This is a genomic window from Klebsiella sp. BIGb0399 (assembly GCF_003752615.1).
GTDB classification, from domain to species: domain Bacteria; phylum Pseudomonadota; class Gammaproteobacteria; order Enterobacterales; family Enterobacteriaceae; genus Klebsiella; species Klebsiella lignicola.
Window position 1 is genome coordinate 960,641 of sequence record NZ_RKHT01000005.1, and the last position, 229,966, is coordinate 1,190,606.

Consider the following 229,966-nt stretch of genomic DNA (forward strand, 5'->3'; position numbering starts at 1 on the left):
GATAATTTCTTCCGTAAGCCCGCTGATGGGCGTTGGGTGAAGATCCGGACGAAGTTCGTGGGGAGTGACAACCCACCCGCCCATCCGACAAAGGGGAATCACACGGTCGCTAGGTACGCTATTGCGGCTAATCCAATTTGCTACCGATTGGCTAGATTTAAAGTTGAACATCCGAGCGACGCAGGAAACATTCCCAATCGCTCTGACGGCCTTCTCCGTGATGTTTTTGTATTGTGTAAGCATTCTTACCTCCTGTGAGTTGGTAAGTAGAGAATACTACACAAAGTAGAGAATGCAACTACTTAAAATAGAAATGACTAAAAAGACGAGCTGCCGTAATCTTCTACCCATGGTAGAAAAATCAAATAAACACCAAGACTTCGCAGCTCGACTTAACCTTGCGATGAGTAAAAAGAACTTGTCGGTTAAACAGTTAAGTCTTGCTGGACAGGTCACATATGAAATGGCTAGGCGTTATACGCTGGGCACAGCAAAGCCACGCGATGAAAAACTGATAAGAATCGCGGAATGGCTTAACGTTCCACCGGCCTGGCTAGACTATGGGGCCTTAGAAAACAGCGAAGAGACCGGCGACGATTCGGAATCCGCTCCACGCATACCACTTAGTGATACAGACGAAGCCGAGTTCTCAAATTTGAGTGATGATGAAAAGAGGCTCGTTAGAGTTTTTCGCAAGTTCCCAGATGTAGAAGCCAATAACATGCTACTGGCGTTTGAGGTTCGCTATAAGAAACTCCTTGAGTTTTATAGCGAGTATGCAGACCCCGATAAAAAATAATTTAATTCCCCCACCAGAAGCCCAGCATTGCTGGGTTTTTTTGTATCTTCGCTCACTAAAAACAACCTAAAGTAGAGATTAATTTCTACTTTAGGTGTTGACCAATCTACTTTGTGTAGTATTCTCTGCTTATCGACACAACGGTGCGATAGGTTAAACGTTCGGTTGGCCGCCATAAGGCTAAGAACCAACAGGCTTTGCAATGCGGTGAATGCGGCTATGCGCACGCGGTTCAGTTAAAGCGGTACAACAACGGTCATTCATGTTGTGGGGAAAAAGCAGGCCGATACCAGTTGTTAACTGGCTGGTATCACCGGGAGGCACCCGGCACTGCATTGCAAAGTCTGTTCGGTACTCAATATCACATGAGGGTAATGGGATGATTAGAGAAGAAGACAAGCCGGCATGGAACCTGTTCTGGGTTAAGGTCATCGCCTTATTGGCTGCGGTCGCCGTTCTCAGCTTTGCATGCTGGGGTGGCAAATGAGCCGAAACGGTATTCGTTCACTGGTTATCGTTCTGGCTGTCTGCCTTGTTGCCTGGTCAGCGACGATTATCAAAATTCTGCATGTTGCGGGGGTTTTCAATGGTTAGTGCAAACTTGCTGTCTGCTCAAAATAAGCTGGTTATCGCGCAGGCTGTAGGCGATAGCGTGATGTGGGCTCAGGCTATGGCGTCAATGAAGCACGAATATGATTCTGTAAAACAAACTGAAGATAGAATGATTTCAGGTCATATAAACCTTCTATCAAGCCTCAAAGTTGATGATGTAATTTGTAACTACGAAATATATGGTGACTTAACCATTATTGATGGTGATTTACTTCTGGCTCAGTCAAAAATCAATACTGATATTTTTTATTAATCATTAACACCAAATATTATTCATGCCTTAACTGGCAGGGATAAACTCAACCTAAATATGCCTGTTACATAAAAGGCAGGAGATAAAAAATGGAAGATTCAAAACTTCGTTGCTACGGCTGTGGCGGGTCCTTTGTACGTGAAGAATTACAATACCGCCCTTCCGGTAGAGGTGCATATCGCAAAGAAAAATACTTCTGCCCGACATGCAATGAGAAAGAGATAAAGAAAAACACTCTGACCTCGGCAGTATCATCATTCCGAAAATCATTACCAGCCAGACCTGGCTACATGAGCCATAAGCGCTGGTAGGTGAATGATGATAATAACATCTAACCGCATACCTCCGCACATTAATGAGAAGGCATCGAATATTCTGAATAATGTATGCCAGGGGCAAAATAAACCCATGCCGAATTAAGTGTGGAAACTTAAGTTTAAAGGTTGGACGGAAGTGGCGTTTATTGTCACAAGATGATGGCGGATGCTGGAAAGTAATGAGTCACGAAAAATACAACCAACTTAAAGACAGGAAACAGAAATAATGAAAATCGAATTTAACGATCAGGGAACTGTTTCAACAGTCACTGTGACCAGCTCGGTTTTTGAGTTCAGACGACACAACCGGGTGATTGATATTGCTTTGTTCCTTACTCCAGAGATGGCCAGTAGAAGCAGCGGTTTCTTCATTATGCGAACAATCCTGAGCGGGAAAACAAAACACGCTCTTCGAGCCTATAACCACCTGATCAGAGAGGCCATACGATGAGCATTATCAAAGGCCAGTTGATCAGCAGCCAGCGATACCTGGACAGAGCGAAAGTAACCGACAGAGCACTGCGATTTAAGCGGTTCGTTGTGGCCGTCTATCCCATAATGCTGCGCGGTGTTCAGTACACCATCCTGATGGACGGGCATCACAACTACGCAGCGGCAAAACTGGCAGGCGTAGAGCCGGATTTCCGCCCCATTACAAAGAAGGTAATGAAAGTCATTGGCGGAATGTCAGAGCGCGAGCGGGAAGCCCTTTTTATCAACAATATTACCGACAGCCATTATTACTATGTTGAATCCGGTGAAGTGGTTCAGGAACTTCTACTGCCGGATACATCGTGCAAGTTCCAGGCTCACGCTGGCAATCAATGGATATTTGGGGGTGCGGCATGAGTTTCTTCGAAATTGATACCCGCTTTCTGATTGATACAGCATTTCATCGTCTGGAAATCATCCGTGATGATGGTCTGTATCGCCACCTGCGTATGAAGCAGCCGGGGACGATCTGTTACTACTATGACGTGATCACCTGGCCTGGATACTTAACTGTAACCGGTGACATGGGAACCTGGACCTTCAGTCGCACCGCGGACATGTTCGACTTTTTTGGTGCCTGGAAAGGTGGAATTAATACCCATTATTGGTCAGAAAAGTTGGAAGCTGGCGCGGGCTGTTCCGCCCGCGATTTACTAGCAAGAGAATACGACCACGACGCGTTTTGCAAAAGTCTGAAAGAGTCCCTGAGCGAATACCTGGAGGACGATGAAGGCGCTGCTCCAGAAGAGGATGAAGACTGGGACGACGATGACGATACACCGGATAGCGATAACGCAGTGGTGCGTGAAATCGTCCGTGACTTATGTCGGGCTGGGTTTAACAACGAATGGGAAGCCTACCAAGCTGTTTATGATGCCGATTGGCCAGCGGGCTGGAGCGCTTGGGATGTCTGCGAAGGTCTGACCTTTAAAACGTATACCAGTCACTTCCGGTGGATTCTATTCGCTATCACTTGGGTAATCAGCAAATACCACAACGCGAAGCTTGTCGATAAAGCTATGGCTACGTTTCTGGCCGTAAGTGGATCTGTAGCATAACTAGCATGGCACGATCGTACACATTGAATGATTTCCAATAATCAACATTACGCCGGGATACTGATTATAGTTTCCCGGCCATGAGGTTATTTATGGCCGATATTGCTCAAGAAGATGAATGGGTAATGGAAAAAGGAATTGTAGCGAAGATGTATATGACTCCTCGGCAAATTAAATCCTACCGGGAAGGAAGGTGGGTAGAAGGCATTCATTACAAGAAGCACTCCCCTAACCCTCAAGCCACTGAAGGAAGGGCAATACTTCTCTACAACTATACAAAAATTAACAGGCTTGTTGGAGATGCGTGATGGATATGCCTGTTGGCGTGGAAGTTCATGGGAAAGGAATCAGAATTAGCTTTTTGTATCGCGGGGTGCGTTGCAGAGAGATTTTGAGGGGATGGGTGCCATCAAATAGCAATATCCGAAAAGCAGGTAATCTTCGTGCATTAATTGTCAGTGAAATACAGTCAGGGAATTTTAATTATGCCGAGCACTTCCCTGACTCTAAAGCCATACAGAAATTCACAACAACGCAAATGATCCGCACGTATGGAGAGCTGTGCGATACATACCTTAAAGCAAAGAAGCTTGAAGTATCCTTAGCGTCATATCGCGGTATAGCCTCCAGATTAGAAACCCTGAAGACCGTGGTCGGAAGCAATACCCATATTGCAGACATTCAGCATAGTGACCTTCTGAATTATCGAAATCAGCTACTGACCGGTGATTCAGTATCACCACACTCCCCCTGGCTTAATAAAACAGGACGGGCAGTATCCACTGTTAACGGGCTGATGAACACGCTAACGGAGATGCTTAAGCTGGCTCAACGCAGTAACTTCATCAGCCACACACCACATGAAGGTTTAAAAATGCTGAAGCGGTCGCGTAAAGAACCAGATCCGCTATTGCATGACGAATACTACGCCTTCATCAAAGCGCTGCCACCGCCTGCTGCTTTGTTATGGACAGTAGCAATCCACACGGGACTTCGTCACGGCGAACTGTCAGCGCTTGCATGGGAAGATATAGATCTCGAACGAGGAGAGATCCACGTTTGCAGAAACAAAACCAACGAAGGTCTATTCGTCCCACCTAAAACTGACGCAGGTAATCGTACTGTCACCCTATTACAGCCTGCAGTGGATGCACTTCGGCTTCAGTTTCAGAAAACGGGGGCGCTCCGCAAAACAGAAATCACGTTCAACCACCGGGAATATGGTTTAACTGAGCAGCAGAATTTACGGTTTGTCTTTATCCCAGACGCTCGTTCCCGGACAAAGGCCACTAGTTTCAGCAAGTCCTCCCTGGGCTACAGTTGGGACGCCGGTTTAAAGAAAGCCGGCATAAGAGCTCGCCGGCCTTATCAGTCGAGACATACATTCGCCTGCTGGTTGTTAACAGCCGGAGCGAACCCGTCATTCATTGCCAGCCAGCTCGGGCACGAAAATGCCAAGATGGTTTATGAGATTTACTCAAAATGGATCGGGGGGATGGATCGCAACCAGGTAGAGCTGCTGAACAGCACATTGCCAACCGCTTTGCCCCATGGGTGCCCCAAAGAAAAAATTAAGAAAATTAATTTCAATTAGTTCAATGGGATGCGGTTAAGCTGGATAATATGCATGTATTTATGGCAGTACTGGGAACCATTCTGTTCTTCGGATTTCTTGCTGCGTATCTAAGCCACAAATGGGATGACTGATGAACGACGATAATCCCCACCCGTAAAGGCCCCCTGCTGCATCTGCGCCAGGGGGCTTTCTGCTTTCAGGCTTTTCATCTAATGTTCTCATCATCGCAAAAATTAATGTCGGTCTGATGACCTGGCGTATTCAATTTTTAAACCGACAACCAATTATGAAGATTTTTGGGATTTACGTTTTGCTGAAACCATCGCCCAAACGCTTATTTATAATAAGTCCTTGTCACTAAGCACCTGTTCTTTATGCATGGTTAAACCCCTCTGTTGGGGCGATAAGCTCAGATTTTATTCTGGATTAATCCTGGTTAATGTGCGATAGCACGAATCACACCGCACTCTCCATAAAATATTCACATTTATGTTTTTGAATTAACACTCCCAGTTCAGGAGTCATCATGAAAAAAATAATCTGTTTAGTATTTGTGCTCTGCACAGCGATGTCACTATCCGGGTGTATTTTCCCCCCGGGAGGTCACGGCGGAGGCCCAGGCGGCCCTGGTGGCGGGTACTCTCATGGGCCTGGCCTTCGTTAATGTGTTAAAGCCTGTTGCTGCTGTGATTATTAAAAAGCCACCCTTGGGTGGCTTATCCAGGCGCAGCGCGTTGTAATAGTGGCCCGGACATCAGCAAAGTTATCGGCAGTGACAAGCGGCACGCATTTAATAAAATTCACTATAATCCACCCAACACAGCATAAACTTCACTGATTAAAACAGAGACCGATAATATGAAACGGGTTTGTACCAGCGTCTTTCAGTGGCTCATCGCCGCGGGTATTTTATTCATAGCGTCACCAACCTTCGCCGCAGAAAATTTACCCGCCATAAAACCCATTATAGATTGCAGCCAATTAGCTTCGATTAATTTTAATGACAAGATTGGCGAGAAAGTGGCTATTAACTCAGCCAGTTCGCTGAAAACCGACCAGGGGATGTTCTGTCAGATTAAAGCAACCATCGGCGCGTCAATTGGCGTAGAAATTGCCCTGCCGCAGCAGCAGTGGACGCAGCGCTTCCTGCAAGTTGGATGTGGCGGATTATGTGGACAAATCAACCTCACCCCGAGCAACGCCAGCGGCTGCGCGCCAGCCACCCGCGGTGAATTTGTGGTTGCGGCGACCGATATGGGCCACAGCGGCGGCATGATGGATGCCAGTTGGGCGGAAGATCCCCAAAAACGTATCGATTTTGCTTATCGCGCTAATCACCTCACCGCCCTGCTGGCGAAGGCGGCCATTCAGTCTTACTACGGCCAGTCGCAGAAATATGCTTATTTTATGGGATGTTCCGACGGTGGTCGCGAGGCACTCATGGAAGCACAACGCTTCCCGGAAGATTTCGATGGCATCAGCGCCGGAGCCCCGGCCGCTTTCTTCCAGTTCCAGAACTCATTTTTCCACGGCTGGAACGTTGTTGCTAACCAACGCAGCGATGGCTCGGCAATCCTGTTGCAGGATCGGCTCCCCATTCTGCATCGTGCAGTACTAAAGCACTGCCCGACACTCTCCGGCGTTAATGATGGCTTACTGGCGAATCCGTATGCTTGCACCTTCTCGCCTGATTGGGTGCAAACCTGTACCACAAATCAGGCCGATAAATCGAACTGTCTGACAGCGGAAGAAATTAACGTTGCGCAAAAACTCTATCGTGGGGCGAATGACAGCGCGGGCAATCAGTTTGTGATTGCAGGTTTGCCTCTCGGCTCCGAACTGCGCTGGCCAGTACCGGCGACGTCCGATGGTCACTCCATGTCTGAAATGATGGTGCTGCCTGCGCTGCAATCACTACTGCTACCCGGCGGAAAACAAAACATCACCACCTTGGGCGATTTCCCGTTAAATAAGCAGAACTTTGCTGCTGTCGCGCAACTGGCTCCGCTCTATAACGCGGCCAACACCAATCTCAGCGGTTTTATGAAACGCAACGGGAAGCTGATTATGTGGCATGGCCTGGCTGATGACTCCGTGAGCCCGGCATTCTCCATTGCCTACTACCGTGGCGTTGAGGCATATCTCGGTGAGCAATCTACCGAGCAGTTTGTTCGTTTGTTCCTGTTGCCCGGTGTCGGCCATTGTGGCGGAGGCGAAGGCTTAGACCAGCTCGACCTACTGTCACCGCTGATGAAATGGACCGAACAACATACTGCGCCAAAGGCACTGATTGCAGGTAAGTCGGCCGCGAATGCGCAGGAAAAACCGGCTATTCCAGCCCAGGGGAACAAACCGGAAAGGGATCAGGATGCAGAAGCTCATTTCCACGGCGTACAGCGCGCAAGCTCGCCGGTGGCTAGCGATATGCCAACTTTAAAAATGACCCGCCCGGTATTTCCTTATCCGTATATTGCCAAATATAGCGGTTCAGGATCGCCAGACAACGCGGAGAATTATATTGCGGTGAAATCGACAGCGTATGCCAACCTCGTGGTCGGACAGCCAGCCAGTGAATTTATCGGCCCGGATAATCAGAAAACGTATGTTGCTGAAGGGAGCCAGCTGAAGGCTCAGTAAGCGTTTTTTCAACCTTGCTGATAACACGAAAAGCCCCATTTCACTTTCTGGGGCTTTTTTAGCGCCGGGTATCAAGTGATCGGCATACCAGCCGACATCACACGTTTACTTCAGCAGCTTATTGTAAACGTAGAAATCGTTATCGCGCACAAAGCCATTGTGCTCGTACAACGCTTGCGCCTGGGTGTTATCCGTGGCGGTACTCAGCATGATAAACGCTGAATCGCTCTCTTTCGCGAGCTGTTCCGCACGGGCAATGAGCTGTTGCGCGACGCCCTGCTGGCGGGCGGATTCATCGACAAACAGATCGTAAAGCAACCAGATGCGTTTCATTTCCAGCGAACAAAACAGCGGATAGAGCTGAGTAAAGCCCACCGCTTTGCCGTCGATCTCGGCGTAGAAAATGACCGACTCATTGAGCTGTAGACGTTTGAGGATAAAATCCCTGGCCTGCGGGGCGTTTTCTTCAACCTGGTAGAAGCGGCGATAGCCAAGATATAAAGGCAGGACGGTATCGATATCCTGGGGCTGGGCTTGATAAATATTCATACAATAAAACCTCATAATCATTACGGGCGTAATTGTATTACAAATAGAGCCGAATGTCTGAAGAATACGACCATCTTATATTGCGGCTGGTACCTGGCGGGCTGCGTCTGCTACCCGACCAGGCGATCGTCAGGGCGACGATTATTTCTTCTTGTTGAGCATCGATTTTAAATCGGCAAAGGGGTTGTAGGTTGCTTCGCCCACGTCTTTTTGCGCGTCCTCACCCGCCACTACGGTCGTACCGTACTGGTCCGCTTCGGTGTATTTCGAGTGCTCGTGGTCGTGGCAATACAGGCACAACAGCTCCCAGTTGCTGCCATCTTCCGGGTTGTTGGTGTGATCGTGGTCGATATGGTGAACCGTTAATTCGCGGAGGTTGGAGTAGACAAACTCGCGGGCGCAGCGCCCACACACCCACGGGTAGATTTTTAACGCTTTCTCACGATAGCCGCTTTCCAGCCGCGCATAGTTTTTAGGGATCAGAGCCATGGCCGATGTTACCTGTTGCAAAGGGATAATGACGATAGTGTGCCCAATATATCCTGGAATGACCGTAAAAGAGAAACGGCACAGCGCCCGGGCGAGGAAACTCGCGGCTGTCCCGTGACTCTGCAGGCTAATAGTCGCTCGGCAGCTTTCGGTCTATCGAGATGAGCTTGCCTTTATTGACGGTAATATATTGCCCTTCCTTTAGCTCGGCCAGCACCCGAAAAACGTAGCTGCGGGACAGATTAGTCCGGCGGATAATAAAGTTAGCAATGCCCTCTTTTTCATCGGTATTTACGCTCCGGCGATACAGATAACGATGCAGCATGGCTTTAATGGTGTGATATCCCGAATCGGTTCTGCGCTCAACATGCACATCTAAAATAAAGATCAGCATATACGAAAGCACTGCCGCCAGCTCTTTCGTATATTCTTTAGATTCCCCGAAAAATATATTATCAAAGTCCGCCATCGAAATTTTGAGCATGCTTGTGGCGGTGAGCGCCGAATATTTAAAATCGGCAATCGGACAAAACCGTTCCAGAAGGCCAATGGGCATATACTCAATGGTAGTCCCGATAATTCTGGGGTCATTATCCACGGCGATGGACAGCACCCCGGTATCGACATAGTAAATAAAGCCTTTATCAAGATGCAGCGGCGCATTGGCTTTCATTGCAAAACGCTCAGCCACCGCGATGACGTCGTCACGATGGCGGCTGAAGTTCTGCTGCCGGTAAAATTCATGAATATTTTCAAACACTAGTTTCATTTTGCATCCTCTGTGTGCAGCAAACTATGGCATCCTGGACGCTGGGTATCAATCTTCAGCCGTCACTTTTTTGCAAAAGGTCTCCACAGGGACTTTTTTGAAATTCAACAAGGATTAAAATCTAACTAATCCCGATGTTAAGCCGACACTCATCTCGTTATTTCCGATTGATACGGAAGTAAATTCAATTGCCTGCAAAAAAGAGTGTTTCCTGAGTTTCTATTTTGATATCAAAGAAATTCTATGTGCTACATTTTACAAACCGCTGTTCTGTTGATGGAGTTATGATGAAAATAAAAGTCCCGGCGTTACGCTTTGCGGCGAGCGCGGTTTTGCTTGCCTGCCTCGGTTGCAGTAATTTATTACAACCGCACCGGTACGGCCAAAGCGAACATGTTCGATAACAAGCCGGATGAAACCCAGTATTTCTATACCGACAATGATGCGACAGGGGCTCAGCTCTCCGGGGATCATGATTATACCGTCACCTTCCCGAAAGGCGGTCTCCCGCCGGTGAAAGGCTTCTGGTCGTTGACCCTTTATAACAGCAAGCATCTGTTCAGCCCGAACGAGCTCAATCGTTATTCGCTGGGTACCAAAAATAAGGATTTGAAATATAACGATGATGGTTCTCTTACGCTGTACATCAGCCAGAAGGATCCGGGTGGCGATAAAACCAACAACTGGCTCCCGGCACCACAGGGGACGTTGTCGCTGTACATTCGCGCCTACTGGGGCGAACAAGCGATTCTTGATGGTTCCTGGCAGCCGCCTAAAATCGAACAGGTCAAATAACCGCACCAGCGCCCTGCTCAGCCCCATGCATCATGGGGCTTTTTTATGCCCGCAAAAAAGTGCACCAGATAATGATGGCGTGGGCTACAGGTTCATGACCGGGACATAGTAAGTCAGCGTATAAAGATCCTGCCCCGTCTGCGCGCACTGGCGGCTCTCTTTGCTAAAACACTCGATGTCATCCCCCTGCCGACGACACAGGCCATAACGTGGCAACACATTGATATAGATATAATTAGACAGGCAGGCATACTCCTGCCAGCTGCCGGTAAACAAGAACCTCAAATAGCGCCCGGCGGCGGCCACGGTATGCGTGACTGCACAAGCCATGTGCGGACTTTTCACCCCGATAAACGCCTCCACGGCAATAATCTGCTGATTATCGGCCCCGGAATGAAAACGAGAGAGGATGTAGATATCGTCATCGGTTGCCAGGCGATAGCGGTCGAGTTGTTGCTTACTGGCTATTTTTTCAGGGCGGCGGTTATCCTGCGGCAGCACCTCATAATTAAACCTGTGCCCTGCGAAGCCTTGCTCCGCAAGGGTCACCAGCACCGGCGGCGCCAGTGACTGAAACGCGGTGGTGATTTTGTGATGTAGCAAGGTCGTATCCCACAGCGGGTTGTTCCTGTAGGCCCGCGGCGAGACGCCAAAGGTTTTCTTGAACTCGCGGGAAAAGGTTTGATGGGAGTCATAATGAAACCGATGGGCAATGGCGGCGATAGACTGCCGGGTCACTTTTAATTTCCCCGCCGCCAGCGTCATTCGACGCATGCGAATATAGTAACCAATGGGCTGCCCGGTAAATTCCTGAAACACGCTATAAATAAAGCGCCGGGAGTAGCCAACGTGGCTGACCAACTCTTCGACGGAAGGGTTTCGATATATATTATCTTCAACCCAGTGAAGCGTTGCTTCAAAAACGATATTCCTCATCCATTACACCTTAACCAGACGCCCTGTCCAATGCATTTATTCTAGCAAATAACTCTGCGCAAAACTAAGCTTTTCGTGCAAGTAAAATAATCGTGCTTGCAACCAGAAAAGTAATAAATTATAAAAATGCCGAACACTTTATTAACTCATCAGCCATAAGGTGCGGAAATCCGACCATGACGACGATATTAATTAATACTTCAGATATTTTCCTGCGCCAGGCAATCACGCATCTTGTCACTGACATTATCGCTGACAAGGGCCGGGATAATCCGTTGGTCATGACTGACATGAGCAATATTGCGGATGCCGAGGTGATCATTACCGAAATGACGATGGGCGAACATCTGTTATGTCAAAAAGCGCTGGAAAACCGTAAGGCGGCGTCAGCGGTTTTCATTATCCAGCCGAGAACCGCGACCACGCCCGGCCACCAGCTACCTACCTGCATTCATGATGCGACGTTCATTCATCGTCAGGTATCGGTTACGGAATTTTCAGCGATACTGCGCCGCAAACTCAGCGCTATGGCTGGTTTCCGCCGCTCTGTTTCGCGCCCGGATAACCCACGATTTAAATGTATCAAATGCCCGCGAAAATCGTTAACCCCGACGCAGTTAAAGGTGGCACAGGCGCTCGGCATCGGTATGAATAGCCTGACCATCGCCGATCATCTGCAGGTGCATTATAAAACCATTTTCAGTCATAAAAGTAATATTATGAAATCCTTTGAGATCGCTAATAAACAGGAGCTTAACCGTTTTATTAGCGTAATCATGCGCAATGACGGTCAAATCCCGCGCTTGCGAAAATAGCGTTCATTCCTTCCAATACCATTTTTTTTGAATGGCAGCCTTCTTTTCTTCCAGTCATTAATATAGGAAATTAAACTCCAGACAGAAATGAACAATAGTATCGCAGCGACAATAATGTAGACGATGCTACTCACAATGGCATCCTTAATAATCCGTTACTATATTGTGCTGGCAGGATAATACAGCCATTATCATAACGACAAGCATGAGGTTATTTTTTCAGAAGGAGAAGAACCGAGACGAGATAATTCTTACCAGGACAATAAAAGTTGCAAAATAATGACCGGGTAAAACAAAAACAGGCAGCCCGTCTCTGGCGCGCAAACGCACACGAACGGACTGCCTGGTGGAGCGGGTATTAGCGAAAGCCGCAGCCAGCGAGTCGCAACGGGTGCATCGTCAGCTGTTCACAAACGCCAGCAGGTCGGCGTTGATCTGATCCGCGTGGGTGGTGGGGATCCCGTGCGGCGCCCCTTTATAGGTATTCAGGGTACCGTTCTGCACCAGGTCGACCGAAAGCACCGCGGAATCATGATAAGGCACAACCTGGTCATCATCACCATGGATCACCAGTACCGGGATGGCGATTTGCTTGAGATCCTCAGTGAAATCCGTCTGCGAGAAGGCTACGATCCCGTCATAATGCGCCTTCGCTCCGCCCATCATCCCCTGTCGCCACCAGTTCCAGATAACGCCTGGTAGCGGTGTCGCACCGGGACGATTGTAGCCATAGAACGGCCCGGCCGGCACGTCATAATAGAACTGCTGCCGGTTGGCCGCGAGCTGCGCCTGGAAGGACTCAAACACCTCAAGCGGCGTGCCCTGCGGGTTGCTGTCGGTTTTTACCATCAACGGCGGAACGGCGCTGATCAACACCGCTTTTGAGACCTTATCCTCCGCGTGACGTACCACATAGCGCACCACCTCGCCGCCGCCGGTCGAGTGGCCGACATGCATCGCCCCCTGCACCCCCAGATGCTGAACCACCGCAGCGACATCATCCGCGTAGTGATCCATATCGTGACCGCTGCACACCTGACTGGAACGGCCATGCCCCCGTCTGTCGTGCGCCACCACCCGGAAGCCCTTATTCACGAAGAACAGCATCTGCGCATCCCAGTCATCGCTGGAGAGCGGCCAGCCGTGGTGGAAGAAAATCACCTTGCCCTCTTTTGGTCCCCAGTCTTTATAAAAAATCTCAACACCATCGCTCGTCGTTACGTAACCCATGTCTCTTCTCCTGAATACCGTTAGCTGTCGAAGGTTGAAGCAGGTCTTGCGTATGGCGCTGAGGTGGCCTGTTGCCATGCCGTGACGGGAACCATAGAGCCACGCACCGAGCCGCCAGCGATCGCCATCCGATCGCTGAGAGAGTATAGATTTAAAGTTGCGAGTTAGATCAAGAAATGGGACTTACGCCACACCGGCAGACATGCACAGAGAAGACGTCACAGCGCCACTACAGCGTGGGCTGCAGCTTAAAGCGAATGGTTTTGGTCATGTTTTTAAAGGGTTTGTTGGGTTCGAAACGCCATTTTGCCACCGCGCTGATCACCGCATCATCAAACAGGTGCTGCGGTTCAGATGACAGGATCCATAACTTTTCGACTTTCCCGTCGGCGCCCACATCAAAGCGAATCTTCACTTCACCGCGAATATTATTGGCCGCTGCATAGTAGGGATAAACTGGCTGGACAAGGTGAAGCAGCTTCGGCTCGTCTTGCCTGACCGGGCTACTGCAGGCCGACAGCAAGAAACCGACGGCTAAAAACAGCGCGCATTTGCGTTTCATCATCACATCCTTATTGATAATAATTATCAATAGTATCACGGAATTGTGCTTGATGATGGGTTTTTCCCGCTTCGGGGAGAGGTAACACGGAGGGAGATGGCGCAACGGAAGACCGCTTGCGTTATTCGCAGGCGGTCAGGTCAGCATCAGACGGCTTTATCCACGCTGGTGTTCGAGCCGGAGGTCAGGATACGCACCTTGTCGCCCTGATTAAAGCTCATCCGACCATCGTACTGCTGGAGCACCTGGATTATCTGACCAGACTGGGTCTTGATGGTCAACTGGACTTCCTGCATGGCCTGGCGCTGTGACTGGCGGTAGTGAGAAGCACTGGCCCCGGCGGCAGCACCGGCAACGGTCATGGCGGTCTGCCCTTTACCATTACCAAACTGGTGCCCGACTACGCCACCGACAGCACCGGCGGCAAGGGTGCGCAGCGGCCGTGAGTGGGTCTGATTACTGATGATCTGGCTTTGCTGTACCACACCATAGTCCACCACGGTTTTGGTACCGGCAACAGCAGACAGGCTGGTCAATGCGAGGAAGCTGAGAGCGATGAATGCAAGTCTCTTCATAATGTCTCATTTTTAGGTTTTCGCGCGGGCGATGAGCGCCTGCGGCAGGATAACCCCGCCATTGCTGGCGGGGTCGGAAATCAGTTCAGGGCGTCAACGAGATCGTTTTTCACCTGGGTGCGCTGTTCAGGCGTCAGCACCTGGTTCACGCCAAAATAGTATTTCACGCGGTAGTAACGCACTTGCTGATCTAACTGCCCAAAGGCCGCCAGCTGCTGCTTCACTTTCGCATCATCCCATTTGCCGGAGTGGATAACATCCACCAGCGCGCCGTCTTTGAAACCGTCGATTTTGATATTGTTAACGTTGGTCTCAAATTCTGTACGCAGGGTCTGAATTTTGCTCACCTGATCGTTGCTCAGCTTCAGATGTTGTACCACGGGATCCTGAGATACCGGCGGAACATCAGTGGTGCTGGCCGCTTGTGCAGCAACGGAGAAACCTGCGCTCAGGGCGACAGCAATCAGGGTGTTACGGAAGAGTTTATTCACAATCAATTATCCTTAATATCCATAATCAGAGCCTTAAGTATTGATCTCCAAATAAATCCCATCTGTAACAAAGGGTTAAATTTAAATTTGGACAATTTGCCGTGGCGACCGTCGCCTGCCTCATCGGCGGCGACATCGCCCTTCTGCCATCAGCATTTTATGCTGGGTCAAAAACTCTCGCCCGTGAAGGTTTTGACACCAGTAACCGGAAAAACAGCGTGTTTATGCTGGTAAGCGCGTGAATTATCACCGTATTGCAGAGTTAAATAAAATGGCGGGCGGGATTTTGCCTGCGGACAGGCAAAAAAAAACCGCCAGCGGTCTGGCGGTGAATCAATGCTTGCATGGATAGATTGTGTTTTACATTTTACATAAAGGCGATGTCCATCTCCCTTTATGACTGCGGCTACGCTAGCACATTCATCTTCAATGAAGGGTAAACCAACGCTGCTTACAGCTTCTCAACCAGCGCTTTCAGCTGGGCGACCCACTGCTCCTGTTGCTGTTCGCTGTTAAACGGCCAGGTGGACTGGCGGACAATCAGGCGGGTGGGCAGCAGTTCACGGATCCGCATCTGGGGCGTCACCATCAGCTGAACCAGCTGTTCCACCGCCCTTTTGCCCAGCAGATCGAAATCCTGGGCGACGGTGGTCAGCGGCGGCTGGAAATAGAGGCTATCGGCAGTGTCGTCATAACCGGTGACCGATACCGCACGGCTGCCGCTGCGGTTGAGCTGTGCCAGGGCGCTCAGCACCCCTAAGGCCATCTGGTCGTTGGCCACCACAATCGCGCTGATACGCGGCTGGAGATGGAGCAGTTCAAAGGTTTTGTGCCAGCCGCTGGCGGCGCTCCAGTCGCCGAACACGGTCTGGGCATGGCTGACGCCCTGGCGATGCAACGCCTCGCGCCAGCTACCAAGGCGCATACGCGCAGAGATCGAGCTTTCCGGGCCGGCCAGCAGGCCAAACTCCCGATGGCCTAATTCCCAAAGAAGCCGCACGCAGGCGCCGCAGCCGTCGCGATGATCAAAGCGCACGCAGGAGACCTCCGTTTCCGGCGAGACATCGAGAAACAGGCAGGCAATATCGGGATTTTCCTTCACCAGCCGCTCCGCCGTACTGCTCTCCAGCGGCAGGCTAACGATTGCCCCGCGAATATGTTGCGCACGAAACTCATCCAGTCGCGCCTGCAAAGCGGCGTAATCGCTACGCTCCGGCATGGCAATCGAGACTTCAAGCTGATGAATGCCCGCGTGGTTTTTTACCGCCGCCGCAATTTGCGACGGCGCATGCAGCGTCAATGAGGCGGTAATCAGCCCGATGGAAGGTGCCGCCTTCCCCGCCAGCAGCTGCGCGGAACGGTTGGGGACATAGTGCAGCGCCTGCATCGCGCGGACTACCTTTTCCCGGGTCCGCTCGGAGACGATCTGCGGATTATTCAGCACCCGGGAGACGGTCTGCTGGGACACCCCGGCTTCACTCGCCACATCCTCTAACGTTGCCGTACGCCGCTGCATGGTGCTCTCCTTTCGGGTCAGACTGAGGGGTTTTTACTATCAATGTCGTCCGCTAACATTTTATGTCTTATTGACGACAAAAATCTGCGCTTTTTTGGGTGTTTCGTGATCGAAGGTCGGTTTCGTTTTCGCCAATATTGCGGCACCAGAAAAAATATCTGATAACGACATCATTCTTGTCTAGCGAATGACATTTCTCTCACTTATCCGTCAGGTATGCGTATGCAACAACATGACTCAAGCGCGGTTCGCTCATTGACGTTTCACGACGTTCTGGCCCGCGAAGACTGGCAAAACCAGACCATTACCCACCTGAATCGCTTAACGGCCCACCCGACCTTTGCCAGCTGGCGTACGGTTGCCGACGCGCGGGATAACCGGGCTTCCGGGCGCCGTCGTCTGCTCGATGGTCAGTGGCAGTTCTCCTACGCCCACAGCCCGTTTGCTGTCGATCCTCGCTGGATCGAGCAGGATCTGGCGGATAGCCGCAGCACGCCGGTGCCGTCAAACTGGCAAATGGAAGGTTACGACGCGCCGATCTACACCAACGTTCGCTACCCTATCGACACCACTCCGCCGCGGGTCCCGGAAGAGAACCCGACCGGCTGCTACTCCCTGAATTTTACCCTCGACCCGCAGTGGCAGGCCGCAGGCCAGACCCAGGTGATTTTCGACGGCGTTAACTCGGCGTTTCACCTGTGGTGCAACGGCGAATGGGTGGGCTACTCCCAGGATAGCCGTCTGCCCGCCGCATTCGACCTGACCCCCTATCTGAAGGAGGGCAATAACCGTCTGTGCGTGATGGTTCTGCGCTGGAGCGCCGGGACCTGGCTGGAGGATCAGGATATGTGGCGGATGAGCGGGATCTTCCGCTCGGTCTGGCTGCTCAACAAACCGCAGCAGCATCTGAGCGACGTCCAGCTCACCCCGCAGCTGGATGCCCTGTACCGCGAGGGGGAACTGCTGGTTAATCTGACCATCAGCGCCCCTGCCGGCACTCTGGACCAGCTGGTAGCCGAAGTCAGCCTGTGGGACGGCGAGCAGCAGGTCGCCAGCGCGCGTCAGCAGCCGGGTTCACCGGCGATCGATGAGCGTGGCAATTATGCTGAGCGTGCCCAGCTGCGCCTGGCGGTCGATCGCCCGGCCCTGTGGAGCGCTGAAACGCCGCACTGCTATCGCGCGGTGGTGGCGCTGTGGCGCGGCGACGAACTGCTGGAAGCCGAAGCCTGGGATATCGGTTTTCGCAAGGTGGAGATTAACAACGGCCTGCTGCTGCTTAACGGCAAACCGCTGCTGATCCGCGGGGTCAACCGCCATGAGCATCATCACCAGCGCGGCCAGGTAGTCACCGAAGCGGATATGCTGCAGGACATTCTGCTGATGAAGCAGCATAACTTTAACGCCGTGCGCTGCTCACACTATCCCAACGCCTCGCGCTGGTACGAGCTTTGCAACCGCTACGGCCTGTACGTGGTCGATGAAGCCAATATCGAAACCCACGGCATGGTGCCGATGAACCGCCTCTCCGACGATCCGGCGTGGCTCCCGGCCTTCAGCGCCCGCGTCAGCCGGATGCTGCAATGTAACCGCAATCATCCGTCGATCATCATCTGGTCGCTGGGCAATGAGTCCGGCGGCGGGTCAAACCATGAAGCGATGTACCACTGGCTGAAGCGCCAGGACCCGACGCGCCCGGTGCAGTACGAAGGCGGCGGTGCCGACAGCAGCACCACCGATATCATCTGCCCGATGTACGCCCGCGTTGAGTATGACCAGCCGATCCCGGCGGTGCCGAAATGGGGCATTAAAAAGTGGATCAGCCTGCCCGGCGAACAGCGCCCGCTGATCCTCTGCGAATATGCTCACGCGATGGGCAACAGCCTCGGTAACTTTGCCGATTACTGGCAGGCCTTCCGCGACTATCCGCGCCTGCAGGGCGGTTTTATCTGGGACTGGGCCGATCAGGCGATCGAAAAAACCTTCGATGACGGCACCACCGGCTGGGCCTACGGCGGCGATTTTGGCGACAAGCCTAACGATCGCCAGTTCTGCATGAACGGGCTGGTCTTCCCGGATCGCCGTCCGCACCCTTCGCTGATTGAAGCGCAACATGCCCAGCAATATTTCCAGTTCGCTCTGCTGGAGCAATCTCCGCTGCGGGTCAGCGTGGAGAGCGAATATCTGTTCCGCCCGACGGACAATGAACAGCTGTACTGGCAGGTGCAATGCGCTGGCGAAACCGTTGCCAGCGGAAGCCTCGCCCTGCACCTTGCCCCACAGGGCCACGGCGAACTCACTCTCTGTGAGCAGCTGACGCTACCGACTGGTGCGAAAGAGGTGTGGCTGATGCTGGAGGTTCGCCAGCCGCAGGCGACTGCCTGGTCTGATGCCGGGCACCGGGTGGCCTGGGGGCAGTTCGCCCTCGCCGCTCCGCTGGCCTTACCCGCGCCAACCGCCAGCGGCCCGGCGCCTGAGCTGGCGATCGCTAACCAGACCTTTACCGTCAGCCACGGCTCCCAGCAGTGGATTATCGATCGCCAGAGCGGTCTGTTAAGCCACTGGCAGGTCGAGGGCAAAGAGCAGCTGCTGACGCCGCTGAGCGATCAGTTCGTCCGCGCCCCGCTGGACAACGATATTGGCGTCAGCGAAGTGGAACGCATCGATCCCAACGCCTGGGTTGAGCGCTGGAAAAGCGCCGGGCTGTATCAGCTGGAAAGACACTGCGTGCACTGCGAGGCACACCGCCTGGATCATGAGGTGATCGTCGACAGCCGCTGGCACTATCTGCGCGGCGATGAAGTGGTCATCGTCAGCCAGTGGCGTATGACCTTCGACAGCACCGGCCAGCTGCAGCTTTCGGTGAGCGGCGAGCGTGCAGGTACCCTGCCACCGCTGCCGCGCGTCGGCCTTCATTTCCAGGTCGCCGACCAACAGACGCCGGTTTCGTGGCTTGGCTACGGGCCGCATGAAAACTACCCGGACCGCAAAAGCAGCGCCTGTTTCGCCCGCTGGCAGCTTCCGCTGGAGGAGATGACCACGCCGTATATCTTCCCGACGGAGAACGGCCTGCGTTGTGACAATAAAGCGCTGGACTGGGGACGCTGGCACGTTGCGGGCAAGCGCTTCCACTTCTCGGTTCAGCCTTACAGCACCACCCAGTTAATGGAGACCGACCACTGGCACCGGATGACGCCAGAAAGCGGCGTCTGGATCACCCTCGACGGCCAGCATATGGGCGTCGGCGGGGATGATTCCTGGACACCGAGCGTGCTGCAGCAGTGGCTGCTGCTCGAGACACAATGGCAGTATCAGTTAGTGATTCATTTCCAGTAAAACAACAACGGGGGGCTACGGCCTCCCATAATAAAAACAGTCATACCCGTCATACTTCAAGTTGCCTGGGTGTTGGCTGCACCCGTTCACCCCAGTCACTTACCTGAATAAGCTCCTGGGGATTTACGGCCTTGCCGCCTACAAGCAACTCGAATTATTTAGGGTATATACCGGCATCATTCAGGATTGTTTTTGGCGGAAATCAGTGGACTCCCTTATGGGATGAAGCGCAGGGACGGATGGGTTACTGTCGCCGCCAACGGCGCAGTAGCTGGAATGATGATGACGAGTATAATAACAACGGAACATCTCTATGAAATTCTCTGAACTGGCGCCACGAGAACGGCATAATTATATCTACTTCCTGCTGTTCTTTTTCTTTTACTACTTCATTATGTCGGCCTACTTTCCCTTTTTCCCGGTATGGCTGGCGGACGTTAACCATTTAACCAAGACCGAGACCGGGATTGTCTTCTCCTCTATTTCGCTGTTCGCCATTATCTGCCAACCGATATTTGGCCTGATTTCGGACAAGCTCGGCCTGCGCAAACACCTGCTGTGGACCATCACGGTGTTATTAATTCTGTTCGCGCCGTTCTTTATCTTTGTGTTCTCGCCGCTGCTGCAGATGAATATTATCGCCGGGTCGCTGGTGGGCGGGCTGTATCTGGGGATCGTCTTCTCCAGCGGCTCCGGTGCGGTAGAGGCCTACATTGAGCGCGTCAGTCGCGCCAACCGTTTTGAATACGGCAAAGTGCGGGTCGCCGGCTGCGTCGGCTGGGCGCTTTGCGCTTCCATCACCGGTATCCTGTTCGGTATTGACCCCAATATCACCTTCTGGATTGCCTCCGGGTTTGCGCTGGTGCTGGGGGTACTGCTGTGGTTTTCCCGTCCGGAAAGCAGCAACAGCGCTCAGGTAATGGATGCCTTAGGCGCCAACCGTCAGGCCTTTTCCCTGCGCGTAGCGGCAGAGCTGCTGCGGATGCCGCGCTTCTGGGGATTTATTATCTATGTGGTCGGGGTTGCCAGCGTCTATGACGTCTTCGACCAGCAGTTTGCCAACTTCTTTAAAGGCTTCTTCGCCGACCCGCAGCGCGGTACCGAAGTATTTGGTTTTGTCACCACCGGCGGGGAGTTGCTCAATGCACTGATTATGTTCTGCGCTCCCGCCATCGTAAACCGCATCGGGGCCAAAAACGCGCTGCTGACCGCCGGGATTATTATGTCGGTGCGTATTCTCGGATCGTCGTTTGCCACCTCGGCGGTGGAAGTGGTGATATTAAAAATGCTGCATATGTTTGAAGTACCGTTCCTGCTGGTCGGGACCTTTAAATATATTTCGTCTGCATTTAACCCGAAACTGTCCGCCACCCTGTTCCTGATTGGCTTTAACTTATCGAAGCAGCTCTCTGGCGTGGTGCTGTCTGCGTGGGTGGGCCGGATGTACGATACCGTCGGATTCCATCAGGCATACCTGATTCTGGGGTCGATTACGTTAGGGTTCACGGTGCTCTCGCTGTTCACCCTGAAAGGCAGTAAAACCTTGCTGCCGGCTACCGGCTATAACAACGCGACGTAGGTCGCAGACCGGCGGCCCGTTGCGATTAACGGGCCGACCGATTGGCCTGCCGGGCTCAGCAAAGCGACTTTTTCATGCCTCTGCTCAGCGCCACTCGTTTGAGCTTGTCAGCGTCATCGTGAGACTCACTGAACACACCAAAAAAGTAGCGTTCGTCATCAATCGTCTGCGAGACGATCCGATAGCTCAGCGGCTGGCCGGATTTTGCACCATACTGTGCAGCAGTAACGGACAGCTCCGTCGCATTATCGGCGACGCTGACCAGCAGGCCATCAGCCCTTCCCCCCACCAGCATGACCTTAATTAACGGGTCCACCATGTTCCTCCTGGATGGGTCAATAAGTAATGTGTGATTGCCGACATCGTAGAGCATTTACGCTACCTTCAGTATATTCTTATAGTTCATACCAGCCTGAAATAAAAAATTGCTTTTTATAGCCTAAATAATTCGAGTGCTTCCAGGCGGTAAGGCCGTAAACCCCTGGCGCTTACTCCGGTAAGTGATACTGCGCTAAGCATTAATTATTGCTGGTAAAAGCTGGCGAATGATGAAGGAAAAAAGAGAAATTGTGAATCTTCATAAGTCTTATTTATCATGATTTCCGTTGCCCTGCCGCAGCCACTTCAGCCTTAGCGAACACTCACAATAAGACCCAAGGAAATCCCCCGAGATGCGCCATAGTCGCTTTGCCCTGCTCCCGTTACTCGCCGCGCTGGCCCTGCCAGCCTGGGCCCATGAGGCCACCATCAGTCGCGTTAAAACCGCCGAAAGCCAGCTTCAGGGCCGGGTTGGCTATGCTGAGCTGGATTTAACCACCGGCCGTTTACTGGCGGGCTATCGTGCGGACCAACGCTTTCCAATGATGAGTACCTTTAAGGTGTTGCTCTGCGGGGCGGTGCTGGCCCGGGTCGACAGCGGCGAGGAAAAACTCGATCGCCGGATCCACTACCGTCAGCAGGATCTGGTGGAATATTCTCCGCAAACCGAAAAGCACCTCGACGACGGACTCACCGTTGGTGAGCTCTGCGCCGCCACCATTACGCTGAGCGACAATACCGCAGCAAACCTGCTGCTGACCGCCATCGGCGGCCCACAGGGGTTAACCGCGTTTTTGCGCCGCAGCGGCGATCGCACCTCACGACTCGACCGCCGGGAGCCGGAGCTTAACGCCGCCGTGCCGGGCGACGTGCGCGATACCACCACCCCGCAGGCGATGGCCACCACCCTGCGCCGTCTGTTAACCGGCGGCGTGCTTTCCGCATCATCGCAACAGCAGTTACAGCGCTGGATGATCGATGATCAGGTCGCGGGTCCGCTGCTGCGCGCGTCGCTGCCGTCCGGCTGGTTTATCGCCGATAAAACCGGGGCCGGACAGCGCGGCTCACGCGGTATCATCGCCGCCCTCGGCCCGGACGGAAAACCGTCACGCATCGTGGTGATTTACCTCACCGATACCGACGCCACCATGGCGGTGCGCAATCAGCAGATTGCAGAGATCGGCGCCACGCTGGTCGAGAACTGGTCCGCAACGCCGTAGCGGCCAGCCAGACTGTAGGTGTTCCGGGCATAAAAAAGCCTCGCGATGCGAGGCCAGTCCGGGCAGCTGCGGCGAGGTTAGTCTTCCTCGTAACCTTCGAGGGCATCCTGGATGGCGTCCGCCAGCGAAGCGACTTCCTGCGCCACGTTGCGCAAATCCATCTGGCTACGAATACCGGAATTGGCGGTGGATGAAGAGACCGCTGCTTTCGAAATCTCCAATGCGGCCTGAACAGCAAGCAGACGCTTATGCTTTTCGATAGCCGTATCGCCGCTATCACCATCTAACTGAAAGTATTTATCTAACATATCGGTTCCTTCTCAGCCATTTCATTGTCGAAGGCCATATTCTGGTCTAAACGGGCGAAAATAAACAGCTAAAAAAGATTAATTACAAAGAGTTAACTTTTCATTACCCGCAAAACAGCCCAGGCCACCGCCCTTTTCTCGCCGGCGACCTGTTCAGATGGCGATTTACGCGTTCAACCCACGGTTCTCCAGCATCGGTTCAATCTTAGGGTCATGCCCGCGCCACTGGCGATACAGTTCAGCTAAATCAGTGCTGTTGCCGCGGGACAAAATCGCCTCGCGGAAGCGCTGACCGTTTTCGCGGGTTAAACCGCCGTGCTCCACGAACCACTGATAGCCGTCGTCGGCCAGCATCTGGGTCCACAGATAGGCGTAATAGCCTGCCGCGTAGCCGCCGCCGAAGATATGCGAGAAATAGCTGCTGCGATAGCGCGGTGGCACCGCGGCAAGATCCATATGTTCCTCGCCTAAAGCCTGTGTTTCGAAAGCATCGACATCCTGCGGCACATCCGTCGACGCGAGGCGATGCCAGTGCATATCCAGCAGCGCTGCCGCCAGCAGTTCGCTCATGTCATAGCCTTTGTTAAACTTCGCGGCCCGTAACATGCTTTCCCGCAGCGCATCCGGCATCGCCTCGCCGGTCTGGTAATGCCGGGCATAGCGGGCGAACACCTGCGGTTCGCTGGCCCAGTGCTCAAAGATCTGCGACGGAAACTCGACAAAATCGCGCGGCGTGTTGGTGCCCGACAGGCTGGCGTAGCGCTGGCTGGCAAACAGCCCGTGCAGGGCGTGACCGAACTCATGGAACAAGGTGATGACATCATCCCATGACAGCAGCGCACTGTGGCCGGCTTTGGGCTTCTGATAGTTGCAGACGTTGTAGATCACCGGGTGCTGGGCCAGCAGCGTCGATTGTTCGACGAAAACGTCCATCCACGCCCCGCCGCTTTTCGAATCCCGCGAAAAATAGTCGCCGTAGAACAGCGCAATCCCTTCGCCGTTGGCATCAAAGATTTCCCAGACCCGCACATCCGGGTGATAAACCGGGATATCAAAACGTTCGACGAAGCGCAGGCCAAAGAGCTGCGAGGCGGTCCAGAACACGCCATCCTGTAGAATGCGGTCGAGCGCAAAATAGGGTTTTAGCTGTGACTCATCGATGGCAAAGCGGGTGCGGCGCACCTGCTCGGCGTAGTAATGCCAGTCCCATGCCTCGGCGGTAAAACCGCCCTCTTGATGGTCAATGAGCTGCTGGATATCCGCCAGTTCCTGCTCCGCTCTCGCCCGCGCGGCCGGGGCAATCCGGCGCATAAAGGCCAATGCGGCCTCCGGCGTTCCCGCCATCTGATCGGCCATCGACCAGCTGGCATAATCCGCGACGCCCAGCAGTTCAGCTTTGCGGGCGCGGATCTCCGCCAGACGCAGCACCAGTTCGCGGGTATCGTTGGCATCGCCCTTCTGGTTGCGCTGCCAGCCGGCGGCGAACAGCTTTTCACGGGTCTGGCGCTCGCGTAACGCCAGCAGGGCCGGTTGCTGGGTGGTATTCACCAACGGCAGCAGCCAGCGGTCGTTCAGTCCTTTATCGCGCGCGGCGTCGGCGGCTTCGGCGATCTCATCGTCGCTGAGTCCCGCCAACCGATCGCGGTCATCCAGCACCAGGCCGCCGGATTTCACCGCCGCCAGCAGCCGCTGCTGGAACTGGCTTTGCAGCGCCGCGGCCTGGGTGTTCAGGGCCCGCAGCGCGGTTTTTTGCTCGGGTGCCAGCGTCGCGCCCGCCAGGGTGAAACGTTGCCACGTCACCTCCAGCAGCCGCCGGGATTCGTCGTCGAGGGTCAGGGTATCGCGTTGCTGCCATACCTGCTTTACACGCTGGAACAGCGCATCGTTGAGCCAAATATCGTTGCCCAGCCCGGCCAGTTCGGCGGAAAACTGCTCATCAAGCGCCTGCAGCGTCGGGTTAGTATGCGCCCCGGCCATGGCAAAAAAGACCCGGGTGACGCGCGTCAGCAACTGCCCGCTTTGTTCAAGCGCCACCAGCGTATTGGCGAAATCTGCCGGCGCGGGATTATTCACAATGGCGGCGATCTCGTCGCGCTGGCGCCGTACCCCTTCATCAAAGGCCGGACGGTAATGCGTATCGTCAATCAGATCAAAACGCGGTGCCTGATAAGGCAGCAGGCTCATGCTTAAGAAAGGGTTGTTTTCGGCCATCATCATCTCCTGGACTCGGTTATCCAGTTAGATTAGGCAACGTGTTGATTAACCGCAATGATTTCCGCCTGTGGTCGCGATGTTCAGGCGGTCAGCGCAGCTTCAAAGCACAAAATAGAGCACAAATGCGATCATCACCGCGCCGGTGACGCCAAGAATATCGAGTCCGGTACGGGTTATGGTCGCGTGAGTCGCAATGCTCTCTTCTTCGTCCCATTCATTCATCTGTTCAATCTCCTGTCATCAAAAGCCCCGCCACAGCGGGCAGGTACAATAGGGAATCCCCACCAAAAATGGCAGCCCAACGGGCGCGGCGCGCAGAATAACAATCGGCAAAATGCCGCGATGATCAATTGATGCCATGAATGCCGCGCAATTTATTTTTCGACAAAATCGCCCGAAAATGGCCCTCTGCCGTCGGCGTTATCAACCTTTTCCCGTCATCGCAATACCCTGTTTTGGAAACGTATTGCTCACGCGCTGAAGGTAGACGCCGTTTTCTTTTGTCGCTACAGTGCTGATGATATTGCCAGCCCTCTACAGTTGTGCGCGTGGTTCGGGGCTTAATGAGAAAATTGACAGGAGCGATGATGATTATTCTGGTTACTGGTGCAACCGCAGGTTTTGGTGAAAGTATGACTCGCCGTTTTATCGCCAACGGCCACAAAGTGATCGCCACCGGACGTCGTGAAGAGCGACTGAAAACATTAAAAGATGAGCTCGGCGACAACCTTTATCCGGTGCAGCTGGACGTCCGCAACCGCGCCGCCATCGAAGAGATGATTGCCGGACTGCCGGCAGAGTGGCAGGCCATCGATGTACTGGTCAATAACGCCGGTCTGGCGCTTGGTCTCGAGCCGGCGCACAAAGCCAGCGTCGAAGACTGGGAAGATATGATTGATACCAACAACAAAGGGCTGGTCTACATGACCCGTGCGGTTTTACCGGGTATGGTCGAGCGTAACCGCGGTCACATCATCAACATCGGTTCCACTGCCGGTAGCTGGCCTTATGCCGGCGGGAACGTCTACGGGGCGACCAAAGCCTTCGTCCGCCAGTTCAGCCTCAACCTGCGTACCGACCTGCACGGCACAGCGATCCGCGTGACCGATGTTGAACCAGGCCTGGTTGGCGGCACCGAGTTTTCTAACGTGCGCTTTAAAGGTGATGACAGCAAAGCCGGTAAAACTTATGAGAACACCCAGGCGCTGACGCCGGAAGATGTTACCGAAGCGGTATGGTGGGTCGCGAACCTGCCGGCGCATGTCAACATCAACACCCTGGAAATGATGCCGGTAAGCCAGAGCTTTGCCGGTCTGAGCGTTCATCGCGCTGGTTAAATCTCGCCACCCGGCCGCTTGACGGCCGGGTATGGGCTAACCGATAAAATACGCGTAAAATAACGCTTATAATCCACTAAAAGTAACCATCAATGGCCGCAGAATCGCAACTCAATCCGACACAACCTGTCAATCAGCAAATTTACCGCATCCTTCGCAGTGATATCGTCCACTGTTTGATCCCTCCGGGTACCCCGCTGTCTGAGAAAGAAGTGTCTGTGCGCTTTAATGTTTCACGCCAGCCGGTGCGCGAGGCGTTTATCAAACTGGCCGAAAACGGCCTGATTCAGATCCGCCCGCAGCGCGGTAGCTACGTCAATAAAATCTCGCTGTCGCAGGTTCGCAACGGCTGCTTCGTCCGCCAGGCTATCGAATGTGCGGTAGTCCGCCGCGCCGCCGGGATGATCACTGCCGAGCAAATCTACCAGCTTGAGCAAAATCTTACCCAGCAGCGTATCGCCGTTGAACGTCAGCAATTAAATGATTTCTTCCAGCTGGATGATGAATTTCATCAGAAGCTGTCGACGATTGCCGACTGTCAACTCGCCTGGGATACGGTAGAGAATATTAAGGCGACGATTGACCGTGTGCGTTATATGAGCCTCGATCACGTCACCCCTCCGGATATGCTCCTGCGCCAGCACCATGAAATATTCCAGGCGCTGGAAAAGCGTGATGTTGAAGCGGTGGGCAAGGCAATGAACGTTCACCTGCACGAAATTAGTGAATCAGTGCTGTTAATTCGTCAGGAAAATAGCGACTGGTTTAGCGAAGAATAATCGAATCTGGCGGCAGCAGAAAATATCACCGCTGCCGCGGTTTCTGAATGGCAATCCCTAACGTACTACCAGCACCGGAATTCTGGCATAGCGCAAAATGGACTCGGCGTTCGAGCCAAGCAGATGGGTAGACAGCCCCGGCGTGCGTGAGCCCACCACAATTACATCGAACTCATCGGTATTGCCGATCGCCACGATTTCATCGCGCACGTTGCCAAACACCACCCGGGAGTGGATCCGCGAGGCGGGGATGGAGAACAGACGAGACAGAGCCTTCATTTTCTTCTGCGACTCTTCCTCCATAAAGGTTTCGAACTTTTTAATATCGGCGGAAAAACCGCGCAGAATGGAACGACTGCTGTTGGGTAGCACGTTCAGTAGGGTAATTTCACCTTCGCTCTGCGCTAAAAACTCTGCATGACGTACCGCTTTATCACTCAAATCCATTTCGAACACATCGACAGGTAATAAAATTCTTTTATACATAGTCGGCACTCCTTATCCCGAGGATATTTATTTTTTACTGCAGCCATCATGCCATATTTATTTTAAACGCAGCACAAATAAGCCACTCGACGACCGGCAGAATCGTTAAAATAAACATCAATTATTTATAGTTAGTTCGGCATAGTTAAAGATATGTATAGTCTATGCGCCCGATCATTATTTTAGCGGATGGCGCAGTAAAATATTATTTACCGAAAGGTGTGAAGCTGTTTGTCGGAAACTATCAGGGCTAAGACAATAAGATGATGGTCAGCATTATTGCGCGTCAGAGCAGCCGTACCATATAAACATGCCGCCAGGGCTGGCGGCATGTAGACGAGATTATGCCTGTGCTTTAGCCCAGGCAGCGACGGTCGCTTTCGCGCCATGCGCTTGCAGCGACAGCCAGGCATCGGTCACCGCATCGACGAAACGGCCTTCCTGCGGTAAATCGCGGCCAAAGATGGCGTCAATTCCCAGCAGGGCTTTCACACGCTCCGGCCCCTCAACGCTGTTCTGCACAACCTGCTGAATCACCGGCAGCAGCGGATCGCAAATTTCAATCGCCTGCCCCTGCTCATCAACACCACCGACGTAGCGCATCCAACCCGCCACGCCCATCGCCAGCAGGGTAAAGTCGCTGCCTTGCGCCAGATGCCAGCGAACCGAATCCAGCATACGCTGCGGCAGTTTCTGGCTGCCGTCCATGGCGATCTGCCAGGTACGGTGCTTCAGTGCCGGGTTACTGTAGCGGTCGATCAGCAGCCCGGCGTAGCGCTGCTGGTCAACGCCCTGCACTTTTAATGTCGGCGCCTGTTCATTGAGCATTAAAGCCCGGGCCGCACGACGATAATGCTCATCCTGCATGCAGTCATTGATGTGCTGATATCCAGCCAGGTAGCCGAGATACGCCAGGAAGGAGTGGCTGCCGTTGAGCATGCGCAGCTTCATCTCTTCGAAAGGCACCACGTCGGCGACCAGCTCAGCCCCCGCCTTTTCCCATTGCGGACGGCCAGCGACGAAATTGTCCTCAATGACCCACTGACGGAACGGCTCGCACGCCACGCCGGCAGGATCGCGCACGCCGGTCAGCTGTTCAATCTTATCCAGGGTATCGGCGGTGACGGCCGGTACGATGCGGTCAACCATGGTGGACGGGAAAGTCACATGTTCTGCAATCCACGCCGCCAGTTCACCGTCAATAGCCCCCGCCAGCGCACAGACCACATTGCGCATCACGTGGCCGTTTTCCGGCATGTTGTCGCAGGACATCACGCTAAAGGCCGGCAAGCCTGCCGCTTTACGCCGCGCCAGCGCTTCAACCACCACGCCCGGTGCCGATTTTGGCTGATGCGGGTTGCGAATATCGGCGGCAATCAGCGGATGATCCAACTGCAGTTCGCCGGTGGCCGGTGAGTGGCAGTAGCCTTTTTCAGTAATGGTGAGCGAGACGATCGCCACCTGAGGTTCACACAGCTTCGCCAGCACGCTTTCGAGACCGTCGACCTCGGCGTGCATCGCCTGTTTCACCACGCCAACCACCCGCGCGGTCCAGGCATCGGCGGACATTTCGGCGACGGTGTACATCAGATCCTGATGTTGCAGATCGGCAATCTGCTGCTCGCCGCCGATCAGGTTCACTTCGGTGTAGCCCCAATCGCTGCCATGTTCCGCGGCCAGGATATCGGCGTAAACCGCCTGGTGGGCGCGGTGAAATGCGCCAAATCCCAGATGGACGATGCGCGACACCAGTTTGCTGCGGTCGTAAGAAGGAAGCGTTGCCTTGGCTGTTAAAAGCGTGTTTTCCATGGTGACTCTCATTTTTATGATTACTAATCAACCATTCTCGAGGAGAATGCCTCTGTGAGGTAAACCATCTCATGCAATTGGTATGACATCTTTGATTTCCATCAACTACCATACAAGAAGATTTATCGCGCTTACTCTCGGTGATCATGCGACTGACGCCATGAAAAAGCCGGGTGGTTTCACCCGGCCACATCAACGTCGGTCAGGTGCGGTATCAGGTTAACTGACCGGCTCTTACTTCTTTATGCTGCGGGGCTTCGTCTGCGGCATCGTGCAGCAGGCTCAGGTCACGGTCGCGCACTTCCGGCATCAGCAGTGCGGAAATTAAGCCGATAATCGAGTAGCAAATCAGCATCGCGACAATTGGCCACCACGCGCCTGTGATATTACAGAAAATACCGGCAAGCACCGGGCCAAAGCCGACGGCCACCAGACCACCGGTCTCTTTGGAAATAGCCATTCGGGTAAAGCGGTTACGCGAGCCGAATATTTCCGCCATGGTGATATTCTCGAGCGCAAACAGGCCAAGTACTGCGAAATTATGAATAACAATTAATGAGGCCATAATCGCGCCGACGCTGTAGCTCTTATCAACAATAATTGAGATCATCGGGTAGGCTAAAAGAATGGCCGATATATTGACGATAATATAAGGCAGGCGGCGGCCGACTTTATCGGACAGCCATCCCAGCAGTGGGATGGTAATAAACCCGATGCCGGAACTGATCATTAAGGCGTCGGTGGGAATCGCTTTATCAAACAGCAGGCTTTGCACCAGGTAACCGGCAAGGAATGTCTGTAAAAGTCCGGAGTTGCCGGCCTGACCAAAACGCAGCCCGGTGGCCAGCCAGAAGGATTTGCTTTTTAACATCGCGCCAAAGGTATTCTCTTCCTCAGCCGCGCTATTTTGCAGGCTTCCCTCTTCGCTGACCTGCTCAAATACCGGGCTCTCTTTGAGATTCAAACGCAACCAGATGGCGAAGACCATCACCACTACGCTTGCGAGGAACGGAATACGCCAGCCCCATGCCACCAGCTCTTCACGGTCGAGGAAGAAGAACATCACCGCCCAGATGGCGGTTGCGCTCAGGGTTCCACAGTTGGTCCCCATTGCCACCAGCGAGGAGATAATGCCGCGCTTACCCTTCGGCGCATATTCTGCCAACATGGTGCCGGCCCCGGAAATTTCCGCCCCGGCGCCCAGCCCCTGAATAATACGCAGCGTTACCAGCAGCACCGGCGCGAGAATCCCCACCTGCGCGTAGGTTGGCAGAATACCAATCAGGGTGGTACAGATCCCCATCATGGTAATGGTGATAAACAGCACTTTTTTTCGCCCGATTTTATCGCCCATCCGCCCGAAAATAAACGCCCCAACGATGCGGGCAATATATCCCGCGCCGTAGGTTCCCATGGCTAAAATCAGTGCCATCGCTGCCGATTGTTCAGGGAAAAATATCTCATGGAAGACGAGTGCCGCCCCCAGAGAATAAAGTTGGAAGTCCATGAACTCCAGAGCAGTCCCTAACCATCCGGACACCGCAGCCCGGATGAGGTCGGATGTCGTTCTCTCATTCTTCACTGTAGTCATCATTATGTTCTCTAATTGAAATATATAGAGTTTGTATTAATTATTAACATCAAAAAGTTAATAAGACCTTACAGCAGTTTTTCCTGTCGTTTTCAAAGAGTTCGATAGCATCAACAATGTGCTGATACTCAAAGGTGTGGGTAATTAGCGTTTCCGGATTAATTAACCCCTGGGCTAACCACGATAATACGATAGGGAATTTATTGGCATTCAGTCGCGAAGAGAATATAGAAAGCTCTTTACCGGTAATCCCTTGCTGGGCAACCAGCGAAGGCTCGGTGGAGAAGCCCATCAGAACGATTCTCGCCGCCGGTGAGGCCAGCATTACGGCTTCTGACAATATAGAGGGATGGCAGGCGGCATCAATAATCAGCGTCGGCTTGATCCCGTCCGCCTGCAGACAGTCAGTTAGTGACTGCTCACCATTATTAATCACCCGATCCGCGCCGTTGCGTTTTGCCATTTGTAAACGCTCAGCGATCTGGTCCACGACAATCACCTGCTGAACGTTATACACATTTTTCAGCACCTGGATTGTGGTTAACCCCATCGGCCCCGCGCCGTAAATCAACACCGTATCCTTTGAGGTCGGCGACACCTGTCCGGTGACGTTGGCGGCAATGGTGAAAGGCTCAACCATCACACCGTGACGGTCCGGCACGCTGTCCGGCACCTGCCAGGCATTTTTGGCCGGGACGACGGCATACTCGCTAAACCCGCCATCCTGGTGCACGCCAAGCACCACCAGTGACGTACAGACGTTCGGCTTCCCCACCGAACACGGGTAACAATGCCCGCAGCTGATAACCGGGTCGACGCAGACGCGCTGGCCGACCGAACGGTCCTTCACGCCCTCACCCACGGCATCGATAACGCCGAAGAATTCGTGCCCGATGACCCGCGGGTATTTTGCGAAAGGATTATGCCCGCGATAGATGTGGCTATCGGATCCGCAGATGCCTGCCAGCTTCACTTTTACCCGCACTTCACCTGTCGCAGGTTCCGGTCGCGCCCTCTCTTCGATAACCAGCTCATTGGGTTGACGAATGACAATACTCTTCATTTTTTCTCCTTCACCAGTTTCACAACGTGCCAACGTCCAGTCGCCGCCGCGTCACCCTCAGCAACGGTCAGGCGGTTTTTTTGTTGTCTGTTTGTCAGCCAATCCTGATGCCGCTCAGGGCATCACCCACAACAGCCAAATGCGTCTTACGCTGACGATTCAGGCTGAGTTACCCCTGTTTTCCTGATATCCCTACGAACATCCGCTTAAAATTAAAGCATCAGACCTACTACCATACAAGTATGATGTTTAAAAAGGTGGTGTCCGATCACATTATCCAGCCGGGATCGCGCGACAGCGGATCCGTCATTTTCTAACGGGAATACGGGGTTAACAGGTGGGCTACGCAGTGCGTGAGAGACAGGCCGCCGATCGAGGCGATAGCGGCCCGTTGAGATGATGCCGGACGGTCAGGCGCGTCCCCAGCCGGCGACGATGATCAGCATGCCGCACAGGGCCACCAGCGCCCCGGCCCAGTCATAATGGCTGAGCTTGACGCCATCGACAAAACGCAGCCACAGCAGCGCGGTGCAGACATAAACCCCGCCATAGGCGGCGTATACTCGCCCGCTGGCGGCCGGATGAAGGGTCAGCAGCCAGACAAACATCACCAGCGCCACGCCGGCGGGGATCAACAGCAGCGGTGTCGCGCCACGCTTTAGCCACAGCCAGGGTAAATAACACCCGAGGATTTCACAGATCGCCGTCGCGAAGAAAAGCAGTGTTGTTTTGAACATAAAGACAGGTAAAGAGATTGGGTGGTCAGCCCATGTTACACGATAATCCCCGCTGTCCGCACTCATTTGTCGGGTATGCCGTCGACAGGAGATGTAGTAAACTTGAAGATGGCCGCAGGGCTATCACTCAAAGGAAATCGTGATGAAAATGACACAAAAAAAACGCTGGTGCCTGACGGCGATGCTGGCCGTCAGCGCCGTGGTGTTTACCGCGTCGTCTTTTGCGCAAACCAACAAGCTGGTGATTGAGTCCGGCGATAGCGCGCAAAGCCGTCAGCAGGCTACCATGGAAAAAGAGCAGTGGAACGACACCCGTTCACTGCGCCAGAAGGTCAATACGCGCACCGAGAAGGAGTGGGATAAGGCCGACGTCGCTTTCGATGCTCAGGATAACTGCCAGAAAAGCGCGAACGTGAATGCGTACTGGGAACCGAACACCCTGCGCTGCCTAGATCGCCGCACCGGCCGTACTATCGCACCTTAATCCTTCCTTCATGTCCGGCGCCTGCGGGCGCCCTGTTCGCTTTTATCTACAGGAATCATCATGCCTGACGCTCATACCATTAAACTGCGGCCGCTGGAGCGCGAAGACCTACGCTTTGTCCATCAGCTTGATAACAACGCCAGCGTGATGCGCTACTGGTTTGAAGAACCTTACGAAGCCTTCGTGGAGCTGTCCGATCTGTACGATAAACACATTCACGATCAGAGCGAACGCCGCTTTGTGATTGAATGCGATGGCGAAAAAGCCGGGCTGGTCGAGCTGGTCGAAATTAACCACGTCCACCGCCGCGCCGAGTTTCAGATAATCATTTCCCCCGATTATCAGGGCAAAGGGCTGGCGACGCGGGCTGCGAAACTGGCGATGGATTACGGCTTTACGGTCCTCAATCTGTACAAACTGTATCTGATTGTCGACAGCGAAAATGAAAAGGCGATCCACATCTACCGTAAACTCGGGTTTATGGTCGAGGGCGAGCTGATTCATGAGTTTTTCATCAACGGCGAGTACCGCAACACCATCCGCATGTGCCTGTTCCAGCATCAGTACATCAGCGAACACCGTAATCAGGGTCAGACGCTGCTGAAGCCGACGGCTCAGTAATATTCGATGTTGTTTTTAATGGTGTATCGACGGGTTAATGGCGGCTGCACGCTATCGTCGATCACCTGAAGTTCACACTCCACCGGGTTATCGTGGCGATCGTAATCGCAGGTTTGCTGCACGCTCCCCAACTGACGGTCATTGAAGGTGCTGGTCGCCGTGTAATCCAGTTTTTTACGCGGGTCAGACACCGGCGTAGAGCGCACCGTAAAACGCTCATCTTTCGCCACCGTGGTTTTCCCGGTCGGATAGCCTTCGCTGTCATAGTGGTAGGTGGCGGTGGTCTCTTTGCCCCGCGCGGCGATCACAAATCCGTTATCGTCCGTGTCCCAGACGATGCCCGCAGAGGGTAACTCAGCAAGCTGGCATTTCCCCTGCAAACGCAGGCGCTTCTCGCGGGTTCTGGCATCGAGATAAAAATTGGCGTCCAGCAGCAGCGTCGCGCCGGTTTTATTCTCCCGGTCTTCAAAATCCAACAGGTCAAAACAGCCTTCGCTGGACATATGGGCGCTCACCCGCTTCACCACCTCGTTGTGTTCGTCGAAGAGGGTCTGGCTGAAATCCTTCACCGGCCCCCGCAAGGGATCGAACTCAAACTCATTGGAAAAACTCGCCATTTCCGGCGTAAATGCTTGCGGTGACGCCGGCTTATCACAGGCGCTCAGGACCATTACCGCCGATATCAGCAAAAACCGTTTGTTCACGCCAGATTCCTTTTGTGGAGATTACAATCATAGTAGCAAATACAATTGTTTACACCAGTTCTGCTATGCTTAAAACCAGATGGATTGAATATAAGGAGTCTATGATGAAACGTTCACCCTGGCTATGTATGGTTCTGCTGCTGGGTTCAACCTCCGTGCTGGCTGCCCCCGATTCCTGCGAGCGCGTGAAAAATGATATCCAGCAAAAAATCGTCAACAACGGCGTGCCGGCGTCTGGCTTTAGCTTAGCGATCGTGCCGAATGACCAGCCTGACCAGCCCGGTACCCAGGTGGTCGGTCACTGCGCCAACGACACCTTCAAAATTACCTATACCCGTTCGTCTGGTGCCGAGAGCGACGCCCAGTAATACCCTGACCATTTCAGGTGAAGGATATTCTCCCGGAGTTGATGCGGGATAATATCCTGCTTCCCCGCCTTGCGTATGATGGCTCCCCCGGATGGTCGGAAACACCGTTCGGCGCGATAAGCCATGGGTCACAGGCCCGCGCCGCAGAAAGGAACCTGAAACATGATGCAACCGCAATACCGCGACGCCGTCGCCTTAAGCGCCCGCACGCTGGGTGCGCTCTTTTCATTCCCGCCGGATAGCGAGCAGGCCGCCGCGCTGGTGAACGCCCTGCGCGACGGCAGCTGGCAGTCGCAGTGGCCCTTCCCGTTGACAGCGGTACCGGTCGCCGGGTTTGCCCGTGAGAGCGATGAACCTCTCGCCGAAGCCTGGCAGCGGTTGTTTATCGGGCCGTGGGCGCTGCCGGCACCGCCGTGGGGATCCGTGTGGCTGGATAAAGAGAATGTGCTGTTCGGCGATTCGACGCTGGCATTGCGCGAGTGGATGCGCGCTCATGGCATCGCTCACGCGGCGCAAAGTCAGGAGCCGGAAGATAACTTTGGCACCCTGCTGTTGCTGGCGGCATGGCTGTGCGAGTCCGGGCAGGACGAGGCGTTTCATCAACTGCTTGCCTGGCATCTGCTTCCCTGGTCCGGGCGCTTTCTGGCGCAGTTTGTCGCCGGAGCGGAACATCCTTTTTACCAGACCCTCGGCCAGCTGGCCCAGGCGACGCTGGCCGAATGGCAGACTCGGTTGCCGGTGGCCGTCGCCGCAAAACCGCTGTATCGCTAATCTAGCGTTAACCGCTCGGCCATGCGGATAACTCCGGCGTGGCCGTTTTTTTCAGTGCCCTGATAAATTCTGTTATATGCCGGGTTCGCTTGTACCTCGCCAGGCGCATTTATCGCTTTTGCGTCTAAGCTTATTTCCTATCACAATAAGCGCATGATTATTGCTACCCGTACCCGCTGATGCATCGTCTTCATCATTACCCCGATGTCCCGGTCATGTTCCGTCGTCTGCTGATTGCCACCCTGGTGGGCATTCTGGCAGCGTTCGCCGTCGCCCTGTTTCATCTGGCGATGGGCGTGCTGGAAGGCGTCTTCCTCAACGATCATAGCGGTAGCCTGGTCAATGCCGCCGAGGCGCTGCCATGGTGGCGTCGGCTGCTAACCCCTGCGGTAGGCGGTCTGGCTGCGGGCACCCTGCTGTGGCTCTGGCAACGCCAGACCCGCCAGCGTCCTCACGCCCCCACCGACTACATGGAAGCGCTGGAGACCGGCGATGGTCAGTTCGATACGCCCGCCAGTCTGATCAAATCCCTGGCGTCACTACTGGTGGTCACCACCGGCAGCGCCATTGGCCGTGAAGGGGCGATGATTCTGCTGGCGGCGCTGGCCGCATCGCTGTTTGCCCGGCGCTTTACACCGAAAGCGGAATGGAAACTCTGGGTAGCCTGCGGCGCTGCCGCCGGGATGGCCAGCGCCTATCACGCCCCGCTAGCCGGAAGCCTGTTTATCGCCGAAATTTTGTTCGGAACCCTGATGCTGGCGTCGCTCGGCCCGGTAGTGATTTCTGCGGTGATCGCGCTGCTGGTCACCCAGTTGCTGAACGGCGGCCCGTCGCCGCTGTATCAGGTGGTGTTCAATGAACCGCTGACCGCCATGCACTACGCGCTGATGCTGGCAACCGGGTTGCTGGCCGGGGTGTGCGGACCGCTGTTTATCGCCATGATGAGCGCCAGTCACCGGGGCTTTTTGCGCGCGGGTCTCTCGCCGCCCTTCCAGCTGGCGCTGGGGGGGCTTATCGTCGGGCTGCTGTCGCTGGTAACACCGGCGGTCTGGGGCAATGGTTACAGCACGGTGCAACATTATCTCCAGTCGCCGCCGCTGTTCAGCGCTATCGCGCTGGTCTTTGTGTGTAAACTCATTGCGGTATTTGCCAGCAGCGGCTCTGGTGCGCCGGGCGGAGTCTTCACACCAACTCTGTTCATCGGCCTGGCGATGGGGATGCTGTTCGCCAACCTCAGCGGGCTGTGGCTGCATCACGATCAGGGGATGGCAATTCTGATGGGTTTGACCGGAATGGCGGCCTTTCTGGCGGCCACGACGCACGCGCCGATCATGTCAACCTTGATGATTTGTGAAATGACCGGACAGTATGCGTTACTGCCCGGTTTACTGATTGCCAGCGTGCTGGCGTCGGTGCTCTCAAGAACCCTACGCGAGGATTCGATCTACCGTCATCACGCTGCCGAGCATGGGTAAATCAATATACTGACTTAGCTCGCGCTGTTCGGCGCGCGGCAGATACGGAAGTTCGCCGATCAGCGGCCCCGGCAGTTTTTTGCTCAGCACATCGATGATTTCGGCATAGTGCGCCAGCCCCGGGTTGATACGGTTGGCCACCCAGCCAATCAGCGGCAGGCCGTCGTTAGCAATGGCCTGGGCGGTCAGCAGCGCGTGGTTGATGCAGCCTTCCTGAATCCCGACCACCATCAGTACCGGCAGTTGCTCCTGCACCACCCATTCGGAGAGAGGACGCAGATCGTTCATTAAGCTGCGCCAGCCGCCGGTGCCTTCGACCACCACGTGATCCACCTGCCCGCTCAGGCGCTGCAGGCCATTGGTCAGCAGGCCGTAGTTGATCGGGCTGCTGTGGGCCACGCTGCTTTCATCTTCGCTTAACGCGATGGGATTGACAGCATCGTACGGTAACGCCAGCGTCGACACGCTTTGTAAAATCAGCGCATCTTTGTTACGCAATCCGTCCGGCGTCTCTTTGCTGCCCTTCGCCACAGGTTTGTATCCCGCGACGCTTTTGCCGCTGGCAGCAAGTGCCTGCAACAGCGCACGGGAAACCACCGTCTTGCCGACAGCGGTGTCAGTCCCTGTTATAAAGAAACGCTTAAACATCATTAACCCCACGGTTATGTTGGTTATCCCCGTCATACTTCAAGTTGCTTGGGTGTTGGCTGCACCCGTTCACCCCAGTCACTTACCTGAGTATGCTCCTGGGGATTTACGGCCTTGCTGCCTACAAGCAACTCGAATTATTTTGGGTATATAAAGACAAAATAATAAAGTGTGGGGAAAAGTCTACGCGAAGCCGGGGAATATCAGCTTGAGATAGCGCAATTTTTGGTGCGACGACGGGAAAATGTTAACCCTGTAACAGTCGAATCAACAGAGATCCGTTATAGAGCGCATCTTTGACCAGGGCTGCGCCGGCCATCGTCCCCCGGTTGGCGAACTGGGTACTTTCGACGGCAATGTGACGGCTGTAGGCCGGGAGAGATTGTTGCCGAATGCAGTCAGATATTGCCGGAAACAGGATATCCGCCGCCTGGCTAAACGGCGAGCCAATCAGAATTTTTTGCGGGTTGAACAGATTCACCATGATCGCCAGAATGCGCCCAACGTGCTGGCCGACGCCGCTGATAATATCCCGCGCCAGCAGATCGCCCTGCAGGGCCGCCTCGCAGAGCCACTCCACGCTCAGCGGCTGCTGATGCAGCATTGAGCTCATGGATTTAGCCATCCGCACCTGCGCCAGCTCCAGCACGCTCTCGACGCTGGCGATGGTCTCAAGGCAGCCGTGGTTGCCGCAGTAACACAGCTTACCGTATGGGTCGACCTGGGTATGGCCAATCTCCACCAGGCTGCTGCTGCCGGCATGCAGCAGGCGACCGTCGGTGATCACCCCGGCGCCAACGTTATGATCGATCACTACCTGAATCACATCACGCGCTCCACGGGACGCGCCAAACAGCGATTCCGCCATGGTCCAGGCGCTAATATCGTGCTGAATATAAACGGAAACCCCGGTGCGGCTGGCCAGAACCTCGCCCAGCGGCAGATCCCGGACATCATCATAAAACGGCATGCGGTGGATAACGCCATTTTCGGTATCAATAATCCCCGGCATAGTGACGGCAATGGCTGTCAGGCGCTCCAGCTTCTTTTGATGACGAATAAAAAATTTGTCGATGTGCTCGACGACGCGCGTCAGGAAAGGCTGCGGATGTTCGAGTGCCAGTTCGAGCTGCTCTTCCACCACCAGCTTGCTGCTCAGATCCCGCAGCGCCAGATGAATTTCACCGCGGCTGATGCGTACCGAGAGATAGTGCCAGGCTTCGGTTTCCACCATCAGCCCAACCGCCGGACGCCCACGGCTGCCCGGATCCTGAATTTCCGTCTCCTGCACCAGGTGCGCTTCCAGCATTTCACGCACAATTTTAGTAATGCTGGCGGGGGCCAGTTGCGCAAAGCGCGACAGATCGATACGCGACACCGGGCCAAGCTGATCAATCAGGCGATAAACGGCGCCGGCATTGGTCTGCTTTATTTGATCGATATGGCCTGGCTGACTGTCCGCTACCACCGTTGACTCCCTTTATTTTCGCGCTTCGAAATAAACTTTTTGCTATGGTGAAGCACTTCGAGGGCACTCGTCAAATTTTTACTTAGCCTTGTGATTTACTGCACATTTTTGACAATATTTAGTCTGAATTTATGACCGCAGAGGCGGCAAGCAGGTATTCCCGGAAGCGTTGCGCCGCCTGACTCTGTTCATGGTGCTTCGACCACACCAGCCACATTTCCGATACCGCGTCCTGTTCTTTAATGGGCAGCCAGCGCATTTCATTAATCTGCACCCGCTTAAACGACGCCGGTAAAATAGAGACGCCCAGCCCGGACGCCACCAGCCCGATAATCGTCATCGCTTCCCCGACTTCCTGGGCAATCGTCGGCGTTAATCCGTAGCGCCGCATCAGCCCCAGAATGTCGTCATACAGCCCGGTGCCAACGTGCGGATCAAAAAAGACGAACGGTTCACGCGCCAGCTCCACGAGGCTCACCGCCTCCTGACGCGCCAGCGGATGATCGCTCGGCACCATCGCCAGCAACGGCTCGCGCAGCACCCTTTCCCACACCAGCGTTTCCGGAAGTTGGGTGTTGCGCATCAACCCCAGATCCAGCGCCCCTTCATTCAGCGGTACGATCTGCTCCCGGGTGTTGGTTTCCCGGGTCTGGATATGCACGTCCGGATAGCGGCGCCGAAAGGTCGACAGCGTGTCGGAGACCGGCTTGATAAATGGTGCGGAAGAGGTAAAACCGATGTGCAGCTCGCCGGTTTCGCCGTGATGCAGCCGTCCCGCCCGCGCGGCGGCATCATCCACCTGAGTGAGAATGTAGCGGCTGTCGACCAGAAACTGCCGCCCCGCCGCCGTCAGGCTGACGCTGCGGTTGGTGCGGGCAAACAGGCGCGCGCCAATCTGCTGCTCAAGTATCTGAATTTGCTGGCTTAACGGTGGTTGTGAAATATTCAGCCGCGCCGCCGCCCGGCCAAAATGCAGCTCTTCAGCGACGGCAATAAAGTAGCGGAGATGGCGCAGTTCGATATTCATATCTTAAACGTCTTATTTGAGATTATTAATATATTAGACAGAATATTCGCCTTTTCATACCCTTAGAAGTGTGATCTGTGACATCACATAACTCTGTGTTCTCAGCAAGGATTTTTCCGTGAGTCGTACAACTACCGTTGACAACGTGCCGGCAAGCGAAGTCATCGACAATGTTATTCCCCAGCCAAATCAGTTTATTAAACGCGGCACCCCCCAGTTTATTCGCGTCACTCTGGCGCTGTTCTCCGCCGGTCTGGCCACCTTCGCCTTGCTCTACTGTGTGCAGCCGATTCTGCCGGTGCTGTCGACAGAGTTTGGCGTCACGCCGGCCAGCAGCAGCATATCGTTGTCGATCTCTACCGCCATGCTGGCCATCGGCCTGCTGTTTACCGGCCCGCTGTCCGATGCGATCGGCCGTAAACAGGTGATGGTCACCGCGCTGGTGCTGGCATCCTGCTGTTCGCTGCTGTCGACCATGATGTCCAGCTGGCACGGGATCTTGATTATGCGGGCGCTGATTGGCCTGTCGCTGAGCGGCGTGGCGGCGGTCGGGATGACCTATCTGAGTGAAGAGATTCACCCCAGCGTAGTGGCCTTTTCCATGGGGCTGTACATCAGCGGTAACTCCATCGGCGGGATGAGCGGCCGTCTGCTGACAGGGGTATTCACCGACTTCTTTGGCTGGCGCGTGGCGCTGGCGGTGATCAGTTGCTTTGCCCTGGCGGCGGCAATCATGTTCTGGCGCATTCTCCCGGAATCACGCCACTTTCGCCCGACCTCACTGCGACCAAAGTCGCTGCTGATTAACTTCCGCCTGCACTGGCGCGATCGCGGCCTGCCGCTGCTGTTCCTCGAAGGGTTCCTGCTGATGGGCGCCTTCGTGACCCTGTTTAACTACATCGGTTATCGCCTGATGATGTCGCCATGGTCGCTGAACCAGGCGGTGGTTGGCCTGCTCTCCGTGGCCTATCTAACCGGGACCTGGAGCTCGCCGAAAGCCGGCGCCATGACCGCGCGCTTTGGCCGCGGGCCGGTGATGCTGGGGTTTGTCGGGGTAATGCTGGCCGGGCTGATGTTAACCCTGTTCTCCTCCCTGTGGCTGATTTTCGCCGGCATGCTGCTGTTCTCGGCGGGCTTCTTCGCCGCCCACTCGGTCGCCAGCAGCTGGATTGGTCCGCGTGCGCGTCGCGCTCGTGGTCAGGCTTCATCGTTGTATCTGTTCAGCTACTACCTGGGGTCGAGCATCGCGGGGACATTAGGCGGCGTTTTCTGGCATAACTATGGCTGGAATGGCGTGGGTGGTTTTATCGCGCTAATGCTAACAGCAGCACTTCTTACCGGCGTTTGTCTGCACAAACGTCTGAGTTAACGGCTCTGTACGTGGCCTTCATCGGCCACGTCTGTCACCACATGCCCAATACCGACGACGCCCCCATCAGTTCTCTGACGGCATCAATTGAGAGCAGTGCAATAAACAGCATGGTGAACGGATTCATAGTACCCCCCACATCAGCGGCCTGCGCATCATTGAGTGTAGCCGCCGGTTAAAAATTAATCCGCCATCTTGACCATACTATACCCAAAATAATTCGAGTTGCTTGTAGGCGGCAAAGCCGTAAATCCCCAGGAGCTTACTCAGGTAAGTGACTGGGGTGCACGGGTGCAGCCAACACCCAGGCAACTTGAAGTATGAAGGGTAAATTGTGACAATATTTCGATCCTGCCGGCGCCTGACAATAAATAGTGCTGCGTCAACCTGCGCCCTCCGTCTGGCAGATTGCCGCAGATCAGGATAGTGTAGAGCGATACGGGCTACGCCTTTCGTTCATTCGCAACAGGCCAGAATACACATGACTGAAAACAAAAATTATCAGCAGCTTACCCGCACTTTCCAGCGTCTTTCCCGCTTCTCGCATCTCGGCGCCATCGCCGGCTGGGATATGTTCGCGATGATGCCGCCGGGCGGCAGCGCCGCACGAGGCGCCGCGCTGGCAGAACTGGGGGTGTTGCAGCATCAGATCCTGACGGACAGCAGCGTGGCCCTGGCGTTGCGTAACGCGCTGCAGGAAGATCTGAATGACGTTGAACAGGCCAACCTGCGTGAAATGACCCGCCAGTATGAACAGGCGGCGCTGCTGCCGGAAATCCTGGTGGAAGCCAAATCCCTTGCCGGCAGCCGCTGCGAGCACGCCTGGCGCAGCCAGCGCCCGGCCAACGACTGGGAGGGTTTCTCCGAGAACCTGCGTGACGTGGTGAAACTGAGCCGGGAAGAGGCCAGCATCCGCGCGGCGGCCAAAGGGGGTTCGCGCTACGATGCCCTGCTGGATATTTTCGAACCGGACATGACCAGCGCGCGTCTGGATGTGCTGTTTGCCGACCTCAAATCCTGGCTACCCGCCCTGCTGACTGACGTCGTCGAAAAGCAGGCGCAGCAACCGCCCGTCGCGCCGCAGGGGCCGTTCCCGGTGGCCGAACAGCGTGAACTGGGTCTCGAAGCGATGCGCATCCTCGGCTTCGATTTTGATAGTGGACGCCTTGATATCAGCGCCCACCCGTTCTGCGGCGGCGTCCCGCAGGATGTGCGAATTACCACCCGCTATAACGAAGACGATCTGCTCAGCGCCTTGTTCGGGGTAATTCATGAAACCGGCCATGCGCGCTACGAACAGAACCTGCCGCGCAAATGGCTCGACCAGCCGGTCGCCCTTGCCCGTTCAACGGCGATTCACGAATCGCAGAGCCTGTTTTTCGAAATGCAGCTCGGGCGCAGCGATGCCTTCCTGAAACGTCTGTTGCCCGCTGTGCGCCAGCGTTTCGGCGATCAACCGGCCTTCAGCAGTGACAATTTCATTGCCTGGAACCAGCGCGTCAAACCTGGATTTATCCGCGTGGATGCCGATGAAGTCAGCTATCCGGCGCACGTCATTCTGCGCTATGAAATTGAACGCGCGCTGATCGATGGCGATATTGAAGTGGACGATATCCCGGCCTTGTGGGATGAAAAAATGCAAAGCTGGCTCGGCCTTTCCACTACCGGCAACTACCGCAATGGCTGCATGCAGGATATCCACTGGACCGATGGCGGTTTCGGTTATTTCCCTTCATACACGCTCGGCGCGATGTATGCCGCGCAGCTGATGGCGGCGGCGAAACGCGCGCTACCGCAGCTGGAAACCAGCATTGCCAACGGTGATTTCTCTACGCTGTTTGCCTGGCTGCAACAGAATATCTGGCAGCACGGCAGCCGGTTTACCACCTCGCAGCTGATTACCAACGCCACCGGCGAGGATCTGAACAGCGATTATTTCCGCCAGCACCTGACCTCGCGTTACCTGTAAGCCTGTGGCGCCGGGGTTCCCCGGCGCCATCATTCCGACGTTATCCTCGTTGCCGTTCCGGCGGTACCACGTTGTACATATGGTTACACGCCGATACCAAACACTCACTGAAGCCTCCAGACCAGAAGCCTATAGTGCTTTCAACGGCCCCGCAGTGGGGTTCACTGAAGAAACCAATTCGAGGATATCAGAATGAAAAAAGTATTAGCTCTGGTCGTTGCCGCTGCTATGGGTCTGTCTTCTGCTGCTTTCGCTGCTGACGCAGTAAGCACCACTCAGGCTCCGGCTGCCGCTCACAGCACCACTGCCAAAACTACCCATCACAAAAAACACCACAAAGCGGCGGCTAAACCGGCTACCGAGCAGAAAGCTCAGGCTGCCAAGAAACACAAAAAAGCCGAAGCTAAACCGGCGGTAGCGCAGAAAGCCCAGGCTGCTAAAAAACACAAAAAAGCAGCAGCTAAACCTGCAGCAGCGCAGAAAGCCCAGGCCGCTAAGAAACACCACAAAGCGGCGACCAAACCTGCGGTAGCCCAGAAAGCGCAGGCGGCTAAAAAGCACCACAAAACCACCAAACACCAGGCTGCTAAACCTGCTGCACAGCCAGCTGCATAATTCTTCCGCTCCGTCGGGTGAATCATAAATCGGCGCTGCTTCAGCGCCGTTTTTTTCTGGAGGGCACTATGCTGCGGCGCTATCGTTTTGAGCTCATCCTGGTCTTATTGATCCTCTGCGCAGTGATTGCCACCCGCTTTTTCCTGTACTGATCCGGCGACCGCTTAACCCGTCACTTTCGACATCCCCTCGCGCTTTTCCTCATTTTGCTCCATGACCGGGCCGCGACTATCGGCTTAGCCATACCCAGCCGTTATAGCCCAGACCATACAATGCAAACAGCAGCAAACAGCAGGCGGATACGCTGGTGACCCGTGCGCTATGCGCTGCGCTCAACCAGCGGCGAATCGCGAAAATATAGAACGACAGTACGCTGAGATCGATAATCAGCCAGATCACGGTCAATACAATAAGGCTCAGTCCCGGCGTAGGGGTGACAGGAATAAACAGCGGAAAAACGCGACAAAAAACAGAATGTCCTTGGGATTACTCACCCCGGTCACAAACCCCATCAGCCACCCACCGCGCTGCGCCGAAGCCGCAGATGCCGAGTGGGCTCCCCGCAGCATACCGACCGCCAGCCACGCAATATAGCAGGACCCGGCCGCCGCCAGCAGCGTCAGCATATCCGCATGGATAGCCACCACCCCGCGCAACATCGCGGCGGCGGCGGCAATCAGCAGCAGCGAGGCGATATTGCTCCCGGCCATGGTACGTAACGCGCATCGATAACCGTGATGAGTCGCCGCGCCGGTCACCAGCACCACGACCGGCCCCGGCGTGGCAATCAGGGCCAGCACCGTCAGGCTGTACCCCATCAGTAAGGCATAATTCATGATATAAACTCACTCTTCATTTCAGATCTTCCTATTCTCTCCCTTGATTTGAGAGTTGAAAAACGACCCGTACTGAGCTTGAATGTGAGTTTTACTCATCATTGAGGATGAATCGCGATGTCGATGCCGCCGCTGTATGCGCTGCGCGCTTTTGCTACCGCCGCCCGGTTAGGCTCCTTCAGCCAGGCCGCCGCGACGCTGCATGTCACTCCCGGCGCCGTCAGCCGCCATATCAGCACCCTCGAAGCCTGGTTCGATTGTCAGCTGTTTATTCGTCAGGGACCGAAGGTGACGCTCAGCGAGGCCGGCCGCCAGCTGGCACACGCGCTGGAGGAAAACTTCACCGCCATCGATCGGGCCTGCCAGGCCTTGCGCCAGCAGGCAGGAAAGCTCCGCCTGAAGTCACCGTCCACCTTAACGATGCGCTGGCTGCTGAAGGTGCTGCAACAGTTTCGCCAGCAGCATCAAAAACCGGTTATTGAGATGAGTAGCGTGTGGATGGACCGGGACAACGTTGATTTTACCCGTGAGCCTTATGATTGCGCGATCCTGCTCGGCGACGGCCACTTTGGCGACGAAACCCGACACGCGCTGCTGTTCAGCGAATGGCTTATTCCGCTATGCGCCCCGGCCATGGCGGAGGCCGCACGCGCGGATTTAACCACCTGTCCGCTGATCCATCCCACCCCCGATCGCCGTGACTGGCGACGCTGGTTGCAGGAGATAGCGCCGCGGGCGCCGACAGACATCAGCCGGGGTATCGTCTTTGACAGTCTGGATCAGGGAAATATGGCGGCGATGAGCGGGCATGGAGTATCGGTGGGGGATCTTTTGCTGAGCCTCGAGGCTATCGACAGCGGTCTGCTGGTCGCGCCGTTCACTCAGGCGGTCGCCACCGGCGACGGTTATTATCTGGTCTGGCCGAAAGAGTCGCGCAACGGGCAAGCGGTAGAGCAACTGTACCAGTTTTTGTGTGAGCATCTCCCCGCCCCCTTTCCCGCCGGCATCGAGCGCCGGGGAAAGGAGGCGAAATAACATCAGGACCGGCGCTTTACATCACCTGCACCGCCTGCACTACCAGATAGCCTGCTGCACCCCAGATAAAGATCGAGGCGAGAGAAACATACACTAACGCACGAATACCTTTTTTCGACATAGATCCTCCCGAAACCGGAGATAAGAAACAGGGCTATCATCACCGGGACAACGTCTCTGTTTGTTCAACGGAAAACAGGAATAGCAATAATTGCCGTGAGAAAATGTTTCGCTTTGAAAGTAACTGCTGAAGTTGTAAAAATGTGCGTTATCCGATGAATGCATTCATATTTATGTCGATTTATCGTCATCCCCCGCCCAACAACTTTACAAAACGTATCTGAAGCATACCCTGCGCATTTGGTACGTACCGTAACCTGATTTATGTTGCTTCCCGCCACGGTTTCTGCGGAAATAGCCACGTGAGAAAAAAGCGCTAACCATTTGAGTTATCGCCATAATTGCACGGAAATGCGGCATTCTGGCGGGATTTTAGTCGCGTTTCGCTTAATTAAAATTACTGTTAACTTTCATAAACTTAAATCTCCTGCTACTGTCAATATACACAAATTCATCCTGCCCAGTTCCTGAGGGATGAAGGATGAGATGTATAGAGAGAATTTCTCCTTAGAGAGTCATATGCGCAAAGACGTACTGTTGTTATTGTGTTCTTTTTGTTTGTTGTCCCCGTTTGCTCACGCTGATGATGACAGCATGAGCGCAAAAGATATCAAGACGCTTTTTTTCGGTCATGACGATCGCAAACCGGTCAACAATCCTGCTGAAGAACCCTGGGATGCCATCGGGCAGTTAGAAACGGCCAGCGGTAATCTGTGTACCGCCACCCTGATTTCGCCGCATCTGGCGCTGACGGCGGGCCACTGCCTGCTGACGCCGCCAAAAGGCAAACCGGATAAGGCAGTCGCCCTGCGCTTTATCTCGCGCAAAGGCGGCTGGGTCTATGAAATTCACGGTATTGAGGGGCGCGTTGACCCGTCGCTGGGCAAACGGCTGAAAGCGGATGGCGACGGCTGGATTGTCCCCTCGGCTGCTGCCCCGTGGGATTTTGGCCTGATTGTCCTGCGCTATGCGCCTTCCGGCATCACCCCGATCCCGTTATTTAGCGGCGATAAGGCCGATCTGACCGCCGCGCTGAAAGTCGCGGAGCGTAAAGTCACCCAGTCGGGCTACCCGGAAGACCATCTCGACAATCTCTATACCCACCAGGATTGCATCGTCACCGGCTGGGCGCAGACCACGGTCCTGTCGCACCAGTGCGATACGCTGCCTGGCGACAGCGGTTCGCCGCTGCTGCTGAAAACCGATAGCGGCTGGCAGGTGATTGCCGTACAGAGCTCGGCGCCGGGGCCGAAAGATCGCTGGCGGGCGGATAACCGCGCCATCTCGGTGACCGGTTTTCGTGACAAACTGGAAACGCTGGCCGGTGAATAACCGCTAGCCCTGCTGCTGGCGCAGCTGTCGTAATGCGGCAATGGGCATCGGTTCGCTAAAATAAAATCCCTGTAAACGGTCGCATCCGGCCCGACGCAGCAGCGCCAGCTGCTGCTGATTCTCAACCCCTTCGGCAACCACCGTCATCCCGAGCGCCCCGGCGATCCGCACGGTTCCGCGCACCAGCTCCGCGGCCTGCGCATCGACATCAACCACGCCGGCCAATGATTTATCAATTTTGAGGGTATCGAAATGAAAGCTCCGCAGATAGCCAATGCTGGAGTAACCGATGCCAAAATCATCCAGCGCCACCGAGGTCCCCAGCGCCTTGAGATTCTCTATCGCCGCCAGCGCACGGGCCGGATTCTCCATCACATAGCTTTCGGTCACTTCAATTTGCAACCGACGGGCCGGGAAGTGGCAGCGGGCCAGCACCTGAACCACCCGTGACTCAAACTCCGGGTCGCGAAACTGCGCCGGGGAGATATTCACCGACAGCATTAAATCATCCAGCGCACGCAGATCGCTGCAGGCGCGATACAAGGCAAACTGGCCGAGGGCATAAATCAGCCCGCTGCTTTCCGCGATGCCGATAAAGGCGTCCGGCGGCAGCGGACCTTCCGGTCGACGGGGCCAGCGGAGCAGCGCCTCTACGCCAACCACCACCAGCGTATCGGCGTTGACGATCGGCTGATACCAGACATCAAACTCCTCGTTCTCCAGCCCCTGGCGGATACCGTTTTCAATATTGAGCTGGTACTGCCGGGTATCGTTGAGGCTCTCGTCGTACCAGGTGGTGCGCCCTTTACCCGATTTTTTCGAGTGATACATGGCAATATCGGCGCGACGAAACAGCTCGGTGCTGGAACAGGTCGCCGGCGTGCCGCTGGCAATGCCGATACTGGCGCTGATGTAAATTTTGCGCTCGCCAATCGCCACCGGCGACTTCAGCATCTCCAGCACCGCCCATGCAAAGGCCGACGCCTGCGCTATCGACTGCTCTCCGCCGACGGACATGGCGAACTCATCTCCACCCATCCGCGCCAGCAGGCCGTCGGAGGGGACACGCTCCTGAAGCTCCCGGGCAATATGCGCAATCAGCGCATCCCCCACCTCATGGCCGTAGTTGTCATTGACATCTTTAAAACCATCAAGGTCGATAAATACCACGCACTGCACTTCGTGCTGCGTCTTTTCGCAGATCTGATTGAGACGCCCGAACAGCGCCCGGCGGTTGGGTAACTTACTGAGCCAGTCGGTCATCGCTATCTGCCGCGCCAGTTTCTCACCGCACGCCAGCTTATACAGCCCGAGGCAGCTCAACAGAATAAACAACAGGATCAGGCTGGCGGCCAGTAAGGCGATAAGCCGAATACCGGTCGACGCCGCATGCGCCGCCTCCGCGCCTGGCAATCGCGGCTGCCAGCTAAGATAACCGACCGTCTCGCCGGCGCTGGTGCGTAACGGGACGCTATATTCCCCTCCGCGATCGGTGGCATGCAACCCGCGGATCTGAAAGGTATTCCCGAGTTTTTCGAGGATATCTGCATTGATATGTCGGGTGACCACCAGATAACGGCGGGTATCATCGTGCACCTGTAAACGTCCCATCGACGGGCGTATCAGCCCGATGCCGATAAAGGCGATCCCCGCCTGGGTACGGGTAATACCGGCATAGGCGCTCTTGCCGCTGCGCAAGTCTTCGCCATGTTTGGTCATTAATGCCCGCAGGCCGCTGCCAAAGAAGCGAATATCGGTTTCATTGAGCGTCTTGCTGCGAAACGAGCCCCACAGCACCTGATAATGCTGGTCGAGGACGAACATCCCGTCGTAGAGATCGTCAATTTTGAATCCGGAACCCCAGGAGTCATACAGCCAGGTGGTATCCAGCACCGGGGCGTAGGTTTGTCTCACGGCGTCATCCCAGATTGAATTATCCTGGACCAACGACAGCACGCGGGTCACCGAGGTTTGCACCGCGCCATCCACAGAGAGGATCGAGCGATGCCTGTCAATTTCGTTGGTTTTAATGCCGATCAGATGTTGGGAAAAATAGAGCAGTGAAATAATCGAGACAATCAGGCCGATCCCGGCAAGGAAGATCATTACCGACAGGGTTTTAGCAGAGGGGAGATTGCGCCAGCCAGGCAAATTTACCATTATCAGTCCTCTCTTACGGCTAAAGGTAAATCCGCCGCCAGCACGCTTTTTTTTAAAGAATACTACAGAGAACAAATTTTGCCGCCCGCATATGCAGGCGGCATCACATTACGCCAGTTTAATTAATACCATCCCGCTCACCAGCAGGATCACGCCGAGCCAGCCTTTATAATTCAGGCGCTGACCAAACAGGATCCAGCCCGCGGCGAGGGTGGCGGCAATGCCGAACCCGCCCCACAGGGCATAAGCCACCGACAGGTCAATCCCCTTCACCGCCTGGGAGAGCGCACTGAAGGCGCCAAGCACCGCCAGCAGCGAGAGAACACCGTACACTTTGTGGCGAAAGCCGTCGGAAAACTTCAAAAAGACGTTAGCGACAATTTCCAGCACGATAGCCAGCGCCAGCCAGGCGCCATGCACCCATTCAAACTGTTGCATGCGTTAACTCCTCTGGCTGCTTCTCGACTTTTTGGGTGCCGGATTTAATCAGCACAATCCCGGCGACCAGCGTCGTCAGACCGGCAATTTTGACCAGCGACAGGGACTCATCAAACAGCATCACGCTGAATAAGGTAATCAACAAAATGCCGATACCTTCCCATAACGCATAGGCCACCCCGAGGGCGATTTTTTTAACCGCAAAGGCCAGGAAAATATAGGAAACGGCGATCATCACCAACATCAAAATAAAACCAAGGTGACCACCGCTAACGCTGGCCCATTTCATAGAAAGTGTGCCGATAATTTCAGCAACAATAGCGAGAGCTAATAAAATCCAATAAAACATCATCCGTTCTCCTGCATGAGAATATAATCCATGACGGCTTGCCACCGGGGCAGACCGAAAAATTCTGGCGTAGATTTAGCCGTGCGCAGTGCGCCAGCTCAGGCAGAGGAGAAGGACTAAAGCGCGGAGCGCCAGTGTTGCTCGCCGTAGAAGCGGCTGTCAGGAAGGGTTTCGCAAACAGAAACTGAAATAAACAGGGTGAACTGATTGTCCATAAAATTACAATTATCCGCGGTATTGCTTCCCATCATTGCGGATGAATATTGTCCTCGAGAGTTAAACACCCTGAATTTGTACCATAACGCCCTTTTACTCTCAAAGCCTTTGCATTTCTTTACGTCTGGCATTTGATTTAGATTAGCTTTTTCTGATGTCAATCGCCATTATGATGGCGTGTGCTCATTTTTATTTTAATGACCGGATTGTTTTCTTCACGATAAGACTTTTACTGCTAGCGACTTTTTACTGCCTTTTGTCCGGCATCCGACGCTACACTGTGAGAAAAACCGGTTTTCTTCTCAGGGACACCTATGGCCAAACCCATCATCACCCTTAATGGATTAAAGATTGTCATCATGCTGGGCATGCTGGTCATCATTCTTACCGGTATCCGCTTCGCGGCCGATATCATCGTTCCCTTCGTGCTGGCGCTGTTTCTGGCGGTGGTGATCAACCCGCTGGTGCACCTGATGATGCGCTGTCGGGTGCCGCGAGTGCTGGCCATCGTGCTGCTGATCGGCACCATTGTGATGCTGGCGGTTGTTCTGCTGGCTTCACTCGCAACGTCGCTCAATGAACTGGCGCGTACCCTGCCGCAATACCGCAGCTCGCTTTCCGAGCCGGTGCATACCGTTACCCCCTGGCTGCAGCGCTTTGGTTTTAGCGTGTCGGTGGTGGAGCTGAATAAATATATCGATCCCAATGCGGTCATGACGATGGTGACCAGCCTGCTGACTCAGCTATCCAACGCCATGTCGTCGATCTTCCTGCTGCTGTTGACGGTGGTGTTTATGCTGCTGGAAGTCCCGCAGCTTCCCGCCAAGCTGCAGCAGCTGATGTCGAGACCGGTGGAAGGTATGGGGGCCATTCAGCGCGCCCTCGACAGCGTCTCGCGCTATCTGGTATTAAAAACCGCCATCAGCCTGGTCACCGGGCTGGTGGTCTGGGCTATGCTGGCGCTGCTGGATGTGCGGTTCGCCTTTATGTGGGGCCTGCTGGCGTTTGCGCTGAACTACATTCCGAATATTGGTTCGATTCTGGCGGCGATCCCGCCCATTTTGCAGGTGATGGTGTTTGGCGGTCTGTATGACGCGCTGGTGGTGCTCACCGGATACCTGGTGATCAACATTGTCTTCGGCAACATCCTCGAACCGCGGATCATGGGCCGTGGTCTGGGGCTTTCAACGCTGGTGGTGTTTCTGTCGTTGATTTTCTGGGGCTGGCTGCTGGGGCCGGTCGGCATGCTGCTCTCCGTGCCGCTGACCATCATTGTGAAAATTGCGCTTGAGCAGAGCGCCAGCGGACAAAGCATCGCGGTACTGCTGAGTGATTTAAGTAAGTAGGTATACCGGTTATACAGCCTGAATGATTCAGGGTACAGGAGCTCACGCTGGCGGTGCAATGCCGCCAGCGGCTTTACATTTAATTCCAGTCCCCTCTCGAAGAGACCTATGACTATATGCTTGGGTTAAAAAGTGAGCCACGCTATAATCAACGCACTGGGTTGCCCAAAAAGATCCCGCGCCCACTGATTCCTGGGGATTTAAAGGCTTACAAAACCGTTACGCAGGGGAGAGCAAACTATGTCGTATTACACTAAGCAGCAACGCAGCACGCTGTGCACCGCTGATACCGGTGGGAAAAAGGTGTTCCAGGCATTAGCGGCATCCTGCGCTATCAATACGCAGGCCACCCTGGTTGAAATCAAAGACAGCCTTGCTCGCGGCAAAAAACACTCTTCTGCCACCCTATTACGCAAAAAATTGCGCGGGCGCCTGATGCGTGAACTGCAAGATATTTAACGCAGTCTCTCCAGGCCTGTATCAGGCTATTTTGGTTTACTTCCCCTCTTAGAATCAATGAACGGCAGCCATCTCATGTCGTTCATCCTTCGCATTACACGGATCATTCGCTGGATACCCACTGTTCGTAGCAACACCATCTGCTGACCAACATCATCTCCCCGTAGTCCACCCCCAGCCTTCCTGCTTCGATCGCCGTCACATAATTACCCAGGAAATTATTACTCTCAGGCTAACAATCTGTTCCCGGGCTTAATTGATGCACTGCCCCGCTCGTCGCACACTAACTTCCACACCATGACAATCAAAACGATTTGTCGAATCAGGAGGTTAATAATGAATGGCGAACAAACGACGGGACGGGTCTGGAACCGTCGCCGGACGGAAAAGCAGCGCCGACTGGCCGCCGCGAATGTCTCCGGTAAGGTTATCCCCACCGACCAACTGGTCGATGCGCTAGAGCATCTGCTGGCCCCCGGCGACCGCGTGGTGCTGGAGGGCAACAACCAGAAACAGGCCGATTTCCTCTCCCGTATGCTGGCGGAAGTGAACCCGCAAAAGATCCGCGACCTGCACATGATCATGCCCAGCGTCGGGCGCAGCGAGCACCTGGATTTGTTTGAAAAAGGCATCGCCCGCAAACTTGATTTCTCGTTCTCCGGTACCCAGAGCCTGCGCATTTCGCAGCTGCTGGAAGATGGTCTGCTGGAGATCGGGGCAATTCATACCTATATCGAGCTCTATTCCCGCCTGTACGTCGATCTGTCACCAAACGTGGCGCTGATCGCCGGCTATAAAGCAGACCGCAAAGGCAACCTCTATACCGGGCCAAGCACTGAAGATACCCCGGCGCTGGTTGAAGCTGCCGCCTTCCACGACGGCATCGTGATTGCTCAGGTCAATGAACTGGTGGACGACGAGTGCGACCTGCCGCGCGTCGATATTCCGGGCTCGTGGATTGATTATGTGGTCGTCGCCGATAAACCATTCTTTATTGAACCGCTGTTTACCCGCGACCCGCGCCTCATCAAGCAGGAACATATCCTGATGGCGATGATGGCGATTAAAGGCATCTACGCCGAGCACCAGGTGCAGTCCCTGAACCACGGCATCGGCTTTAACACCGCCGCCATCGAACTGCTGCTGCCGACCTACGGCGAACAACTCGGCCTGAAGGGCAAAATCTGTAAGCACTGGACCCTCAACCCGCACCCGACGCTGATCCCGGCGATTGAGAGCGGCTGGGTCGAAAGTGTGCACTGCTTCGGCGGCGAACTGGGGATGGAAGAGTATATCCGCGCCCGTCCCGATGTGTTCTTTACCGGCGCCGACGGCTCGATGCGCTCCAACCGCGCCTTCTGCCAGCTGGCAGGTCAGTACGCGGTGGATATGTTTATCGGCTCGACCCTGCAGGTGGATGGCCTCGCTAACTCCTCCACCGTCACGCGTGGGCGGCTGTCCGGCTTCGGCGGTGCGCCGAACATGGGCCACGACCCGCACGGTCGCCGTCACGCCACTCCGGCCTGGCTGAACATGATCACCGAACCGGACCCGATGCAGCGCGGCAAAAAGCTGGTGGTGCAGATGGTGGAAACCTTCCAGGCCGGCGCGAAACCGACCTTCGTGGAAACACTCGATGCGGTTGACGTCGCCAAAGCCTCCGGAATGCCGCTGGCGCCGGTGATGATCTATGGCGACGACGTGACCCACGTATTGACCGAAGAAGGCATTGCCTACCTCTACCGGGCAGAAAGCCTCGAAGAGCGTCGCGCAATGGTGGCTGCGGTTGCCGGGATCACCGATATCGGACTTGGCGTGGATGCTAAGCGCGTTGCCGACCTGCGTAAGAGCGGCAAAGTGGTCTATCCGGAAGATATCGGTATTCGCCGCAGCGACGCCACCCGTTCCCTGCTTGCCGCAGGCAGCGTGGCGGACCTGGTCGAATGGTCCGACGGTCTGTACAACCCACCTGCGAAATTCCGGAGCTGGTAATGAAACTTCTGTCACAGACTCATGCCGAGGTACAGGCCGAAAAGCTGGCGTTTATCGCCCGCGACTGCCTGATCGACGAAGCGCGATTAAGCCCGAAGCCGGGTCTGGTGGACAGCCGGGGAAACGGTGCCCATCACGACCTCTCACTGGCCCTGATGGAGCGCTCGGCGCACAGCCTGACCCCGACGTTTCTGCAACTGGCTCAGCACAGCTGGCAACGCCCGGCCGATATCGCCCTGCGCGAAACCGTCGGCCGTTTAGGGCGCGAAGGCGAACAGCAGATGATGGCGGCGACCAACGGCGTGAACACCCATCGCGGGGCAATTTGGGCGTTGGGATTACTAGTCAGCGCCAGCGCGATGGTCAGCCTTGAGGCCAGCGCGCAACAGATAGCGGATACCGCCGCCCTGCTTGCCCGCCTGCCGGACAACACCGCGCCGAAGGTATTCAGCAAAGGGCTGAAAGCGACCCATCAGTATCGGGTGCCGGGGGCGCGTGAAGAGGCGCAACAGGCGTTTCCCCATGTGATGAATCTGGCTCTGCCACAGCTGCGGCACAGCCGCGCCAGCGGTGCCGGCGAAAGCGAAGCCCGCATTGACGCGCTGATGGCGATCATGACCTCGCTCAGCGATACCTGCGTGCTTTCCCGCGCCGGGATGCCCGGCCTGCATGCGATGCAGAACGGTGCCCGTGCGGTACTGAACGTCGGCGGCAGCGCCACAGTTCAGGGGCGCAAAGCGCTCGCCAGACTCGACACCCAGATGCTGGCACTCAACGCATCGCCCGGCGGTGCTGCCGATCTGCTCGCCGCCACGCTGTTTCTCGACAGGGTATGCCCGCCCGCGTCTTGCTCAATTTAAAGAGGATGTTATGGAACACATTACATTGTCATTCCCTGCCAGCCATACCTTCAACGGTAAAGCCCTGGCAGGCGTCGTCGGCTCCGGTGATATGGAAGTGCTGTTCACCGCAGCAGCCGGGGACACGCTCAGCATTGATATCACCACCTCGGTGGACAACAGCGCCGGTCGCTGGAACGCCTTATTTGACCGCCTGAACCTGATCAACGGCCTGCCCGCCGGCACGCTGATTATTCACGATTTCGGCGCGACGCCCGGCGTAGCGCGCATTCGTATCGAACAGGTTTTTGAGGAGGTTGCCCATGCGTAACGACCGCAGCTTTATTGAATTACGGGCCCGTGAACGCGCCCACGCGCTGCTGGACGATGGCAGCTACCGCGAACTACTCGACCCGTTCGAAGGCATTATGTCGCCGTGGCTCGCGCAACAGGGCGTGGTGCCGCAGTCTGATGACGGCATGGTGGTCGCTCGCGGCACCATTAACGGCCAGTCGGCGGTGGTTATCGCCATCGAAGGCACCTTCCAGGGCGGCAGCATGGGCGAAGTGTCCGGCGCCAAAATGGCGGCGGCGCTCGAACTGGCGGCAGAAGACAACCGCAACGGTATCCCGACCCAGGCGGTGCTGTGCCTCGAAACCGGCGGCGTGCGGTTACAGGAAGCCAACCTCGGCCTCGCGGCCATCGCTGACATCCATGCGGCGATCGTTGACCTGCGTCGCTATACCCCGGTGGTCGGCATTATCGCCGGTACCGTCGGCTGCTTCGGCGGGATGTCCATCGCCGCCGCCCTGTGCAGCTATCTGATTGTCACCCGCGAAGCGCGTCTGGGCCTCAACGGCCCGCAGGTTATCGAGCAGGAAGCCGGGATCGAAGAGTACGACTCCCGCGATCGCGCGTTTATCTGGAGCATGACCGGCGGCGAAATCCGCTACGACAGCGGGCTGGTCGATGCGCTGGTTGGTGACGGCATCAACGCGGTGAAAACCGCCATGAACGACGCCATTGCCAAAGGCGTTCCGGCACAGCACCGCAGCGATAAATATGCCGATTACCTGACCCGTCTGACCAACTTCGATACCCGCCTGCAGGCGGATACCGCGCAGATCAAACAGCTTTTTGCCCGGGAGGTGAAATGATGACTCAGTCCAATAGCCGTGGGGCCGTATGGCTGGAAAAACTGGCGCCGAATGCGCCGCGCCTGAGCGGCCTGTGCCCTTCTGTTCAGGTTGCTGACGGTGAACTGAACAATGAGCCCGTGCGCTTTATCGCCGTGGTACCGGATGCCCATAACCACTATCCGCGGGCCGCCAAAGGCGAAGTGGGCCTGCTGGAAGGCTGGACGCTGGCGAAAGTGGTCAATGAAACCATCGACGTCGATGCAAATAGCAACGTGAAACGCCCGATTGTGGCGGTGATCGACGTCCCGAGTCAGGCCTACGGCCGCCGCGAAGAAGCGTTCGGTATTCACCAGGCGCTGGCCGGTGCCGCAGGGGCTTACGCCAAAGCCCGCCTGGCAGGCCATCCGGTGATCGGCCTGATTGTCGGCAAAGCGATGTCCGGGGCGTTCCTGGCGCACGGCTACCAGGCCAACCGCCTGATTGCCATCAACGATAAAGGCGTGCTGGTGCATGCGATGGGCAAAGCGTCCGCCGCGCGTATCACCCTGCGTACCGTTGAGGCGCTGGAAAAACTGGCGGCCACCATTCCGCCAATGGCCTATGACGTCAGCAACTACGCCACCCTCGGCCTGCTCTCGGATCTGCTGAATCTCAGCAACCCGGATGCGCCGTCCGATTCGGACCTCGCGCTGGTGGAAATCACCGTGCAGAAGGCGATTGCGGATGCACGCCAGGATCCAACACTGCAAAACCGTCTCGGCGCGGAAAATCGCCGTAGCTCTGCCCTGGTGCGCGAACGGATGCGCGCCAGCTGGTAACGAGCAACATCAGAAGTACGTAAAAAAAGACCTGCCGAAAGCGGCCACCGTCGGGCGCAGCATAGCGTCCACGGTACGCCGCTTTTAGAAAACTATAACCATCGCGTCAGTGCTAATTTTATTATCTTCTACAGGTGATCTATGACTTACGTAATTGTTCATGCCCTTGCTCCGATTTTTATTATCATGCTGCTGGGCTTCTGGGCCGGCAAAGCCGGAATGGTCGACAATAAAAACGTCTCGCTGCTCAATATCTTCGTAATGGACTTTGCCCTGCCCGCCGCGCTGTTCAGCGCCACCGTGCAGACGCCGTGGGCGGGTATCGTTGCCCAGTCTCCGCTGATCGTGGTGCTGACGGGTGCGATGTGGATTACCTACGCGGCAATCTACTTCCTCGCCACCGGCGTGTTTAAAAAATCCCCGCAGGATGCCGCGGTGCTGACCCTTACCGTCGCGCTGCCGAATTATGCCGCGCTGGGCCTGCCGATTCTCGGCAGCGTGCTGGGCGAAGGTTCTGCGACCTCGCTCTCCGTAGCCGTCTCCATTGCCTGCGGTTCCGTACTGATGACGCCGTTCTGCCTGCTGATCCTGGAGCGTGAAAAAGCCCGCGCCGCCGGCGAAAACAGCGGTTCTACCCTGGCAATGCTGCCGGTGCTGATGTGGCGCTCGCTGAAAAAACCTATCGTCATGGGCCCGCTGCTTGGGGTGATCCTGTCGGCGATTGGCATCAAAATGCCGGACCTGGTTCTGGCTGCGATCAAACCACTGGGTCTGTCTGCCACCGCTGCCGCCCTGTTCCTGACCGGGGTGATCCTCTCTGCTCGTAAGCTGAAACTGAACGCGATGGTCGGCATTGCCACTATCGCCAAACTGCTGATCCAACCGTTTATCGCCTGGGCTATCGTACTGGCCTTCGGTCTGCACGGCTCGGTGGCAATTACCGCGATCCTGATGATTGCCCTGTCCGCTGGCTTCTTCGGCGTAGTGTTCGGCAACCGTTTTGGCGTGCAGTCGCCGGACGCAGAAGCGGTGCTGCTGTTGAGCTCGGTTCTGTGTATCCTGTCGTTACCGCTGTTTATTACGCTGACTTCAGGTATTTGATATGACATTCGCCCCGCGCCCGCACGACTTACTGTGGCTGAACAACGCCGACGCTTTACTGGATATCCAGGAGGCGTGGGTCACCAGCCAGTGGCACCCCGGTTTACCGGTAGTGGTGCGGCGCGATGCGAATGACAGCGATGAGATTCCGGTAGGCGTGCGCGGCATGAAGCGCGAACAGCGCGCCGCCGGATGGGTGAAGGCAGCGGCGGTTTCCCGCGTGGTGACGCCGGAAGATCTGGCCGAACGCCAGCGCCTGCTGCATTCGCCGTTTGTTTCCCAGCCGCCGGTTCAGGCGGCTATTTTGCTGACCACCTTTGCGTGGCCGTGGCTGTGGGGCATCACCGGCAGCACCGGCTATGCGCTCGCCACCGAAATTCCGGTTCTGCACGCCGACAGCGACCTCGATTTAGTGATTCGCGCACCTGAGCCGCTGACCAACGATGAGTTACGCCAGTGGCAGGCGCAGGTCGACACGCTGCCGTGCCGCGCCGACACCCAGATTGAAACGCCCTTCGGCGCGTTTGCATTGAACGAATGGCTGCGCGAAGGACGCGTTCTGCTGAAAACCGCCACCGGCCCTGCGCTCACCGCAACGCCGTGGCACAGGGAGCCATTATGAAAATCCTCTTTACCTTTCCCGGTCAGGGCACACAACGCCCGGGGATGCTGGACAACCTGCCCGACGGCGAGGCGCTTCTCGCCGACGTCCGCGCCGTGCTCGGCGCGGAAACCGATAAGCTCGACACCCCAGAGGCGTTAAAACACACCCGGGCGGTGCAGCTGTGTCTGCTGATCGCCGGCGTAGCCTGGGCGCGGGAGCTGATGCGTCACGGTGTGACCCCCGATATGGTCAGCGGCCTGTCGATTGGCGCCTACCCGGCGGCGGTGATTGCCGGGGCGCTCGATTTCCGCGATGCCCTGCGACTGGTGGCGCTGCGCGGCGATTTAATGGAGCAGGCCTATCCTCACGGCTACGGCCTGACGGCCATTGTCGGCCTGCAACTTAATCAGGTTGAAAAACTGATGGCAGACAGTGGCACCTATATCGCCAACCTTAATGCCGAAACGCAGATTGTAATTGCCGGACGGGATGAGGATATGGCGGAGGTCGCGCGTAAAGCGCTGGAGGCCGGAGCCAGCAAAGCCACCCGCCTGGCGGTGAGCGTGCCGTCGCACTGCGCGCTGCTGGATAAGCCCGCCGCTAAACTGGCGAAGGCGTTTGAATCAGTGACGTTGTCACGCCCTCTGCGTGCTTATCTGAGCGGGACGACGGGTCGGGTACTGTGGGAGCCGCAGAAAATCGCCGACGACTTAGCCTTTAATATGGCGCGCACTGTGCAGTGGCAGGACGCCATGGTTTCCGCCAATCAGCGCGATGCCCGGCTGGCGCTTGAGATGCCGCCCGGCAGCGTGTTGACCGGGCTGACGCACCTCGCGGGCTGGCAGGGCGAGGCCATCTGCATGGAACGCAACAGCGTTGCAGTGGCCCAGCACCTCGCGCATCGGCTTAACGGGTAAGGCTGCGGGCGTACATGCGCCCTTCTGCCGCCAGCGCCAGCAGGTCCGGGTCACGTTCCCGATGGTGCGAATAGACAATCGAGATCAGCTGGCGCATCTGGTACGGTTCCGCCAGCTTTAACAGCTGCACATCATTTTCATAGACTTTCTTCATTCGCCCCGGCAGTAGCGCAAACCCCACCCCGGCCTGTACCAGACTAATCATCGAGAAGATATCGTTGACCCGGGTGACAATGTCGGGCTCAAAGGCCGCCACCTGGAAGGCCTCCTGAAAACCGGCGTAGGTGGCGAACCCTTCCGCCAGCGAGACAAATTTGCGGTCGGCATAATCGCGCAGGTCGGCGGGCGTTGAGGTGTCGAGGCGTTCCGTGGCCGGCGCCGCGAGGAAAATATCATCCTCAAACAGCGGTACTACATCGAAGGAGGACTGGCTGAACTCGCCTTCATTGGTAGCAATCAGAATAGCGTCAAGGGCATCGTCTTCCAGCATATCCAGCAGCATCTGATTGGAGCCCATGGTCAGATCCAGCTCCAGCTCCGGGCGGCGGAGCTTCATCCCCATGATGATGCGCGGCACGGTTTCCAGCGTCAGCGAATAGAGCGTGCCGATCCGCAACCGCCCCTGGCCCACGCCGGCGACTTTGCGCGTCGCTTCCAGACCGCGGGTCATCAGCGTTGTCACATCCTGACAGTATTCCAGCAGCGTCCAGGCCGCCGGTAGCGGCAGTAAATTGCGCCCTTTATGCACGAACAGCGGGCAGCCCACGCCCTCTTCGAGGGTATGCAGCGCCCGGTGGACGCTCACCCCGCTCAGCTGCATGGCTTCGGCGGTTCTGGCGATATTTCCCTTCGCCATAAACATCATAAATACCGCCAGCTTGCGGAAGGTAATCTCCTGGTTGATATCGTCTTTCATTGCTGGCGCCCCGCTTCTTCGCCGTTGGCTTCGCTTTCTCTTATAAATTCAAGCCAGTATAAGCGCAAACGGCGGCGAGGGAGACGACGGTTTGCGGATCCGGCCCTGTTTTGCCAAAAACACGTCGCGCGTGACCCTGTTCGATCCTCAGGCCTCCTCAACCCGCGGCGCGGCGCGCGTCCAGGCCAGCAGCAGGCTGAGCAGCGTGAACGCCGCCATGATCCACGCCATGGTCCACGGCGTGCCGTCGTTCAGCCACGCCAGCAGCAGCGATGAGATTATCCCGCTGCCGTACTGCAACGAGCCGATAAAGGCCGATGCGGAACCGGCGAACGCCCCGGCTTCGTCCAGCGCCGCGGCGGTGGAGGTCGCGGCGATCACCCCGTTCATTGAGAAAAAGACGAACACGCAGGCCACTATCCCGGCAATTCCCGTCAGATCCATTCTGACGCTCAGCGCCAGCACAACCGTCGCCAGGGTGGCAACGATCAGCGCCGCTTTGAGCAGATGACCCAGCGGATGACGCTGGACCAGTCGGCGGTTCACCATGCTCAGCGCCATCACGCCGAGAATATTCACCGCGAACAGCCAGCCATAGTGCTGAGGCGCCACGCCGAAATAGCGGATATAGACATCGGGCGAACCGGTAATAAAAGCGTAAGCGGCGACGTAATAGCTGGTCAGGCTGAGGGTATAGCGCATAAAAATACGGTTTTTCAGCAGCAGCCCGTAGTGATGGAAGGCTTTCAACGGCGATCCCTGCTGACGACGCTCCGGCGGCAGCGTTTCCGGCAACCAGCGCAATGCCAGTAACATCAGCAGGCCAATCACCACCAGCAGCCAGAAGATGGCATGCCAGCTGGTGACTTTAATCATCTGCCCGCCCATCAGCGGCCCGATAATCGGCGCAATCGCCATCACGATGGTCAGAGTTGAGAGCATCTGCGCGGCGCGGGTACGAGCAAACAGATCGCGCACCATCGCCCGCGCCAGCATCGGCCCGGTGCAGGCGCCGAGGGCCTGAAATACCCGCCAGAAGATGATCTGATCGATGCAGGTCGAAAGCGCGCAGCCGGCGGAACCAATAATAAACAGCACCATGCCAATCAGCAGCGGCGTACGGCGGCCAAGGCGATCGCTGATCGGCCCCCACACGAGCTGGGCAAGGGCAAAACCTATCAGAAAACCGGTGATGGTCAGTTCGGCATCGCCCTGCAGTTCCGCCGCCATCAGCGGCATGGCCGGCAGATAGATGTCGGTGGACAGGGAGGTAAACGCCATCAGCCCGCTTAAAATCAAAATAAACAGCGGCCCGCTGGCGGCCTGTTTGTGCGGCAAAGTCATGAGTGATATCCGTCGAGGGGAGCGTGCGATCAAGTAACTGCTATGTTATCGGTAAAGTGCCGACCGATAATCCCCCGCTGGCGTATCAAGCTTATGAACACCATTCATGAATCGCGCGGTGCCCACAAGATATAAAAAAAGGCCAGTCGGGGTTAACCGGCTGGCCTGAGGGTATTAACGATAATCTGCTGTCAGATTACAGCGCCATATCGTGCTGAGCAGACTCGGCGCGGGCCGGTTCAGCAGGCTGGGCGCTGGTTGCGGCCGGAGCGTGCTTGCTCATATCGATAACCGGCGGTTTCTCCAGTTGCAGCGTCGCGGCGGTGTCATCCCACACCTGCTGGGTCAGCGCGGCATTGTCATTCAGCTTCTGACCGTAGCTCGGCACGATGGCATGAATACGGCTCTGCCACTGCGGGGAGGCAAACTGCTCCGGGAACATCTGCTTAATCACGTTGAGGGTGATCGGTGCTGCGGTAGAAGCACCCGGCGATGCGCCCAGCAGCGCGGAGATGGTTTTCTGCTGATCGACCACCACTTCGGTACCCAGCTTCAGCACCCCGCCCTTATCGGCGTCTTTCTTGATGATCTGCACACGTTGACCGGCCTGGATCAGTTTCCAGTCTTCTTTGCGGGCATCCGGGTAGTACTCTTTCAGCGCGGCGAAACGATCGTCGTCGTTGAGCATCACCTGGCTAACCAGGTATTTCACCAGGTCGAAGTTGTCGAGGCCCACGTGGGTCATCGGCAGCACGTTCTCGGTGGTGGTGGTGCTCAGCAGGTCCATAAACGAACCGTTTTTGAGGAACTTGGTCGAGAAGGTGGCAAATGGCCCAAACAGTACGACGCGCTTACCATCAATGTAACGGGCGTCCAGGTGCGGAACCGACATCGGCGGTGCGCCAACGGAAGCCTGACCGTACACTTTCTCGAGGTGCTGCCTGGTGACCGCCGGGTTTTCGGTCATCAGGAATGAGCCGCCCACCGGGAAGCCTGCGTAGTTATCCGCTTCCGCAATACCGGTTTTTTGCAGTAATTTCAGCGCGCCGCCGCCGGCACCGATAAACACATATTTCGCATCAATCGCCTGCTCTTCGCCGCTATTGACGTTTTTAATGGTCACATGCCAGGAATTATCGGCATTACGTTTAAATTCGGTGACTTCAGCAGAGGTCTGCAGCGTGAAATTACTATTTTTCTTCAGGCTACCGATCAGCTGGCGGGTAATTTCGCCGTAGTTCACATCGGTACCGACCGGCGTCCAGGTAGCCGCCACTTTTTGCTGCGGGTCACGCCCTTCCATTACCAGCGGCGCCCATTGTTTAATTTGCGCGTGATCGGTGGAGAATTTCATTCCCTGGAATAACGTGGTTTGCTGCAATGCGTTATAACGTTTTTGCAGGTAGTCCACATTATCGCCCCAGACGAAACTCATATGCGGGGTTGAATTAATAAAGGTATGCGGGTCGTGCATAATGCCGCGTTTGACCTGGGCGGTCCAGAACTGGCGGGAGATCATAAACTGCTCGTTGATATCCAGCGCTTTGCTGACATCAATCGAACCGTCCGGGCGCTCCGGAGTGTAGTTCAGCTCCATATTCGCCGAGTGGCCGGTACCGGCGTTGTTCCAGCCGTTCGACGATTCTAATGCGACGCCGTCCAGCTTCTCTACCATCACCTGTTTCCAGTCCGGCTGTAATTCCTGCAGCCAGGTTCCCAGAGAGGCGCTCATAATACCGCCGCCAATCAGCAGGAAATCAGTTTTTTGCGCGGATTCGGTATTGGCGTGAGAGGCGGAACTGACGAACATCGCCAGAGCGGTCATCGTTAAAATCGTTTTTTTAATTGCAGGCATAATAGAATTATCGCATAGCATAATGAAATAAGTGCAAACATGTTAACGCATTTCTATTATATTTTAAAATATCATTTACATTTTCCGCACAGTTAATCAATTTACAATAAATACTTTTTTAACTTAAAAAAGTAAATATCGCCTGACAACCGATGCAGAAAAATAAAACCGGCGGATAAACAAAGAAAATAAGCCAGCGCCAGCACTTTCTTTAATTACTAATATCGAATATCCCTACAAATAATAACGGCGCGCTATCTTCAGCGCGCCGGGATCGATTGACGTGGTTCAGGTGGGCCAGCGTCGATTAACTGGCAGGGCTCAGCGTCGCGGCCTGGCTTTGCTGGAGCGCGAGGCGCAGACGGTCGTTATTTTCCGCCAGCAGGTCCCGCGCCTGCCAGGCGTCAAGCCCGGTCATCACCATCAGGATGGCCGTCCGGCAGTGCTGGTTACAGCTTGCCAGCGCGGCTTTGGCCTCGCTACGCGAACAGCCAGTCGCGGTCATCACGATGGCAATCTGCCGCTCGGCCCAGCGTGGACTGGAGGCCTGCAGGTCTACCCGCAGGTTGCCGTAGACCCGGCCAGAACGGATCGCCAGCCCGGTGGCTAACATCGCGAGGATCTGCCGTTGCGCCAGTTGCGCTTTCGGGTTGCCATACCCCGCCACCGCTTCCGGCCCGGTTTGCGGGGCAATAATGATATCCGCCAGCTGGGCGGCTTCACTATTCTGCTGTTGGGTCAGCACGGCGATAGGCGCGCCAAGGGACCAGGCATGACGCATCGCCCCCCACACCCACGGGGTTTGCCCGCTGACCGTCAATGCCAGCAGCATGTCGTTGCTGCTGAACTCGATAGCCTGTAACTCCAGCGCACCGAGATTATAATCGTTCGCGGCGGTTTCCATCTCCTGCAGCGCGGCCACCGGCCCCCCGGCGATAAGCCCCACCAGCGCATGTTTCTCGTCCGGGGCAAACTCGCTGACCATCTGCAATGCCGCGCGCCCGGATGACCCGGCGCCCACCACCACCAGCCGGCCTCCGCGGCTCAATGCGGCTGCGGCATTATCGACCAGACGGGCAATCTCCGGCAAACAGGCCCCGATGGCGTCGGCAATCTGCCGATCGTCCTTATGCAACATCGTCAGCATATCCAGGGTGGCGAGACGGTCTATCTGGTGGGTTTCGGGATGGCATCGTTCCATCATTGAAGCGGTTGGCTTACTGCTCATAAAAACCTCCTTTTAAAAAACTCCACATTCACTATAAGGATATTTACCACAATGTCCTGCGAGTGGGGTCACGCTTCACGGTTCTTTCGCCCCGCTTTTGGCTTTTTTACATTGCTTTAAGAAATGATTACCTTCAGCGATAATAGGTGCTTGCCGATTATTTCAGGGGATGTCATGAAGGATTCAGCGGCCCAGATACCACCCGTGCGTAAACGCCTGATGAGAATGAAACTAAGTACCGCCGTATCGCTGATGGTCAGCAGCGTCATCGGTTCGGTACTGCTGCTGGTTTACGCTCTGTGGTTTATCCAGATCAGCGACACCACCCGCGACGGAGTTAAAGACACGGCGCTGGCGGTCGCGCGGACCTTCTCCGACATGCCGGAAGTGAAGCAGGCCCTGAGCCAGTCGCCGGAGCGCGCGCTGATCCAGCCCCTGGCGCTGGCGATCACCCAGCGTAATGACCTGCTGTATGCCGTGGTGACCGATATGCACGGCGTGCGCTATTCGCACCCTAACCCGCAGCTTATCGGCAAACGTTTTATCGGCGAGGATATTCAGCCCGCCTTTGCCGGCAAAGAGAACGTCGCCATCAACCATGGCGTGCTGGCGCAGGCGCTACGTGTGTTTACGCCGGTATTCAACGACCAACGGCAGCAAATCGGCGTGGTGGTGGTCGGCATTTCGCTTAGCAAAGTGGATGAGCAGATTGCCCGCGGCCGCTGGGACGTCCTGCTGACCGTACTGTTCAGCGCCCTGGTGTGCGGAATTGGCACCTGGAGCCTGGTGCGCGGTCTTAAGCGGGTGCTGCTGGGGCTCGAACCGCATGAGATCTCCACCCAGTTCCAGCAACGCCAGGCGATGCTCCATTCGCTCAAAGAAGGTGTGGTGGCGGTCGATGCGGAAGGACAGGTCAACCTGATCAACCCCGCCGCCAGCAAGATCCTGTTGAGTGGCCCGGACCAGGCGATCGATCATACCCCGCTGCTGGCCGATCTGCAGGCGGTGCTGAAAACCGGCGAGCCGATTTATGACCGCGAGCTGGGTTGCAACGGCCTGCTGTTGATCAGCAACACCGTGCCGGTACGCAGTCAGAATGCCATCGTCGGCGCCATCAGCACCTTCCGCGATAAAACCGAGATGAGCCAGCTGGTGCAGCGTCTCGACGGGATGGTGAACTATGTCGATGCGCTGCGCACCACGTCCCACGAATTTATGAATAAGCTGCATGTGATCCTCGGCCTGCTCAATATGAAGAGCTACGGCAAACTGGAGGAATATGTGCTGCAAACCGCCCATACTTTTCAGGCGGACATCGGTGAAATTCAGCACCGCATCAAATCACCGGTGGTGGCAGGCTTTTTGATTGGTAAAATTCAGCGCGCGAAAGAGCGCGGCTTCAGCCTGCATCTGGCGGAAGAGAGCCTGGTGCCCGATTGCCCCAATGAAAAACAGGTCACCGTCCTGGTCACGGTGCTGGGGAATCTCATTGAGAATGCGCTGGACGCCATGAGCGGCCAGAGCGAGGGCGAAGTGGGCCTGTTGCTGCACTATCAGAACGGCTGGTTAAGTGGCGAAGTGAGCGACGACGGTCCGGGGATCCCGGCCGCGAATATTGACGCCATCTTTAACAAAGGATTTTCTACCAAGGGTGAGAACCGCGGCGTCGGCCTGTTTCTCGCCAGCCAGCAGTTACGTGAGCTGGGCGGTACGCTTGCCGTCGAGTCAGAACCTGGCGTGTTTACCCAATTTTTTGTTCATCTTCCCTGGGATAGTAAAAGGAAACGTACGTGATAAATGTATTAATTGTTGACGATGATGCCATGGTCGCCGAACTGAACCGCCTGTATGTGGCGAGAATTTCCGGCTTCCGTTGCTGTGGCACGGCGTCTACGCTGAGTAAAGCCCAGGAGATGGTTAACGATAGCGAACTGGAGATCGATCTGGTGCTGCTGGACGTCTACATGCAGCACGACAGCGGGCTGGATCTGCTGCCGACCATTCGGGCTTCCGGCCGCCCTATCGACGTGATCATGATTACCTCCGCCGCCGATGCCGCCACCGTGCAGACCTCGATGCATTACGGAGTGGTCGATTATCTGATCAAACCGTTCCAGTTCCCGCGTTTTGAAGAGGCCCTCACCGCATGGCGTGAAAAACGCAAACTGATGACCGGACAGCCCTATTATGAACAGGCCGATGTGGACCGCCTGCTGCACGGCAGCGCGCCGGAAGCCAGCGATGCGCGGAAACTGCCGAAGGGCCTGACCGCCCAGACGCTGCGCACGCTGTGTCAGTGGATTAACGCCCATCCGGGCACCGAGTTTTCAACCGATGAGCTGGCGGTGGCGGTCAATATTTCCCGCGTCTCCTGCCGGAAGTACCTGATCTGGCTGGCGCAGATAAATATTCTGTTTACCAGCATTCACTACGGCGCCACCGGGCGTCCGGTCTACCGTTATCGGTTGGTGGCCGAGCAGTACAGTCTGCTCAAGCAGTACAGTCAATAAGCCGGTAGCCATCGTCCAGCAGGTGGAAACGAAAACGGCGCTGCGATGAGAGGATCACCTCGCGATTTTTGGTGACGAAAATCGCCTCGATATCGTCACGGTGACGCAGCGCCGCGCAGCCTTTCTCGACCCCGAGGCCGTAGATCAAGGTGGTCCAGATATCGCCGTCGAGCGAGTCGTCCGAAATGATCGTCACGCTCTCCAGTTCGTTATCCAGCGGGTAGCCGCTGCGCGGGTCAAGAATATGGTGCCAGCGGCGCCCGTCCTGCTCGAAGTAGCGCTCATAGGTCCCGGAAGTCACCACCGATTGACCGTTGACGTCGAGGCTGCCGACCAGCGTATCGGCCGGGGCAAACGGCTTTTTCAGGCCAATCGACCATTCGCCGAGGGTGTGCACATTGCCGCCGAGATTAATCAGCGCCGCGCGCACGCCCTGTCGCTGCAGATCGTCGCGAACGCGGTCGGCGATATAGCCCTTGGCAATCGCGCCAAGGTCAATCTCCATGCCGTGCCGGGCGAGAAACACGCTACCTGCCGCATCATCAAGGATCACATCCTGCGGGCGGGTCAGCGGCAGCCGGGCTGCGATATCGTCCGCCGCCGGCACGCGATCGCCCTGAAAGCCAATCCGCCATAGCTTCACCAGCGGACCGATCGCCAGATTAAACGCACTCTCCTGCACCATGCTGGCGGCTTTGGCGCATTTAATCAGCTGGTAAACCGGGCGGCTGACGCTGACCGGCTGACGACCGGCGGCATGGTTAATCGCCATCACCTGCGACGACGCGCGGTTAACGGTGAACAGATCTTCGTAGTGTTTAATCAGCTGGAAAGTGCGGGAGGCCAGGGCTTCATCGTGGGAAAAGAGTTTCAGCAGGATGGGAGAGCCCATCAGCACGGCGGAGTAGCTATAGATACGCGGGTCACCTGACATGGTTGCAGCTCCTCTGTGTCACCCGGCAGGCAGCGCGCCGCCGGGGGAAAATGCCGGGCGAACCCGGCCTGTCATCACTGAGCGTTAGCCTCTGGCGCGTTTTGCCGCCTGGTGGCCCGCCAGGGTGCCAAAGATAATGATATCAGCCACGGCGTTGCCGCCGATGCGGTTGCCACCGTGAATGCCGCCAACCACTTCACCGGCCGCATAGGCGCCGGCAATCGGCTGATGCGCGCTGTCCAGTACCGCGGTGTCGGTGTTAATGGTCACGCCGCCCATGGTGTGGTGGACCCCTGGTGCGATACGGATCGCGTGGAACGGCCCTTCGTTAACCGGCGCACGCAGGGCGGTGGTCCGGCCAAACTCCTGATCATGCTGCTGTTCAACATAACCATTGTAGCGCTCAAGGGTGGCGAGGAAGGCATGGTAATCCATCCCCAGTTTCTCCGCCAGTTCACGCGGCGAGCTGGCGCTGGTCACCAGCCCTTTGGCGATATATTCGTCGGCCGCTTTGTTTTTGGCCCGGACATGTTCGTCGAAGACAATGTAGGCGTAGTGTTCCGGCAGCGCTATGATCGCGGCGGAGACTTTATCGCGGGTCGACATTTCGTTGAAGAAGCGGTTGCCCTGCTGATTGACCAGAATCGCCCCGCCGCCGCGAATGGATTCGGAAATCAGGTACGAGGTGTTCTGCTCAACGGTCGGGTGAATCTGAATTTCGCCCATATCCACGGTACCGGCACCGATACGCTCCAGCAGCGCGATACCGCCGCCGGTCGCCCCTTTGTGGTTGGTGGTGACAAAGCCGGCGAGATCCGGGCGGTATTTCACCACCATCGCGCTGTTGGCACTGAAGCCGCCGGTGGCGACCACGATGCTGCGGGTCTGCACCACGATGTTCTCCTGCTCATCATTGAGCAGACGTACGCCGCTGACCTGCTGGCCATCCATCAGAATCTCTTCCACCGCGGTGTCGAGCATCACGTCGATGCCGCGTTTATTGATGTTGCGCACCAGGCCGCTGATCAGATAGCCGCCGACCGCCGATCCGTCACGCGGACGGTGGGTACGGTCGATGCTCATGCCGCCGGTGGTGGTGATATCGTTGAGCATAATCCCGCGACGGGCCAGCCATTCGATGGCTTCCGGGGCGTTTTCAACAAAGCGACGCAGCAGCTGCGGGTTATTTTTGTTCTGACCGCCTTTTAAGGTTTCCTGGTAGAACAGCTCTTTGCTGTCTTCAATCCCTTTCACCCGCTGGAAACGGGTCTCGGCAGCGTTCATCCCGGCAGAAGCCTTGATGGTATTCCCGCCGATGGTCGGCATTTTTTCGACGATCAGCACGCTGGCGCCTTCATCGTGCGCCTGAATCGCCGCGGCCAGACCGGCGCCGCCGCTGCCCACGACCAGCACGTCGTAGCTTTTCGGGGTCAGATCCTCACCGCCTTCTTCCAGCGCCAGCGCTTTGCTGGATTTCAGCATCGCTTTCGATACCGCTTTTTTCACCGCTTCGCTCTGGCTGGTGGCGCCGGAAATGGCGTCTACGTGCGGGGTATTGGCGGTCAGAATGCGTTCACGGATCTCTTCGAAACTGGTGGTGAACTCAACGGTCTGCGTCGGACCGGCGGCCAGGGCAATATCGGCAATGCGGTCGTTTTCGAGGCTGACGTTGATCACCAGCTCGTTCGCATCGTCCTGAACGGTTTCAACGAACAGGCCCGGTTTAAATTTCGCGTCTCCCATGCTCATATCGCGGATCATCGCTTCCACCAGCGAGAAACGCCACAGCGGTTCCGGAATATGGAGGGCTTCACGCTGGGTGCTGTCGATAAACAGTTCGAGGTTTTCGTCGGCGGCAATCCGCGCCGCCCAGTCCGGATAGGCGATGCAGGCGCGGCCCACGGCGATCAGATCGTAGCCGTGATCCAGCCCCTGCTCGGCGTCAGCCGCGTTGACCACGCCGCCCACGCCCATCACCGGGATCTGCGCCAGGGTTGCAGAGCGCAGCGCGCAGTATTTTTCAATCAGCGGCGTTGGGTCGCTGGTGTCGACGATAGACGGACGCAGCGACGCCCCTACCGAGAAGTGCAGATAGTCGAGACCGCGTGCCGCCAGCTTCTCCAGCAGATACATGGTGTCGTCAAAACGGATGCCCGGCTCTTCAAGCTCTTCCGGCGAGAAGCGATAGCCAATAATAAAGGAGTCGTCGGCGTACTGGCTGGCCATTTTGCGGGTGATATCGAGCACCGCCAGCGGGAAACGGGCGCGATTGTCGCGGCTGCCGCCCCACTCGTCATCGCGCTGGTTGGAGTTCGGGGAATAGAATTGCTGAATCAGGTAGGTGTTGGCGCCGTGGATTTCCACACCATCAAAACCGGCCAGAATTGCCCGACGCACGCCGTCACCAAACTTGCCGATCATGCCGGTGACTTCGTCTGCGCTCAGCGCACGCGGCATTGCGGCGCCTTCACGTGGTGCGGCCAGCGCGCTTGGCGCCACCGGCTGACGACCGCCAATCAGCTGCGGGTCGACCATGCGCCCGCCGTGATAGATCTGCAGAATCGCTTTTGACCCTTCAGCCTGGATGGCCTGCGCAATTTTAGCCAGGCCGGCGATTTTCTCATCGCTGTCGATACCAATCGCGCCCGGGAAAGCCAGGCCGTAGTTATCGATAAAGCAGCACTCAACGATAATGGTCCCGATGCTGCCGGCACGCGCACGATAGTACTCCACCAGTTCGCTGGTGACGCTGCCGTCAAAATAGCCGGTACAGGTTGTCATCGGTGCCATTAGCAAACGGTTTTTCAGTTCAGTGCCGTTCGGTAAGGTAAAAGGACGCAATATACGTGAGTTACTGGTCATATTAATACTCCAGATCTTAAATATTGATAATTCAGAATTGGGTGACGGAATTGTTTTTGGTTCTGTTTTTTTAATTCCTGTTGTCATGCTAATAATATAACGCTATTTTTAGTTACCAAACTAATTACGTTAGTTAAAAAACTATTTAATACCCCGAATAACATCACTACCTCCATTGTATTATTAATTGCAAATATTACATTCACAAAAAACAGAAAACCTATAACACAATGGACACGTTTGTTAAAAATAAGAACACATCACAAACAATTTAAATTACAATAAAATCATATAATTATAAACAGGTAATCGGTGTCGCTCGTTTTTGCCATCTGCAAAAAATTAACATTAAGCGTTATTTTAAACAAATAAACACCTCACCCATAAGGGTTATTATGAAAATAAAAAAACAGCTCATCAGACAGCATTTATTGATCTCGATCAATTGCAACGCCACGCCAAAGCGCAATATATAAATAACCAACAAATTAAATTTAACGCCCAACAAAACGCGTTAAATAACCGTCAGCAGCCAAACCAGAATCAACAATTAATAACTAAAGAAACTTTTGAAATTAAAGAAAGCAATGGTTATGGCGTGACTAAACCGTATTTTCAACTACTCGCAGATACTCATTATGAAAGAGAAACAGACAACTATACCGCCTGCCGGTGCCGCCAGTCCGAAAGCGGCAAATAAAAACCGTCTGCTGATGATGGCCCTGCCCATTATTGTTGCAGTCCTTCTGCTGTTCGTTCCCGTGCCTGAGGGGTTACCCCCGTATGCCTGGCATTACTTTGCTATCTTCGTCGGCGTTATCGTCGGCCTGATCTTTGAACCGCTGCCAGGGGCAGTGATTGGGATTACCGGGGTGGTGGTTATCGCCCTGTGCAGCCAGTGGTTGCTGTTCGCCCCGGAGCAGCTGGCCGACCCGAAATTCAAACTCGCCGGCGCCTCGTTTAAATGGGCAGTGAGCGGCTTTGGTAACTCGACGGTATGGCTGATTTTCGGCGCCTTTATGTTCGCTGCGGGCTACGATAAAACCCAGTTTGGCCGCCGTCTGGCGCTGATCCTGGTGAAATATCTCGGCCGTCGCAGCCTGACGCTGGGTTATGCCATTACCTTCGCAGACCTGCTGCTGGCACCGTTTACTCCGTCCAACACCGCGCGTAGCGGCGGGACTATCTACCCGATCATCGCGAACCTGCCGCCGCTGTATGGTTCAAAACCGAATGACCCCAGCGCCCGCCGCATCGGCTCCTATCTGATGTGGGTGGCGATCACCGCCGCCTGTATCACCAGCTCGATGTTCCTGTCCGCGCTGGCACCAAACCTGCTGGCTCTGGCGTTGGTCAAAAGCATCGTCGGCATCAATATCTCCTGGGGCACCTGGTTTATCGCCTTCCTGCCGCTGGGGATCCTGCTGATTCTGACCATGCCGCTGCTGGCCTACTGGTTCTACCCACCAGAAGTCAAAATCAACAACGAAGTCCCGCTGTGGGCCGCTCGTGAACTGGAAAAACTGGGCAAACTGTCGCGCAATGAGATCCTGCTGCTGGTGTTCGTCTGCTTCGCGCTGGCGATGTGGATCTTCGCCGCCGAGTGGATTGAACCGGCGCTGGCCGCCCTGCTGGTGATTGTACTGATGCTGTGGACCGGGGTGCTGGCCTGGAGCGATATCACCAATAACAAAGCCGCGTGGAACACCTTCGTATGGTTCGCCACCCTGGTGGCGCTGGCGGACGGCCTCTCCTCTACCGGGTTTATCGCCTGGCTGGGTAAAGAAGGCGGCGCGCTGATGAGCGGCATCTCGCCGGGGGTGGCAACGATTGTACTGCTGCTGGCGTTCTACCTGCTGCACTACCTGTTTGCCAGTACCACTGCCCACACCACGGCACTGCTGCCGGCGATGCTGACTATCGCCTCCACTATTCCGGGCATGAACATGCAGGTGTTTGTCCTGCTGATGGTCACCTCGTTGGGTGTGATGGGTATCATCACCCCGTACGGTACTGGCCCAAGCCCGATTTACTACGGCAGCGGCTATCTGCCGACCAAAGATTACTGGCGCCTCGGCACCATCTTCGGCGCCATCTTCCTGGCCGCCCTGCTGCTGATTGGCTATCCGTGGATGTCCATGATGTTCTGATTCATAACCGCCGGGGGCTCACCTCCGGCGGTTTTACTCTTAGGGAGCTACGCAATGTCGACTAAACCGTTTGGTTATCAGGAAGCCTTTCCGCTGGCGAAAGATGACACTGACTATTATCTGCTGAGCAAAGAGCATGTTTCACTGGCCGAATTTGAAGGCCAACAGATCCTCAAGGTTGAACCTGAAGCCTTAACCCTGCTGGCCCAGCAGGCGTTCCATGACGCGGCCTTTATGCTGCGCGTTTCCCACCAGCGCCAGGTCGCGGCGATCCTGCTCGACCCGCAGGCCAGCGAAAACGATAAATACGTCGCCCTGCAGTTCCTGCGCAACTCGGAAATCGCCGCTAAAGGCGTGCTGCCAACCTGCCAGGATACCGGTACCGCGATCATCATGGGTAAAAAAGGTCAGCGCGTATGGACCGGCGGCGGTGACGAAGCGGCGCTGGCCCGCGGCGTGTACAACACCTATACCGAAGATAACCTGCGCTACTCGCAGAATGCCGCACTGGATATGTACAAAGAGGTTAATACCGGCACCAACCTGCCGGCGCAGATCGACCTCTACAGCGTTGACGGCGATGAGTATAAGTTCCTGTGCATGGCGAAAGGCGGCGGCTCTGCCAATAAAACCTATCTGTATCAGGAAACCAAAGCGCTGATCACCCCGGCGAAGCTGAAAAACTACCTGGTTGAGAAGATGCGCACCCTGGGTACCGCCGCCTGCCCGCCGTACCATATCGCCTTCGTGATTGGCGGAACCTCAGCGGAATCGACCCTGAAAACCGTCAAGCTGGCCTCGACCCGCTACTACGACGGCCTGCCGACCGAAGGGAACGAACACGGTCAGGCGTTCCGCGACGTTAAGCTGGAGCAAGAGCTGTTGCTGGAAGCGCAGAATCTTGGCCTCGGTGCGCAGTTCGGCGGCAAATACTTCGCCCACGATATCCGGGTGATCCGCCTGCCGCGTCACGGCGCCTCCTGCCCGGTCGGCATGGGCGTCTCCTGCTCCGCAGACCGTAATATCAAAGCGAAAATCAACCGCGACGGCATCTGGATTGAAAAACTGGAGAGCAATCCGGGCCAGTACATTCCGGAAGCATTGCGCGAGCAAGGTGAAGGCAAGGTCGTCAGTATTAATCTCAATCAGCCGATGAGCGACATTCTGGCTCAGCTTTCTGCCCATCCGGTCTCCACCCGTCTGACCCTCAACGGGACGATTATCGTGGCGCGCGATATGGCGCATGCCAGGTTGAAAGAGCTGCTGGATAACGGCGAAGCGCTGCCGCAGTACGTTAAAGACCACCCGATCTACTACGCTGGCCCGGCCAAAACCCCGGAAGGATATGCTTCCGGTTCTCTCGGCCCGACCACCGCAGGACGGATGGATTCCTACGTCGACCTGCTGCAGTCTCACGGCGCCAGCATGGTAATGCTGGCGAAAGGCAACCGCAGCCAGCAGGTGACCGATGCCTGCCACCAGCACGGCGGTTTCTACCTCGGCAGCATCGGCGGCCCGGCGGCCGTACTGGCGCAGCAGAGTATTAAGAGCCTCGAGTGCGTGGCCTACCCGGAACTGGGCATGGAAGCTATCTGGAAAATTGAAGTAGAAAACTTCCCGGCGTTCATCCTGGTGGATGACAAAGGTAACGACTTCTTCCAGCAGATTCAGAACAAACAGTGCGCGGGTTGCGCACAGCGCTAACGGCGTTAATTCGTCTTAATGCGGGAATTAAGGGGAAGATGGTCATCTTCCCCTTAACCTGGTGACTTCGCGGTTAATGACCGGCAGACGGTGCCCCAGGCGCTCCGGCACGGCTAAACGGCGGACGCGCGAACCAGATCACCGCAATCAACGCCATAAAGCCCCAGCCCAACACCCAGAAATAGTCGATGGTCGACATCATGTAGGCCTGCTGCTCAATAGTTTTATCAATCAGCGCCATATGCTGCTGCGTCGCCCCGCCCATTTTTTCAACATACTCCACCGCTCCCGGATTATAGATCGACACGCTCTCGGTCAGGTTGGCATGGTGAAACACCTCGCGCCGCGACCAGATCCAGGTGGTCAGTGACGAGGCAAAAGAGCCGCCCAGCACGCGGAAAAACGTCGCCAGACCGGACCCTTCCGCCACTTGTGCGCCGTTGAGGTTCGACAGCACGATAGTGGTAATCGGCATAAAGAAAAACGCCACGCCGATCCCCATAAACAGCTGCACTTCGGCAATGGTGCGGAAATCAACATCGGTATTGAACTGCGCGCGGATCAGACAGGATGCTCCCATGGTCAAAAATGACAGCGAAGCCAGAATCCGCAGATCGAACTTGTTGGCGTAGCGGCCAATAATCGGGGTCATCATCAGCGGCAGAATCCCCATCGGCGCCGCCGCCAGACCGGCCCAAATCGCCGTGTAGCCCATCTGCGTTTGCAGCCACTGCGGCAGAATAATGTTGATCGCAAAGAAAGCGGCGTACCCGAGAGTCAGCGCCAGAGTCCCGACGGCGAAGTTGCGGTCTTTAAACAGGCGCAGGTTCACGATCGGGTGGCGCTCCCCCAGCTCCCAAATCACGAAGGAGACCAGCGAGATAGCCGAAATCGTCGACATGACAATGATGTGCGAAGACGCGAACCAGTCGAGATCGTTGCCCTTATCCAGCACCACCTGCAGCAGACCAACCCCCAGCACCAGCAGCCCGATACCGATGTAATCGATTGGGGCATGGCTGGTGGTCTCTTCGCGTGCCCGCAGCTGGGTCCAGACCACAATGGTGGCGAAGATACCGATGGGCACGTTGATATAGAAGATCCACGGCCAGGAGTAGTTATCGGTGATCCAGCCGCCGGTGATCGGCCCGACAATCGGCGCCACCACCGTGACCATCGACAGCAGCGCCAGCGCCATACTGCGTTTGCTCGGCGGAAAAATCACCAGCAGCAACGTCTGGCACATCGGGAACATCGGCCCGGCAAAGAAGCCCTGCAGCGCCCGGAAAATAATCAGCTCGGTCATGCTGTGGGCGAAGCCGCACAGAAACGAGGTCAGAGTGAACATCATCACCGAGCCGAGAAACAGCTTTAGCTGGCCGAAACGGCGCGTAAACCAACCGGTCAGCGGCAGCGCAATGGCGTTGCACACCGCAAACGAGGTGATGACCCAGGTGCCCTGATCGGCGCTGACGCCAAGGTTACCGGCAATGGTCGGCAACGCCACGTTGGCGATGGTGGAATCCAGCACCTGCATAAAGGTGGCCAGCGACAGCGCGAGCACCGCCAGCCACATATTGGGCGGTGTAAAGGCGGCCTTATCTTGCATAACGTCTCTCTTAACGGGTGCCTGCGGCTACCGTTTTGCTGTTGTCATGAAGGATCTTAGCCACCAGTTGGTCCGCTTCTTCCAGCGGGTTTTGATACACATCCGTGGTGAAACGCGGGGTGCTAACGGTTTGTTGCGGCAGCAGATGCCCTGCGTCATCGCGAATATCAACGCTGACGTTCATCGACAAGCCCACCCGCAGCGGGTGTTTCTGCATATCATGAGGATCGAGGGTGATGCGCACCGGCAGACGCTGGACGATTTTGATCCAGTTCCCGCTGGCGTTCTGCGCCGGCAGCAGCGAGAAGGCGCTACCGGTACCAATCCCCAGGCTTTCAATGGTGCCGTGATAGGTCACGTCATCGCCGTACAGATCGGCGCTGAGGGTCACCTTCTGCCCCAGACGCATCGCGTTCATCTGGCTCTCTTTGAAGTTGGCATCGACCCAGACTTCATTCAGCGGCACGATAGCCATCAGCGTGGTGCCCGAATCGACGCGCATCCCGAGCTGCACCGCCCGCTTCGCCACATAGCCGCTGACGGGAGCAACAATGGTGCTGCGCGAATTCTCCAGATAGCGCTGACGCAGCGTAGCCACCGCGCTTTTAATTTCCGGATGGCTGTCGATAACGGTGTCATCGACCATCGCGATATTGGTACGCAAGGCCTCCTGCGCAGCCAACAGATCGCTCTGCGCGCTGGTGACCGCATCGCGGTAGTGCGACAGGTCCTCGGCGGCAATCGCCCCGCTCTTGAAGATTTTCTGCCGACGCGCGTAGTCGTTTTGCGCCGTCTGCAGAGCCACTTTTTTCGCCGCCACCTGCGCCCGGTAGTTATCGGCGGTGCTGTACAGCCCGCGCACCTGGCGTACCGTATTGGCCAGATTGGCCTCGGCCTGCTGCAGCGCAATGGCGGTATCACTCGGGTCGAGCAGCACCAGCGGCTGGCCTTTTTCCACGAAGTCGCCTTCGTCTACCGTTACCTGGGTGACGGTCCCGCCAATCTGCGGCGTCAGCGTCACCTGGTTGCCATTAACATAGGCATCATCGGTGGACTCATAGTAACGGGCATACAGCAGATACCACGCCAGGCTTCCTCCTGCCGCCAGCAGCAGAATAATGAGTAAAATAATAAAGTTGCGTTTGCGCTTACTGCCGCGCTCGGCCTGTTGTGCAGGGGTGGTTTCCATCTGTCTGGACCTTTTTAATTCATTAGCGATGAGGGGCGACGATCTCGTCCGGCAGCATTTTTGTCATTAGCGCGACCAGCTGGCGGGATTCATCGGGAGTCAGTCGGGCGGTGAGGTCGCTGATGATCGACACCAGCGCTTCATTGACAAAGCGCTCGCAGATGAGCAGCCCTTTGTCGGTCAAGGCCAGAATGACCTGGCGTTTATCCTGCAGGTTTACGCTCCGGCTGATGAGATCGCGCTTGACCATGCGATCGACCATCCGGCTCATGGCGCCGGCGTCCATCACCAGGTTTTTGCTGATCTCAACCGGGCTGTTGAAGCCTTTGTAGATACTGATCAGGACCTTGAACTGCGCGGCGGTAATATCCATGCCGGAGAAGTGCTGATTTATCAGCTGGTCTTTGAACTGGTTTGCCAGATGAATGAGCAAACCTAAGTGAAATTTATTGTTAATAATACCCGGATGATTACTCATGATATTTGCCTGGTCAGTAATTACAAATGAAACTACTGACCAGGCAATCATTTGTCAACGTAACGTCAAGAAGATCGCACATTTTGTCAGCCCGCCCCTGCACGGATCGCGTCACCAGGCGCAATAACCGCCCCCTGAGCTCCCTTTTCTGTCGGCGCTTGTATTCGCTTATCGCTGGTCTATGCTCAAATCAGAGTCTGCTCAGCGTGTCGCGTTGAGCGACTGAAAAATAACAATAATTTCTTATTTTTGGGTGCAGCATATGAACAGGATATCGGTATTATTGTTGGCATGGCTTTCGCTGTGCCTGGCCTTCCCGCTGTCGGCGGCAGAACCCCGCCAACAGCCCACTCCGCGCGAAGATGCCCGTACGGTCAAAATCTTCCACCAGCCGATTGTGATGCTGCAGGCCACTTTCGGGCAGACTACCCCCGAAGAGCGCGTGCTGCGGATCCGCAATATGCTGCGGGCCTTCACCGAAGCCGATATTAACCAGCCGTTACAGATGGTTCCGGTCACGCGTTATAACCAGCCGGGCCGTTTGTTTCTGATGAACGGCAAGCCGATTATGATGCTGAGCCAGGCGGATCTTGATGAAGGTGATGACCTGACCCTTGACCAGGCGGCGCAGCGCGTACTGGCCAGAATGGAGGCACAGCGCAGCTCGCTGCGTGAACAGTACAACAAAACCTATCTGGCACTGGCTGTCGTGAAGGTTCTTGTTGGCACCCTGGTGCTGGCCGCGATCTACTACGCGGCCTGGCGTTCCTGGCGCCGGGTGCGCCGCTTCTTTCATCTGCGGATCCTTGAAAAGCGCAGCTGGATCCCGCAAAGCTGGCGACGTTTCCTTGGCAATATCGAAACCAAACTGTATGCCCTGCTGATGATTCTGCTGGGCATCCTGGCGCTGTACGCCTGGCTGAGCTGGGCGTTTGGCCTGTTTCCGTGGACCCGGGTGTGGAGTGAATCGCTCGGTGACTGGTCGGTGGGCGTCCTGCAGGAGATCGCGCTGTCCATCGCCTCCGCCCTGCCAGGCCTGATGATCGTGCTGATTATCCTGTTGATCACCTGGTTCTTTATCCGCCTGGTCAAACTGCTGCTGAGCCAGGTGGAGGCCGGACGCCTGCACATTCCCGGCCTGCATCCGGAAACCGTCGGCGCCACCCGCAAGCTGATCTCGGTGATGATATGGCTCTTCGCCCTGTCGGCGGCCTATCCGTTCCTTCCCGGCGCCAACTCGCTGGCGTTTAAAGGGATCAGCGTCTTCTTCGGCCTGATGTTAACCCTCGGTTCCGCCGGCGTCATGAACCACGCCATGAGCGGGCTGGTGCTGATTTACTCCCGCGCGTTGCACAAAGGAGATGTCATCCGCATTGCCGATAACGAGGGTAAAGTCAGCGAAATCGGCATGCTGGCCACCAAAATCATCACCCGGGAAAACTACGTGGTGACGGTGCCAAATGCGGTGGTCGTCAGCGGTAAAATCACCAATCTCAGCGTGCCAAACAACGACACCGGCGGCAACGGGATCAACCTCACCACCGGCGTGACCATCGGCTATGACACCCCGTGGCGTCAGGTGCAGGCCATGCTCGAGCTGGCGGCACACCGTGCGCCGGGCATCGACCATCGCCAGCCGCCGCTGGTTCGCCAGTTGGGCCTGATGGACTGGTATGTCTCCTACGAGCTGCAGGTCAGGCTGCTGGCGGAAACCTCGCTGTCCGACGCCCGTACCGCGCTGCACAGCAATATTCAGGATGTTTTCAATGAATTTGGCGTCCAGATCATGTCGCCGAACTTTGTGATGCAGCCGAAGGGATCGGTGGTGGTGGCGAAAGAGGACTGGTATGCCGAACCGGCGCTGGCGCCGCAGCAAGATGATGTGAAATCAGTGTAACGTCATTGCTGGCCGGCTCGCGCATTGCGACCGGCCAGCACCGTCAGGATTAAGCCGTTTTACCGTCCAGCTCATCGAACACCTGCTGCGCCAGATGCAAGGTGGCATTGGCCGCCGGCAGGCCGCAGTAGAGCGCCGAGTGCATGATCAGCTCTTTCAGCTCATCGCGGGTGACGCCGTTATTAAACGCCGCCCGCAGATGCATTTTCAGCTCCGCCTCGCGGTTGAGAGCAATCAGCATCGCGATGGTGATCATGCTGCGGGTGTGATGGTCCAGACCGGGCCGGGTCCAGGTTTCGCCCCACGCGTAGCGGGTAATAAAATCCTGAAACTCTTCATTGAGCGGGGTCAGATTGTGCAGCGTGCGGTCAACGTGGGCATCGCCCAGCACTTTGCGACGCACCTTCATACCCTGCTCATAACGCGCCTTATCATCCATGCTGTTCCCCCTGGAAGAAGCCCAGCAGCGCGGCGCTAAATTCGGCCGGTGATTCGATACTGGAGAGGTGCGATGCCGCGATCGCTACCACCTGCGATGCCGGGATCTGTTGATGCAGGAAGTTGGCATCCGCCACAGTAGTGACAGGGTCACTTTCCCCGGCGATAATCAGCGTCGGCACGCTGATTTGCCCGACTTCTGCCCGCAGGTCAGCGCCCGCCAGGGCTTCACAACACTCGGCGTAGCCTTCGGCGTTGCTGTGGGTCAGTTGATGGCACAGTGCCTCCACCACTTCCGGCGCGCGCTGCCGGAAGCGATCGGTGAACCAACGGTCCGCCGCCCCCGCCGCCACCACGTCCATTCCTTCCTGACGCACGGCCCGGGCGCGGGAAAGCCAGCCGGCCTGATCGCCAATGCGCGCCGCGGTGTTGGCCACCGCGATACCGTAAAAACGTTCAGGCGCAAAACGGCCCAGCCACAGTCCGGTCAGGCCGCCCATGGAGATACCGCAGAACCAGGCTTTGGCGATATTAAGGTGGTCGAGCAGCGCGATGACATCTTCGCCGAGCTGCGCCAGCGTCACCTTGCCGGATTTGCTGGTTTTACCATGGCCGTGGGTATCATAACGCAGCACGCGGAACTGGCGAGTTAAGGCCGCGAGCTGCGGCTGCCACATCTCACGGGTCGTGCCCAGCGAGTTCGAAAGCACAATCACCGGCGCGCCTTCCGGCCCGTCCAGCTGATAATCAAGGTTCATGCCGTTGCTCCTTGTAACGCGCCAGCACCTGGCGCACAAAATAGTCGGCGCTGCCGGTGGCCGTGGCCGGATCCAGCAGCTGCGTTAAACGGGAAGTCGGGAGATGCTGGCTGACCTGCGGGTCGTTCTCCAGCAGCGTCAGCAACGGGCGGGACTCGTCGATTGCCCGCCGACACAGCGCCTCAATGCAGTGATGGGCATCGGCTTTGCCGATAAACGCCGCCAGCGCCAGGGTCACCGCTTCCGCCATAATCAACCCGTGAGTGATATCGAGGTCTTCCCGCATTTTCTGCGGGAAGACCTGCATGTCGCGTACCAGGATCTCACTCTGCGCCAGCGCGCCGCCGACCAGCATCAGCAGCTCCGGCAGAGTCTCCCATTCGGCTTGCCAGCCGCCGAGCGCGCGTTCATGCTGCTGGATCTGGCTGGCGTACAGCGTCGCCACCAGACCGGGCGTGCGCTGGGCGGCCGTTAAAATGGCGCTGCAGGCGATCGGGTTGCGCTTATGCGGCATGGTGGAGGAACCGCCGCGCCCTTCTGCTACCGGCTCGCCCACTTCCGCCACTTCAGTCTGCATCAGTAACGAGAAATCGTTGGCAAATTTGCCGAGAGTGCCGCACAGGCCGGCGAACCAGGCGCCGACTTCCAGCAGCCGGTCACGCTGGCTGTGCCACGGCGTGTCCGGGAGCGCCAGCTGGAGCAGGGTTGCCAGCTGTTCCGCCACCGGCGGACCGTCCGCTTTTAGCGAATCCAGCGTGCCCGCCGCGCCGCCAAACTGCAGCACCAGCACCCGCGGGCGCATCTCCCGCAGCCGCTGATGCCAGCGCAGTAATGCATCCAGGGTGCCCGCCAGCTTCAGGCCGAAGGTCACCGGCAGCGCGTGCTGCATCCAGGTCCGGCCCGGCATCACGGTGTGTTGATAGCGCTCTGCCTGCTGAGCGAAAGCGTCGATCAGCCGCTGAAGCAGTTGGTCGGTGTCGTCGAGCGCGCCGCGCAGCTGTAGCACCAGACCGCTGTCGATAGCATCCTGACTGGTGGCTCCCCAGTGAACATAGCGTGCGGCCTCGGCGTCGTGCGCTTTGACCCTGGCCGTCAGCTGTTTTACCAGCGGGATCGCCAGATTGCCGGCGTTGGCCGCCGCCAGCCCGATAGCGGGAAAATCGATCTGCGCCTGCTGGCAGGCGTTGACGATCGGGGCAACCGCCGCCGCCGGCACGATGCCGCAGGCGGCCTGCGCGCGGACCAGCGCCGCTTCAAAATCCAGCATCCCCTGCACCCGCTGCGCGTCGCTAAACCAGTCGGTCAGCGGACTGCCGCGCAACATTGGGGTCAACAAGCTCATTCGCGCTCCTTACACTCGTTCAATAATCAGCGCAATCCCCTGGCCGACGCCGATGCACATGGTGCACAGCGCATAGCGGCCACCGGTGCGACGCAGCTGGTAGGCCGCGGTCATGGCCAGACGCCCGCCAGATGCCCCTAAAGGATGGCCGAGGGCAATCGCGCCGCCGTTGGGATTGACGTGCGCCGCATCATCCGGCAGCCCCAAATCGCGGGTCACGGCCAGTGCCTGAGCGGCGAACGCTTCGTTCAGTTCAATCACGTCCATCTGCCCCAGCGTCAGCCCGGTCTGCGCCAGTACCTTACGCACAGCCGGAGCCGGGCCAAATCCCATAATCCGCGGCGCCACGCCTGCGGTTGCAATACCCACGACCCGCGCCAGCGGTTGCAGGTCGTTGACCGCGAGCGCCTGCTCGCTGGCCAGCAGCAAGGCACAGGCGCCATCATTGACGCCGGAGGCATTCCCGGCGGTCACCGAACCGTCCGGCCGCACCACGCCTTTAAGTTTCGCCAGCGCCTCAGCGGAGGTGCTGCGCGGATGCTCATCCCGGGTAAACAGCAGCGGTTCGCCTTTCCGCTGGGGGATGGAGACGGCAATCAGCTCGTCGTCGAAACGCCCGGCTTCCTGCGCCTGAGCGGTACGCATCTGGCTGCGCAGCGCAAAAGCATCCTGATCGGCACGCGAGATGCCAAAATCTGTCGCCACGTTTTCGGCGGTCTCCGGCATCGAATCCACGCCGTACAGCGCTTTCATCCGGGCGTTGATAAAACGCCAGCCGATGGTGGTGTCTTCAATCTGCATGTTCCGGCTGTAGGCGTTCTCGGCCTTACCCATCACAAAAGGCGCCCGCGACATGCTCTCTACGCCGCCGGCAATCATCAACTGAGTTTCGCCGCTTTTAATGGCGCGCGCTGCGACGCCGATCGCATCAAGGCTGGAGCCGCACAGACGGTTGATGGTGCTGCCTGGCACCGTTTGCGGAAAACCGGCCAGCAGCAGCGCCATGCGCGCGACGTTGCGGTTATCTTCCCCGGCCTGGTTTGCACAGCCGTAGATCACATCGTCAATGCGGGCAGGATCGAGCCCCGGGTGGCGTTCCAGCAGCGCTTTCAGCGGTAAGGCGCCTAAATCATCCGCGCGCACCGGCGCCAGGGTACCACCAAAACGACCGAACGGTGTACGCACCGCATCACAGATAAATGCCTGATTCATCATAGGTTCCTTACGCGCTTTCTGCCAGAAGTTCGAACGTCAGCGTCACCGGCGTGATGCGCTGCAGTTCCTCAAACGAGAGACCGTTAAAAATTTCCCGGACGACCGGTCCGTTTGGGGTGATGTCAATGACCGCCAGGTCGGTGTAAATCCGGCTGACGCAGGCTACGCCGGTGAGCGGATAGCTGCAGTGTTCAACCAGTTTGCATTCGCCGTCGCGGGTCAGGTGGTCCATCATCACAAAGACCTGACGCGCGCCGATAGCCAGATCCATCGCCCCGCCCACCGCCGGAATCGAGTCCGGGGCGCCGGTGCTCCAGTTGGCGAGATCGCCAGTGGCAGAGACCTGATATGCGCCGAGGACGCAGATATCGAGATGGCCGCCGCGCATCATGGCGAAGGAGTCGCCGTGGTGGAAGAAGCAGCCGCCTTTGAGCAGCGTCACGTACTCTTTGCCGGCGTTAATCAGCTCAGGATCTTCTTCGCCAGGTTCGGGACGAGCGCCCATCCCCAGCAGGCCATTTTCGCTGTGCAGGAACACTTCTTTATCGCTCGGCAGGTAGTTGGCGATGCGGGTGGGTAAACCGATGCCGAGGTTGACATAGGCCCCTTCCGGGATATCGCGAGCAACTCGCTGGGCCATTTCATCGCGGGTTAGTTTTTGCATGTCTGGCTCCTCAGGCGTAGTGCAACGTTCAGGTTTTCCAGCGAGAACACGCGCTGAACAAAAATCCCCGGGGTGATAACGTTTTCCGGGTCAAGGTCGCCAAGCCCCACCAGCGCGGAGACTTCCACAATGGTGGTTTTGGCGGCGGTGGCCATAATCGGCCCGAAGTTACGCGCCGCTTTGCGATACACCAGGTTGCCCCAGCGGTCCGCCTGATGGGCTTTGATCAGAGCAAAATCGGCCTTAATCGGATACTCCAGCACGTAGTGGCGGCCGTCGATTTCGCGGGTCTCTTTGCCTTCCGCCAGCGGCGTGCCGTAACCGGTCGGGGTGAAAATCGCCCCCAGCCCGGCGCCAGCGGCCTGAATCCGTGCGGCCAGATTGCCCTGCGGGACCAGCTCCAGCTCGACTTTGCCGCGGCGGTACAGGTCGTCAAAAATCTGTGAGTCCACCTGACGCGGGAAAGAGCACACCATCTTTCTCACCCGTCCGGCCTTCAGCAGCGCCGCGAGGCCAACTTCCCCGTTGCCCGCGTTGTTGTTAATAATGGTGAGGTCACGGGCGCCCTGTTCAATCAGGGCATCAATCAGATACGTTGGCTGACCGGCGGGGCCAAAGCCGCCGATCATGATGGTCGCGCCGTCGTGAATCCCGGCGATGGCATCGCTTAGCGTCGACACGCTTTTATCAATCATCAGGTCGCTCCTTTATGTGCGGTAATCGCACTTATATGCGTTGTTCGCACAAAATGTGACCCGCTTAACGATGTTGGTCAAGGGCGATAATCGAAATATGGTGCGATAATCGAACATCGTATATCTTTAGCGAAAGAATGTGATCGATGGCAAATATGGAGAAGAAAATGGAGAAGCATCCAGACGATGTTCTGACGGGCGATAGCGATCCGTTTAAGGGCGATCCGAACTTTATGGCCTCACTGGCTCGCGGGCTGGAAGTGATTCAGGCCTTTACCCCGCAGCGCCCGGTGTTGTCGATCTCGCAAATCAGTCAGAAGACCGGGATCCCGCGTGCGGCGGTGCGTCGCTGCCTGTACACCCTGGGTAAGCTGGGTTTTGTCTACGCGGAAGATGGTAAGAATTTCCAGCTGCGCCCGCGCATTCTGGCGCTCGGTCACGCGTGGCTGGCCTCTACGCCGCTGGCGCGCTCGGCGCAGCCGGTGCTCAAGCACCTGAGCGAGATGCTCAACGAGTCCTGCTCTATCGCCACCCTCGACGGCGACGATATTCTGTACATTGCCCGCGCCTCCAGCTCGCGGATCATGACCATCGACCTCGACATCGGCAGCCGCCTGCCGGCCTGGGCCACCTCGATGGGCCGGGTGCTGTTAAGCCACCAGCCGGAAGAGAAGCTGAACGATATGCTGGCGCGGGTAACGATGATTCGCTATACCCCGCAGACGGTGGATTCGGTGAATAAGCTGCGTGCCGAGCTCAAGCGCGTGCACCAGCAGGGTTATGCGCTCAACGATCAGGAGCTGGAGATGGGGCTACGGTCGCTGGCGGTGCCGCTGTTCAACCCGCAGGGTCAGGTTCAGGCGGCGCTCAACGTCGGGGTACATGCCGGGCAGGTGTCTACCCGGGAAATGGTGGAGCGGGTGCTGCCCGAGCTGCAAAAAGCGGCCCGCGAGCTGACGCTGTTGCTGCGCTAGCGGCTGCGTTTGGCGTGACGTTCCCAGGTTTCCTGCTTCGCCTCGGCGGATTTGCGCAACGCCACGTAGCACGCCCCGCTGCCGCCATGGTGCGCTGAGGCCACGCAGAACGCCTGGACTTCGGGCAGTTCGACCAGCCAGCGCGCCAGATAGCTGCGAATGATATTGGCGTGGGCGTTATCCTCCCGCCCTTTGCCGTGGACGATCAGCACGTTGCGCAACGCTTCTTTTTGCGCCTGCACGATAAAAGCAAACAGCATCTGCCGGCACTGCTCAACCGGCTGACGCAGCAGGTTCAGGCTGGCCTGCTGGCTATATTTCCCCAGCCGCAGCTTGTCCAGCACGCCGTTTTGCAGCCCTTCACGTTTAAATTCCAGCGGCGTCGCCAGCGGCACAATATCGAGATAACCGGTGGTGAGCATGTTATCCAACTGCAGGATATCCAGACGCTGCGCCGGGCGGCTATTGCGCTCGGGATGCCAGTGCACGTCATTCCCGCGCTTCAGCGGCTGGACATCTTCCATGGCGCCAAGAAATAGCGATTTGTCGTCAAGATTCATGAGCACTCCTCCGGCTACTACCGAGGGCTACTATAGCCGCCGCGCCCTGGCGGCTCAATGCGTTTGTCGACAACCGCTGGCAAAGTGAACCGTGGCGCTTCAGTCAGGAAACTGGTGACGACTCTGGCGACGAAACTGGGTGATCAGCGATGCGGTCAACGGCGTCTGGCGCATATCCCGCCGCTGGATCAGGTAATAGGTCGCTTTGGGCAACGTTTCGCGCACGTTAATCATCACCAGCTTGTCGGCAATCATCGGGTCGCTTCCCAGCTCCACCGGCAAAATGCTGAGAAAATCGCTCTGCACCACCAGGCTGATGCAGGAGGAGAAGGTTTCGCACACGATGCCGACGTGGGGGATCTGCGCCCGGTGGCTGAACAGATCCTGAAGCTGTTTAAAGTAGCTGCCGCGCGGCGTCGGCATGGTCCAGCTGTAGTCCAGCAGCGCATCGATGGAGGTGGCCTGCGCCGCGGGATGCCCGGTGCGGGCGAAAACCGCAAACGGCTTTTCAAAAAGCTTTTCAAAGCTAAATTCGTGGTCGTAGGGGCCGGGATAGTAGGTATTGATGGTGAAGTCGAGTTCGCCCTGACGCAGTTCGTTGATCATCGACAGCAACTGGCCTTCCATGATCCGCACCTTCACTAGCGGATGCTGCTGATGGAAACGGCAAATCACCGAGGGCATCAGCGAACGTGCGACGCTGGCGCCCAGGCCAATATTAATCTGCCCGGTCAGCGCCCCCTGGCGTTGCAGCAGATCCTCCTGCGCTGCCCGTAGCTCCTCGATAATCAGGCTGGCATGCTGATAGAAGCTTTCGCCATTCTCCGTCAGCGATACCCCCTGGCTGCGGCGCACGAACAGCTGAGCCGACAGCCCCTCTTCCAGCTCTTTGATCGCCTTGGTCAACGCCGGTTGCGACAGCGCCAGGGCGCGGCTGGCGCCGCGAATGCTGCCCTGGCGCGCGACCTCAACGAAGGCGCGAATTTGATGAAATTTAATCTGAAAAGACATCGTCGTGGTGATAACCGTTGTTTATCAAACAGAAGAAAATGGCATCTACTGTAATGCAAACTGTTGTGGCAACGTAAGAATGTGCTGACGAAAAACCCGCCAGTGATAAGTAAAAGCTATCACACCGTGAACAACATCACATTTTTAAATATGACAGGACCTGGTTATGCCGCTACTCAATGAATACATCCGCCAGTTGGTGCCGGAAATGACGCAATGGCGTCGCGATTTACACCACTATGCCGAGTCCGGCTGGCTCGAGTTTCGTACCGCCAGCAAGGTCGCTGAGATCTTACATCGGCTGGGCTATGACCTGGCGCTGGGCCGCGATGTCATCGATGCCGGGAGCCGCATGGGATTGCCGGATGAGGCGACCCTCGCCAGCGCCTTTTTACGCGCCCGTGAACAGGGTGCGCCGGAGCCGTGGCTGAGCGCCTTTGAAGGCGGCTTCACCGGAGTGGTCGCGACCCTGGATACCGGGCGTCCCGGGCCGACGCTGGCCTTTAGGGTCGATATGGACGCCCTCGACCTGAACGAACAGACCGATGACCATCACCGCCCGTACCGCGAGCACTTTGCCTCCTGCAACCAGGGGATGATGCACGCCTGCGGCCATGATGGCCACACCGCAATTGGCCTCGGTCTGGCCCACGTGCTGAAGCACTATGCCGACCGGCTAAACGGGGTGATTAAACTGATCTTCCAGCCTGCCGAAGAAGGTACCCGCGGGGCGCGGGCGATGGTCGCGGCAGGGGTGCTCGACAACGTCGATTACTTCACCGCGATTCATATCGGCACCGGCGTGCCGGTCGGTACGGTGGTGTGCGGTGGGGATAATTTCATGGCGACCACCAAATTCGACGTTGAGTTCACCGGCGTCGCCGCGCACGCGGGCGGCAAACCGGAAGACGGTCGTAACGCCCTGCTTGCCGCCGCCCAGGCGGCACTTGGTCTGCACGCTATCGCCCCACACAGCGCGGGGGCCTCAAGGGTCAACGTCGGGGTGATGCAGGCGGGTACCGGCCGCAATGTGGTCCCTTCCGGCGCCCTGCTCAAGGTCGAAACCCGCGGTGAAACCGAAGCTATCAACCAGTATGTCTTTGATCGGGCACAGGCGGTGATCGACGGTGCCGCGGCGATGTACGGTGCCAGCGTCAACGTCCGGTTGATGGGAGCCGCGACCTCCAGCGCGCCTTCACCGGCATGGGTCAACTATCTGCGCGAACAGGCCGCCCAGGTCCCGGGGGTTGAACAGGCCATCGACCGTATCGCCGCCCCGGCTGGTTCGGAAGATGCCACCCTGATGATGGCCCGGGTGCAGGAGCAGAACGGCCTGGCCTCGTACATGATTTTTGGCACCGAGCTCAGCGCCGGGCACCACAACGAGCGGTTCGATTTCGATGAGAGCGTTATGGCCATGGCCGTTGAAACCTTAGCGCTCACCTCCCTTAATTTTCCCTGGCAGCGAGGTGTGTAATGGAGAATATCTATCGCTTTGTCGATGAGACCATCGATGCACGCGCGGCTGAGTTTAGCGCCATCGCCGATGAGATCTGGGATCACCCGGAAACGCGCTTTGAAGAGTTCTGGTCCGCCGGACGGCTGGCGGCGGCGCTCGAAGCCGAAGGTTTTCAGCTTACCCTTGACGCCGGCGGGATCCCCAACGCCTTTATTGCCAGCGTCGGTCACGGCAAACCGGTTATCGCCCTGCTGGGGGAATATGATGCGCTGGCGGGACTGAGCCAGCAGGCGCACTGCGCGCATCAGACCAGCGACACGCCGGGTGAAAATGGCCACGGCTGTGGGCATAACCTGCTGGGCACCGCCGCCTTTGCTGCCGCGGTGGCCGGCAAAAACTGGCTACAACAGCATGGCGGCAGCGGCACCCTGCGTTTCTACGGCTGCCCTGGCGAAGAAGGTGGTTCCGGCAAAACCTTTATGGTTCGCGAGGGGCTGTTTGACGATGTCGATGCCGCCCTGACGTGGCACCCGGAAGCCTGGGCCGGCATGTTCAGCACCAGTACGCTGGCCAATATTCAGGCGGCCTGGCGCTTCAGCGGTACCGCTGCTCATGCCGCTAATTCGCCGCATCTTGGCCGCAGCGCCCTCGATGCCGTCACCCTGATGACCACCGGCACTAACTTCCTCAACGAGCACATCATTGAGAAAGCGCGCGTCCACTACGCCATCACCGACAGCGGCGGTATTTCGCCAAACGTGGTACAGGCGCAGGCGGAAGTGCTCTATTTGATTCGTGCGCCGGAGATGGCGGACGTGCAGCAGATCTACGCCCGTATCGAAAAAATCGCTCAGGGCGCCGCGCTGATGACCGAGACCACCGTCAGCTGCCGCTTCGAAAAAGCCTGCTCCGGCTATCTGCCGAATCGCACGCTGGAAGCGGCAATGTATGAGGCACTCTGCCACTTTGGCACCCCGTCGTGGAGCGAGGAGGATCGCGCCTTCGCCAGCGAGATCCGCGCGACCCTTAGCGAAAACGACCGCACCAACAGCCTGAACAATATCGCGATGACCGGCGGTGAAGCGGGAAAAACCTTTGCCCGCCGCCATCGCGATGCCCTGCTGGCAGACGACGTTGCCCCCTGGAGCGCGACCGACAACATCCTGGCAGGGTCAACCGACGTGGGCGATGTCAGCTGGAAAGCCCCGGTTGCCCAGTGCTTCAGCCCCTGTTTTGCTATCGGGACACCGCTGCACAGCTGGCAGCTGGTGAGCCAGGGACGAACCGCCATTGCCCATAAGGGCATGCTGCTGGCGGGAAAAGTGCTGGGGGCGACGGCCATTCGCCTGCTCGGCGACCCGGCGCTGCGACAAGCCAGTCAACAAGAACTGGCGCAGCAGCTGGCGGAGCGGCCCTATCACTGTCCGATCCCGCAAGACGTGACACCGTCACCTTTAAAATAATAAAACCATAACCAACACAACAACATAACAACATAACAACCAACACAACGACGACTGAGGAATGCCCATGAGTATGTCATCCATACCGTCGCCTTCCCCCACCGGGAAGCTCTATGGCTGGGTTGAGAAGGTAGGGAATAAGGTCCCGCACCCTTTTTTGCTGTTTATCTATTTGATCGTGGCGTTGGCGCTGGCTACCGCCGCACTTTCGGCCTTTGATGTCAGCGTGATTAACCCGACGGACGGGTCCACCGTCGCGGTGAAGAACCTGCTGAGCATTGACGGGCTGCACTGGTTTTTGCCTAACGTCATCAAGAACTTCAGCGGGTTTGCGCCGCTGGGAGCGATTCTCGCGCTGGTGCTCGGCGCCGGGCTTGCCGAACGGGTGGGCCTGCTGCCGGCGTTGATGGTCAAAATGGCCTCCCACGTCAGCGCGCGTTACGCCAGCTATATGGTGCTGTTTATCGCCTTTTTCAGCCATATTTCGTCTGACGCCGCCCTGGTGATTATGCCGCCGTTGGGGGCATTGATGTTCCTGGCCGTTGGCCGGCATCCGGTCGCCGGGCTGCTGGCGGCGATTGCCGGCGTCGGCTGCGGGTTTACTGCAAATTTGCTGATCGTCACCACCGACGTGCTGCTGTCCGGAATTAGCACCGAGGCGGCAAAAACCCTCGATGGCTCGCTGCACGTCAGCGTAATCGATAACTGGTACTTTATGGCCAGTTCGGTGATCGTGCTGACCCTGGTGGGTGGCCTGATCACCGATAAGCTTATTGAGCCGCGGTTGGGGAAATGGGAAGGCCGTAGCGAGGACGCCCTGCAGGCGCTGACGCCGGAGCAACGGTTTGGGCTACGGGTCGCCGGGATTGCGGCGCTGGTGTTTATCGCCCTGATTGCCATTATGGTGGTGCCGGAGAACGGCATTTTGCGCGATCCCGTCGCCCACACGGTCATGCCCTCACCGTTTATTAAAGGCATTGTGCCGCTGATCATCTTTTTCTTCTTTTTCGTCTCCCTGGCGTACGGTATCGCCACCGGGAAAATTCGTCGTCAGGCCGATTTACCGCCGTTAATGATCGAGCCGATGAAAGAGATGGCCGGGTTTATCGTGATGGTGTTCCCGCTGGCCCAGTTTGTTGCCATTTTCAACTGGAGCAATATGGGGAAATTTATGGCGGTGGGGCTGACTGACCTGCTGGAGCACGCCGGATTAAACGGCATTCCGGCTTTTGTGGGCCTGGCGCTGCTGTCGGCGTTTTTGTGCATGTTTATTGCCAGCGGTTCGGCAATTTGGTCCATTCTGGCGCCGATCTTCGTGCCGATGTTTATGCTGCTTGGTTTTCACCCGGCCTTTGCGCAGATCCTGTTTCGTATCGCCGATTCCTCGGTGCTGCCGCTGGCGCCGGTATCGCCGTTTGTTCCGCTGTTTCTCGGCTTCCTGCAACGCTATCGCGCGGATGCAAAACTCGGGACCTACTATTCGCTGGTGCTGCCCTACCCGCTGATATTCCTCGTGGTCTGGCTGCTGATGCTGGTGGCGTGGTACTGGCTGGGTTTACCGATTGGTCCGGGCATTTACCCGCGTCTGCACTAACGGAAAGAACGAGGTGGCCAGCGTCTGGCCACCATCAGTATCAAAAATGCTTCTTCTTAAACTGCATCCCTTTCAGCGTCTTATAAACAGACTCGACCATCATAGAGGCAGCGTTAATCAACAACGCACTGATAATTAAGATTACAATCCCAGTCAGAATGTATTGCATATCGTTACCTTTTAGGTTGGCAAAAAAATGCCAACACCGGGGTGTTGGCAAAATAATTGACTCAAGGAATGCCTGTATATTTATTGGCGGCGCCGGGTGCCTCCCGGTGAATTAGCCCGTTCTCACTAATTCGCGTGCGTATGACAAACTGCAGAGAAAAATGAACAGGACGCTCCTCCGCACAGGGGAATTCGCCGCGAAGCAAAAGTAACAAAAACCCTTTGCCTACGCGCGGCGTAATTAATACAAAAATAAACATCACTGGCGTGAATATATGGTGCCAGTAATCGGTTTTCGAAGACGACTCAAGATTGAAAAATAGCGCCATTTTCTCCCCCAGGTACCGCCCTTCATCACCGTGCTGGTGATTCTCTTTCAGGAGTATAGTTGCCGGTAAAGACGACGTGATATCTTGTTGTGATACTACCGCGATTATTTTGCGGCACAGACGATAGGGAGAAACGATGCTGGTACTGCTTCAGGACAAAATTGATACCCCGCTGGGGCCATTATGGATTATCTGTGACGAGCAGTTCCGCCTGCGCGCCGTTGAATGGGAAGAGCATAGTGAGCGTATGGAGCAGCTGCTGGATCTGCACTATCGCGGCGAAGGCTACCAACGTGTTTCAACCCGTGACCCTGGTGGCTTAAGCCGTAAGCTCGACGCCTACTTTGCCGGCGACCTCGATGTCATTGCCACCTTACCCACGGCCACGGCGGGCACACCGTTTCAGCGTGAAGTCTGGCAAACCCTGCGCACCATCCCCTGCGGACACGTCATGCATTATGGTCAGCTGGCTGAAACATTAGGCCGCCCTGGTGCTGCCCGCGCGGTGGGTGCCGCCAATGGCTCCAATCCGATCAGTATCGTCGTGCCCTGTCATCGGGTGATTGGCCGTAACGGCACCATGACCGGTTATGCCGGTGGCGTGCAGCGTAAAGAGTGGTTATTGCGCCATGAAGGGTATTTGCTGCTTTAGCGCTCTGTGCCTTTTATCGGAATCATCAGGCAACTTTACAATCAATTTCGGGTAAACATATTGCCTATTATCAATAAGATAAAAGTAATATTGCATTTACCCTTTTAATATTACGTGTTTCACCGGTTCGAGGCTTACCTGCTCACCAAAAAGATGTTAAAATTGACCAATATCAATTAAGGCTTGAGCAGACTTATGATCCCAGAAAAGAGAATTATTCGACGCATTCAGTCTGGCGGTTGCGCAATCCATTGTCAGGATTGCAGCATTAGCCAGCTTTGCATCCCTTTTACTCTGAACGAGCACGAGCTTGATCAGCTGGATAATATCATCGAGCGTAAAAAGCCTATCCAGAAAGGACAGACCCTGTTCAAAGCTGGTGATGAGCTGAAATCTCTGTATGCGATCCGTTCTGGTACCATCAAGAGCTACACGATCACCGAACAAGGTGACGAACAGATTACCGGTTTCCATCTGGCGGGCGATTTAGTCGGTTTTGATGCTATCGGCACCGCGCTGCACCCGAGCTTTGCGCAGGCGCTGGAAACCTCAATGGTCTGCGAAATTCCTTTCGAAACGCTGGACGATCTTTCCGGAAAAATGCCGAACCTGCGTCAGCAGATGATGCGTCTGATGAGCGGCGAGATTAAGGGCGATCAGGATATGATTCTGCTGCTTTCCAAAAAGAATGCGGAAGAGCGCCTGGCGGCCTTTATCTACAATCTGTCCCGTCGTTTCGCGCAGCGCGGCTTCTCACCTCGTGAGTTCCGTCTGACGATGACCCGCGGCGATATCGGTAACTACCTGGGTCTGACGGTAGAGACCATCAGCCGCCTGCTGGGCCGTTTCCAGAAAAGCGGTATGCTGGCAGTAAAAGGCAAATACATCACCATCGAGAACAGCGACCTGCTTGCGCAACTCGCCGGCCAGGCCCGCAACGTCGCCTGACCCTTCGCTTTTCCCTTGCCAGATCGCTAATTTTTTCCTGATTTGTTGATCTGGCCAGGGTCATCCCCTGTTTCATTTCATCCATATAGGTTATCTTTTTAATTACAGACTGTGGTTACAGTTGTAAGGAGACCCTGTATGGCGAAGTATCAGAACATGCTGGTAGTAATCGACCCCAATCAGGACGACCAGCCTGCATTGCGGCGTGCGGTGTATCTACACCAACGGATTGGTGGACGCATCAAAGCCTTTTTGCCGATCTATGATTTTTCCTATGAGATGACCACGCTGCTATCGCCCGATGAGCGTACGGCGATGCGTCAGGGTGTCATCAGTCAACGTAGTGCCTGGATCAAAGAGCAGGCGCGGTTTTATATCGAGTCCGGTATTCCGATCGACATTAAAGTGGTGTGGCACAACCGACCCTTCGAAGCCATTATCCAGGAGATCCTCACCGACAAACACGATTTACTGCTGAAGATGGCGCACCAGCATGACAAGCTGGAGGCGGTGATTTTCACCCCTACCGACTGGCATCTGCTGCGCAAATGTCCCTGCCCGGTGTGGATGGTCAAAGACCAGCCGTGGCCGGAAGGCGGCAAAGCGCTGGTGGCGGTGAACCTTGCCAGTGAAGAGAACTATCACGACGCGTTAAACGAGAAGTTAGTCAAAGAAACGCTGGAGCTGGCGGACCAGGTCAACCATACCGAAGTCCATCTGGTCGGTGCCTATCCGGTCACTCCGATCAACATCGCTATTGAGCTTCCCGATTTTGACCCGAGTATCTACAACGACGCGATTCGCGGCCAGCATCTGCTGGCGATGAAAGCGCTGCGACAAAAATTTGGCATTGACGAAAACCGCACCCACGTAGAGAAAGGGCTACCTGAAGAGGTGATCCCTGACCTCTCTGAGCATCTGCAGGCGGGGATTGTGGTGCTGGGTACCGTCGGGCGTACCGGGATATCGGCGGCGTTTCTCGGCAATACCGCCGAGCAGGTAATCGACCATCTACGCTGCGATCTGCTGGTACTCAAGCCGGAACAATACAAAACCCCGGTTGAAATGGACGACGAAGACGACGATTAATATCGCCGCTGAATTACCGGCGTACGTCACTGTATCCCCTGCTCCGGCGGGGGATATTTTTTTCCGACATCTCACCCTGCAGGCATAAAAAAAGGGCCTTCCGGCCCCGTTCATCGCGATACGACAGCCACGCTGCTGTTAATGAATACCTAAACGCCACGCGTGATCGATCTCTTCTTTCAGTTCAAGTGCGGAGAGAGACATCAGATCGGCAAATTCCAGCTCGAGTAGTTTGAATTTTTTCAGGTACTGCGCGGGGGTTAAAGCCGTTGGGTCACGACGCAGGAACTCGATGGCCATTTGTGCGGGGGTTAATTCGGTATCCATAATATCCTCAGTATGATGAAAAAACAGGCTTAGTATAGCACTCCGGGGTGATGGTTTTATGAGCAATTAATGGCCTTGCTGTATATATAAAAAAGCCGTCTCAGCAGAGACGGCTTCATAATTAAAGAGTATTTAGGACGATGATGGATTACAGCGCTTTGAGGATAGCGTCCACGCTGGCTTTCGCATCACCGAACAGCATATGGGTATTGTCTTTGAAGAACAGCGGGTTCTGTACACCAGCATAGCCGGTATTCATTGAACGCTTAAAGACCACCACATTCTGCGCTTTCCACACTTCCAGTACCGGCATACCGGCAATCGGGCTCTTCGGATCGTCCTGCGCCGCCGGGTTAACGGTGTCGTTCGCGCCGATAACCAGTACGGTGTCAGTGTCGGTGAAATCATCGTTGATCTCATCCATCTCCAGCACCACGTCGTACGGCACTTTCGCTTCCGCCAGCAGCACGTTCATATGTCCAGGTAAACGACCGGCAACCGGGTGAATACCAAAACGAACTTTAATGCCACGAGCGCGCAGTCGTTCGGTGATCTCAGCCACCGGATACTGCGCCTGCGCTACCGCCATGCCGTAGCCTGGGGTGATGATCACCGAGTGCGAGTTTTTCAGCATTTCAGCGGTGTCTTCAGCGCTGATTTCGCGGTGTTCACCCACTTCCTCATCGCTACCGGTTGAGGAACCATCGGTACCAAAACCACCGGCAATAACGCTGAAGAACGAACGGTTCATCGCCTTACACATGATGTAGGAGAGAATCGCCCCTGACGACCCCACCAGCGCACCGGTGACGATCAGCAGGTCGTTGCTCAGCATAAAGCCCGCCGCCGCCGCCGCCCAGCCAGAGTAGGAGTTCAGCATCGACACTACCACCGGCATATCTGCGCCACCGATGGAAGCCACCAGGTGCCAGCCAAAGGCCAGAGCGATAACGGTCATCACCAGCAGCGCCAGCACCTGAGTCGCGGTGCTGTCGGTGCGAACAAAGGCCACCAGCAGCAGGAAGGAAACCACCAGTGCCGCCAGGTTCAGCTTATGGCGATTCGGCAACATCAGCGGTTTAGAAGACATCTTGCCGCACAGCTTGCCAAACGCCACAATCGAACCGGTGAAGGTCACCGCACCGATGAAGATACCGAGGAACACTTCGGTCAGATGAATATTGACCAGAATCTGTTCCATGCCGGTTTCATGCTGCAGGTAGCTGTTAAAGCCCACCAGCACCGCCGCCAGACCAACGAAGCTGTGGAGAACCGCTACCAGCTCCGGCATCTCGGTCATTTCGACTTTCTTCGCCAGACGGATACCGATCGCGCCACCGATAACCATCGCCAGCAGGATCCACCCGACGTTGCTGCTGTCCGGCCCAAAAATAGTGGCGATCAGCGCAATGGCCATCCCGGCAACACCGAAGTAGTTACCCTGCTGAGATGACTCGTGTTTGGACAGCCCTGCCAGGCTAAAAATAAAGAGGATCGCGGCAACAATGTATGCAGCTGTAACTAATCCACCAGACATGTGTTACCCCTTATCCTTTGCGGAACATTTTCAGCATGCGCTGAGTAACGGTGAAACCACCAAAAATATTAATGCTGGCGATCAGCACCGCGATAAAACTCAGGAAGCTGACCCAGCCACCGTGGCCGATCTGCAACAATGCCCCGACAACAATAATCCCTGAAATGGCGTTCGTAACCGACATCAGCGGCGTATGCAGCGCATGAGAAACGTTCCACACCACGTAATAGCCAACCACGCAGGAGAGCGCAAACACGGTGAAGTGTCCGAGGAACTCTTTCGGGGCGACGTTAGCCAGCCAGCCGAACAGAATAATCGCCAGCGCCATCAGCGCGTATTTGCGCCACGGTGAAGCCGGCTTTTCTGGCTCTTTCGGCGCCTCGACGGTCTTCGCGGCTGCCTGCGGCTGAGCGGAAACCTGAATCGGCGGTGCCGGCCAGGTCACTTCGCCTTCACGCACAACGGTCACGCCACGGACGACGACGTCGTCAAAGTCGATGGTGATGTTGCCGTCTTTCTCTTTGCAGAGCAGTTTCAGCAGGTTGACCAGGTTGGTGCCGTACAGCTGGGAGGACTGCGTCGGCAGACGGCCCGGCAGGTCGGTGTAACCGATGATCTTCACGCCGTTGGCGGTAGTGACCACTTCGCCAGGGACGGTGTATTCACAGTTACCGCCATTCTGCGAGGCCAGGTCGACCACGACGCTACCGGCGGTCATGGAGTCGACCATTTCGCGGGTAATCAGCTTCGGCGCCGGTTTGCCTGGGATTAACGCGGTGGTGACAATAATGTCGACTTCTTTTGCCTGGGCGGCAAACAGCGCCATTTCCGCTTTGATAAAGGCTTCAGACATGACTTTGGCATAGCCATCGCCACTGCCGGCCTCTTCCTTAAAGTCCAGCTCGAGGAACTCGGCGCCCATACTCTGCACCTGTTCTTTCACTTCCGGACGGGTATCGAAGGCACGGACGATCGCCCCGAGGCTATTCGCCGCACCGATAGCTGCCAGTCCGGCCACGCCGGCGCCGATCACCATCACTTTGGCCGGCGGCACTTTGCCCGCGGCGGTGATCTGACCGGTAAAGAAACGACCAAATTCATGGGCCGCTTCCACAATCGCACGGTAGCCGGCGATGTTAGCCATTGAACTTAACGCATCCAGCGACTGGGCGCGCGAAATACGCGGCACCGAATCCATCGCCATGACGTTAATATTGCGCTCTGCCAGCTTCGCCATTAATTCAGGGTTTTGTGCTGGCCAGATAAAGCTCACCAGCGTCGTGCCTGGATTCAGCAACGCAATTTCATGTTCTTCAGGTGCATTCACCTTAAGAATAATGGGCGACTGCCAGACCTCGGCACCCGCCACCACTTCAGCCCCCGCCTGAATAAAGGCGTCGTCATCGAAACTTGCCAGCTGGCCCGCGCCGCTTTCAACAGCGACGGTAAACCCGAGTTTCAGTAGCTGCTCCACCGTTTTCGGCGTGGCGGCTACGCGGGTTTCATTGGCAAACCGTTCTTTTGGTACCCCGATACGCATAGTTTTCCCTTCCATCGGTTTTTGATGATGGTTTTCTTCTTCTCACCGATAAGGGGTCATGACAACAACGCCATGGCGACCTCATCGATAGAAAATGAAACAGTAACAAACTTTTTATAACCTACTGAAAATACCGATTGTGATCTACAGCGATAAAACAGAAATTTTGATTTTATTGGTAAAACTCACCGTGAACCGTGTCAGGCAGCAATATTTACCTTAATTTTATAGCCAGGCCTGATAATTCGCTTAACTGGAGCGTTTACACACCATTAACCGCCGACCCAAACAAGGAATTAACATTACATTAACTTATAAAAGTGGTATCGATTATCAATTTTGCTGGTCAAGCGGCTGTTTTTTCAACATATCACAATTTGTTATGTTTCTGTGACGCACCTTTCGGGCGGTCAACAAAAAATGACGCAGACAGTCGCTCCTTTTAAATGCAATAATCGAGCGTTATCAGTCAACAACAATACCAATACATGGTTTGCGCAAGGCAAAGGATTATTTTTATGAAGCTTAAGAACTCACTCCTGGCGTCTGCTCTTCTGGCTACGACGGCATTGTCAGCCCATGCAGCGACCGAGCTGACTCCGGAGCAGGCAGCGGCGTTAAAACCCTACGATCGGGTGGTGATCACAGGTCGTTTTACGGCGATTGGCGATGCAGTGAAAGCAATGTCCCGCAAAGCGGACAAAGAAGGCGCGGCCTCGTTTTATGTTGTCGACACTTCTGATTATGGCAACAGCGGTAACTGGCGCGTCACGGCCGATTTCTACAAAGACAACGCCCCGCAGGCCGATGCGCCTAAAAACCGCGTTATCAACGGCGTGATGGAGCTGCCGAAAGACCAGGCGGTTGAGCTGGAACCTTTCGATACCGTCACCGTGCAGGGCTTCTATCGCAGCCAGCCAGAAGTGAATGATGCGATCACCAAAGCGGCAAAAGCCAAGGGTGCAGCATCCTTCTTTATCGTCCGTCAGGTTGATGCCAACCAGGGCGGCAACCAGCGTATCACCGCCTATATCTATAAAGCCGACGCCAAAAAACGCGTGCTGCAGAGCCCGGATGCTATTCCGGCAGATTCTGAAGCCGGGCGTGCAGCGCTGGCTGAAGGCGGTAGCGCTGCGAAAAACGTTGAGATCCCGGGCGTTGCTACCACCGCAGCGGTCGGTGCGGGTACCGGTGTCGGTCGCTTCTTCGAAACCCAGTCGTCAAAAGGCGGACGTTACACTGTCACCCTGCCGGACGGTACTAAAGTCGAGGAAGTGAACAAGATCACCGCGGCGCAGATGGCGCCATTCGACAGCATTAAGTTCACCGGGAACTACGGCAACATGACCGAAATTTCCTACCAGACCGCGAAACGTGCCGCGAAGAAAGGTGCTAAGTACTACCACATCACCCGCCAGTGGCAGGAACGTGGTGGCAACATCACCATCAGCGCAGATCTGTATAAGTAATCGCATCTGTTCTGGCTAAAAAGGCGGCATCCTGCCGCCTTTTTGTTTTTTTTCACCCGTCACCATTGCATGCGCACAAGACACTCCGTAAAATCCCGCGCCTTAGCGCAATCCTCCATTTTTATGCGATTTCGCCAAATAAATATTCTTGATTCACTGCTGTCACCTCGGGAATACAATGGAAAAGAAACTGGGCCTCAGCGCCTTGACTGCCCTGGTACTGAGCTCCATGCTGGGCGCTGGCGTGTTCAGCCTGCCGCAAAATATGGCGGCCGTCGCCAGCCCCTCGGCCCTGCTCATCGGCTGGGCGATTACCGGCGTGGGCATTTTATTCCTCGCCTTCGCGATGCTGCTGCTGACCCGCATTCGCCCCGAGCTGGACGGCGGTATTTTCACCTATGCCCGCGAAGGTTTTGGTGAACTGATCGGTTTCTGTTCCGCGTGGGGATACTGGCTGTGTGCGGTGATCGCCAACGTCTCTTATCTGGTGATTGTCTTTGCCGCGCTCAGCTTCTTCACCGATACCCCTGACCACATCATTTTTGGTAACGGCAATACCTGGCAGGCGATCGTCGGCGCTTCGCTGCTGCTGTGGGTGGTGCACTTCCTGGTGCTGCGCGGCGTACAAACCGCGGCGGGAATTAACCTGATTGCCACGCTTGCCAAACTGATCCCGCTCGGTGCTTTTGTCGTTCTGGCTATCATGGCTTTTCGCCTCGAGACCTTTAAGCTTGATTTCAGCGGCGTGGCGCTTGGCGTACCGGTCTGGGAGCAGGTCAAAAACACCATGCTCATCACCCTGTGGGTGTTTATCGGCGTCGAGGGCGCGGTGGTGGTTTCCGCCCGAGCCCGCAACAAGCAGGATGTCGGCCGGGCTACGCTGCTGGCGGTGCTCTCCGCGCTGGCGGTATACCTGTTGGTCACGCTGCTGTCGCTGGGCGTGGTCGCCCGACCTGAACTGGCCGAAATGCGCAACCCGTCGATGGCCGGACTGATGGTGAAAATGATGGGCTCCTGGGGCGAAGTGGTGATTGCTGCCGGGCTGATTGTTTCCGTCTGCGGCGCCTACCTGAGCTGGACCATTATGGCCGCAGAAGTCCCGTGGCTGGCCGCCACGCATAAAGCGTTTCCGCGGATGTTTGCCCGGCAGAACAAAAATAATGCCCCGTCGTCATCCCTGTGGCTGACCAATATCAGCGTCCAGTTGTCGCTGGTGCTGATCTGGCTGACTAAGTCAGATTACAATACGCTGCTGACCATCGCCTCCGAGATGATTCTGGTCCCCTATTTCCTGGTTGGCGCCTTCCTGCTGAAGATTGCCGTACGCCCGGTACATAAGGTGGTGGGTGTCGGCGCCTGCATTTATGGCTTATGGTTATTATATGCATCCGGCCCTGTGCATTTATTATTGTCAGTGATACTTTACGCTCCGGGTCTTCTGGTTTTCCTGTACGCGCGCCGTACGCACCAGCACGATCGCATGCTTAAACGCCGTGAATTAGCCTTAATTGCTTTTTTACTGGTTGCCGCCGTACCGGCAACGTGGATGCTGGTGGGGTAAGCGGTTGCCCTGCCGCTTAACTCAATGGAGATACCCATGGATACCCGACAGCCTCGCCCGATATTAATTACCGGAGGGGGCCGCCGTATTGGCCTCGCACTGGCGCACCATTTTCTGAGTCAACAGCAGCCGGTTATCATCAGTTATCGCACCCACTATCCAGCCATTGACGCGCTGCGCGATGCCGGGGCCATTTGCCTCGCCGCCGATTTCAACAGCGACGACGCGATTATGACCTTCGCCGAAGCGGTGAAGCAGCATGCCGGCAACGGCCTGCGCGCCATTGTCCATAATGCCAGCGACTGGATGGCGGAAAAGCCGGGCGTCCCGTTGAGCACCGTACTGTCCAGCATGATGCAGATCCACGTCCATGTCCCCTATCTCCTGAACCATGCGCTGGAAGGCCTGCTCCGCGGTCACGGCCATGCCGCCAGCGATATTATTCATATCACGGACTATGTAGTGGAACGCGGCAGCGATAAACATATCGCCTATGCCGCCAGCAAGGCCGCGCTGGATAACATGACCCGCTCCTTTGCCCGCAAGCTGGCGCCGGAAATCAAAGTCAATGCGGTCGCCCCGTCGCTGATCATGTTTAATGAAGGCGATGATGCCGAATATCGTCGGCAGGCGCTGGATAAATCACTGATGAAAAGCGTGGCGGGCGAGCAGGAAATTATCGACCTGCTCGAATACCTGTTTGCCAGTCATTTCGTGACCGGGCGTTCTTTCGCCGTGGATGGCGGCAGACACCTGCGTTAGTGGAACCGGCTCCAGCCGAGAATCAGGAGCCAGGCGCACAGGCTCCAGCATCCCACAGCGCCCGCCAGCGCGTAAGGCAGGCGCATCATTGCGGTGAAGTACCACAGCGACAGCAAATAAATGAAATAGGGAATAATCGACCACATGCCAAAAACAATGGTCGTGCGCAGTGCTTCAATACCGCGCTCGCTGGCCACAATATAATGCGCGATCAGAGCAAAGGTCGGAAACAGCGGAATTAACCCGGCAATATAATAGTTTTTGGTTTTAGACAGCACCCCAATCAAAACCACCACCAGCGCCCCTAGCAACGCTTTTATCAACAACGCCATACCCAAAACCTTAACCTTTTAACAACAAGATGAAGCAGCATAGCGGAAGTAGACAGATACACAATATCCTTCGCGACAATAGGCCTGCAGGGTGACATCCATTTTTATAAAAGAGTAATGGCGGGTACTGTAGTGCCGGTGTATGTTAATTCTTTTTCTTGAATACCAATTATATGAATAAGATCGTTTTTGTTGAGGATGATCCGGAAGTGGGCGCGCTGATTGCGGCCTATCTCGGAAAGCACGATATGGACGTGGTTGTGGAACCACGCGGCGACCGGGCGGAAGCGGTCATCGCCGCGGAAAAACCCGACCTGGTGTTGCTGGACATCATGCTGCCCGGCAAAGATGGCATGACGCTGTGCCGCGATCTCCGCGGTCAGTGGCAGGGGCCAATTGTGCTGCTCACCTCGCTCGACAGCGATATGAACCATATCTTGTCCCTGGAAATGGGCGCCAGTGATTATATTCTGAAAACCACGCCGCCTGCCGTGCTGCTGGCCCGTCTGCGCCTGCATTTGCGCCAGCACGTCAGCGTGGCGGTGAACGCTACCCCGACGGCGCTCACCCAACATAAAACCATCACCTTCGGCTCGCTGCTGATCGACCCGGTCAATCGCCAGGTGCTCCTCGGCGGCGAGAGCGTCGCCCTGTCCACCGCCGATTTTGAGCTGCTGTGGGAGCTGGCAACCCACGCCGGGCAGATTATGGATCGCGATGCCCTGCTGAAAAACCTGCGCGGCGTGAGCTACGACGGAATGGACCGCAGCGTCGATGTGGCGATTTCTCGCCTGCGTAAGAAACTGCTCGATAGCGCAACGGAACCCTATCGCATCAAGACGGTGCGCAATAAAGGCTATCTGTTCGCCCCGCACGCCTGGGATAACTGACGGCTCAGCCACTAACATCAACACAGTAGCGTTCAGCGTGACTATTGCGGTGAGATTTTATGAAAAAGCTGTTTGTGCAGTTCTACCTTCTGCTGTTCGTCTGCTTCCTGGTGATGACGATGCTCGTGGGGCTGGTGTATAAATTCACCGCCGAACGCGCTGGCCGACAGTCGCTGGATGACCTGATGAAAAGTTCGCTGTATTTAATGCGTAGCGAACTGCGGGAGATCCCGCCGCGGGACTGGAGCAAAACGCTGAAAGAGCTGGACCTTAATCTGTCATTTGACCTGCATATCGAACCGCTGAGCAAATTTAAGCTCTCAGAAAACTCGATGCAACACCTGCGCGCCGGCGATATTGTCGCCCTTGATGACGAATACACCTTTATCCAGCGGATCCCACGCAGCCACTATGTTTTATCGGTGGGCCCGGTGCCTTATCTCTATTTTCTGCATGAAATGCGCCTGCTGGATGTGGCGTTGATGGCTTTCATCGCTATCTCCCTGGCCTTTCCGGTGTTTATCTGGATGCGCCCCCACTGGCAGGATATGTTGCGCCTCGAGACCGCCGCCCAGCGTTTCGGTGAAGGGCATTTTACCGAACGCATTCATTTCGACAGCATGTCCAGCTTCGAGCGGCTGGGGGTGGCCTTTAATCAGATGGCTGACAACATCAATGCGCTGATCGCCAGTAAGAAACAGCTGATTGACGGGATTGCGCATGAGTTACGCACCCCGCTGGTACGCCTGCGCTATCGCCTGGAGATGAGTGAAAACCTGACCGAGGCGGAATCGCAGGCGCTGAACCGTGATATCGGTCAGCTGGAAGCGTTAATTGAAGAGCTGCTGACCTACGCCCGGCTGGACCGACCGCAAAATGAGCTGAACCTGACTACGCCTGATTTCCCGGAGTGGATCGAAACCCACATCGATGAGATCCAGTTGGTCAACCCGCAGCGCGACGTGACGCTGCATAATATCGTCGCCGGCAGCTACGGCGCGCTGGATATGCGCCTGATGGCGCGCGTGCTGGATAACCTGGTGAACAACGCCCTGCGCTACAGCAGTCAGCGTATTCAGGTAAGCCTGACGCTGCAGGGCTCCCGGGCGACGCTGCAGGTGGAAGATGACGGGCCGGGTATCGCGCCCGAAGAGCGTGAGCGGGTGTTTGAGCCGTTTGTACGTCTCGACCCAAGCCGCGATCGCGCCACCGGCGGCTGCGGGCTGGGACTGGCGATCGTGCACAGTATCGCCCAGGCGATGTCCGGCGACGTCAGCTGCGACGCCAGTTCGCTCGGCGGCGCCCGTTTTAGTTTTAGCTGGCCCATCTACCACCAGTTGCCCGATTTAAGCGCTGCCTGACGGTTCTTGCACCGAAGCCGCGGCCTGCTATAGTTATAAATCAAATAGTATGTTGTAACTAAGGTGAATGTAATGGCTGACTATGACCTCGTTGAACGTCTGAGTGACACCTTTCGCCAACTGGAACGCGAACTACAACAGCTCCAGCAGCGCCTGCGCGACTGCCGTCTTCTGGCCGCCCGGGTCTTTGAGCTACCCGCCGTCAGCAAAGAGACGGAACACCTGCCGCTGGAGACGATCCAGGTGGTTCAGCACCTCGGCCAAACCGCCCTCGAGATGAGCCTGCGCCATTACAGCCATCTGTTTATTCAGCAGCAATCGGAACGTCGGAGCAGCAAGGCCGCGGTGCGCCTGCCCGGCGCAATCTGCCTGCAGGTTGATGGTGAGCAACAGACGGTGCTGCAACAAAGTATCGTCCGTATCAACGCCCTGAAAGCAACGTTCGAAAAGATCGTCACCGTTGAATCCGGCCTGCCGGCCACCGCCCGCTTTGAGTGGGTTCACCGCCATCTGCCGGGGCTCATCACCCTCAGCGCCTACCGCACCCTGACGGTTTTAAACGATCCCAGCACCATTCGATTTGGTTGGGCCAATAAACACGTGATTAAAAATCTCACCCGCGACGACGTACTGATGCAGCTGGAAAAAAGCCTGCAATCACCGCGGGCGGTTCCGCCATGGACGCGCGAGCAGTGGCAAAGCAAGCTGGAGCGGGAGTATCAGGATATCGCCGCCCTGCCGCTGCGGGCGAAACTCAAGATTAAACGGCCGGTGAAAGTGCAGCCCATTGCCCGGGTGTGGTACGCGGATGCGCAAAAACAGGTGCAGCACGCCTGCCCTGGCCCGCTGATTGCGTTGATATCCGGCACGCGCGGGGTGAGCGTCCCGGATCTCGGAGAACTGCTGAATTATGACAGTGACAATGTGCAATACCGTTATAAACCCCAGGCACAGTCGCTGAAATTACTGATCCCACGACTGCACCTGTGGTTGGCTAACGAGTAGCCATGCTGCCGACCATATCCTGCGGGCGCACCCAGCTGTCGAATTCAGCTTCCGTCAGGTAGCCCAGCGCCAGCGCGGCGGCCTTCAGCGTGAGCCCCTCTTTATGGGCCTTTTTCGCGATTTCAGCCGCTTTGTCGTAGCCGATATGGGTATTCAGCGCGGTCACCAGCATCAGGGACTCGTTGAGCAGCTGGTTGATGCGCTCCCGGTTGGGTTCAATCCCGACGGCACAGTGTTCGTTGAAGCTCTCCATGCCGTCAGCCAGCAGCCTGACCGACTGCAGGAAATTATGGATAACCATCGGGCGATAGACGTTCAGCTCGAAGTTACCGGAAGCCCCGCCAATATTCACCGCCACATCGTTCCCCAGCACCTGACAGCAGAGCATCGTCAGCGCTTCACACTGCGTCGGGTTGACCTTGCCGGGCATAATCGACGAGCCGGGCTCATTTTCCGGAATCGCAATCTCACCGATGCCGCAGCGCGGGCCGGAGGCCAGCCAGCGCACATCGTTGGCGATTTTCATCAACGAGGCCGCCAGCCCTTTCAACGCGCCGTGGGCGTGCACCAGCGCATCGCAGGTGGCGAGGGCTTCAAACTTGTTCGGCGCGGTCACAAACGGCTGGCCGCTGAGGGCCGCCAGTTCTGCGGCAACGCGAACGGCATATTCCGGATGAGTGTTCAGCCCGGTCCCCACCGCCGTGCCTCCCAGCGCCAGCTCGCTGAGGTGCGGCAGGCTCAGCTCCAGATGACGGAGATTATGTTCCAGCATCGCCACCCAGCCGGAGAACTCCTGTCCGAGCGTCAGCGGCGTGGCGTCCTGCAGATGGGTGCGGCCGATTTTGACGATGTCGTTGAACGCGGTGGATTTATCGTTGAGGGTCTGGGTCAGCGTCCGTAGCTGAGGAATAAGCTTTTCACGCAGAGCGATAATTGCCGCTACGTGCATCGCGGTCGGGAAAACGTCGTTGGAGCTTTGGCTCTTATTCACGTCATCGTTTGGATGCACTTTACGCTCCATCCCCCGCACGCCGCCCAGCAGTTCGCTGGCGCGGTTTGCCAGCACCTCATTCATGTTCATGTTGCTCTGGGTACCGGAGCCGGTCTGCCAGATAGCCAACGGAAATTCATCCGGATGGCGCCCCGCCAGCACTTCATCGGCGGCGCTCATGATAGCTTCCGCCTTTTCCGCCCCCAGCAGGCCCAGATCCTGGTTAACCCGCGCCGCCGCCCGTTTGGTCAGCGCCAGCGCAAAGATCAGTTCGCCCGGCATTTTTTCCGTCGAGATGCGGAAATGTTCCAGCGAACGTTGGGTCTGCGCGCCCCAGAGTTTGTCGTCAGGCACGTCAATCGCGCCCATAGAGTCTTTTTCACTGCGATGCGTTGTCATTACTTTCTCCTTGAATACAAAGTCAGTCATTGTGACAAGGCTCACCTGCTTTAAAACCTACAGTATTGGTCAGATTTTTAATTATGGATTGGTGGTTCGTGCCGCTAAGCGACATAAAAAAACCGCCCCGAAGGGCGGCCAGGATTATTTCACACAGCGTGTGCATTGCGAGGTCTGAATCTGCTGGAAGAAGTCGTTACCTTTGTCATCCACCAGGATGAACGCCGGGAAGTCTTCCACTTCGATTTTCCAGATAGCTTCCATTCCCAGCTCCGGATAAGCCACGCACTCCAGGCTGCGAATGCTCTGCTGCGCCAGCACCGCCGCCGGGCCACCGATACTGCCGAGGTAGAAACCGCCATGCTGATGGCAGGCATCGGTCACCTGCTTGCTGCGGTTGCCTTTCGCCAGCATGATTTTACTGGCGCCGTGAGACTGCAGCAGGTCGACGTAGGAGTCCATTCGCCCTGCCGTGGTCGGACCGAGCGACCCGGAAGCATACCCGTCCGGTGTTTTAGCCGGACCGGCGTAGTAGATCGGGTGGTCTTTCACGTACTGCGGCAGCGTTTCGCCGTTATCCAGCAGCTCTTTCAGCTTGGCGTGGGCAATATCGCGCGCCACGATGATGGTGCCGCTCAGGGAGAGTCGCGTCGAGACCGGGTACTGCGACAGCAGCGCCAGGATTTCGCTCATCGGCTGGTTGAGGTTGACCTTCACCGCTTCGCCTTCACCGGCCTGGCGCAGCGCTTCCGGGATATACTTCCCAGGATTGCTTTCCAGTTTTTCCAGCCAGATACCATCGCGGTTGATCTTGCCTTTGATATTGCGGTCCGCAGAGCACGATACCCCCATCCCCACCGGGCAGGAGGCGCCGTGGCGCGGCAGACGCACCACGCGGATATCGTGAGCAAAGTATTTGCCACCAAACTGCGCGCCGAGGCCGAGGTTCTGCGCTTCCAGCAGCAGCTCCTGCTCCAGCTGCACGTCGCGGAAGGCCTGACCGTGCTCATTCCCTTCGGTCGGCAGGCCGTCGTAATAGTGGGTCGAGGCCAGCTTGACGGTTTTCAGAGTCGATTCCGCCGAGGTCCCGCCAATCACGAAGGCGATATGGTACGGCGGGCAGGCCGCAGTACCGAGGGTGCGCATCTTCTCAACCAGGTAGTTTTTCAGCTTCGCCGGGGTGATCAGCGCTTTGGTTTCCTGGTACAGATAGGTCTTGTTGGCAGAGCCGCCGCCTTTGGCGATGCACAGGAATTTGTACTCGTCGCCATCGGTGGCGTAGAGGTCGATCTGCGCCGGCAGGTTGGTGCCGGTATTGACCTCGTTATACATATCCAGCGGGGCATTCTGCGAATAGCGCAGGTTATCCTGGATATAGGTGTTATAGACCCCCTGCGCCAGCGCCGCTTCGTCACTGCCGCCGGTCCACACGCGCTGACCTTTTTTGCCGGTGATGATCGCCGTCCCGGTATCCTGGCAGGTCGGTAAAATACCTTTAGCCGCGATATCGGAGTTGCGCAGGAACTGCAGGGCGACGTATTTGTCGTTTTCGCTGGCTTCCGGGTCGCTAAGGATATCAGCAACCTGCTGCTGATGCGCCGGGCGTAACATAAAGGAGGCGTCGTGGAAGGCGTGTTGTGCCAGAAGGGTCAGTGCCTGGGGTTCTACCTTGAGGATTTCCTGGCCGGCGAACTCGGCGACAGAGACGTAATCACGACTGAGGAGATAATACTCGGTGTCATCCTTTTTGAGGGGAAAAGGATCCTGATAAACAAACGGTTTATTCGACATTGTGCTCTCACTTACTGCTTGGCTGATTATATTTCAGGCAGACACTCCATTTGCCTGTAGAAAAGCGAGTCGATCAATTTTACACAAATTTTTAACAAAAACTGAGACAAGGACGACTTTTTCTTTCAGCAGTTGCTTATCAGCAGTTTACTGGTTTAATAGAACGATTATCATCAAGTGGAAACAGGGATTGAGAATGCAAAAGCTCATTAACTCAGTGCAGAACTATGCCTGGGGAAGTCATACCGCCTTAACCGAACTGTACAGCATCGCGAATCCGGACAACCTGCCGATGGCGGAGCTGTGGATGGGCGCGCATCCGAAGAGCAGCTCAAAAATTGTCGATGCTAACGGCACCACGCGCTCGCTGCGTGAGGTCATTGACGGCGACAAGTCGGCGCTGCTCGGTGACAAGGTCGCACAGCGTTTCGGCGAGCTGCCGTTCCTGTTTAAAGTGCTGTGCGCCGCCCAGCCGCTGTCTATTCAGGTCCACCCGAACAAGCAGGCCTCCGAGATTGGCTTTGCTAAAGAGAATGCCGCCGGTATTCCACTTGATGCCGCAGAACGTAACTATAAAGATCCGAACCACAAGCCAGAGCTGGTCTTTGCGCTGACGCCGTTCCTGGCGATGAACGCCTTCCGTGAGTTTGCCGAGATTGCCGCCCTGCTCCAGCCGGTAGCCAACGCCCACCCGGCCATTGGCGAGTTCCTGAGCCATCCGGATGCGCAACATTTAAGCCAGCTGTTCGCCGGCCTGCTGAATATGCAGGGCGAAGAGAAAGCCCAGGCCCTGCGTATCCTGCAAACGGCGCTGGACAGCCAGCAAGGTGAACCGTGGCAGACCATCAAGCTTATCGCCGAGTTCTATCCGGACGACAGCGGCCTGTTCTCTCCTTTACTGCTCAATGTTGTCAAGCTGAACCCCGGTGACGCAATGTTCCTGTTCGCCGAAACCCCGCATGCGTATCTGCAAGGGGTGGCGCTGGAGGTCATGGCTAACTCCGATAACGTGCTGCGCGCAGGCCTGACGCCGAAATATATCGATATTCCGGAACTGGTCGCCAACGTGCAATTCGTGGCGAAGCCGGCGGGTGAACTACTGACTCAGCCGGTCAAACAGGCGACAGAGCTGGACTTCCCGATTCCGGTTGATGATTTCGCCTTCTCCCTGCATGACCTGTCAGCGCAGGCGGCCCCTCTTGCGCAGGAGAGCGCGGCGATCGTCTTCTGTGTGGAAGGCGAAGCGGTGTTGAGCAAAGGCGACCAGCGCCTGACCCTGAAACCTGGCGAGTCGGCATTTATTGCCTGCAACGAGTCGCCGGTAGAGGTCAGCGGCAGCGGCCGCGTGGCGCGCGTCTTCAATAAGCTCAAGTAAGTTACTGAACTTTTTAGCCGCGCTTGCTAGACTTTCCCACATCATGACAACATGACCAGGCGGCCCGACCCGCCTGGTTTTATTTATGGACAAATGCTATGAAGAAAACGCTGGTCGCAGCAGGAATTATCGTGGCTCTGGGTGTTATCTGGACAGGTGGCGCCTGGTACACAGGGAAACAGCTGGAAAATCATCTCGCCGAAGTCGTGAAACAGGCGAATGCACAGCTTCAGAACAGCGCCCCGGAAGCCGGCGTTGAACTCGCCTCGCAGAACTATCAGCGCGGCCTGTTCAGCAGCCGCCTGCAGCTGGTGGTGAAACCGATTGCCGGTAAAGAACACAGCTGGCTCGCCGCCGGGCAGAGCCTGGTCTTTGATGAAGTGGTCGATCACGGTCCCTTCCCGCTGGCCGCGCTGAAATCCGGTCAGCTGGCGCCCGCGATGGCCTCCGCTAACACCACTCTGGTGAATAACGACACCAGCAAAGCGTTGTTTGAGATTGCCAAAGGCGAAACCCCGTTCATTATCGATACCCGCATCGCCTACAGCGGCGATAGCCGCTCGGCTATTACGCTGAAACCACTGGACTATGCCAAAGGCGATGAAAAAGTCACCTTCAGCGGCGGTCAGTTCCAGCTGAATGCCGATGCAGAAGGCAAAACCGTCAGCCTCACCGGCGACGCGAGCGGCGGCCAGATCAACGCGCTGAATGAGTACAATCAGAAGGTGCAGCTGAGCTTCAGCAACCTGAAGGCCGACGGTGCAACCGAAATGACCAGCTTCAACGAGCGCATCGGTAAGCAAAAAATCGCGCTGGAAAAGCTGTCGATCGGCGTTGAAGGGAAAGAGCTGGCCCTGCTGGAAGGCATGAACATTGACGGCCAGTCTTCACTGACCGACGATGGCAAAGGGATCAACAGCCAGCTGGATTACACCCTCAACAGCCTGAAACTGCAAAACCAGGATATCGGCAGCGGTAAACTGACCGTGAAGCTGGCAAACCTTGATGGCCAGGCCTGGCATCAGTTCAGCCAGCAGTACAACACCGAAGCCCAGGCGCTGATGGCCAATCCTGAGCTGACGCAGAACCCGGAGCTGTACCAGCAGGCGCTGACCGAGACCTTCTTTAAGGCGCTGCCGATCCTGCTGAAAGGCAACCCTTCCGTGACGATCGCCCCGCTGAGCTGGCGCAATGCCAAGGGCGAAAGCACCTTTAACATGTCAATCCTGCTGAAAGATCCTGCGCAAACCACCACCGAGCCGCAAACCCTGGCGGATGAAGTGGACCGCAGCGTGAAATCGCTCGATAGCAAACTGGTGATCCCGGTCGATATGGCAACCGCCTTTATGACCCAGATTGCCGGTCTTGAAGGCTATCAGCCGGCAGACGCCGCGAAGCTGGCTGACCAGCAGGTGAAAGGGATGGCGGCAATGGGCCAGATGTTCCGCATCACCGCCATGGAAGACAACGCGATTACCTCCAGCCTGCAGTACGCTGACGGACAGGTTACCCTGAACGGCCAGAAGATGCCGCTGGATGAGTTTGCCAGCATGTTTGGCTATGCGCTGCCGACAGCACCTGGCGGCGCGCCGCAGGACGCTCAGCCACAAGAGCTTGTGCCGCCGGTGACGCCGGCAGTCCCGCAGCAGTAATCCTCCGGATAGCCCCTGCTCAGGGGCTATTTTCGGGTGACCAGTCGCGGGGGCATAATCTGATTTCGCGTACCGAGTTGCCCGTTATCAATCCGCCGAAGAATGCTCTCCGCCAGGCTTTGCCCCATCTCTCTTGCCGGGGTTGTCACCCAGGTTAACGGCACATCATCCAGCGCGCTTTCGGGCACCTCAGCAAAGGCGGCCAGCGCCACCCGCTGTTCAAAATAGCTTTCGACGCTGTCCTCGCCGCTCTGCCGTCCGGCACGCATCAGACCAAACCACGCTCCGGTGGCAATCACGCTGTTGTAACACAGGACGGCGGTCAGGGTCGGATTCTGGCGCAGCAGGGTAATCATGGCTTCCGCCGCCAGTTTCTGGCTGGAGTCGCACTCCACCACCCATTCGCTATGAAACGGCAGGCCGTACTTCAGCAGGGTCGCGCAGTAGCCGCCCACCCGCTCCGCGCGGGTCAGTGAGGCGCTTTGCCCCCCTAGCCAGGCGATACGCTGATGACCGCGGCGAATCAGATGCTCGGTCACCAGTTGCGCCGCCTGCATATTATCCGGGCGGATAAGGTCGATATCATCGAGATAGCTGGCGCGAGAAGCGAACACCAGCGGCATCCCGACCTGCGCCGCACGATCGCGTAGTTCGCCGCCTTTATCGATCGCTCCGGCAATAATGACCCCATCGACCCCCTGCGAAATCAGAGTTTCAAAGCGCTGCAGCATTTTCTCGCCACGGTGGCCGCCCTGGGTCAGAAACACCATTTTCCCGTCGGACTCGAGGGCGTCCGTCAGCCCGGCGGTCAGTTCGGCGTAGAAGGGTTTTGACAGGTCGCTGACGATCAACCCAATCACCCCACTCTGTCCGCCGCGCAGCGAGGACGCCTGGCGGTTACGCACGAAGCCGAGTTGTTCAATCGCCTGATTGACGCGCTCGCCGGTGGCCGATGAAATTCGGCCTTTGCCGGTCAAAACCAGCGACACCGTGCTGACCGACACCCCGGCGGCTAGTGCGACGTCATTGATGGTGATCTTTTTTGCGATAGCCATATTCTGCAACCGTCTCCCTTCGGCGGTCGATAAAACGTTTTATCAATGGGTTATCTTTATAAACGTTATCATCGCTTGATTATGTGATTTTTATCGCACTAAAAAATGATAAAACGTTTTATCTTTCCGTCACGTTACACCTTACCCATAACTTAAAATAAACAGGATTCGTGTTAATGACGGCAAAAACGACACCAAAAATTACTTTGTGGGAGTTTTTCCAGCAGCTGGGAAAAACGTTTATGTTGCCCGTGGCCTTGCTTTCATTCTGCGGGATCATGCTGGGGATCGGCAGCTCCTTAAGCAGCCATGATGTGCTCACCCTGCTGCCGTGGCTCGATATTCCCCTGCTGCAGGCGGTGTTTATCTGGATGAGCAAAGTCGGCTCTTTCGCCTTTAGCTTCCTGCCGGTGATGTTCTGTATCGCCATCCCGCTGGGCCTGGCACGCGAAAATAAAGGCGTCGCCGCCTTCGCCGGCTTTGTCGGCTACGCGGTGATGAATCTGGCGGTTAACTTCTGGCTCACCGCCAAAGGCATTCTGCCGACCACCGATGCCGCCGTGCTGAAAGCCAACAATATCCAGAATATTATCGGTATTCAGTCCATCGACACCGGGATCCTCGGCGCCGTGATCGCCGGGATCGTCGTCTGGATGCTGCACGAGCGTTTTCATAATATCCGCCTGCCGGATGCGCTGGCCTTCTTTGGCGGCACCCGTTTTGTGCCGATTATCACCACCGTGGTGCTGGGGCTGGTTGGCCTGGCGATCCCGCTGGTGTGGCCGGTGTTTGCCATGGGGATCAACGCCCTGGGCCATATGATTAACAGCGCCGGTGACTTCGGCCCAATGATCTTCGGTACCGGTGAACGCTTGCTGCTGCCGTTCGGCCTGCACCATATTCTGGTTGCGCTGATCCGCTTTACCGAGGCGGGCGGCACCATGGACGTCTGCGGTCATAGCGTCAGCGGCGCATTGACTATCTTCCAGGCGCAGCTGAGCTGCCCGGAAACCCACGGTTTCTCTGAAAGCGCGACTCGTTTCTTGTCGCAAGGTAAAATGCCGGCCTTCCTCGGCGGCCTGCCGGGTGCGGCACTGGCGATGTACCACTGCGCCCGTCCGGAGAATCGTCATAAGATCAAAGGTCTGCTGATTTCCGGGGTCATTGCCTGCGTGGTCGGCGGAACCACCGAGCCGCTGGAGTTCCTGTTCCTGTTCGTGGCCCCGGTGCTGTACGTTATTCACGCGCTGCTGACCGGCCTCGGCTTCACCATCATGGCGGTGCTCGGCGTCACCATCGGCAATACCGACGGTAACGTGATCGACTTCGTGGTGTTCGGTATTCTGCACGGCCTGTCGACCAAGTGGTATCTGGTGCCGGTAGTGGCTGCCATCTGGTTCGCGGTCTATTACGGCATCTTCCGTTTCGCCATCACCCGCTTTAACCTCAAAACGCCGGGTCGCGATATCGAAACCAATGCCGCCTTTGAGAAAGCCGTCTCCGGCGTGACCGGCAAGTCAGGTTACAACGTCCCGGCGATTCTGGCCGCCCTCGGCGGAGCAGATAACATCGTCTCTCTCGATAACTGCATTACCCGTCTGCGCCTGTCGGTGCATGATATGAGTAAAGTGGACAGTGCAGCGCTGAAAGCCAACCGCGCCATCGGCGTTGTGCAGCTAAACCAGCATAATTTGCAGGTCGTCATTGGCCCGCAGGTTCAGTCGGTGAAAGATGAAATGGCCGTACTGATGAATACCGTCCAGGCATAAATGCCAGCCCCCTCTGAGTCTGGAGGGGGCGTTGATTAAGGAAGTTCAGATGTTTGATTTTGCCACGCCTGTCGACCGCCACGGTACCTGGTGTACGCAATGGGATTACGTTGCCGACCGCTTCGGCGCAGCCGACCTGCTCCCCTTTACGATCTCCGATATGGATTTCGCCACCGCTCCCTGCATTCTTGACGCCGTCAGCAAACGCCTTGCTCACGGCGTCTTCGGCTATAGCCGCTGGAAAAACGATGAGTTTCTCGGCGCGGTGACCCACTGGTACGCCAGCCGCTTTCACTCCCCGATAGATCGCGACGCCATCGTATATGGCCCGTCGGTTATCTATATGGTGGCGGAGATGATTCGCCAGTGGTCCAGCCCAGGCGATGGCGTGGTGGTGCACACGCCCGCCTATGATGCCTTCTATAAAACCATTGAGGGCAATCAGCGTCAGGTCGCGCCGGTCCCGCTGACGCTGCAGGATAATCAGTGGCAGTGCGATATGGCCCTGCTCGAACAGACGCTGGCGCAACCGCGCAACACCGTGCTGCTGCTATGCAGCCCGCATAACCCCACCGGTAAAGTCTGGCAGCGCGAAGAGCTTGAGACGATGTCGCAGTTGTGCGAAAAACACGGGGTGAAGGTGATCAGCGATGAGATCCATATGGATATGGTCTGGGGCGAACACCGGCATACGCCGTGGTGCGACGTAGCTCGTGGCCCGTGGGCGCTGTTCACCTCCGGTTCCAAAAGCTTCAATATTCCGGCCTTAACCGGCGCTTACGGCCTGATCGACGATCCCCGCGCCCGCGAGCAGTATCTCACCGCCCTGAAGAGTCGCGACGGATTATCCTCGCCGTCGGTGCCGGCGCTGGTTGCCCATGTTGCCGCCTACCGGGAAGGAGCCCCGTGGCTGGATGCGCTGCGGGCCTACCTGCAGGACAATATGCGCTACATCGCCGGGGCGCTCAATCAGGCGTTCCCGCAGCTAAACTGGCAGCCGCCGCAGGCGACCTATCTTGCGTGGATCGATCTGCGCCCGCTGGGTATCGACGATCGCGCCCTGCAGAAAGTGCTGATCGAGGAACAAAAGGTGGCCATTATGCCGGGCTATACCTATGGCGAAGAGGGTGTCGGGTTCCTCCGTCTCAACGCCGGTTGCCCTCGCGAAAAGCTGGAGAAAGGCGTTAACGGGCTGATTGCCGCCCTGCGCGCGTTATCGTAGTCGCCCTGTCGCGCAGTTTCGGCTGCGCGACTGCTGTTTTCCCTGCCGTCCCCTATAAATCATCCCGCCGCCGGAAAGCCAGATACCCGGCCCCGAGGGTAAACACCCCGACAATCACCACCAGCAGAATAAAGCCGTGATGGTTGCTCGAAAGCGGTATTCCGCCGACGTTCATGCCAAAAAAACCGGCCACGATATTGATGGGTAACGCCAGCACGGTGATCACCGTCAGGGTATACAGCGTGCGGTTGCTTTGCTCCATCTGCCGGGCGCTGATCTCCTCCTGCAGCAGGCTGATCCGCTCGGTCAGCCCGGAGAGATCGTTCAGCACCACGGTAAACTCCTCGGTGAACTGGCGGAACTCCTGCACAACGGCGCGATCGATCCACGCCGGCGGGCGGTTGAGCAGACGGAACATCGCCGCCGGTTCAGGTGCCAGCAGGCGCTGAAAGCGCAGCAGCATACGCCGCAGGCGCGCGAGGTCGGCCCGGTTGCGCTGCACATGGTTGCTGAGCAGGCGCTCTTCAATAGCATCGACGCGGCGACTGGCCTGCCTGACCACCTGCTCCAGCACCTCTTCCTGCTCTTCCAGCAAGAACGCCAGCAGCCCGGTTGACGCGTTCACCTTTAAGGTCGCCAGGCGCGGCAGCATCCATTCAATAAAACGCAGCGGTTTATAGCGGGCCGTCACCACCAGCGTCTGGCTGCAGTAAAGCCACAGGGTTGAGGTTTCCGCCGTCGCCTCTTTGGGGTGGAAAATGACATCGTTGAGCACGGCAAACAGGATCTCATCCTGACGTTCAATCCGCGTGGTATGGGAACCGTCGCGGATCTCTTCAAAGAAAAAGTCGTCAACGGGAAAATGACTGGTCAGCCATTTCTCAGCGGTGGCGTGATTGAGGTTCAGGTGGAGCCAGACAAAGTCATTCTCGCCGTCCAGTTGCTGATATCGGGCGCAGACCTCATGGGAGTTGATTTGCTGTGGAACCTGGCCTTCACGAAACAGGAACCCATGCACCAGTCCGGAGACTTCCAGATCAAAATCGGGTTTTAACATCTTTCCGGCGACATCTTGACTCATATATCCCTCAGGATTTCATCTGGCACTGTCAGAGCGAATAAAAGCATGTACACACCATCATCCAAGATGCGTCAGGCAGCAGAGGAACAAATCCCCAGCAGCATAGATAGCGATGTGACTGGGGTTGCTAAGTGCAGCCAACACAGAGGCAGCTTGAAGGATGACGGGTATATTTCGCCATTTTTCAGAGCCAGGCAAGGGTAATAATTTGTTCACAAAACGGACACCTGACTGACATCTCAGAGGCACCGGATGGCACATTAGCCCACCTGACGTCGTCACCGATACCGTTCCTCTTGATCCCGTCGAGCGTTTTAACGTCCTGAGCGGCGTATGATCGCCGTTCTTCAACCCCGTCCGGGGTGATTTACCTTCTGAGTTCAGAGGCATCTTTTATGACATGGCAACAATTCAAACAAGCCTACCTGGTGAAGTTCTGGGCGCCAGCGCCCGCGGTGATCGCCGCCGGTATTCTCTCCACCTACTATTTCGGCATTACCGGCACGTTCTGGGCCGTTACCGGTGAATTTACCCGTTGGGGCGGGCAATTACTGCAGCTTGTCGGCGTCCATACCGAACAGTGGGGCTATTACCAGCTGATCCACCTTGAAGGCACGCCGCTGACCCGCATCGACGGCATGATGATCCTCGGCATGTTCGGCGGCTGTTTTGCCGCCGCGCTATGGGCCAATAACGTCAAACTGCGCCTGCCGCGCAGCCGCATCCGCATTTTTCAGGCGGTGGCCGGCGGGATCATCGCCGGGTTTGGCGCGCGCCTGGCGATGGGCTGTAATCTCGCGGCCTTTTTTACCGGTATCCCTCAGTTTTCCCTGCACGCCTGGTTTTTTGCCATCGCCACGGCGATCGGTACCTGGTTTGGCGCCCGCTTTACCCTGCTGCCCATTTTCCGCATTCCGGTCAGGATGCAGAAAGTCAGCGCGGCGTCACCGTTAACGCAAAAACCCGCCCAGGCGCGACGCCGTTTCCGCGCCGGAATGCTGGTGTTCTTCGCGATGATCGCCTGGGGCCTGCTGACCGCCATCGACCGGCCAAAGCTGGGCCTCGCGATGCTGTTTGGCGTCGGGTTCGGTTTGCTGATTGAGCGCGCGCAGATCTGCTTTACCTCGGCGTTCCGCGATATGTGGATCACCGGGCGCACCTATATGGCGAAAGCGATCATCTTCGGAATGGCCGCCAGTGCGATTGGGATTTTCAGCTACGTCCAGTTGGGCATGGAGCCTAAAATCATGTGGGCTGGCCCTAATGCGGTTATCGGCGGCCTGCTGTTTGGGTTCGGCATCGTGTTGGCCGGCGGTTGCGAAACCGGCTGGATGTATCGCGCCGTTGAAGGCCAGGTCCACTACTGGTGGGTGGGGCTGGGCAACGTGATTGGCTCAACGATTCTGGCCTATTTCTGGGATGACCTGTCGCCTGCGCTGGCGACAAACTGGGATAAGGTCAACCTGCTGACCACCTTTGGTCCGTTCGGCGGCCTGCTGGTCACCTACCTGCTGCTGTTTATCGCCCTGATGCTGGTCATCGCCTGGGAGAAACACTTTTTCCGCCAGAAGTCGCTTGCTACCGTTAACGCTAAGGATGCCGCATGAAAAATATCGTGCCCGATTACCGCCTCGACATGGTGGGTGAACCCTGCCCCTATCCGGCCGTGGCAACCCTTGAGGCGATGCCTTCGCTCAAAAAGGGAGAGATACTGGAAGTGGTCAGCGACTGCCCGCAGTCGATCAACAACATTCCCCAGGATGCCCGGAACTACGGCTATACGGTTCTGGATATCCAGCAGGACGGGCCAACTATCCGTTATTTGATCCAAAAATAAGCCCTGACTCAGGCCGGGCCGGGCGCTGTCCGCAACCGGCCTGCCCCTCTCCGCCTCACAATCATGATATTCTGCAATAAAAGTAAAATACTGGTTTAATTAACTGGAAATATACATCATGGAAGCCTAAAATTTCACTCTCGGGATAATACACAGGCATTATCATTAGGAGTAATACTTCTATACTGATATTGACAACCGCCCGATACGCCTTAAGGATGAGGAACAGAAGCCACCATGCCGTATACTTTTCGCTCCGTTATTAACCTGTTGATGGGGGAAGTCATGCAGGGAAATGTCGCATTATCTGCCTTCCGGCGCCTGCTGAGCCACTTTAGCGGACAGGTCATCTAATATGGACCACACCACGGTTTCCCTGCGCTCTCGCTATATCAATATGCTCACCATCATTCTGACGACGGCGATATTCATTGGATTCATCATGCGTGAATATCGCGATCTGCAAAGATACATGGGCTATGTGGCGGAAAGCGGCGAGTCCGCGCTTTCCCATGCCGAATACATCAACCAGCATATGGCGCTGCAGCTCTCGAGGGCCTTTTCTACCGCCCCGTTAATGTCCGACGGGCAAAATGACAAAACCCGTGCGGTTTGCGAGGATCTCGAATCGGTAAACGGGGTTTCCGGCCTCAATCTGACCCACCAGACCTTCAAGGGGTTAAGCGGTACCTTACAAACCCGCAATCCCGATTGTCATATCTGGGGGCGCGACGTTTCCGCCCTCTCCATCATCCAGAGCGACTATAATCAGTCGGCGTCAAAATATGCTTTTTCTAATTACCGGGGGTATGTTTTTCATAACACCAAATATTATATCGATCTGGCCAATAACTATATTTACATTAACAAAATCATTGATGCCAACCAGTATCGCTTTGATAACTGGTTAGTTCGCGATGATAACCTGATCGATATCACCCGCAGCGCCCATATTATTAATATCGACCCCAGCGCGCTCAATGATTTACTGCACGGCGAAAATATCACCTCACATATTTATCGCGATGGTTATACTAAGAAAAATATTATCAGCATGTTAACCCCGGTGTTTCAGAATGGCATGATCAAAGGGGTTATCGTGACCGATGTTAATATTGACGATCTTGCCACTTCGTTTTATACCGCTGACCGACCGGTGCTCTGGCGTTTTTTATCACTGTACGTCACCGACCGTTCCACCGGCGACGACATTTACTTCCATCACTCGACAATAAAAACCTTCAATATTATAAAACATAAAGAGAACCTGACTCCGTTCTATGTTTTAAATATTAAAATGGATTTGCTGTATTTTGCCCTCAATAACCTGTGGCTGGCGGTCCTTTACATCCTCAGTACCTGGCTGCTGTGCCGCTACACCAAAACACAAATGGCCCGCCACGCCATGCTGTCAAAAGATAACGTCACCGACACCCTGACCGGCCTGTACAACAGAAAAGTGCTCAACGATGCGCTGGACCGCAAGATAGGGACCGCACTCGGTAAAAACATCCCGGTAACCGTGGTATCCATTGACAGCGACGGTCTGAAAAAAATCAATGACACCCGCGGGCATGATGTGGGTGACAAGGTCATTCAGCTATTAGGCCAGGCCATCGAACAATCTATTCGTAAAAGTGATTACGGCATCCGCCTCGGTGGCGATGAGTTTATCCTGATCCTTATCGATACGCCGTACCTTAAAAGTCTGGAAATCATCGCCAGAATTAAGGCGCATTTAGAGCATACCGATACAGACAAACTGGTGGCGTTTTCACACGGCAATCATCAGATGGATCCCGACGATTCACTGGAAACGGCGATAAAAAAATCCGACAAGCTGCTGTATGTACAAAAAAGAGACAAGTACCGCTAAGATTCGCCAGCAAGAATTAGCAGGACGGCACAGGCGATGATGATATATATCATTATCGCCGCTAATCCCCATTTGCGCGCCGCTGTGAGCATCAAACGAATAGTCGCTGCCGATTCTTTGATACTTTTAAATGATTAAACAGATGTTGTATAATGATGTGCACTTTACCTAAAAATGAGTGCGACCATGATTGATTCGACTTTGCCATTAACCGACATTCATCGCCACCTTGACGGCAATATCCGTGCCCAAACTATTCTCGATCTTGGCCGCCAGTTCAATATCGCGCTTCCGGCAACCTCACTTGATACCCTGATCCCCCACGTCCAGGTCACCAGCAATGAACCTGACCTCGTGAGTTTCCTCGCTAAACTGGACTGGGGCGTAAAAGTCCTCGCCTCGCTGGAAGCCTGCCGCCGTGTGGCCTATGAAAACGTCGAAGATGCGGCGCGCAACGGCCTGCACTACGTTGAATTGCGTTTTTCCCCGCGCTACATGGCGATGACCCACCAGCTGCCGGTCGACGGCGTGGTCGAGGCGGTGATTGCCGGCGTCCGCGAAGGCTGCCGCGACTTTAACGTCGATGCCCGTCTGATCGGTATTCTGAGCCGCACCTTCGGCGAAGCGGCCTGCCAGCAAGAGCTGGACGCCCTGCTGGCCCATCGCGATGGCATTACCGCACTCGACCTGGCCGGGGATGAACTCGGTTTTCCCGGCGAGCGTTTCACCGATCACTTCACCCTCGCACGCGACGCCGGCTGGCGCATTACGGTCCACGCGGGTGAAGCTGCGGGTCCCGAGAGCATCTGGCAGGCCATTCGTGAGCTGGGCGCGGAACGTATCGGTCATGGTGTGAAAGCCGTTCAGGATCCGGCGCTGATGGACTACCTCGCCGAGAAACGCATTGGCATCGAGTCCTGCCTGACCTCCAACATTCAGACCAGCACCGTGGCGTCCCTGGCGCAGCATCCGCTGAAAACCTTCCTCGAGCACGACGTTTTGGCGTCGATCAATACCGACGATCCTGCGGTTCAGGGCATCGATATTATTCACGAATATACCGTCGCGGCGCCGGCTGCGGGCCTGAGCCGTGAGCAGATTCGCCAGGCGCAGATCAATGGTCTGGAACAGGCGTTTCTGAGCCCTCAGGAAAAAATCGCGCTGATTGAGCGTGTTAAAGTGGCTTGACCGATTGCCCGGCAGACCATCTGCCGGGCTAAATCAGCGACAATGTGGCGCGGTGTTTTGCCGATTCCAGCCCCAGCTCAATTAATTCCATTATCTGAATCGCCTGACTGGCGGGAACCGGATTCTCACCATTGCCGTTCAGCGCATCACGAATCGCCGCATAATAGGCCGGATAGTTGCCCGGTACAGTCAGCCAGCTCTCTTCATGGCGTTCTTCCCCCTCCGCGCGGGTCAAAATGCCGTCACGCATATCGTAGCCCCAATCCTCCTGGGGTAGACGTTCGCCGTTTTTCAACCGCGCTTCCTGCGGATCCAGGCCGTATTTCACATAGCTCGCCCGGGAACCGTGGACGATATAGCGTGCAGTTTCTGCTGCCGCCAGCAGCGTACCGTGCAATACCACGCGGCGCTGGGGATAGACCAGCGTCGCATGAAAATAGTCGGTCGCCTGCGCGCCAGGGCGCAGCTGTGCTAAATCAACGTGGATGCTGACCGGCAGACCAAACAGATTGACTACCTGATCGAGAAGATGCGGCCCAAGATCGTACCAGATCCCGCTGCCGGGGCCACCCTGTTCACGCCAGCGCTGGCGAACCTGCGGGCGGTAGCGGTCAAAATGCGATTCGAAATAGCACACCTCGCCCAGCTGTCCTTCATTAATCAGCGACTTCACCGTCAAAAAGTCGCTGTCCCAGCGGCGGTTATGAAATACCGACAGCAGTCTGCCGTCGCTTTTAGCCATCGCCTCTAATGCCCGAGCTTGTGACAGTGTCACCGTAAACGGTTTATCGACGACAACATGCTTACCCGCCGCCAGCGCGGCCTGAGCCAGCGGGAAATGGCTATCGTTGGGGGTTGGGATCACGATCAGATCAAGATGAGGGTCGCTCAGTAAACTGGCGGCATCGGCGACGACGCGCAGCGCGGGCCAGTCGGCATGCACTTTCGTTGCATCACTGCTGGAGACCGCGGCCAGGGTCATTCCCGGCGTGCCGCTGATTAATGGCGCATGAAAGGTTTTACTGGCATACCCGTACCCTATGATACCGACCTGAATATTGTCACTCATCGTCTCACCCCCGTTCAGCGGTAGATTTCGCCCTGCCTGTTAACTATAAGACGCATTTTATTTATTAGCTTTCCTAATGTATTATCGCTGTTCATCTTTACGACAATCGTGACAATTCTTCCAGGTAGTTCTTGCGTTGCTGTCGTCGTTTAGTAACATTTAGCTCTGCTTTAACTTTTAATTTTAGAATTATGTCGAACGTTTTAAACAGAATTGTAGAACTTATCGGATGGGTTGTTTTCGGGGTTTCCGCCCTGCTTCTGGTTATCGCGCACCACATTGATAACTACCAGTCACCGCCTCCGGCTAATGTTGTGACCACCAACGTTCAGCCTCACTAGTGCGTCATCCCTGCTGACGGGAAACAGTGACCCACTTCGCAGTTGTGCAACCGGTTTCTGAAACCGGTTGCACAACTGCGAACACATTCATACACTCTCTTTATCATTTGATAAGGAGTTTTATCATGTCCGCATTTCCACAACAGTTCCTTTGGGGCGCTGCCACCGCAGCCTATCAGGTTGAAGGCGGTCACGACGCTGACGGCAAAGGCCCGTCAATCTGGGATATTTACGCCCATCAGCCGGGAGCGACGTTTGAGAACACCAACGGTGACGTCGCCGTGGATCACTACCACCGCTTTCGCGAAGACGTTGCGCTGATGGCGGAGATGGGCCTGCAAAGCTACCGCTTCTCTATCTCCTGGCCGCGCTTGCTCCCTCAGGGACGTGGCGAAATCAATGAAGCGGGGGTTCAGTTTTATAGCGATCTGATCGATGAGCTGCTGGCCCACAATATCGAACCCATGATCACCCTCTATCACTGGGATCTCCCGCAGGCGCTGCAGGATGAAGGGGGCTGGGAAGCACGCAGTACCGCCGAAGCATTCGCTGAGTATGCCCGCCTGTGTTACGCCCGCTACGGCTCCCGGGTAAAACTGTGGGCAACCTTTAACGAGACCATTGTCTTTATTGGGCATGGTTATATTAATGGCTGCCATCCGCCGGCCGTTCGCGACCCGGCCCGCGCCATTCAGGCGTGCCATCACGTGTTCATCGCCCACGCCCTGGCGGTAAAATCATTCCGTGAATCCGGTATTAACGGCGAGATTGGTTTCGTTAACGTGCTCCAGCCGCACACTCCGCTCACCGATAGCGAAGCCGATCGCCAGGCTACCGCCATGGCCGACGCCGTGCATACCCACTGGTTATATGACCCGGTATTAAAAGGCCACTATCCCGAGGAGCTGCTGCAACAGACCCAGGCGCTGTGGGGCGTGCCGCGCTTCGCGCCGGAGGATGACGCCCTGCTGCGTGAAAGTCGCTGCGACTTTATCGGGCTGAATTACTATCGCCGTGAAACCGTCTCGGCCGAGCCGCAGGAAGGCCTGGGCGGCGGTGAACCAGGGGTGGACGGGCTGTTTCATTTCGTGCGTAACCCGCAGAGCACCTATACCGAATGGGGCTGGGAGATCTGGCCGCAGGGGTTAACTGACGGGATTATGATGATTAAGGAACGCTACGGCGATATTCCGATTTATATCACCGAAAATGGTTTAGGGGCCAAAGACCCGATTATTGATGGCGAGATTGTCGATGATCCGCGCATTGACTATCTGAGCAGCCACATTACTGCGCTGGAAAAAGCCATCGAGGCCGGTGCCGACGTCCGCGGTTATTATCCGTGGTCCTTTATTGATCTGCTGAGCTGGCTTAACGGTTATCAAAAACAATATGGCTTTGTGTACGTTGACCATCAACAGAACCTTGCCCGCAAACGTAAGAAGAGCTTCTTTTGGTACCAAAACCTGATTGCCACCCGAGGCGAACAGCGTTAATCTTCCCCACCAGGCGCCGTCCGGCGCCTGTTCCGTCTCTGGAAAACTCTTAATTATCTTTTTGCTACCTCCGGAACGAAATCAGTTCTTGTTTTTCGTCATGGCAACCGAAATAATTCGGCGCAGCCCCATCAAGAAGGCTCGGTGGTTGGACGCTGATTTATTAAGCGCAGAAATTATTCGTCTTATTTATACCCAAAATAATTCGAATTGCTTGTCGGTGGCAAAGCTGTAAATCCCCAGAAGCTCACTCAGGTAAGTGACTGGAGTGCACGGATGCAGCCAGCACCCAGGCAACTTGAAAGATGAAAGGTATATTCCGATTATAAAATGGAAACGCAAATGACCGTTCAGGATTACTTATTAAAATTTCGAAAAATCAGTTCGCTTGAAAGCCTTGAAAAACTTTTTGACCACCTTAACTATTCCCTGACCGACACCGTGGAGATCGTCAATATGTATCGCGCCGCCGATCATCGCCGGGCGGAGCTGGTTTCTGGTGGGAAATTGTTCGACATCGGCCAGGTGCCGAAATCCGTTTGGCGTTACGTGCAATAAATCCTGTTCTCAACCATGCCAGTTGCTTATACTCCCGCCCTTCATTTCATCGAAACCGGGAGAAATAATGTCTTCTCAATCTGCTGAACGTATCGGCGGGTGGCTGCTGGCCCCACTGGCATGGCTACTGGTGGCATTGCTGAGCACGTCGTTGTCGCTGCTGATATTTGCTAACGCGCTGATGTCCTCCCGGACCTTTGCCCTGTTGTCGGAAATGAGCACCGGCCACCTCCTGCTGTGGGTCGGCTCGCTGCTGTTTGCCATCGGCATGTGGTACTACACCCTGTGGCTAACCTTTGCCTTTTTCAAACGACGGGCGCTGGTGCCGAAGCATTACATTATCTGGCTGCTGGTTTCTTTGCTGCTGGCAATAAAAGCGTTTGCCTTTTCACCGATCACCGATGCGATGGCCCTGCGCCAGCTGGTGTTCCCGCTGCTTGCCGCGGCGCTGTTGGTGCCTTACTTCAAACGTTCCAAACGGGTTAAGCGAACTTTCGTGAATTCGTAATACCCACACAGTTAACCTGTTGTCGCCGGTATCGATTTATTCGATAATAGGCGGCTTTTTCTGTTTTCAGGTCGAGTTGATGGCTGATTATTTACTGCTCTTTATTGGTACTGTCCTCGTTAACAACTTCGTTCTGGTGAAGTTTCTTGGATTATGCCCCTTTATGGGGGTCTCCAAAAAACTGGAAACCGCGATGGGGATGGGGCTGGCCACCACGTTTGTGATGACCCTGGCCTCCATCAGTGCCTGGTTGATTGATACCTGGATCCTGATCCCGCTCAATCTGATTTACCTGCGCACGCTGGCCTTTATTCTGGTCATCGCCGTGGTCGTGCAATTTACCGAAATGGTGGTTCGCAAAACCAGCCCGGCGCTGTATCGCCTGTTAGGCATTTTCCTGCCGCTGATTACCACCAACTGTGCGGTGCTCGGCGTGGCGCTGTTGAACATAAACCTCGGCCATAACTTCCTGCAGTCCGCACTGTACGGCTTTGCCGCCGCGGTCGGCTTCTCATTGGTCATGGTGTTGTTTGCGGCAATCCGCGAGCGACTGGTGGTGGCGGATGTCCCCGCACCGTTTCGTGGTAATGCGATTGCCCTGGTGACAGCGGGCCTGATGTCGCTGGCATTTATGGGCTTTAGTGGTTTGGTGAAGTTGTAATATGAGTGCTGTCTGGATAGCGGTGATCGCCATCAGCCTGCTGGGGCTGATTTTCGGCTTGATTCTGGGATACGCCTCCCGCCGCTTCAAAGTAGAAGATGACCCGGTGGTTGAAAAAGTCGATGAACTGCTCCCGCAAAGTCAGTGCGGTCAGTGCGGCTACCCGGGCTGCCGCCCCTATGCCGAAGCCGTCGGTACCCAGGGCGAGAAAATTAACCGTTGCGCCCCTGGCGGCGAAGCGGTGATGCTGAAAATCGCGGCCTTGTTAAACGTCGATCCGCAACCCATTGATGGCGATGAGCAGGCGCAGGAACCGGTGCGTATGCTGGCGATTATCGACGAGAACAACTGTATCGGCTGTACCAAATGCATCCAGGCCTGCCCTGTCGATGCGATCCTTGGCGCCACCCGCGCCATGCATACCGTGATGAGCGATCTGTGTACTGGCTGTAACCTCTGCGTCGCGCCGTGTCCGACGCAATGTATAGAAATGGTGCCGGTCGCGACGACCACTGAAACCTGGAAATGGGATCTTCACACTATTCCGGTACGCAATATTCCTGTGGAACAACATGTTTAAGTTATTCTCCGCATTCAGAAAAGACAAAATCTGGGATTTCAATGGCGGCATTCATCCGCCTGAAATGAAAAGCCAGTCTAACGCGACGCCACTGCGCCAGGTTCCCCTGCCACAGCAATTTGTCATCCCGCTTAAGCAGCACATTGGTGCCGAGGGTGAGCTGTGCGTAAAACCGGGCGATCGGGTATTGCGTGGCCAGCCGCTGACCCGCGGCTGGGGTCGAATGCTGCCGGTGCATGCGCCGACCTCCGGCGTGGTGAGCGCCATTGCCCCGCACTCAACTGCCCACCCCTCCGCGCTGGCTGAAATGAGCGTGATTATCGATGCCGATGGCGAAGACCGCTGGATCGAGCGCGACGGCTGGAGTGATTATCAGAATAAGAGCCGTGAAGCGCTGATTGAGCGCATCCATCAGTTCGGCGTTGCCGGTCTTGGCGGTGCAGGCTTCCCGACGGGTATCAAATTACGCGGCGGCGGCGACAATATTGAAACCTTGATTATTAACGCTGCCGAATGCGAGCCGTACATTACCGCCGACGATCGCCTGATGCAGGACTGCGCGGCACAAATTATTGACGGCATCCGCATCCTGGCCCACATATTACAGCCCCGCCAGGTCCTGATCGGCATTGAAGATAATAAACCGCAAGCCATTTCGATGCTGCGGGCCGTGTTATGCGACGCCCACGGCATTGAGCTGCGGGTCATTCCGACCAAATATCCGTCAGGCGGTGCCAAGCAGCTGACGCAGATCCTCACCGGCAAACAGGTTCCCCACGGCGGGCGCTCCTCCGACATCGGCATTTTGATGCAAAACGTCGGAACAGCCTACGCGGTGAAACGCGCGGTGATCGACGGCGAGCCGCTCACCGAACGTGTTGTCACCCTGACCGGCGAATCAGTTACCCGTCCTGGCAACGTCTGGGCGCGACTGGGTACGCCGGTGCGCCACCTGCTGGAAAATGCCGGTTTTTGCCCGAGCGCAGAGCAGATGGTAATCATGGGCGGCCCGTTGATGGGGTTCACCCTGCCGTGGCTGGACGTTCCGGTAGTGAAAATCACCAACTGTCTGCTGGCGCCCTCCGTCGATGAAATGGGCCAGGCCGAAGAAGAGAAAGGCTGCATTCGCTGTAGCGCCTGCGCCGACGCCTGCCCCGCTGACCTACTGCCTCAGCAGCTTTACTGGTTCAGCAAAGGACAACAGCACGACAAGGCAACGAGCCATAACCTGGCCGACTGTATTGAGTGCGGCGCCTGCGCCTGGGTCTGTCCGAGTAATATTCCGCTGGTGCAATACTTCCGCCAGGAAAAAGCGGAGATTACCGCCATCCGTCAGGAAGAGAAACGCGCGGCGGAAGCCAAAGCCCGATTTGAAGCACGCCAGGCACGACTGGAGCGTGATAAAGCCGCACGCCAGGAACGACACAAGCAGTCCGCGGTACAGCCGGCAGCCAAAGATCAGGATGCCATTAACGCCGCGCTGGCCCGGGTACGCGACAAACAGCGCGATGCCGCGCAACCGATTATCATCCAGGCCGGCACAAAACCAGACAACAGTGACGCCATCGCTGCACGCGAGGCACGGAAAGCCGAGGCCCGCGCTCGCAAGGCCGAGCAGCAGAACGCACCGCAGGCTGACGCTCAACCGGTGACCGAAGCCGCCGTTGACCCGCGTAAATCCGCCGTCGAAGCGGCAATTGCCCGCGCTAAAGCCCGCAAGGCCGAGCAGCAAAACGCGCCGCAGGCTGACGCTCAACCGGTGGCTGAAACCGCCGTTGACCCGCGTAAATCCGCCGTCGAAGCGGCAATTGCCCGCGCTAAAGCCCGCAAGGCCGAACAGCAGAACGCGCCGCAGGCTGAGGCTCAACCGGTGACCGAAGCCGCCGTTGACCCGCGCAAAGCCGCGGTCGAAGCGGCAATTGCCCGCGCTAAAGCCCGCAAGGCCGAGCAGCAAAACGCGCCGCAGGCTGAGGCTCAGCCGGTGGCTGAAACCGCCGTTGACCCGCGCAAAGCCGCCGTCGAAGCAGCAATTGCCCGCGCTAAAGCCCGCAAGGCCGAACAGCAGAGCGCACCGCAGGCTGAAGCTCAGCCGGTGGCTGAAATCGCCGTTGACCCGCGCAAAGCCGCCGTCGAAGCCGCTATCGCCCGCGCTAAAGCCCGCAAGGCCGAACAGCAGCAAGAGCAACATCCGCCAGCCGCCAACGACGATCCGCGCAAAGCTGCGGTCGCCGAAGCAATCGCCCGTGTTCAGGCCAGGAAAACATCCCGGCAGGCAGTTAACGAGGAATAAATGGTTTTCAGAATCGCAAGCTCCCCTTATACCCATAACCAGCGTCAGACCTCACGGATAATGCTGCTGGTGTTGCTCGCGACCGTTCCCGGTCTGGTGGTCCAGACCTGGTTCTTTGGTTGGGGTACCGCTATACAGCTTATTCTGGCAGCCCTGACGGCCTGGGGGACGGAAGCCGCGATCCTCAAATTGCGCAAACAGAATATTGCCACCACCCTCGCCGATAACTCCGCGCTGCTGACCGGCTTGCTGTTAGCCATCAGTATTCCGCCGCTGGCCCCCTGGTGGATGGTGGTATTAGGCACCGCCTTTGCCATTATCATCGCCAAGCAGTTGTACGGCGGGCTGGGCCACAACCCGTTTAACCCGGCGATGATTGGTTACGTGGTCCTGCTGATTTCATTCCCGGTGCAGATGACCTCGTGGCTCCCGCCCCATGATATTGCCGCCACCATTCCGGGCTTCACCGACGTCCTGCATGTGATCTTTACCGGCCATACCGCCAGCGGTGGCGACATCAATACCCTGCGAATGGGCATTGACGGGATAAGCCAGGCCACGCCGCTCGACACCTTTAAAACCTCGCTGCGTGCCGGGCATGAAGTCAAAGAGATCATGCAGTACCCTATTTTCGGCGGCGTACTGGTGGGGCCGGGCTGGCAGTGGGTCAATCTCGCCTATCTGGCCGGCGGCCTGTTCCTGCTGTGGCAGAAAACCATCCGCTGGCATATTCCGCTCAGCTTCCTGCTCAGTTTGACCCTGTGCGCCACTCTCGGCTGGCTGTTTTCCCCGCAAAGCCTCGCCGCGCCGCAGATTCACCTGCTGTCTGGCGCCACCATGCTGGGGGCATTCTTTATTCTGACGGATCCGGTCACCGCCTCCACGACCAACCGTGGTCGCCTGATTTTCGGCGCCCTCGCCGGCCTGCTGGTGTGGCTGATCCGCAGTTTTGGTGGGTATCCGGACGGCGTGGCATTCGCCGTACTGCTGGCAAACATCACCGTTCCGTTGATTGATTACTACACGCGCCCGCGCGTTTATGGCCACCGCTGAGGATTGATGATGTTAAATAGCATGCGCAAACACGGGATCACGCTGGCGCTGTTTGCCGCCGGTACCACCGGGTTGACCGCAGCCATCAATGCGCTGACGAAATCGACCATTGATGAGCAGGCGGCCACGCAACAAAAAGCGTTATTCAATCAGGTTCTGCCTGCCGAGCGCTACACTAACGATCTGCTGCAAAGCTGTTTTCTGGTGGCGGAGCCGTCGCTCGGCAAAGGCCAGCATAAGATCTGGATTGCCAAAAACCAGGATGCTCCGGTCGGGGTCGTCATGGAAGCCACCGCGCCGGATGGTTACTCCGGCGCCATTCAGCTGCTGGTCGCGGCCGATTTTAAAGGTACTATCCTCGGCACCCGCGTGACCGAGCATCATGAGACCCCAGGCCTGGGGGATAAAATTGAGTTACGCCTGTCGGACTGGATCACCCACTTTGCTGGTAAAGTGATCCACGGCGCGAGCGACAGCCATTTTGCGGTCAAAAAAGACGGCGGCGATTTTGATCAGTTCACCGGTGCCACCATCACCCCACGTGCGGTGGTCAACGCCGTGAAGCGCGCCGGTTTGTACGCCCAGACGCTGCCGGCACAGATTCCCGAACTTACCCCCTGCGGAGAGTAGACCATGAGCGAAGTCAAAGAGGTCATTGTTCAGGGGTTGTGGAAAAACAACTCCGCCCTGGTGCAGCTGCTCGGCATGTGCCCCCTGCTCGCGGTGACGTCAACCGCCACCAATGCGCTCGGGCTGGGTCTGGCGACGACGCTGGTATTGACGCTGACCAACCTGGCTATCTCCAGCCTGCGCCGCTGGACACCGGCCGAGATCCGTATCCCCATTTACGTGATGATCATTGCCTCGGTGGTGAGCGTGGTGCAGATGCTGATTAACGCCTACGCCTTTGGCCTGTATCAGTCTCTGGGGATTTTTATCCCGCTGATCGTCACCAACTGTATCGTGGTCGGCCGGGCGGAAGCCTTTGCCGCCAAAAAAGGGCCAGCCCTGTCGGCGCTGGATGGTTTCTCCATTGGAATGGGGGCCACCTGCACGATGTTTGTGCTGGGGTCGCTGCGCGAGATTATCGGCAACGGTACCCTGTTCGACGGGGCAGACAGCCTGCTGGGCAGCTGGGCTAAAGTGCTGCGCATTGAGGTGTTCCACACCGATACGCCGTTCCTGCTGGCGATGCTGCCACCGGGGGCGTTTATTGGTCTGGGAATGATGCTGGCGGTAAAATACCTTATTGATGAGCGCACTAAGCAGCGTAAAGCCAAAGCGGTTGCGGCAACACCTGCCGCGCCTGCGGATGCACACACGGAAAGTCTGGGATGAACAAGAGCAAGCGTCTGGAAATCCTCACCCGGCTGCGGGATAACGACCCGCACCCGACCACAGAACTCAATTTCACCAGCCCGTTTGAGCTCCTGATTGCGGTGCTGCTGTCCGCCCAGGCCACCGACGTCAGCGTGAACAAGGCCACGGCAAAGCTCTACCCGGTGGCGAACACTCCGGCGGCGATGCTGGAGCTGGGCGTCGATGGCGTCAAATCGTATATCAAGACCATCGGCCTGTTTAACAGCAAAGCGGAAAATGTCATTAAGACCTGCCGGATCCTGCTCGAACAGCATCATGGCGAGGTTCCTGAAGACAGAGCGGCGCTGGAAGCCCTTCCCGGCGTGGGCAGGAAAACCGCCAACGTGGTGCTGAACACCGCGTTTGGCTGGCCGACGATTGCGGTCGACACGCATATCTTCCGCGTTTGCAATCGGACACAATTTGCCCCCGGCAAGAACGTTGAACAGGTTGAGGAAAAACTGCTAAAGGTGGTTCCTGCCGAGTTTAAAGTCGACTGCCATCACTGGCTGATTCTGCACGGCCGCTATACCTGCATTGCCCGCAAACCGCGCTGTGGCTCCTGCCTGATCGAAGATTTATGCGAGTTTAAAGAGAAAGTCTATTCCTGAGCGCCAGTGCAGAATCATGACCATGAAATAATAGTGGTTCTGCGCTTAACGCCTCCGCCCTGCCTTTAACACCAATAATTATCTACTTTGCAGAAGAATTAACCGGCTATATAACGCACAGCCAGGTTAATCATTTTTTATGTAGCAAAAATTTCTATACATTTGTGATCCAGATCACCTTAGCAACCTGATGTTAAATTTTTGTTTCTTTGATGATAATGAAATCCAGCATTTGCAATACCAGAGCCGCAGTCGTCAGGACAATACCCCATCTATTTTTAGGATTATGGGCTATATCACTAGGTTCAAGGCTTATCAGCAGAACATATCGCCGTTATCCAATGTTTTTCGTAAGACGACAGATAAAAATGTCACCAATACCTAAAAGATGAAATTTAACTCTGCATAACATTTAAATGACTGGCGTATTATAACGCCTGAGATATATGTAACAGAGTATTACAAACCCCTTGCCTGAATGGTCAGGATAGTGAACATTACTTCCCGTTTTCCCTCCAGAATAACTATAAAGGCGGCGGTCTTCTCAGATTGCGCCCCGAACACCCCCCGTTAATATGGGATGTAAAAAAAGAGGTATATGTGTCAACTGCAAACAATAAACCAGCAGAAAGCGTGAGTTTGAACGCTTTCAAACAACCGAAATCGTTCTATCTGATCTTCTCGATCGAATTATGGGAGCGTTTTGGTTATTACGGCCTGCAAGGGATCATGGCCGTTTACCTGGTAAAACAGCTGGGTATGTCAGAAGCGGATTCTATTACACTCTTCTCCTCCTTCAGTGCACTGGTTTATGGCCTTGTCGCTATCGGCGGCTGGCTGGGTGACAAAGTCCTCGGCACCAAACGTGTCATCATGCTCGGCACCATCGTGCTGGCAATTGGTTACGCGCTGGTCGCGTACTCCGGTCATGATGCTGCAATCGTGTATATGGGTATGGCGACTATCGCCGTCGGTAACGGCCTGTTTAAGGCTAACCCGTCCTCCCTGCTTTCGACCTGTTATGAGAAAGACGACCCGCGTCTCGATGGCGCATTTACGATGTACTATATGTCCATCAACATCGGTTCGTTCTTCTCGATGCTGGCTACTCCGTGGCTGGCGGCGAAGTTTGGCTGGAGCATCGCCTTCTCTCTGAGCTTCGTCGGGATGCTGATCACCCTCGTGAACTTTATGTTCTGCAAAAAATGGGTGAAAAACTACGGTTCTAAACCTGACTTTGCACCGGTTCACTACGGCAAACTGCTGGCAACCATCGTCGGTGTAGTCATCCTTGTGGTGATTGCTACCTGGCTGCTGCACAACCAGGGTATTGCCCGTATGGTGCTGGGCGTGGTTGCGCTGGGTATCGTGATTATCTTTGCTAAAGAAGCCATGGGCATGCAAGGCGCCGCACGACGTAAAATGATTGTGGCCTTTATTCTGATGCTCCAGGCGATCGTCTTCTTCGTGCTGTACAGCCAGATGCCGACCTCCCTGAACTTCTTCGCAATCCGTAACGTTGAGCACGCAATTCTGGGTATCAGCTTCCAGCCGGAGCAGTTCCAGGCGCTGAACCCGTTCTGGATTATGATCGGCAGCCCGATTCTGGCCGCTATCTATAACAAGATGGGCGACCGTCTGCCGATGCCGCACAAATTTGCTATCGGTATGGTGCTGTGCTCGCTGGCGTTCCTCGTGCTGCCGCTGGGCGCGAAATTCGCGACCGACGCCGGTATCGTCTCCGTTAACTGGCTGATTCTGAGCTACGCGCTGCAGAGTATCGGTGAGCTGATGATCTCTGGTCTCGGCCTGGCCATGGTGGCTCAGCTGGTTCCTCAGCGTCTGATGGGCTTCATCATGGGTAGCTGGTTCCTGACCACCGCTGGCGCGGCAATCATCGCCGGTAAAGTAGCAAACCTGATGGCGGTACCGGAAAACGTAACCGACCCGCTGCAGTCCCTGGCGGTCTATGGTCACGTGTTCCTGCAGATCGGTATCACGACCGCCGTTATCTCTGTGCTGATGTTTGCCTTCGCACCGAAGCTGAACCGCATGACTCAGGATGACGACACCGTCGCTAAAGCTCGCGATACGGCTACCGTCTAAGCGCTTCGGGAAAACCAATAAATTTAGGCCGCTAACGTTTTGTTAGCGGCTTTTTTTTTACCCCTGGGCTAACATACAGAAAACTGCAGCCACGAGGAGTTACTGATGAAACTGTTCTACAAACCCGGTGCGTGTTCCCTTGCCTCACATATCGCCCTGCGCGAAAGTGGACTGGATTTCACTTTGCAAGGCGTTGATCTGATGCATAAACGCCTGGAAAACGGTGATGATTATCTGCAGATCAACCCCAAAGGCCAGGTACCGGCGCTACTGCTTGACGACGATATCCTGCTCACCGAAGGCGTTGCCATCATGCAGTACATTGCAGACCAGGTCCCGGACCGCCAGCTGCTGGCACCGGTTGGCTCCGTTGCCCGTTACCAGACGCTGGAGTGGCTCAACTACGTCGCAACCGAGCTGCACAAAGGCTTCACGCCGCTGTTTCGCCCGGACACCCCAGAAGACTACAAATCGACAGCACGTGCTCAGCTGGAGAAGAAGCTGCAGTATATTGATGGCTCGCTTGCCGATAAGCAGTGGCTGAACGGTCACCGTTTCACCATCGCCGACGGCTATCTGTTTACGGTGCTGCGCTGGGCGTATGCGCTGAAGTTAGATATGACAGGCTATCCGCATATTGCGGTCTGGATGCAGCACATGGCGGCGCGTCCATCGGTTGCCGCGGCACTGGCGGCAGAAGGGCTTCAGTAAGGCGAGAAGAACTGCCCGGCGCAATACCGGGCAGTTAACGAGGTTTACAGCGGTGTCGCGCTGAAGTGCTGCTCCGGCAGCGCAATACGATCCTGTGCGGCAACGACCTGCAGTTCATACTCCTGCATATTTTTGGTCGTCAGCATGATTTCATAGACCGCGGCGGTCACATGTTCCAGCGCTTCACGCAGCGTTACCCCCTGCAGCAGCTTAACCAGCAGCAGTCCGCTGGTCACATCCCCCACGCCTACCGGCTGACGCAGGCCAAAATCCACCAGCGGGCGGCTGATATGCCATGCTTCGTCGTGCGTCACCAGCAGCATTTCAAAACGATCCATGCTGCGACCCGCGCGAGCGAGATGTTTCACTAACACCACCTGCGGCCCCTGGGCGATCAGTTCGCGTGCGGCGGCCACGGCTTGCGCAACGTTCGCTACCGGATGACCGCACAGGATCTCCAGCTCAATCAGGTTTGGCGCAATGATATCACTTGCCGGCAGCGCATGACGGACATGAAACTCCGCCACGCCAGGCGCCACGATACAGCCTTTCTCCGGATGACCCATCACCGGATCGCAGAAGTATTTCGCCGCCGGATTGGCCGCCTTCACCTGACGCACAATCCCGAGAATATGCTCGCCCTGTTCGGCAGAGCCCAGATAGCCGCTGAGGACCGCATCACAACGCTGCAGCTGATCAATATCCGCAATCCCCTGGACTATCTCGGTGAGATGCGCAGGCGGCATCACACACCCGGTCCATTTCCCGTACTGGGTATGATTGGAAAATTGTACGGTATTAAGGGGCCAGACGTTCGCGCCCAGGCGGCGCATCGGAAATTCTGCGGCACTATTGCCGGCGTGGCCAAACACAACGTGGGACTGGATGGCGAGGATGTTCTTCATCTTGGGTACCTGACAGCAAAAAATAAGGGGCGTGGTTTCCCACGCCCCTGCCTTTACGCAATTACTTCCAGCAGACCAGACAGTAATTTTTCTTACCGCGACGCAGTAAGGTATAGCGGCCAAACAGGCGGTCGCTATCGGTGAAGACATATTCCGGGTCGGACTGTTTTTCACCGTTGATGGTGACCGCATTGGAGGCGATGGTTTTACGCGCCTGGCCACGAGATGGCTGCAGCTCGGAATCCACCAGCGCCTGCATGAGATCGGCACCGCTGTCCATTTCAATCATCGGTACGCCATCCTGCGCCAGCTGTTCGAAGTCAGCTTCGCTCAGGTCGCTCAGGTTGCCGTTGAACAGGCTTTCAGTAATGCGTTTGGCGGCGATCAGGCCTTCTTCGCCATGCACCAGGCGGGTCACCAGCTCGGCCAGCACGTACTGGGCACGTGGCGCCTTACCGCTGTTCTTGTCTTCTTCTTCCAGGGCATTGATCTCAGCCATGTCCATAAAGGTGAAGAACTTGAGAAAGCGATAAACATCGGCATCCGCGGTGTTAATCCAGAACTGGTAGAATTTGTACGGGCTGGTTTTCTTCGGATCCAGCCAGACTGCGCCACCTTCCGTTTTACCGAACTTGGTACCATCTGCTTTGGTGATCAGCGGCACGGTCAGACCAAAGACCTGGTTCTGGTGCAGACGACGGGTCAAATCGATACCCGAAGTGATGTTGCCCCACTGGTCGGAACCGCCAATCTGCAGCGCCACGCCGTGCAGTTTGTTCAGGCACGCGAAGTCATAACCCTGCAACAGGTTATAGGAGAATTCGGTAAACGAGATGCCCTGATCGTCACGGTTCAGACGCTGCTTAACCGCTTCTTTGTTGATCATCTGGTTGACGGAGAAGTGTTTGCCGATATCACGCAGGAAGGTCAGCACGTTCATGCCGCCAAACCAGTCGTAGTTATTCGCGGCAATCGCGGCGTTATCACCGCAATCAAAGTCGAGGAACGGTGCGACCTGCTTACGGATTTTATCTACCCACTCCTGCACGGTATCTTCGGTGTTGAGTTTACGCTCGGCGGCTTTGAAGCTCGGGTCACCGATCAGACCGGTTGCGCCTCCCACCAATGCCACGGGTTTATGGCCTGCCTGCTGGAAGCGTTTCAGGCATAACAATGGAACAAGATGCCCCAAATGCAAGCTGTCAGCGGTAGGATCGAAGCCGCAATAGAGCGCGATCGGGCCTTGCGCCAGTCGCTCTGCTAACGCTTCCTCGTCCGTCACCTGGGCTACCAGCCCCCGCTCTTGCAATTGTTTAATCAAGTTACTGCTTGCCATCAAATTCTCCATGTATAAAACGACTGCACCTTTGCCGGTACACGACTTTTCGCCAGACGCGAAAAAAGACATCTCTTCTGCAAAATCATTCACGATACGCCAGGGCGACAAGCAGCGCAGGCCAGAAAATCACCGGATTAGCGGGTGCGGCCCACCACGACGCAGCATGAAAAATGAAGGCTATAGAATAAAGCGCCTGCCCATCGAGCACCAGCGCTTAACACAACAAATTTCCGGGATTACGGAGCCAGGCGGTCGATTTTCCACGCGTCATGGTCGCGCTGGTATAAAAAACGATCGTGCAGACGGTGTTCACCGCCCTGCCAGAACTCCATCTGATCGATAGAGATGCGGAATCCCCCCCAGAAGCTCGGCAACGGCACTTCGCCCTGCTGGAATTTCTGCTTCAGTTCGAGGAATTTGCTTTCAAGAATACCGCGGGCCGAAATGCGGCTTGATTGCTGGGAAACCCAGGCGCCGATCTGGCTGTCGCGCGGGCGACTGTGGAAATATTTCACCACTTCGAGGGTCGACAGGCGTTCGGCTTTGCCGACCACCATCACCTGACGCTCCAGCATATGCCACGGGAACAGCAGGCTGACATGCGGATTTTTTTCAATCTGGTGCGCTTTGCGGCTGCCGAGGTTGGTGTAGAACACCAACCCTTTTTCGTCATAGTGCTTAAGCAGCACGATTCGCTGCCAGGGTTGGCCGTTTTCATCAACGGTGGCGACAACCATTGCCGTTGGATCCGCCAGTCGGGCGTCACAGGCCTGGCGAAGCCAACGCTCAAACAATGCTAGCGGTTCAGCGGGAAGATCGTGGCGACGCAGGCCACCACGGGTGTACTCTCGGCGCAGATGCGCGATTTGCTGCAGATCATCGTTATCAGACATGGCACTGAAGAAAGTTGTCATCGGGTGGCGTCATTGTGCGCCCCCGGGACAGAAATCTCAACGTTTGGCCGTCTGCAGCTGGCAGTTGTCCAGCACGACATGATCGCGTTTGTAGATGGTGGCGCTGTCGCCTTTCGACCAGAACACATAAACACCATCGGTATAACGCGCGCCGGAGGCTGAAATACCCTGCTGCAGGTTCAGTTGCTGATTGTCATAAATGAAGCTGGCAACCTGACGCGTGTTGTTGATATGCACCGTCAGCGGTTTCTGATCGCACTGGTATTCCAGCGTATTAGTCTGCATCCGGTCCACAAACTGGTTGTAGTAGCTACAGCCTGCAAGCATAAAAGGGAGAACAACAATAAGGATTTTTTTCATTCGTTTGCCTTCGACTTTCCCGGTCCAGAGGGGCCTGTCGCCCCCCGTTAATTCAGCCAGTTTACCGGTTAATCCATAAGAGGGATTTCAGTTAACTCTGATTTTGCCGCGGGCCGGCAGGGAAAATGGCCCCGAGTATCGACGCCTCGGAGGCACCGGTGACCGACGGTAAATTGCCCGGCAGCCCGGACATGGTACGCCATGCCAGCCAGGCAAACGCCAGCGCTTCCATATCATCGCCGCTGATGCCCGCCGCGTCGGTAGTCGAGACCTCGGTTCCCGGCAGCAGCGCCGCCAGCCGAGCCATCAACAGCGGGTTACGCGCGCCGCCGCCGCATACCAGCAGGCGTTCACAGCCGCCGCTCAGCATGACCTGCTCGGCGATGGTCACCGCCGTTAACTCAACCAGGGTCGCCTGGACATCCTGGGCACGCAGCCCGGAGAAACGCGCCAGATGCTGTTCCAGCCAGCCATAGTTAAAATATTCGCGTCCGGTGCTTTTCGGCGCCGGCAGCGCAAACCACGGGTCGCTGAGCATATTCTGCAGCAGCGGCAGCAGGACTTTGCCTTCGCTGGCCCATTGCGCATCTTTATCGTACGGTTTCCCACATTGACGCCAGATCCAGGCATCCATCAGCATATTGCCCGGCCCCGTATCATACCCGCGCACCGGCACACCCGGCGCTAACAGTGACAGATTGGCAATCCCCCCGATATTGAGCACGATCCGCCGCTCGACCGGATGCGCCAGCAGCGCGTGGTGGAAAGCCGGTACCAGCGGCGCGCCCTGCCCGCCGAGGGCAATATCGCGGCGACGAAAATCGCCGACGACGGTCACGCCGGTCTTTGCCACAATCTGATTGTTATCGCCGATTTGCAGAGTGTGCGGCGCCTCGCCGGTAGGCTCATGCCACACCGTTTGCCCATGGCAGCCGATGGCAACGATATCCGCCGCCTGCAGTTTCTCCTGGCGCATCAGCGCCAGCACCGCATCGGCAAACAGCCGTCCCAGACGCGTATCCAGACGGCCAAACTGCGACAGCGTCAGCTGCTGTCCCTGGCAGATGGCGAGGATCTCTTCTTTTAAGGCAATGGGAATGGGGTATGACAGGCTCGCCTGCTGTGCCACCACGTTTTCATTGATTGCCGCCAGAACAACATCGATACCATCAAGGCTGGTACCGGACATGACGCCAATAAAGTGACCTGATTTCATACACCTTCCTCATTCCATGATTCGTTTACGCCACACTCAATCATAAAGCGCGGGGCATTGCTATGGCGTAATAATGTTTATTAACACTAAAACGACAAGGTTGCGCATAGCGTAAAGCACCTGTGTTTATGTTAGGTTGAGAAGCGTCTGATTATTATTTTTGCATACTCCATGCTGCAGGTATGCCCGTCGTCGATGAAATACCATATAATTGAGCGCATGGACGTTCAACAGAACACTATTTAGTGAAGGAGATTCATCAATGATTTTACGTGTTTTGGCTGTCTCGATGATTGGTTTATCACTTGCCGGCTGCGTCAGCAGCAGTGGCCTCTCCGGAGACGTTTACTCCGCATCAGAAGCCAAACAAGTGCAGAGCGTCACCTACGGGACCATCGTTCATACTCGCGCCGTACAGATTCAGAGCGGTGACGACAGCAATGCGATCGGTGCTATCGGTGGTGCGGTTCTTGGTGGTTTTCTGGGTAACACCATCGGTGGTGGTACCGGTCGTTCACTGGCAACTGCCGCGGGTGCCGTCGCAGGTGGCGTAGCAGGCCAGGGCGTGCAAGGCGCGATGAACAAAACCCAGGGTGTTGAGCTGGAAATCCGTAAAGATGACGGTAACACCATTCTGGTGGTTCAGAAACAGGGCACAACCCCGTTCTCCGTCGGTCAGCGTGTTGCCATTGCTGGCAGCGGCAGCCAGGTTACGGTGTCCCCACGTTAATCTTTTCAATAATGCGGCCTGTTCGGGTCGCATTACTTTTTCATACACCAGGTTAATCTCCGCACGGTCTCTTACTATTCAGGCACGACCTTCCCTCGCCGCCCTTCACTTTCTCATCCAACATTTGCGTTTGCTCAATATTCCGCTGTCACAGCTCTGTATATTATTAAGAAAATTCGCATTCCAAACATAATAAATCTGAGCCAGCAACCCAACCTATCACATGGATGTAACTAATGTTTATTGAGCGTCATCACTTAGTAAAAAGAACATTAATCTTTCTGGCTATCGGCATTATTGCCATTGGTCTGATACATTTGTTCTCCGAGTCATTAATTAGTCGTATGCCGACATTTAATCCACTGCTCTTTCCCGTACTGACGGTTTTTTTATTAATACTTCATGTGACCATTTCCTGTTTTATGGTCATGAAGTACTGGTGTAACCGCAAACGTCTGTACCTGATCGCGATTGCCTGCGCCTTTGCGGGCTCGTCACTGCTGATGTTCGGTACGCTAAGCAGCTATCCGGCGTGGTTCCTGTGTGACTCGGGGCTGCTGACCAACGCTAATGATGCGCTGATTTTTTACAGCTTCCGCAATATGATGATGATGGTGTTGTTCATTCTCAGCATCTCCTTATTCCACTTCCGTCATAGCGAGAAACTCACGCGCAAAGCGCACACCTTCATATTAATGTTTTGCCTCTTATTTACGGGGTTCATCTGTGTGTTATCGTGGATGTATTCAAGCCACAATTCATTACTTTATATCACACTAATTGACAATATCACCTTAACGCACTCAGCGCTGTGGCATAATATTCTGGGTTGTTTGATGGCGATCGGGTGGTTTATCACTCTGTTATTTCTGGTTTCTATTACCCAGCTTCGCAATGTATTTTGGTACAGCGGTGCTTTTTTCTGCAGCGCCTATATATTTACACTGGCTTTTCTTTTATTGACCAGCGGCAACACCGAATACGCCTGGTATTACGCCAGAATATTTGAAGTTATCAGTACCTTATTTATGTTTTTTATCCTGTTATGCGATGTATTCAGCCTGTACCGAAAATCCGAGCAGAAATATATGACCTCATATCAAAACTCGATTCGCGACTCGTTGACCCGACTGTACAACCGTAGCCATTTTTACGACACCCTGACCAGGCAGTTATCGACGGTGTCCACCTGTCAGCCGTTGTCGGTGATCGTCTGCGACCTCGACTTCTTCAAACGCATTAACGATAACTATGGCCACGTGCAGGGAGACAAAGTCATCCAGTACGCCGCCAGCGTCCTGCAGAAGAATGTCCGCACCCAGGACGCCGCCGCCCGTATCGGCGGGGAAGAATTTGCCCTGCTGCTGGTCGGCACCGGACCGCAAGATGCTCTGGCGGTGGCGGAACGCATTCGTCTGGCCGTCAACGAGAAACAAGAGGACCTGCCGGAGCAAATGACCATCAGCGCCGGCATTTTCACCGTTTATGATAGCGCCCTGAGTCCGGAAGAGTGCGTGAAGCGAGCCGATGCGGCCATGTATCAGGCCAAAAATAGCGGCAGAAATCGCGTGGTGGTGTGGGAGGAATAAGCAAAAAAGGGCCTTGAGAAATCAATGCCCTGAATAGATTAGTCTTTTGCCTGCAAATCGAGGATATTGTGTTCCAGTTTACGCACCAAATGGAGCAGCGTTTCCACCTCTTCTGGTGAAATGCCGGACAGAATTTCATCGCGTGTCTTACCGATCACCTCTTCCATTTCGTTGATCAGTGGTTCCGCTTTTTCCGTCAACCTGATGCGTTTCGCACGCCTGTCGTTGGCACAGGTCTGGCGAGAAATAAGGCCTTTCTCCTCCAGCTGATCCAGGGTGCGCACCAAAGAAGGTTGCTCAATACCAATCGCTTTCGCCAGTTGAATTTGCGACTGCTCAGGCGGCAGCTGATGAATATTGTGCAGCGTAACCCAGTGCGTCTGCGTTAACTCCAGAGGTTTCAGGCGATGGTCGATCAGCGCGCGCCAGACGCGGACTAAACGTGCCAGATCAGAACCTAGTGGCGATTCCAATTTCATCTCCTTATAATTAGCTTGCTAAGTTATTATACTGATTTTAGAATAGTTTGCAGTATTTAAATTAGCAAAACAAATGAATTACCTGATTCACCAACATCAAAACAATGATTTACACTGTGTAATAGTAGCATGCCCTGAACTTACTCCCTGCAATAGCAAAGGATTTTTGCTTGTGAAACTGAGTCTTAACACGTCAGGATTGTCGCTCCAGGACCTGATTTTTGGCGCGTCCATCTACTTTCCTCCCCTGTTTAAAGCCGTTCTGCTGGGATTTTTTGTCTGGCTGGTGATCCATCGTCAGCTGCGCGACTGGATGTATGCCGGTGATATCTGGCATCCCCTGCTAATGGACCTGTCCTTATTCGCGCTTTCCGTTTGTCTGGCTCTGGTTTTACTGACTGCCTGGTAATGTTCACGACATGAAAAAACTAAAATATCTCTCGACCCTGTTTGTTGCCGCCCTCGCCCTCATTGCCGCCTGGCTGGTGTGGAACTACTACACCCAGTCCCCCTGGACCCGGGATGGCAAAGTGCGCGCAGAGCAGGTCAGTATTACGCCCCAGGTTTCCGGCAGCATCCTTCAGCTTAACGTTCGCGATAATCAGCTCGTGAAAGCCGGCGACGTGCTGTTTCGCATCGATGATACCCCTTACCGCATCGCCCTCCTGAACGCCCAGGCGCAGCTCGCGAAGGCTCAGGCGGAGATGGCAAAAGCCAAAGCAGAACAGAGCAAAGCGGCGAACGATGCCCAGCGCCGCCGTCACCTGACGAAAGATGCGATTTCCGCCGAAGATCTGGAGAACGTCAATACCGCACTGAATACCGCCAATACTGGCCTTGAGGCGGCCAAAGCGGTCGTTGGCGTGGCGCAGGCCAGCCTGGAACACGCCCGCTGGCAGCTCGGTCAGACCGAGGTGAAATCCCCGGTCGACGGCTGGGTCACTAATCTGAGCACCCGGGTCGGGGACTATGCCGCCGTCGGTCATCCGGTCTTTGCCCTGGTCGACAGCCATTCGTTCTATGTCATCGGTTACTTTGAAGAGACCAAGCTGCGCCATATCCGCGCCGGCGATAGCGCGCAGATCGTCCTCTACAGCAGCAAACAGACGTTACAGGGTCACGTAGGCAGTATCGGCCGTGCCATCGTCGACCAAAGCGTCGAGGGGGGAAACAGCCTGGTGGCAAACATCAAGCCCAATATCCCGTGGGTGCGTCTGGCCCAACGCGTGCCGGTGCGCATCGAGTTTGATGCCCTGCCGCCAGAGACCACCTTGGTTTCCGGTACCACCTGCACCGTCTCGATTGGCGCGCCATGATGAAACTGCAGGCCCTGTTGTGGCGTGCGCTGCCGTGGGTTAAGGCCAGCCGGCCGCAGTGGCGATACGCGCTGCGCAACGGCATCGCCATGTGCCTGGCGCTGAGCATCGCCTACTGGCTGAACCTCGATGAGCCCTACTGGGCGATGACCTCCGCCGCCGTCGTCAGCTTCCCGACCGTCGGCGGGGTGATCAGCAAAAGCTTTGGCCGCATCGCCGGCAGCCTGCTCGGGGCCTGCGCCGCGCTGTTGCTCGCCGGGCATACCCTCAACGACCCGTGGCTGTTCCTGCTCAGCATCTCGGCGTGGATCGCCTTCTGTACCTGGGCCTGCGCGATGTATACCAACAACGTGGCCTATGCCTTCCAGCTCGCCGGCTATACCTGCGCGATAATCGCCTTCCCGGTGATTAACATTACCGATGCCAATGAGCTGTGGACCATCGCGCAGTCGCGAGTGTGCGAGGTTATCGTCGGGATCCTCTGCGGCGGGCTGATGATGATGATCATGCCCAGCACCTCCGACGGCACCACGCTGCTGACGGCGTTGAAAAACATGCACGCGCGCCTGCTTGAACACGCCAGTCTGCTGTGGGTGCCGGAAACCACCGATGCGATTCGTAGCGCCCACGAAAGCGTGATCGGGCAAATTCTGACCATGAACCTGCTGCGTATTCAGGCCTTCTGGAGCCACTACCGTTTTCGTCGGCAGAATCCGCTGCTCAATTATTTACTCCACCAGCAGCTGCGCCTCACCAGCGTCATCTCCAGCCTGCGCCGGATGTTGATCAACTGGCCGGCAGCCCCGGCAGAGACCCGCCAGGTGCTGGAGACGCTGCTCGTCGCTCTCGCCAGTCCGCAGGCCGATTTTTACAGCGTCGCGCGGATTATCGCCCCGCTGGCGCCTCCCGCCGGGGCCGACTACCGCCACCTCGCCGTGTGGAAGCGCCTGCGCTACTTTTGTCGTTTGTATCTCGACAGCAGCCGCTGGATCCGCCGGGTGGAAAATGCCTCGGCGATCGCCGAATTTAACGTCCCGTCCGCCCCGGCGTTAGCGCGCCATACCGATCAGGCTGAAGCGCTGTGGAACGGTATCAGGACCTTTTGTGCCCTGGTGGCGGTGGGCGCCTGGGGCATCAGCACCCAGTGGCAGGCCAGCGCCGCTGCGCTGACCCTGGCGGCTATCTGCTGCGTGCTTTACTCCGTCTCGCCATCGCCGTTCAAATCATTAACGTTACTGATGCGTACGCTGGTTTTGCTGTCGGTGTTCAGCTTTGCAGTGAAGTTCGGCCTGATGGTACAGATAACCGATCTGTGGCAGTTTTTGTTATTCCTGTTCCCGCTGCTAACCACCATGCAATTGCTCAAGCTGCAGATGCCCAGGCTGGCCGGTCTGTGGGGACAGCTGATTGTTTTTATGGGCTCGTTTATTTCGGTGACCAACCCGCCGGTGTATGACTTCGCCGCTTTCCTCAACGACAATCTCGGCAAAATCATCGGCGTCGGCTTTGCCTGGCTGGCGTTTGCGGTGATTAGCCCGGGTTCCGATGCGCGCAAGAGCCGGCGTCATATCAAAACGTTACGCCGTCACTTTGTCGATCAGCTAAGTCGTCACCCGCAGCACAGCGAGCATGAGTTTGAATCGCTGGTGTATCACCATATCAGCCAGTTAAGCCACAGCCAGGATGCCCTGGCCCGCCGCTGGCTGCTGCGCTGGGGAGTGGTGCTGCTCAACTGTTCGCATGTGGTCTGGCAGCTGCGAGAATGGGAAACCCGTTCGGATCCGCTGTCGCAGGTTCGTGATTTGTGTATTAGTCTGCTGCGCGATGTGATGAGCGAACGTGGCGTTCAGCAACGCCCGCTGGCCTCTACGCTGCGTGAGCTGCAGCATATTTGCGACACCCTGAGCCATCACCATCAACCGGCGGCGAAAGAGCTGGCAGCGGTGATCTGGCGGCTGTATTGCGCCCTGTCTCAGCTTGAGCAGGCGCCCGCTATCGGGACGATAACGGAAAGCGCGATGGTGGAGAACAAAACGCAGTGAACGCCTCCGCCGTCGCGGAGGCGGGATAACGCTTACGGGACGTCGTAACCTAACGCCGCTTTACGGATGCGGAACCACTGCTGGCGAGACATGTTCAGTTTCTCTGCCACCACCGCCGAGCGCACGCGCTCTATTTTTCCGGAGCCGATAATCGGCAGCGGCTGGGACGGCAGGCGCAGGATCCACGCATACACCACCTGTTCAATGCTCTCGGCGTTCAGCTCATGAGCGACCTGCGCCAGTTCATCGCGCAGCGGCTGGAAGCGCTCGTCATTGAACAGGCTGCCACCGCCAAGGCACGACCAGGCCATCGGCCGGATGCGCAGCTGCTGGAGCTGGTCCAGGGTGCCATCCAGCAACAGCGGCTGATGCACCGGAGAGATTTCCACCTGGTTAGTGGCCAGGGTAAACGGCAGGCGCGATTGCAGCAGGGTAAACTGCGCCGGCGTAAAGTTGGATACGCCGAAGTGACGGACTTTACCGCTGTGATGCAGCGCGAGGAAGGCTTCCGCCACCTCGTCCGCGTTCATCAACGGGTCCGGGCGGTGAATCAGCAGCAGATCCAGATGATCGGTCGCCAGATTACGCAGGGACTGTTCCGCGCTTAAAACGATGTGGTCACGGTCGGTAATATAGTGGCCGATGGTGTTTTCGGCGCGGGCTTTGGTGGCAATCCCGCACTTGCTGACAATCTCCATCCGGCTACGCAGGTGCGGTGCCAGCTTGAGGGCTTCACCAAACGCCGCTTCACACTGATAATCACCGTAAATATCCGCATGGTCGATGGTCGTAATGCCCAGATCCAGGTGCTGCTCGATAAAACTCACCAGCGCGCTGGGGGACATGTTCCAGTCCATCAACCGCCAGTAGCCCATAACAAAACGCGAGAATTCCGGCCCCTGTGGAGCCATAGCAATACGCTGAACCATAACGACATCCTCAACAAATAAGTGGGTTGAGTATACGCAATTTTGTCATTAAAACAGTGAGGGTTGCTGCGGTTCTTCCGCGGCCTGGGGTTTATTCGCGCGTAATTTGCGCAGCAATCGCTGGCGGCACAGGCGCAGGACATCCTGTTTTTGCACATCACTCATGGTTTGCCATTGAAAACGCTCCTCGCGACTGCGAAAGCAGCCCCGGCAAAAGCCGCGCTCATCTGACTGACAAATTCCCCGGCACGGACTTTGTACCGGGAAAAACTCCAGCTGCTCTGCCACCACACTGCCCCCGTCGCTGATCTGTATCGTTTATTGAAGACGTTTCAACCGGACTACGCAACTTTTGTTCTTCAGGCTCTGCGCCAGGCGGCACTTTACTTTTTTTCTTGCATTAGACCAATCGGTCTATTACAGTGAGCCCCATGAACAAACATAGCGAATGCGATACCCGCGAACACATCCTTGCCACCGGTGAACAGCTGTGCATGCACCGCGGTTTTACCGGCATGGGACTGAGCGAACTGTTAAAAATAGCAGAAGTGCCGAAAGGCTCTTTCTACCACTATTTTCGCTCAAAGGAAGCTTACGGCGTTGCGCTGCTGGAATATCACTACGCCGGCTATCTTCAGCGACTGGTGGAGCACTTTTCCCACGGCGAAGGCAACTATCGCGATCGTCTGCTGGCGTACTACCAGCACACCCTGACGCAGTTTTGCCAGCAGGGCATTATCAGCGGCTGTCTGACGGTGAAACTTTCCGCAGAAGTGTGCGACCTGTCTGAATCGATGCGTGAAGAAATGAACAAAGGCGCCAGCCAGATTATTCATCTGCTGGGTGACGCGCTGGAGCACGGACGCCAGGAAGGCAGCCTGCAGTTTAGTGGCGATGCATTCACCCTCTCCCAGGTGCTGTACTCCCTGTGGCTGGGTGCCAATTTGCAGGCCAAGATTACCCATAGTGCGATGCCTCTGGAAAGTGCCCTCGCCCATGCGAAACACATTATTGCTGCGCCTGACGTTTAACAGGCGTTTTTATTTACCGAATTTCTAGACGACCGGTCTACTCAGGAGTCATCATGTCCGAATCAAAACTGTTTTCACCCTTGAAAGTCGGTGCGGTAACCGTACCTAACCGCGTATTTATGGCTCCATTGACGCGTCTGCGAAGCATCGAGCCGGGCGATATCCCGACCCCGCTGATGGCAGAGTACTATCGTCAACGCGCCAGCTCCGGTCTGATTATCACCGAAGCCACGCAGATTTCGGCCCAGGCGAAAGGCTACGCCGGTGCACCGGGTCTGCACAGCCCGGAACAAATTGCCGCATGGCAGAAAATTACCGCTGGCGTTCACGCTGAAGAGGGGCATATCGCCGTTCAGCTGTGGCACACCGGCCGTATCTCCCACAACTCCCTGCAGCCTGGCGGCGAAGCGCCGGTAGCGCCTTCCGCTCTCAGCGCAGGCACCCGAACTTCCCTGCGCGATGAAAACGGCCATGCGATCCGCGTCGATACCTCAATGCCGCGCGCGCTGGAAACCGCTGAAATCCCGGGTATCGTTGACGAATTCCGCCAGGCGGTAGGTAACGCCCGCGACGCCGGCTTTGATCTTGTTGAACTGCACTCGGCCCACGGCTACCTGCTGCACCAGTTCCTCTCCCCGTCCTCCAACCACCGTACTGACCAGTATGGCGGCAGCGTCGAAAACCGCGCGCGCCTGGTGCTGGAAGTGGTTGATGCGGTCAGCAAAGAGTGGAGCGCCGATCGTATCGGCATCCGCGTCTCGCCGATTGGCAGTTTCCAGAATGTCGATAACGGTCCGAATGAAGAAGAAGATGCGCTGTATCTGATTGAAGAGCTGGCCAAACGCGGGATCGCCTACCTGCACATGTCCGAGCCGGACTGGGCCGGTGGTCAGCCGTATAGCGACGCGTTCCGTCAGAAAGTTCGCGCCCGTTTCCCAGGGGCGATTATCGGTGCCGGTGCCTACACCGTGGAAAAAGCCAACGATCTGATCGGCAAAGGGTTAATCGACGCGGTGGCCTTTGGTCGCGACTATATCGCCAACCCGGATCTGGTGGCTCGTTTGCAGCATAAAGCACCGCTGAACCCGCAGCGCCCGGAAAGCTTCTACGGCGGTGGCGCAGAAGGTTATACCGATTATCCGACGCTGTAATTTCCCGGATTAGCGCGGCGGTATCCCGCCACCATGTTCCCCTTTGCCCGCTCAGCGTGCGCATCGGGGCGCTAATCGGGATGAGATTGTCAGGGCCGCCTGAAATGGCGGCTTTTTTGCGTTATAGTGCCTCTGTGTTAGAAACGTCCTGGCCGTTTTCTGACACTATTCTGACCATCGTATATACGGCTTCTGTCTGGAGGCTGTAATAAAGGAGTATAAAATCATGCGCTTACTTCACACCATGCTGCGCGTTGGCGATCTGCAGCGTTCTATCGAGTTTTACACCAACGTGCTGGGCATGAAGCTGCTGCGCACCAGCGAAAACACCGAGTATAAATACTCGCTGGCCTTCGTCGGTTACGGTGAAGAAACCGATACCGCCGTCATCGAGCTGACCTACAACTGGGGCGTCGACAAGTATGACCTCGGTAACGCCTACGGCCATATCGCGCTGAGCGTAGAGAACGCAGCCGAGGCCTGTGAGCTGATTCGCCAGAACGGCGGCAACGTCACTCGCGAAGCCGGCCCGGTCAAAGGCGGCACGACGGTTATCGCTTTCGTTGAAGATCCTGATGGTTACAAAATCGAACTGATTGAAGAGAAAGACGCTGGCAAAGGTCTCGGTCACTAACCGGCTTCGGGCGCACCGGCGCCCGCTGTTTTCTCCCCCTTCCTGCTGCAAGGCACGGCAAAATTTGCCATAATGCGCGCTACTTTTTTCCAGTGAAGAGAATCTGATGTCCGAGAACGTTCAACTTAATGGTCTGTGCGACCGTTTTCGTGGTTTCTACCCCGTGGTTATTGATGTAGAAACCGCCGGATTTAATGCGAAAACCGATGCCCTGCTTGAGATCGCCGCCATTACCTTAAAAATGGATGAGCAAGGCTGGTTGATGCCGGACGAAACGTTGCATTTTCATGTTGAACCTTTCGAAGGCGCCAATCTTCAGCCTGAAGCGCTGGCCTTTAACGGCATCAATCCGAACGACCCCGAGCGCGGAGCAGTGAGCGAGTACGACGCCCTGCACGCCATTTTCAAAATGGTGCGTAAAGGGATTAAGGATAACGATTGTAATCGTGCCATCATGGTGGCGCACAACGCCACCTTCGATCTCACCTTTACGATGGCTGCCGCCGAACGCGCCGGGCTTAAACGTAATCCGTTTCACCCTTTTGTGACCTTTGATACCGCCGCGCTGAGCGGGCTGGCTCTGGGTCAGACGGTGTTGTCCAAAGCGTGTCTGGCCGCCGGAATGGCGTTTGATGGTAGCAAGGCGCACTCGGCGCTGTACGATACCGATCAGACCGCCCAGCTGTTTTGCGAAATCGTCAATCGCTGGAAACGCCTTGGCGGCTGGCCGTTGCCACTCGCCGAACAACAATAAAAGACAAAAAAAAGCGACTTCCACGGAAGTCGCTTTTTACTTTTCGCAGGTTTATTCTGCTTTCGGCGCTTCGCTGTTGTACTTAGCCGCCGTTTCTTTGATCAGCTGCTGCAGTTCGCCGCGCTGATACATTTCAATCACGATGTCGCAACCACCAACCAGCTCGCCATCCACCCACAGCTGCGGGAAGGTCGGCCAGTTCGCGTATTTCGGCATTTCCGCGCGAATATCCGGGTTCTGCAGGATATCAACGTAAGCAAAACGTTCGCCACATGCAGAGAGTGCCTGCACTGCCTGGGCGGAAAAACCGCAGCTTGGCAGTTTCGGGGACCCTTTCATGTACAGCAGGATCGGGTTTTCAGCGATTTGACGTTGGATTTTTTCTACAGTCGTGGTCATTGTCATGCTTCCTTAACTTCTATACGGCAGTAATTTTCATTGTAGCGTCCTGGACGCAGGACGGATAATAACATTTTTTTCACTCCCGACAGTTTATCTTCTGTGCCCAGAAGTTGCTTTAGAAATATCACTTTGGCACCGCAAATGCTGCACCACTGTACATTTTCCGTACAATGTGGTTAATGTCTGAGATAATTTTTTGCAATTGTTAATCAAACGACACTTTAGATACAAAAGAGTATTAACTATCCCGGTTTTTATGCTTTAGAATCGTTGAGTTTTGTCATTCACTGTCAGGTATGTATATATCTGTCATTAATCAGGGGATTGCTCAGTGGCGCGGCTAAACAAAATCGCGATTTCGCTCTGTGCATTACTGTTTACATCGATCTCATTTACACCACTGGCGCATGCTTCAGGGCATACGCACAGCTCTGCTACGCCAAAAGCGCACCCGGCCAAAGGCACTACCGAACGTAAGAAAAAAGCCAGCAGTCAAAAATCCAGGTCCACTACCAAAACCACCAGCAAGCAAACCGCCACCACGTCCCGCAGCAGACATCCTACCCGTACCACCAGCGCCAGCCAAACGGCATTAACCGGCCAGGCCGCCGGTAGCAGCAAAAAATGCGTCCTGCGTAAAGGGTATAAAAAGCAGTGTGCTAAATCGCTGACGTCGAGCGCAGAGCCGGCACCGGTCATGGCCAGCCTGCAGACTAAATGTGTGGTGCGTAAAGGCTACAAAAAACGCTGTAAACCGGCGACTGAAGCGCAGCCGCTGACGCTGGCGGACGCCCACAAGGCACGGGTCCAGAAAGCGCAAAGTACCGCCATGTCGAAGCTGATGGACCAGATTGGCAAACCGTATCGCTGGGGTGGCACCTCACCGCGCACTGGTTTCGATTGCAGCGGCCTGGTCTACTATGCCTATAAAGATCTGGTGAAAATTCGCATTCCACGTACCGCCAATGAGATGTACCACCTGCGCGACGCCCGTCCGGTTGACCGCGGCGAGCTGCAAAGCGGCGATCTGGTCTTCTTCCGTACCCGTGGGCGTGGCACCGCCGACCACGTTGGCGTTTATGTCGGCAACGGCAAATTTATCCAGTCACCGCGTACCGGTCGCGATATTCAGATAACCTCATTAAGCGAGGATTACTGGATCCGTCACTACGTGGGCGCGCGTCGGGTCATGACCCCGAAAACCATTCGCTAACCGCCTGCCGCATCAGCGGCAGGCTGCCGGTTACGCGCAATGTGCAGCGCATTTTCCCCTCTCCAGCCGCGTTTATCTGCTCTCTTTTCCCTCGTGACGTGTCACGCTTTCTTCTATAGCGTTTGTTAAATATACCCTTTATTAATGCAAGGCTTTTAACTCTCTCCGGCAAGTGTTAGCATCCTGATCACAATAAAAACCTGTGGTATTCGCTACGGCAATCCACAGTACATGCTGTATCCGGATGGTCATACATCCTTTAAATGTGAGAAGAAATCAAGAAGTTATAAGGAGAGTAACAATGTCGTTTGAATTACCTGCATTACCGTATGCAAAAGACGCCCTGGCGCCGCACATTTCCGCAGAAACCCTGGAATACCACTACGGCAAACATCACCAGGCCTATGTCACTAACCTTAATAATCTGATCAAAGGCACCGGGTTTGAGGGTAAATCGTTAGAAGAGATCGTCCGCACTTCCGAAGGTGGCATCTTCAACAACGCCGCTCAGGTCTGGAACCACACCTTCTACTGGAACTGCCTTGCACCGAATGCTGGCGGTGAACCGGAAGGCGCTCTGGCGGCAGCCATCAACAGCGCTTTCGGCAGCTTTGCTGATTTTAAAGCTAAGTTTACCGATGCTGCAGCGAAAAACTTTGGTGCCGGTTGGACCTGGCTGGTCAAGAATGCCGATGGCAGCCTGAGCATTGTCTCCACCAGCAACGCTGGCACGCCGCTGACTGGCGACGCCACCCCGCTGCTGACGGTGGATGTCTGGGAACATGCCTATTACATCGACTACCGTAACGCCCGCCCTGAGTATCTGGCGCACTTCTGGGCGCTGGTAAACTGGAAGTTTGTTGCTGAAAGACTGGCGGCATAAAAGATATTGCAGAAGGGGTAACCCTTCTGCAAATAGCATCACTGTCCGACAAGCGCCTCTTCCGGCTGCGAACGGCTACCCACCACCACCAGTAGCAGAGCCAGGCCGGCGATGATCGCCCCCATCACCGGAACAAACGCGTAACCCAGACCACCCGAGATCACCGCCCCACCGGCAGCAGCCCCCAGCGCATTCCCCAGATTAAACGCCCCGATGTTGACCGACGAAGAGAGACCCGGCGCTTCATGCGCAACGCGCATCACCCGCATCTGCAACGGCGGCACCACCGCAAAGGTCGCGGCACCCCAGACCACCATACTGACAGCGGCCCCCAGCTGCGTCTGCGCCAGTAACGGAATCGCCAGCATAATCACCATCAACAGCAGCAGAAAGCCCTTCAGCGTCCCGGAGACGGAGCGGTCGGCGAATTTACCGCCCAGGTAGTTGCCCAGCGAGAAGCCCACGCCAATCAACACCAGCATCGCGGTGACAAACAGCGGCGAAGCATGGGTGATGGTATGAAGCACAGGAGAAATGTAGGTATAGAGGGTGAACATGGCTCCCGCCCCAAGCACCGTGGTCAACAGGGCGGAAAGCACCTGCGGGCGCACCAGCACCGACAGCTCCTGTTTAACATTCGGACGCTCGCCGGCACTGCCTTTAGGCAGAGAGAACCACAGGCTGACCATCGCCACCACGCCCAGCCCTGCGGTAGCGAGGAACGACATCCGCCAGCCGATAGTCTCGCCAAGCCAGGTCGCCGCCGGCACGCCGCCGATATTGGCGATCGTCAGCCCCATAAACATGGTGGCAACCGCGCTGGCCTGTTTGTCTTTCGGGACGACGCTGGCGGCCACTACCGAACCGAGACCAAAGAAAGCGCCATGGTTAAGGCTGGTGATAATGCGTGAAATCAGCAGCGTGGTGTAATCCGGTGCCATGGAAGAGAGAACGTTGCCGAGGGTGAAGATCGCCATCAGGAAAATCAGCGCGTTTCTTCGCGCGCGATGAGAAAGCAGCAGCGTCATCAGCGGCGCACCAACCATCACACCGATCGCATAGGCGCTGATCAGCATTCCCGCAGCCGGAATAGACACGTCTACGCCTTTGGCAATGACCGGCAGTAATCCCATCGGGGAAAACTCCGTCGTACCAATACCAAATGCGCCTATCGCCAGCGCGAGCAGGGGAAAGTTGATTTTCATTACATGACTCCAGCAGACCGTCATCGGCGACGGTATCTCATCAGAAGTCAAAAGCATGACATCAATCACAGAAAAACAAAAGTAAACGAAATGGCAAAAGATTTTTGCGAAAATGATAATAATGGCGGGAACGGGGGGAAAGTGACCTCTCCCCCGGGAAAATTAGTGCAGAACTGCGGTCAGCCCGGCGGCAACGATTAGACCTAGAACAATAATCGTTGTTGTCAGCGAAAATTTTAAATCTGTATCCATCAATTTTTCCCCCTGTTTTTCCCACACGAAAAGTGAGCTTGCTCATTTTTGCACAATATCGCATAAAAATCTTCCAGGATTTAGGGTGATACACATTTTTGCTCTTCCCCTTTGCCGCAAGATCGGACAAAATCCCACGCTAATTTGAAAGCGTATCGGCCATTGACCCCTTCCTGTCGTTCTGTGTCGTTTTCCCGACGTGATGCAATGTTGAACATTGTATTCAGGGTGTGTTTAGGCAAACGTTTACGTACCGATTATCAGACGTTCAGGTCAAGGTCTGGAGTGAGAAGTAATGGCAACTATTAAAGATGTAGCGAAGCGCGCAAACGTTTCCACTACAACAGTATCACATGTTATTAACAAAACCCGTTTCGTTGCGGAAGAGACGCGCAATGCGGTCTGGGCCGCCATTAAAGAACTGCACTACTCACCGAGTGCCGTCGCGCGCAGCCTGAAGGTTAATCACACCAAATCTATTGGTCTGCTGGCGACCAGCAGCGAAGCGGCCTATTTTGCTGAAATTATCGAAGCCGTTGAAAAAAGCTGCTTCCAGAAAGGCTATACCCTGATTCTGGGTAATGCGTGGAACGATCTCGAAAAGCAGCAGGCCTACCTGTCAATGATGGCGCAAAAGCGCGTCGACGGCCTGCTGGTCATGTGCTCCGAATATCCGGAATCGGTGCTGAGCATGCTGGAAGAGTACCGCCATATTCCAATGGTGGTGATGGACTGGGGCGAGGCCAAGGCCGACTTTACCGATTCAGTCATCGATAACGCCTTTGAAGGCGGCTATATGGCCGGTCGTTATCTGGTGGAACGCGGCCATCGCGAAATTGGCGTGATCCCCGGCCCGCTGGAACGTAACACCGGTGCCGGACGTCTGGCAGGCTTTATGAAAGCCATGGAAGAAGCGCAGATTTCCGTACCGGACAACTGGATTGAACAGGGTGACTTCGAACCGGAGTCCGGTTATCGCGCGATGCAGCATATCCTGAACCAGCACCACCGCCCGACGGCAGTCTTCTGCGGCGGCGACATTATGGCGATGGGCGCTATTTGCGCAGCGGATGAAATGGGGCTGCGCGTGCCGCAGGACATTTCGCTGATCGGCTATGACAATGTGCGCAACGCTCGCTATTTCAGTCCGGCGCTGACCACGATTCATCAGCCGAAAGACTCTCTCGGCGAAGCCGCGTTTAATATGCTGATGGACCGTATCGTCAACAAGCGTGAGGAGTCCCAGTCTATCGAGGTTCACCCGCGCCTGGTCGAACGTCGTTCCGTCGTTGACGGTCCGTTTGTCGATTACCGCCGCTAGTCCCCTGCCCGGCGCCGGTTAGTCCGGCGCCCGCAACCATTCCCGGTTTAACGTTTCACTATCACCAAGATAATCCAGCATCCACAGCAGCGCGGGCGATGCATCGCTCTGTTGCCAGGTCAGGCAGCACGCCGCATCCGGAAACGGGTTTTCTAGTTCAAGGGCAACCCATTCTCCCCGGTCGATCCACGGACGGGCAAAGTGCGTCGGTACCATCCCCACGCAAAGCCCGGCAGACAGGCAGGTGGCAGAGGATTCCCAGTCGGGCACCACCACGCGCTTTTGGTTATCCAGCAGCCAGGTCGTGCGTTTTGGTAAAGACCGGGAAGTATCCTCTCTGACCAATGAGGGCCAGTTGCGCAACTCGTCATCGCTTAGCGGACTGGTCATCTGCGCCAGCGGATGATGGCTGGCCACCACGCAGTGCCAGTTCAGCATACCCATATCGCGAAAGGCGTAGCGCCCCCCGACCGGAATCGAACGCGTCGCCCCAATCGCCAGCTCCACGCGGCCATCCGCCAGCGCATCCCAGACGCCGTTGAACACTTCCTGAAAGACAATCAGCTCAACGTCCGAAAAGTGACGATAAAAATCGACAATCATCTGGCGCATCCGCGCCGGTTTGACGATGTCATCGACAGCAATCGACAACTGGCCGCGCCAGCCATTGGCTATCTGCTGGCACTGCTGGCGGGTGATCTGCATTTTTTTGATAACAGAGCGCCCCTCCTGTAAAAACCAGACCCCGGCCGGGGTTAATTCGACATCCCGATGGCGACGTTCAAACAGCGGAACTGCCAGCCACTCTTCCAGCTGACGAACGGTGTAGCTGATGGCGGAAGGGACGCGATGGAGCTCCTGCGCTGCCGCGCTAAAGCTGCCGTTGCGGGCGACAGCATCAACAACTTCCAGTGAGTATTCAGACCACATATTCTGCCTACAAAAATTTTGAATGCATGTAGCAAATATTAGCGTTTCACAAGCCAGAATGCACTCCCTACACTCTGCGGCATTATACCGGCATCAGCAGAAGAGAATGTTATGCAACAACCTGGGAAAGGATTTTTAGTTTGGCTGGCGGGACTCAGCGTGCTGGGTTTCCTGGCCACCGACATGTACCTACCGGCCTTCGCGGCGATTCAACACGACCTCAACACCTCCGCGGCCTCGGTCAGCGCCAGCCTGAGCCTGTTCCTCGCCGGTTTCGCCATCGGACAGCTGTTCTGGGGCCCGCTCTCTGACCGTTACGGGCGTAAACCGATTCTGCTGAGCGGCCTGGCGATCTTCGCCATCAGCTGTCTGGGAATGCTGTGGGTCCGCGACGCGACGCTGATGCTGGTCCTGCGCTTTATTCAGGCCATCGGCGTCTGTGCGGCTGCGGTCACCTGGCAGGCGATGGTGACGGACTATTATCCGGCGCAGAAAACAAACCGCATTTTTGCCACCATCATGCCGCTGGTCGGTTTATCCCCGGCGCTGGCGCCGCTGCTCGGCAGCTGGCTGCTCAACCATCTGGAATGGCAGGCGATTTTTGCCACCCTTTTCGTCATCGCCCTGCTGCTGATGGTCCCGGCCCTGCGCCTGAAGCCGGTGCACAAACCGGCCGGCGATGCGCAGAAGAAACTGACCTTCCTGACGCTGCTGCGTTCTCGTGAATACAGCGGTAACGTGCTGATCTACGCCGCCTGCTCTGCCAGCTTCTTCGCCTGGCTGACCGGCTCGCCGTTTATTCTGCATGATATGGGTTATGGTCCGACGGCTATCGGGCTGAGCTACGTGCCGCAAACCATCGCCTTCCTGATTGGCGGTTATGGCTGCCGTGCGGCGCTGCAAAAATGGCAGGGTCAACAGCTGCTGCCGTGGCTGCTGGTGGTGTTCGCCGTCAGCGTCGCCGCCACCTGGATGGTCGGGCGTCTTGAAAATGCCTCAATCGTCGGCGTGATGATTCCGTTCTGCGTGATGGCGATTGTGAACGGCGGGATTTACCCGATCGTTGTTGCCCAGGCGCTGAAGCCATTCCCGCAGGCTACCGGGCGCGCCGCGGCGTTGCAGAACACTCTGCAGCTCGGGCTGTGCTTCCTGACCAGTCTGTTGGTCTCCGCGCTGATCGCCACGCCGCTGCTGACCACCACCAGCGTGATGCTGGTTTCTATTGTGCTGGCCGGGATTGGCTACGTTATGCAGCGCCAGAACGCCTGCCTGACGGTCGGCTCATCGCACGCCTGATCGGTTATAAGCATGCTAAGGCCCAGTAATTAGCATGCTAAGAGGTTTTTATTGAAAGCCGGATTTCAGCAGCCTATACTGGATCCGGCATCACATAAATAGACCTTTTATTGTATTTAACGGGGGCAGGATGCGTCCCGTTTCACCATGGATGGCCTTTCGGCAAGGGTTATCGCCCTTCCTCTGTTCTACGTCGGATAGCAGCTTCACGGATATTCCGTGAGATTTCTCACAAAGCCAAAAAAGCGTCTACGCTGTTTTAAGGTTCTGATCACTTGGGCGTGATGGAGAAGCTATGAGTTCATCGTGTATAGAAGAAGTAAGCGTACCAAACGACGACTGGTACCGAATTGTAGCCGAGTTACTCGGCCGCGCGGGCATTGAGATTAATGGCTCCGCTCCCTCCGATTTGCAGATTAAAAACCCGCTTTTCTTTAAACGCGTTTTGCAAGAAGGTTCACTCGGACTCGGTGAGAGTTATATGGACGGCTGGTGGGATTGCGAGCGGCTGGATATATTCTTCCACCGTGTGCTGCGCGCCGGGCTGGAAAATCAGCTCCCGCACCATCTTAAAGATACGCTACGTATTGCCGGCGCTCGCCTGTTTAATCTGCAAAGTAAAAAGCGCTCCTGGATTGTCGGGAAAGAGCATTACGATCTTGGTAATGACCTTTTCAGCCGGATGCTCGATCCGTTCATGCAATATTCCTGCGCCTACTGGAAAGACGCCCAATCGCTGGAAGAAGCCCAGCAGGCAAAACTCGATCTTATCTGCCGCAAGCTGCAGCTGGAGCCGGGAATGCGGGTGCTGGACATCGGTTGCGGCTGGGGTGGGCTGGCCTATTACATGGCGAAGCATTATCAGGTCAGCGTAGTTGGCGTGACTATTTCGGCCGAACAACAAAAAATGGCCCAGCAGCGTTGCGAGGGACTGGACGTCACCATTTTGCTCCAGGATTATCGCGACCTGGAGGACAGCTTTGACCGGATTGTCTCCGTCGGTATGTTTGAACACGTCGGCCCGAAAAATTACGCCACCTATTTTAATGTGGTTGACCGTAATCTGAATGCCGATGGTCGCTTCTTATTACACACTATCGGTTCGAAAAAAACCGACCACAGCGTTGACCCATGGATCAATAAATATATCTTCCCGAACGGCTGTCTGCCGTCGGTTCGGCAGATTGCCCAGGCCAGCGAATCGCACTTCGTGATGGAAGACTGGCATAATATGGGGGCCGACTACGATACGACGCTGATGGCGTGGTGTGAGCGTTTCCTGGCGACCTGGCCGGATATTGCAGATAACTACTCAGAACGATTTAAACGTATGTTCAGTTATTATCTGAACGCTTGCGCCGGGGCTTTTCGTGCGCGCGATATTCAGCTATGGCAGGTGGTCTTTTCACGCGGGGTCGAAAACGGCCTGCGGGTGGCTCGTTAAATCATCCCCCGTTACGACGGGGGATATGCTTTTACTACGTATGCTCTGATACCCAAAATAATTCGAGTTGCTTGTAGCCGGCAAAGCAACTTGAAGGATTATGGGGGTATTACTCTTCAGCGGCGTTCTGCGCCGCATCTTTCGCCGCCAGTACGCGTTCTACGGTATCCACCACCGCCTGCGTTTGCGGGTCGATTTCGATATTCACCCGGTCACCCAGTTTTTTTACCCCAAGGGTAGTACGCGTGAGCGTTTCCGGAATCAGATGCACGCAAAAACGGGTCGGCGTGACCTCTCCCACCGTCAGGCTAATACCGTCTACCCCGACATAACCTTTATAGAGAATATATTTCATCAGCGCCGGGTCCTGAACCTTAAACCAGATCTGACGGTTATTCTCGGAGGTTAAAATCTTAACGATGTCGGCGGTCGTCATAATATGCCCCGACATCAGATGGCCGCCAATCTCATCACTAAAACGCGCGGCGCGCTCAACGTTGACATTATCACCCTCTTTTACCGCCCCGAGGTTGGTAATGCGCAGCGTCTCTTTCATCAGATCAAAACTGACACGCGGACCGTCGATTTCGGTCACCGTCAGGCAGCAACCGTTGTGCGCCACTGATGCGCCGGTCTCGAGGCCTTCGAGCATATGCTCAGGTAATTCCACGACATGAGTGCGAAAATTAGGTTTTTCATCGATGGACACCACTTTTGCGGTCCCCTGCACAATGCCAGTAAACATGCTTTGCTCCTGTAGACTTTGGTGACGGTATCATTACCGTTATATCTGCCTGGAACAATAACAGGTGCTAAAACAGGTTGCCAGCGCCCTTCGTGCCCTACCATTTTTTCACTGGCTTAATAGCGTATCCTCGCTACAATAGACTGGAAAACCCCTCTGCTCTTTCTTCTTGCTGCCATTTAAGGCCGCTTTTCAGTTTCAAAATAACAACAATATAAAGGTGTTCACGTGCAGAAGTATTTTATTGAAGCGCGTCAGTTATTAGCACTGGCTATTCCTGTGATCATTGCGCAGGTCGCTCAGACAGCAATGGGCTTTGTCGATACCGTGATGGCGGGTGGCTATAGCGCCACCGATATGGCGGCGGTAGCCATCGGGACATCCATCTGGCTTCCCGCTATTCTTTTCGGCCACGGGCTGCTGCTGGCGCTGACGCCGGTGGTCGCGCAGATGAATGGCTCCGGGCGTCGCGACCGAATTGCACACCAGGTGCGTCAAGGGTTCTGGCTGGCGGGGTTCGTCTCGCTGCTGGTCATGGTGGTGCTGTGGAACGCCGGGTACATTATTAGCTCGATGCACAATATCGACCCGGCCCTCGCCGACAAAGCCGTTGGCTACCTGCGCGCTCTGCTGTGGGGCGCTCCCGGCTACCTCTTTTTCCAGGTTGCGCGTAACCAGTGCGAAGGCCTCGCGAAAACCAAACCGGGGATGGTCATGGGATTTATCGGCCTGCTGGTCAATATTCCCGTTAACTATATTTTTATCTACGGTCATTTTGGCATGCCGGAGCTCGGCGGCGTTGGCTGCGGCGTGGCGACGGCTGCCGTGTACTGGGTGATGTTCATTTGCATGATTACCTGGGTGCGCCGCGCCCGTTCAATGCGTGACATTCGCAATCAAACCGGGTTCAGTAAACCGGACTTCAGCGTCCTGACGCGCCTGGTGCAATTAGGTCTGCCTATCGCACTGGCGCTGTTCTTCGAGGTGACGCTGTTTGCGGTAGTCGCATTGCTGGTCTCTCCGCTGGGTATTGTCGATGTTGCCGGCCACCAGATTGCCCTCAACTTTAGCTCGCTGATGTTCGTACTGCCGTTGTCGCTGTCGGCGGCGGTCACTATCAGGGTTGGTTTCCGCCTTGGGCAAGGCTCAACGCCGGACGCTCAGGTCTCTGCCAGAACCGGGGTCGGCGTGGGGGTTTGCATGGCCGTAATCACCGCGATTTTCACCGTCGTCATGCGCGAGCAGATTGCCCTGCTGTATAACGACAATCCGGAGGTTGTTACCCTGGCGTCTCATCTGATGCTGCTGGCGGCTATCTATCAGCTCTCGGACTCCGTGCAGGTTATCGGCAGCGGGATCCTGCGTGGCTACAAAGACACGCGGTCGATCTTCTTTATTACCTTCACCGCCTACTGGGTACTCGGCTTGCCAAGCGGCTATCTGCTGGCCTTAACCGATATCGTTGTTCCGCGGATGGGACCGGCGGGTTTCTGGTGCGGATTTATCATCGGATTAACCTCCGCGGCAATTCTGATGATGCTGCGTATGCGCTTCCTGCAGCGCCAGCCGGCAAACATCATATTGCAGCGCGCGGCGCGCTAACGGCTTAAGGCACCTCGTTCCGGGGTGCCTTTTTTGTTCTCCGCGACGCGGACAGCTCCCACCGATATCCCCGTTGTACATTCGGTTACGTGCCGATACCAAACACTCACTGAAGCCACCGGACCAGAAGCCTATAGTGCTTTCAACAGCCCCGCAGTGGGGTTCACTGAAGAAACAAATTCGAGGATATCAGAATGAAAAAAGTATTAGCTCTGGTCGTTGCCGCTGCTATGGGTCTGTCTTCTGCTGCTTTCGCTGCTGACGCAGTAAGCACCACTCAGGCTCCGGCTGCTGCTCACAGCACCACTGCCAAAACTACCCATCACAAAAAACACCACAAAGCGGCGGCTAAACCGGCTACCGAGCAGAAAGCTCAGGCTGCCAAGAAACACAAAAAAGCCGAAGCCAAACCTGCAGTAGCGCAGAAAGCCCAGGCCGCTAAGAAACACCACAAAGCGGCGACCAAACCTGCGGTAGCCCAGAAAGCGCAGGCGGCTAAAAAGCACCACAAAACCACCAAGCATCAGGCCGCTAAACCCGCTGCACAGCCTGCTGCATAATTCTTCCGGTCAGTCTGTTTCATGCTAAACCGGCGCTATTTCAGCGCCGGTTTTATTTCAGGAGGTCACTATGCTGCGGCGCTATCGTTTTGAGCTCATTCTGATCCTGCTAATTCTGTGCGCACTTTTCGCCCTTCGCTTAATGTTCAAATAGCTACCCTCTTTTTTCTCCTGCTCTGCCGCTACCGGCGGTGCCCTGTCGCCCTGACGATGTAAGCAAAAAACAGCCAACAGGCAACGTATTCTCCTTTATCATCAGTAAAATATAAGCAATATGGGTAAAACTTCCGCAATCGCGTGCGATCTGAAAGAAAAGTGACGTTTGCCTCTTGCCACAACCCCTCCCGATCGCTAATATGCGTCCCCGTTGTCACCACAACATTGCGTTCATAGCTCAGTTGGTTAGAGCACCACCTTGACATGGTGGGGGTCGTTGGTTCGAGTCCAATTGAACGCACCATAATGCGTTTATAGCTCAGTTGGTTAGAGCACCACCTTGACATGGTGGGGGTCGTTGGTTCGAGTCCAATTAAACGCACCATAATGCGTCCGTAGCTCAGTTGGTTAGAGCACCACCTTGACATGGTGGGGGTCGGTGGTTCGAGTCCACTCGGACGCACCATTCTTTCTTGCCCAGACTTTCGTTTGTCCGCAAGTGAATCGTGTGTTTTCGCATTCTCCTCTTTTCTCTCCCTGATAATTTCTTCCCGTTTAGCAGTTCGCATTCCCCCCATCGCTGGGCTATACCTTAGGCATCTTGATCCCTACAGGAGCGATAATAATGAGCAAAAAGATTCTGATGCTGGTTGGCGATTATGCCGAAGATTACGAAACCATGGTGCCGTTTCAGGCATTACAGATGATTGGTCACCAGGTCGATGCGGTTTGCCCAGACAAAGCCAAAGGCGATTACATCATCACCGCCATTCATGACTTCGACGGCGCCCAGACCTACAGCGAAAAACCGGGCCACCGTTTTACCCTCAATGCCGATTTCAGCGCCGTCAACGAGCAGGATTATGATGCCCTGCTGATCCCAGGCGGCAGAGCGCCGGAATATCTGCGCCTCAATGACGAGGTCATCAAGCTGGTGCAGGCCTTTGACCGGGCGCGCAAACCGATCGCCGCCGTTTGTCATGGTCCACAGCTGCTGGCTGCCGCCGGCATCCTGAAAGATCGCACCTGTAGCGCCTACCCGGCCTGTGCGCCGGAAGTCCGCCTCAGCGGTGGGCATTATGCCGATATCGGCATAGACCAGGCCTACGTTGACGACAATCTGGTTACCGCTCCCGCCTGGCCCGCGCATCCGCAATGGCTGGCAAAATTTGCCGAAGTACTGCAGCGCTAAGCGCGGCACGAATCCAGCAATATTCCCGGGCCGCCCGCCTACGGTCGGCCTGCTTTGTATTGCCATGTCCGGCAATCGTCAGGTTGGTATGGTGTGAAGTACTAAGAGAGGTCTGGCTGAAGGGAGCTGATACACTTACAGGGCTTCCCTGCCCTGAGAAGACGCGTTATTCGAAGTAGACTTCTGGATTCTCTGACAACGACACGAAGTTTTTGGTGTTCTTATCCAGCGCGCTAATATCGCCGCTTTCGATATCGTAGACCCATCCGTGCAGACGCAGCCCTTTATCACGCAGCCCAACCGCAACAGACGGGTGAGTTTTGATATTGTTCAGCTGGGCGATCACGTTTTCCCGCACCATCGCATTCACTTTATCGATTTCGCTGTTCCAGGTGCCCTTTTCCACCACCGCTTTCGCGGCATCGGCGTAGCGCAACCAGTGGGACACCGCCGGCATCGGCTCAAGGCACTGACAGGTCGCGACCGCGGTCATCGCACCACAGTTAGAGTGGCCACAAATCACGATATCGGTCACGCCCAGCGCAACAACCGCATACTCAATAGTGGCTGACACGCCACCCGGCTCCGGCCCGAAAGAGGGAACGATGTTACCTGCGTTGCGAATAACAAAGAGCTGTCCTGGCTCCTGCTGAGTAACCAGTTCCGGGACAAGGCGGCTGTCGGAACAGGAGATGAACAGCGCTTTGGGATTCTGGCTGGAGGCCAGGCTACGGAAGAGCTCTTTACGTTGCGGAAAGATCTCTTTCTGGAAGTTGAGGAAGCCCTCAATGATATGTTGCATAGCAGTGTCTCTTTTCTCGGTATGAATTATGGTATGACAAAGATCACAGTTCTTCAGTGTATCACCGACGGGGAGAATAGGAATCGTTATTCAAATGGAATCTTTTTGTAACAATGCCGATCTCTGGATAATACACACTGGCGTCCGGGGCATCACTCCCCCGAACCCGCCATCAGCCAAAGTCATACGCCCAGCAACTCATACTTTTTAATTTTGCGATACAGCGTCGCCACACCAATCCCCAGCTCATCCGCCGCCTGCTTCTTATTGCTGTAGCGCGTCAGGGCGTCACGAATCATCTGCTTTTCCATCGCCTCCAGCGCCGTCACGCCCTCCTCTTCTTTGCTCTCGGCCAGCGCCTCAACCGGGCTGGCAGCCCTTCCTGCGACTTTCGCGCTGTTACTCACATTCGGCGGAAGCAGCGACGTGTCGATGACCTCTCCGGACGGCACCACGTTCACCAGGTACTCCATCAGGTTGCTCAGCTCGCGGATGTTTCCCGGCCAGCGGTAGCTTTTAAACAAGGCGGTCACCTCCGGCGAAATACCGGGGTAGACTAACTCCAGGCGCCGGGTGTGCAGCTGCAGGAAATGGTGCACCAACAGTTCGATATCCTCCTGACGCTCGCGCAGTGGCGGCAGCCGCAGGGGAATAACATTGAGCCGATAGTAGAGATCCTCCCGGAATTTCCCTTCGCCGATAAACTGCTCGAGGTTCTGGTTGGTCGCGGAAATAATGCGGATATCGACCGGCACCGGATGGCTGGCGCCAACCGGCTGGATCTCGCGCGATTCGATGGCTCGCAGCAGCTTGGCCTGCAGCGTCAGCGGCATATCGCCAATCTCATCCAGAAATAGCGTGCCGTGATTCGCGGCCTGAATCAGCCCGGTTTTACCGTTGGCGGAGGCCCCGGTAAAGGCACCTTTAACGTAGCCAAACAGCTCGCTTTCCAGCAGCTGCTCGGGAATAGCGGCACAGTTAATCGCGATAAACGGTTTTGCCTGCCGGTCGCTCAGTTGATGAATAGCGCGGGCTACCACCTCTTTGCCCGTCCCGCTTTCGCCGGCAATCATCACGCTGGAGGGGCCGCGGGCAACGCGGCTAATCAGCTTTTTCAACTGCCGCATCGGGCGGCATTCACCGATCAGTTGCTCGATCTGCGGCTCATCCGGCGCCACACTAAAATCGGCCGTGGCGTGAGATTGATGGAAGGCCATTAAGAACAGCCATTGGTCCTGAATAGCATGCAGCTGGCCGATAATAATTTCTTTTTTATCATCGAAAGAGATGACGTGCTGCATATGGCCACGCACAAAATTATGTTCAAAGGTTAATGGCCGGAAATGAATGGCTTTGCCAATCATATTGCCCTGCGTGACGCCAAGGATCTTTAATGCCGCCTGATTGGCGAATTTAATCCGCTGGTCAAGACTCACCACCAGCACGCCCTGATCCATATTATCGATCATTGTCAGAAATATTTTTTGAATATTATCGCTGTTGCCCTGATCTTCCAGCAGTCGTGAGACAAATATAGATGAGACATGGCGAACATAATCAGAGAACTCGTGGATGTTATCTTTTATACGCTCCTGCTGCTCCCGAGTGAGGGCAATCAGGCTAATAACACCGACGCACTGCCCCTGATAAATCACCGGCGTTCCCAGAAAGGCCTTTTCTTTACACTGCTCTTTATTCTTACAGTCTTTACACAGCGGGTCAAAACGCGAATGGGTGACTACCTTCTCTTTTTTTGTTTCAATAATGTAACGTAATAGTCGCGAATCTTCGTTGAGGATGCGCCCAAGAGATTTTCCGTAAGCACCTGTCCCGGCAACGCGGCACAAGACATTGTCCACAATCTCCACTTCAAGCTGGAGAACGCTGGAGAGCATACGGGCAAACCGTTGAATAACAGGCTGAATGTTCATCAAAACGGATAAGGTGTTAGAGGAAATCATAATAAACCCTTACGCTCACTAACCGATTAATTTATTTTATTCTTTCTCTACCGATACTACTCCTGGGTTGAAACTATTTGATGCAGATAAATCACCCTTTTCCATTTTTGACTGAAAATATGGAATTGATATCACACTTTTATATCAATATGAGAATCCGCAGCTATTTTTTATCAATTTGACGTGAGTCGTCGCCATTTCGCCCACCGTAAATCATCTGCACCAAATACAAACCCCGGCCAGCAGGCAAAATGAAAATGAATCTTATTTGACTCTGACCTAGTATATGACCTGTTTTCGTGATCCTAATCGCATATATACGCCCACCCGCATGACCCTGCGCTTTCTTTAGCAGGAACTGGCACAGTTATTGTTAGTGAATATACAGCGCTGGCCGTCGACCGCTCAGCAATCATTACGCTCGTCATTCACTACCAGGATCGCAAAATGAAAACTGTTAACGAACTGATTAAGGATATCAATAAGCTCAACTCTAACCTTCATGACAAAGACTTCCTGCTGACGTGGGAACAGTCTCCGGACGAACTGCGACAGGTACTGGATGTCGCCGATGCATTAAAAACCCTAAGGGCCGAAAATATTGCCACTCAGGCCTTTACCAGCGGTCTGGGTATTTCCGTGTTTCGCGATAATTCGACCCGCACGCGCTTTTCTTATGCCTCGGCGCTCAACCTGCTAGGCCTGGCGCAGCAGGACCTCGACGAAGGTAAATCGCAGATTGCCCACGGTGAAACCGTGCGCGAAACCGCCAACATGATCTCCTTCTGTGCCGATGTCATCGGCATCCGCGACGACATGTATCTCGGCGCCGGCAACGCCTATATGCGTGAGGTCGGCGATGCGCTGGATGACGGCTTCCAGCAAGGTGTGCTGCCGCAGCGCCCGGCGCTGATCAACCTGCAGTGTGATATCGACCACCCGACCCAGGCGATGGCTGACCTTGCCTGGCTGCGCGAGCATTTTGGCTCGCTGGAAAACCTGAAGGGCAAGAAAATCGCCATGACCTGGGCCTACTCCCCCAGCTACGGCAAACCGCTTTCAGTCCCGCAGGGGATTATCGGCCTGATGACCCGCTTTGGGATGGACGTCACCCTGGCGCATCCTGAAGGATATGACCTGATCCCCGATGTTATCGAAGTCGCCAGAAACAATGCCGAAGCCTCCGGCGGCAGCTTCCGTCAGGTCACCGATATGGCGGAAGCGTTCCGTGACGCCGACATCGTCTATCCCAAATCCTGGGCTCCTTACAAGGTCATGGAGAAACGCACCGAACTGCTGCGCGCCAGCGACCATGAAGGGCTGAAAGCCCTGGAACAAGCCTGTCTGGCACAGAACGCCAACCACAAAGACTGGCACTGTACCGAAGAGATGATGACGCTCACCCGCGGTGGCGACGCATTGTATATGCACTGCCTGCCTGCCGATATCACCGGCGTCTCCTGTGAAGAAGGGGAAGTGACCGAGGCCGTTTTCGAAAAATACCGTATCGCCACCTACAAAGAAGCCAGCTGGAAGCCTTACATCATCGCCGCCATGATTCTGTGCCGCAAATACGCCAGACCCGGCCAGCTGCTCCAGCAACTGCTCACCGAAGCACAAAAACGCGTCAAGTAACCGACCAGGCTGGCCCGCGGGCCAGCATAACCGCCTCCGCAATGCAGGATAAGGACAGTGTATGTCTGCTTTCTCTCTGAAAATGGATATTGCCGATAACCGCTTTTTCACCGGCGAAACATCGCCGTTGTTTTCGCGCCAGCAGGCGCAACAGGCACGTCATTTTCATCAAAAAATCGCCGGTTACCAACCGACGCCGCTGTATTCGCTGAAATCGCTGGCGACCCTGTTCGGCGTAAAAACGATTCTGGTCAAAGATGAATCACAGCGCTTTGGTCTTAACGCCTTCAAAATGCTGGGCGGCGCCTACGCCATCGCGCAGCTGCTCTGTGAAAAATACCATCTCGATATTGCCGATTTCTCTTTTGAAACCTTCCGCTCCGGCATGAAAGACAAGATGACCTTCGCCACCACCACCGACGGTAACCACGGTCGCGGGGTCGCGTGGGCGGCGCAGCAACTGGGGCAGAATGCGGTGATTTATATGCCGAAAGGGTCTGCTCAGGAGCGGGTTGACGCCATCCTGCGCCTTGGCGCCGAGTGCATCGTTACCGAAATGAACTATGACGATACCGTCCGCTTCACTATGCAGACCGCGCAGAAAAACGGCTGGGAAGTGGTGCAGGACACTGCCTGGGAAGGCTACAGCAAAATCCCGACCTGGATTATGCAGGGTTACGCCACCCTCGCCGATGAAGCAGTCGAGCAAATGTCGGCGATGGGAATAGCCCGCCCGACTCACGTATTCCTGCAGGCCGGGGTCGGCGCGATGGCCGGCGGGGTACTGGGATATCTGGTGGATACTTTTGGCGCCCGCCAGCTTCATTCGGTGATCGTCGAGCCAGAACGGGCGGACTGCCTGTATCGCTCTGGGGTCAAAGGCCACATCGTTAACGTTGGCGGCAGCATGGCGACGATTATGGCCGGCCTCGCCTGCGGTGAGCCCAACCCGCTGGGCTGGGAGGTGCTACGAAACTGCGCCACCCAGTTTATCTCCTGTCAGGACGCGGTCGCCGCCCTTGGGATGCGCGTCCTCGGCAACCCCACCGGCGATGACCCACGGGTAATTTCTGGCGAGTCCGGCGCCGTCGGTCTGGGCATTCTCTCCGCCATTCATTTCCATCCGCAGCGCGATGCGCTGATGAACAAACTGGGCCTCGACCGCGACTCGGTGGTGTTAACCATCAGCACCGAAGGCGACACCGACGTGACGCACTACCGCGAGATCGTCTGGGAAGGTAAATATCCGGCGGCGCCCGCCCCTCTCTGAACCCTATGACTTCATCCCGCGATGCGGGAAACACGAACTGGAGACCTGATTCATGGCTAAGCAAATTCCCTTTAAACTGATTGTTGAAAAAGCGAACCACTACCAGCAGGACATGACGCGTTTTCTGCGCGATATGGTGGCGATCCCCAGCGAAAGCTGCGACGAGAAGCGCGTTGTCCACCGCATTAAAGAAGAGATGGAGAAGGTCGGCTTCGACAAAGTCACCATCGACCCGATGGGCAACGTGCTCGGCTACATCGGCCACGGCCCGCGACTGGTGGCGATGGATGCGCACATCGATACCGTCGGCATCGGCAACATCAACAACTGGAACTTCGATCCCTATGAGGGCATGGAAACCGATGAGCTGATCGGCGGTCGCGGGACCTCTGACCAGGAAGGCGGAATGGCCTCGATGGTCTATGCCGGCAAAATCATCAAAGACCTTGGTCTGGAAGACGACTATACCCTGCTGGTTACCGGCACCGTTCAGGAAGAGGACTGCGACGGTCTGTGCTGGCAGTACATCATCGAGCAGAGCGGTATTCGCCCGGAGTTTGTCGTCAGCACCGAACCGACGGACTGCCAAATCTATCGCGGCCAGCGCGGGCGCATGGAGATTCGCGTCGATGTCCAGGGCATCAGCTGCCATGGTTCCGCGCCGGAGCGCGGCGATAACGCCATTTTCAAAATGGGGCCGATTCTCAACGAACTGCAGGAGTTGTCTCAGCGTCTCGGTGATGATGAGTTTCTCGGCAAAGGCACCCTGACGGTGTCTGAAATCTTCTTCACCTCCCCCAGCCGCTGCGCCGTCGCCGACAGCTGCGCGGTCTCCATTGACCGCCGCCTCACCTGGGGTGAAACCTGGGAAGGGGCGCTGGATGAGATTCGCGCCCTGCCTGCGGTGCAACAGGCCGGAGCGGAGGTGTCGATGTACCACTACGAGCGCCCGTCATGGACCGGTCTGGTCTACCCGACCGAATGCTACTTCCCGACCTGGAAAGTGGAAGAGAACCACTTCACCGTCCGCGCCCTGAGCAACGCCTACGAGGGGCTGTTTGGCAAAGCACCGGTGGTCGACAAATGGACCTTCTCCACCAACGGCGTCTCAATCATGGGCCGCCACGGCATTCCGGTGATCGGTTTCGGGCCGGGTAAAGAGCCGGAAGCCCACGCGCCGAATGAAAAAACCTGGAAATCGCACCTCGTGACCTGCGCTGCAATGTATGCCGCCATCCCGCTGAGCTGGCTGGCAACTGAATAATCTTGTCTGCATCTCCTCCCGTCGCCTGGCGACGGGGGTCTGGAGGCTTTATGCGCGTACTGATTAAAAACGGCACCATCGTTAACGCCGACGGTCAGACACAGCAGGATTTGCTTATCGAAAACGGTCGGGTCAGCCGCATCGCCCACCAGATAACCCCTGACCAGCCCTGCGATACCATCGATGCCGAAGGGTGCTACGTGATGCCCGGCGGCATCGACGTTCACACTCACTTTAATATTGATACCGGACTCGCCCGCAGCTGTGATGATTTTTTTACCGGCACCCGCGCCGCCGCGTGTGGCGGTACAACAACCATCATCGACCATATGGGCTTCGGCCCGGCCGGTTGTCGGCTACATCACCAGTTGGAGGCCTATCACGGTTACGCCGCCTACAAAGCGGTGATCGACTACAGCTTTCATGGCGTTATCCAGCATATTAACCACGCCATCCTCGATGAAATTCCGATGATGGTCGAGGCGGGGATCAGCAGCTTTAAGATCTACCTGACCTACCAGTACAAACTCAATGATGATGAAGTCCTGCAGGCGCTGCGCCATCTGCATCGCGCCGGTGCCTTAACGACCGTGCACCCGGAAAATGATGCCGCCATCGCCCAAAAACGCGCCGAGTTTCTCGCCGCCGGGAAAACCGCGCCGCGCTATCACGCGTTAAGTCGACCGCTGGAGTGCGAAGCCGAAGCCATTGCCCGGATGATCAATCTGGCGCAGCTGGCGGGTGATGCGCCGCTGTACATCGTCCATCTCTCCAATGGCCTGGGGCTGGATTATTTACGCCTGGCCCAGGCCCGCCGCCAGCCGGTTTGGGTCGAAACCTGCCCGCAATACCTGCTGCTCGACGACCGTTGCTACGAGCGGGAAGACGCCCTGCAGTATCTTCTGAGCCCGCCGCTGCGCAACGCCAGCCACAATGATGCCCTGTGGTGCGGCATCAGCGATGGCGCCATTGACGTGGTCGCCACCGACCACTGCGCCTTCTCGATGGCCCAGCGCCAGCAGCTTTCCGGCGGCGATTTCAGCCGCTGTCCGAACGGCCTGCCGGGAGTGGAAAACCGCCTGCTGCTGCTGTTCTCACACGGGGTGATGACCGGGCGTATCACGCCGGAGCGCTTCGTGGCGCTGACCAGCGCGACCCCCGCCAGGCTGTTTGGCCTGTGGCCGCAAAAAGGCCAGCTTGCGCCCGGCGCCGATGGCGATGTGGTGATCATCGACCCACGGCGGACCACCACCATTCACCACGAGATGCTCCACGACAACGCCGACTACTCGCCCTGGGAGGGGTTTATCTGCCAGGGCGCGATCCGCCAGACCCTGTCTCGCGGCAGAGTGATCTTTGATAACGGCCATTTTACCGGCACCGCAGGCCAGGGCCGTTTTTTGCGTCGCAGTCCCTTCTCCACCGCTCAGGCCCCCGTCAACGGGCACGCATCGTAAAGTGAGGAATCCATGAGTAAGAAAATTGTTCTCGCCCTCGGCGGCAATGCCTTAGGCGACGATCTGGCCGGGCAAATGCAGGCCGTCAGGCAAACCGCACAGGCCATCGTTGACCTGATTGCCCAGGGGCATCAGGTGGTTGTCACCCACGGCAACGGCCCCCAGGTCGGGATGATCAATCTCGCCTTCGAAGCCGCGGCGAAAACCGAAGCCCACACCCCGATGCTGCCGATGTCGGTCTGCGTTGCCCTGAGCCAGGGGTACATTGGTTACGATTTACAAAATGCCCTGCGCGAAGCGCTGCTCTGCCGCGGCCTGTCGGTACCGGTCGCCACCCTGATTACCCAGGTCGAAGTCAGCGCTGACGATCCTGCTTTTCAGCATCCGACCAAACCCATCGGCTCCTTCTTCAGCAAAGAGGAAGCAGACCGCCTGAGTGAACAGGGGTATACCCTGAAAGAGGATGCCGGACGCGGCTACCGGCGGGTTGTGGCATCGCCCCAGCCGGTGGATATCGTCGAGAAGGAGACGGTGAAAACGCTGATGGAGGCCGGCCACGTGGTGATTACCGTCGGCGGCGGCGGCATCCCGGTGATTCGCGAAGGCCAGCATCTGCGTGGTGCCAGCGCGGTCATTGATAAAGACTGGGCCAGCGCCCGGCTGGCGGCGATGATTGACGCCGACATGCTGATTATCCTTACCGCAGTGGAGAAAGTGGCGATCAATTTTGGCAAACCGGAGCAACAGTGGCTGGATACCCTCTCGCTCAGCGATGCCGAACGCTTTATTCAGGAGGGCCAGTTCGCTAAAGGCTCGATGCTGCCGAAGGTGGAGGCCGCCGTGTCCTTTGCCCGCTCCCGCCCGGGGCGCAAAGCCTTAATTACGGTGCTGAGCAAAGCCCAGGAGGGCATCGAAGGGAAAACCGGCACGGTGATCATGAGTTAACGCTGTCCGCCTGATAGCAACAGACCCGGCACATCGCCGGGCCTGTTGCTATGCCACGTACTCACAGGTATCAGGCTACCGTCAGTACCACCTCTTTTGCTTTCACTCCCCGGTGCATCAGCGTCATCAGCGCTTCCAGCACCCCGCCGCCGATTGCCCTGGCTTTGTCCGATACGCTGGTATAGTCAGCTTCGGCGCCGCGCGGGTCGATATCGCCGATTTTAAAACCGCTGTTGACCACCAGCCCGTCGTTCAGTAGCCCGCGCACCATACCGCCCAGCGGTGCCGGAATATCGTGATTACCAACGGTCGCGATGATCTCGCCCTCTTTGACGATATCCCCCAACTGTACTCTGCCATTCATAACCCCCGCCGCCGGGGCGCGGATCACCCGCCGGGAGGTGTGGCCCTGGATATTGCCCGGGATCCCGGTATTTTCCTGGGCGCAGCCCTGATAAATCACCTGCCCCAGCCAGTGCCCACGGTTGGTTTCTACCACCGCGTGACAGGCTTTGCCGACGCAAAATCCGGGGCCAAGGGCAATGACCACCGGAGCCATCCCGCTGTGGGTGCCGGTGTTCTCTTTTGCCAGAATCGCATCGACCACGCTGGCGGGTTTGAGCTCGGCCAGTGAATCACAGAGAGGGTCAACCAGCAGCGGGATCGCGCCACTTTCAACGATGCTCAGCGCCTCTGATACCGATGAGACGCGCCGCGCCATCACCCCTTCAACGGTCATCTCGCCCTCAAATATCGCCTGGGCAAAGGCCACGCTGCGGCGGATCACCGTCGGTTTTTCCACCTCCAGCATCACCACCTTAAACCCGGCATGCCACAGGCGCAGCGCGACGCCGGTGGCGATATCGCCAGCGCCGCGGATCACCACCAGCGAATGTCGTGAAGGATGCGCAGCCGCCATCATCAGCCCTCCCGGGGCATGATTTTTGACCTGCAGGATCTCGGCCAGGACGCTGATAGCAATCTCATTGGGCGTCTCGGCGCCAATGTTATAGCCCACCGGCGCATGCAGGCGCGCGATCTGTGATTCCGCCACGCCGTTTTCCCGCAGCTGGCGTAAGAAAACCTGCACCTTGCGGCGGCTGGCCAGCAGACCAAGCCAGGCCAGCGGCTGCGTAATCAGGCGGTCCAGCGCTTCACGGTCTTTATTGTTGGTGGCAATAAGCACGAAATTGTCCGGGCGGATCGCCAGTTTCTCGACGGCGGCGCTGAACGATTCGGCATGTATCAGTTGTGTGGCAGGAGGGAAGTATTCCGGGTTAAGGCTCTCCCGGTAGATATCTGTGACGACGATATCAAACCCCAACAGCGCGGCGCTCTGCGCCACGGCGCGGTTGACGTGTCCGGCGCCGATCAGCACCAGCCGCGGGCGCAGACCGTGGACGCTAATATAGACCGACATAGCGCCCCCGCAGTCAGAGCCGACGGCATCGTTACCGCTGCGCGTCATCCGGCCATGAAACATGCGCGAGGCTTTTTCCCGCAGCGCCGCCAGCGCCTCATCGATCACCTTTCGCTCGACCATGCCGCCGCCGATCGTCCCCACGATAGTACCGTCCTCGCAGACCAGCATCTGGGCCGAGTGCCGTGGCGTCGAGCCCCGGCTGTCGACGATCTGGGCCAGGGCGAACGGCCGGTTTTGTGCTTCGAATTTTGCAGCTTCAGAGAAAATATTCATAACGACCTCAATGGCTATCCCTTTCATCCCGGCACGGGTCTCACTCGTCTGCGCCTGATTGCCGGTCGCTCCTGTACGGCGCCGGCCCAGATGGCATCCACATCGCCCTGCTGAAGCAGGTCGTCGACGGGCAAATTCTCATTTTGAGAAAGCTGATTCAGCAGCCAGATCCGGCGAGCCTGTCGCGGCGCGCCTTTAAAAGCCCCCTGGGGATGTTGAATCAGACGATGCAACATCGGCCAGTCCAGCCTCGCGCCTGCTTCAGCCCCGGTGATACGGGAAAAAAGAGGCCAGCGATGAACGCTGTCTGGCCCGATGCACTGCCCGAGCAACCCGGCGCCCGTCACGGCAATGACGCAGCGACAGGATAACGGGATGCAAGGTTCGTGCTGATCTGGCGCTTTGAGTGCAAAACCGTGAGCGCCGTCAGCTTCGACCAGCACCACGTCGACCTTTGCCTGGGCCAACAGCGCATCCAGTTGTGCTGGGGTAAAGCCTTTCACTTTTCCCGCCTGCGGCAGCCAGCGGGAGAAACAGGCCTGCAGCGGACGTTGCCACACCGCATCCGGCAGCTTTCCCGGATCGCGACAGAACATCACCGGCATCCGCTGCGGCAGATACATCTGGGTGGTGGTGGTTAGCAGCACCCGCCGTCCGGCCCGACAAAACAGTTCAGCCAGCCACAATAACGTGCTGGTTTTACCTCCGGCGCCCACCGCAGCAATAAGCAACGGACGGGCAAACGCATCTGAATCACAAAACAGATCGGCAACGTGCGGTATATTTTCCATTCTTCAGCTGCAACTCCATTATATAAAGAGGCCTATGAAGCACATCGACTGTATTATTACTGCCGCAGGATTATCCACCCGGATGGGGCAATGGAAATTGATGTTACCCTGGCAGAATGGAACGATTCTTGATGCAAGTATTAAAAACGCCCTGCAGTTCTGTTCGCGTATTATTCTGGTCTCCGGTTTTCAGGCCGAACAGCTCGCGGCACGCTACGCCGACGACCCGCGAATAACGCTGGTGTATAATGCCGATTATGCGCAGGGATTGTTCTCATCGGTGCGCTGCGGAGCCCTTGCCGTGAACAGCGAATACTGTTTTATCACCCATGGCGATCTGCCTTGTCTCACCCCGCGGGTATTTCGCACCCTCTGGCCTTTACGCTATCAGGGCGCAATCCTGCCGGTTTATCAGGGTACGCCGGGCCATCCAATTCTTATTGCACGAGAGATATTGCTACAGCGCCTGGCCTGCGCCACCGGGACTTCCGTTCGCCAGGCGTTACTGGGCGGCCCGCATCGCCAGCTGGCCCTCGATTATCCCGAGATTATCTTTGATGTTGATACCCCTGCCGACTTTACTCGCCTGCATCAATATACCGCGACGTCGCAATGACCCACAGTCGCCCATGTTCACTGCGGTAAAATTATCATTGTGATAGCCTCACGATAATTTTGAGAAATAAATAAAACCCCGCTCGGCGAGTGATTTTAATTCGCATTTCCGTCATGTGATGCATTTCATAAACCACGATTAATATCCGATCCCTCTCACAATTTCATACCATGCCCTGTTCATTATTTAATAACTGGTGTGATTGTTGCTCCTGCTCTCTTAATTCATCAGCGCGTTTGCCCTGCGGGCCATGCGCATTCACCGATTCATCTAAGGAGAGGGTTATGGGAGATATTATGCGTCCGGTTCCATTTGAGGAATTATTGACGCGCATCTTTGATGAATACCACCAGCATCGTTCCATATTTGGTATTCCCGAACAGCAGTTTTACTCACCGGCCCGCCAGCAGCGGATCACCGTGTTCGGCGAACCGTGCGCGACTCCGGTCGGGCCTGCCGCCGGGCCGCATACCCAACTGGCGCAAAATATTATTACCTCCTGGCTCACCGGCGGGCGGTTTATCGAACTGAAAACCGTGCAGATCCTTGACCGGCTGGAGCTGGAAAAGCCCTGTATCGACGCCGAAGATGAATGTTTCAACACCGAATGGTCGACCGAATTTACCCTGCAGAAGGCCAGCGACGAGTATCTGAAAGCCTGGTTTATCCTGCATCTGCTGGAAGAGATCCTGCCCCTGACGCCGATGGAGGCAGGGAAATCGTTTATTTTCAATATGAGCGTCGGCTACAACCTCGACGGCATCAAGCAGCCGCCGATGCAGCAGTTTATCCACACCATGCTCAACGCCACCAGCCAGCCGGAGTTTGCCCGCTATCGCGAAATCCTCGACCGCTGGCTGCATGACGACGCGTTCCTGGTTCGCCACCGGCTCGACGATATCCGCCCACGACTGGCGACGCTGGCGCAGCGCATCCCCGCCACCCTGGTGCAGGGCGTCACGCTCTCGACCATGCACGGCTGCCCGCCCGACGAGATTGAAGCCATCTGCCGCTATATGCTGGAAGAGAAAAACCTCAACACCTTCGTCAAGCTCAACCCGACGCTGCTGGGCTATTCGCGGGTGCGTGAAATACTCGATACCTGCGGCTTTGGCTATATTGGCCTCAACGAAGCGTCGTTCGAGCACGATCTGAAAATCGACCGGGCGCTGGAGATGCTGGCGCGCCTGATGCAGCTGGCAAAAGCGCGCGACCTCGGCTTCGGCGTAAAACTGACCAATACCCTCGGGACCGTCAACAACAAAGGCGCGCTGCCCGGAGACGAAATGTACATGTCCGGACGAGCGCTGTTCCCGCTCTCCATTAACGTCGCCGCCCTGCTCTCCCGGGCGTTCGACGGCAAACTGCCCATCTCCTACTCCGGTGGTGCCAGCCAGCTGAACATTCGCGAGATCTTCGAAACCGGGATCCACCCGATTACCATGGCGACGGATCTGCTCAAACCCGGCGGCTATTTGCGGCTTAGCGAATGCATGCGCGAACTGGAGCAGTCCGACGGCTGGCACATGAAACAGGTCGATGTGCAACGGCTGAACGCCCTGGCGGAAAAAGCCGTCACCATGGACTACACCCAGAAACAGTGGAAACCCGATGAGCGCATTGATGTCGGGGAAGCGCTGCCGCTGACTGACTGTTACGTTGCCCCCTGCGTGACCGCCTGCGCCATCAAACAGGATATCCCGGAATATATCCGCCTGATGGGGGAACGTCGCTATGCCGAGGCGCTGGATCTGATTTATCAGCGTAACGCGCTGCCGGCGATTACCGGCCATATCTGCGACCACCAGTGCCAGAACAATTGCACCCGCCTGGATTACGACAGCGCGCTTAACATTCGCGAGCTGAAAAAAGTTGCCCTGGAAAAAGGTTGGGACGACTACCAACGCCGCTGGCATAAACCGGCGGGTTCCGGCAGCCGCCATCCGGTGGCCGTCATTGGTGCCGGACCGGCGGGGCTGGCTGCTGGCTATTTCCTCGCCCGTGCCGGCCATCCGGTTACGCTGTTTGAGCGTGAGGCCAACGCCGGCGGCGTGGTGCGCAATATCATCCCGCAGTTTCGTATACCAGCCGAACTCATTGAGCAGGACATCGATTTTGTCGTCCGTCACGGCGTCGATATTGTCTACGGCTGCGACCCGCATCTGAGCGTTGAACAGCTGCAGCAAAAAGGGTTCCAGTACGTGCTGGTCGCCACCGGGACCGATAAAAACAGCGGCGTGACGCTGCGCGGCGATAACCCCAACGTACGCAAATCGCTGCAGTTTCTACGGGAATATAACCGCGGCGATAACCTGAAGCTGGGGAAACATGTCGCCATTATTGGCGCGGGGAATACGGCGATGGATTGCGCCCGCGCGGCCCTGCGCGTGCCTGGCGTCGAGCAGGCGACGATCGTCTACCGCCGTTCACAACAGGAGATGCCGGCCTGGCGCGAAGAGTTTGAAGAAGCCCAGCACGATGGCGTGGCGTTCCGTTTCCTCAACAACCCGGAGCGATACGACGCCGACGGGACGCTGACGCTGCGCGTGATGACCCTTGGCGAGCCGGACGAAAAAGGACGTCGCCGCCCCGTAGATACCCCTGAAACCTGCACGTTGCAGGTGGACACGCTGATCACCGCCATCGGCGAGCAGCAGGACAGCGACGCGCTGGCGGCGATGGGCATTCCGCTCGATGAGCACGGCTGGCCGGAAGTGGCCGCCGACGGCGAAACCCGCCAGCCCAACGTCTTCCTGATCGGCGACGTGCAGCGCGGCCCCTCGTCCATCGTCTCGGCCATCGGCAATGCCCGGCGGGCCACGGACACCATTCTGGCGCGCGAAAATATCCTCAGTCACCATGCTAATAAGCACTGGAATAACGTCGACCCGGCGGAGATCTATCGCCGCAAGGGCGCCATTGCGGTTGCCGAGGTCAGCCCGGACGACCGCGAGGCGTTCGTTACGCAAGAAGCGGCCCGCTGCCTGGAGTGTAACTACGTCTGCAGTAAATGCGTGGATGTCTGTCCTAACCGCGCCAACGTCTCCATCGCGGTACCGGGCTTTAAGAACCGTTATCAGACCCTGCACCTTGACGCTTTCTGCAATGAATGCGGCAACTGCGCGCAGTTCTGTCCGTGGCAGGGTAAACCCTATAAAGACAAAATCACCGTCTTTAGCCTCGCCGAGGATTTCACTCACAGCAGCAACCCCGGTTTTCTGATTGATGCACGCCAGGTGCACATCCGCCAGAACCAGCAAACCTGGCTGCTGACTATCGATGACAGCAGCCAGTTTGATGAGGTTCCCTCACCGCTGTCCGACATGTGCCGCATCATCAGCCATGTTCATCGCCACCACCGTTACCTGCTAGGAGCCGTCGAAGTATGAACATTCTGATACTGAAAAACGCCACCGTCGCGCAACTGCACCCGGCGAGCGTACAAGACAATGTCGATATTGTTATCGACAACGATACCATCCTCGAGGTAGGCCCTGACCTGAGCCAGCGCTATCCGCAGGCCACCGTCAAAGCGATGCAGGGTCGGCTGGTGATGCCGGGCAACGTCTGCTCACACAACCATTTTTATTCCGGGTTATCGCGCGGTATTCAGGCCACTATCCCACCGTGCCCGGATTTTATCTCAACGCTCAAAAACCTGTGGTGGCGACTGGACCGCACGCTGGATGAAGAGTCGCTGTACTACAGCGGCGTCATCTGCGCGCTGGAGGCGATCCGCAGCGGCTGCACCGCGGTTATCGACCATCATGCTTCGCCTGGCTATATTGCCGGGTCGCTAAGCCAGCTGCGGCGCGCTTTTTTGCAGGTGGGGCTGCGGGGGATGACCTGCTTTGAGACCACCGATCGTAACGGCGGCGCCAAAGAGCTGCAGGCCGGCGTAGAGGAAAATATCCGCTTTGCGCGGGAAATCGACAGCGCACGGGAACAGGGCAGCACGCCCTATCTGGTCGAAGCGCATATCGGCGCTCACGCGCCGTTCACGGTGCCGGATGAGGGCCTGGTAATGCTGGCCGAAGCCCTGAAAGCCACCGGGCGCGGGCTTCATATTCACGCGGCGGAAGATCGCTATGATGTCTCCCATAGTCACCATCATTACGCCAAAGACCTGCTGGTGCGGCTGGCTGAGTTCGACCTGCTCGACCACAAAACCCTGGTTGCCCATGGGCTCTATTTATCCGATCGCGACATTGAATTGCTGAATGCCCGGGACGGTTTTCTGGTGCATAACGCCCGCTCCAACATGAACAATCACGTCGGCTATAACCAACGGCTGGCGGCGTTCCGTAACCTGGCGCTCGGCACCGACGGCATCGGCTCGGATATGTTCGAGGAGCTCAAGTTTGCCTTCTTCAAACACCGCGACGCCGGCGGACCGCTGTGGCCGGACAGCTTTGCCCGCGCGTTGAGTAACGGCAATGAACTGCTCAGCCGCAACTTTAACGCCCGGTTTGGCCGGATTGCCGCGGGGTACAAAGCCGATTTAACCTTCTACGATTACCTCTCCCCGACGCCGTTTGTGGCGGAGAATATTGCCGGCCACCTCGCCTTCGGGATGGGAAGCAGCCACGTGCATAGCGTGATGGTCAACGGGGTGATGGTGTACGAAGACCGGCAGTTTACCTTTTACTGTGAGCCGATTTTTGCCGAAGCCCGCAAAGCGGCGGCGAAAATGTGGCAGCGGATGGACGCCCTGGCCTGAGGCGGCTCCGGTTTTCCAACAACCGTAGTGAATATCATGCTGGTCACCCGAGGTGGCCAGCATGTTTTTTTACAGCGTTAACAGGCTGGCGGTGGCAACGTTACGCTGCTTTTGTAACGCCGCCAGCGTCTCTTCGGTCATCACGCTAAGCGCCGCGGTCGGGCAAACATCCATACAGGCTGGCCCGCGCTCGCGCCCCTCGCACAAATCGCATTTGACGATCGCCGGTGGATGTTCGGCGGCGGTCACAACGGTGATAGCGCCAAAGGGGCAGGCCACCACGCAGCCCTGACACCCGATACAGCGCCCGGCATCCGCCTCTACCCGCAAGTTCCCCATCGTAAGCGCCCCGACTGGACAGGCGGTCACGCAAGGGGCGTTTTCACACTGATGGCACATCACCGGCACGCTGAGGGTATCGAGACGCATCACCTTCAGACGCGGATGAAACGCCGCGCCTTCGGCCATATGCGCCAACGCGCAGGCGACCTCACAGGTGCGACAGCCAATGCACGACTGCGGACTGGCAACGATAAAATGCGTCATACCTCCTCCTTGTGCCTGAACAGCGCCAGCATGTCGTTGGCCGCCTGACGCCCGGCCACCATCGCCGTCACCACCAGGTCAGCGCCGTGCACCGCATCCCCACCGGCAAAAATCTTGTCATTAGCGGTCTGCGTAACGCCGCGCCCTTTGCCGCCGGTGCAGATCTGCCCCCAGCGGTCGAGCTGAACGCCCTGCCCGCGCAGCCACGGCATCTCGTGCGCCTGGAAACCAAACGCCATCACCAGCACATCCGCCGGCAGTTCAAATTCGGATCCCGGCACCGGCTGCGGTCGACGGCGTCCATCGGCTCCCGCCTCGCCCATTGCGGTACGGATCATCCCGACCGCGCTGACCTGACCTTTGCGGTTACGCAGGATGTACTGCGGCTGAACGTTAAACTGGAACTCGACCCCTTCTTCGCGGGCGTTCACCACCTCTTTTTTCGACCCCGGCATGCTGAGCTCGTCGCGGCGATAGGCGCAGGTTACGCTGGTCGCCCCACGGCGGATCGCAGTACGCAGGCAGTCCATTGCCGTGTCGCCGCCCCCCAGCACCACCACCCGTTTACCTTTAATCTCGGTTAACGGGTACTCCGGGCTCTCTTCAATCCCCATCACCTCACGGGTGCTGGCAATCAAAAACGGCAGCGCCTGAATCACCCCCGGCGCGTCTTCACCTTCCAGACCAGCCGCCATCAGGCCGTAGGTCCCGACGCCCAGAAACACCGCGTCATATCCCGCCACCAGGTCGCTAAAGGCGACATCGCGCCCCACTTCGTGATTGAGATGGAAGGTAATCCCCATCTCGCTGAAGATCGTCCTTCGGGCCTGCAGCACGCTTTTGTCCAGCTTGAAGGGCGGGATACCGAAGGTCAGCAGGCCGCCGATTTCCGGATGCTTGTCGAAAACCTCCACCTGTACGCCCGCGCGGGCGAGGATATCCGCGCACCCCAGGCCAGCCGGGCCAGCACCGACCACCGCCACCCGCTCTTTTCGCGCAGTGATATTACCGACGCCGGGCCGCCAGCCCATCGCCAGCGCGCTATCGGTGATATAGCGCTCAAGATTACCGATAGCAACCGCCCCGCTGCCCTTTTTCAGGGTGCAGGCCCCCTCACACAGGCGATCCTGCGGGCACACCCGACCGCAAATTTCCGGCAGGGAACTGCTTTGATGACACAGCTCCGCTGCCGCCACCACATCGCCCTCCTGAACCAGACGAATAAAGTCCGGGATGTGGTTATGCAGCGGACAGGTCCAGTTGCACCAGGCTTTCTGTGCGCAGTAGAGGCAGCGCTCGCTCTCATATTGCGCCTTGTCGGCGTCCAGCCCGTGGTAAATCTCGGCGAAGTGGGCCTTACGCGTCTCGGCGTCGACTTTTTTCGCGCCGACGCGCGGCACCTTATTCAGCAAGGCTTCACGTCGTTCCTGTTGCCGAGGCGCAGGCGCCTGCCCCTGAGCCGCACGAATTTGCCGTTCACGGCGCAGCCGCTCGATAGCGGCATCATCCATCAGCGTCAGCGCCTGCGTCGGGCAAGCAGCGACACAGGACGGCTGACCAGAGGGATGTTCACTACAGAGATCGCACTTCTGCGCCAGCAGCGGCTGCTCATCCCCGGCGGCGGCCATCTCGATGGCGCCAAAAGGACAGGCAATCACGCAGTTTTTACAGCCAATACAATCCGCCTGCTTAAGCTGAATGCTGTTATTCGCCCGATACAGTGCCTGCGTCGGACACGAGGTGACGCAGGGGGCGTCGTTACAGTGGTGACAGGTGGTGGCGCTGCTCTGCTTATGGTGGAAGACAACGTGGATACGCGGAAGAAAGTCACGACGCTGTGTCGGCCAGGCATCCTGGTGATGCCCCGTCACACAAGCTATCTCACAAACATGGCAACCAATGCAGCGGGCGGCATCGGCGACAATAAATCGATTCATGTGCGTCCCTTTTATTATTCTGAATAAGTACAAGGGTCACGATGCAATAATCAGGCGCTTTTTACGCCCCGCTGACTGACAGATTGATTTTTGCGAACCGCCTCAAAGAAACAAGCCCCCGCTCTCCGGCCGGACCGACACCCGCCCACGGCACGCTGAATCATCTTGCGATTCAGAATGATTTGATTCCTATCATAATGAGACGTCTCAGCGTCTCGCCCGCCGCAAGACCCCGCACGACCATCACACAAACGCTACGTTCTGTGACCATCGACGCATTTCAGCAACGTTCTAGCGCACTTGCCAAAAACTGGCACTCCCTAAGCATATTCACAGCAGGTCTTTGTCATTGTTATTTATCCCTCTTCCCGACCCCGCCTCTTAGAGAGGCTCGTCGGATAATAAGGAGTAAAACAGTATGAGCGCCATTGATTCTCAGCCACCATCGGTCTCTGGCAGCCCCCACACAACAGATGAGGTGGATCGTGTCTTGTCTCCGGGGAAGCTGGTTGTTTTGGGTTTGCAGCACGTTCTGGTTATGTATGCCGGCGCCGTCGCCGTGCCTTTGATGATCGGGGACAGGCTGGGGTTAAGTAAGGAGACGGTCGCGCTCCTGATTAGCTCCGACCTGTTCTGCTGCGGCGTGGTCACGCTGCTGCAATGTATCGGTATCGGCCGCTTTATGGGGATTCGTCTGCCGGTCATTATGTCGGTGACCTTTGCCGCCGTGACGCCGATGCTGGCGATCGGTATGCATCCCGATATTGGCCTGTTGGGGATTTTCGGGGCGACAATCGGCGCCGGGATCATTACCACCCTGCTGGCACCGCTTATCGGGCGGCTGATGCCGCTGTTTCCCCCGCTGGTTACCGGGGTCGTTATCACCTCTATCGGCCTGAGCATAATGCAGGTCGGGATCGACTGGGCCGCCGGCGGTAAAGGCAACCCCGATTACGGTAATCCGGTCTATCTGTGCATCTCCTTCGCCGTGCTGCTGTTTATCCTGCTGGTCACCCGCTTTGCTAAAGGGTTTATGTCGAACGTCGCCGTGCTGCTGGGGATCGTGTTCGGCTTTTTTCTGTCGATGATGATGAATGAAGTGAACCTGACCGGCCTGAATGATGCCAGTTGGTTTGCGATAGTCACGCCGATGGCGCTGGGGACGCCGGTCTTCGACCCGATCTCAATTATCACCATGACCGCGGTGGTGATCATCGTGTTTATCGAGTCGATGGGGATGTTTCTGGCGCTCGGGGAAATTGTCGGTCGCAAACTCACGCCGCAGGATATCGTGCGTGGGCTGCGTGTTGATGGTATCGGCACGCTGTTTGGTGGACTGTTCAATAGCTTCCCGCATACTTCATTTTCCCAGAACGTCGGTCTGGTCAGCGTGACTCGCGTCCACAGCCGCTGGGTTTGCGTCGCATCGGGAGCCATTCTGATCATGTTCGGGATGGTGCCAAAAATGGCGGTACTGGTAGCCTCTATCCCGCAGTTTGTGCTGGGCGGCGCGGGGCTGGTAATGTTCGGCATGGTGCTGGCAACCGGCATCCGTATCCTGGCGCGCATCAACTATTCAACCAACCGCTACAACCTGTATATCGTTGCCATCAGCCTTGGCGTGGGGCTGACGCCAACCCTGTCGCACGATTTTTTCTCAAAATTCCCGGAAGTGCTGCAGCCGTTGCTGCACAGCGGCATCATGCTGGCCACATTCAGCGCGGTGACGCTCAACCTGTTCTTCAACGGTTACAACAAACATACCGGCCTGATCCCCGACAGCCAGGCCGCGAAACGTCAGCCACGCACCATGCGCATGTGGCTACTGATGCGCAAAGTTAAAGAACACCAGAACGAAGAGTAACCCTCGCTGCCGTGGCGCCGGAGCAGGTTCTGGCGCCACTCCCTTTTTCCGCGCAGGTTCTGCGCCACTTCAGGAGCCATTGCCATGCTATTACGCGTTGCTTGTGCTGCCAGCGTTATTGCCCTGCTGAGTCTGCCTGTGGTCCAGCACGCCATTTATCTTTGCCTCGATAGCCGCTTTAATTTTTGGCTTTTTTTCAACCACTGAGCCTGCGTTTCGCTCTGACGAGGATAATTATCATAATGAAAAACGTGATGACCGTATGCCCCTACTGCGCCGCCGGCTGTAAGATCAGGCTGGTGACCGAAGCGGGGAACATTCTCCGTGCTGAAGCCGCCATGGGGAAAAATAACCAGGGAACCCTATGCCTGAAAGGCTACTATGGCTGGGACTTTATTAACGATACCCAGATCCTCACCCCGCGTCTGAAAACCCCGATGATCCGCCGTCAGCGTGGCGGCAAACTGGAATCCGTCTCCTGGGACGAGGCACTCGACTACGTCGCCACCCGCCTCAGCGAGATTAAAGCCAAGTACGGCCCGGATGCTATCCAGACCACCGGCTCATCCCGCGGGACCGGCAATGAAACCAACTATGTGATGCAAAAATTCGCACGCGCCGTTATTGGTACCAATAACGTCGACTGTTGCGCGCGCGTCTGACACGGCCCTTCGGTTGCAGGTCTGCACCAGTCGGTCGGTAATGGCGCCATGAGTAATGCCATCACAGAGATTGATAACACCGATCTCGTGTTTATCTTCGGGTACAACCCGGCAGATTCACACCCCATCGTGGCGAATCACGTGATTAACGCCAAACGCAATGGGGCGAAAATTATCGTCTGCGATCCGCGCAAAATTGAAACCGCGCGCATTGCCGATATGCACATCGCGTTGAAAAACGGCTCGAACATCGCGCTGCTCAACGCCATCGGGCATGTCATCATCGAGGAAGATCTCTACGATAAATCCTTCGTGGCCAGCCGTTCCGAGGGCTTTGAGGAGTATCGCAAAATCGTCGAAGGCTACACGCCGGAGTCGGTTGAAGCGATCACCGGCGTCAGCGCGCAGCAAATCCGCGAATGCGCCCGGATGTACGCCAGCGCCAAATCCGCCGCGATCCTGTGGGGCATGGGCGTCACCCAGTTCTACCAGGGGGTGGAAACCGTCCGCTCGCTGACCAGCCTGGCGATCATGACCGGCAACCTCGGTAAACCGAGCGTCGGCGTCAACCCGGTGCGCGGGCAGAACAACGTCCAGGGTGCCTGCGATATGGGCGCGCTGCCGGATACCTATCCAGGCTACCAGTATGTGAAGTTCCCGGAAAACCGCGAGAAGTTCGCCAGAGCCTGGGGCGTCGACAGCCTGCCGGAACATACCGGCTACCGCATCAGCGAGCTGCCGCACCGTGCGGCACATGGCGAAGTGCGGGCGGCGTACATCATGGGGGAAGATCCGCTCCAGACCGACGCCGAGCTGTCCGCCGTGCGTAAAGCCTTTGAAGAGCTGGAGCTGGTTATCGTCCAGGACATCTTTATGACCAAAACCGCGTCGGCGGCGGATGTGATTTTACCGTCAACGTCGTGGGGCGAGCATGAAGGCGTCTATACCGCCGCCGACCGTGGCTTCCAGCGCTTCTTTAAAGCGGTAGAGCCGAAGTGGGACCTGAAAACCGACTGGCAGATCATCAGTGAAATCGCCACCCGGATGGGCTACCCGATGCACTACAACAATACCCAGGAGATCTGGGACGAGTTGCGGCATCTGTGCCCGAACTTTTACGGTGCCACCTACGAGAAAATGGGCGAGCTGGGCTACATCATGTGGCCGTGTCGCGACGAGTCCGATGCCGATCAGGGGACCTCTTATCTGTTTAAAGAGACCTTCTCCACGCCGAACGGCCTGGCGCAGTTCTATACCTGCGACTGGGTTGCGCCGATTGACAAGCTGACCGACGAGTACCCGATGGTGCTCTCCACGGTGCGTGAAGTGGGCCACTATTCGTGTCGTTCGATGACCGGCAACTGTGCGGCGCTGGCCGCGCTGGCGGATGAACCGGGCTATGCGCAAATCAACACCGCCGACGCCGCGCGTCTGGGGATTGAAGATGAAGCGCTGGTGTGGGTCAATTCGCGCAAAGGGCGGATCATCACCCGTGCCCAGGTCAGCGACCGGCCGAATAAAGGGGCGGTCTATATGACCTACCAGTGGTGGATTGGCGCCTGTAACGAGCTGGTGACCGAGAACCTGAGCCCGATAACCAAGACGCCGGAGTACAAGTACTGCGCCGTGAACGTTGAGCGCATCGCCGATCAACGCGCCGCCGAGCAGTATGTGATTGACGAGTACAGCAAGCTGAAAGCCCGCCTGCACGAAAGCGCGATGGGTTAATAACGCCGCCTCCCCGGAGGCGGTGCTGCGCACCTGTCCGGGCTACCAGACTGCACACCCGTAGCCCGGGCAAGGCGCATCTGCGCCGCCCCCGGGAACATCGCCGAACTGTCCGTGACTGACGAGCACGACAAGCCGGAAGCCCGCCTGAGCGAAAGCGCAATGGGTTAACCAGGCTGCCTCCCCGGAGGCGGTGCTGCGCACCTGTCCGGGCTACCAGACTGCACGACCCGTAGCCCGGGCAAGGCGCATCTGCGCCGCCCCCGGGAACATCGCCGGGCTGTCGGTGACTGACGAGCACGACAAGCTGAAAGCCCGCCTGCGCGAAAGCGCAATGGATTAATCACGTCGCCTCCCCGGAGGCGGTGCTGCGCACCTGTCCGGGCTACCAGACTGCACACCCGTAGCCCGGGCAAGGCGCATCTGCGCCGCCCCCGGGAACATCGCCGAACTGTCCGTGACTGACGAGCACAACAAGCTGGAAGCCCGCCTGCTCGAAAGCGCCATGGGTTAACCAGGCTGCCTCCCCGGAGGCGGTGCTGCGCACCTGTCCGGGCTACCAGACTGCACGACCCGTAGCCCGGGCAAGGCGCATCTGCGCCGCCCCCGGGAACATCGCCGGGCTGTCGGTGACTGACGAGCACGACAAGCTGAAAGCCCGCCTGCGCGAAAGCGCAGGATTAATCACGTCGCTTCCCCGGAGGCGGTGCTACGCACCTGTCCGGGCTACCAAACGCACAGCCGGTAGCCCGGGCAAGGCGCATCTGCGCCGCCCCCGGGAACATCGCCGGGCTGTCGGTGACTGACGAGTACGGCAAGCCGGAAGCCCGCCAGCATGAAAGCGCGATGGGTTAACCACGCCGCCTCCCCGGAGGCGGTGCTGCGCACCTGTCTGGGCTACCAGACTGCACGACCCGTAGCCCGGGCAAGGCGCATCTGCGCCGCCCCCGGGGTTGTACGGCTACGACTTTAAGGCATGGTGGATTGAATCCAGGATCGGTTGATAGCCGGTGCAGCGGCAGATATTGCCTTCCAGCACATCCTTGAGCTGCTCATCCGTCGGGTTGGGCTCGGCGGTCAACAGCGCGGTGGTGCTCACCAGCACGCCTGGCGTACAAAAACCGCACTGCACGCCCCCTTTTTCGACAAACGCCTGCTGAAGCTTTTGCGTCAGCGGGTTATCGTTCAGCCCTTCGAGGGTCGTTATCTCCGCCCCGTCACACTGCCCCGCCAGAACCATACAGGAACAGACGGCATTGCCATCCATCAATACCGTACAGGCCCCGCACTCCCCGATGGAGCAACCCTCTTTGGTGGCGGTCAAATGCAGGGTATCCCGCACCAAATCCAGCAGCCGCATGCGGCCCTCAACCTTTGCCTTCACCAGCTTGCCATTCACCTTTACGTTAATTGTGCTCATTGCTCAGTCCTGTACAGGGCGACGCCGCGCCCCGGTTGTAATAATTATTTCCCATGGGCCAGTTGCGCCTGTGCCATCATGTCGCGGAACATGCTGATAAAGACCGGCTGTTTGTAGGCGGCAGACCAGCGCTTGCCGATAGCGGCATAGATCAGCTTATCCAGCACCTCGCAGGCGCTCTCCACGGTGTCACTATTCAGCACATGGCCCGTCAGACAGCGTTCAACATCCAGCAACCGCTGCGGCTTGCTAAACAATGCGCCATCCACCAGCCGGCAGTAGCTGACGGTCCCGTCGCTATCGAACTCCATCAGCGCGCTCAGGCTCTGGCGGGTGATATTCAGCGCGTTGCGGCGCCCCAGCTGATGATAAAAACCGGCGGCGTGCGGCCTGGCCGGCGGCGGCAGGATCACCTTGGTCAGCAGTTCATCCGCCTGACGCTGGGTTTTGTAGCCGGAGAGCACAAACTCACTCAGCGCCATCCGCCGCACGCCGTGCAGCGAACGCAGTTCGATACTGGCATCGTAGAGAATGGCCGGCGGGAGCGAATCACCGCAGGGCGCGGCGTTGACGATATTGCCGCCGATAGTGGCACGGTTGCGGATCTGGTGCGAACCCACCGTATGACAGGCCTGCACCAGCAGCGGATAGCGTTCACGCAGCAGCGGATGCTCGGTAATACGATTGAATGCCATCGCGGCGCCAATCATCACCTCATGGGTGTGTGGATCTTCCGTTATCCCGATCAGTTCCGGCAGGCGGGAAATATCCACCAGCTTCATCGGCCGGGTTTGCAACCGTCCCTGCACAATGACATCCGTCCCCCCCGCAATCGCCGTCACCCCTTCCTGGGCCAGCAGCGTAAGCGCCTGTTCCAGACTTTGCGGACGAACCACCTCTACGTCGGTCAAGCGCAGCACCTGTTTTTTATTATCTGCCTCGATCATCAGTTCACTCTGGCGCGCCGGTTTCTTCAGGTTATAGCCGAGGATCACCTGCTCCAGCGTCAACGGCAGCTTATTGAACCGCGTCCCCAGGGCAAAACTGACCGCGTTGTTGATCGCCGCAGCGGCCAGTTCGGTGGCCGGCTCGCCGATCCCCTTCGCCCCCATTGGCCCGGCAATATCCGGGTTCTCAACGCCAATCACCGTCATGCGCGGAATATCTTTGATGGTGGGCAACAGGTAGCTGTCGAAGTTTTCTGACTTCACCTGGCCGTGCTCGATATTGAAATCTTCCAGCAGCGCATAGCCAAACCCCTGAGCGATACCGCCGCACACCTGCCCTTCGAAACCTACCGGGTTGAGGATCCGCCCGACGTCATGCGCGGCGGTTACGTGTAGCAGGTCGGTTTTCCCGGTGCTGGTGTTCACCCGAACTTCCGCCACCTGGCACCCATAAACCCAGGTGAAATAAGGGCTGCCGCAGCCTTTTTCTTCGTCCCAGTGGATCGGCGGCGGCACAAACCAGCCGTATTCGGTCAGGCTGACGCTGGCCCACTTGGTTTTGTTCACCGCAGTTTTGAAATCCATCTGCTGGCGAGGATCATGTTTGTTGATAATCAGGCCGTCCTGCCACAGGGTGTCGGCAAGCTTCTCGGTACCGATGGTGTCGCCCACCACGCTGAGAATACGCTGCTTGATCTTCTCTGCAGCATCAAGAATCGCCCCGCCGCCGACCATGGTTCCTCGCGTAGCCGCCGTTGAACCACCGTCGCCAATCACCGAGGTTGGCGGCTCGCTGAAGTGGATCTCCGCAAGGTCAATACCAAAGGCTTGCGCGGCAATCAGCGACATAGTGGTCTGCAGCCCCTGGCCGTTTTCCGACACCGAGGTCGCGATATTGACGCTGCCGTCTTCGTTAACCTGAATCAACGCCGTTGAGGTATCGACCCCTTCCGCCCCGATGGAGCAGCCGCGATAGCTGAGCGCCAGACCAATACCGTAGCGCCAGACGCCGCCCTGCTGGTTCAGCAGATGATAGCGCTGGCGTTTGGCCATAAACTCCGCCGAGCTGCTGGCTTTTTTCAGCACCTCGATCGCCGACACGGTGTGTTTATCAAAAACCTGCCCGGTGATTGAAGTGTCGCCCTGGCGCAGCGCGTTGATTTCCCGTAGCGTCACCGGCGACATGTTGAGGTAATCCGCAATCTCATCCATCAGCGATTCATGGGCATACACCACCTGCGGTGAGCCAAAGCCGCGCATCGCCGAGGTGTAGCTGTTATTGGTGTAGACCGCTTTCACATCGATGTGAACATTGGGGATACGATACGGCCCCGCGGCCTGCACTGAAGAGCGCCAGGTGACAAATGGCGAAGAGGCGGCATAGCCACCGCTGTCCGCCAGAATGGTGACTTTCATCGCCACAATATGTCCCGCCTCGTTGAGGCCCACCTTGTACTTCATTTTGTAAGGGTGACGCTTACAGCTTTCGATGATTGACTGCTCGCGGGTGTAGGTAAATTTCACCGGTCTCCCGGTTAAGCGGGTAAGCAACGCCGAGCGACAGGCCAGATGGTCAATCACATCGTCTTTACCGCCAAAAGAGCCGCCCATCACCGCACGCTTAATGTTAATCATGCTTTGCGGGCAGCCCATAAATTTCGCGACGAAACCGCGTACCCGATGCGGGTTTTGAATCGAGCCCGAGATAATCAGGCTGCCGTCGGTCGGGTCTAACCAGCTGAGAACCACTTCCGGTTCGATGTAGGCGTGCTCCTGAAAACCGACTTCATACTCGCGTTCCAGCACGTGGCGGGCTTCGGCAAACCCCTTGTCGATATCCCCTTTGAGGGTGTGATGATGCGCGGCGATGTTGTCGCTGCGTTCGGGGTGTATCCGACGGGCGTCCGGCGCCAGCGCCTGTTCGATATCGGTGAGCGGCGTATAGGGCGTATAGCGGACGCGAATTTTGTCGGCGGCTTCACAGGCGGCTTCATAGGTCGTTGCGGCCACAACGGCGATGACGTCACCATGAAAGACCACCTCATCTTTGATGATCGGCAGGTAGTCTTTCACAATTACGCCCACCACCGACTCCCCGGGAATATCCTGCCAGGTGGCGATCTTCACGACGCCGTCAACCGCCAGCGCCTCGTCTAAATCGAGCTGTTCAATTTTGCCCGCCGGGATATCCGCGTAGCGGCAAACCCCAAAGAGCATGCCCGGCAGGGTGATATCATCGCCATAAATGGCCGTTCCTTTGACTTTCGCCTGACCATCCACACGCCCTGGCGACGCCGAACGTAAAGCACACATAGCATTCCCCTTATTATTGACCGTTGTTGGCAAACCCGGCGCTGGCCTGATTCACCACGGGTAAAGCCTCATCGGGGACTACTAAATCCAATATCTGTGCCAGAGTTATGCGGGCAGGAAGTTAGCGCTGCTTTTTGTGACTGCAAACGCAAAAAGCAGCGGCAGCAGGGAAAAATCGTGAGGATTGGCGCGTCGCCGGGCCGGAAGACGGCGGGCAAGCGGCGAAATTATCAAAGTGATAAAGGGGAATTTCTCAATTTAATAAAGGTCGCCTGCGCGACTGTCGGCGACCTAAGACCGGGGAGTCAGACGGTATAGATGCGGATATCGTGCTCACGGAAGGCATCGCGGTACTGCCGGCTGACGTTCTCCTCCACCACCAGCACATCGATCCCGCTGCTTTCGGTCACCACAAACCGGGCCACCGCCGGGATTTTATCGGAGGTCAGGCCGACGATTATCTCACTGCACTGTTTAATCACCGCTTTTTTGAACTCACAATCGGCGTAGTCAAACCCGGTCAGGCCCGACTCCGGCGCCATCGCACAGCCGCCTATAAACCCCTGGTCAAACAGCACGCCCTGCAGCTGGGCCACCGCCGAGGCGCCGACGCAACCGCCCGAGGCCCGCTGCACCTGCCCGCCAAGCATCACCACGTCATAGCGCGGCTTTTTCAGCAGCACCGCGGCGATTTCCGGGGAGTTAGTTACCACCGTCAGCGCCAGCTCTGCCGGCAACGCTTCGGCCATCGCCAGGTTGGTGGTGCCGGTATCGATAAAAATACAGCCGCCGGATTTCACCAGTCTTGCGCATTTCTGCGCGATCCTGAGTTTTGTTGCCGTATTTTTGTCTTTGCGATCGCTGTAGTCGCCGGCTTCCGGCAGGTTCATAACCGCACCGCCGTAGACCTTTTTGCAAAAGCCATCTTTGCTCAGTTCATGCAGATCCCGGCGAATAGTGTGCTCTGAGACGTTTAAGCGGGTCGCCAGCTCCGCACATACCACCCGCCCGTTCTCCTGAAGGATCTGACAAATAAGCGCTTGTCGCTGCTGAGGGAAAGCTGCATAATCGAGCACACAAACTCCTTTATTAACCTTAATCGAGCAATAAAGAGCATGATCATGCATTGGCCCTTGCTCTGTCAACCCGTCTTCTCAGGAGAGCTACCATGAAAGTCGCCCACATCGCCTTATGGACCCACCAGCTTGAGCAACAGGCCCGTTTCTGGACCGGGTTCTTTAACGGCCAGATTAACGAGAAATATTGCAGCCAGACCAACCCCGGCTTTGAGTCTTACTTTGTGAAGATCGGCGACGACATCGCCATTGAACTGATGAGTAAACCAGGATTACAGCCGGGCGCGACGGATAATAACCACACCGGCTGGGTACATCTGGCCATTTCGGTCGGCGGCGCGCAGCAGGTTGATGCGCTGGCGGCACAGGCGCAGGCCGAGGGCATTCTGGTCTCCCCTCCACGCACTACCGGAGATGGCTATTACGAAGCGGTCATCAAAGACCCGGATGGAAACCTGATTGAAATTGTGGCGTGATTTAGTGGAAGATACCGGGCCGACAGCCCCCTGCTGGCCCGGTAATCTGTTAACGGCAGGTTAACTGGTGGGCTGATACCCGCCGATCTGCCGCAGGGTGGTCAGCATCTCCAGCTGCGCCAGCTCTTTCAAACCCTCGCGTTTGATAAACTGGCTGCGGTGCTTACTTTTCACCTCGGCGATATTTTTCCTGACCTCCTGCGCCGGTAATTTATACCAACCGCGACGATGTTTTTCCCCGCCGACTTCCAGCCACAGTGCCGCATAGCTGGTTTTTACCTGCTCGCTTTTCACGTGGAAATCGGAATCGACCGCATACAGCGCATTAATATCGCTATGCTGTAAAAAACCATACAGCAAAGAGATAATTAAATTTTTCGGCCGGGTACCATGCAATGCTTTGGTCAATAGCTTGATCTCTTCAGAGGAAATATCCTTCCCGCCCTGAATACCGCCAATATAAGCCCGACCATCTGCCGTACAGGAAAAACAGATACTGTAGAGACGTTGTTCGCCCTGCAGCATTAACAGCATCAGCTCGCCCTCTTCCTGAAAAGGCGATGCCAGAAGATTTACCGTGATCTGCGCGCCGTCTTTTAGCGGGATCTCCGCCAGCGTCAGGCCAAATTCGCGGACGTTATACAGCTTCGCCAGCGCCGCCTTGCTGAAGGTTTTCTCCATAAAAATCAAAGAACCGTGGGCAATCTCCAGCTTACTTCTTTTGGACAGGGTTTTATTGAGATAGGCTTTGAACGGCTTATCCTGAAAACTCACCAGTCCTTCGGTGGCAGCGGTTAAACGGGCGCAGGCATATTGTTCACACAACGCCTGGTATTCTTTATATTTCCCTCCTGGCAGCGATATTTCTCTGCATTTACGTAAGACCTTTTTATATTCGAGTTTAATGTGACAGATTAACTTATTATTTTTTCGCCATTCTTTGATGGCAACTATTGTTGTTTGAGTCATTATTGAAGAACCATAGAATCAACCATAATCTCGGGCATAATATCATAACCAGCTCAAGTCAACGGTGAATCACCAACTCGTTGTCGTTTCATTTAATATGTAGCGAAGCAATCTTTTCTGCGCTGTATAATTAAACCCAGTCCCTCGTCAATACTTATTAGTGAGGATCTCAGCGCGCGAGTGACCGGACAATCGGGGCCGCGCATTATCGCTATGTGCGGTAGGCGCTGGCGCAGGGTTCATCCCTTCCGGGTTTTGCTCTATAATCTGTCGACAGTCAAAACAGAAGCAAAGTAGGTAACTCATGGAAATTGATCTCGACAACCTGGTATTCAGCGGTCTGGAAGAAGCGCAAGAGCGTAATGCCGAACGCCTCGAAGACGCCGACAAAAAAGCCCAGGCGATTGTTGCCGATGATGATTGCGGCGACGCCTGCAAAATCTGATTTCTGAACCGGCGCGCTGCGCCGGTTTTTTTTGACCTCAGCCGACTCAGCCCGGCGAAAACGCCCCTTTCAGCGTCTCCAGCAGCGCCTGCGCCGCTTTTGACAGCTGCATATGCCCGGCGTGAATCACCCCAACGCACTTCTCGATCTGCGGATTGTCGAGCGGCAGACACACCGCTCCCAGCGCCTGCATCTGTGACTGACATAATGCCGGAACGGCACTGCCACCGAGGCCGCTGGCCACCATTCTGCCCACCGTTACCAGTTGGTGACTTTCCAGCGCCACATCCAGCTTACGCCCGCTGCGCGCCAGCTCCTCTTCCAGCATCAGGCGAACCGCAGAAGGCCGCTGCAGGGTAATAAAATCGAGGCTCAGCAGCTCGCGCCAGCAGAGACGATGCTTGCTGGCGAGCGGCGAGGTTTTCGGCACGATGGCGATAAACCGGTCAACCCCGAGCGGGGTAAACAGTAAATTATTGGTCGGCGCCGGTTCGAAGGCGATCCCCATCTCCACCCGCCCCTCGCGGACCATCTCAATCACCTGTTCGTTAATCACATCATGCACCGTCACGTTGATACCGGCATAGCGGTCGCGGAAGGTTTTCAACACCTCAGGCAGCACGTTGGCCGCAAAGGAGGGCATCGCCGCCACCGAGATTTTGCCACGCTGCAACGTAAAGCTCTGGCGCATCGCCTCCTCGGCATTGTCCCAGTCTGCCAGCAGCTGGCGGGCCATCGGTAAGAAGATCTCCCCCTCCTGGGTCAAGGTCACTTTGCGGGTGCTGCGCTGCAGTAAAGCCCCGCCGAGTACCTCCTCCAGCCCCTTGATGGTCAAACTCAGCGCCGGCTGCGAAAGATTCAGTCGCTCGCTGGCATGGGCAAAATTCAGAGTGTGAGCTACCGCTAAAAACGCGCGTAACTGTTTGACACTCATTCTCATTTTTCATCCTGTTAACTGATTGAAAAAATTTAGTTAACAATAAATTAATAAGAAAACCAAATGAGTGGGTCACAAATTCAAAATTATCAAATCAGTCCGCGCCCCCAATGATAGCCCCATCGCAAGCCAGCAGAGGTGAATCATGGCAGGACTGGATAAGCGCGTCGCCAGCTACGCAGCGGCGCTGGAAGGGTTAACGGATGGAATGACGGTGCTGGCCGGCGGTTTTGGCCTGTGCGGTATCCCGGAAAATTTGATTGCCGAAGTACAGCGCCGGAACGTGCAGGGGCTGACGGTGGTCTCCAACAACTGCGGCGTCGACGGTTTTGGCCTCGGCATCCTGCTGGAGAGCCGCCAGGTACGCAAGGTTGTCGCCTCCTACGTTGGCGAAAACGCCCTGTTTGAACAGCAGGCGCTCAGCGGCGAACTGCAGGTCGAGCTTACGCCGCAAGGTACGCTGGCGGAGAAAATCCGCGCCGGCGGCGCGGGGATCCCCGGTTTTTATACCGCCACCGGCTACGGCACGCCGGTGGCTGAGGGCAAAGAAGTCCGCGAGTTTGCCGGCAAACACTACATCCTTGAAGAGGCGATTACCGGTGATTTCGCGCTGGTCAAAGGCTGGAAAGCCGACTGGTACGGCAACGTTATCTATCGCCATACGGCACAAAACTTTAACCCGCTGATGGCCACCGCCGGTCGGATTACGGTGGTCGAGGTTGAAGAGATCGTGCCTCCCGGTGAACTCACCCCTTCCGCGATACACACCCCCGGCATCTATGTCGACCGGCTGATTGTCGGTCAGTTCGAAAAGCGTATTGAGCAGCGCACGCTGCGCACAGGGAGCCGCTAATCATGCTGACTCGCGAACAAATGGCCATGCGCGTCGCCAGAGAGCTGCGCGATGGCGACTACGTCAACCTCGGCATCGGGATCCCGACGCTGGTAGCCAACTATATTCCGGCGGGCATAGACGTGATGCTGCAGTCCGAAAATGGTCTGCTCGGCATGGGCGGCTTTCCCGATGAAGCGCAACTCGACGCGGACATGATCAACGCCGGGAAACAGACGGTGACCGCCCGCACCGGCGCGGCGATTTTCGACTCCGCGCACTCCTTCGCCATGATCCGTGGCGGCCATGTTGACCTGACCGTCCTCGGGGCCTTCGAAGTCGACGTGGCGGGCAATATCGCCTCGTGGATGATCCCCGGAAAAATGGTGAAAGGCATGGGCGGCGCGATGGATCTGGTGGCCGGCGCGCAGAACATCATCGTGGTGATGACCCACGCCTCGAAAAGCGGCGAATCGAAACTGCTGGCGCAATGCACCCTGCCGCTCACCGGCGTCGGCTGCATCCGCCGGGTGCTGACCGACCTCGCCCTGCTGGAGATACGCGACGGCGCTTTCGTGCTGCGCGAATACGCCCCCGGCGTCTCTCCCGACGAGATTGCCAGCAAAACGGCCGGCCGGCTGATCGTGCCGGACGACGTCTGCGAAATGCGTTTTAACTGAGGAAACCTAATGAACGAAGTCGTGATAGTCGGCGCCGTCCGCACGCCCATAGGCAGTTTTCGCGGTGTCTTCTCAACCCTTTCCGCCGTTGATCTGGGCGCCGAGGTGGTCCGTAGCCTGCTGGCCCGCTGCGCGTTGCCGGCCGAGGAAGTCGATGAACTGATTTTCGGCCAGGTCCTGACCGCCGGCTGCGGGCAAAACCCGGCGCGTCAGACGGCATTACGCGCCGGTCTGCCGGTCAGCTGTCCGGCGGTCACGGTCAATCTGGTGTGCGGTTCCGGTCTGAAGGCGGTACAGCAGGCGGTGCAGGCGATCCGCAGCGGCGACGCGCAGGTGGTGATCGCCGGCGGCCAGGAGAGCATGAGCAATGCACCCTATCTGATTGACGGCGCCCGGGCGGGGCTGCGGGTAGGCCATAGCAGCATGCAGGACAGCATGATTCAGGACGGACTGTGGGATGCCTTCAATGACTACCACATGGGGATGACGGCGGAGAATCTGGCCGACCGCTATTCCATCGACCGCCAGCAGCAGGATGCCTTTGCCGCCCATTCCCAGCAGAAAGCGGCGGCGGCAACCGAAGCGGGCCGCTTTGACGACGAGATCGTTCCGGTCACCGTCAAACAGGGTAAACAGCCGCCGCAGACCATTAGCCGCGATGAGCAGCCGCGCCCGGACACCACTCCGGCGCAGCTGGCGCAGCTCCGCCCGGCATTTCGCCAGCACACCGGTTCCGTCACCGCCGGCAACGCCTCGTCATTAAACGATGGCGCGGCGGCGGTGCTCCTGATGAGCGCCGATAAGGCCCGTGAGCTCGGGCTACCGGTGCTGGGCCGCATCGTCAGCGCCGCCGTGGCGGGGGTCGATCCGGCGGTGATGGGCATTGGGCCGGTCAGCGCCTGCGAGATGGCGCTGGCACGGGCCGGCTGGCAACTGGATGAGGTGGAGCTGATTGAGGCCAATGAAGCCTTTGCCGTTCAGGCGCTGGCGGTGGGCCAGTCCCTCGGCTGGGAGAGCAGCAAGGTCAACGTCAACGGCGGCGCTATTGCCCTGGGCCATCCTATCGGCGCCTCCGGCTGCCGGATCCTCGTCACCCTGCTGCATGAAATGCAGCGTCGCCGCGCCAGTAAAGGGCTTGCCACACTGTGCGTCGGCGGCGGTCAGGGTATCGCCATGACGATTGCACGTTAACAGGAGTCATTATGTATAAACCAACGCTGGCGGTACTGGGTGCCGGTCTCATGGGGATCGGCATCGCCTGCCACTTTGCACGCCACGGCCATCGGGTACGACTTTACGACACCGACCCGGCACGCCTTGCCGAAGTCCCCGCCGTGGCCGCGGCCATTCTGCATGAACTGCATGACAGCGGACAGTTCGACATCGCCGCGCAACCCGCGGTGCTGGCGCGGCTGATCGGCACCCGCCATCTCGGCGAGCTGGCGGAGTGCACGCTGTTGATCGAGGCGATCCCCGAACGGCTGCCGCTGAAGCATGCCTTGTACGCACAGCTGGAAACGTTGATCGCCGCTGACGCCATCATCGCCAGCAACACCAGCGGCCTGCCGCCGGACCGTCTCGCCGAAGGCATGACTCATCCGGATCGCCTGCTGATCGCCCACTTCTGGCATCCGCCGCACTTTATTCCGCTCGTGGAAGTGGTGCCCGGGAGCGCCACCCGGGCGGAACTGCCGACGCTGGTCAGCGACTTTTTCACCACCACCGCTCTCGAAGCCGTGGTGCTCAACCGCGCGGCGCCGGGCTTTGTCGGCAACCGCCTGCAGTTTGCCCTGCTGCGTGAGGCGCTGCATATCGTCCACAGCGGCATCGCCTCGCCGGAGGTGGTTGACCGGGTTATGCGGGCCTCTCTCGGCCGCCGTTACGCAATGGTCGGCCCGCTGGAAGCGGCAGATATGACCGGGCTGGCGACGGTCCAGGATATCTGTCAACACCTGCTGCCGGAGCTGGCGAGCGGGACACAAATGATGGATCTGGTGGCGGAGAAGGTCGCCCGGGGCGATACCGGCGCCCGCAGCGGGCAAGGCTTTTACCGCTGGGATAACGCCCGGACGGCCCGCATCCAGTCGCGCCGGGAACACCTGCTGCGCTATGCCCTGAAACCGTAACTTCGCGAACTGTACCCAACAATAACAATGAGAGTGAGGTGTCGTGATGAGTGTTTTGATTGCCCTGGCCGCGCTGGCATTACTGATGCTGGCAGCCTATCGCGGATACAGCGTTATCCTGTTTGCCCCTATCGCCGCCCTCGGCGCGGTGCTGCTCACCGACCCCGGCGCGGTTGGCCCGACCTTTACCGGCCTGTTTATGGAAAAGATGGTCGGCTTCGTCAAACTGTACTTCCCGGTGTTCCTGCTGGGGGCGGTGTTCGGCAAGCTGATTGAGCTGTCGGGTTTCTCGCGCTCCATCGTCGCCGCGGCGATTCGCATTCTCGGCCGCCGCCACGCCATTCCGGTGATCGTACTGGTCTGCGCCCTGCTGACCTACGGCGGCGTCTCGCTGTTTGTGGTGGCCTTTGCGGTGTACCCGTTTGCCGCCGAGCTGTTCCGCCAGAGCGGCATTCCCAAACGGCTGATCCCGGCCACCGTGGCGCTGGGGGCCTTCTCCTTCACCATGGATGCCCTGCCGGGTACCCCGCAGATCCAGAACATTATCCCCACCAGCTTCTTCGGCACCAACGCCTGGGCCGCCCCCTGGCTCGGGCTTATCGGTTCGCTGTTTATCATCACCTTTGGCCTGTTGTGGCTGGAGCGTCAGCGTCGCAAAGCGCAGGCTAAAGGCGAAGGTTACGGCACGGATCTGCAAAATGAGCCGGATACGCCGGATAACATCAACCTGCCCCATCCGCTGATTGCCATTGCCCCTCTGCTGCTGGTTGGGGTGCTGAACCTGCTGTTTACCCGCTGGATCCCGCGGTGGTACGGCACCAGCCACGAGCTGGTTCTGCCGGGGCTGGCGAAACCCATCGTGACGGAAGTGGGCAAAATCACGGCGATCTGGGCCGTGGAAGCGGCGCTGATTTCTGGCATCCTGATGGTGCTGGTGTTCGGTTTTCGCAACATTCGCGGCCGTCTGGCGGAAGGCAGCCGGACCGCCGTCAGCGGGGCGATCCTCGCGGCGATGAACACTGCATCGGAGTATGGTTTTGGTGCGGTAATCGCCGCCTTGCCGGGGTTTCTGGTGTTGTCCAAAGCGCTCACCGCCATTCCCAACCCGCTGCTCAATGAAGCGATTAGCGTAACGGTGCTGGCGGGGATCACCGGTTCCGCCTCCGGCGGGATGAGCATCGCGCTGGCGGCGATGTCGGAGACCTTTATCGCCGCAGCCCACGCCGCCGATATTCCGCTGGAGGTGCTGCACCGCGTGGCGTCGATGGCCAGCGGCGGAATGGACACGCTGCCGCATAACGGCGCGGTGATCACGCTGCTGGCGATCACCGGCCTCAGCCATCGTCAGGCCTACGGCGGTATTTTTGCCATCACCCTGATTAAAAGTCTGGCGGTGCTGTTCGTTATCGCCGTCTTCTATTTAACCGGTATTGTCTGACGGGCACGGTTTAACCGAATCACTAAGGAAAATATGATGAATCTGAACGGAAAAGTGGCGCTGGTCACCGGCTCAACGAGCGGCATCGGTTTAGGGATCGCCACCGTGCTGGCCAAAGCCGGCGCGCAGCTGGTCCTTAACGGCTTTGGCGACAGCGCCGCCGCGCGGGCGGCGGTGGCTCAGATGGGCAAAACGCCGGGCTACCACGATGCCGACTTGCGCGATGTGCAGCAGATTGAAGCCATGATGGCCTACGCTAACGCCGAATTCGGCGGCGTCGATATCGTGGTCAATAACGCCGGGATCCAACATGTCTCGCCGGTGGAGAGTTTCGCCGTCGAGAAATGGAACGATATTATTGCGATCAATCTCTCCAGCGTCTTCCACACCAGCCGCCTGGCCCTGCCCGGCATGCGGGCGCGTAACTGGGGGCGCATTATCAATATTGCTTCGGTGCACGGGCTGGTGGCCTCGAAGGATAAGTCGGCCTACGTCGCCGCCAAGCACGGCGTCGTAGGACTGACCAAAACCCTGGCGCTGGAAACCGCCAGAACCGGCGTGACCTGTAACGCAATTTGCCCCGGCTGGGTATTAACGCCGCTGGTGCAGCAGCAGATAGACAAGCGCATCAGCGAAGGCGCGGAACCCGAGCAGGCCCGTGAACAGCTGCTGGCGGAAAAACAGCCGTCCGGTGAGTTTGTCACCCCGGAACAGTTAGGGGAGCTGGCGCTGTTTCTCTGCAGCGACGGTGCCGCACAGGTACGCGGCGCGGCGTGGAACATGGACGGCGGTTGGGTCGCGCAATAAACCATCGTGGTCGCTCAGGAGGGGGCGTCTGGCGCCTTCTGAGCGATAAACTGCGGCTACCCTTGCAGACCCGGCCATGGCTTATTTTTGCCGATACACAATCATTCCGAGCTATTCATTCGATAATGATGTATGGTTTCAGGCCATTAAATCAGGAAGGAAATCATATGTCAGATCGAAAAGATAACAAAACCCGCCGTAATTACCTTGTAAAATGCACCTGCCCACATTGCTCAAAAGATTCCGAACACAGCTTCAGCCGAGTACAAAAAGGCTCCCAGCTCATCTGCCCTTACTGCCACAAACTCTTCCAGAACACAGCGAAAACCGCTGCTTAATTGTCAGATACCAGACGCTGATTGTTCCACGAAATCCAATTTTGATTAGAGTTATCTGATCACCTTGAATGCCTGGTGCAATCGGTTGTTACTTTTGTGGACAAATAGAAACCTGCGTCGGTGAAAAATAAAACAGATGGCTTTATCGTTTATTTAATGTATAATATGCCGGTATTTATTTTCACAAGGATTTTATTTGTTCCAAAAAATGACAGGCATTGTCAAAGCGTTTGATAATAAAACCGGCAAAGGCCTTATAATTCCCTCCGATGGTCGTAAAGACGTTCAGGTCCATATTTCAGCATTATCCCCAGGCGAATCAGAAATAATTACTCCAGGTATTCGCGTTGAATTTCGTCGAGTGAACGGCTTGCGCGGCCCTACGGCAGCCAACGTCTATCTTTCATAATCTGCTCCCTGCCTTGACATCGCGCGCGGGTGACGGCATCAACGATTGCCGCCGCCCGGGAAACCGCACCGGCGCTATGATTTGGGGAAAATCCACAGGTCATGGGCCGGGAAAGACAGGTGGCAATGTTGCGCATCGCGAAGCGCGTTGCCGTAGGCGCGAATCGCAAAATCGTCCCCTTGAGTGCGGAACAGATATTCCCAGCGGTCCCCCAGGTACATGCTGGTTAATAGCGGTAGCTCCAGCATATTGTCCTGCGGCGTGGAGCCCAGTTGCAGACGCTCGACGCGGATCACCGCCGTCGCTTCCTGCCCGACGCTGACCCGGTCGCCCGCCATCCCCCACAGCGCCCAGCTCGCCCCCTCGATCCGCGCCCGCCCGTCAACCAGCGCGGTTATCTTCCCGTGCAGGCGGTTGTTGCTACCCATAAATTCGGCGGCGAACAGCGTGGCCGGCGTGCTGTACATCTCCTGCGGCGTTCCCTGTTGCTCAATCACGCCATTATTCAGCAGCAGGATGCGGTCAGAAATCGCCATCGCTTCGTTCTGATCGTGGGTGACCATCAGCGCCGATAGCCCCAGCGTGATAATCAGCTCGCGCAAAAACACCCTGGCCTCTTCGCGCAGTTTGGCATCAAGGTTTGACAGCGGTTCATCAAGCAAGATGACCGGCGGGTTGTAGACCAGCGCCCGGCCAATAGCGACGCGCTGCTGCTGCCCGCCCGACAGTTGATGCGGGTGTCGGGCGCCAAGGTGCCCCAGTCCTAATTGATCGAGCACCGCCTGCACCCGTTGCTTAATTTCACCAGCAGCCACCTTACGCAGCCGCAACGGGTAAGCGACATTTTCAAACACCGTTTTGTGTGGCCACAAGGCGTAGGACTGAAACACCAGCCCAAGGTTGCGCTCCTCCGCCGGGATCTCGCTGCGCGGATTGCCGTCATAAACCTGATGTTTGCCGATGGTAATGCGCCCGCCGGAGGGTTTCTCCAGCCCGGCAACGGCGCGCAGCAAAGTGGTTTTCCCGCTGCCGGATGGCCCCAGCAACGACACCACTTCTCCGCGTTTCAGATCCATCGACACCCCTTTCAACACCGGGTTGTCGCCATAGGTCAGATGCAGGTTTTCTACCGATAATTCAATCATGTAATTTCACTCCAAACCGCAGGGCGATCCCCAGTCCAACCACCACCAGCAGAATATTGATAAACGAGAGCGCGGCGACAATATCGATAGCCCCGGCCGCCCAGAGCGACACCAGCATCGAACCGATGGTCTCCGTGCCCGGCGATAGCAGATAGACGCCGGTGGAATACTCGCGCTCAAAAATCAGGAACATCAGCAGCCAGGAGCCAATCAAGCCATAGCGCGACAGCGGCACCGTGACGTGGCGGGTAACCTGGCCACGCGACGCGCCGGTGCTGCGGGCGGCCTCTTCAAGCTCCGGCGCGACCTGTAGCAGGGTGGAAGAGATCAGACGCAGGCCGTAGGCCATCCACACCACGGTGTAGGCCAGCCAGACGCTGAAGATGGTATTGCGCAGCGCCCGGAGCTGGACAATCAGGTGCTCGCGCAACCAGTCGGCCACCGGCAGCGCCGACAGCCAGCCATTCTTAAGCGACTGATCCAGCCACATCGGCAGGAACAAGAACACCCACAAAAACGCCAGCCCCGCCAGCAGGCCCGGCACCGCCCGTGGAACCAGCACGCTGTAGTCGAGAAAACGTGTGACATTATCTGCTTTGCGGTGCATTGCAATACCGACAAACAGGTAGCACACCACCGCCAGCGCCCCGCCAAACACCCCGATCGCCATCGAGTTGACAATGGCCCGCAGCAGATTCGGCTGTTGCCAGATATTGTGGAAGGTGGTCAGCGAGAGCTGGTCCCAAATCGACACCCCGATGCCCCAGTTGGAGATAAACGCCCGCAGCGCCACCCCCAGCAGCGGCACGCCAATCGTCACCGTCAGCCACAAGACCACCACCGCACCGGCAACCCAGCGCCATTTCCCCAGCGGCAGCGCCCGCGCCTGCGAGGCTTTGCCTTTCATGGTGACGAAGCGATTGGCGGTGCGCATCAGGCGGCGCTGCAGCATCACCAGCGGAATGGTGATGCAGATAAGTACCACCGCCACCGCCGCCATCAAGTGATAGGACGGCGTGCCGAGTTTATTGGTCAGCTTATAGAGGTAGGTAGCCAGTACCATATTGCCTTCCGGGTCACCTAACACCAGCATCAGGCCGAACACTTCGAGACCGAGGAAAAACAACAGCACGCAGGCGTACAGAATTGACGGGCGCACCATGGGCAGGCTCACCGACGTCATAATCTGCAGCGGCGATGCCCCGACGGTGCGCGCCGCTTCCTCGACGTCCGAGCCGACGCTACGCAATGCCGAAGAGATATACAGATAGGCATGTGGAACGTGAGTCAGCCCGGCAATCACCACGATGCTGAACATCGAGTAGATGTTCCACGGCACAAATCCCAGTAGCTGCCCGGTCCATTGCGAGAGAAAGCCCACCGGCCCCACCGCCACCACATAGCCAAAGGCCAGCACCATCGGCGAGACAAACACCGGGACCAGGATCAGCGGCTCAATAAACCGCCGACCGGGTAAGTCGGTTCGCACCATCAAAAATGCGAGGATCCCTCCGAGCGGGATAGCAATCGCCACCAGGCCAAACGCCAGAATAAAACCAGACTTCAGCGCGAGATAAAAATCGGGATCGCTAAAAATAAACGCGAAGGCTTCCAGACTGATTTCTTTCGAGCGGGCAAAAAAAGGTGCCGACAGAAAACTTTGCACCACGATAAATAACAGCGGGACATAAATCACTAATGCGGTAATGAGGACGACGATGCCGCGCGGCAGTCCCTGCAACTTTCTGCCTGATACATTCATATACCATCCCTTTAAGCCGGTGCACTGCATAACCAGACGGGCAAAGCGCAGGCACGAAAAAGGCTGCATGGCAAATCACACAGCCTGCCAGGACATTATTTTGCGGCGGCGCTACGCCATTGTTTGATAAATTCCAGACGGCTTTTCGGTTCCAGATATTCCAGCAATGATTCATCGACCGGAATCGGTTTCAGCGCATTACCCAGCATTTTGGTCATCCCGTCGATATCATTTTCCCCGTCAATATCGTTGCGAATCGAAGGAATATCGGCCTGATTAGCCAGAATGCTTTGCCCTTGTTTCGACAGCACATAATCGAACCACAATTTGGCGGCATTAGGATGTTTGGCCTCCTGAGAAATAAAAGAGACCCGCGATAACACCAGCACATAATCTTTCGGATACGAAATACCTAATGACGGGTCCGTTTTGGCCCGCGCTTCGGCATAGGAGCCGAGAATGTTATAGCCCAGCAGGTTTTCCCCCGAGGAGACTCTTTCCATCATCGTGCCGGTGGAAGATTGCACGGTCAGGCCACCTTTCGCCATCCCGGCCAGATCGCCGAAATAATTAGCGTCCGCTTTGCTGTCCTGCACCGCCAGCATGAAGCCCAGCCCGGACTTTTCGATATCGTAAGTGGTGACTTTGCCTTTGAACTTATCGGCCTGAGCGGCGACCAGCTTCGCCAGCGCGGTATGTGAATCCGGGACCTCATTTTGCGGGATCAGGCGCTTGTTATAGATAAAGACCACCGGCTCGTAGGTGGTTCCGTAGGCTTTTTGTTGCCACACCGCCCACTTCGGCAGCTTGTCCAGCTCCTGCGAGGCGTAAGGCACGGCATACTCGGTCGCCAGCTTCAGCGCCGTGTCCATCGAGGAGCTCCAGACCACATCACCGCTGCCGCCACCGGCGGCCAGTTCGCTGATAAAGCGGTTATAAAGCTCGGTGCTGTTCATATCGTTATATTCCACTCTTACCCCGGGGTACTGGGTCTCAAACCCGTTTATTAACGGCCCCGAGGCTTTAATATCCGTCGTGGAATAGATAACCACTTTGCCCTCTTCCAGCGCGGCATTAATCACTTTTTGATAATCTGCCGGGTAACCCTGAGGTAATGCTGCCAGAACAGAACAGGAGAAGACTGCTGTCAGTGAAACCACTAAGCCGCTCATTTTCCTATGCATAGATCCAACCCTTTATTATCATTTAATTAACGTAAAATTAACTTATAGCGCTCATGCTGAGGGTTGCAATGGCAGGGTTTGTTTTTTTCCGGCTTTTGTGACGCTGGCGGAATTAAATATCAGACAGCCGCATTGGCAGACGTTCGCGGCACTGCAGGAAGGGGACAAATATTAAGACAACATTAAGCAGGCAAACGCGCTATCTCATAAAATAAATGGAAATCAAATAACGCTAATCAATGAACATTATTAACTGCGTAATAGGTTAAGCACCATAAATACGGTTGAGAAAAAATCTATTGTGCAACTTAAATGGCATTATCGCTGTAAAACAGGGTTCGACGGTGTGTCGAACCCATCGCACAGGTTACGCGACAGCGCGCGGCCAGACCTGCGGAAACAGCGGTGAGACCAGCGCCTCGCCATCTTGCAGGGTCAGTTCCGGGAACGGCGGTGAAGTCACCCCGCCGCGATCGACAAAAGTAGCGTCATCGCCGACCCAACGGGCGGAGAACACCCGCCGCGCGCGCTGGGTATGATTGCCGCTGGCACCGTGCACCGTGCGGTAATGGAAGGCCACCGCATCTCCCGGTTCCAGCGCCCAGCTGACAATATCGTAGTCATCCTGATGCCCATCGATATCCGGCAGCTCTTTGAACCGGCCATGGCTATACAGCTTAGAGCCGTTAAAACGCGTCGGGCTAAACTCATCTCCCCAGAGGTGGGAGCCGCGAATGCAGCGCAGCGAAATCGCCTCTGCCACCGGGTCCAGCGGGATCCAGAAACTGACGTTCTGCTGCCCTTCCACGCAGTAATAAGGCTGATCGTGATGCCACGGCGTGACGGTGCTGCCGCCGGGCTGCTTCACCAGGGTGTGCTCATGGAAGAATTTAGCGGTTTTCGACTGCATCAGCGCGGCGGCAATTTCGGCCGCCGGCGACTGGCGGACAAAATCTTCAAAGTCGGGGATCCGCGACCAGTTACAATAATCCTGGAAAAACGGTGCCGAGCCATCTTTCGGCACCACCGTTCGCGCATGGCCATATTCGCTGGGATTGGCCATCAGTTCCGCCACGCCATTGGCCAGGCTCTCAATCCACGGCGTAAATACGCCTTTCAGCAACACCACCCCGTCGCGCTGATAGCTGTCGACGGTCTGCGGACTGATGTGCGGAGCACGCTGATTTTGCATAACTAACCACCCTCTGTTGATAAATGATGTGAATGCAAACAGGCCTGGCGCGCCGGGTATTCCGCCGCCAGGGTTCGTTTTCAGGTTATTTAATCAACAGCCGCGGGTAAATTATTATAAAACGAGTCGCTAAATAGAAATTTGTGAGCCTGAGTGACGCGACTATTAGCGACCGCCCGGTCGTGTCCGCAGGTGCTTTATTTACTGGTAAGCCGGCGTTAATTCGATGCTGCGGCAATAATCCATAAATAGCTGTGTGGGTCGGGTCGGTTCATTATTCGCGAGGTGCGCCATAATTAAGGTCGACGCCGGCATTTCATCTTCAATATCCAGCTGCACCAGCCGTTCTCCGTCGTAGGTCATATCGCACAACGGCCGGGTCACTAATACCGAAAATCCTAATCCCTGGCCCACCATGCAGCGCACCATTTCTATTGACGGCGAACTGTATGCCACTTCCGGGTGATAGCCCTTCTCTTTAAAGATGGTGATGAAATAGTTTTTGCTCGGCACCGCATCCAGCAGAATCATCGGCTCATGGCTGAGCTCTTGCAGGGTGACGCGACTTTTCTGCGCCAGCGGATGGCTGGCAGGCAGCAGCGCATACGGTTTATGCGGCGCGTTGAGCATCTCCTTATTAACCGAATGCCCCAGCTCCAGATCGTACACCAGCGCCAGGTCGAAACGTCCGCGATGCAGGCCATGCATTAACTCATGCTGCTCGCCGTCATACAGCTGTAGAGTGATATCGGGATACATTTTTTTAAACCCGGCCACCAGTTTCGGCATATACAGCGGCGCGACGGATTCAAAACAGCCCACGGAAATGGTCCCGGAAACCAGTTCCTTATCGGCGCGGGAATTTTGCTCGAACTCGTACGAAAGCCGCAGCAGCTCTTTCGCCTTCTCATAAAAGCGCCGTCCGCAAGAGGTTAAGGAAACCCCTTGCGCATGGTGGCGAATAAACAGCTGCTGCTCGAAGGTGCTTTCAAGGTTTTTAATCGCAATGGAGATCGACGGCTGGGCAATATGCAGCTGCCGTGACGCTTCCGCGATGCTTTCGGTCTCTACAACAGTAACAAAGTATTTAAGTTGTTTGAGCGTGAATCGCGTCATAGCCTCACCCTTTATGAAATATTGTCCCGCACGGGAATGGCATAGTTTCTTAATAAGCAAGTAGCAAGCATCATGCCACTTCACGGCTTTGCGCTTATTTCCCCGCCTGTACGGCCAGCTATTTTCATCCAGGGCTGACAGAAACTTCGCCCGTTATTGAAAAATATATTCTATTGCACCAACATGAATCACCCTGCACCAAAATAATCATTATTGCGCCCTGAAATTGCGCAAATAACGCTGTTAAGGCCAGTTACGTTGACGACTATTTGTAATTGTTTTTTTAATGTTTAGTTCTTGTTTCATAGTCATTACTTTAAATTTATTGATATTAATTTGCCTATATAGTTTTTTTAAACTTAAAGACCAAAAATTTACTAATTGCCTCGCAGCGAAGAGTGCCAGCATAGTGTTATTGCACGATAACACCTGGCGATGCCCCATTTTTGATCAGCGGTATCCCATTTATCTCCGTTAATTATGGCGAGTGAAATAGCCCATGACGTTTAACTGGAACTACATGTTCAGTCTGCTTAATGATGCAGATTTTTGGCAGGCCACCTGGACCGTCATTAAATTAAGTCTGCTGACCTGGGGTTGCAGTATTGTGCTGGGCTTTGTACTCGCCCTGGCCAAGCAGTCGCCGCGCAAACTGTTTAATGTCCCCGCCCGGCTGTACATCTGGCTGTTTCGCAGCCTGCCGCTGCTGGTCCTGCTGATCTTCGTCTACAACCTGCCCCAGGCGGCGCCGTCAACGGCGATAGTGCTCAACGACCCGTTCTGGGCCGGCCTGCTGGCGATGGTGCTGAGTGAAGCCGCCTACGTCGCCGAGATCCATCGCGGCGGGCTGCTGTCGATTCCCAAAGGTCAGGGCGAAGCCGCCAGGGCGCTGGGGTTACGCTATGCCGGCACCCAGTGGCGGGTGATTATTCCCCAGGCGCTGCGCGTCGCCCTGCCGGCGCTGGCAAACGAATACATTGCCGTCGTCAAGCTCAGCTCGCTGGTTTCGGTTATCTCCCTGACCGAGATTTTGATGGTCGGTCAGCGACTTTATTCGCAGAACTTCCTGGTCATGGAAACCATGGCGGCCGTGGCGTTCTACTACGTGCTGATTGTCACCGTCTTTGACTTCTTACTCAAACGCCTGGAAAGCTACCTCGACGTCACCCGCCGCAAGGTCACGCGCCCGGTCGACAGCGAAATGCAACAGCTGGCCACCCAGGCCCGGCCGGTGATGACCCGCAGCACCGTCGATAACGCCCATCCGGCGCTGCAGGCTTCAAAACTGCACAAAGCCTATAACAATGTCGAAGTCCTCGGCGCCGTCAGCCTGCAGGTCCAGCCTGGCGAAGTGGTCTCGGTGATCGGTCCTTCCGGATCCGGGAAAACCACCCTGATCCGCCTGCTCAACGGCCTCGAGCAGATCGACAACGGCGAGATTCAGATTAACGGCCAGCCGTTTATTCACCTCGAACGTCAGGGGGTGCAGAAGCCGCGCTTTATGGAAAATGCCCAGTATCGTCTCAACATCGGCATGGTGTTCCAGAGTTTTAATCTGTTCCCGCACCTGACGGTGCTCGGCAACCTGCTGCTGGCGCCGCGCTATCACCGGCTGGCATCCGAGGCCGAGCTCAAGCAGTACGCCTGCGAGTTGCTGCATAAGGTCGGCATGCTGGAGCACGCGTGGAAGTATCCGCACCAGCTCTCCGGCGGCCAGCAGCAGCGCGTGGCCATTGCCCGCGCCCTGATGATGCGCCCGCAAATCATGCTGTTCGATGAGCCTACCTCGGCGCTGGACCCGGAAAAGGTCAATGAGGTGCTCCAGGTCATCGAATCGCTGGCCCATGAAGGCATCACCATGGTGATCGTGACCCATGAGATGAACTTCGCCTTCAAAGTCTCTGACCGGATTGTGTTTATGGAAAAAGGACGCGTGGTTTGCGATGACACGCCGCAGGCGATGCGCGACGGCAACCACCCGCGCGTGGATGCGTTCCTCAAAGATGTCTCCCTGGCTTAACTCTCCGTTTGTGAAGGAAAAATTATGATCGCGCAGTGGCAAATCGAACAGTTTCATCAGCAAGGTTTTCTGGTCGTCGAGGGAGTGCTCTCCCCCGACGAAGTCAGCGCATTACAGCAGGATTTTGACGGCTGGGTCGCAGAAAGCCGCCAGCACACCGAGGTCTGGGGCGCGACTCTGGATGGCCGCCCGCGCTTTGACCTCGAAGGGGATCATCGCGCCGACCACCCGTCGCTGCGGCGGGTGAGTTCGCCGACCGAGATTTCTGCCGCCTTTGAACATGCGGCGCTACAGTCGCGAATGGCGACGATTGCCGCCCAGCTGATCGGCGGCAGCGGCACCCGGTTTCATCACAGTAAAATCAACTCGAAGCTGCCGTTTACCGCCACCCAGGTGAAATGGCACCAGGATTTTCTGTTCACGCCGCACAGCAACGACGACATCATCACCGCCCTGCTGATGGTCAGCGAGGTCACGCCAGAAAACGGCCCGCTCAACGTGGTGCCGGGCAGTCATAAAGGGCCGCTGTGGTCCCACTGGCAGGCGGGACGTTTCACCGGTTCGGTGGACGATGACGTGGTGGCCGAACACTGCCAGCAACCGCAGGCCTGCTTTGGCCCGTCAGGCTCAGTCTGCTTTATGCATACCCGCCTGCTTCACGCTTCAAGCCCCAATGAAACCGACCTGCCGCGCACTCTGTTTATCAGCGTGTATGCCGCCGAAGACGCTCTGCCGTTCGGTGAAAACCCGCTGCCAAGCACCCACGCCGGGCAGCTGGTCGCCGGTGAGGAAAGCGGCATGGTGCGCAGCGCCGCTAACCAGCTTCGTCTGCCGCAGAAACCGCGCGGCGCCTCATTCTTTGTGCAGCAGGCCGGCCACGATCTTGCCAGCATGTAATGTCATCCCTGGAGGTTTTTATGAAAAAATTGAATGCTCTGCTCCTGTGTACCGCTGGCGCCCTGACCTCGTTCAGCACCTTCGCCTTTCAGCAGCCGGGGAAGATTACCGCCGGTTCGGATATGACCTTTTATCCGTATGAATATATGGAAAACAACAAGCCAGCCGGGTTTGATATTGAGTTCCTCGCCGGCCTCGCCAAAACCATCGGCCGCGAGGCGGTCAATACCGATACCCGTTTTCCGAACCTGATCCCCGGTCTGCAGGGCGGGCGCTTTGATATCACCAACTCGTCGATGTACATCACCGCCGAACGCCTGAAGGTCATCGACATGGTGCCGTACCTGAAAAGCGGCGAGTCGATTCTGGCGCTCAAAGGGGCCAGCTATCAGCCGAAAACCCCGGAAGAGTTCTGCGGCCATAAAATCGGCTCAATGGGCGCTACCTCCTGGCTGGCGCAGCTGCAAAAGCTGTCGGCGGACTACTGCGTGAAGAAAGGCCTCAAGCCGATCGTCTTAAGTGAGTACAGCACCGACCCGCAAACCACCCAGGCGCTGCTGTCGCGGGCGGTGGAGGCGCAGATCACCGATGCGGCGGTTGCCCGCGGGGTTGTCGAAAAACTGGGGGACCGGATTGTTATCTCATCCGACACCTTAATTTACCCGGTGCTCAACGGCTTTGGCGTCAAAAAAGGCAACAGCGAGGTCAAAACCGCGCTTGAGGAAGGGCTGAAAAAATTCAGCGCCACGCCGGAGTACGCGGCGCTGTTGAAAAAATATAACTTCCAGCCGCCAACCGAAGAAGACCTGAAAACCCTGATGCCGAAAGCGGAGTAACCCGATGACCTACTCTTACGAAGAACAGACGCGCATTGACCTGGCGGCGACGTTTCGCATTATCGCCCATCTCGGCATGCATGAGGCGGTGGCTAACCACTTTAGCGCCGCCCTCTCGCCGGACGGCAAGAAGTTCCTGCTGAATCCGAAGTGGAAACACTTCTCGCGGATCCGCGCCAGCGACCTGCTGCTGCTGGATGCCGATGATGAAGCGACCGCCCGCCGCCCGGACGTCGACGCCACCGCGTGGGCAATCCACGGCCAGATTCATCAGCGGCTGCCGGAGGTCCGCGTGGTGCTGCACCTGCACCCGGTCTACACCACCAGCGTCGCCTGTCTGGCAAACCCGCAGATCCTGCCGGTCGAACAGAACAGCGCGCGCTATTTCAATCGCGTGGCGGTGGATACGCTGTACGGCGGGATGGCGGATACCGTCGCCGAGGGGGCGCGGCTGGCGGGACTGCTGGCGGATAAGCGCCGCCTGCTGATGGGCAACCACGGCGTGCTGGTCACCGGCAGCGATATCGGGGAGGCGTTTGACGACATCTGGACCCTGGAGCGGGCCTGTCAGATTCTGGTGACCGCGTGGTCAACCGGCCAGCCGTTGAAGATATTGTCTGATGAAGTGGCGGAGAAAACCGCCCAGGACTGGGAGAAAATCGCCGATTTTTCCCGTCAGCACTTTGCCGAAATGAAGCAGATGATGATCGATGCCGATCCCTCCGTGCTGGACTGACGAGCGCAACGGAACCTCCCGGGCTGCCGCCCGGGACACCCGCGTTACGGCTGCGCCAGGCGGGCGAACACCTCCTGTAGTTCATCGGGCTTGCGCCATCCCTGGTGCAGATCCCGTACCTGCCCGTCGCCGTCAATAACAACAGAGGTCGGCGTGCCGATCACCTGATAGCGCTCCTGGGTCATCCTGAGCTGGTCACGCAGGACCGGAAAGCTGATGCCATGTTTTGCCAGCAGCGGCGCGATATCCACCTGTTCCGGGTCGGTATTGATCCCCACCACCACCACTTTATCAGGCCAACGCTGGCTGAGCGCCTGCAGCGTGTCCATTTCCGCCAGGCAGCCGCCGCAGCTGGCGGACCAGAAATTGAGATACACCGCTTTACCCTGCCAGCGTTGAAGCGTGGCGGGGTTCCCCTGTAGATCAAAGGCCGCCAGTGCCGGGGCCGGCTCGCCGCGCGCCAGCTTCTCCTCTTTGCAACCGGCGGGCAGCAGCAGTATCAGCAGCAACAGCACAATACTTTTAGGCAGACGCATGGGTATTGACCTCCTCGCCAAGATATTTGCCGTGTTGCAGACGCACGATGCGGTCGGCGAATTTCCCCAGCGCCGGGTTATGGGTCACCATCACGATGGTACGCCCCTGGCGATGCAGGTCGGTGAGCAGGTCCAGCACCCGCTGCTCGTTTTCTTCATCAAGGTTGCCGGTAGGTTCATCGGCAAAAATCACCGGCGGCTCATTTACCAACGCCCGGGCAATGCAGACGCGCTGCTGCTCGCCGCCGGAGAGCTGGCTGGGTAAATGGGTCATGCGATGTTCAAGGCCCACCTGCGCCAGCACCGCCCGGGCCGCCGCTTCGTCGACGACGCTGTGGTAGTGCTGTGCCAGCATGATGTTTTCCAGCGCCGTCAGAAACGGGATCAGGTGGAACTGCTGAAACACCAGGCCAATCTTCTGCGCCCGAAAGCGCCGTCTCCCCTCTTCGTCCAGTGCCGCGGCGTCGGTGCCGTCGAGGATCACCTGGCCTTCACTGGCGGTATCCAGGCAGGTCAGGATGTTCATTAGGGTGGTTTTTCCGGAGCCGGAGGCTCCCATAATCGCGACAAATTCGCCGCGCGCGATGCGCAAATTGATGTCATCCAGGGCGGTGACATCGCCGAATCGCTTAAACAGATGACGGGTTTCAATCGCCATCTGGCATAAAGGCGTGACGGTCATGGCGTTACTCTCCTTTCAATACTTTCGCCGGTTCAACGCTCACCGCGCGGCGCACCGGAACAATGGCCGCCAGCAGGGCAACCAGCAAAGACAGCACCAGGGTTATCGGCAGCACCGGCAGGCGCAGCGAAATGGTGGCGTTAAAGACCGTCAGCCCCAGCAACTGGGCCAGCAGATAGCCCAGCACCCAGCCGCACACCACCGCCGCGAGGGTGATGATGCTGGTTTCCAGCAGCATCTGGCGCACAATGTCGCCGTTGCTGGCTCCCAGCGCTTTTTGCAGCGCAAACTCGCGGGCGCGCTCGCCGACAATGGCCATCAGAGTGGTATTGACGCACAACGACGACAGGGCAAGGATCACCAGCGAAACCAGCCCCATCAGCCCTTTGATTTTATCCAGCACCTGCCCTTCGGAGGCCGAAACCTTGCGCACCGGGCGGATCTCAAGGTCGGGATAACGCTGCTGTAGCTGGCGGGCATAGTCTTCAACCTGGCCCAGGTCGTTACTGACGCTCAGCAGCCCCTGGCTGATGATCCCAGGCTTGTTCAGCCACGCCTGGGCCACGTCGAGGCTGACAATCAGCATATTATCGGTGGCGTCACCGGCTTCGACGATCCCTTTGACCAGCAGCGTTTTGCGCCGTTGGTGATCCACCAGCGTCACGCTATCGCCCACCTTGAGCGCCAGCCGCTGGGCCAGCTTGACGCCGACCATCGCATGGCGATCGTCAAAGCTGACGCCAATCCAGTTGCCGCTGACCTGCCAGTAAGGCACCAGCCGTTGCAAAGATTCAAACCAGACCCCTACCATCACCACCTTTTCCAGCTCGGTGCGCGCGGTGCCGTACAGCCAGGGACTGGCGCCGTGAATCAACCCTGTTGGCGCGTCGTCGAGAATCGCCTGCAGCGCCGGCTGCGGCATCCGCGACCCGTGTCCCGGCCCGATATAAAAGTTCGCGCCGAAGGTCCGCAGCTCTTCACTCATTTTGCTGTTGATATCGAACCACACCGCAGAGAGCGCAGTGACGATAGTGGCGCCAACCGCCAGAGCGGTGAACACCACGGCAACGCGCTGCAAACGCAGACGCAACGCTCGCCATACCAGTAACCACAGCATGTCGCGCTTAGCGGCCATACAGCACCTCCACAGGATAAAGCCGCGCAATGCGGCGCGCCGGGAACCAGGTGCCGATAAGCGCAATCAGCACCGCGATCACCAGCACGCACGGCACCACCACCCAGGCAAAATTCAGCGGGGTCGCAAAGAGCATCAGCCCAATCATCTTCGCCAGCCCCCAGCCCGCCACACAGCCCAGAGCGCCGCCCAGCAGGCCGCTCAGCGCCGCCTCAAGGTAAAACAGCAGCAGAATTTGCCACTGCCGGGCGCCAAGGGCCTTCATCAGGCCAATCTCTTTGCCACGCTCCATCATGGTACTGGTCATCAGCGAGGCGATGCCCATTGCCGCGGCGGCCAGCGCCGCCAGGGTCACCACCGCCATCAGTAACTGAATCTTGTCGATCACCACTCCTTCTGAAGCAGCCACCTGCCACACCGGGCGCACTTCCGCGCCGGAAATGGCTTCCTCCAGCTGATGGGCAATCGACGAGACGTAGGCCGTGCAGTACCACAGGTCATACTCTTCGGCATTCAGCGCTTCGAGGTTTTCCCGCGCCCGGCGCGACAGTTCGTTCTCCGGCACCGTCAGCGCCGAGACGCGAATCGCCTGCACTTTTCCCGGCAGGCCCAGCAGCTGCTGGACCACGCTCAGCGGCATGACCAGTTGATTATCTTCGTCGCCGCCGCTGGAGAGCACGCCGCTGACCACCACCTCCACGCTGCTGTCCGCCACCTGGAGCCGCAGCCGCTTGCCGGGTTGCCAGCCGTAATGGCGCGCCAGCGCCTGGCCGACTAAGGTCTGCGGCTGCTGACCGACCGGCTCCTGCGGCCACTCGCCGGTCACCTGCCAGAACGGGCTGACCGTACGCTGCCCGGTCTGATACCCCTCTTCATCGGGTATCGCTACCGGTTGGCTGAAGAAGGTCCCGAGCACGCGGATATCATTGCCGTCGACGCGCACCTCGCCGCTGAGCATCGGCGCGAAGCCGACAATATTGTTGCGCCAGAAGATATCTTTGATGTTCGGCAGCTCCGACTGCTCGAGAAAATCGTCGCTGGCCAGCGGGTTACTTTGCTCGCTGAACAACGCCGGAAGCGCCGCCTGCCCCGCCGGTTCAATCAGGATATTGGCGCCGTAGGATTTCAGCTCGCGCGACATTTTGTCGCCGATATCAATAGAGACCGCCAGCAGCGCCGAGATCAGGCTGGCGGCCAGAAACACGGTTAACACCGCCAGCCCTTTGCGCCGCAGATTTCTCCCCCATGACTGGTAGATCATTCGTCCCAGCATCGCTATTCCTCCTGCGCCGCATCGCCAGCAAAGGTTTCCGGCGCGTTGCGGAAACGGTCATAGTTGGCCTGCGAGGCGAAGAACCAGGTTCGGCCCGCGTAGCTGTATTTATACTCCGCCGCGGTATTGGTCAGGGAGCTCCCGTCCACCGGGTCGGTCACCTTGATGGTCAGCACGGTCGAGAAGTAGTTAGCCCCGACGGCCAGCGCCTTGCCGGGGATCGTCAGCTCCCGCTCATCGTTGCGCCAGTCGTCAATCGGCACCGGGTTGCAGCCGCCGGGTTTGCCGATCGACGGAATAAAGATATGCACCCCGCAGGCGACGCAGATCACCTGATTGCCCTCCATGACGTACCCCTGATCGCCGCACAGCAGGCAGGCGTCAAACACCACGCCGAAGCGCAGCTTGTCGGGATAGCGGTTAATGATAAAGAAACGGACCGCCTTGCCATCGTCGGCGACCCAGACAAAACGGTGCAGCTTGCCGTCGCGAACCTGCGCCAGCGGAATATGCACCAGACCATCGGCGGCAACGGTCACCGGCTGGGCTTCCGACAGTCTCGGCGGCTGCGAGGCCACCAGATCCCACCACAGCTGGCCGCCGCTAATCAGCACAACGCAGCAGAGGGTGGTCAGCCACAGCCGCATGGCGCCGCGCCGATCCGCCTGCGCCAGCCGACGAGCAACCGGCGCATCCGCCGCCTTTACCGCGCGGGAAAAACGCCTGAGCGCCGGGAGCCAGCACAGGCACAGCAGCGCGAGGATGGCAGCAGCCGCCCAGTTATAGCCGGCAGCGTTGTTGGTGACTTTGGCGACAAAACTGAGCAGCGGTTTGAGCAGCGGGACTATCTGCAGCTTCATCAACAGCAGCAGCAGGTTGCCGGACAACGGCAGCCACAGCAGCACCATCAGTACGATTGCCAGCGGCCAGTAGGCCCAGCGCATCCGCCGCAGCAGCATGGCGCACAGGGCCGCCGCCAGACACAGCAGCGCAAACGCCAGCACCAGCGCGCTCAGGTTCAACAACAGATCGGTATTCAGCACGTGGGTGGAGGTTAACCCGCCAAGGTTAGGATCCTGCGCCCAGTGACGCGCGGCGCCAAAGACGAGGAGCCACTGCCACAGGTAGCGCAGACGCGGCGTGGCCCACCAGAAGCTGAGTAAAAACAGCAGCGACAGCAGGATCTCCCCCGCCACCAGCATCAGCTGTAGCGTCTGGCTGCCGCGAATAAACTGCCCGGCCAGCAGGCCTGCGGCCAGCGCGCTCAGCAGGATCCAGACGAGGGGACGCAGTGATGGCGCATCGCCCCGTCCCCACAGCAGCGAGGAGAGCAACGCGATACAGAAAAAGAGCTGGAGCGTGGTGACGAAAAAGTAACTCATGACTTCGACCCGGTACGGCGGAATGCTTTAGTCCGCATCAAGCAACACTCCGCAGGACGACCCGAAGGCCATCCTGCGCGACGAAGGCGTAGAGCCTGTTCCAGTAGGCGTAGATTGATGCAGCCAGTTTGGCCACGGACAGCGCGGAACCACCGGAGCGTACACGCAGTACGTGAGGATGGTGAGCACGGTCCAGGGCCAAAATGGCAAATAAAATAGCCTAACGGGCCAGGCTCTTAGTTCAGGCCGACGTATTTGAACTCATAGCTGACATCAAACGGTTTCCACCAGCGACCGACCCCGGTCTCGCTGTCGGTATGACGATGCATCCCGGCTTTTGACGGCGGTTCAATGTGGTAGGTCACTTTATAGTTGCCGACGCCCATCATTTTGATATTCGCGCCATAGTGCGGGCCGTCGCTGGCCACCATCGGCATAAAGGTCCCTTCCTGTTTTTCACCGGTGTCACTATTGACCAGGGTATAGGCGATGGTCAGATAGGGGATCCATTCGCCGGCGCCAAAACCATTTTTGCCCCCTTCAACCGCATGAATATCGGCCTCCAGATGGATATCCGATTTGGCGGCCGGCAGCCCCATGCCGCGCGGCTCCATATCAATTGGCTGCAGGTAGACGGCGGCGATCTCCATCTCATTCATGGTGACCGGTTCACCGGCGGGATACTCTTTAAAGGCCAGTGCCGCCGGGGCGGTAAATACGGCAGCCATGGTGGCGCTGATAATCAAGGTGTTCTTAAAAGTCATCTGACACATCCTCTCGTCGTTAAAGGGCAATTATGATTTTTTTATACTCACTGTCGGCGCCTCGTTGCGGCGGCGCATAATGACCAGTGCCGCCGCGGCAGCAACCAGCAAAATAAGTTGTGGTAACAAGGTTTCCAGATAGGGATAGATGCCGAGCCAGCTGATTTCCGGCACTCCGCTGATTAAGGTCGGCTGGAACAGTTTGCCCTCCACCAGTTCGAGGACGCCTTTACCGGCGAAGACAAACGCCATCAGGTACATCAGGCCGCCGGTAAAGATGAAGAAGGGTTTCAGCGGCAGACGGACCACCGAGTAACGCATCACGATCCACGCCACCAGCAGCACCACGCAGCCAATGACGAACCCGCCGCCGATAGCCAGATGGCCGGAGACGCCCTGGGCATCGCCAAGCAGGGCAAAGTAAAACAGCACGGTCTCCGCCCCTTCGCGGTAGACCGCCAGGAAGCTGGTCAGCCACAGCCCGACCAGCGAGCCACGGGAAAGCGAGTGGCTCAGTTTGCCCTCCAGCCAGGCTTTCCAGTGGCGGGCTTCGACTTTCGACAGCAGCCAGTAGCTCATGGAGAACAGCATCACCACCGCGATCAGCATGGTGAACCCTTCCAGCAGCTCGCGACTGGCGCCAGAGTTGGTAAACAGCAGCTGGAACAGCACCGCCGTCGCTACGCTGGCGATCAGCGCCACCACCACCGACTGGCGAATTAACGGCAGCTTGTCGTGATGATCGTTTTTCACCAGCCAGGCGACGATGGCCGCCACAATCAACAGCGCTTCCAGCCCTTCGCGGACAATAATCATCAGGCTGTAGAGCAGCAGGCTCCACTGGGTTGCCTCGCCCTCACCCAACATGGTCACCGCCTGTTGCAGGTCGGCGTCCAGCGCCGCGGCTTCCGCCGCCAGTTTTTCCTGCGGCTGGCCGGCCTTCATCAGGCTCACCATGCGGGTGAAATGGGCTTCGAGGGCAGTTTTAAACGTCGCATCGCGGGAGCCGATTTTGTTCTCCATCCCGGAGGCTTCGAAGCGGTCGAAATAGGTATCCTGAATATCCAGAATCGCCTGCTGGGCCTCTCCGCGCTGATAGCGCGCCAGCGCCGCTTCGACGCTGCGGTGGATCTCCGCCGCCACCGTGGCCCAGTTGGTCCCCGCGGTGCTGTCGGCCTCCGGCGCGGCGCCGTTATCTGCCGTCGGAGCGTTCACCGGCTGGTCGTCGCGGGTCGTTGGCAGGCCCGGCAGGAGGTCTTCCAGATCTTGCAGCAGCGTGGTGACCTGGTAGGCCACATCGTTGAGGTGATCCGCTTGTGACGTCAGCGCAATCAGGGCGGTAAACTGCTGATTAATGGCCGCCGCCGCTTTTGCCGAACGGTTTTGCCGCACCGACATTTCCATCTCGGAATTTTTAAAGCCCTGATAGTGCGCCTGCTGCACCTGCTGGCTGGCGAGGCTGACGTTGCCCGCCTGATAGGCGCTCATCGCCTGCGCCAGCAAATCGTCAATCACCCGGAAACTGTTCTGCCAGTGCAGCGCGATATCATCGCGCGACAACGCAGTATGCTGTTCTTCCGCCACCAGCCGATGGCCGCCGTCCAGCACCGGCTCCACTTCACGCAGCGCCCGTTTCAGCTCGTCAACCCGCGCCTGAACCGCCGCCAGCGGTTTGCCATCGGCGATCATCCACCGAATCTCGCCGAAGCTGCTCTCCATCTCGTAGCTTTTGCGTGCTGAAAAATTGATGCGAATAGGGCCTTCGAGATTTTCAAACACCTCGAAATAGGCCGCCTGCACTTCCCGACGCGCCTCGTTGGTTTTTTGCTGCTGGTAGAGTTCGACGGTGCTATCAAGCCGCTGTTCGATATCGTCGATGAGGGGGGCATAGCGGGTCTGCGCCATCGCCTGCGCACTGATAAGCAGGAGACTAAACAGCGTGAACAGCAGAAAAGCGCGAGGGGCGGCCATGGTGCATCCCGATAAAAATAATGATAATCGTTATCATTGTTATTTTTACCAGGACACACATGACCCAGATCATAAAAATGTCAATCAGTGACAATTTGTGTCAAATAATGCAAAGAGCCACCGCTGCAGCGGTGAATGAATCCGCTGGCGCTCAGCGCGCTAATAGCGTCGGGTCGTGCTGGAGATGACGCAGGAAATTACCGTAGCCCTGGCTGCTCATCCAGAAATTAATACTCTTCTCGACCCCGGTGGAGGTTAAGGTCGCGCCGCTGATGCCATCCACAGTGTAGGCATCATGTTCGCCGGGCTGGTTCTGCACCACCTGCAACGCCGGTTTTCCCTGTTCATCACGGAGTTTTTTCCCCACCCACTGCCGGCGCCATTGCGGGTCTTCCACCCTCGCCCCCAACAGCGGCGTCTCATTTTGCTGGTAATAGATCAGGTCGTTGACCGTGCGGCCATCGGTATCAAGGGCCACCAGCGCATACATCATCGATTTGGCGCCCTTACCATGAACCGGCAAGATAATCTGTTGAATATGCTGGTTATTGTCGCGCACCAGATAGATCCCGACCTGCGCGCAACGCTGGCGGATTTGTGCTGGATCGCGCGCTGGCGGCAGGTCGATACAGCGTGACGCCCCGCTCTGCTGGCCGACGGGAAGCAGTTCGCCGCTATCCAGATCCAGCTGGCGGCTGACAATGTGCGCCTGGTACAACGCGCGCTGCGTTTGCGCATCCTGCTGTCCGCTGCCCAGCAGCCCGGCGACGTTCAGCACCGCGGTTTCGGTCTGCTGGTTGACCGGGCTGGCGTCATTGTCTTTCAATAGCAAAAAATAAACAGCAACGATGGCGAAACATAAAACACAAATAATCATCAAGGATAAAACAATAATTTTACTTTTACGCATGCGCTGATGAATCCCGTCGGTAGATAAGCATCATTGTCTAATGGGTCAGGCGCTTAGCTTGCGATGGTTTTTGTCTCTTTGTCCAGCCTGTTTTTTCGCTCACCTCCGCTGATAATATATTTCCCTGCCCTGCCTGCGGCATATTTTTATTTAATCCGATGCACCGCTAACGGCCAAATTAATATATAAACGACCGTGCCATTATTATTGTTAATCACCATCAACTTTTTGCAGCCATGATTCTGCTCGCGCTGGCGAATTGTAAAAAATCGCCCGGACGCTGGCTTGTGATAGGATTAATCTTATAATGTCAGCACGCTAGCGAGCCACCTGCTACCGTCACCCCGGGATAAGAGACAAACATGTCCAGACCTTCGACGCTGTACGTTCCACATGTGTTAAGCGCGGCCGATATTGCACCGGAAGAGCGCTATCAACGGATATCGCAAAATCTTAACTGCTACGGTATTAAGGTGGTGAATAACCGCCGGCCGGAAGCGATAATTGCCAACCATAAAACTATCTCCGGGGTTTCTGGCGATTTTTGTAGTGCGATGGGCTCTAAAAACGAGACGATCTTCGATCCGCATCAGGTAGATTCATCGTCGATTTATATTTCGTTATTGCTCCAGGGCAAACAGGTGATCAGCGGCAGAACCCCCGCCACCCGCGGCCAGGTGGATGCCGGGATGCTGGTTGTTCACCAGCGCAGCGATTATTACCATTATCAGTGTGACGATGTTAAACAGCTATATATCATTCCGCACAGCGATAAAATCAAAACATTATTCAGCGGTAAACTGTCCAGCCCGATAGTTTCACTGGAAAACCACCCTTTAGCCCAGTTTTTAAAATCACATATGTTATTGCTGGATGCGCAATCGGATCGTTTATCTCAGCCAGAAACGGCGGTGATTGTCGACGGTCTGCACCATATTGCGCTGCGGGTTTTGGCCGATGTCGCCGAAGAAAGCGGGCTGCGTTCAACCGGGAAATTAAGCCACCTCGTCGACAGCGCGCGCGCGTTTATCGCCCTTAACTACCACCAGCACCAGCTGTCACCTGACCTGATTTGCCAGGCGCTGCGCTGCTCCAGGGCCAGCCTCGACCGGGCGTTCCACGAACAAGGTACGTCGGTGATGGTGGCAATCAAAGAGATTCGGCTGGAAGCGGCCCGCCAGCTGCTGGAAAAGGATCGTCAGCTGGCGGTTGAACAAGTCTCCTGGCGCTGCGGCTTCACCAGTCACCCGTTATTCAGCAAAAGCTTTCGCGAAAAATATCATGCGTCGCCAAAAGCCTGGCGCGACAACCATTACCAATAAGCGGGAGAGTGAGCCGCAGATTACTATTTTAGCGATGGCGAAACGATTTAAACTGCGTGGCTTTGCGTTCTTTGATATAGCTCAGTAAGCAATAGACCGAGATCCCCAGCAGCGCGATGGCAACGATAATTAACAGCAGGGTGCTGATATTCATTTTGATATTCTCTTTATCAATTATTCTTACATTTTTATCATAATGATTCTGCCCTCCGCGAACAGCACCCCGGGCCTCAATCCTGTTGTTTGCCCCTCATCGCGCATACGCGCGCAAACGTTGATCTTCTCCCTGTGCTGTAGCAGCATGGCTGAGCAAACACAGAGCCTACTGAGTCAGGCTTTTAACAAAAAAAACAACACCATCAGCTAACTACAGGAGCGTATCAGTGCCAACCGGATATCGTATTCAGGCTACCGATCTGCATCAGTTCGTTACCACGCTTTTCACTCAACTGGGCAGTACCTCTGACGAGGCCGCTCTCGTCGCCGACCATCTGGTGGCGGCCAATCTTGCCGGGCATGATTCACACGGCGTCGGGATGATCCCGAGCTACGTGCGTTCCCACGCCGAGGGCCACCTGCAGCTTAACCAGCACGCCAGCGTCATGAAGGACGCCGGTGCGGTGGTGACCCTCGACGGCAACGCCGGCTTTGGTCAGGTGGTCGCCCACGAGGCGATGCAGACGGGGATTGAAAAGGCCCGGCAGCACGGCATGGCGGCGATCGCCCTGCGCAATGCGCACCATATCGGGCGCATCGGCTACTGGGCCGAACAGTGCGCGGCGGCAGGGTTTATCTCCATCCACTTTGTCAGCGTCGTGGGTGACCCGATGGTCGCGCCGTTTCGTGGCAAAGACAGCCGCTTTGGCACCAACCCGCTGTGCGTCGTGTTCCCGCGCAAAGGCCAGCCTCCGCTGCTGCTCGACTACGCCACCAGCGCCATTGCCTTCGGCAAAACCCGCGTCGCCTGGCACAAAGGCGAAGCCGTGGCGCCGGGTTCACTGATTGACGCCCACGGAGAGCCGACCACCGACCCGGCGGTAATGCAGACCTCGCCGTTAGGCGCCCTGCTCACCTTCGCCCAGCATAAAGGCTACGCCCTGGCGACGCTGTGCGAGATCCTCGGCGGCGCCGTTTCCGGTGGCAAAACGACCCATCAGTCGAGCCTGCAGACCTGCGTCGACGCCATTTTCAACTGCATGACCACCATTATTCTCAATCCGGAAACCTTCGACGCACCGGATATGCAGGACGAAACCGAGGCCTTTATCGACTGGTGTAAGCAGTCACCTCACGACCAGCAGACCCCGATTCTGGTGCCGGGAGAGTGGGAAGAAGCCAATCGTCAGTCCCGCCTGGCGCAGGGGATCCCGCTGGATGCTGGGAGCTGGCAGGCCATCTGCGAAGCGGCCCGCGAAGCCGGTATGGCCCCCGAGACCCTGGCGCAGTTCCAGCAGAAAATGGTCTGATCCCACCGCAGAGCGCCCTTCCCGGGCGTTCTGCGACGTCATCGTCATTAGTGACGACATCATGACGCCTGTCGCCCCCTTCATTAAAATAATCATATATATCAATATATTAAATATTGGCATAACTTCTGCATAATGCTTCGGCCTTCTGCCAGCATCGCGGCGCAAGGATTCCATGACGATGGCGGGCCGGGCCCGGCCTGACCATTGATCTTCATTCACTGTTAACAGGTCTGTTACTGATGAAAAAAGTCACAAGCGTTTGCCCTTATTGCGGGGCGGGTTGCAAACTCAAGCTGGTTGTCGATAACAATAAAATTATCCGCGCGGAAGCGGCCGATGGGGTCACCAACCAGAATCAGCTGTGCCTCAAGGGATACTACGGCTGGGATTTTCTCAACGATACCCAGCTCCTGACGCCACGCCTCAAGCAGCCGATGATTCGCTACCAAAAAGGCGGCAAATTAACCCCCGTCAGCTGGGAAGAGGCCATTCGCTACACCGCCAACAAGCTGCGGGAGATCAAAGCGCAGCACGGCCCGCGCGCCATTATGACCACCGGATCGTCCCGTGGTACCGGCAATGAAACCAACTATGTGATGCAAAAATTCGCCCGGGCGGTGTTGAACACCAATAACGTCGACTGCTGCGCCCGCGTCTGTCACGGCCCTTCGGTGGCGGGCTTGCAGGTAGCTCTCGGCAACGGGGCGATGAGTAACTCCATCAGCGATATCGAACACTCCAAATGTCTGCTGGTCTTTGGCTATAACTGCGCAGACTCCCACCCTATCGTCGCCCGCCGGGTGATTAAAGCCCGTGAAAACGGCGCGAAGATCATCGTCTGCGACCCGCGGCGCATCGAAACCGCCCGCATCGCCGACCGCCACCTGCAGCTCAACAACGGCAGCAATATGGCGCTGGTGAATGCCTTCGGCCACGTCCTGCTGGAAGAAGATCTCTACAACCATGACTACGTTGACCGCTTTACCGAAGGGCTGGAAGCTTACCGCGACGCGGTACAAGCCTACTCGCCTGAAGCGGTCGAAGCGGTCACCGGCGTACCGGCGCAGGAGGTGCGGCAGGCGGTGAGAATGTTTGCCGCCGCGCCGTCAGCCACCATTATGTGGGGCATGGGCGTCACCCAGTTCGGCCAGGCGGTGGACGTGGTCAAAGGGCTGGCCAGCCTGGCGCTGCTGACCGGCAACCTCGGGCGCGAACACGTTGGCGTCGGGCCGGTGCGTGGGCAAAACAACGTTCAGGGCGCCTGCGATATGGGGGTGCTGCCGAACCTGTTCCCAGGCTATCAGGAGGTCACCGACCCCGCCGTGCGGGCGAAATTCGCCAGCGCCTGGGGCATAGACCCGGCTCTCATGGATGACCAGGCGGGCACCCGCATCACCGAAGTGCCTCATAAAGCCATGGCGGGAGAGATCAAAGCCTACTACATCATGGGCGAAGATCCGCTGCAGACCGAGGCCGATCTGGGGCTGGTGCGTAAAGGTATCGAGGCGCTGGATTTTGTGGTGGTGCAGGATATCTTCATGACCAAAACCGCAGAGATCGCCGACGTCCTGCTGCCGGCGACCTCGTGGGGCGAACACGGCGGCGTCTTCACCTGTGCCGACCGCGGTTTTCAGCGTTTCGAGAAAGCGATCCCGGCACCGGCCAACGTCAAACGCGACTGGGAGATCATCAGCCTGCTGGCCACCGAGATGGGCTATCCGATGCATTACGATAACAACCAGCAAATCTGGGACGAAATGCGCGAACTCTGCCCGCTGTTCTACGGCGTCACCTACGAGAAAATGGGCGATATGAACCACGTTCAGTGGCCGTGTCCGACGCTCGACCACCCCGGCACGCCGTGGCTGTATAAAGAGAACCGTTTCGATACTCCGACCGGCAAAGGCCAGCTGTTTGCCGCCCCGTGGCGGGCGCCGGCAGAGACGCCGGATGCCGGCTATCCGCTGGTGCTCTGCACCGTGCGCGAAGTGGGCCATTACTCCTGCCGTTCCATGACCGGCAACTGCGCGGCGTTGCAATCCCTTGCCGATGAACCCGGTCGGGTGCAGATCAGCCGCGCCGACGCCGAACAGCTGGGGATCGCCGACCGCCAGCTGGTGTGGGTCAGCTCGCGACGCGGGAAAGTGATCACCCGCGCCGACATCAGCGACCGCATCAATCGCGGCGCCGTCTATATGACCTATCAATGGTGGGTCGGCGCCTGTAATGAACTGACCCAGGACAACCTGGACCCGATCTCGAAAACGCCGGAAACCAAGTATTGCGCGGTGAAAATCGACGCCATCGAGGACCAGCAGTGGGCCGAGCAGTACGCCTGGCGCGCCTACAGCGACATGAAGGCCCGTCTGAAGGCGGCGGTCAGCGCCTGACGGTACGGCTGACGTAAAAAAGGGAGAGGCCTCGCCTCTCCCTGTTCACTCTGCCGCCGCACGTTTCAGCCAGCCGGCAGCAGCGACTCCACCAGGGTCGTCCACATCGCCACGCCAGGGGCTATCAGATCGTCGTTAAAATCGTAGCCGGCATTGTGCAGCGGCTTTGACGGTATGTCGCCATCGGTACCAATCCAGAAATAAGCGCCCGGACAGGCTTCCAGCATGCAGGCAAAATCTTCTGACGCCATCGACGGGTTAATCTGCCCGTTTACCGCCGCTTCACCCAGCGCGGCTATCGCCACCTCACGCACTTTCTGCGCCTCGGCCGGATGGTTCCTGGTCACCGGATAGCCAGGATACCAGGCAATTTCTCCCTGCACGTCAGAAACCTGCGGTTGGGTCGCGACGTAGTGCGCGATCAGCCCTTTCACCCGGGCGCGAACCTGGTTGCTCAGGCAGCGGAACGTCCCGCGCAGCACGACCTTATCCGGCAGCACGTTAATCGCTTCGCCGCCGTTAATTTGGGTAATGCTGACCACCGCCGACTCCTGCGGCGACAGGCGGCGTGACGGGATGGTCTGCAGCGCCATAATCAGCTGCGCCGCGGCGACGATCGGGTCGGCACCGCTTTCCGGCATCGCCGCGTGACAGCTTTTGCCGGTGAGGGTGATTTCAAAGGCG

Annotated in this window: 214 protein-coding genes, 3 tRNA genes and 1 pseudogene (2 of these 218 cut by a window edge); 122 read left to right on the forward strand and 96 right to left on the reverse strand. The window is 56.7% G+C overall.

Annotation, left to right across the window (positions count from 1 at the left end; all coding sequences use genetic code 11):
• Nucleotides 1–243, reverse strand: the 5' portion of a protein-coding gene (locus tag EDF82_RS04940) for a YdaS family helix-turn-helix protein (RefSeq protein WP_123754462.1). It extends 27 nt beyond the left edge of the window; 243 of the gene's 270 nt are visible here — the first part of the coding sequence; it begins with the start codon at nt 241–243; its stop codon lies beyond the left edge, outside the window.
• Between the two features lie 49 nt (nt 244–292).
• On the opposite strand from EDF82_RS04940, the gene EDF82_RS04945 reads away from it, so the two are divergent.
• The 9 genes from EDF82_RS04945 to EDF82_RS04990 all read left to right on the forward strand — a co-directional run bounded on the left by EDF82_RS04945 (nt 293) and on the right by EDF82_RS04990 (nt 7,744).
• On the forward strand, nt 293–799 hold the full coding sequence (locus EDF82_RS04945; protein WP_123754463.1) for a helix-turn-helix domain-containing protein: 507 nt from the start codon (nt 293–295) through the stop codon (nt 797–799).
• Between the two features lie 586 nt (nt 800–1,385).
• Nucleotides 1,386–1,664, forward strand: coding sequence for a host cell division inhibitory peptide Kil (locus tag EDF82_RS04955; RefSeq protein WP_075808526.1), 279 nt, complete (start codon nt 1,386–1,388; stop codon nt 1,662–1,664).
• 543 nt (nt 1,665–2,207) lie between these two features.
• The gene (locus tag EDF82_RS04960; protein ID WP_123754465.1) at nt 2,208–2,432 is read left to right on the forward strand and encodes a hypothetical protein; all 225 of its coding nucleotides are present in this window, start codon (nt 2,208–2,210) and stop codon (nt 2,430–2,432) included.
• Nucleotides 2,429–2,830, forward strand: a complete 402-nt coding sequence (locus tag EDF82_RS04965; protein WP_123754466.1) for a chromosome partitioning protein ParB — start codon at nt 2,429–2,431, stop codon at nt 2,828–2,830. The genes EDF82_RS04960 and EDF82_RS04965 overlap by 4 nt, the downstream gene beginning before the upstream one ends.
• On the forward strand, nt 2,827–3,531 hold the full coding sequence (locus tag EDF82_RS04970) for a hypothetical protein (protein ID WP_123754467.1): 705 nt from the start codon (nt 2,827–2,829) through the stop codon (nt 3,529–3,531). Before EDF82_RS04965 ends, EDF82_RS04970 begins: the two co-directional genes overlap by 4 nt.
• A 92-nt stretch (nt 3,532–3,623) precedes the next feature.
• Nucleotides 3,624–3,839, forward strand: coding sequence for an excisionase family protein (gene xisR, locus EDF82_RS04975; RefSeq protein ID WP_044350731.1), 216 nt, complete (start codon nt 3,624–3,626; stop codon nt 3,837–3,839).
• Entirely contained in the window at nt 3,839–5,125 is a 1,287-nt protein-coding gene (locus EDF82_RS04980) for an Arm DNA-binding domain-containing protein (RefSeq protein ID WP_123754468.1), read from the forward strand. The genes xisR and EDF82_RS04980 overlap by 1 nt, the downstream gene beginning before the upstream one ends.
• Nucleotides 5,126–5,154: 29 nt before the next feature.
• Nucleotides 5,155–5,238: a protein MgtS gene (mgtS, locus tag EDF82_RS04985; RefSeq protein ID WP_088402565.1), complete on the forward strand. Its 84-nt coding sequence runs from the start codon at nt 5,155–5,157 to the stop codon at nt 5,236–5,238.
• Nucleotides 5,239–5,965: 727 nt separating this feature from the next.
• Nucleotides 5,966–7,744: a tannase/feruloyl esterase family alpha/beta hydrolase gene (locus EDF82_RS04990; protein WP_123754469.1), complete on the forward strand. Its 1,779-nt coding sequence runs from the start codon at nt 5,966–5,968 to the stop codon at nt 7,742–7,744.
• A 105-nt stretch (nt 7,745–7,849) separates the two neighbouring features.
• Here the strand turns inward: EDF82_RS04990 and EDF82_RS04995 are convergent, their stop codons facing one another.
• The 3 genes from EDF82_RS04995 to EDF82_RS05005 form a co-directional block, all read right to left on the reverse strand.
• Nucleotides 7,850–8,293: an N-acetyltransferase gene (locus EDF82_RS04995; protein ID WP_123754470.1), complete on the reverse strand. Its 444-nt coding sequence runs from the start codon at nt 8,291–8,293 to the stop codon at nt 7,850–7,852.
• 141 nt (nt 8,294–8,434) lie between these two features.
• Nucleotides 8,435–8,782, reverse strand: coding sequence for an HNH nuclease YajD (gene yajD, locus EDF82_RS05000; protein ID WP_123754471.1), 348 nt, complete (start codon nt 8,780–8,782; stop codon nt 8,435–8,437).
• Nucleotides 8,783–8,909: 127 nt separating this feature from the next.
• Entirely contained in the window at nt 8,910–9,551 is a 642-nt protein-coding gene (locus tag EDF82_RS05005; protein ID WP_123754472.1) for a helix-turn-helix domain-containing protein, read from the reverse strand.
• 342 nt (nt 9,552–9,893) lie between these two features.
• Between EDF82_RS05005 and EDF82_RS05010 the strand changes: the two are divergent.
• Nucleotides 9,894–10,346 (forward strand): annotated as a pseudogene (locus EDF82_RS05010) (DUF1214 domain-containing protein); the annotation flags it as partial.
• 84 nt (nt 10,347–10,430) lie between these two features.
• Here the strand turns inward: EDF82_RS05010 and EDF82_RS05015 are convergent.
• Complete coding sequence (locus EDF82_RS05015) at nt 10,431–11,282, reverse strand: helix-turn-helix domain-containing protein (protein ID WP_123754473.1); 852 nt, start codon at nt 11,280–11,282, stop codon at nt 10,431–10,433.
• A gap of 176 nt (nt 11,283–11,458) precedes the next feature.
• Here EDF82_RS05015 and EDF82_RS05020 point away from each other — a divergent pair, with 176 nt between their 5' ends.
• A complete protein-coding gene (locus EDF82_RS05020) occupies nt 11,459–12,097 on the forward strand; it encodes a LuxR C-terminal-related transcriptional regulator (protein WP_123754474.1) in 639 nt (212 codons plus the stop codon).
• Here EDF82_RS05020 and EDF82_RS25130 read toward each other — a convergent pair.
• The 6 genes from EDF82_RS25130 to EDF82_RS05045 form a co-directional block, all read right to left on the reverse strand.
• Complete coding sequence (locus EDF82_RS25130; protein ID WP_148060380.1) at nt 12,073–12,231, reverse strand: small membrane protein; 159 nt, start codon at nt 12,229–12,231, stop codon at nt 12,073–12,075. The two genes, EDF82_RS05020 and EDF82_RS25130, sit on opposite strands and share 25 nt — an antisense overlap.
• Before the next feature lie 265 nt (nt 12,232–12,496).
• Nucleotides 12,497–13,327 carry an alpha/beta fold hydrolase gene (locus tag EDF82_RS05025; RefSeq protein ID WP_123754475.1) on the reverse strand — a complete coding sequence of 277 codons (831 nt, stop codon included), beginning with the start codon at nt 13,325–13,327 and terminating at the stop codon, nt 12,497–12,499.
• A gap of 229 nt (nt 13,328–13,556) precedes the next feature.
• Nucleotides 13,557–13,892, reverse strand: a complete 336-nt coding sequence (locus EDF82_RS05030) for a TonB family protein (protein ID WP_227540106.1) — start codon at nt 13,890–13,892, stop codon at nt 13,557–13,559.
• A 143-nt stretch (nt 13,893–14,035) separates the two neighbouring features.
• Complete coding sequence (locus tag EDF82_RS05035; RefSeq protein WP_123754477.1) at nt 14,036–14,464, reverse strand: glycine zipper 2TM domain-containing protein; 429 nt, start codon at nt 14,462–14,464, stop codon at nt 14,036–14,038.
• Between the two features lie 80 nt (nt 14,465–14,544).
• Nucleotides 14,545–14,955 carry a Spy/CpxP family protein refolding chaperone gene (locus tag EDF82_RS05040; protein ID WP_123754478.1) on the reverse strand — a complete coding sequence of 137 codons (411 nt, stop codon included), beginning with the start codon at nt 14,953–14,955 and terminating at the stop codon, nt 14,545–14,547.
• A 451-nt stretch (nt 14,956–15,406) separates the two neighbouring features.
• Nucleotides 15,407–16,471, reverse strand: a complete 1,065-nt coding sequence (locus tag EDF82_RS05045; protein ID WP_123754479.1) for a LacI family DNA-binding transcriptional regulator — start codon at nt 16,469–16,471, stop codon at nt 15,407–15,409.
• A 222-nt stretch (nt 16,472–16,693) separates the two neighbouring features.
• Between EDF82_RS05045 and EDF82_RS05050 the strand changes: the two genes are divergently transcribed.
• Both EDF82_RS05050 and EDF82_RS05055 read left to right on the forward strand, forming a co-directional pair.
• Nucleotides 16,694–19,804, forward strand: coding sequence for a beta-galactosidase (locus EDF82_RS05050; protein WP_123754480.1), 3,111 nt, complete (start codon nt 16,694–16,696; stop codon nt 19,802–19,804).
• Between the two features lie 313 nt (nt 19,805–20,117).
• Nucleotides 20,118–21,383, forward strand: a complete 1,266-nt coding sequence (locus EDF82_RS05055; protein WP_123754481.1) for an MFS transporter — start codon at nt 20,118–20,120, stop codon at nt 21,381–21,383.
• A gap of 55 nt (nt 21,384–21,438) precedes the next feature.
• Here EDF82_RS05055 and EDF82_RS05060 read toward each other — a convergent pair whose 3' ends face one another.
• Nucleotides 21,439–21,699: a hypothetical protein gene (locus EDF82_RS05060; protein ID WP_174509397.1), complete on the reverse strand. Its 261-nt coding sequence runs from the start codon at nt 21,697–21,699 to the stop codon at nt 21,439–21,441.
• A gap of 355 nt (nt 21,700–22,054) precedes the next feature.
• Here EDF82_RS05060 and bla point away from each other — a divergent pair, with 355 nt between their 5' ends.
• A complete protein-coding gene (gene bla / locus EDF82_RS05065; protein ID WP_123754482.1) occupies nt 22,055–22,921 on the forward strand; it encodes a PLA/ORN/TER family class A beta-lactamase in 867 nt (288 codons plus the stop codon).
• A 77-nt stretch (nt 22,922–22,998) separates the two neighbouring features.
• Here bla and EDF82_RS05070 read toward each other — a convergent pair whose 3' ends face one another.
• The 3 genes from EDF82_RS05070 to EDF82_RS25565 all read right to left on the reverse strand — a co-directional run bounded on the left by EDF82_RS05070 (nt 22,999) and on the right by EDF82_RS25565 (nt 25,665).
• On the reverse strand, nt 22,999–23,229 hold the full coding sequence (locus tag EDF82_RS05070) for a hypothetical protein (protein ID WP_123754483.1): 231 nt from the start codon (nt 23,227–23,229) through the stop codon (nt 22,999–23,001).
• Between the two features lie 165 nt (nt 23,230–23,394).
• On the reverse strand, nt 23,395–25,440 hold the full coding sequence (dcp, locus tag EDF82_RS05075) for a peptidyl-dipeptidase Dcp (RefSeq protein ID WP_123754484.1): 2,046 nt from the start codon (nt 25,438–25,440) through the stop codon (nt 23,395–23,397).
• A 102-nt stretch (nt 25,441–25,542) separates the two neighbouring features.
• Nucleotides 25,543–25,665: a hypothetical protein gene (locus EDF82_RS25565; protein ID WP_255417649.1), complete on the reverse strand. Its 123-nt coding sequence runs from the start codon at nt 25,663–25,665 to the stop codon at nt 25,543–25,545.
• Nucleotides 25,666–26,030: 365 nt separating this feature from the next.
• On the opposite strand from EDF82_RS25565, the gene ydfG reads away from it, so the two are divergent.
• Together ydfG and EDF82_RS05085 are read left to right on the forward strand one after the other, a co-directional pair.
• Entirely contained in the window at nt 26,031–26,780 is a 750-nt protein-coding gene (gene ydfG / locus EDF82_RS05080) for a bifunctional NADP-dependent 3-hydroxy acid dehydrogenase/3-hydroxypropionate dehydrogenase YdfG (protein WP_123754485.1), read from the forward strand.
• A gap of 92 nt (nt 26,781–26,872) precedes the next feature.
• A complete protein-coding gene (locus EDF82_RS05085; RefSeq protein WP_123754486.1) occupies nt 26,873–27,559 on the forward strand; it encodes a GntR family transcriptional regulator in 687 nt (228 codons plus the stop codon).
• Nucleotides 27,560–27,616: 57 nt separating this feature from the next.
• On the opposite strand, the gene EDF82_RS05090 is transcribed toward EDF82_RS05085, so the two are convergent.
• The 5 genes from EDF82_RS05090 to EDF82_RS05110 all read right to left on the reverse strand — a co-directional run bounded on the left by EDF82_RS05090 (nt 27,617) and on the right by EDF82_RS05110 (nt 33,245).
• The gene (locus tag EDF82_RS05090; RefSeq protein WP_123754487.1) at nt 27,617–28,045 is read right to left on the reverse strand and encodes a universal stress protein; all 429 of its coding nucleotides are present in this window, start codon (nt 28,043–28,045) and stop codon (nt 27,617–27,619) included.
• 342 nt (nt 28,046–28,387) lie between these two features.
• Nucleotides 28,388–29,854 carry a mannitol dehydrogenase family protein gene (locus EDF82_RS05095; RefSeq protein WP_123754488.1) on the reverse strand — a complete coding sequence of 489 codons (1,467 nt, stop codon included), beginning with the start codon at nt 29,852–29,854 and terminating at the stop codon, nt 28,388–28,390.
• 214 nt (nt 29,855–30,068) lie between these two features.
• Nucleotides 30,069–31,445 carry an MFS transporter gene (locus EDF82_RS05100; protein ID WP_123754489.1) on the reverse strand — a complete coding sequence of 459 codons (1,377 nt, stop codon included), beginning with the start codon at nt 31,443–31,445 and terminating at the stop codon, nt 30,069–30,071.
• A 49-nt stretch (nt 31,446–31,494) separates the two neighbouring features.
• Nucleotides 31,495–32,508: a Zn-dependent oxidoreductase gene (locus EDF82_RS05105; protein ID WP_123754490.1), complete on the reverse strand. Its 1,014-nt coding sequence runs from the start codon at nt 32,506–32,508 to the stop codon at nt 31,495–31,497.
• A 410-nt stretch (nt 32,509–32,918) separates the two neighbouring features.
• On the reverse strand, nt 32,919–33,245 hold the full coding sequence (locus tag EDF82_RS05110) for a YnfA family protein (RefSeq protein ID WP_123754491.1): 327 nt from the start codon (nt 33,243–33,245) through the stop codon (nt 32,919–32,921).
• A 142-nt stretch (nt 33,246–33,387) separates the two neighbouring features.
• Here EDF82_RS05110 and EDF82_RS05115 point away from each other — a divergent pair, with 142 nt between their 5' ends.
• Both EDF82_RS05115 and speG read left to right on the forward strand, forming a co-directional pair.
• The gene (locus tag EDF82_RS05115; protein ID WP_123754492.1) at nt 33,388–33,729 is read left to right on the forward strand and encodes a DUF1283 family protein; all 342 of its coding nucleotides are present in this window, start codon (nt 33,388–33,390) and stop codon (nt 33,727–33,729) included.
• Between the two features lie 60 nt (nt 33,730–33,789).
• The gene (gene speG, locus EDF82_RS05120) at nt 33,790–34,350 is read left to right on the forward strand and encodes a spermidine N1-acetyltransferase (RefSeq protein WP_123754493.1); all 561 of its coding nucleotides are present in this window, start codon (nt 33,790–33,792) and stop codon (nt 34,348–34,350) included.
• On the opposite strand, the gene EDF82_RS05125 is transcribed toward speG, so the two are convergent.
• Complete coding sequence (locus EDF82_RS05125) at nt 34,344–35,021, reverse strand: YnfC family lipoprotein (RefSeq protein WP_370453881.1); 678 nt, start codon at nt 35,019–35,021, stop codon at nt 34,344–34,346. The genes speG and EDF82_RS05125 overlap by 7 nt on opposite strands.
• A 137-nt stretch (nt 35,022–35,158) precedes the next feature.
• Here EDF82_RS05125 and EDF82_RS05130 point away from each other — a divergent pair, with 137 nt between their 5' ends.
• From EDF82_RS05130 to clcB, 3 genes are all read left to right on the forward strand, one after another.
• Entirely contained in the window at nt 35,159–35,422 is a 264-nt protein-coding gene (locus tag EDF82_RS05130; protein ID WP_123754495.1) for a DUF1161 domain-containing protein, read from the forward strand.
• Nucleotides 35,423–35,584: 162 nt separating this feature from the next.
• Nucleotides 35,585–36,193, forward strand: coding sequence for a Tat proofreading chaperone DmsD (gene dmsD / locus EDF82_RS05135; protein WP_123754496.1), 609 nt, complete (start codon nt 35,585–35,587; stop codon nt 36,191–36,193).
• 179 nt (nt 36,194–36,372) lie between these two features.
• Entirely contained in the window at nt 36,373–37,668 is a 1,296-nt protein-coding gene (clcB, locus tag EDF82_RS05140; RefSeq protein WP_123754497.1) for a voltage-gated ClC-type chloride channel ClcB, read from the forward strand.
• Here the strand turns inward: clcB and bioD are convergent.
• From bioD to EDF82_RS05155, 3 genes are all read right to left on the reverse strand, one after another.
• Entirely contained in the window at nt 37,621–38,316 is a 696-nt protein-coding gene (gene bioD, locus EDF82_RS05145) for a dethiobiotin synthase (protein ID WP_123754498.1), read from the reverse strand. The genes clcB and bioD overlap by 48 nt on opposite strands.
• Before the next feature lie 247 nt (nt 38,317–38,563).
• Nucleotides 38,564–39,784, reverse strand: coding sequence for a sugar metabolism global transcriptional regulator Mlc (gene mlc / locus EDF82_RS05150; protein ID WP_123754499.1), 1,221 nt, complete (start codon nt 39,782–39,784; stop codon nt 38,564–38,566).
• A 118-nt stretch (nt 39,785–39,902) separates the two neighbouring features.
• On the reverse strand, nt 39,903–40,811 hold the full coding sequence (locus EDF82_RS05155; RefSeq protein ID WP_123754500.1) for a LysR family transcriptional regulator: 909 nt from the start codon (nt 40,809–40,811) through the stop codon (nt 39,903–39,905).
• Between the two features lie 118 nt (nt 40,812–40,929).
• Between EDF82_RS05155 and EDF82_RS05160 the strand changes: the two genes are divergently transcribed.
• The gene (locus EDF82_RS05160; RefSeq protein ID WP_123754501.1) at nt 40,930–42,180 is read left to right on the forward strand and encodes an MFS transporter; all 1,251 of its coding nucleotides are present in this window, start codon (nt 40,930–40,932) and stop codon (nt 42,178–42,180) included.
• Between the two features lie 34 nt (nt 42,181–42,214).
• On the opposite strand, the gene EDF82_RS25400 is transcribed toward EDF82_RS05160, so the two are convergent.
• Nucleotides 42,215–42,307 (reverse strand): KPN_01571 family protein, encoded by a 93-nt coding sequence (locus EDF82_RS25400; RefSeq protein ID WP_217426886.1) that lies wholly within the window; start codon nt 42,305–42,307, stop codon nt 42,215–42,217.
• Nucleotides 42,308–42,661: 354 nt separating this feature from the next.
• Here EDF82_RS25400 and EDF82_RS05165 point away from each other — a divergent pair, with 354 nt between their 5' ends.
• Both EDF82_RS05165 and asr (EDF82_RS05170) read left to right on the forward strand, forming a co-directional pair.
• Nucleotides 42,662–44,149, forward strand: a complete 1,488-nt coding sequence (locus EDF82_RS05165) for a carboxypeptidase M32 (protein WP_123754502.1) — start codon at nt 42,662–42,664, stop codon at nt 44,147–44,149.
• Nucleotides 44,150–44,341: 192 nt separating this feature from the next.
• The gene (gene asr / locus EDF82_RS05170; RefSeq protein ID WP_123754503.1) at nt 44,342–44,764 is read left to right on the forward strand and encodes an acid resistance repetitive basic protein Asr; all 423 of its coding nucleotides are present in this window, start codon (nt 44,342–44,344) and stop codon (nt 44,762–44,764) included.
• A gap of 228 nt (nt 44,765–44,992) precedes the next feature.
• On the opposite strand, the gene EDF82_RS25630 is transcribed toward asr (EDF82_RS05170), so the two are convergent.
• Together EDF82_RS25630 and EDF82_RS05180 are read right to left on the reverse strand one after the other, a co-directional pair.
• Nucleotides 44,993–45,169 carry a hypothetical protein gene (locus EDF82_RS25630; RefSeq protein ID WP_370453876.1) on the reverse strand — a complete coding sequence of 59 codons (177 nt, stop codon included), beginning with the start codon at nt 45,167–45,169 and terminating at the stop codon, nt 44,993–44,995.
• An 11-nt stretch (nt 45,170–45,180) separates the two neighbouring features.
• Nucleotides 45,181–45,600, reverse strand: a complete 420-nt coding sequence (locus tag EDF82_RS05180) for a LysE family translocator (RefSeq protein ID WP_370453878.1) — start codon at nt 45,598–45,600, stop codon at nt 45,181–45,183.
• A 117-nt stretch (nt 45,601–45,717) separates the two neighbouring features.
• Here EDF82_RS05180 and EDF82_RS05185 point away from each other — a divergent pair, with 117 nt between their 5' ends.
• Together EDF82_RS05185 and EDF82_RS05190 are read left to right on the forward strand one after the other, a co-directional pair.
• Nucleotides 45,718–46,635: a LysR substrate-binding domain-containing protein gene (locus tag EDF82_RS05185; RefSeq protein ID WP_123754505.1), complete on the forward strand. Its 918-nt coding sequence runs from the start codon at nt 45,718–45,720 to the stop codon at nt 46,633–46,635.
• A 639-nt stretch (nt 46,636–47,274) separates the two neighbouring features.
• Complete coding sequence (locus tag EDF82_RS05190; RefSeq protein ID WP_123754506.1) at nt 47,275–48,087, forward strand: serine protease; 813 nt, start codon at nt 47,275–47,277, stop codon at nt 48,085–48,087.
• A 3-nt stretch (nt 48,088–48,090) separates the two neighbouring features.
• Here the strand turns inward: EDF82_RS05190 and EDF82_RS05195 are convergent, their stop codons facing one another.
• From EDF82_RS05195 to mdtJ, 3 genes are all read right to left on the reverse strand, one after another.
• Nucleotides 48,091–50,247, reverse strand: coding sequence for a bifunctional diguanylate cyclase/phosphodiesterase (locus EDF82_RS05195; RefSeq protein ID WP_123754507.1), 2,157 nt, complete (start codon nt 50,245–50,247; stop codon nt 48,091–48,093).
• A 108-nt stretch (nt 50,248–50,355) separates the two neighbouring features.
• Nucleotides 50,356–50,685, reverse strand: a complete 330-nt coding sequence (gene mdtI / locus EDF82_RS05200) for a multidrug/spermidine efflux SMR transporter subunit MdtI (RefSeq protein WP_123754508.1) — start codon at nt 50,683–50,685, stop codon at nt 50,356–50,358.
• Nucleotides 50,672–51,034 (reverse strand): multidrug/spermidine efflux SMR transporter subunit MdtJ, encoded by a 363-nt coding sequence (gene mdtJ, locus EDF82_RS05205; RefSeq protein WP_123755488.1) that lies wholly within the window; start codon nt 51,032–51,034, stop codon nt 50,672–50,674. Before mdtJ ends, mdtI begins: the two co-directional genes overlap by 14 nt.
• A gap of 530 nt (nt 51,035–51,564) precedes the next feature.
• Between mdtJ and EDF82_RS05215 the strand changes: the two genes are divergently transcribed.
• The 10 genes from EDF82_RS05215 (at nt 51,565) to mdcH (ending at nt 60,465) form a co-directional block, all read left to right on the forward strand.
• Nucleotides 51,565–52,596 (forward strand): AI-2E family transporter, encoded by a 1,032-nt coding sequence (locus EDF82_RS05215; RefSeq protein ID WP_123754510.1) that lies wholly within the window; start codon nt 51,565–51,567, stop codon nt 52,594–52,596.
• A gap of 240 nt (nt 52,597–52,836) precedes the next feature.
• Nucleotides 52,837–53,055 carry a hypothetical protein gene (locus EDF82_RS05220; RefSeq protein WP_123754511.1) on the forward strand — a complete coding sequence of 73 codons (219 nt, stop codon included), beginning with the start codon at nt 52,837–52,839 and terminating at the stop codon, nt 53,053–53,055.
• A 336-nt stretch (nt 53,056–53,391) separates the two neighbouring features.
• On the forward strand, nt 53,392–55,047 hold the full coding sequence (mdcA, locus tag EDF82_RS05225) for a malonate decarboxylase subunit alpha (RefSeq protein WP_123754512.1): 1,656 nt from the start codon (nt 53,392–53,394) through the stop codon (nt 55,045–55,047).
• The gene (locus EDF82_RS05230) at nt 55,047–55,907 is read left to right on the forward strand and encodes a triphosphoribosyl-dephospho-CoA synthase (RefSeq protein WP_123754513.1); all 861 of its coding nucleotides are present in this window, start codon (nt 55,047–55,049) and stop codon (nt 55,905–55,907) included. Before mdcA ends, EDF82_RS05230 begins: the two co-directional genes overlap by 1 nt.
• A 10-nt stretch (nt 55,908–55,917) precedes the next feature.
• Complete coding sequence (gene mdcC / locus EDF82_RS05235; RefSeq protein ID WP_123754514.1) at nt 55,918–56,217, forward strand: malonate decarboxylase acyl carrier protein; 300 nt, start codon at nt 55,918–55,920, stop codon at nt 56,215–56,217.
• Nucleotides 56,210–57,043 (forward strand): biotin-independent malonate decarboxylase subunit beta, encoded by an 834-nt coding sequence (locus EDF82_RS05240; RefSeq protein WP_123754515.1) that lies wholly within the window; start codon nt 56,210–56,212, stop codon nt 57,041–57,043. The genes mdcC and EDF82_RS05240 overlap by 8 nt, the downstream gene beginning before the upstream one ends.
• Entirely contained in the window at nt 57,043–57,843 is an 801-nt protein-coding gene (gene mdcE / locus EDF82_RS05245; protein ID WP_123754516.1) for a biotin-independent malonate decarboxylase subunit gamma, read from the forward strand. The genes EDF82_RS05240 and mdcE overlap by 1 nt, the downstream gene beginning before the upstream one ends.
• Before the next feature lie 141 nt (nt 57,844–57,984).
• The gene (locus EDF82_RS05250; protein WP_123754517.1) at nt 57,985–58,944 is read left to right on the forward strand and encodes an AEC family transporter; all 960 of its coding nucleotides are present in this window, start codon (nt 57,985–57,987) and stop codon (nt 58,942–58,944) included.
• 1 nt (nt 58,945) lies between these two features.
• Entirely contained in the window at nt 58,946–59,566 is a 621-nt protein-coding gene (locus EDF82_RS05255; protein ID WP_123754518.1) for a malonate decarboxylase holo-ACP synthase, read from the forward strand.
• Nucleotides 59,563–60,465, forward strand: a complete 903-nt coding sequence (mdcH, locus tag EDF82_RS05260; protein ID WP_123754519.1) for a malonate decarboxylase subunit epsilon — start codon at nt 59,563–59,565, stop codon at nt 60,463–60,465. The genes EDF82_RS05255 and mdcH overlap by 4 nt, the downstream gene beginning before the upstream one ends.
• On the opposite strand, the gene EDF82_RS05265 is transcribed toward mdcH, so the two are convergent.
• The 4 genes from EDF82_RS05265 to EDF82_RS05280 all read right to left on the reverse strand — a co-directional run bounded on the left by EDF82_RS05265 (nt 60,455) and on the right by EDF82_RS05280 (nt 65,808).
• On the reverse strand, nt 60,455–61,381 hold the full coding sequence (locus tag EDF82_RS05265; RefSeq protein ID WP_123754520.1) for a LysR substrate-binding domain-containing protein: 927 nt from the start codon (nt 61,379–61,381) through the stop codon (nt 60,455–60,457). The two genes, mdcH and EDF82_RS05265, sit on opposite strands and share 11 nt — an antisense overlap.
• A 147-nt stretch (nt 61,382–61,528) precedes the next feature.
• Nucleotides 61,529–62,725: a multidrug effflux MFS transporter gene (locus tag EDF82_RS05270; protein WP_123754521.1), complete on the reverse strand. Its 1,197-nt coding sequence runs from the start codon at nt 62,723–62,725 to the stop codon at nt 61,529–61,531.
• Nucleotides 62,726–62,921: 196 nt separating this feature from the next.
• Entirely contained in the window at nt 62,922–64,580 is a 1,659-nt protein-coding gene (mqo, locus tag EDF82_RS05275) for a malate dehydrogenase (quinone) (RefSeq protein ID WP_123754522.1), read from the reverse strand.
• 307 nt (nt 64,581–64,887) lie between these two features.
• Nucleotides 64,888–65,808 (reverse strand): N-acetylmuramic acid 6-phosphate etherase, encoded by a 921-nt coding sequence (locus EDF82_RS05280; RefSeq protein WP_123754523.1) that lies wholly within the window; start codon nt 65,806–65,808, stop codon nt 64,888–64,890.
• A gap of 174 nt (nt 65,809–65,982) precedes the next feature.
• On the opposite strand from EDF82_RS05280, the gene EDF82_RS05285 reads away from it, so the two are divergent.
• Nucleotides 65,983–67,602 carry a sensor histidine kinase gene (locus EDF82_RS05285; RefSeq protein WP_123754524.1) on the forward strand — a complete coding sequence of 540 codons (1,620 nt, stop codon included), beginning with the start codon at nt 65,983–65,985 and terminating at the stop codon, nt 67,600–67,602.
• Nucleotides 67,599–68,318: a two-component system response regulator DcuR gene (gene dcuR, locus EDF82_RS05290; protein ID WP_123754525.1), complete on the forward strand. Its 720-nt coding sequence runs from the start codon at nt 67,599–67,601 to the stop codon at nt 68,316–68,318. The genes EDF82_RS05285 and dcuR overlap by 4 nt, the downstream gene beginning before the upstream one ends.
• Here the strand turns inward: dcuR and EDF82_RS05295 are convergent.
• Nucleotides 68,299–69,252 carry an FAD:protein FMN transferase gene (locus tag EDF82_RS05295; protein ID WP_123754526.1) on the reverse strand — a complete coding sequence of 318 codons (954 nt, stop codon included), beginning with the start codon at nt 69,250–69,252 and terminating at the stop codon, nt 68,299–68,301. The genes dcuR and EDF82_RS05295 overlap by 20 nt on opposite strands.
• A gap of 84 nt (nt 69,253–69,336) precedes the next feature.
• Nucleotides 69,337–72,114, reverse strand: coding sequence for a flavocytochrome c (locus tag EDF82_RS05300; protein WP_123754527.1), 2,778 nt, complete (start codon nt 72,112–72,114; stop codon nt 69,337–69,339).
• 638 nt (nt 72,115–72,752) lie between these two features.
• On the opposite strand from EDF82_RS05300, the gene EDF82_RS05305 reads away from it, so the two are divergent.
• Nucleotides 72,753–74,264 (forward strand): anion permease, encoded by a 1,512-nt coding sequence (locus tag EDF82_RS05305; RefSeq protein WP_123754528.1) that lies wholly within the window; start codon nt 72,753–72,755, stop codon nt 74,262–74,264.
• 54 nt (nt 74,265–74,318) lie between these two features.
• Nucleotides 74,319–75,968: a class I fumarate hydratase FumA gene (gene fumA, locus EDF82_RS05310; protein WP_123754529.1), complete on the forward strand. Its 1,650-nt coding sequence runs from the start codon at nt 74,319–74,321 to the stop codon at nt 75,966–75,968.
• Nucleotides 75,969–76,041: 73 nt separating this feature from the next.
• Here fumA (EDF82_RS05310) and EDF82_RS05315 read toward each other — a convergent pair whose 3' ends face one another.
• The 3 genes from EDF82_RS05315 to EDF82_RS05325 are packed head-to-tail and all read right to left on the reverse strand — an operon-like array spanning nt 76,042 to nt 79,244.
• Entirely contained in the window at nt 76,042–77,577 is a 1,536-nt protein-coding gene (locus tag EDF82_RS05315; protein WP_123754530.1) for a DHA2 family efflux MFS transporter permease subunit, read from the reverse strand.
• Nucleotides 77,578–77,587: 10 nt separating this feature from the next.
• A complete protein-coding gene (locus EDF82_RS05320) occupies nt 77,588–78,766 on the reverse strand; it encodes an efflux RND transporter periplasmic adaptor subunit (protein WP_123754531.1) in 1,179 nt (392 codons plus the stop codon).
• A 22-nt stretch (nt 78,767–78,788) separates the two neighbouring features.
• Nucleotides 78,789–79,244 (reverse strand): MarR family transcriptional regulator, encoded by a 456-nt coding sequence (locus tag EDF82_RS05325; protein WP_123754532.1) that lies wholly within the window; start codon nt 79,242–79,244, stop codon nt 78,789–78,791.
• 262 nt (nt 79,245–79,506) lie between these two features.
• Here EDF82_RS05325 and EDF82_RS05330 point away from each other — a divergent pair, with 262 nt between their 5' ends.
• Nucleotides 79,507–81,141 (forward strand): mechanosensitive ion channel family protein, encoded by a 1,635-nt coding sequence (locus EDF82_RS05330; RefSeq protein WP_123754533.1) that lies wholly within the window; start codon nt 79,507–79,509, stop codon nt 81,139–81,141.
• Between the two features lie 49 nt (nt 81,142–81,190).
• Here EDF82_RS05330 and pcaC read toward each other — a convergent pair whose 3' ends face one another.
• From pcaC to EDF82_RS05360, 6 genes are read right to left on the reverse strand one after another with little or no spacing between them, the layout of a single operon-like run.
• On the reverse strand, nt 81,191–81,580 hold the full coding sequence (gene pcaC, locus EDF82_RS05335) for a 4-carboxymuconolactone decarboxylase (RefSeq protein WP_123754534.1): 390 nt from the start codon (nt 81,578–81,580) through the stop codon (nt 81,191–81,193).
• Entirely contained in the window at nt 81,573–82,337 is a 765-nt protein-coding gene (gene pcaD / locus EDF82_RS05340; RefSeq protein WP_123754535.1) for a 3-oxoadipate enol-lactonase, read from the reverse strand. Before pcaD ends, pcaC begins: the two co-directional genes overlap by 8 nt.
• Nucleotides 82,327–83,679, reverse strand: coding sequence for a 3-carboxy-cis,cis-muconate cycloisomerase (locus EDF82_RS05345; RefSeq protein WP_123754536.1), 1,353 nt, complete (start codon nt 83,677–83,679; stop codon nt 82,327–82,329). The genes pcaD and EDF82_RS05345 overlap by 11 nt, the downstream gene beginning before the upstream one ends.
• A gap of 9 nt (nt 83,680–83,688) precedes the next feature.
• Nucleotides 83,689–84,891, reverse strand: a complete 1,203-nt coding sequence (gene pcaF / locus EDF82_RS05350) for a 3-oxoadipyl-CoA thiolase (RefSeq protein WP_123754537.1) — start codon at nt 84,889–84,891, stop codon at nt 83,689–83,691.
• A 10-nt stretch (nt 84,892–84,901) separates the two neighbouring features.
• Complete coding sequence (locus tag EDF82_RS05355) at nt 84,902–85,558, reverse strand: 3-oxoacid CoA-transferase subunit B (protein ID WP_123754538.1); 657 nt, start codon at nt 85,556–85,558, stop codon at nt 84,902–84,904.
• Nucleotides 85,546–86,253 carry a 3-oxoacid CoA-transferase subunit A gene (locus EDF82_RS05360; protein WP_123754539.1) on the reverse strand — a complete coding sequence of 236 codons (708 nt, stop codon included), beginning with the start codon at nt 86,251–86,253 and terminating at the stop codon, nt 85,546–85,548. Before EDF82_RS05360 ends, EDF82_RS05355 begins: the two co-directional genes overlap by 13 nt.
• A gap of 167 nt (nt 86,254–86,420) precedes the next feature.
• On the opposite strand from EDF82_RS05360, the gene EDF82_RS05365 reads away from it, so the two are divergent.
• Nucleotides 86,421–87,227, forward strand: coding sequence for an IclR family transcriptional regulator C-terminal domain-containing protein (locus EDF82_RS05365; RefSeq protein WP_123754540.1), 807 nt, complete (start codon nt 86,421–86,423; stop codon nt 87,225–87,227).
• On the opposite strand, the gene smrA is transcribed toward EDF82_RS05365, so the two are convergent.
• Nucleotides 87,224–87,787 carry a DNA endonuclease SmrA gene (gene smrA, locus EDF82_RS05370; protein ID WP_123754541.1) on the reverse strand — a complete coding sequence of 188 codons (564 nt, stop codon included), beginning with the start codon at nt 87,785–87,787 and terminating at the stop codon, nt 87,224–87,226. The two genes, EDF82_RS05365 and smrA, sit on opposite strands and share 4 nt — an antisense overlap.
• A gap of 99 nt (nt 87,788–87,886) precedes the next feature.
• On the reverse strand, nt 87,887–88,798 hold the full coding sequence (locus EDF82_RS05375) for a LysR family transcriptional regulator (RefSeq protein ID WP_123754542.1): 912 nt from the start codon (nt 88,796–88,798) through the stop codon (nt 87,887–87,889).
• Nucleotides 88,799–88,964: 166 nt separating this feature from the next.
• On the opposite strand from EDF82_RS05375, the gene EDF82_RS05380 reads away from it, so the two are divergent.
• From EDF82_RS05380 to abgT, 3 genes are all read left to right on the forward strand, one after another.
• Nucleotides 88,965–90,275 carry a M20 family metallo-hydrolase gene (locus EDF82_RS05380; protein ID WP_123754543.1) on the forward strand — a complete coding sequence of 437 codons (1,311 nt, stop codon included), beginning with the start codon at nt 88,965–88,967 and terminating at the stop codon, nt 90,273–90,275.
• Nucleotides 90,275–91,720, forward strand: a complete 1,446-nt coding sequence (locus EDF82_RS05385) for a M20 family metallopeptidase (RefSeq protein WP_123754544.1) — start codon at nt 90,275–90,277, stop codon at nt 91,718–91,720. Before EDF82_RS05380 ends, EDF82_RS05385 begins: the two co-directional genes overlap by 1 nt.
• A gap of 67 nt (nt 91,721–91,787) precedes the next feature.
• Complete coding sequence (abgT, locus tag EDF82_RS05390; RefSeq protein ID WP_123754545.1) at nt 91,788–93,314, forward strand: p-aminobenzoyl-glutamate transporter; 1,527 nt, start codon at nt 91,788–91,790, stop codon at nt 93,312–93,314.
• Nucleotides 93,315–93,544: 230 nt separating this feature from the next.
• On the opposite strand, the gene EDF82_RS05395 is transcribed toward abgT, so the two are convergent.
• Complete coding sequence (locus EDF82_RS05395) at nt 93,545–93,811, reverse strand: hypothetical protein (protein WP_123754546.1); 267 nt, start codon at nt 93,809–93,811, stop codon at nt 93,545–93,547.
• Nucleotides 93,812–93,947: 136 nt separating this feature from the next.
• Here EDF82_RS05395 and ogt point away from each other — a divergent pair, with 136 nt between their 5' ends.
• The 3 genes from ogt to uspE all read left to right on the forward strand — a co-directional run bounded on the left by ogt (nt 93,948) and on the right by uspE (nt 96,500).
• Nucleotides 93,948–94,463: a methylated-DNA--[protein]-cysteine S-methyltransferase gene (gene ogt, locus EDF82_RS05400; protein WP_123754547.1), complete on the forward strand. Its 516-nt coding sequence runs from the start codon at nt 93,948–93,950 to the stop codon at nt 94,461–94,463.
• Between the two features lie 195 nt (nt 94,464–94,658).
• A complete protein-coding gene (fnr, locus tag EDF82_RS05405) occupies nt 94,659–95,411 on the forward strand; it encodes a fumarate/nitrate reduction transcriptional regulator Fnr (RefSeq protein WP_004862555.1) in 753 nt (250 codons plus the stop codon).
• Between the two features lie 138 nt (nt 95,412–95,549).
• Nucleotides 95,550–96,500, forward strand: a complete 951-nt coding sequence (uspE, locus tag EDF82_RS05410; RefSeq protein WP_123754548.1) for a universal stress protein UspE — start codon at nt 95,550–95,552, stop codon at nt 96,498–96,500.
• Nucleotides 96,501–96,638: 138 nt separating this feature from the next.
• Here uspE and EDF82_RS05415 read toward each other — a convergent pair whose 3' ends face one another.
• The 3 genes from EDF82_RS05415 to pntA all read right to left on the reverse strand — a co-directional run bounded on the left by EDF82_RS05415 (nt 96,639) and on the right by pntA (nt 99,904).
• A complete protein-coding gene (locus tag EDF82_RS05415; RefSeq protein ID WP_123754549.1) occupies nt 96,639–96,827 on the reverse strand; it encodes a YdiH family protein in 189 nt (62 codons plus the stop codon).
• Between the two features lie 148 nt (nt 96,828–96,975).
• A complete protein-coding gene (gene pntB, locus EDF82_RS05420; protein ID WP_123754550.1) occupies nt 96,976–98,364 on the reverse strand; it encodes a Re/Si-specific NAD(P)(+) transhydrogenase subunit beta in 1,389 nt (462 codons plus the stop codon).
• Between the two features lie 10 nt (nt 98,365–98,374).
• A complete protein-coding gene (gene pntA, locus EDF82_RS05425; protein WP_123754551.1) occupies nt 98,375–99,904 on the reverse strand; it encodes a Re/Si-specific NAD(P)(+) transhydrogenase subunit alpha in 1,530 nt (509 codons plus the stop codon).
• Nucleotides 99,905–100,422: 518 nt separating this feature from the next.
• Here pntA and ydgH point away from each other — a divergent pair.
• The 3 genes from ydgH (at nt 100,423) to folM (ending at nt 103,696) form a co-directional block, all read left to right on the forward strand.
• On the forward strand, nt 100,423–101,373 hold the full coding sequence (ydgH, locus tag EDF82_RS05435; protein WP_123754553.1) for a DUF1471 family protein YdgH: 951 nt from the start codon (nt 100,423–100,425) through the stop codon (nt 101,371–101,373).
• A 178-nt stretch (nt 101,374–101,551) separates the two neighbouring features.
• Entirely contained in the window at nt 101,552–102,934 is a 1,383-nt protein-coding gene (locus EDF82_RS05440) for an amino acid permease (protein WP_123754554.1), read from the forward strand.
• Nucleotides 102,935–102,970: 36 nt separating this feature from the next.
• A complete protein-coding gene (folM, locus tag EDF82_RS05445; protein WP_123754555.1) occupies nt 102,971–103,696 on the forward strand; it encodes a dihydromonapterin reductase in 726 nt (241 codons plus the stop codon).
• Here the strand turns inward: folM and EDF82_RS05450 are convergent.
• Complete coding sequence (locus EDF82_RS05450; protein WP_123754556.1) at nt 103,693–104,028, reverse strand: GlpM family protein; 336 nt, start codon at nt 104,026–104,028, stop codon at nt 103,693–103,695. The genes folM and EDF82_RS05450 overlap by 4 nt on opposite strands.
• A 173-nt stretch (nt 104,029–104,201) precedes the next feature.
• Here EDF82_RS05450 and rstA point away from each other — a divergent pair, with 173 nt between their 5' ends.
• From rstA to tus, 3 genes are all read left to right on the forward strand, one after another.
• Complete coding sequence (gene rstA / locus EDF82_RS05455) at nt 104,202–104,918, forward strand: two-component system response regulator RstA (RefSeq protein WP_123754557.1); 717 nt, start codon at nt 104,202–104,204, stop codon at nt 104,916–104,918.
• A 59-nt stretch (nt 104,919–104,977) separates the two neighbouring features.
• Nucleotides 104,978–106,279 carry a two-component system sensor histidine kinase RstB gene (gene rstB, locus EDF82_RS05460; protein WP_123754558.1) on the forward strand — a complete coding sequence of 434 codons (1,302 nt, stop codon included), beginning with the start codon at nt 104,978–104,980 and terminating at the stop codon, nt 106,277–106,279.
• A 72-nt stretch (nt 106,280–106,351) separates the two neighbouring features.
• A complete protein-coding gene (tus, locus tag EDF82_RS05465; RefSeq protein ID WP_123754559.1) occupies nt 106,352–107,284 on the forward strand; it encodes a DNA replication terminus site-binding protein in 933 nt (310 codons plus the stop codon).
• Here tus and fumC read toward each other — a convergent pair.
• On the reverse strand, nt 107,274–108,674 hold the full coding sequence (fumC, locus tag EDF82_RS05470; RefSeq protein ID WP_123754560.1) for a class II fumarate hydratase: 1,401 nt from the start codon (nt 108,672–108,674) through the stop codon (nt 107,274–107,276). The genes tus and fumC overlap by 11 nt on opposite strands.
• A 144-nt stretch (nt 108,675–108,818) precedes the next feature.
• Nucleotides 108,819–110,465 carry a class I fumarate hydratase FumA gene (gene fumA, locus EDF82_RS05475; protein WP_123754561.1) on the reverse strand — a complete coding sequence of 549 codons (1,647 nt, stop codon included), beginning with the start codon at nt 110,463–110,465 and terminating at the stop codon, nt 108,819–108,821.
• A gap of 196 nt (nt 110,466–110,661) precedes the next feature.
• Here fumA (EDF82_RS05475) and manA point away from each other — a divergent pair, with 196 nt between their 5' ends.
• Together manA and EDF82_RS05485 are read left to right on the forward strand one after the other, a co-directional pair.
• Nucleotides 110,662–111,840: a mannose-6-phosphate isomerase gene (gene manA / locus EDF82_RS05480; protein ID WP_123754562.1), complete on the forward strand. Its 1,179-nt coding sequence runs from the start codon at nt 110,662–110,664 to the stop codon at nt 111,838–111,840.
• Between the two features lie 98 nt (nt 111,841–111,938).
• Nucleotides 111,939–113,492 (forward strand): YdgA family protein, encoded by a 1,554-nt coding sequence (locus EDF82_RS05485; RefSeq protein ID WP_123754563.1) that lies wholly within the window; start codon nt 111,939–111,941, stop codon nt 113,490–113,492.
• Between the two features lie 26 nt (nt 113,493–113,518).
• Here EDF82_RS05485 and EDF82_RS05490 read toward each other — a convergent pair whose 3' ends face one another.
• Complete coding sequence (locus EDF82_RS05490) at nt 113,519–114,547, reverse strand: Mal regulon transcriptional regulator MalI (protein ID WP_123755489.1); 1,029 nt, start codon at nt 114,545–114,547, stop codon at nt 113,519–113,521.
• Nucleotides 114,548–114,723: 176 nt separating this feature from the next.
• Here EDF82_RS05490 and malX point away from each other — a divergent pair, with 176 nt between their 5' ends.
• Together malX and EDF82_RS05500 are read left to right on the forward strand one after the other, a co-directional pair.
• The gene (malX, locus tag EDF82_RS05495; RefSeq protein ID WP_123754564.1) at nt 114,724–116,316 is read left to right on the forward strand and encodes a maltose/glucose-specific PTS transporter subunit IIBC; all 1,593 of its coding nucleotides are present in this window, start codon (nt 114,724–114,726) and stop codon (nt 116,314–116,316) included.
• 49 nt (nt 116,317–116,365) lie between these two features.
• The gene (locus EDF82_RS05500) at nt 116,366–117,538 is read left to right on the forward strand and encodes a MalY/PatB family protein (RefSeq protein WP_123754565.1); all 1,173 of its coding nucleotides are present in this window, start codon (nt 116,366–116,368) and stop codon (nt 117,536–117,538) included.
• Between the two features lie 52 nt (nt 117,539–117,590).
• On the opposite strand, the gene EDF82_RS05505 is transcribed toward EDF82_RS05500, so the two are convergent.
• The gene (locus tag EDF82_RS05505) at nt 117,591–118,619 is read right to left on the reverse strand and encodes a CorA family divalent cation transporter (protein ID WP_123754566.1); all 1,029 of its coding nucleotides are present in this window, start codon (nt 118,617–118,619) and stop codon (nt 117,591–117,593) included.
• A gap of 395 nt (nt 118,620–119,014) precedes the next feature.
• Between EDF82_RS05505 and yedE the strand changes: the two genes are divergently transcribed.
• The 4 genes from yedE (at nt 119,015) to add (ending at nt 123,520) form a co-directional block, all read left to right on the forward strand.
• Nucleotides 119,015–120,226, forward strand: coding sequence for a selenium metabolism membrane protein YedE/FdhT (yedE, locus tag EDF82_RS05510; protein ID WP_123754567.1), 1,212 nt, complete (start codon nt 119,015–119,017; stop codon nt 120,224–120,226).
• Complete coding sequence (yedF, locus tag EDF82_RS05515) at nt 120,223–120,456, forward strand: sulfurtransferase-like selenium metabolism protein YedF (protein ID WP_123754568.1); 234 nt, start codon at nt 120,223–120,225, stop codon at nt 120,454–120,456. The genes yedE and yedF overlap by 4 nt, the downstream gene beginning before the upstream one ends.
• Nucleotides 120,457–120,811: 355 nt before the next feature.
• Nucleotides 120,812–122,332: a diguanylate cyclase DgcJ gene (dgcJ, locus tag EDF82_RS05520; protein WP_123754569.1), complete on the forward strand. Its 1,521-nt coding sequence runs from the start codon at nt 120,812–120,814 to the stop codon at nt 122,330–122,332.
• A 186-nt stretch (nt 122,333–122,518) separates the two neighbouring features.
• Nucleotides 122,519–123,520, forward strand: a complete 1,002-nt coding sequence (gene add, locus EDF82_RS05525) for an adenosine deaminase (protein WP_123754570.1) — start codon at nt 122,519–122,521, stop codon at nt 123,518–123,520.
• 28 nt (nt 123,521–123,548) lie between these two features.
• On the opposite strand, the gene EDF82_RS05530 is transcribed toward add, so the two are convergent.
• The gene (locus EDF82_RS05530) at nt 123,549–124,589 is read right to left on the reverse strand and encodes an oxidoreductase (RefSeq protein ID WP_123754571.1); all 1,041 of its coding nucleotides are present in this window, start codon (nt 124,587–124,589) and stop codon (nt 123,549–123,551) included.
• A 191-nt stretch (nt 124,590–124,780) separates the two neighbouring features.
• On the opposite strand from EDF82_RS05530, the gene blr reads away from it, so the two are divergent.
• From blr to gstA, 13 genes are all read left to right on the forward strand, one after another.
• Nucleotides 124,781–124,930, forward strand: coding sequence for a division septum protein Blr (gene blr / locus EDF82_RS05535; RefSeq protein WP_123754572.1), 150 nt, complete (start codon nt 124,781–124,783; stop codon nt 124,928–124,930).
• Between the two features lie 125 nt (nt 124,931–125,055).
• On the forward strand, nt 125,056–126,426 hold the full coding sequence (locus EDF82_RS05540) for a GH1 family beta-glucosidase (RefSeq protein WP_123754573.1): 1,371 nt from the start codon (nt 125,056–125,058) through the stop codon (nt 126,424–126,426).
• A gap of 342 nt (nt 126,427–126,768) precedes the next feature.
• Nucleotides 126,769–126,984 (forward strand): transcription modulator YdgT, encoded by a 216-nt coding sequence (gene ydgT / locus EDF82_RS05545; RefSeq protein WP_123754574.1) that lies wholly within the window; start codon nt 126,769–126,771, stop codon nt 126,982–126,984.
• A gap of 67 nt (nt 126,985–127,051) precedes the next feature.
• Nucleotides 127,052–127,492, forward strand: coding sequence for a DUF2569 domain-containing protein (locus tag EDF82_RS05550; RefSeq protein ID WP_123754575.1), 441 nt, complete (start codon nt 127,052–127,054; stop codon nt 127,490–127,492).
• 79 nt (nt 127,493–127,571) lie between these two features.
• Nucleotides 127,572–128,153 (forward strand): electron transport complex subunit RsxA, encoded by a 582-nt coding sequence (gene rsxA, locus EDF82_RS05555; protein ID WP_123754576.1) that lies wholly within the window; start codon nt 127,572–127,574, stop codon nt 128,151–128,153.
• A 1-nt stretch (nt 128,154) separates the two neighbouring features.
• On the forward strand, nt 128,155–128,733 hold the full coding sequence (gene rsxB, locus EDF82_RS05560) for an electron transport complex subunit RsxB (protein WP_123754577.1): 579 nt from the start codon (nt 128,155–128,157) through the stop codon (nt 128,731–128,733).
• Nucleotides 128,726–131,023 (forward strand): electron transport complex subunit RsxC, encoded by a 2,298-nt coding sequence (gene rsxC / locus EDF82_RS05565; protein ID WP_123754578.1) that lies wholly within the window; start codon nt 128,726–128,728, stop codon nt 131,021–131,023. The genes rsxB and rsxC overlap by 8 nt, the downstream gene beginning before the upstream one ends.
• The gene (rsxD, locus tag EDF82_RS05570; RefSeq protein ID WP_123754579.1) at nt 131,024–132,076 is read left to right on the forward strand and encodes an electron transport complex subunit RsxD; all 1,053 of its coding nucleotides are present in this window, start codon (nt 131,024–131,026) and stop codon (nt 132,074–132,076) included.
• A 9-nt stretch (nt 132,077–132,085) separates the two neighbouring features.
• Nucleotides 132,086–132,706 (forward strand): electron transport complex subunit RsxG, encoded by a 621-nt coding sequence (gene rsxG / locus EDF82_RS05575; RefSeq protein WP_123754580.1) that lies wholly within the window; start codon nt 132,086–132,088, stop codon nt 132,704–132,706.
• A 3-nt stretch (nt 132,707–132,709) separates the two neighbouring features.
• Nucleotides 132,710–133,414: an electron transport complex subunit E gene (locus EDF82_RS05580; protein WP_123754581.1), complete on the forward strand. Its 705-nt coding sequence runs from the start codon at nt 132,710–132,712 to the stop codon at nt 133,412–133,414.
• Nucleotides 133,411–134,046: an endonuclease III gene (nth, locus tag EDF82_RS05585; protein WP_123754582.1), complete on the forward strand. Its 636-nt coding sequence runs from the start codon at nt 133,411–133,413 to the stop codon at nt 134,044–134,046. Before EDF82_RS05580 ends, nth begins: the two co-directional genes overlap by 4 nt.
• Nucleotides 134,047–134,646: 600 nt before the next feature.
• The gene (dtpA, locus tag EDF82_RS05590) at nt 134,647–136,152 is read left to right on the forward strand and encodes a dipeptide/tripeptide permease DtpA (RefSeq protein WP_123754583.1); all 1,506 of its coding nucleotides are present in this window, start codon (nt 134,647–134,649) and stop codon (nt 136,150–136,152) included.
• Between the two features lie 105 nt (nt 136,153–136,257).
• On the forward strand, nt 136,258–136,863 hold the full coding sequence (gene gstA / locus EDF82_RS05595) for a glutathione transferase GstA (protein ID WP_123754584.1): 606 nt from the start codon (nt 136,258–136,260) through the stop codon (nt 136,861–136,863).
• Between the two features lie 44 nt (nt 136,864–136,907).
• Here gstA and pdxY read toward each other — a convergent pair whose 3' ends face one another.
• From pdxY to anmK, 5 genes are all read right to left on the reverse strand, one after another.
• Nucleotides 136,908–137,768 carry a pyridoxal kinase PdxY gene (pdxY, locus tag EDF82_RS05600; protein ID WP_123754585.1) on the reverse strand — a complete coding sequence of 287 codons (861 nt, stop codon included), beginning with the start codon at nt 137,766–137,768 and terminating at the stop codon, nt 136,908–136,910.
• Between the two features lie 61 nt (nt 137,769–137,829).
• A complete protein-coding gene (tyrS, locus tag EDF82_RS05605) occupies nt 137,830–139,104 on the reverse strand; it encodes a tyrosine--tRNA ligase (protein ID WP_123754586.1) in 1,275 nt (424 codons plus the stop codon).
• A gap of 239 nt (nt 139,105–139,343) precedes the next feature.
• Nucleotides 139,344–140,000: a pyridoxamine 5'-phosphate oxidase gene (pdxH, locus tag EDF82_RS05610; protein ID WP_123754587.1), complete on the reverse strand. Its 657-nt coding sequence runs from the start codon at nt 139,998–140,000 to the stop codon at nt 139,344–139,346.
• 57 nt (nt 140,001–140,057) lie between these two features.
• Nucleotides 140,058–140,381, reverse strand: a complete 324-nt coding sequence (mliC, locus tag EDF82_RS05615; protein WP_123754588.1) for a C-type lysozyme inhibitor — start codon at nt 140,379–140,381, stop codon at nt 140,058–140,060.
• Nucleotides 140,382–140,472: 91 nt separating this feature from the next.
• Complete coding sequence (gene anmK / locus EDF82_RS05620; protein WP_123754589.1) at nt 140,473–141,597, reverse strand: anhydro-N-acetylmuramic acid kinase; 1,125 nt, start codon at nt 141,595–141,597, stop codon at nt 140,473–140,475.
• A gap of 262 nt (nt 141,598–141,859) precedes the next feature.
• Between anmK and slyB the strand changes: the two genes are divergently transcribed.
• Together slyB and EDF82_RS05630 are read left to right on the forward strand one after the other, a co-directional pair.
• Nucleotides 141,860–142,327, forward strand: coding sequence for an outer membrane lipoprotein SlyB (gene slyB, locus EDF82_RS05625; protein WP_004862684.1), 468 nt, complete (start codon nt 141,860–141,862; stop codon nt 142,325–142,327).
• Nucleotides 142,328–142,563: 236 nt separating this feature from the next.
• The gene (locus tag EDF82_RS05630) at nt 142,564–143,916 is read left to right on the forward strand and encodes a GGDEF domain-containing protein (protein ID WP_123754590.1); all 1,353 of its coding nucleotides are present in this window, start codon (nt 142,564–142,566) and stop codon (nt 143,914–143,916) included.
• Between the two features lie 38 nt (nt 143,917–143,954).
• On the opposite strand, the gene slyA is transcribed toward EDF82_RS05630, so the two are convergent.
• Nucleotides 143,955–144,395, reverse strand: a complete 441-nt coding sequence (gene slyA, locus EDF82_RS05635; RefSeq protein ID WP_123754591.1) for a transcriptional regulator SlyA — start codon at nt 144,393–144,395, stop codon at nt 143,955–143,957.
• A gap of 172 nt (nt 144,396–144,567) precedes the next feature.
• On the opposite strand from slyA, the gene EDF82_RS05640 reads away from it, so the two are divergent.
• The 3 genes from EDF82_RS05640 to EDF82_RS05650 are packed head-to-tail and all read left to right on the forward strand — an operon-like array spanning nt 144,568 to nt 147,753.
• Entirely contained in the window at nt 144,568–144,804 is a 237-nt protein-coding gene (locus tag EDF82_RS05640; protein ID WP_123754592.1) for a DUF1656 domain-containing protein, read from the forward strand.
• Nucleotides 144,805–144,814: 10 nt separating this feature from the next.
• Nucleotides 144,815–145,711, forward strand: coding sequence for an HlyD family secretion protein (locus EDF82_RS05645; protein ID WP_123754593.1), 897 nt, complete (start codon nt 144,815–144,817; stop codon nt 145,709–145,711).
• Nucleotides 145,711–147,753, forward strand: coding sequence for an FUSC family protein (locus EDF82_RS05650; RefSeq protein WP_123755490.1), 2,043 nt, complete (start codon nt 145,711–145,713; stop codon nt 147,751–147,753). Before EDF82_RS05645 ends, EDF82_RS05650 begins: the two co-directional genes overlap by 1 nt.
• Nucleotides 147,754–147,785: 32 nt before the next feature.
• Here EDF82_RS05650 and EDF82_RS05655 read toward each other — a convergent pair whose 3' ends face one another.
• Complete coding sequence (locus EDF82_RS05655; RefSeq protein ID WP_123754594.1) at nt 147,786–148,682, reverse strand: aldo/keto reductase family oxidoreductase; 897 nt, start codon at nt 148,680–148,682, stop codon at nt 147,786–147,788.
• A 48-nt stretch (nt 148,683–148,730) separates the two neighbouring features.
• A complete protein-coding gene (locus EDF82_RS05660) occupies nt 148,731–148,973 on the reverse strand; it encodes a DUF1289 domain-containing protein (RefSeq protein WP_174509365.1) in 243 nt (80 codons plus the stop codon).
• A 140-nt stretch (nt 148,974–149,113) separates the two neighbouring features.
• Between EDF82_RS05660 and EDF82_RS05665 the strand changes: the two genes are divergently transcribed.
• The 4 genes from EDF82_RS05665 to rnt all read left to right on the forward strand — a co-directional run bounded on the left by EDF82_RS05665 (nt 149,114) and on the right by rnt (nt 152,252).
• The gene (locus EDF82_RS05665) at nt 149,114–149,713 is read left to right on the forward strand and encodes a TetR/AcrR family transcriptional regulator (RefSeq protein ID WP_123754595.1); all 600 of its coding nucleotides are present in this window, start codon (nt 149,114–149,116) and stop codon (nt 149,711–149,713) included.
• Between the two features lie 53 nt (nt 149,714–149,766).
• Nucleotides 149,767–150,864 carry an alkene reductase gene (locus tag EDF82_RS05670; RefSeq protein ID WP_123754596.1) on the forward strand — a complete coding sequence of 366 codons (1,098 nt, stop codon included), beginning with the start codon at nt 149,767–149,769 and terminating at the stop codon, nt 150,862–150,864.
• A gap of 226 nt (nt 150,865–151,090) precedes the next feature.
• The gene (gloA, locus tag EDF82_RS05675; RefSeq protein ID WP_123754597.1) at nt 151,091–151,498 is read left to right on the forward strand and encodes a lactoylglutathione lyase; all 408 of its coding nucleotides are present in this window, start codon (nt 151,091–151,093) and stop codon (nt 151,496–151,498) included.
• A gap of 106 nt (nt 151,499–151,604) precedes the next feature.
• Nucleotides 151,605–152,252: a ribonuclease T gene (rnt, locus tag EDF82_RS05680; protein ID WP_123754598.1), complete on the forward strand. Its 648-nt coding sequence runs from the start codon at nt 151,605–151,607 to the stop codon at nt 152,250–152,252.
• A 51-nt stretch (nt 152,253–152,303) separates the two neighbouring features.
• Here rnt and EDF82_RS05685 read toward each other — a convergent pair whose 3' ends face one another.
• On the reverse strand, nt 152,304–152,651 hold the full coding sequence (locus tag EDF82_RS05685) for a Grx4 family monothiol glutaredoxin (RefSeq protein WP_123754599.1): 348 nt from the start codon (nt 152,649–152,651) through the stop codon (nt 152,304–152,306).
• A gap of 334 nt (nt 152,652–152,985) precedes the next feature.
• On the opposite strand from EDF82_RS05685, the gene EDF82_RS05690 reads away from it, so the two are divergent.
• On the forward strand, nt 152,986–153,867 hold the full coding sequence (locus tag EDF82_RS05690) for a C40 family peptidase (protein ID WP_123754600.1): 882 nt from the start codon (nt 152,986–152,988) through the stop codon (nt 153,865–153,867).
• 301 nt (nt 153,868–154,168) lie between these two features.
• Nucleotides 154,169–154,750: a superoxide dismutase [Fe] gene (gene sodB, locus EDF82_RS05695; protein WP_123754601.1), complete on the forward strand. Its 582-nt coding sequence runs from the start codon at nt 154,169–154,171 to the stop codon at nt 154,748–154,750.
• 38 nt (nt 154,751–154,788) lie between these two features.
• Here the strand turns inward: sodB and EDF82_RS05700 are convergent, their stop codons facing one another.
• Both EDF82_RS05700 and EDF82_RS05710 read right to left on the reverse strand, forming a co-directional pair.
• The gene (locus tag EDF82_RS05700) at nt 154,789–155,955 is read right to left on the reverse strand and encodes an MFS transporter (RefSeq protein WP_123754602.1); all 1,167 of its coding nucleotides are present in this window, start codon (nt 155,953–155,955) and stop codon (nt 154,789–154,791) included.
• 162 nt (nt 155,956–156,117) lie between these two features.
• The gene (locus EDF82_RS05710) at nt 156,118–156,207 is read right to left on the reverse strand and encodes a YnhF family membrane protein (protein ID WP_004862736.1); all 90 of its coding nucleotides are present in this window, start codon (nt 156,205–156,207) and stop codon (nt 156,118–156,120) included.
• Nucleotides 156,208–156,502: 295 nt separating this feature from the next.
• Between EDF82_RS05710 and purR the strand changes: the two genes are divergently transcribed.
• Nucleotides 156,503–157,528: an HTH-type transcriptional repressor PurR gene (gene purR, locus EDF82_RS05715; protein WP_123754604.1), complete on the forward strand. Its 1,026-nt coding sequence runs from the start codon at nt 156,503–156,505 to the stop codon at nt 157,526–157,528.
• An 18-nt stretch (nt 157,529–157,546) separates the two neighbouring features.
• Here the strand turns inward: purR and punR are convergent, their stop codons facing one another.
• Nucleotides 157,547–158,458, reverse strand: a complete 912-nt coding sequence (gene punR / locus EDF82_RS05720) for a DNA-binding transcriptional activator PunR (RefSeq protein ID WP_123754605.1) — start codon at nt 158,456–158,458, stop codon at nt 157,547–157,549.
• Nucleotides 158,459–158,569: 111 nt separating this feature from the next.
• Here punR and punC point away from each other — a divergent pair, with 111 nt between their 5' ends.
• Nucleotides 158,570–159,754 (forward strand): purine nucleoside transporter PunC, encoded by a 1,185-nt coding sequence (gene punC, locus EDF82_RS05725; RefSeq protein WP_123754606.1) that lies wholly within the window; start codon nt 158,570–158,572, stop codon nt 159,752–159,754.
• A gap of 295 nt (nt 159,755–160,049) precedes the next feature.
• Entirely contained in the window at nt 160,050–161,198 is a 1,149-nt protein-coding gene (gene cfa / locus EDF82_RS05730) for a cyclopropane fatty acyl phospholipid synthase (protein WP_123754607.1), read from the forward strand.
• 109 nt (nt 161,199–161,307) lie between these two features.
• On the opposite strand, the gene EDF82_RS05735 is transcribed toward cfa, so the two are convergent.
• Complete coding sequence (locus tag EDF82_RS05735; RefSeq protein WP_123754608.1) at nt 161,308–161,943, reverse strand: riboflavin synthase subunit alpha; 636 nt, start codon at nt 161,941–161,943, stop codon at nt 161,308–161,310.
• Nucleotides 161,944–162,171: 228 nt separating this feature from the next.
• Between EDF82_RS05735 and mdtK the strand changes: the two genes are divergently transcribed.
• The 6 genes from mdtK (at nt 162,172) to EDF82_RS05765 (ending at nt 165,453) form a co-directional block, all read left to right on the forward strand.
• Nucleotides 162,172–163,545, forward strand: coding sequence for an MdtK family multidrug efflux MATE transporter (mdtK, locus tag EDF82_RS05740; protein WP_123754609.1), 1,374 nt, complete (start codon nt 162,172–162,174; stop codon nt 163,543–163,545).
• Between the two features lie 194 nt (nt 163,546–163,739).
• A complete protein-coding gene (gene asr / locus EDF82_RS05745) occupies nt 163,740–164,105 on the forward strand; it encodes an acid resistance repetitive basic protein Asr (protein WP_123754610.1) in 366 nt (121 codons plus the stop codon).
• A gap of 383 nt (nt 164,106–164,488) precedes the next feature.
• Nucleotides 164,489–164,565: transfer RNA gene (locus EDF82_RS05750), tRNA-Val, on the forward strand.
• Between the two features lie 4 nt (nt 164,566–164,569).
• Nucleotides 164,570–164,646 (forward strand) — tRNA-Val (locus EDF82_RS05755).
• 4 nt (nt 164,647–164,650) lie between these two features.
• Nucleotides 164,651–164,727: transfer RNA gene (locus tag EDF82_RS05760), tRNA-Val, on the forward strand.
• 159 nt (nt 164,728–164,886) lie between these two features.
• Nucleotides 164,887–165,453: a DJ-1/PfpI family protein gene (locus tag EDF82_RS05765; RefSeq protein WP_123754611.1), complete on the forward strand. Its 567-nt coding sequence runs from the start codon at nt 164,887–164,889 to the stop codon at nt 165,451–165,453.
• A 166-nt stretch (nt 165,454–165,619) separates the two neighbouring features.
• Here EDF82_RS05765 and EDF82_RS05770 read toward each other — a convergent pair whose 3' ends face one another.
• The gene (locus tag EDF82_RS05770; RefSeq protein ID WP_123754612.1) at nt 165,620–166,255 is read right to left on the reverse strand and encodes a carbonic anhydrase; all 636 of its coding nucleotides are present in this window, start codon (nt 166,253–166,255) and stop codon (nt 165,620–165,622) included.
• A 182-nt stretch (nt 166,256–166,437) separates the two neighbouring features.
• Nucleotides 166,438–168,216, reverse strand: coding sequence for a sigma-54-dependent Fis family transcriptional regulator (locus tag EDF82_RS05775; RefSeq protein WP_123754613.1), 1,779 nt, complete (start codon nt 168,214–168,216; stop codon nt 166,438–166,440).
• A 447-nt stretch (nt 168,217–168,663) separates the two neighbouring features.
• Here EDF82_RS05775 and ygeW point away from each other — a divergent pair, with 447 nt between their 5' ends.
• From ygeW to arcC, 5 genes are all read left to right on the forward strand, one after another.
• On the forward strand, nt 168,664–169,851 hold the full coding sequence (gene ygeW / locus EDF82_RS05780; protein ID WP_123754614.1) for a knotted carbamoyltransferase YgeW: 1,188 nt from the start codon (nt 168,664–168,666) through the stop codon (nt 169,849–169,851).
• Nucleotides 169,852–169,912: 61 nt separating this feature from the next.
• On the forward strand, nt 169,913–171,121 hold the full coding sequence (dpaL, locus tag EDF82_RS05785; protein ID WP_123754615.1) for a diaminopropionate ammonia-lyase: 1,209 nt from the start codon (nt 169,913–169,915) through the stop codon (nt 171,119–171,121).
• A gap of 52 nt (nt 171,122–171,173) precedes the next feature.
• On the forward strand, nt 171,174–172,385 hold the full coding sequence (locus EDF82_RS05790; protein WP_123754616.1) for a YgeY family selenium metabolism-linked hydrolase: 1,212 nt from the start codon (nt 171,174–171,176) through the stop codon (nt 172,383–172,385).
• Between the two features lie 50 nt (nt 172,386–172,435).
• Entirely contained in the window at nt 172,436–173,842 is a 1,407-nt protein-coding gene (gene hydA / locus EDF82_RS05795) for a dihydropyrimidinase (RefSeq protein WP_123754617.1), read from the forward strand.
• A gap of 12 nt (nt 173,843–173,854) precedes the next feature.
• Complete coding sequence (gene arcC / locus EDF82_RS05800; protein WP_123754618.1) at nt 173,855–174,787, forward strand: carbamate kinase; 933 nt, start codon at nt 173,855–173,857, stop codon at nt 174,785–174,787.
• 70 nt (nt 174,788–174,857) lie between these two features.
• Here the strand turns inward: arcC and yqeB are convergent, their stop codons facing one another.
• Together yqeB and yqeC are read right to left on the reverse strand one after the other, a co-directional pair.
• A complete protein-coding gene (gene yqeB / locus EDF82_RS05805; protein ID WP_123755492.1) occupies nt 174,858–176,483 on the reverse strand; it encodes a selenium-dependent molybdenum cofactor biosynthesis protein YqeB in 1,626 nt (541 codons plus the stop codon).
• Between the two features lie 23 nt (nt 176,484–176,506).
• Nucleotides 176,507–177,274 (reverse strand): selenium cofactor biosynthesis protein YqeC, encoded by a 768-nt coding sequence (gene yqeC, locus EDF82_RS05810; RefSeq protein ID WP_123754619.1) that lies wholly within the window; start codon nt 177,272–177,274, stop codon nt 176,507–176,509.
• A 34-nt stretch (nt 177,275–177,308) separates the two neighbouring features.
• Between yqeC and EDF82_RS05815 the strand changes: the two genes are divergently transcribed.
• The 3 genes from EDF82_RS05815 to ssnA all read left to right on the forward strand — a co-directional run bounded on the left by EDF82_RS05815 (nt 177,309) and on the right by ssnA (nt 182,610).
• On the forward strand, nt 177,309–177,890 hold the full coding sequence (locus EDF82_RS05815; RefSeq protein WP_123754620.1) for an NTP transferase domain-containing protein: 582 nt from the start codon (nt 177,309–177,311) through the stop codon (nt 177,888–177,890).
• Between the two features lie 284 nt (nt 177,891–178,174).
• The gene (gene ygfK / locus EDF82_RS05820; RefSeq protein WP_123754621.1) at nt 178,175–181,279 is read left to right on the forward strand and encodes a putative selenate reductase subunit YgfK; all 3,105 of its coding nucleotides are present in this window, start codon (nt 178,175–178,177) and stop codon (nt 181,277–181,279) included.
• Nucleotides 181,276–182,610, forward strand: a complete 1,335-nt coding sequence (ssnA, locus tag EDF82_RS05825) for a putative aminohydrolase SsnA (protein ID WP_123754622.1) — start codon at nt 181,276–181,278, stop codon at nt 182,608–182,610. The genes ygfK and ssnA overlap by 4 nt, the downstream gene beginning before the upstream one ends.
• 69 nt (nt 182,611–182,679) lie before the next feature.
• Here the strand turns inward: ssnA and EDF82_RS05830 are convergent, their stop codons facing one another.
• The gene (locus EDF82_RS05830) at nt 182,680–183,156 is read right to left on the reverse strand and encodes a 4Fe-4S dicluster domain-containing protein (protein WP_123754623.1); all 477 of its coding nucleotides are present in this window, start codon (nt 183,154–183,156) and stop codon (nt 182,680–182,682) included.
• Nucleotides 183,153–185,093: a formate-dependent uric acid utilization protein YgfT gene (gene ygfT, locus EDF82_RS05835; protein WP_123754624.1), complete on the reverse strand. Its 1,941-nt coding sequence runs from the start codon at nt 185,091–185,093 to the stop codon at nt 183,153–183,155. The genes EDF82_RS05830 and ygfT overlap by 4 nt, the downstream gene beginning before the upstream one ends.
• 418 nt (nt 185,094–185,511) lie before the next feature.
• Here ygfT and EDF82_RS05840 point away from each other — a divergent pair, with 418 nt between their 5' ends.
• Both EDF82_RS05840 and fdhF (EDF82_RS05845) read left to right on the forward strand, forming a co-directional pair.
• A complete protein-coding gene (locus EDF82_RS05840) occupies nt 185,512–186,957 on the forward strand; it encodes a nucleobase:cation symporter-2 family protein (protein WP_123754625.1) in 1,446 nt (481 codons plus the stop codon).
• 242 nt (nt 186,958–187,199) lie between these two features.
• Entirely contained in the window at nt 187,200–189,347 is a 2,148-nt protein-coding gene (fdhF, locus tag EDF82_RS05845) for a formate dehydrogenase subunit alpha (RefSeq protein WP_123754626.1), read from the forward strand.
• Nucleotides 189,348–190,308: 961 nt separating this feature from the next.
• Here the strand turns inward: fdhF (EDF82_RS05845) and EDF82_RS05850 are convergent.
• The 3 genes from EDF82_RS05850 to EDF82_RS05860 form a co-directional block, all read right to left on the reverse strand.
• A complete protein-coding gene (locus EDF82_RS05850; protein ID WP_123754627.1) occupies nt 190,309–190,767 on the reverse strand; it encodes a (2Fe-2S)-binding protein in 459 nt (152 codons plus the stop codon).
• A 44-nt stretch (nt 190,768–190,811) separates the two neighbouring features.
• The gene (locus EDF82_RS05855) at nt 190,812–194,027 is read right to left on the reverse strand and encodes a molybdopterin cofactor-binding domain-containing protein (RefSeq protein ID WP_123754628.1); all 3,216 of its coding nucleotides are present in this window, start codon (nt 194,025–194,027) and stop codon (nt 190,812–190,814) included.
• A 305-nt stretch (nt 194,028–194,332) separates the two neighbouring features.
• Entirely contained in the window at nt 194,333–195,103 is a 771-nt protein-coding gene (locus EDF82_RS05860; protein WP_123754629.1) for a DeoR/GlpR family DNA-binding transcription regulator, read from the reverse strand.
• A 92-nt stretch (nt 195,104–195,195) separates the two neighbouring features.
• On the opposite strand from EDF82_RS05860, the gene EDF82_RS05865 reads away from it, so the two are divergent.
• Nucleotides 195,196–195,579, forward strand: a complete 384-nt coding sequence (locus EDF82_RS05865; protein ID WP_123754630.1) for a VOC family protein — start codon at nt 195,196–195,198, stop codon at nt 195,577–195,579.
• Nucleotides 195,580–195,639: 60 nt separating this feature from the next.
• Here the strand turns inward: EDF82_RS05865 and EDF82_RS05870 are convergent, their stop codons facing one another.
• A complete protein-coding gene (locus EDF82_RS05870; protein WP_123754631.1) occupies nt 195,640–196,548 on the reverse strand; it encodes a DUF535 family protein in 909 nt (302 codons plus the stop codon).
• Between the two features lie 304 nt (nt 196,549–196,852).
• Here EDF82_RS05870 and EDF82_RS05875 point away from each other — a divergent pair, with 304 nt between their 5' ends.
• The gene (locus tag EDF82_RS05875; protein WP_004102786.1) at nt 196,853–196,993 is read left to right on the forward strand and encodes a hypothetical protein; all 141 of its coding nucleotides are present in this window, start codon (nt 196,853–196,855) and stop codon (nt 196,991–196,993) included.
• A gap of 46 nt (nt 196,994–197,039) precedes the next feature.
• Here EDF82_RS05875 and EDF82_RS05880 read toward each other — a convergent pair whose 3' ends face one another.
• Nucleotides 197,040–197,933, reverse strand: a complete 894-nt coding sequence (locus tag EDF82_RS05880; RefSeq protein WP_187042646.1) for a LysR family transcriptional regulator — start codon at nt 197,931–197,933, stop codon at nt 197,040–197,042.
• 142 nt (nt 197,934–198,075) lie between these two features.
• Between EDF82_RS05880 and EDF82_RS05885 the strand changes: the two genes are divergently transcribed.
• The 8 genes from EDF82_RS05885 to cspF all read left to right on the forward strand — a co-directional run bounded on the left by EDF82_RS05885 (nt 198,076) and on the right by cspF (nt 204,560).
• Nucleotides 198,076–198,783: a CoA transferase subunit A gene (locus EDF82_RS05885; RefSeq protein ID WP_123754633.1), complete on the forward strand. Its 708-nt coding sequence runs from the start codon at nt 198,076–198,078 to the stop codon at nt 198,781–198,783.
• 2 nt (nt 198,784–198,785) lie between these two features.
• Complete coding sequence (locus EDF82_RS05890) at nt 198,786–199,442, forward strand: CoA transferase subunit B (protein WP_123754634.1); 657 nt, start codon at nt 198,786–198,788, stop codon at nt 199,440–199,442.
• 9 nt (nt 199,443–199,451) lie between these two features.
• Entirely contained in the window at nt 199,452–200,633 is a 1,182-nt protein-coding gene (locus tag EDF82_RS05895; RefSeq protein WP_123754635.1) for an acetyl-CoA C-acetyltransferase, read from the forward strand.
• 11 nt (nt 200,634–200,644) lie between these two features.
• Nucleotides 200,645–201,568 carry a 3-hydroxyacyl-CoA dehydrogenase family protein gene (locus EDF82_RS05900; RefSeq protein ID WP_123754636.1) on the forward strand — a complete coding sequence of 308 codons (924 nt, stop codon included), beginning with the start codon at nt 200,645–200,647 and terminating at the stop codon, nt 201,566–201,568.
• Nucleotides 201,569–201,611: 43 nt separating this feature from the next.
• On the forward strand, nt 201,612–203,006 hold the full coding sequence (locus tag EDF82_RS05905) for a GntP family permease (protein WP_199733667.1): 1,395 nt from the start codon (nt 201,612–201,614) through the stop codon (nt 203,004–203,006).
• 36 nt (nt 203,007–203,042) lie between these two features.
• Nucleotides 203,043–203,813, forward strand: a complete 771-nt coding sequence (locus EDF82_RS05910) for a 3-hydroxybutyrate dehydrogenase (RefSeq protein WP_123754638.1) — start codon at nt 203,043–203,045, stop codon at nt 203,811–203,813.
• A gap of 167 nt (nt 203,814–203,980) precedes the next feature.
• On the forward strand, nt 203,981–204,151 hold the full coding sequence (locus EDF82_RS25405; protein WP_217426890.1) for a YnfU family zinc-binding protein: 171 nt from the start codon (nt 203,981–203,983) through the stop codon (nt 204,149–204,151).
• 196 nt (nt 204,152–204,347) lie between these two features.
• Nucleotides 204,348–204,560, forward strand: a complete 213-nt coding sequence (gene cspF, locus EDF82_RS05915; RefSeq protein WP_123754639.1) for a cold shock-like protein CspF — start codon at nt 204,348–204,350, stop codon at nt 204,558–204,560.
• A gap of 74 nt (nt 204,561–204,634) precedes the next feature.
• On the opposite strand, the gene EDF82_RS05920 is transcribed toward cspF, so the two are convergent.
• The 5 genes from EDF82_RS05920 to EDF82_RS05940 all read right to left on the reverse strand — a co-directional run bounded on the left by EDF82_RS05920 (nt 204,635) and on the right by EDF82_RS05940 (nt 210,959).
• Nucleotides 204,635–205,705: an ABC transporter ATP-binding protein gene (locus EDF82_RS05920; RefSeq protein ID WP_123754640.1), complete on the reverse strand. Its 1,071-nt coding sequence runs from the start codon at nt 205,703–205,705 to the stop codon at nt 204,635–204,637.
• Nucleotides 205,698–207,467 carry an iron ABC transporter permease gene (locus tag EDF82_RS05925; protein WP_123755493.1) on the reverse strand — a complete coding sequence of 590 codons (1,770 nt, stop codon included), beginning with the start codon at nt 207,465–207,467 and terminating at the stop codon, nt 205,698–205,700. Before EDF82_RS05925 ends, EDF82_RS05920 begins: the two co-directional genes overlap by 8 nt.
• 95 nt (nt 207,468–207,562) lie before the next feature.
• Nucleotides 207,563–208,651 carry an ABC transporter substrate-binding protein gene (locus EDF82_RS05930; RefSeq protein ID WP_123754641.1) on the reverse strand — a complete coding sequence of 363 codons (1,089 nt, stop codon included), beginning with the start codon at nt 208,649–208,651 and terminating at the stop codon, nt 207,563–207,565.
• Between the two features lie 367 nt (nt 208,652–209,018).
• Complete coding sequence (locus EDF82_RS05935; RefSeq protein WP_123754642.1) at nt 209,019–209,843, reverse strand: phytanoyl-CoA dioxygenase family protein; 825 nt, start codon at nt 209,841–209,843, stop codon at nt 209,019–209,021.
• Between the two features lie 201 nt (nt 209,844–210,044).
• Nucleotides 210,045–210,959 carry a LysR substrate-binding domain-containing protein gene (locus EDF82_RS05940; protein WP_123754643.1) on the reverse strand — a complete coding sequence of 305 codons (915 nt, stop codon included), beginning with the start codon at nt 210,957–210,959 and terminating at the stop codon, nt 210,045–210,047.
• Between the two features lie 499 nt (nt 210,960–211,458).
• Here EDF82_RS05940 and EDF82_RS05945 point away from each other — a divergent pair, with 499 nt between their 5' ends.
• The 4 genes from EDF82_RS05945 to EDF82_RS05960 are packed head-to-tail and all read left to right on the forward strand — an operon-like array spanning nt 211,459 to nt 215,448.
• Complete coding sequence (locus EDF82_RS05945; RefSeq protein ID WP_123754644.1) at nt 211,459–212,979, forward strand: amino acid ABC transporter permease/ATP-binding protein; 1,521 nt, start codon at nt 211,459–211,461, stop codon at nt 212,977–212,979.
• A gap of 24 nt (nt 212,980–213,003) precedes the next feature.
• Entirely contained in the window at nt 213,004–213,876 is an 873-nt protein-coding gene (locus tag EDF82_RS05950; RefSeq protein ID WP_123754645.1) for a phytanoyl-CoA dioxygenase family protein, read from the forward strand.
• A 20-nt stretch (nt 213,877–213,896) separates the two neighbouring features.
• Nucleotides 213,897–214,712: a transporter substrate-binding domain-containing protein gene (locus EDF82_RS05955; protein WP_123754646.1), complete on the forward strand. Its 816-nt coding sequence runs from the start codon at nt 213,897–213,899 to the stop codon at nt 214,710–214,712.
• A gap of 4 nt (nt 214,713–214,716) precedes the next feature.
• Nucleotides 214,717–215,448 carry a class II aldolase and adducin N-terminal domain-containing protein gene (locus EDF82_RS05960; RefSeq protein WP_123754647.1) on the forward strand — a complete coding sequence of 244 codons (732 nt, stop codon included), beginning with the start codon at nt 214,717–214,719 and terminating at the stop codon, nt 215,446–215,448.
• 44 nt (nt 215,449–215,492) lie between these two features.
• Here the strand turns inward: EDF82_RS05960 and EDF82_RS05965 are convergent, their stop codons facing one another.
• From EDF82_RS05965 to nqrC, 8 genes are all read right to left on the reverse strand, one after another.
• Entirely contained in the window at nt 215,493–215,984 is a 492-nt protein-coding gene (locus tag EDF82_RS05965) for a TlpA disulfide reductase family protein (protein WP_123754648.1), read from the reverse strand.
• A complete protein-coding gene (locus tag EDF82_RS05970) occupies nt 215,971–216,666 on the reverse strand; it encodes an ABC transporter ATP-binding protein (RefSeq protein WP_123754649.1) in 696 nt (231 codons plus the stop codon). Before EDF82_RS05970 ends, EDF82_RS05965 begins: the two co-directional genes overlap by 14 nt.
• 4 nt (nt 216,667–216,670) lie before the next feature.
• Nucleotides 216,671–217,801, reverse strand: coding sequence for an FtsX-like permease family protein (locus EDF82_RS05975; RefSeq protein WP_123754650.1), 1,131 nt, complete (start codon nt 217,799–217,801; stop codon nt 216,671–216,673).
• Entirely contained in the window at nt 217,791–219,074 is a 1,284-nt protein-coding gene (locus EDF82_RS05980) for an ABC transporter permease (RefSeq protein ID WP_123754651.1), read from the reverse strand. The genes EDF82_RS05975 and EDF82_RS05980 overlap by 11 nt, the downstream gene beginning before the upstream one ends.
• Before the next feature lie 2 nt (nt 219,075–219,076).
• A complete protein-coding gene (locus EDF82_RS05985) occupies nt 219,077–220,456 on the reverse strand; it encodes a Fe-S-containing protein (RefSeq protein ID WP_123754652.1) in 1,380 nt (459 codons plus the stop codon).
• A 236-nt stretch (nt 220,457–220,692) separates the two neighbouring features.
• Nucleotides 220,693–221,220 carry an iron transporter gene (locus EDF82_RS05990; protein WP_123754653.1) on the reverse strand — a complete coding sequence of 176 codons (528 nt, stop codon included), beginning with the start codon at nt 221,218–221,220 and terminating at the stop codon, nt 220,693–220,695.
• 30 nt (nt 221,221–221,250) lie between these two features.
• The gene (locus EDF82_RS05995) at nt 221,251–223,191 is read right to left on the reverse strand and encodes an FTR1 family protein (RefSeq protein ID WP_123754654.1); all 1,941 of its coding nucleotides are present in this window, start codon (nt 223,189–223,191) and stop codon (nt 221,251–221,253) included.
• 151 nt (nt 223,192–223,342) lie between these two features.
• Nucleotides 223,343–224,101 (reverse strand): NADH:ubiquinone reductase (Na(+)-transporting) subunit C, encoded by a 759-nt coding sequence (gene nqrC / locus EDF82_RS06000; RefSeq protein WP_123754655.1) that lies wholly within the window; start codon nt 224,099–224,101, stop codon nt 223,343–223,345.
• A gap of 362 nt (nt 224,102–224,463) precedes the next feature.
• On the opposite strand from nqrC, the gene EDF82_RS06005 reads away from it, so the two are divergent.
• Nucleotides 224,464–225,423, forward strand: a complete 960-nt coding sequence (locus EDF82_RS06005) for an AraC family transcriptional regulator (protein WP_123754656.1) — start codon at nt 224,464–224,466, stop codon at nt 225,421–225,423.
• Nucleotides 225,424–225,451: 28 nt separating this feature from the next.
• On the opposite strand, the gene EDF82_RS25135 is transcribed toward EDF82_RS06005, so the two are convergent.
• A complete protein-coding gene (locus EDF82_RS25135; protein WP_148060390.1) occupies nt 225,452–225,571 on the reverse strand; it encodes a small membrane protein in 120 nt (39 codons plus the stop codon).
• Between the two features lie 235 nt (nt 225,572–225,806).
• On the opposite strand from EDF82_RS25135, the gene EDF82_RS06010 reads away from it, so the two are divergent.
• Together EDF82_RS06010 and fdhF (EDF82_RS06015) are read left to right on the forward strand one after the other, a co-directional pair.
• Nucleotides 225,807–226,889, forward strand: a complete 1,083-nt coding sequence (locus EDF82_RS06010; RefSeq protein WP_123754657.1) for a malate/lactate/ureidoglycolate dehydrogenase — start codon at nt 225,807–225,809, stop codon at nt 226,887–226,889.
• A 242-nt stretch (nt 226,890–227,131) separates the two neighbouring features.
• Nucleotides 227,132–229,282, forward strand: a complete 2,151-nt coding sequence (gene fdhF, locus EDF82_RS06015; protein WP_123754658.1) for a formate dehydrogenase subunit alpha — start codon at nt 227,132–227,134, stop codon at nt 229,280–229,282.
• A gap of 65 nt (nt 229,283–229,347) precedes the next feature.
• Here the strand turns inward: fdhF (EDF82_RS06015) and EDF82_RS06020 are convergent, their stop codons facing one another.
• Nucleotides 229,348–229,966: the 3' portion of a M20 aminoacylase family protein gene (locus tag EDF82_RS06020; protein WP_123754659.1), read on the reverse strand. The gene runs 539 nt beyond the window's last position; only the last 619 of its 1,158 coding nucleotides appear in the window; its start codon lies beyond the right edge, outside the window; it ends in the stop codon at nt 229,348–229,350.

Coding starts and splice junctions, on each gene's coding strand:
- EDF82_RS04945 (WP_123754463.1), top strand. CDS start 293: ATGCAACTACTTAAAATAGAAATGACTAAAAAGACGAGCTGCCGTAAT.
- EDF82_RS04955 (WP_075808526.1), top strand. CDS start 1,386: ATGGTTAGTGCAAACTTGCTGTCTGCTCAAAATAAGCTGGTTATCGCG.
- EDF82_RS04960 (WP_123754465.1), top strand. CDS start 2,208: ATGAAAATCGAATTTAACGATCAGGGAACTGTTTCAACAGTCACTGTG.
- EDF82_RS04965 (WP_123754466.1), top strand. CDS start 2,429: ATGAGCATTATCAAAGGCCAGTTGATCAGCAGCCAGCGATACCTGGAC.
- EDF82_RS04970 (WP_123754467.1), top strand. CDS start 2,827: ATGAGTTTCTTCGAAATTGATACCCGCTTTCTGATTGATACAGCATTT.
- xisR (WP_044350731.1), top strand. CDS start 3,624: ATGGCCGATATTGCTCAAGAAGATGAATGGGTAATGGAAAAAGGAATT.
- EDF82_RS04980 (WP_123754468.1), top strand. CDS start 3,839: ATGGATATGCCTGTTGGCGTGGAAGTTCATGGGAAAGGAATCAGAATT.
- mgtS (WP_088402565.1), top strand. CDS start 5,155: ATGCATGTATTTATGGCAGTACTGGGAACCATTCTGTTCTTCGGATTT.
- EDF82_RS04990 (WP_123754469.1), top strand. CDS start 5,966: ATGAAACGGGTTTGTACCAGCGTCTTTCAGTGGCTCATCGCCGCGGGT.
- EDF82_RS04995 (WP_123754470.1), bottom strand. CDS start 8,293: ATGAATATTTATCAAGCCCAGCCCCAGGATATCGATACCGTCCTGCCT.
- yajD (WP_123754471.1), bottom strand. CDS start 8,782: ATGGCTCTGATCCCTAAAAACTATGCGCGGCTGGAAAGCGGCTATCGT.
- EDF82_RS05005 (WP_123754472.1), bottom strand. CDS start 9,551: ATGAAACTAGTGTTTGAAAATATTCATGAATTTTACCGGCAGCAGAAC.
- EDF82_RS05015 (WP_123754473.1), bottom strand. CDS start 11,282: ATGAGGAATATCGTTTTTGAAGCAACGCTTCACTGGGTTGAAGATAAT.
- EDF82_RS05020 (WP_123754474.1), top strand. CDS start 11,459: ATGACGACGATATTAATTAATACTTCAGATATTTTCCTGCGCCAGGCA.
- EDF82_RS05025 (WP_123754475.1), bottom strand. CDS start 13,327: ATGGGTTACGTAACGACGAGCGATGGTGTTGAGATTTTTTATAAAGAC.
- EDF82_RS05030 (WP_227540106.1), bottom strand. CDS start 13,892: ATGATGAAACGCAAATGCGCGCTGTTTTTAGCCGTCGGTTTCTTGCTG.
- EDF82_RS05035 (WP_123754477.1), bottom strand. CDS start 14,464: ATGAAGAGACTTGCATTCATCGCTCTCAGCTTCCTCGCATTGACCAGC.
- EDF82_RS05045 (WP_123754479.1), bottom strand. CDS start 16,471: ATGCAGCGGCGTACGGCAACGTTAGAGGATGTGGCGAGTGAAGCCGGG.
- EDF82_RS05050 (WP_123754480.1), top strand. CDS start 16,694: ATGCAACAACATGACTCAAGCGCGGTTCGCTCATTGACGTTTCACGAC.
- EDF82_RS05055 (WP_123754481.1), top strand. CDS start 20,118: ATGAAATTCTCTGAACTGGCGCCACGAGAACGGCATAATTATATCTAC.
- bla (WP_123754482.1), top strand. CDS start 22,055: ATGCGCCATAGTCGCTTTGCCCTGCTCCCGTTACTCGCCGCGCTGGCC.
- EDF82_RS05070 (WP_123754483.1), bottom strand. CDS start 23,229: ATGTTAGATAAATACTTTCAGTTAGATGGTGATAGCGGCGATACGGCT.
- dcp (WP_123754484.1), bottom strand. CDS start 25,440: ATGGCCGAAAACAACCCTTTCTTAAGCATGAGCCTGCTGCCTTATCAG.
- EDF82_RS25565 (WP_255417649.1), bottom strand. CDS start 25,665: ATGAATGAATGGGACGAAGAAGAGAGCATTGCGACTCACGCGACCATA.
- ydfG (WP_123754485.1), top strand. CDS start 26,031: ATGATTATTCTGGTTACTGGTGCAACCGCAGGTTTTGGTGAAAGTATG.
- EDF82_RS05085 (WP_123754486.1), top strand. CDS start 26,873: ATGGCCGCAGAATCGCAACTCAATCCGACACAACCTGTCAATCAGCAA.
- EDF82_RS05090 (WP_123754487.1), bottom strand. CDS start 28,045: ATGTATAAAAGAATTTTATTACCTGTCGATGTGTTCGAAATGGATTTG.
- EDF82_RS05095 (WP_123754488.1), bottom strand. CDS start 29,854: ATGGAAAACACGCTTTTAACAGCCAAGGCAACGCTTCCTTCTTACGAC.
- EDF82_RS05100 (WP_123754489.1), bottom strand. CDS start 31,445: ATGACTACAGTGAAGAATGAGAGAACGACATCCGACCTCATCCGGGCT.
- EDF82_RS05105 (WP_123754490.1), bottom strand. CDS start 32,508: ATGAAGAGTATTGTCATTCGTCAACCCAATGAGCTGGTTATCGAAGAG.
- EDF82_RS05110 (WP_123754491.1), bottom strand. CDS start 33,245: ATGTTCAAAACAACACTGCTTTTCTTCGCGACGGCGATCTGTGAAATC.
- EDF82_RS05115 (WP_123754492.1), top strand. CDS start 33,388: ATGAAAATGACACAAAAAAAACGCTGGTGCCTGACGGCGATGCTGGCC.
- speG (WP_123754493.1), top strand. CDS start 33,790: ATGCCTGACGCTCATACCATTAAACTGCGGCCGCTGGAGCGCGAAGAC.
- EDF82_RS05125 (WP_370453881.1), bottom strand. CDS start 35,021: ATGGTCCTGAGCGCCTGTGATAAGCCGGCGTCACCGCAAGCATTTACG.
- EDF82_RS05130 (WP_123754495.1), top strand. CDS start 35,159: ATGAAACGTTCACCCTGGCTATGTATGGTTCTGCTGCTGGGTTCAACC.
- dmsD (WP_123754496.1), top strand. CDS start 35,585: ATGATGCAACCGCAATACCGCGACGCCGTCGCCTTAAGCGCCCGCACG.
- clcB (WP_123754497.1), top strand. CDS start 36,373: ATGCATCGTCTTCATCATTACCCCGATGTCCCGGTCATGTTCCGTCGT.
- bioD (WP_123754498.1), bottom strand. CDS start 38,316: ATGTTTAAGCGTTTCTTTATAACAGGGACTGACACCGCTGTCGGCAAG.
- EDF82_RS05155 (WP_123754500.1), bottom strand. CDS start 40,811: ATGAATATCGAACTGCGCCATCTCCGCTACTTTATTGCCGTCGCTGAA.
- EDF82_RS25400 (WP_217426886.1), bottom strand. CDS start 42,307: ATGAATCCGTTCACCATGCTGTTTATTGCACTGCTCTCAATTGATGCC.
- EDF82_RS05165 (WP_123754502.1), top strand. CDS start 42,662: ATGACTGAAAACAAAAATTATCAGCAGCTTACCCGCACTTTCCAGCGT.
- asr (WP_123754503.1), top strand. CDS start 44,342: ATGAAAAAAGTATTAGCTCTGGTCGTTGCCGCTGCTATGGGTCTGTCT.
- EDF82_RS05180 (WP_370453878.1), bottom strand. CDS start 45,600: ATGAATTATGCCTTACTGATGGGGTACAGCCTGACGGTGCTGGCCCTG.
- EDF82_RS05185 (WP_123754505.1), top strand. CDS start 45,718: ATGTCGATGCCGCCGCTGTATGCGCTGCGCGCTTTTGCTACCGCCGCC.
- EDF82_RS05190 (WP_123754506.1), top strand. CDS start 47,275: ATGCGCAAAGACGTACTGTTGTTATTGTGTTCTTTTTGTTTGTTGTCC.
- EDF82_RS05195 (WP_123754507.1), bottom strand. CDS start 50,247: ATGGTAAATTTGCCTGGCTGGCGCAATCTCCCCTCTGCTAAAACCCTG.
- mdtI (WP_123754508.1), bottom strand. CDS start 50,685: ATGCAACAGTTTGAATGGGTGCATGGCGCCTGGCTGGCGCTGGCTATC.
- mdtJ (WP_123755488.1), bottom strand. CDS start 51,034: ATGTTTTATTGGATTTTATTAGCTCTCGCTATTGTTGCTGAAATTATC.
- EDF82_RS05215 (WP_123754510.1), top strand. CDS start 51,565: ATGGCCAAACCCATCATCACCCTTAATGGATTAAAGATTGTCATCATG.
- EDF82_RS05220 (WP_123754511.1), top strand. CDS start 52,837: ATGTCGTATTACACTAAGCAGCAACGCAGCACGCTGTGCACCGCTGAT.
- mdcA (WP_123754512.1), top strand. CDS start 53,392: ATGAATGGCGAACAAACGACGGGACGGGTCTGGAACCGTCGCCGGACG.
- EDF82_RS05230 (WP_123754513.1), top strand. CDS start 55,047: ATGAAACTTCTGTCACAGACTCATGCCGAGGTACAGGCCGAAAAGCTG.
- mdcC (WP_123754514.1), top strand. CDS start 55,918: ATGGAACACATTACATTGTCATTCCCTGCCAGCCATACCTTCAACGGT.
- EDF82_RS05240 (WP_123754515.1), top strand. CDS start 56,210: ATGCGTAACGACCGCAGCTTTATTGAATTACGGGCCCGTGAACGCGCC.
- mdcE (WP_123754516.1), top strand. CDS start 57,043: ATGACTCAGTCCAATAGCCGTGGGGCCGTATGGCTGGAAAAACTGGCG.
- EDF82_RS05250 (WP_123754517.1), top strand. CDS start 57,985: ATGACTTACGTAATTGTTCATGCCCTTGCTCCGATTTTTATTATCATG.
- EDF82_RS05255 (WP_123754518.1), top strand. CDS start 58,946: ATGACATTCGCCCCGCGCCCGCACGACTTACTGTGGCTGAACAACGCC.
- mdcH (WP_123754519.1), top strand. CDS start 59,563: ATGAAAATCCTCTTTACCTTTCCCGGTCAGGGCACACAACGCCCGGGG.
- EDF82_RS05265 (WP_123754520.1), bottom strand. CDS start 61,381: ATGAAAGACGATATCAACCAGGAGATTACCTTCCGCAAGCTGGCGGTA.
- EDF82_RS05270 (WP_123754521.1), bottom strand. CDS start 62,725: ATGACTTTGCCGCACAAACAGGCCGCCAGCGGGCCGCTGTTTATTTTG.
- mqo (WP_123754522.1), bottom strand. CDS start 64,580: ATGCCTGCAATTAAAAAAACGATTTTAACGATGACCGCTCTGGCGATG.
- EDF82_RS05280 (WP_123754523.1), bottom strand. CDS start 65,808: ATGAGCAGTAAGCCAACCGCTTCAATGATGGAACGATGCCATCCCGAA.
- EDF82_RS05285 (WP_123754524.1), top strand. CDS start 65,983: ATGAAGGATTCAGCGGCCCAGATACCACCCGTGCGTAAACGCCTGATG.
- EDF82_RS05295 (WP_123754526.1), bottom strand. CDS start 69,252: ATGTCAGGTGACCCGCGTATCTATAGCTACTCCGCCGTGCTGATGGGC.
- EDF82_RS05300 (WP_123754527.1), bottom strand. CDS start 72,114: ATGACCAGTAACTCACGTATATTGCGTCCTTTTACCTTACCGAACGGC.
- EDF82_RS05305 (WP_123754528.1), top strand. CDS start 72,753: ATGAAAGAGAAACAGACAACTATACCGCCTGCCGGTGCCGCCAGTCCG.
- fumA (WP_123754529.1), top strand. CDS start 74,319: ATGTCGACTAAACCGTTTGGTTATCAGGAAGCCTTTCCGCTGGCGAAA.
- EDF82_RS05315 (WP_123754530.1), bottom strand. CDS start 77,577: ATGCAAGATAAGGCCGCCTTTACACCGCCCAATATGTGGCTGGCGGTG.
- EDF82_RS05320 (WP_123754531.1), bottom strand. CDS start 78,766: ATGGAAACCACCCCTGCACAACAGGCCGAGCGCGGCAGTAAGCGCAAA.
- EDF82_RS05325 (WP_123754532.1), bottom strand. CDS start 79,244: ATGAGTAATCATCCGGGTATTATTAACAATAAATTTCACTTAGGTTTG.
- EDF82_RS05330 (WP_123754533.1), top strand. CDS start 79,507: ATGAACAGGATATCGGTATTATTGTTGGCATGGCTTTCGCTGTGCCTG.
- pcaC (WP_123754534.1), bottom strand. CDS start 81,580: ATGGATGATAAGGCGCGTTATGAGCAGGGTATGAAGGTGCGTCGCAAA.
- pcaD (WP_123754535.1), bottom strand. CDS start 82,337: ATGAACCTTGATTATCAGCTGGACGGGCCGGAAGGCGCGCCGGTGATT.
- EDF82_RS05345 (WP_123754536.1), bottom strand. CDS start 83,679: ATGAGCTTGTTGACCCCAATGTTGCGCGGCAGTCCGCTGACCGACTGG.
- pcaF (WP_123754537.1), bottom strand. CDS start 84,891: ATGAATCAGGCATTTATCTGTGATGCGGTGCGTACACCGTTCGGTCGT.
- EDF82_RS05355 (WP_123754538.1), bottom strand. CDS start 85,558: ATGCAAAAACTAACCCGCGATGAAATGGCCCAGCGAGTTGCTCGCGAT.
- EDF82_RS05360 (WP_123754539.1), bottom strand. CDS start 86,253: ATGATTGATAAAAGCGTGTCGACGCTAAGCGATGCCATCGCCGGGATT.
- EDF82_RS05365 (WP_123754540.1), top strand. CDS start 86,421: ATGGAGAAGCATCCAGACGATGTTCTGACGGGCGATAGCGATCCGTTT.
- smrA (WP_123754541.1), bottom strand. CDS start 87,787: ATGAATCTTGACGACAAATCGCTATTTCTTGGCGCCATGGAAGATGTC.
- EDF82_RS05375 (WP_123754542.1), bottom strand. CDS start 88,798: ATGTCTTTTCAGATTAAATTTCATCAAATTCGCGCCTTCGTTGAGGTC.
- EDF82_RS05380 (WP_123754543.1), top strand. CDS start 88,965: ATGCCGCTACTCAATGAATACATCCGCCAGTTGGTGCCGGAAATGACG.
- EDF82_RS05385 (WP_123754544.1), top strand. CDS start 90,275: ATGGAGAATATCTATCGCTTTGTCGATGAGACCATCGATGCACGCGCG.
- abgT (WP_123754545.1), top strand. CDS start 91,788: ATGAGTATGTCATCCATACCGTCGCCTTCCCCCACCGGGAAGCTCTAT.
- EDF82_RS05395 (WP_123754546.1), bottom strand. CDS start 93,811: ATGGCGCTATTTTTCAATCTTGAGTCGTCTTCGAAAACCGATTACTGG.
- ogt (WP_123754547.1), top strand. CDS start 93,948: ATGCTGGTACTGCTTCAGGACAAAATTGATACCCCGCTGGGGCCATTA.
- fnr (WP_004862555.1), top strand. CDS start 94,659: ATGATCCCAGAAAAGAGAATTATTCGACGCATTCAGTCTGGCGGTTGC.
- uspE (WP_123754548.1), top strand. CDS start 95,550: ATGGCGAAGTATCAGAACATGCTGGTAGTAATCGACCCCAATCAGGAC.
- EDF82_RS05415 (WP_123754549.1), bottom strand. CDS start 96,827: ATGGATACCGAATTAACCCCCGCACAAATGGCCATCGAGTTCCTGCGT.
- pntB (WP_123754550.1), bottom strand. CDS start 98,364: ATGTCTGGTGGATTAGTTACAGCTGCATACATTGTTGCCGCGATCCTC.
- pntA (WP_123754551.1), bottom strand. CDS start 99,904: ATGCGTATCGGGGTACCAAAAGAACGGTTTGCCAATGAAACCCGCGTA.
- ydgH (WP_123754553.1), top strand. CDS start 100,423: ATGAAGCTTAAGAACTCACTCCTGGCGTCTGCTCTTCTGGCTACGACG.
- EDF82_RS05440 (WP_123754554.1), top strand. CDS start 101,552: ATGGAAAAGAAACTGGGCCTCAGCGCCTTGACTGCCCTGGTACTGAGC.
- folM (WP_123754555.1), top strand. CDS start 102,971: ATGGATACCCGACAGCCTCGCCCGATATTAATTACCGGAGGGGGCCGC.
- EDF82_RS05450 (WP_123754556.1), bottom strand. CDS start 104,028: ATGGCGTTGTTGATAAAAGCGTTGCTAGGGGCGCTGGTGGTGGTTTTG.
- rstA (WP_123754557.1), top strand. CDS start 104,202: ATGAATAAGATCGTTTTTGTTGAGGATGATCCGGAAGTGGGCGCGCTG.
- rstB (WP_123754558.1), top strand. CDS start 104,978: ATGAAAAAGCTGTTTGTGCAGTTCTACCTTCTGCTGTTCGTCTGCTTC.
- tus (WP_123754559.1), top strand. CDS start 106,352: ATGGCTGACTATGACCTCGTTGAACGTCTGAGTGACACCTTTCGCCAA.
- fumC (WP_123754560.1), bottom strand. CDS start 108,674: ATGACAACGCATCGCAGTGAAAAAGACTCTATGGGCGCGATTGACGTG.
- fumA (WP_123754561.1), bottom strand. CDS start 110,465: ATGTCGAATAAACCGTTTGTTTATCAGGATCCTTTTCCCCTCAAAAAG.
- manA (WP_123754562.1), top strand. CDS start 110,662: ATGCAAAAGCTCATTAACTCAGTGCAGAACTATGCCTGGGGAAGTCAT.
- EDF82_RS05485 (WP_123754563.1), top strand. CDS start 111,939: ATGAAGAAAACGCTGGTCGCAGCAGGAATTATCGTGGCTCTGGGTGTT.
- EDF82_RS05490 (WP_123755489.1), bottom strand. CDS start 114,547: ATGGCTATCGCAAAAAAGATCACCATCAATGACGTCGCACTAGCCGCC.
- malX (WP_123754564.1), top strand. CDS start 114,724: ATGACGGCAAAAACGACACCAAAAATTACTTTGTGGGAGTTTTTCCAG.
- EDF82_RS05500 (WP_123754565.1), top strand. CDS start 116,366: ATGTTTGATTTTGCCACGCCTGTCGACCGCCACGGTACCTGGTGTACG.
- EDF82_RS05505 (WP_123754566.1), bottom strand. CDS start 118,619: ATGAGTCAAGATGTCGCCGGAAAGATGTTAAAACCCGATTTTGATCTG.
- yedE (WP_123754567.1), top strand. CDS start 119,015: ATGACATGGCAACAATTCAAACAAGCCTACCTGGTGAAGTTCTGGGCG.
- yedF (WP_123754568.1), top strand. CDS start 120,223: ATGAAAAATATCGTGCCCGATTACCGCCTCGACATGGTGGGTGAACCC.
- dgcJ (WP_123754569.1), top strand. CDS start 120,812: ATGGACCACACCACGGTTTCCCTGCGCTCTCGCTATATCAATATGCTC.
- add (WP_123754570.1), top strand. CDS start 122,519: ATGATTGATTCGACTTTGCCATTAACCGACATTCATCGCCACCTTGAC.
- EDF82_RS05530 (WP_123754571.1), bottom strand. CDS start 124,589: ATGAGTGACAATATTCAGGTCGGTATCATAGGGTACGGGTATGCCAGT.
- blr (WP_123754572.1), top strand. CDS start 124,781: ATGTCGAACGTTTTAAACAGAATTGTAGAACTTATCGGATGGGTTGTT.
- EDF82_RS05540 (WP_123754573.1), top strand. CDS start 125,056: ATGTCCGCATTTCCACAACAGTTCCTTTGGGGCGCTGCCACCGCAGCC.
- ydgT (WP_123754574.1), top strand. CDS start 126,769: ATGACCGTTCAGGATTACTTATTAAAATTTCGAAAAATCAGTTCGCTT.
- EDF82_RS05550 (WP_123754575.1), top strand. CDS start 127,052: ATGTCTTCTCAATCTGCTGAACGTATCGGCGGGTGGCTGCTGGCCCCA.
- rsxA (WP_123754576.1), top strand. CDS start 127,572: ATGGCTGATTATTTACTGCTCTTTATTGGTACTGTCCTCGTTAACAAC.
- rsxB (WP_123754577.1), top strand. CDS start 128,155: ATGAGTGCTGTCTGGATAGCGGTGATCGCCATCAGCCTGCTGGGGCTG.
- rsxC (WP_123754578.1), top strand. CDS start 128,726: ATGTTTAAGTTATTCTCCGCATTCAGAAAAGACAAAATCTGGGATTTC.
- rsxD (WP_123754579.1), top strand. CDS start 131,024: ATGGTTTTCAGAATCGCAAGCTCCCCTTATACCCATAACCAGCGTCAG.
- rsxG (WP_123754580.1), top strand. CDS start 132,086: ATGTTAAATAGCATGCGCAAACACGGGATCACGCTGGCGCTGTTTGCC.
- EDF82_RS05580 (WP_123754581.1), top strand. CDS start 132,710: ATGAGCGAAGTCAAAGAGGTCATTGTTCAGGGGTTGTGGAAAAACAAC.
- nth (WP_123754582.1), top strand. CDS start 133,411: ATGAACAAGAGCAAGCGTCTGGAAATCCTCACCCGGCTGCGGGATAAC.
- gstA (WP_123754584.1), top strand. CDS start 136,258: ATGAAACTGTTCTACAAACCCGGTGCGTGTTCCCTTGCCTCACATATC.
- pdxY (WP_123754585.1), bottom strand. CDS start 137,768: ATGAAGAACATCCTCGCCATCCAGTCCCACGTTGTGTTTGGCCACGCC.
- tyrS (WP_123754586.1), bottom strand. CDS start 139,104: ATGGCAAGCAGTAACTTGATTAAACAATTGCAAGAGCGGGGGCTGGTA.
- pdxH (WP_123754587.1), bottom strand. CDS start 140,000: ATGTCTGATAACGATGATCTGCAGCAAATCGCGCATCTGCGCCGAGAG.
- mliC (WP_123754588.1), bottom strand. CDS start 140,381: ATGAAAAAAATCCTTATTGTTGTTCTCCCTTTTATGCTTGCAGGCTGT.
- anmK (WP_123754589.1), bottom strand. CDS start 141,597: ATGAAATCAGGTCACTTTATTGGCGTCATGTCCGGTACCAGCCTTGAT.
- slyB (WP_004862684.1), top strand. CDS start 141,860: ATGATTTTACGTGTTTTGGCTGTCTCGATGATTGGTTTATCACTTGCC.
- EDF82_RS05630 (WP_123754590.1), top strand. CDS start 142,564: ATGTTTATTGAGCGTCATCACTTAGTAAAAAGAACATTAATCTTTCTG.
- slyA (WP_123754591.1), bottom strand. CDS start 144,395: ATGAAATTGGAATCGCCACTAGGTTCTGATCTGGCACGTTTAGTCCGC.
- EDF82_RS05645 (WP_123754593.1), top strand. CDS start 144,815: ATGAAAAAACTAAAATATCTCTCGACCCTGTTTGTTGCCGCCCTCGCC.
- EDF82_RS05650 (WP_123755490.1), top strand. CDS start 145,711: ATGAAACTGCAGGCCCTGTTGTGGCGTGCGCTGCCGTGGGTTAAGGCC.
- EDF82_RS05655 (WP_123754594.1), bottom strand. CDS start 148,682: ATGGTTCAGCGTATTGCTATGGCTCCACAGGGGCCGGAATTCTCGCGT.
- EDF82_RS05665 (WP_123754595.1), top strand. CDS start 149,114: ATGAACAAACATAGCGAATGCGATACCCGCGAACACATCCTTGCCACC.
- EDF82_RS05670 (WP_123754596.1), top strand. CDS start 149,767: ATGTCCGAATCAAAACTGTTTTCACCCTTGAAAGTCGGTGCGGTAACC.
- gloA (WP_123754597.1), top strand. CDS start 151,091: ATGCGCTTACTTCACACCATGCTGCGCGTTGGCGATCTGCAGCGTTCT.
- rnt (WP_123754598.1), top strand. CDS start 151,605: ATGTCCGAGAACGTTCAACTTAATGGTCTGTGCGACCGTTTTCGTGGT.
- EDF82_RS05685 (WP_123754599.1), bottom strand. CDS start 152,651: ATGACCACGACTGTAGAAAAAATCCAACGTCAAATCGCTGAAAACCCG.
- sodB (WP_123754601.1), top strand. CDS start 154,169: ATGTCGTTTGAATTACCTGCATTACCGTATGCAAAAGACGCCCTGGCG.
- EDF82_RS05700 (WP_123754602.1), bottom strand. CDS start 155,955: ATGAAAATCAACTTTCCCCTGCTCGCGCTGGCGATAGGCGCATTTGGT.
- EDF82_RS05710 (WP_004862736.1), bottom strand. CDS start 156,207: ATGGATACAGATTTAAAATTTTCGCTGACAACAACGATTATTGTTCTA.
- purR (WP_123754604.1), top strand. CDS start 156,503: ATGGCAACTATTAAAGATGTAGCGAAGCGCGCAAACGTTTCCACTACA.
- punR (WP_123754605.1), bottom strand. CDS start 158,458: ATGTGGTCTGAATACTCACTGGAAGTTGTTGATGCTGTCGCCCGCAAC.
- punC (WP_123754606.1), top strand. CDS start 158,570: ATGCAACAACCTGGGAAAGGATTTTTAGTTTGGCTGGCGGGACTCAGC.
- cfa (WP_123754607.1), top strand. CDS start 160,050: ATGAGTTCATCGTGTATAGAAGAAGTAAGCGTACCAAACGACGACTGG.
- EDF82_RS05735 (WP_123754608.1), bottom strand. CDS start 161,943: ATGTTTACTGGCATTGTGCAGGGGACCGCAAAAGTGGTGTCCATCGAT.
- asr (WP_123754610.1), top strand. CDS start 163,740: ATGAAAAAAGTATTAGCTCTGGTCGTTGCCGCTGCTATGGGTCTGTCT.
- EDF82_RS05765 (WP_123754611.1), top strand. CDS start 164,887: ATGAGCAAAAAGATTCTGATGCTGGTTGGCGATTATGCCGAAGATTAC.
- EDF82_RS05770 (WP_123754612.1), bottom strand. CDS start 166,255: ATGCAACATATCATTGAGGGCTTCCTCAACTTCCAGAAAGAGATCTTT.
- EDF82_RS05775 (WP_123754613.1), bottom strand. CDS start 168,216: ATGATTTCCTCTAACACCTTATCCGTTTTGATGAACATTCAGCCTGTT.
- ygeW (WP_123754614.1), top strand. CDS start 168,664: ATGAAAACTGTTAACGAACTGATTAAGGATATCAATAAGCTCAACTCT.
- dpaL (WP_123754615.1), top strand. CDS start 169,913: ATGTCTGCTTTCTCTCTGAAAATGGATATTGCCGATAACCGCTTTTTC.
- EDF82_RS05790 (WP_123754616.1), top strand. CDS start 171,174: ATGGCTAAGCAAATTCCCTTTAAACTGATTGTTGAAAAAGCGAACCAC.
- hydA (WP_123754617.1), top strand. CDS start 172,436: ATGCGCGTACTGATTAAAAACGGCACCATCGTTAACGCCGACGGTCAG.
- arcC (WP_123754618.1), top strand. CDS start 173,855: ATGAGTAAGAAAATTGTTCTCGCCCTCGGCGGCAATGCCTTAGGCGAC.
- yqeB (WP_123755492.1), bottom strand. CDS start 176,483: ATGAATATTTTCTCTGAAGCTGCAAAATTCGAAGCACAAAACCGGCCG.
- yqeC (WP_123754619.1), bottom strand. CDS start 177,274: ATGGAAAATATACCGCACGTTGCCGATCTGTTTTGTGATTCAGATGCG.
- EDF82_RS05815 (WP_123754620.1), top strand. CDS start 177,309: ATGAAGCACATCGACTGTATTATTACTGCCGCAGGATTATCCACCCGG.
- ygfK (WP_123754621.1), top strand. CDS start 178,175: ATGGGAGATATTATGCGTCCGGTTCCATTTGAGGAATTATTGACGCGC.
- ssnA (WP_123754622.1), top strand. CDS start 181,276: ATGAACATTCTGATACTGAAAAACGCCACCGTCGCGCAACTGCACCCG.
- EDF82_RS05830 (WP_123754623.1), bottom strand. CDS start 183,156: ATGACGCATTTTATCGTTGCCAGTCCGCAGTCGTGCATTGGCTGTCGC.
- ygfT (WP_123754624.1), bottom strand. CDS start 185,093: ATGAATCGATTTATTGTCGCCGATGCCGCCCGCTGCATTGGTTGCCAT.
- EDF82_RS05840 (WP_123754625.1), top strand. CDS start 185,512: ATGAGCGCCATTGATTCTCAGCCACCATCGGTCTCTGGCAGCCCCCAC.
- EDF82_RS05850 (WP_123754627.1), bottom strand. CDS start 190,767: ATGAGCACAATTAACGTAAAGGTGAATGGCAAGCTGGTGAAGGCAAAG.
- EDF82_RS05855 (WP_123754628.1), bottom strand. CDS start 194,027: ATGTGTGCTTTACGTTCGGCGTCGCCAGGGCGTGTGGATGGTCAGGCG.
- EDF82_RS05865 (WP_123754630.1), top strand. CDS start 195,196: ATGAAAGTCGCCCACATCGCCTTATGGACCCACCAGCTTGAGCAACAG.
- EDF82_RS05870 (WP_123754631.1), bottom strand. CDS start 196,548: ATGACTCAAACAACAATAGTTGCCATCAAAGAATGGCGAAAAAATAAT.
- EDF82_RS05875 (WP_004102786.1), top strand. CDS start 196,853: ATGGAAATTGATCTCGACAACCTGGTATTCAGCGGTCTGGAAGAAGCG.
- EDF82_RS05880 (WP_187042646.1), bottom strand. CDS start 197,933: ATGAGAATGAGTGTCAAACAGTTACGCGCGTTTTTAGCGGTAGCTCAC.
- EDF82_RS05885 (WP_123754633.1), top strand. CDS start 198,076: ATGGCAGGACTGGATAAGCGCGTCGCCAGCTACGCAGCGGCGCTGGAA.
- EDF82_RS05890 (WP_123754634.1), top strand. CDS start 198,786: ATGCTGACTCGCGAACAAATGGCCATGCGCGTCGCCAGAGAGCTGCGC.
- EDF82_RS05895 (WP_123754635.1), top strand. CDS start 199,452: ATGAACGAAGTCGTGATAGTCGGCGCCGTCCGCACGCCCATAGGCAGT.
- EDF82_RS05900 (WP_123754636.1), top strand. CDS start 200,645: ATGTATAAACCAACGCTGGCGGTACTGGGTGCCGGTCTCATGGGGATC.
- EDF82_RS05910 (WP_123754638.1), top strand. CDS start 203,043: ATGAATCTGAACGGAAAAGTGGCGCTGGTCACCGGCTCAACGAGCGGC.
- EDF82_RS25405 (WP_217426890.1), top strand. CDS start 203,981: ATGTCAGATCGAAAAGATAACAAAACCCGCCGTAATTACCTTGTAAAA.
- EDF82_RS05920 (WP_123754640.1), bottom strand. CDS start 205,705: ATGATTGAATTATCGGTAGAAAACCTGCATCTGACCTATGGCGACAAC.
- EDF82_RS05925 (WP_123755493.1), bottom strand. CDS start 207,467: ATGAATGTATCAGGCAGAAAGTTGCAGGGACTGCCGCGCGGCATCGTC.
- EDF82_RS05930 (WP_123754641.1), bottom strand. CDS start 208,651: ATGCATAGGAAAATGAGCGGCTTAGTGGTTTCACTGACAGCAGTCTTC.
- EDF82_RS05935 (WP_123754642.1), bottom strand. CDS start 209,843: ATGCAAAATCAGCGTGCTCCGCACATCAGTCCGCAGACCGTCGACAGC.
- EDF82_RS05940 (WP_123754643.1), bottom strand. CDS start 210,959: ATGACGCGATTCACGCTCAAACAACTTAAATACTTTGTTACTGTTGTA.
- EDF82_RS05945 (WP_123754644.1), top strand. CDS start 211,459: ATGACGTTTAACTGGAACTACATGTTCAGTCTGCTTAATGATGCAGAT.
- EDF82_RS05950 (WP_123754645.1), top strand. CDS start 213,004: ATGATCGCGCAGTGGCAAATCGAACAGTTTCATCAGCAAGGTTTTCTG.
- EDF82_RS05955 (WP_123754646.1), top strand. CDS start 213,897: ATGAAAAAATTGAATGCTCTGCTCCTGTGTACCGCTGGCGCCCTGACC.
- EDF82_RS05960 (WP_123754647.1), top strand. CDS start 214,717: ATGACCTACTCTTACGAAGAACAGACGCGCATTGACCTGGCGGCGACG.
- EDF82_RS05965 (WP_123754648.1), bottom strand. CDS start 215,984: ATGCGTCTGCCTAAAAGTATTGTGCTGTTGCTGCTGATACTGCTGCTG.
- EDF82_RS05970 (WP_123754649.1), bottom strand. CDS start 216,666: ATGACCGTCACGCCTTTATGCCAGATGGCGATTGAAACCCGTCATCTG.
- EDF82_RS05975 (WP_123754650.1), bottom strand. CDS start 217,801: ATGGCCGCTAAGCGCGACATGCTGTGGTTACTGGTATGGCGAGCGTTG.
- EDF82_RS05980 (WP_123754651.1), bottom strand. CDS start 219,074: ATGCTGGGACGAATGATCTACCAGTCATGGGGGAGAAATCTGCGGCGC.
- EDF82_RS05985 (WP_123754652.1), bottom strand. CDS start 220,456: ATGAGTTACTTTTTCGTCACCACGCTCCAGCTCTTTTTCTGTATCGCG.
- EDF82_RS05990 (WP_123754653.1), bottom strand. CDS start 221,220: ATGACTTTTAAGAACACCTTGATTATCAGCGCCACCATGGCTGCCGTA.
- EDF82_RS05995 (WP_123754654.1), bottom strand. CDS start 223,191: ATGGCCGCCCCTCGCGCTTTTCTGCTGTTCACGCTGTTTAGTCTCCTG.
- nqrC (WP_123754655.1), bottom strand. CDS start 224,101: ATGCGTAAAAGTAAAATTATTGTTTTATCCTTGATGATTATTTGTGTT.
- EDF82_RS06005 (WP_123754656.1), top strand. CDS start 224,464: ATGTCCAGACCTTCGACGCTGTACGTTCCACATGTGTTAAGCGCGGCC.
- fdhF (WP_123754658.1), top strand. CDS start 227,132: ATGAAAAAAGTCACAAGCGTTTGCCCTTATTGCGGGGCGGGTTGCAAA.